Origin of the sequence: uncultured Paenibacillus sp., assembly GCF_963515335.1 — a bacterium.
Taxonomy (GTDB): Bacteria; Bacillota; Bacilli; order Paenibacillales; family Paenibacillaceae; genus Paenibacillus_I.
Genome location: NZ_CAUPYC010000001.1, coordinates 1 through 194,325 on the forward strand (window position 1 = coordinate 1; position 194,325 = coordinate 194,325).

Below are 194,325 nucleotides of genomic sequence, written 5' to 3' on the forward strand. Positions count from 1 at the left end.
CAATTTTGGCGTAATGACTGATTACCAGTTACTGACTTGAACTGCATAGGTCATGGATCCACCAACGCCGAGACATAATAAGTAAGCGACGGAAGAAAATAAGCGGCAACGAAAAACGGCTTGTCGGACGGCAGCTTCCCCCAGCAAATCCGTTCGCCGTACAGCCGCAGCACCGTCCCCGTCAGCAGCGACAAAAAGCCGTCCGGCAGACGCAAATGCTCGACCGGCCTGGAGTCGATCGCGATTAAGGAGCTGGCTGTCATGCGGTCATCCCCCGCTTCTATTTCGAACATCGGTAATGAGGATTGTAAAGATATACGCTCAAAAAAGCAAGAATCTCCGCCGTCCCGATTGGAAATAACAGCCGCTTTCACCGGCGGCGTGAATGTGTTAAATTGGGATAGGAACATTTGTTCTGATTCCATAGGAAAGCCGGTGCATCAGCCATGACGACGAAACAGACAGCGCACTATGAAACGATACAGGCCAAAACCGTCCTCAATGCCGTAAAGGCCCCGTCGATGCCGTTCGACTGGTCGATCAACCCTTACCGCGGCTGCCGGCACGGCTGCAGCTTCTGCTACGCCCGTTCGACGCACGCCTTTCTCGGCCTCGGCGCCGACGACACGTTCCAGAACCGGATTCTCGTCAAAAGCAACGCGGCGGAAGCGCTGTCCGCCCAATTGAAGCGTTTGGCCCGAACGCGCGGAGACGCGCTCCGGCGGTCGCATGTGGCGATCGGGACGGCCACCGATCCTTACCAGTCGGCGGAAGCGGAGGCGAAGCTGACGCGCGCCTGTCTGGAGCTGCTCGCCGGGGGCAGTTCGTCCGCAGCCTGCGCCTCCCCTTGTATGCCCGCTGCTTCGATGTGCAAACTAGAGAGGCGGCGAAGGGAGGTGTGCGCATGGGCAAACAGCAAGGCCACGGCCGTCAGAATACAACGACCAGAACGTCCGACAAGAAAGGCAATGCCTCCGGCAACAATCACTGACCCCCATAATCGAGCGGCTGCGCTTCTGCAGATTTACCTGCCGAAGCGCAGCCGTTTTTTCGCAAACTTATAGCTTCCTTGCACCGTACGCGGCGACGGCTTTCCCGTCTATGCGCAGCTCGACCCATCCCTGGTCGAGAAGAGGGACAACCGAGCTGAAGCTCGTACAGTTATCCATGGGCTGTCACCAATCAGGACTGCTCCGCATTCCGCCGCCCTGCCCCTGCGGGCGCTGGGGCCGCTTCGGAAGCATTTGGCTTGCGGGCGCTGCGGAGCGGAATCTCCTTCAGGAACAGCGTCAGCAGCAACGCCCCCGCCATCACGACGCCGCCTGTGAAGAACACGCCGGTCAGTGCATAGCTCAGCGCATCGCGCAGCGTCTCCACGAGATTGGCAAAGACCGCTTGCAGGTCGGCAGGAAGACCTTCCCGAAGCTTGTCCAGCTTGCCCGGATCGAGCAGCGCCTGCGGATCGCGCAGCGCCTCGAACGCCTTGGCCGCTTCAGGCGGCAATTCCTTGGGCAAGCCGGCCGACCCTGTAGCGGCGCCCTTTTCCATCATGCGGGAAGCCAGACGGTTCGCCAGCACGGTCGACATGACCGAGACGCCGATCGTGCCGCCAAGCGAACGGAACAGCTGGGACGAGGCGGTCGCCACGCCCAGCAAGCGCTGCTCGACCGCATTCTGTACGGTCAGCGTGAACACCGGCATGGCAATCCCCAAACCGAGTCCGGTAACGATCATATACACGATCGCCTCAAAGGTCGACGTCCCGCGACCCATCGTGGAGAGCAGGTACATGCCGGCCATCATGATGACGACCCCCGCCAATGCGAGCAGCTTATATTTCCCGGTGCGCGTCGTAATCGCCCCGCCGACCGCGCTGCCGAGAACAAGGCTGAGCGTCATCGGCATCGTCACATAACCGGACATCGTGGCGGACGTCCCCATCACGCCCTGCACGAACCAGGGCATGTACATGATCGCTCCGAACATGCCCGCGCCGAGCAGGAAGCTCGCCGTATTCGACACGGTAAATATGCTGTTCCGGAACAGGCCGAGCGGCAGTACCGGGCTGCTTGCCCGGCGTTCCGCCGCAATGAACAGACCCAGCATGACCGCTGCCGCGAGCAACAGGCCGATAATCGTCGCCGAATCCCATTCGTATTTCGTCCCTGCCCACGAGAAGGCGAGCAGCGCGGGCACCATCGTCAGCGCCAGGAGCAGCGAGCCCGCATAATCGACGGTCTCGCCTTGCCTGCGCGGCACCTTCGGAAACAACGCCCAGATCATGACGAAGGCAACGATCCCGAAAGGAAGGAATACCCAGAATACCCACCGCCACTCCATGTTGTCCACGATATACCCGCCGAGCGTGGGGCCGAATACGCTGGCCAGCCCGAACGCGGCGCTCATCGTCCCTTGCCACCGGCCCCGTTCGCGCGGCGCGAACAGGTCGCCGATCACGGTGAACGCCGTGGACATGATCATGCCGGCGCCCAGACCCTGTATCCCGCGATAGATGATCAGTTGAATGATGTCGCCCGACAGGCCGCAGAGCAGCGAGCCAAGCACGAAAACTCCGATGCCCACCAGAATGAACGGCTTCCTGCCGTAGATATCCGACAGCTTGCCGACCAGAATGGTCGTTATGCTGGAGGTCAGCATGAACACCGTGAACACCCAGCTGTAATACTCCATCCCGCCCAGCCGCTCGACGATTCTCGGGAGCGCCGTGCTGACGATCGTCTGGTTGAGCGCCGCGAACAGCATCGCGGCGATGACGGCCGACATGATCGTCATCTTTTTTCGATGGTCCAAATGCTCCACGCCTTACCGGCTCCCTTCTTAAATCGCATCTCCCTATTCCGGCATGCGTCTTTGTTCATTTTGTTCCATGTTGCGCAGAATATGTTCGTAGATGGCCGTCAACTGCACGATTTCTTCGCGTGACAGCCCCGTGAACATCCGGTTCAGAATCTCCCGTCTTTTCGCCATAATCGTCTCGACCAAAGCGCGCCCGCTGCCGGTGATGCCGAGCTGCACGACCCGGCGGTCGTCCTCATTGCGGTCGCGCACAATGAATCCGAGCTCAAGCAGCTTGTCGGCAATGCCGGTAATCGCGCCCGAAGTGACGGACAGCATCTCGGCCAGCGCCGACGCTTTCTGCGGGCCGAAACGCTCCAGCTTGACGAGAATGCCCGCCTGGGTATGGGTCAGGCCATGCAGGTCGGCTTTGTTCCACTCCGACACCACCTTGCGCTGCACGCCGCGAAACGCATCCTCAAGCTTCGACAGTTCCTCTTCCGTCACCGACTCGGGGCCAGTTCCGTCCGGCGCGCCGCTGCCGCCGTTATTCCGTTCGTCCTTCATGATTCACCTGCCTTCACATTCATCCTTTGATATACCAGTAAATATTTTAGCACTAAACTATTTAATTGTAAAATTTCACTCGCCCGCCCGCCGGAGCCGAAAAAAATCCGGATTCCCATAAGCGGGAACCCGGATCATGCTCGCTTCGTTACCTTTGATGCAAAGCAAAAGGCGGAAGGCCGTCCAGCGAATGCCTCACCGCCGACCACGCCGCATGCAGCGTCCGCTGCAGCTGCCAGGCCGTCCTCCCGGCAGCAAGGACCGCCAAGCCGTGGCGGTAAGTGAGGCTTGCGCCCGCAACGATTGCCGCCGGACCGTCTCCGGCGCCCGCCTCAAGCGCCGCGCGCACGGCCGCGAGCTCCGCCGGGGTGATCCGATCGGAGAACGCATGGAATGTGCCGGTATGCGTCATATCCTCCCAAGCGCCGGGAGCGGCAAGCCGCTGCTGCGCGGGCAGCACGAGCTGCCGGCTGCGGAAAATCGGCTCCCCGCCGTAACGGACGGTCAGCCGGTTGTCCAGCCGCCTGTACAGAAACGATTCGCCGCGCAGCAGCCGGCCGGGACACAGCACCTCGGACTGCATCCAGACGGCGCCGGGGCCGAGCTCGACCTCGGTGGCGCTCCTAAAGTCCGCGTCCTTGTACAGCATCATCGGCTCCATCATCGATTGCGCGCAAGCGCCCTCCCCGACGACGAACCGCTGCGTCAGCTCCGCGGCCGTGCCCGGCTTGCACGGATGCACCTTCGTGTAGCTCTGGTTCGTGACGTACAGCCGCGTTCCGGCCGCCAGAGTCCAATCGAACGCGTAACGGTCGCCCGCCAGCATGCCCGGCGAGGCGTCCATCACGATCGCGGCCAGCTCGTGCGGGGTGTCGAACGTTTTGGCGATTTTGACCGGGGCGGTCTGATATTTGCCTTCGAGCATCGTCCGGCCGCCGCGCAGGGCGAACGACGCGCTGAGCACGGATGTCCGGCGGCCGTCCCGCTCCCCGCCTTCAGTGGGAATGCGAGACGCCGCGGGCATGCGCAAGCTCATGTTCGATCCAGTTCATGATGGCATCGACGCCCTCGCCGCCGAATAAGTTCGAGAAAACATACGGCCGGCCGCCGCGCATTTTTCGCGTGTCCTCCTCCATCACTTCAAGACTGGCGCCTACATGCGGTGCGAGGTCCGTCTTGTTGACGAGCAGCAGGTCGGAGCGCATAATGCCGGGACCGCCCTTGCGCGGGATTTTCTCGCCCTGCGCGACGTCGATCATGTAGATGAACCGGTCGACCAGCTCCGGGCTGAACGCCGCCGCGAGGTTGTCGCCGCCGCTTTCGATCAGGATGAAATCGAGATTCGGGATGCGGGCTTCAAGCTCCTCGATCGCCTCGAAATTCATCGATGCGTCCTCGCGGATCGCCGTATGCGGACAGCCGCCCGTCTCGACGCCAATGATCCGTTCCTCCGGCAGGCAGCCGGTTTTGAGCAAAATGCGCGCATCCTCCGCCGTGTAAATATCGTTCGTGATGACCGCCATGCTGTATTTATGGCTGAGCGACTTGGCGATCCGTTCGACGAGCGCGGTTTTGCCGGAGCCCACAGGGCCTCCGATGCCGATCCGCAGCGGGCGCGAACGGTCGAATGCCGGCTGCTCCCAATCATGATGGTGATGCCCCGAACCCGAACCTTGACACATAGCGATTCCTCCATTTCATATCCTTTGTGAATGAATCCGTACCTGAACTAAACCAGCGACATGCCGACCGTGCTAAGACATGAACAAGCGAGAATAAAGCGTCTCGTGCCGCATCGTCATGATGTCGGCCATCGGGACATTGCTGCAGGCCTCCTCCGGCGCGAGCGACTCGGCGATCCGCCGGCCTTCTTCCGTCAGCGGCGCCAGCCGGGCGATTATCGCCTGGCCTTCGGTCTGTCCCATGGACATGAGCCGAAGCGCGCTGCCGATGCAGGTGACGATGCACGCGTACAAGTAGCCCTGCACCGCCACCTCAAGCGGAACGCCGAGCCGCAGGCACGCGAAGCCGTGTACGAGCGGATGCGTCGCCAGGCACGCGCCCGCGCGGTACGCCCCTTGCAGCGGCTCCCAGTCGAGCTGCGGATGCATGCCGGCGGCAAGCCGCAGCAGCCGCCGCCCCATTTTCTCCACGCCGCCGCGCGACTCCGCCCCGAGCCGCTGGACATGCACGAGCCGCTCGATGCGCCACGCCCGTTCCCAATCCTCGGCCTCCGCGGCTTCATAGACCGCTTTGACGACGAGCGCGTCGCCGGTCGCCCAGCTCTGCAGCAGCATCGTCTCGGCATAGCGTTCAAGCTGCTCCGTGGTGGAGATCCGCCCCTCCTGGATCATGGCCTCAAGCCCGAATGAATGGGAGAATCCGCCGATCGGCAAGGCCGAATCGAGCAGCTGCTGCATGGCCAGCCACGGAATGACAGGCAAAGGCGAAGACAATGCGGCCACCTCCTAGAACAGAAAATACCGCTGCGCCATCGGCAGCGACTCGGCAGGCTCGCACGTGCAGGGCTCGCCGTCGACCGTCACCCGGTACGTTTCCGGATCGACCTCGATCTTCGGCGTCGCATCGTTGTGGATCATGTCCTTCTTGCCGATGCCTCGGCAGCCCTTGACCGGCTCGACCCGCTTCTGCAGCCCGAGCTCCTGCGCGATTCCGCGGTCGTAGGCCGCCTGCGACACGAAGGTGATCGAGCTTTGATGCTTCGCCTTGCCGAAAGCGGCGAACATCGGGCGGCCGAACACCGGCTGCGGCGTCGGAATCGAAGCGTTCGGATCGCCCATCTGCGCGTAGGCGATGCTCCCTCCCTTGAGCACGAGGTCCGGCTTGACGCCGAAAAACATCGGGCTCCACACGACCAGATCGGCGAATTTGCCCGGCTCGAGCGACCCCACCAGATGCGACACGCCGTGCGTGACGGCCGGATTGATCGTATATTTCGCGATATACCGCTTGATGCGGCAATTGTCGCTCGCCGTGTCCGGGAACAGCGGGCCGCGCTGCTTTTTCATCTTGTCCGCCGTCTGCCACGTCCGGATGATCACCTCGCCGACCCGCCCCATCGCCTGCGAATCGGAGCTGATCATGCTGAACACGCCCAAATCGTGCAAAATATCCTCCGCCGCGATCGTCTCCGGCCGGATCCGGGAATCGGCGAACGCGACGTCCTCCGGAATGCGGCTGTCGAGATGGTGGCAAACCATCAGCATATCCAGATGCTCTTCGATCGTGTTCACCGTGAACGGCCTGGTCGGATTCGTGGAGGACGGCAGCACGTTCGCTTCGCCGGCCGCGACGATGATGTCGGGCGCATGGCCCCCGCCGGCTCCTTCGGTATGATAGGTATGAATCGTACGGCCGGCAATCGCGGCCAGCGTATCCTCGAGGAAGCCCGCTTCGTTCAGCGTATCGGTATGGATGGCGACCTGCACATCGTAGGCATCGGCCGCCCGGAGGCACGCATCGATCGCCGCCGGCGTCGTCCCCCAATCCTCGTGCAGCTTGAGGCCGATCGCGCCGGCTTCGATCTGCTCGATGAGCGGTCCCGTGAACGAGGCGTTTCCTTTGCCTGTAAAGCCGAGGTTCATCGGAAAAGCTTCCGCCGCCTCCAGCATGCGCCGCATATGCCACGCGCCCGGCGTGCAGGTCGTCGCGTTCGTGCCGGTAGCCGGCCCGGTGCCGCCGCCGATCATCGTCGTCACGCCGGAGGACAGCGCCGTTTCGATCTGCTGCGGGCAGATGAAGTGGATATGGCTGTCGATGCCGCCTGCGGTTACGATTTTCCCTTCGCCGGCAATCACCTCCGTGCTCGCTCCGACGACCATCTTGGCGTCCACCCCGTCCATCAGGTCGGGATTGCCGCCTTTGCCGATGCCGACGATGACGCCGTCGCGAATGCCGATATCGGCCTTCACGATGCCCCAATGGTCGATGATGACCGCGTTCGTAATGAGCGTGTCGAGCACGCCTTCGCTGCGCAGCGCCCGGCTCGATTGCCCCATGCCGTCACGGATCACCTTGCCGCCGCCGAACTTGCATTCATCGCCGTAGACGGTGTAGTCCCGCTCGATTTCCGCCCACAGCTCGGTATCCGCCAGCCTGACGGCGTCGCCGGTCGTCGGGCCGAACATTTGCGCATAGCTTTTACGATCCATGGCGCTCAACTCCGCTCACCTTCCCATGCCTTCAGCCTCTCGCGCACCTGTTCGCCCACCGCGCCGCCGGCCGCTTCCCCGCGGGTCAATCCGTTCAGGCCGAAAGACCGTTTCAGCCCGCCGATCTCGGTCAGCCTCACCGGCTTCTCCTCGCCCGGCTCGAACCGGACGGCCGTCCCGGCCGGAATATCGAGCCGCATGCCGAACGCCTCCTCGCGGTCGAACGACAAGCCCCGGTTCACTTCAAAAAAATGATAATGCGAGCCGACCTGCACCGGCCGGTCGCCCTTATTGATGACGATCATTTCCCGCTTCCTGCGGCCGGCATTCAGCTCGATCGCGCCCGAAGCTGTACGGTACTCCCCTGGAATCATCACTTTCGTCTCCTCTCCGCGCCGAATGTGTTGCCGAACCTGTAATGCGCCATGCGCCATGCGCCATGCGTAATGCGTAACGCGTAATGCGCGATGCGCGATGTCAGCCCGCAATCGGATGATGGATCGTAACCAGCTTCGTGCCGTCCGGGAACGTCGCCTCCACCTGCACCTCATGGATCATTTCCGGCACGCCCGCCATCACTTGCTCGGCCTTCAAAATCCGGGTCCCGTATGCCATCAGCTCCGCGACGCTCATGCCGTCGCGGGCGCCTTCCAGTATCTCCGACGTGATCAGCGCCACGCTCTCGGGATAGTTGAGCTTCACGCCCCGGTTCAGCCGGCGGCGCGCCAGATCGGCGGCGATCGTCACCAGAAGCTTCTCCTTTTCGCGCTCCGTCAACTGCATGTTCTCGCACCTCGCTTTATCGTTTCCTACCATTATAGTAGCGGTCGGGGAGGAAGTAAATCATTTTATGTAAGATAATATAACATAATAAATTAAGATTAGTTTACACGGCTGGATTGTTTTGAGGTCAACAAACAGATGACGCCTTGAAGGTTGCATGTTTCCAATTGTTTCGCACCTCCGTCGCGGGCCGGGCAATCTAGCAAATGCCCGTTCATTGTGATAAACTCAAGCTTATGGACAAGAACATGGGAGGGAACAGTTTTGGCCGCTAAAAAAATGAGATCCGACATGATCACCAAAGGCTTCGACCGCGCGCCTCACCGCAGTCTTTTACGCGCCGCGGGCGTTAAGGAAGAAGACTTCGGCAAGCCGTTCATCGCGGTTTGCAACTCATATATCGACATCGTTCCGGGGCATGTGCACCTGCAGGAATTCGGCAAGCTCGTCAAGGAAGCGATACGCGAAGCGGGCGGCGTCCCGTTCGAGTTCAACACGATCGGCGTCGACGACGGCATCGCGATGGGCCACATCGGCATGCGCTACTCGCTCGCCAGCCGCGAGATCATTGCCGACTCCGTCGAGACGGTCGTCAACGCGCATTGGTTCGACGGCATGGTCTGCATCCCGAACTGCGACAAAATTACGCCGGGCATGATGATGGGCGCGCTGCGCGTCAACATCCCCACCATTTTCGTCAGCGGCGGGCCGATGAAAGCGGGCAAAACGTCCGACGGCCGCTCCATTTCGCTCTCGAGCGTCTTTGAAGGCGTCGGCGCCTACCAGGCCGGCAAGATCGACGAGAAAGGCCTGCAGGAGCTCGAACAGTACGGCTGTCCGACCTGCGGCTCCTGCTCCGGCATGTTTACCGCCAACTCCATGAACTGCCTGGCCGAGGCGCTCGGTCTCGCGCTGCCGGGCAACGGCACGATTCTGGCCGTAGCGCCGGAACGCCGCGAATTCGTCAAGCAATCCGCGCGCCAGCTGATGGAGCTGATCAAGCTGGATCTGAAGCCGCGCGACATCGTGACGATCGAATCGATCGACAACGCGTTCGCGCTCGACATGGCCATGGGCGGATCGACCAACACGGTGCTGCATACGCTGGCTCTGGCCCGCGAAGCCGGCTTCGAGTACCCGATCTCCCGGATCAACGAAGTGGCCGACCGCGTGCCGCACCTGGCGAAGATCGCGCCTGCGTCCGACTGGCATATCGAGGACGTGCACAACGCGGGCGGCGTCAGCGCCGTTATCAACGAATTGCTCAAGAAGCCCGATGCGCTCCACGGCGATCAAATGACAGTTACCGGCAGAACGCTGCGCGAGAACGCGGAAGGCCATGCGATCCTGAACACGGACGTCATCCATACGCTCGATAATCCGCATAGCGAGCGGGGCGGACTCGCCGTCCTGTTCGGCAACCTGGCTCCGGAAGGCTGCATCATCAAGGTCGGCGCGGTCGACAAATCGGTCGGCGGCTACCATAAGGGCCCGGCCATCTGCTTCGACTCGCAGGACGACGCCCTGCACGGCATCGCGAACGGCAAAGTGAAGGAAGGCCACGTCGTGGTCATCCGCTACGAAGGGCCGAAGGGCGGTCCCGGCATGCCGGAGATGCTCGCTCCGACGTCGCAAATCGTCGGCATGGGGCTCGGCGCGAAGGTCGGCCTGATTACCGACGGCCGCTTCTCCGGCGCGTCCCGCGGCATCAGCATCGGCCATATTTCGCCCGAGGCTGCCGAAGGCGGACCGCTCGCTTTTGTCAACGACGGCGACATCATCGAGCTCGACCTGGAGAACCGCCGAATCGAGCTGCTGATCAGCGACGAAGAGATGGCGGCGCGCCGCGCGGCGTGGAAAGGCTTCGAGCCGAAAATCACCCGCGGCTACCTCGCGCGTTATTCGCATCTCGTAACGAACGCCAGCATGGGCGGCGTCATGAAAATCTGACCGATCCGAAAAAAGCCGCCGGGCATTTGTGCCCGGGCGGCTTCTTTTTTGCGCATCATTCTCCATATCCGCTTGCTTATCAACTTCTTAAAGACATTCCGGCTTCCGCGCCAACGGCCTGTTCCTTCCAAAGCTTCTGCCGCGGACCGCCTGCCGTGACGTAGCGACGGTTGAATTCGTCCATCGACATCGCCATGATGTGCGGCACCAGCGTCGCCTGCTTGTCTCGCAGCCGTTCCTTGCCGCTTGGGTGCAGCACCATCATCAGCAGGCGCAAGTAATAGCGCGTGAAGAAACTGAACGGCCCTTTCGGCAAAGCCAGCACACTGAAGCCAAACGCTTCCGGCCCCCGGTGCATCATGCTAACGCCGTACAGGCCTTTGACCTCGTCGAATTCCCTGCGGCCTTCCATATGGGCGGCCAGCTTGGGAAGCGCCTTGTCGACCTCGCGAATGAGCTGAATCGCGGTTTGCAGCACGGAACGGGAATTCAGCATCACCTTCAGCAGCTTCTCATTATCGAAATGAAGCTCGATTACTTTATCCTTGTTCCCGATCGTCCGCCCGTCAGCCAGCACAAGCGTTTTCCCGTAATATGGCCGGATCCGGTAGTGAAAAATCGCGCCGTCGCCCACATCGACGATCCTGAACAGCACGTTGAAGCAGCGCTCCCAGGCCATCCACCCCGAAACCGCCATTCGTTTAAAAAAACCGAGTTTCCTTGCGCTTGCCCCGCCTGTCCGCTTATCCGCGCCGACGGCATTCCGCGCTTCATCCGTCACTGCAATCATCTCCTTAACGGTAACGAAACGGTAGCCGCGGTCGAGGCCCGCCTTCATGTAGGTCTCCAGCGCCTCCAGCATTTGGAGCGGCGCATCCTCGTCGGCTCCGAACGTCGTGCCGCGGTCGTGCAGCAGCACGATCTCGCCCGGCCGCAGCTTTTTCATCATTCGTTGGGTCAGTCGCCCGGCGCCCACACGGCTGCGCCAATCGCCGAACATCGCCGACCATAAAATAATTTGCAAATAACCGTGCTTGGAAAAATCAAACAGATTGACGATCCCCCACGGCGGACGGTAATAGCCGGGCCGCTGCCCGGTCGCCTTCTTGATGATATCGGACGTGCGGTGAATCTGCTTTTTCACGGCTCCCGGCCGCATCAGCCAATTCGTCTTATGAACGTAATTATGAATCCCGACGATATGCCCTTCGGCCTGCATGCGCGTCAGCAGCTCCGGGTGCTTTTCCGCATGGATCCCGACAACGAAAAACGTCGCTTTCGCTCCGTACCGCGCGAGCAGATCGAGCAGCAGGGGCGTGTACCTCGGATCGGGTCCGTCGTCGAACGTAAGCGCGATCTCGCGTTCGGCCCGTCCCCGCTTAAATACGCGGAAACCGAACGTTCGGCTGACGAAGCCGGGGAGAAACGCGTAAAAGGTCAATAAGTAAAAACCCCACAGCAATATACTCTCCATACTCTAGTTTCCCCACCATCCCTTAATCGCGCGCCAACAGTTGAACGCTCTCATGATGCTTTTCTCATTGCTTAATTGTATCATAACCTCATAAAAAATAGGCGTGTTTTCTAAAACTATAGTACAATCGGATTAGATTGAAGGGAAGGGGAATCGGCATGCTTACGTTCTACAAAAAATATTGGCGCACCGCATTTGACATCGCTCTCATCGCCTTGACGGTCTGGCTGATCATGTTCACGTTCAGCTTCCTGTACCGCATTGCGACTCCGGTTTTCCTGTCTTTCCTTATTTTTGCCTGCATTGAGCCGATCGCGAAGCGGTTGAACCGGATCGGCCTGAAGAAATCGCTCGCTTCGGCCGTCGCGATCCTGTTCTTCACCGTCGTTATACTCGGCGCTTTCATCGGCGCGGGTATTCTGGTCACAAGCGAGATCAACGGTTTAATCAATAAGCTGCCCGAATATCAAGAGGCCCTCACCGCGCAGGCCACCGACATCATTGCCTGGGTGCAAGCCCAGATGAATGCCGTCCCGGACGACGTGGTGGACAAATCGCAGAACGTCATCAACTCCATCACGAAGTGGGGCTCCGGCGTCGCGGCCGGCTTGCTCGGCTGGTTGGTCGGCTTCCTCTCCTCGTTCTCCGCGTTCGTCATCAATTTCGGGATCGGCATTATTTTGGCCTACTTCCTGAGCGTTGAGATCGAGACGTGGAAAAGGACCGCCGGAAGCAAGACGCCGAACACCTTCAAGAAGGCGTTCTACTTCCTGAAGGACAACGTGCTCGTCGGCATCGGCGGTTATTTGAAGTCACAGCTCATTCTCATCTCGATCACGTTCGCGGTCGTGCTCGTCGCACTGCTGGCGCTTGGGGTCGGCAACGCATTCACGATCGCCGTCCTGTCCGCGATCGCCGACGTGCTGCCGCTGCTCGGCGTAAGCACCGTGTTCATTCCGTGGATCATCTACCTGTTCGTAACGGGACAAACGACCTTGGCGATCTGGCTTTCCGTCATTCTCGGCGTCGTGCTGCTGACCCGCCAAATTCTCGAACCGAAAATAACCGGCGACACGCTCGGCGTATCCGCCTATACGATGCTGGTGTTTATGATCGTCTCCCTGTCGCTGTTCGGCGTCGCCGGCGTCATTCTGTCGCCGATTCTGGTCATCCTGATCAAGGCGCTGTACGATCAAGGGTATCTTCATCGGTGGATCAGGTCGCCCAAGGGCGAATTCGACATCCAAACCGTCCCCCCATCGGGGCCTACCGAATAAACGGCAAGCCTCCCATCCGTATTATCCGGATCGGGAGGCTTTTTCGTGCGCGGCAATGATATCCATAACGCCGCGGTACAGCGCGGTCGCCTGATTGGCGCTGCCCGCGGGCCTGTTGCCGGCCAGAACCGCCACCGCGTAGCGGGGCGACTCGACGGGGCCGTAGCCGACGAACCATTGGTGGTTGACAGGGGCGCCATTCACGGCAACGGCTTGCGCGGTACCCGATTTCCCCGCCAGCCTCCACTGCGCGCGCTGAAGCGGCTTGCCGGTGCCGGCCGATACGACCGCTTCCATCCCTTGAAGCAGCGCGCTTGCGGTGGCGGGGGAGACCCTTCCGAAACGGGAAGGGGCGCGTCGGGCTGGCAGCCGCGCCATCAACCGGCCGTCGGCGTAACGGATCTCCTTGACGATTCGCGGGGCCGACACGTCCCCGCCGTGCAGCAGCGTCACCATCAGGTTGGCGGCCTGCAGCGGCGTCACGGACACATCCCGCTGGCCGATCCCCGTTTGCGCCAACAATCCGCCGTCACGCCGGCGCGGGATACGGGCGAAGATGCGGCCCGCCTCCTCTTCCTCAAGCAATCTTCCTACCGGACCGGGCGGTTCTCCGCTCTTCGCCGCCTGCCACCCGACGCGCCGGCCGAGACCGAGCCGGTCCGCGGTCCTGTCCAGCTCGTCCGCCGTCAGCCGCTCCGCGATTTCAGCGAACGCGACGTTGCAGGACTGCGCCAGCGCCTCGATTAGCGTCAGCCGGCCGTGGCCTCCCGGCAGCCAGCAGGACAGCCCGTATTTGCCGTACTCGCCTTCACAATGGAACGTCTCCTTCGGATGCAGCCTGCCCGTCTCCAGCGCCGCGGCTTCCGTAACCAGCTTGAACACCGAGCCCGGCGCTGCGGCGCGCAGCGCCCGGTTAACGGTTTCATCCGCCCCTTCGCTGATGGAGAAAGGGTCGAGCTCCGGCCTCGATACAATCGCCGCAATGTCCGCATTGCGGGCGTCGAGCACGACGATCGCGCCTTCCTTCAGGCCATTCCGCGCGGCATAAGCCTCCAGCTTGCGCTGCAGCCCAAGATCGAGCGTCGTGACGACGGTAAGCGGAAAATACGGATTGTCCGGCGCCTTCACCTTCAATTCGTCAGCCGCACGAATCCCCCGCGTGTCAGCTTCGGCCGAGCGGGACCGGTAAGCGACCGTAGGCCCGGCGCCCTGCAGAAGCCGGTCAAGCGAACGCTCAAGGCCGATTCCCCCTACGGTGTCGGAGAGACTTCGATCCCCTCGCGCCAACTCCGGCGCATACAGTCTGGCCGTCAGCTCCGGATGCTGGCCGATGAATCCGATCGCATGTATGCCGGTCTTGTCCCCCGCGTAACGAATATGATACGGAAGCAGATAAACGCCGGGCACGCCGGCCGTGCGGATTGCTTTGTCCAATGCTTCGGGAAAAGCCGCAGGCGGCCCGTTGCCGTCCGCTCCGCGCCACCAGTCCGGCTCCTTCAGCCCTGCCAGCCAATCGGCCAGCATCTCATACTCGACATCCATAGCGGCGGCGAGCCGTCTTGCCGCGGCCGCATCGACGCGGCCCCCTGATGCGGCCGGAAAAGCGGCGACGCCGTAAATCGCGCCGCCCGTAATCGGCGCGCCGTACCGGTCGACAAAGTCTCCCCGTCCCGTATCGAGCACCAATCCTTCCTGCCGCTGCCTGACCGCCTGGACGACAAGCCCGTTCTTCTCCGCGGACGGCAAGCCGCCGCCCTGGAGCAGAAACAATCGCATCAGGTATACGGCAGCCAACCCGGCGAACGCCGCGGCCAGAACGAAAATCCGCCGTTTGTCCGTCATTCGCTCAACCGCCCCCCCTCCGCGCCTCTGCGCCCGCGTCTCTGCGCGTTTGCGCGCCTTTTCTACAGTTTTTCCAGATGCAGGCACAGGAATACCGAAAACAAAAAAACCCAACCTGAATAGTCAGGCCGGGGAGAACAAAGCATTATTGCGGCAAATTAACCGTTGGTTCTGAACCGCGAAAGCGTTTCTTTCAGCTGTGTCGACACGGTCTCCAGCTTGTTGGAAAGCTCGACGAGCCCTTCGCTTATGCTCAGCTGCTCATTGCTGAGCGAGGCCACTTCCTCGGATGTAGCGGACGCTTGCTGCGCGACGGCGCTCACGTTGCCCATCGCTTCCGATAGTACGGATTGCGTCTCGCCGAGCTGGCCCACCGATGCCGTCACGGTATCCAGATGGCCGACAAAACTGCCCATCTGGGTCTGCACGGACAGGAAAATCTGGTTCGCCTCTTTAACCGACTCGATCTGCTCCCGGAAGAGCGGATAAGCTTCGGACAGTACGCCGACGGTATCGTCGATTTCGCGCTGAATCGTCTCCGTTATCTGGGCGACGACGTCGATGGACTGTCTCGATTGATCGGCGAGCTTGCGGATTTCGTCCGCGACCACCATAAAGCCTTTGCCGGCCGCCCCCGCTCTTGCGGCTTCAATCGTCGCGTTAAGGGACAGGATGTTCGTCTGCTTGGTCAGGTTGTTGAGCACGTCCAGAATTTTGCGGATCGACCGGGTGCTGTCTTTCAGCTTGTCTACCTTCTCGACCATGCTGCGCGTCATATCCTCGGTCATGCCGGTTTTCTCGATAAGCGCCGCCATATAGCGGGTGCCCTGTTCACTTGCTTTCTCGACCTCGGTCGCGGAAGCGGCCATCAGTCCGCCGGCTTCGTTGACGTTCGCCATACGCACACCCATATCGTCCGTCAAGCCGCTGCCTTTCTCGGCTTCCACCGCCAGGCTCGTCGCCCCGTTTGCGATTTCCTCCGTGGCGACGGCGATTTCCTTGGCCGAGACGGCCGTCTTTTTGGATGCTTCCGACAGATCGCTTGCCGTTTGCAGCACCTCCTGCGCCGACCGGTTCGTCTGATCGACCAGCGAGGTGATCTGGGTCATCATTTGATTAAAGCTTTGGGCCAACTGCCCGATCTCATCCTGCTTATTAATGGAGGAGCGGATGGACAGGTTGCCTTTCTCGCCCTCGTTCATCAAATTGCGCAGCTGTCCAAGCGGCACGGCGATCATCCGGATAACGAGCAACCCGATCCCGACTGCGAGCAAGCCGGCAACAATCGCGGCAATCCACGTCAGGTTCCGAATCTCTTTGGCGTCCTCCACCAGCGAATCTACCGGAATCATACCGATAAGCCTCCAGTCCAGCTCATCGAATTGCTGGTAGACGCCGAGCGAATGCATGCCTTTATGCAAGCCGGTAAACGAGCCTGACGGCTTATCGGCCGAAGTGAGATCCAATTTCCCTCCGATTTCCGATTGATCCTCGGCGTATAGGATAGCGCCGTCCGCGCCCACGATATATAGGTCGCTGTCTGTGCCGAGCGAAATGTCGCCCAGTTGTTCCGACAGATTACGGTAATCGAACTCCAGCACCAACAGATACAAAGGCTCGCCCGTGTTGATCGACTTGATGAGCCGGGTCAGGCCGAACGTAGGCTTTGCCTGTTTTCCGTTCAATCCCGCAGGCTGCGTCGGAATCCAATACGGGCGCTCTTTGGATTCGATAGCCTTTTTGTACCAATCCGTTTCCATGGCCGCGGCCACATCCAACTGGCTGTTCCCCGAGGTAATAGGCTTCAGATAGTCGGCCAACGGAATCATCGCGCCGCCGTAAACGGTACGGCTGTTGCTTAGCAGGAAGGTTTGGAACACATTATCAATGGATTCCAGACTCTGGAATTCCTCAAAATCATCCAAGCCGCCGCGCGACAGCTCCAACGACAAAGACTGCAGGTTGTTGTCGACAAGCAGCTGCATGGTCAAGGCCTCATAATTCGCATACATCAAATCAAGCTTGCTGGCCGTTTGCGCGATCGTTTCCTGGCTGGCCTGGGATACCTTTTTCTTGATGATATCTTTGGATACGGAATAGGAGTATAGGCCGACCGCCAGCACGCAGGCCACGATGCTGCTGAAAATGATCAGGAACAGCTTCAGGCCGACCGAACGGGTGAGTCTCGTCTTGCCGACACCTTTGCCCGCATCCTTCAATCCCTCAGTTGACGCTTGCAGCGCTTTTTTCACGCCGTTCCATGTTGATTGCGTTTTCATGTTCGATTCGCCTTTGCCGGTTTTAAACTTGTCCATCCATTTCATGTGATATACACCGCCCGGATTCATTGTTAGGTAAAGCAGACTGAGGTGGCAGAAAGGGGCTCTCCCGTTCGCCGAGACGCGCCAAAAGACTGGAATACCCCAATATTCGACAAACTTCTCCCATATCCTTCATGGTCCTGCTTTAAGCTTGCGACGTTTTTCCCACCAACCTTCTATATATCGGCAGTTTCCGGGTTATGTATGAGGGAGAAAGAGTATTTTTTTGCCTGGATTTCAGCCTAAAGAGGGCTTCCCGCGGGGAAGCCCTTCCTGCATGGCAATCGGCTGACAGCCGTTATTTGCGTATCCGTTTCCGCATCATATCCATCGGCTGCACCGGCTGCGCGGTCCGCATCCGGATCAGCTGCAGCGGGTGGCGCGCGGCATCCAGCGCCAGGCCCGCCTCATCCGTCAATTCGCCGACGGTTTGTTTGAAAAACGTGCCGCGGGGGCCGACGAATTCAACCTCCTGCCCGGGCTTGAAATGGTTGCGCTGTTGGATCGTCGCGATGCCGGTCGCCTCGTCATAGCCCATAACCACGCCCGCGAAATCATAAGGAGCCGCCTTGTCCTCCGGCTCGTAAATGTGATCCTCCGCGCCCGGCGTATCGAAGAAAAAGCCGGTGTTGAGCGGCCGGTTTGCCGCCTTGCGGATTTCCTCGAGCCACTCAGGCTTCAGCTCGTAGCCCTCCGGATCGGCGAAATAAGCGTCGATCGCCTGGCGGTATACGCCGACTACCGTCGCCACGTAATGCAGACTCTTCATCCGGCCTTCGATCTTGAAGCTGTCGACGCCGACTTCGATCAGCTCGGGCAAATGCTCGATCATACACAGGTCCTTGGAGCCCATCGTGAACTTGTCGTCCTCCGGCGCGTATGCCGGAGCATCCTCATCCACGAACAGGTCGTATTTCCAGCGGCAGGACTGGCAGCAGCCGCCGCGGTTCGAATCGCGGTCCGTGAAATGGTTCGACAATACGCAGCGCCCGGAGAACGACGAACACATCGCCCCGTGCACGAACGCTTCGATCTCGATATCCACATGCGCCTTGATCTCGGCGATTTCCTCCAGACTCGTCTCGCGCGCCAGCACGACGCGCGGCAGCCCTTCGTCCTTCCAGAACTTGACCGCCTGCCAGTTCAGCGTCGACTGCTGGGTGCTCAGGTGAACCTCAAGGCCAGGCGCCGCGCGCTGGGCGGTCTCGATGACCGCGGGATCGGCCGCGATAATCGCCGCGATGCCCGCCTCCTCGAGCGAGCGCAAATACTCTTCAAGCCCTTCAATGTCCTCATTGTGGGCGTATATATTGGTGGCGACGAACACCTTCGCGCCGTAGCGGTTCGCGAATTCGACGCCTTCCTTCATTTCCTCGATGCTGAAATTGTCCGCGTTGGAACGGAGACCGTATTTCTGCCCTCCGATATAAACCGCGTCCGCGCCGTAATGGACGGCGAACTTCAGCTTTTCCAGGCTTCCCGCCGGAGCCAGCAGCTCCGGTTTCGCAAGCCGGTGCCGCTTGCCTTGCAGCTTCGGCTTCGTTAAAGTGGCCATGCGGTCACCTCCTTCGTACCTTTAAGTTTAACACAGGTTCAATACACTTGCTCTTTGTAAAAAAATCCGAATGACAGCTCGCGGTGCGGATCCTGCAGCTCGCGGATCGGATCCAGCCACTCGTCGCGGAAGCGGTAGCCCGCCGGGTCGGCGTAATACGCATCCATGACGCGGCGGTATGCGCGTACGACCGCCGCGTTGTAGGCAGCCGGCTTCAGCAGTCCTTCGATTTTCACGGAATCGACGCCCGGCTCGAGCAGCTCATGCAGGCTTTCCAGCATGCAAATGTCGTCCGAGCTCATCATGTGCGTGCCGTTCTCATCCTCATAGATCGGATAACGCTCATCCGGCCGCTCGATCTCGATCAGGTACAGCCCGCTCTCCATGCCGCGCCCGCCCGCTTGCTCCTTCAGCTCCGCCGGCTTGCCCGACCGTTCCTGGTGTTCGGCATAGCTGTGAATAAGGCTGCGCTTGGAATGATAAATGTTCGTCATGCCGTGTACCTGAACCTGCACCTCCAGCTCCGTATTCGCTTTGAATTCGAGCACCTGATCCATGTTCAGCTCCCGGGCGAGCACGACCCGCGTCGCGCCTCTGCGCCCCCAATAATTGGCGGTCGCGTAGTTCGTGGAGGTCATCTCCGCATTCCAATGCAGCCCCAGGCTCGGCGCCTCGCTTCTCGCCGCCGTCAGAACGGCCGGATCGCCGAACACGACGGCGTCGACGCCGGCCGCCTCCAGCGCGCGCAGATAGGCCGGCAGCCCCGGCAGCAAGGCGTTGTCGATCAGATTGTTCACGGCCGCGTAAATGCGCACGCCGCGCGGCTTCGCGAATGCCACGGCCGAGCGGATCGTCGCGAGGTCGAACTCGCCGGCCATACGCACCGCGTAGCGGGATTCCCCGACGACAAAAGCGTCCGCGCCCGCTTCGGCGAGCCACCGCAGCTCCTCCATCGAAGCGGCCGTGGTGAGCAGCTCCGTCCGTTTAGTTGCCGCCACCTGCATAACCTCCCTTTTCCGCGGTTTGGTTGCTTTTCCTGATGTTTTTCAAATGCTCCTCATAGGTTCGCGCGAACAGATGCGTCTGAGTGCCGTCCTTCTTCGTAACGTAATAGAAGTAATCGGTTTGCTCCGGATAAAGCGCCGCCTTGATGGAGCTCAAGCTCGGGTTGGCGATCGGTCCGGGCGGCAAGCCGGGAATTTGATACGTGTTATACGGGCTCTCCACCTGCAGGTCTTTCTCGTAGAGCCGTTCCTTCGGCTTGTCCAGCGCATACTGCACGGTGGCGTCAATCTGAAGCGGCATTTTTTCCTTGATCCGGTTGTAAATGACGCCGGCGACGAGCGGACGCTCCTCGGCGACGACGACCTCGCGCTCGACCAGCGACGCGACCGTCATCATTTCATGGAACGTCAGGCCCAGCTCGTTCAGGCGGCCTTCCCAGCCTTCGGGCAGCTGTGACAGCTTGTTGTCGAGCTCGGCCAGCATCCGGGCCAGAATGTCCTCTTCCGTGCTTTCCTTGTCCATCTCGTACGTTTCCGGAAACAAATAGCCTTCCATGCGGTGCCGGATATTCGCGTTCTCCGGAATGCCTCCCATAATGCCTTCCCACCGGTAGGCGTCCGGATTGTCGGCAAGCTTAAGAAACTTGTCTTTGTCGATCAGCGATTCGGCCTGCAGCTTGTCCGCGATCTGCAGCAGCGTGAACCCTTCGGGTATCGTGAAGCGGATCGTTTCGGCCTTGACCGTGTCGCCGGCATTCAGCTTGGCGATGATCTCGTCATGCGTCATCCCCGGCTTCATCTCGTATTGGCCTGCCTGAAAGCCGGCCCCTTCATTGCGGTAGCGCAAATAATATTTAAAAATGAATGCGTTGCGGATGACGCCTTTCTCCTCCAGCAGGTCCGCAACCGCGAACGGCGACGAGCCCCGCGGAACCTCGACGCCCACCGTGTCCCCATCGGGCGCGGGACGAAGCCCGTTCCACACAAACAGGGCGACGGCGGCGGACGCGGCTAGAACAAGCGCCAGCAGCGTCAGGATTAGCCGCAATGTCATTCGGCTTTTTGAGCTTGGCGGCCCCCCGGCCCCGGTTAACGCTTGTCCGTCCGCCTGCATTCCATCCGGCATCGAATACAACCCTCTCTTTAACGTCTGAACAGCCTTAAGGGACGGGATAACCCGCCCCCGCCCCTTAAGCCGCTTCCTATAAATCGACCGCTTACCGGTGGCCGCCGCTCTCGAAGAGCAGCGCATCGTAGCCTTCCGCGGCCGTTTCCCATTCATCCTCGTCCTCAATGGACTCCAGCTCGAGGCGGCCGTCCCCCCCGTCCAGCACGCGGAAGAAGGCGACCTCGTCTTCCTTGCGCATCATCGCCGTTTGCAAAGCCGCGTATACCGCATCGTTCAGCCGGTATTCCGCAAGAATGCGGAACGATTCCGCCTCGCCGTCATCCGCAAGAAGCTCCACGTCGATGCCGTAGGCTTCCCGGAGCCGGTCAAGCGGCTGGGGTTCCCACTTTCCGGTCATATCGATCAGCGCTCCTCCCGCTTAAGAAGACAGCGTCAGTCGCTGTCCTCCATCTCGCCCAGAAGTGTATTGAACGTCTCTTCCACCATGTTCCACTCTTCCTCGTCGTCAATGGTGAAGAGCTTCAAATCGTCGCCGTCTTCCTCATAGCGGAAAGCGTACACCTCGTCGGTTTCCTCTTCGCCGTCGTCGTCGGCATTCACAGGAACGACCATCATGTATTTCTGGTCGGAACCGTCGACCTCGAATTTCATGATGACCTCGAACTCTTCCTCGTTCCCGTCCTCGTCCGGAATATAAATAATTTCCGGTTCTTCAAACTGCATGTCGTCCTTTGTCATCGTTACCCTCACCTTTTCGTTTTAGAGTCGAGATAATTTTGCAAAATGAGCGTCGCCGCCATTTTGTCCACCACTTGCTTCCTCTTCTTACGGCTGATGTCCGCCTCGAGCAGCGTGCGCTCCGCGGATACGGTGGTCAGCCGTTCATCCCACAGGTGAACAGGTAAGTTTAGTTTCTCGCGCAAGTTCTGCGCAAATGCGATGCAAATTTCGCCACGCGGCCCGATCGTTCCGTTCATGTTCCTCGGAAGACCGACGACAATTTCCCCAACCTCGTGTTCGCGAGCCAAACCGGCGATGGCATCCAGTTCCCCGCCGTCGCGCCTTTTCTCGACGACGCCGACGCCCTGAGCCGTCCATCCGAACGGGTCGCTTACGGCAACGCCGATCCGGCGGTCGCCGTAATCCAATCCCATCAATCGCATTGGCCGGCCGCCCTCTTTTCCGTTTCGGTTTGCTTACCTTCTGTGCTGGCTCAGATAGGAACGAACAAGCTCCTCGATCAGTTCATCCCTTTCCTTTTTGCGGATCAGGCTTCTCGCGTTGTTGTGGCGCGGGATGTAAGCCGGATCGCCCGACAGCAGATAGCCGACGATCTGGTTGATCGGATTGTATTCCTTATCGACCAGCGCGTCGTACACCGTCAGCAAAATGTCTTGGGATGACGTCTCCATTTCGTCCGCCTTGACATCGAACTTCATCGTCTTGTCCATGGAACTCATCACCGGCACCTACCTTTCGGGGTCAAGCAAAAATTCATATTTCCATCATATCACATTTGCTTGCGAAAGAACCAGTTCCTCGACCATTCGAAGCGCTTCTTCAAGCTTCGACGGATCTTTGCCTCCGGCTTGCGCCATATCCGGGCGGCCTCCGCCGCCTCCGCCGCACACCGCGGCCGCTTCCTTGATCAGCTTGCCGGCATGGAGGCCCTTCTGCACCAGATCCGGCGAAACGCTGACGACCAGGTTCACCTTGTCGCCGTCCACCGCGCCGAGCGCGATAACCGCGCTGTCGAGCTTCACCTTCAGCTCGTCGGCGATGCCGCGCAGCGCCTCCATGCCGCCGGCGGCCACCGCAGACGCCAGCACCGTCACGCCGCCCTGCGTCTTCGCTTTCGCCTCAAGCGAACCTGCCTCGATGCGGCCCAGCTTCGCCTGGAGCGATTCGTTCTCGCGAGACAGCTCCTTCACCTGCGCGAACAAGGCGTCAATCCGCTTCGGCACGTCGGCCACGTTCGATTTCAACGCGCCGGCCGCCTGCTTCAGCAGCTCAAGCTGCCCGTCCATGTAGGCGTAAGCGTGGCGTCCCGTCAGCGCTTCGATGCGGCGCACGCCGGAGCCGATTCCGCTCTCGCCGACCAGCTTGAACAGGCCGATCTGCGCGGTGTTGGCGACGTGGCAGCCTCCGCAGAGCTCGAGGCTGTAGTCGCCGACCTGTACGACGCGCACCGTGTCGCCGTACTTCTCGCCGAACAGCGCCATCGCGCCCATCGCTTTCGCCTCCGAAAGAGCTTTCCACTCGATCTTAAGCGGCGTGCCGAGCCAGATCCGCTCGTTCACCCGGCGCTCGATGTCGGTCAGCTCCTCGGCCGTAATGCTGCCGAAATGCGAGAAGTCGAAGCGAAGGCGCTCCGGCTCGACGAGCGAGCCCGCCTGGTTGACGTGGCCGCCCAGCACTTCCTTCAGCGCTTTGTGCAGAAGATGAGTAGCCGTATGATTTTTGACAATATCCTCGCGCATCGTGCGGGAGACGGATGCCTCAACCGTCTCGCCCACGCGCAGCGTGCCGGAGACGACGGCGACCAGATGCACATGCTGGCCGTGCGGCGCTTTCGTCACATCGGTCACCTCGGCGCGCACGGATTTGCCCGCCAGCGTGCCGTGGTCGCTGACCTGTCCGCCGCTCTCGGCGTAGAAAGGCGTCCGGTCGAGAATGACGAGGCATTCGCTGCCTTCTCCGGCGAGGTCGACCGCTTCGTCGTTCATGAAAATCGCCGCCACTTTGGCTTGCGCGGTCAGCTCGGCATACCCGACGAATTCGCTCGGCGCGGTATATTCGCCGAGCGGGCCGCCCTGCGTCTTCATGCTGCCGCCGTCCTGCCGCGCCGCGCGCGCGCGTTCCCGCTGCGCTTCCATCGCCGCGTCGAACCCGGCGCGATCCACAGTCAGGCCGTGCTCGGCCGCATAATCCTCCGTCAGATCGAACGGGAATCCGTACGTGTCGTACAGCCTGAACGTATCTTCCCCGCCGATCTCGATACGGCCTTCCTTGCGCGCGTCTTCGACGAGCGCAGCCAGGATGCCAAGCCCGTCCGTAAGCGTTTCGTGGAAACGCTCCTCTTCCGTGCGGATGACGCGCTCGATGAACTCGCGCTTCTCCGCCACTTCGGGATAATAGCCGCCCATGACGTCGCCGACGACCGGCGTCAGGCCGTACAGGAACGGCTTGTCCACGCCGAGCTTCTTGCCGTAGCGGACGGCGCGCCGGAGCAGACGCCGGATGACGTAGCCGCGGCCTTCGTTGGACGGCAGGACGCCGTCGGCGACCGAGAACGCCACGGTGCGGATGTGATCCGCAATCACCTTGAGCGCGACATCCGACTCCTCGTCGTCATGATAGCGCACGCCGGCAATTTCACAGGTCCGGTCGATGATCGGCGTGAACAGGTCGGTGTCGAAGTTGGAGTCGACATCCTGAAGGATCGAAGCAAAACGCTCGAGCCCCGCCCCCGTATCGATATTTTTGTTCGGCAGCGGCGTGTAGCTGCCGTCCTTATTATGATTGTATTGCGAGAACACGAGATTCCATACTTCGAGGAACCGCTCGTTCTCGCCGCCCGGCCAGCATTCCGGATCCGACAGGTCGCCGTATTTGTCTCCGCGGTCATAGAAAATTTCCGTACAAGGTCCGCAAGGGCCCTCGCCGATATCCCAGAAATTCTCCTCCAGCCTGTAGATCCGCTCGGCGGGCAGCCCGATTTTCTTGTTCCAGTACTCGAACGCTTCCTCGTCCTCGGGGTGAATGGTCACGGACAGACGGTTCGGATCGAAGCCGATCCACTGCGGGCCGGTCAGAAACTCCCACGCCCAGGTGATGGCCTCCTCCTTGAAATAGTCCCCGATCGAGAAATTGCCCAGCATTTCAAAAAACGTGTGGTGCCGGCGCGTTTTGCCGACGTTCTCGATGTCGTTCGTGCGGATGCATTTCTGCGAGTTGGCGATCCGCGGATTGTCCGGCTTCACGCGCCCGTCGAAGTACGCCTTGAGCGGCGCCATGCCGGCGTTGATCCACAGCAGGGACGGATCGTTGTGCGGCACGAGCGAGGCGCTCGGCTCAATCTTGTGGCCTTTGCTCTCGAAAAACGCCAGCCATTTGGAACGGATTTCACTAGCTTTCATAACGTTCTACTCCTCCGATTGTCGTGAAAAATGAAAAAAACGCCCGTGCATATTTGCAGGGACGAATTAAATTCGCGGTACCACCCTGGTTACCGGCCCATAAGCGGTCCGGTCGCCTCGTCGGACGTTAACGGGCCCACCCGGCGGATGTCAATCCGCGCTCCGAAACCAGCGTTCAGCCGTTCCGGCGCCTCGGAATTCTTCCAGCCTCCCCGGCTGCGCCCGATCCTTGCGGAACGGCTTGCGGCGCTCGGGGGGAATTCCTTCTCTGTCGGCGGGCTGCGGCCTACTCCTGTCTCTTCAACGCTTTGTTCAAGTATATGCTTTCAGACGCTCTTCCTTCAAAGTATATCGGCATCGCGCGGCTCTGTCAAATCGTCTTGCGCCTGATCCAGTAGGCAAACAGATGCTGCAAAACGACCTTCACCGCCGCGAAAATCGGCACCGCCAGTATCATGCCGACAAGCCCGGCCAACTGCCCGCCCACCAGCAGGACGAAAATGATCGTCAGCGGATGCATGTGCAGCGTCCGTCCCACCACCTGGGGCGAGATGATATTGCCCTCGATGATTTGGCAGGCCATATTGACGGCCGCGACGAGCAGCATCATTTTCACCGACACGGTGGACGCCACGACGAGCGCGGGCGCGGCGCCGATGAACGGGCCGAGATAAGGGATCACGTTCGTGATGCCCACGATCCCGGCCAGCAGCAGCGGATACGGAAGCCCGATCGCCCAGTAGCCGATATACGCCAGCACCCCGACCAGCACGCACACGATAAATTGCCCGCGGATATAATTGCCGAGCGCCTCGTCGATGTCCTTGAACAGTCGGACGGTGCTTTGCCGATGCGCACGGGGCACGTAAGCGATGACGGCCCGCTCGAACGCGTCGAAATCTTTCAGGATGTAGAAGGCGAGAAAAGGAATAATGAACGCGACGAACACGACGTTCAGCATCGCCCCAATGTTGTTGACGAACGCGAACGCGGCGTCGTACAGCTTTTTTTCCGCTTCATATAACGAGTGGGTCAGCCCCTTGCGGATGCTCTCCGGCAGAAACGAGCTGTTGTTCAAATCGTTCATGAAGCTCTGCGCGCGCATCGTCAGCTCCGGCGCATGGGCGTTCAGCTCCGCCATCTGCAGGACGAACATCGGGATGACGTTCATCAGCACGACCGTGACGGCCGATGCAAACACCGCGTAAATGAGCAGCACGGCCACCGACCGGGGCATCCTGCGGGCCGCCAGCATCGTGACGATCGGGTTCAATACGTAGGAGATGATCATGGCAATCAGAAAAGGAGCCAGCACCGTTTTCAGAAAATCGTACACGTTCGCGATGACCGGCTTCAATTGAAGCAGCAAAAAGAGCGCGAGCAGCGCAAGTATCGAATAGACGAGGCCGGTGAACAGCCGGCTGTTCGTCCATTTTTCCATAACGGCTCCACCCCCTTGTCCGATCCGATGCCTGGCCCATCCGCAGCATCTTCCTGTACATTATATGTACCGGGCGGACAAAGTACTCCCCAAATTTTCCCCAAAAACTGACGCGCAGCCCGGAAGCTTATTCCCACTGCTTGTCTGGGGTCCAGGGAACACGCGCAAAAGCACAAAAGACAGCCGTCGCCGACTGCCTTTCTTCCATCCTTGCTTCAGTTCGCGTGCAACTGTGCGATTGGCTGCTCCTCGAAAAATAGATCGTCCAGGGAGCTGAGCGTGCCGTCTTCCTCCACTTGGAAAACGGACATTTTGTCCCCGTTGACGGTCAGTTCAATGAAACAGCCCCAGCAGTAAAATTGGTGCGAGCCGATTTTTCCGATATCTTTCGAGTTGCAGTTGGGGCATCTCATCATGATCCATTTCTCCCTATCTTCCCGTTTCCGTGACGATTTTCTCCAGTTCTTCTTCACAGCGGGCCGGGACGACAATCGCGTCATCCCCGAGCGTCACTTGAACGGGATCGCCGGGGGCTTTGAGCCATTTGCGCCCTTCCAGCAGATCCGAGACAAAACCATCCGTTAATTCAAAACCTAGTATTGGTGTACCCGATTTTTCCTGAAAATAAACATCGGAGACGCGGCCGAGTTGACGGCCTTCTTCCGTAACGACGGGCAAATCCTTCATCCGGATCGTACCGGTGTGAAAAGCCCTGCCGATCTCCGCCGACTTGAGCCGGCAAACCGCTTTCTTGCCGCTGATCAGGACGACGTCCCTGCCGCAGGCTTGCACATGCTCCCAACGAACGGCTTCGTAGAAGGTGGTCAGCCACCATCTTCTCGCCTTCAGGACAATGCCCGCGAGCGACCAACGGTCGTCAAACCACACGTCGAGCACATTGCCGGCCGACCGGCCGGTGCGGGCGTCGATAACGGGGAGACCGATCAAGTTCTGCAGCTTGTACATGCCGGAAAAGCCTCCTAGGCATTACTACGGATTCGTTCCGCGACGGTTGCAACTTTTTGCGCCGCCGTGTCGATTTCCTCCGAAGTATTCCCCAAACCGAAGCTGAATCTTACCGCCGAGGCCAGACGTGCTTCCGAAAGCCCCATCGCCTGCAGCACATGGGACCTCTCGAGGGCGCCCGACGTGCAGGCGGAGCCGCTTGCGGCGGCTATCCCTTCAAGGTCGAGCCGCATCAGCACCGTTTCCGTATCGGCGCCGATGAGGCTGATGTTCGTAATGTGCGGGAGCCGGTTCGCAGGGTCGCCGTTAATCACGGCCCCCCGCTCGCCAAGCCGCTCGATCAGCAACGCCTCGAACCGGTCGCGGAGCCCGCGGACCGCAGCCGTTCGGCGTTCGAGGTCCGCCGTTGCGAGCTCGACGGCCTTGGCGAAGCCGGTTATCCCGGCGACGTTCTCCGTGCCCGCGCGGCGCTTGCGCTCCTGGGAGCCGCCGTGCGCATACGGCTCGAACGGGGTCCCCGCCGCGACGTACAGCGCGCCGACGCCTTGCGGGCCGTAAATTTTGTGCGCGGAGAAGCTCATGAGGTCGACCGGCAGCCGCGCGAGATCGATCGGCAGGGAACCGAGCGCCTGCACGGCGTCGACGTGATAAAGGGCGCCGCGGCTGCGGGCCATCTCGCCGATCGCTTCAACCGGCTGAAGCGTGCCGACCTCATTGTTGCCCCACATTATGCTGACCAGCGCGGTCTCGGGCGTCAGCGCCGCTTCGACCGAGGCAGCCTCGACGGCCCCTGTCTCGTCAACAGGCAGCACCGTCACGGAGAAGCCTTCCTTCGCCAATGCGGCAACCGTATGCAGAACCGCGTGATGCTCGACGGCCGATGTGATGATATGCCGTTTACCCTTGCGGGCCATCGCGCGCGCGGCGCCGATAATCGCGCCGTTGTCGCTCTCGGTTCCGCCCGAAGTGAACACGAGCTCCGACGGCTTGCAGCCGATCCGCTCCGCGATGCCGTCGCGGGCGGCGCTGAGCCGCTCTTTCGCCGCGCGGCCGAAGGCGTGTACGCTTGAAGCGTTTCCCGGGCCGCCCCGCATGACCGCCAGCATCGCTTCGGCTGCCAGCGGATGAAGCGGCGTGGTAGCGGCATGATCCAGATAGATAGGTGTCATAGGCTTTTCCCTCAAATATAGAACATGTAGCTGTCTACTTCGCGCTCTTCTTTATAGGCGATCAGGTCGGCCAAAGTCGTCGAATCGAGTACGCCCGCGATACTGTCGCGGATGCGCAGCCACAAATCCCGTTTGGCAGGATCGTCCTCCTCGGTAAAATCGACGGGCGAGATCGGGCCTTCCAATATGCGGATAATATCGCCGGAAGTGATCGATTCGGGTTCCTTCGAGAGGATGTAGCCGCCGTACGCGCCGCGGACGCTTTTGACGAGCCCCGCGTTCCTCAGCGGTGCGACAAGCTGCTCCAGATAGTGCTCCGAAAGCTGGTTCCGTTCGGCGATGCTTTTCAGCGACAGCGGGCCTTCCCCGTATTTAACGGCCAGCTCCATCATGATCGTCAAGCCGTAACGGCCCTTGGTCGAAATTTTCATCGTGGCACCTCTCCCCAAGCCGTGTGTCTAAATCATTGTATTCCCATAACACATCTATGTTAACATATCGTTTGCCGTTTGGGACAAAAAGGTTTGACGGCTTGGCGAAAAAACTTCCATCATGTCAGTCGGGACGAACGGCAGAGAATGAACGGCAGGGTGAGCGAGCGCGCCCGCCCGTGAAAAAGTCGGCGGTCCGTGTTACAATAAACAAGATACGCACTTGGGCAATATGTTCTGTACGGGGGCGTATACAGAAGTTTAAGCGGGTGGTGGTAGTATGAGCGGATCGAACGGATCGAACGGCTCGGTCCGGGTCGTCGTCGGCATGTCCGGCGGCGTGGACTCCTCGGTGACGGCGCTGCTGCTGAAGCGGCAGGGATATGACGTCATCGGCATTTTCATGAAAAACTGGGACGACACGGACGAATTCGGCCATTGCACGGCCGAGGAGGACGCAGAGGATGTCCGCCGCGTATGCGCGCAAATCGGTATCCCTTATTATACGGTCAATTTCGAGCGGCAGTATTTCGATAAAGTATTTACCTATTTCCTCGACGAATACAGGCGCGGAAGGACGCCGAACCCGGACGTCATGTGCAACCGCGAGATCAAATTCGGCGATTTCCTGAAAAAAGCGACGGACCTGGGCGCGGACTACCTGGCGACCGGCCATTATGCGCGCGTCGAGCGCGCCGGCGACGGCGAAACGCGCCTGCTCCGCGGCGTCGATGCCAACAAGGACCAGACGTATTTCCTGCACGCCCTGTCCCAGGACCAGCTCGCCAAGGCGATGTTCCCGATCGGCGATCTGCCGAAGTCGGAGGTGCGGCGCATCGCGGCCGAGGCCGGCCTTGCGACGGCCAGGAAAAAAGACAGCACCGGCGTCTGCTTTATCGGGGAACGCAACTTCAAACAGTTTCTGAGCCATTATTTGCCGGCGCAGCCGGGCAGCATGATCGATGTCCGGACCGGCGAAGTGAAGGGCCGGCACGACGGGCTGATGTATTACACGCTGGGCCAGCGGCAAGGCCTCGGCATCGGCGGCTCGGGTTCCGGCGAGCCGTGGTTCGTCGCCGATAAGGACTTGACGCGCAACGAGCTGCTGGTCGTGCAAGGAGAGGCTCATCCCGTGCTGTATTCCGAAGGCTTGACGGCCTCCGGCGTCAATTGGATTTCGCCTGCCGTGCCGGACGTTCCGGTTCGGTGCACGGCCAAATTCCGCTACCGCCAGCCGGACCAGGCGGTGACTGTCACGCTGCGGGACGGCGGAACCGCGGCCGACGTCGTTTTCGACGGTCCGCAGAAAGCGGTCACGCCGGGCCAGGCGGTCGTTTTTTACGACGGCGACGTATGCCTGGGCGGCGGCACGATCGAAGCCGTCCGCAAGGTCGACCCGGCGTCCTTCGCCGCCGGAGCCTCCGTATAAGAACTGCAGAACACCGCCGGGACGGATTTCCGGCGGTGTTTCCGTTTTGGCCCGCCATTTCGTTCACCGGCCTCGTCAACCGGCCGGCGGCCTGACCGCTTGCGGCATACGATGCCGCTAACCGGGTGAAAAGCCAAGAAATCACTGTGCTAACGGCACGGCATGCCGTTAACCGGCACGAAATCGCCCGCAACGTGGGAACACCGCCAAGCTAACGGCATACTTTGCCGCTAACCGAGTGCGGGGATGAGAAAATGCAAAGCAAGCGGCACGCCGTGCCGTTAGCATAAGCCAAATGCCTGCGTCCGTATGGCCCGGGCGGTGCCATACGCAAAAAAGCAGTCCTCCCCACGCCGTCGATCGGCATCGGGGGACTGCTTTTTTGTATGGTTAACCGGTTTCTTCCTGAAGCAGCGGGTCGTCGTCCTCCGGCAGCTGCCGGCGCACGCGAACCGTAATGCGGGAAATCCGGAGATTGTCCGTCTCCTCGATCACGAATTCGTGCGTGTCCTTATGATAGAAGCCTTGGCCGCGCTTGGGCGGAATCTCGATCTGGGAGTACACGTAGCCCCCGATCGTGTCGTAATCGTCAGTGTCGATCTCCAGGCCGAAAAAGCTGTTCACTTCCTCGATCAGCATCAGTCCGTTGATGGAGTAAGTGTGTTCGTCCTTGCGCTCGATGTCCGCGCGCTCCTCGTCGAATTCGTCCTGGATTTCACCGACGATCTCCTCCATGATATCCTCCAGCGTCACCATGCCGCTCGTGCCGCCGTACTCGTCGATAAGAATCGCGATTTGCGTCTTTTTCTTCTGCAGCAGCTTGAGCAGCATGCTGATTTGCATCGATTCCGGCACCGTGGTGATCGGACGGGTGATCTGCCGGATATTGCTGAGCCCCTGCGGGCTAATCTTCAACAGATCCTTGATATGAACAAATCCGATAATATTATCTTTATCACTGTCGCAAACCGGATAGCGCGTATGCATTTCCCGCAGCGCGATTTGGCGGTTCTCGTCGAACGGCAGATTCGTATACAGGCAGTTCATTTCCGTGCGGGGGATCATGATTTCACGGGCCGTGGTGTCCGCAAAATCGAATATGTTGTCCACCAGCGTCAGCTCGGTGTTGTCGATCAGCCCGCTTTTATGGCTTTCCTTCATCAGAATCCGGATCTCTTCCTCGGTATGGGCGGACTCGTTCCCGGAAGCCGGTGCGACGCCGAACAGCTTCAGCAGCCGATTGGCCGTGCCGTTAAAAAACCAGATGAACGGATACATGATTTTGTAAAAGGCGATGAGCGGAGCGGCGGTAAGCAGGGCAATGCGCTCCGACTTGCGGATGGCGACCGTCTTGGGAGCCAATTCCCCGATCACAAAGTGGAGGAACGCCACCAGGAAAAAGGCGACCGCAATTGCCACGGCGTACGCAGAGGCTTCGTTTCCCATACCCGTTCCCGTCAGCCCCGGCTCGATCATCCTCGCAAACGCGGGCGCGCCGAGCCAGCCGAGACCGAGCGAAGCAAGCGTAATGCCGAGCCGGCACGCGGATAGATAAGCATCCAGATTGGTGGTCAGACGCTCGGCCAACCTGGCGCCCTTGTGGCCCTCCTGAAGCAGTGTGCCAATGCGTCCCCCGCGGACCTGAACCATCGCGAATTCCGCGGCTACAAAAAAGCCGTTCGCCAGTACCAACAACAAAATCAAGACCAGATTCAACATTAAGGGTAACGGGTCACTGTCGTTCAACGATTCCCTGTCTCCGTCTTCCGCCGGGCGGCAATACGGCGACAGGTGCACCTCCTTTAGGTTATGAATACATTCAAATTATAAATAAAGTTTATAATCTCACTCTTAAGCTTAGTCGATCGCACTATCGCTCGTAAACCTCCGTTTTCGGGCTCTAATGATCTTTATTCGGCAGGGGTTGACCTTTATGAACCTTTTACTGCGTCGCTCAAACCTTTTTACCCGAATCGCTCGGCGTTGAGGCGTCATCGGGTCACTTTCGGCGCTTGCGCCGGCGGTTCGCCTGGTTGACCCTGATTTTCTCTTCCATCCCTTGCTCCGTCGCCTCGTAAAAATGCCGCCCGTCGAGCTTATCCGGCAAATACTGCTGCTCAATGAAATGGCCGGGATAATCGTGCGGATATTTATAGCCCTCGTGCCCAAGCTTGGCCGCGCCGCTATAATGCGCATCGCGCAAATGCAGAGGCACCTCCATCGTCCCGCTCGCCCCGATCGCGTCCATAATGCGGCCGATCGCCTCGGCGGCGGCATTCGATTTGGGGCTTTCAACCGCGAACAGAATCGCCTGGGCAATATTGTACTTCGCTTCCGGCCAGCCGATCTTGTGATAAGCGTCCATCGCCGTTACCGCCTGCACCATCGCCTGCGGATTGGCCAGACCGATATCCTCGCTGCATGCCACAATCAGCCGGCGAAGGAAGGTCATCGGGTCCATGCCGAGCTTCTCCACCGCATATAGAAACCAGAACAGCGCCGCATCGCTCGATCCCCGCACACTTTTGTGAAAGGCGGACAGCACGTCGTATTGTGTGGACATATCGGCGCGCACGGTCGGCTTGCGGATCGATTCCTCCGCGACGGCCAGCGTAATACGCACGGAGCCGTCCGGCTGCGAAGGCGTCGTCACGGCGGCAAGCTCAAGCGCGTTGAGCGCCCGGCGGATATCACCGTTCGCCATGTTTGCGATATGGCGCAGCGCGTCCTCATCGGCGTGCAGATCCATAAAGCCGAGTCCCCGCTCCTTGTCTTGAAGCGCGCGGCGCATCGCCTCGAGCGAATGCTCGCCGGTCAACGGCTCCAATTGAAACAGCGTCGACCGCGACAAAAGCGCCCCGTTCACATGGTGAAACGGATTTTCGGTCGTCGCCCCGATGAAAATGATGATCCCCTGCTCGACCGCGGGCAGCAGGGCGTCCTGGCGCGAGGTGTTGAAACGGTGCACCTCGTCGAGGAACAAAATCGTCTTGCGGCCGTATAAGGACTTTGCCGATTTGGCCTGCTCGATGACCTCCCTGACATCCTTGACCGACGCGTCAACCGCGTTCAAACGAACGAAATCGCCCTCGGTTCTTTTCGATATAATATGCGCGAGCGTCGTTTTGCCGCAGCCGGGCGGCCCATAGAGGAGAATCGACGACACCCGGTCCCCCTCGATCGCCCTTCGCAGCAGCTTGCCCGGGCCTACGATATGCTCTTGTCCGATATAGTCGTCAAGCGCCTCCGGACGCATCCGGTCGGCGAGCAGCCGGGCACGCGGCTCCTCCGCTTCCCGATAGCTGAATAAGTCCATCCGATCGTTCACTCCTGTTCCGGCATGCATGCCGTCCTGTCTGGATGCAACGGCATTTTCCCTCCCGAAAAATGAAGCGGGCTTCTCCCGATCATACCATATTCGTACACATGTTCGCCAGTTTCCGTCGGCGGACGCAGCAAGCGCCCGAACCGCGGACATGCCTGGTGCAAGCATATCGCATGCAAAAAGAAGCCGCAGGCATTGTCCGGTTGCATGAACCGGGCAATGCCTGCGGCTTTCCCTTCCGGCGATGGCATCACAACAACCGGGCAGCCGTTGTCCCGGCCGGCGCGTTCAGGACGGGCGCTTGCATGCCCGGCTGCAGCCGCAGCTTTTTGAACGGCGCTTCTTCACGCCTTGACGCCTCCCCCGGCGAGCAGGTCGCGCACAACGACGCTTACCATAATAAGTCCCGCCACCGGCGGAACGAACGCGTTGCTTGCGGGCGGCTGCTGCGCCTTGCGGATTTCCGGCGCGTTCTCCGGCACGATGCGCTGCGTGACATCCTCGCGCGGCTTCATCGGAGCCTCGGTGGAGAACACAACCTTCACGCCGCTGCGGATGCCGTCCTTGCGCAGCTTCGTGCGGACGACGCGGGCGAGCGGATCGGTATGCGTCTTGGAAATATCGGCGACGACGAACTTCGTAGGGTCCATTTTGTTGGCGGCGCCCATGCTGGAGATGACCGGAATGCGCCGCTTCAGGCATTGCTTGATCAGATGGACCTTGTAGCTGATCGTGTCCGACGCGTCGATAACGTAATCCAGCTCATATTCGAACAGCTTCTCGTACGTCTCCTCCGTGTAGAACATGCGCAGGGACACGACGTCGCAATCCGGATTGATCAGCTTGATCCGTTCGCGCATCAGGTCGGCCTTCGGCTGGCCGACCGTCGTCGTCAGCGCGATGACCTGGCGGTTCACGTTCGTGATGTCCACAACGTCTTTATCGATCAGCAAGATGCGCCCGATTCCGGTGCGCGCCAGCGCATCGGCCGCGATCGAGCCGACGCCGCCGATACCGAGCACGGCCACCGTGCTCCGTTTCATCACGCCCAGCCCTTCCGGGCCGATCGCAAGCTCCGTGCGGGAAAATTGATGCAGCATATTCATCCGCTCCTTCCGTTTCAGGGTTATGCGTGGGCGGCGGCCAACCCGTTACTGTGCCTTTACGCCGTGTTACGCCTGCGCTCCGCTCGGCGCGGCCGGCTTGGAGGCCGGCTTCGGCACGGTGCGGATATGCAGCTGCTCCAGCTGCGAACGCTCAACGGGCGACGGCGCATCGGTGAGCAGGTCGGTGGCGTTCGCCGTCTTCGGAAATGCGATCGTCTCGCGCAGGTTGGTGCGCCCGGTCAGCAGCATCACCAGCCGGTCGAAGCCGAAGGCGATGCCGCCGTGCGGCGGCGTTCCGTACTCGAATGCGTCCAGCAGGAAGCCGAATTTCTCGCGCGCTTCCTCGGACGAGAAGCCGAGCGCCCGGAACATTTTCTCCTGCACGTCGCGCCGGTAGATCCGCATCGATCCGCCGCCGACCTCGTAGCCGTTCAGCACGAGATCGTAAGCCTGCGCCCGAATCGCGCCGGGATCGGAGTCGAACAGGTGCACATCCTCCTCGTTCGGACGGGTGAACGGATGATGCTCGGCCACGTAGCGCTTCGCTTCCTCGTCCCAGCCGAGCAGCGGGAAGTCGACGACCCAGGCGAATTTGAACGCCGACTCGTCGATCAGGCCGAGCTCGCGGCCGACCTTCAGGCGCAGGTTGCCGAGCACGTCGGCGACGACCTTCTTCTTGTCGGCGGAAAACAGCAGCAGGTCGCCTTCCTCGACGGCCAGCCGTTCGGTCAATGCGGCGATCTCCTCCGGCTTGAAAAACTTGACGATCGGGCCGCGCCATTCGCCTTCCTTCACGGTGACCCATGCCAGTCCCTTGCCGCCGTAGCGGGCCGCGAACGGCTGCAGGTCGTCAAGCTCCTTGCGGCTCCAGCCGGCGCAGCCTTTGGCGTTGAGCGCCTTGACGACGCCGCCCGAGCCCGCAACCGTGGCGAACACCTTCACGTCGCTGGCCGCGACGATGTCGGTGATGTCCTCCATCTCCAGGCCGAAGCGCAGGTCCGGCTTGTCCGAGCCGTACTTGTTCATCGCGTCGGCATACGTAATGCGCTGGAACGGAGTCGGGATGTCGGCGCCGACCGTCTCGCTGAACAGGCGCTTGACGAGCGATTCCATCAGCTCCAGCAGCTGATCCTGGGACAGGAACGACGTCTCGATGTCCACCTGGGTGAACTCCGGCTGCCGGTCCGCGCGCAGATCCTCGTCGCGGAAGCAGCGGGCGATCTGGTAATACCGCTCGAGGCCGCCCACCATCAGCAGCTGCTTGAAAATTTGCGGCGATTGCGGCAGCGCGAAAAACTCCTCCGGATGCACGCGGCTCGGCACGAGGTAATCGCGCGCGCCCTCCGGCGTGCTTTTCGTCAGGATCGGCGTCTCGACCTCTACGAAGCCCTCGCCGTCAAGAAAGTCGCGGAATACTTTGGCGGCCTTGGAGCGGAGCACCAGGGTGCGCTGCATCTCCGGACGGCGCAGGTCCAGGTAACGGTATTTCAAGCGCAGCGACTCGTCCACCTCCACCCCGTCCTCAATCGGGAACGGAGGCGTCTTGGCCGCATTCATGATTTCGATTTCCTTTATGCGCACTTCGATCTCGCCGGTATCCAGGTTCGGGTTCACCGTCTCCGGATCGCGCAGGACGACCTCGCCCCGCACGGCCAGCACATACTCGCTTCGGGCGCGGTCGGCCACCTGCAGCGCTTCGCCCGAGAAGTCGGGGTTGAAGACGATTTGCACGATCCCGGTCCGGTCGCGCAAATCGATAAACAGAACGCCGCCGAGATCGCGTCTGCGCTGCACCCAGCCGTTCAGTGTGACGGTCCTTCCGACATCCGCTTTCGTCAGCTTGCCGCATTGGTGTGTTTTCAACATCATGATTGTAGTCCTTCCTTTCGTCTCTCTTTCGTTATCGTTGCGGTGCTCCTAATATTTCATCCGCGAGCCCGGACAGCGCAACCTGCCGCTGCTCGCCGTTTGACATATCCTTGAGCGTAATCTCGCCCCTCGCCAGCTCGTCGTCGCCGAGAATCGCCGTATACCTTGCCCGCAGGCGGTCGGCCGACTTCATCTGGGCCTTCATCTTCCGGCCCGAATAATCGCGCTCGGCGGCTATGCCGCGATTGCGCAGCCGATGCAGCAGCTTTACCGTCTCCCGCTCCGCCGCTTCGCCCAAGCCGACAAGATAAACGTCGACGCGGTTCAGGTCTCCCCAATCGGCTTCCTGATTGTCGAGCAGCATCACCGTGCGCTCAAGTCCCAGACCGAGACCGACGCCCGGCTGATCGGGTCCGCCGATGCTTTCCACAAGCCCGTTGTAGCGTCCCCCGCCGCCGATCGTGTCGATCGCGCCGATGCCAGCCGCTTTGTATTCGAAGGCGGTGTGCGTGTAATAATCCAGGCCGCGCACCAGCTTCGGATTGATCGCGAACGGAATGTCCATCGCGGCAAGGTAGCCCTGGAGCGCTTCAAAATGCGTGCGGCATTCGTCATCGAGGCTGTCCAGAATCGACGGCGCCCCTTCAAAATGCGGCTGGTCGACCTTGCAATCGAGCACCCGCAGCGGATTGCGGTCCATCCGGGACCGGCAGTCCTTGCAAAGCAGCTCGCGCTTCGGCTCCAGGAAGGCGAGCAGCCGCTCCCTGAACGCGGCGCGGATTGCGGGCGTGCCGACCGAGTTGATCTCCACCCTGACCCCGTTCAGGCCGACTTCCTTATAGAATGTAAATCCCAGCGCGATTACCTCGGCATCCAACGCGGGATCGACGGCGCCCAGCGCCTCCACCCCGAACTGGTGAAACTGCCGGTAACGGCCCGCCTGCTGGCGCTCGTACCGGAACATCGGCCCGATGTAATACAGCTTCGTCACGTCCGGCTCCCCGTACAGCTTGTTCTCGATATACGCCCTTACCGCGCCCGCGGTGCCTTCCGGCCGCAGCGTGACGCTGCGGTCGCCGCGGTCGATGAACGTGTACATTTCCTTCTCGACGATATCCGTCGTCTCCCCGACGCCGCGCTGAAACAGGTCGGTCGACTCGAAGATCGGCGTCCGGATTTCCCGAAAATTGAATCTGCGGCAAATGTCGCGCGCCTTGGCCTCGACGACCTGCCACTTCTCAACCGCTCCGGGCAGCAAATCCTGTGTTCCCGGCGGCTTCTGAAAGCCCATGATAGCTCCTCCTGTCGGCAAAAAAATAATCTCCCGCCCTAGCGAACGGGCCAACGTTCGTTAGGGGCGAGAGATTTGCATGCTCACGCGGTACCACCCACATTCCGGAAACCGCCGCCAGCCTTTCTCGCCGCGGTTCCGCTCTGACGGTTAACGCCCGTCGCGCGCGCGCCGGCTATTGATGCCCGGGCGTCGCCGCCCGGCCGTTCACCGGCCGTTCTCGGGGAGGTTCTTTCGTCCGTCCGTCGTCAAGGCGCTTGCAGCCAGGGCGCCTCTCTCTGGGTACGCGAATCCGGATTACTTGGTCCCGTCATCGAATCGATGGATATGGCCGCTTACCGACCACAGTCGATAAGCTGATTTATAAATTCTACCGTCCAAGTCCTCTAAAGTCAAGAAACCGGCGTGGCAGCGCGCTGAGCGTTACGGTCGTTTCCCCGAAAAAGAAAATAACCTGCAACGCGAGGTCGCAGGTTCAAAGGTATATATCATATAAAAAAGGGGGTCGACTATTATTATAGTCCGACAATGTTAAAGAATGGTGTGAAATAGATTACAATTATATTACAGAAAATAAAGCGTTTTCCGACGGCGTTCGGCACCGCCCGCCTTCCGCTGCGCGCGCTGCGGCGTAACGCGGCGACGGCTGTCAGAGCGCCTGTATGCTTGCGCTGCGATGCGGAGCTAGCGGGCGGTTCTCAAGTGACTTGCGTTCCGCGGACGAATTGGAGGTTTTGCCGGTCTGACAGCCGCGCAGAGAGGCAAAGATGAAGCGTATCGCGGGTTAGCGGCATCGTATGCCGCTAACCCGCCCGGACGCCTGATAATAGCTCCATTAGCGGCACCTCGTGCCGCTAATGACGACAAAATGACGCAAGACATACGCCGGATTGTCTGCTAGCGGCATCGTATGCCGCTAATCCGCCCGAACGCCGGATAAAAGGTCCGTTAGCGGCACCACATGCCGCTAGCGACTACAAAATGACGCAAACCATACGCCGGATTGTCTGCTAGCGGCATCGTATGCCGCTAATCCGCCCGAACGCCGGATAATAGCTCCGCTAGCGGCACCACGTGCCGCTAGCGACGACAAAATGACGCAAACCATACGCCGATTGTCCGCTAGCGGCATCGTATGCCGCTAACCCGCCCGGACGCCGGATAATAGCTCCGTTAGCGGCACCGCGTGCCGCTAACGGACACGAACACTGACGAGACGCTAATGCCGGGTAACATTACCGTTCTCCCGCTCACTCGCCGCCGGACGGCTCATCCCGGCGCATGTGATGTCCGCCCGGCCAGTCGGCGGCCGTTCTCCCGTGGCCTTCCGTGAACGTGAGCGCTTCCCGGCGCTCCATATGCAGCATGCCCGTGCACGCCCGCTCGACTCTTTGTTCCTTCCACGATTGACGCATGATCCCCGCATCGGCTCCTTTCGATCCGCGCTCCGGCGCGAATGTCCATTTGCCTTCTATTGTTGCCATTAACCGGGCCGCATAATCCAATCGCCTACTTCTCCCTGCTGTCGACGATCAGCGTCACCGGTCCCTCGTTGACAAGCGAAACCTCCATCATCGCCCCGAACCGGCCGGTCTCGACCCGCAGCCCTTTGGCGCGCAGCCGCGCATTGAACGTCTCATAGAGCGGCTCCGCAAGCTCCGGCCTGGCCGCGGCCGTGAAGCTCGGACGTTTCCCCGAGCCGCAATCGCCGTAGAGCGTGAACTGCGACACCGACAGCACCTCGCCGCCGACGTCCGTCACGGAAAGATTCATTTTCCCCCGCTCATCCTCAAAAACGCGCAGGCCGGCAAGCTTGTCGGCCAGCCACCCGGCATCCTTTTCCGTATCTTCATGCGTCACGCCGACCAACAGCAGCAAGCCCGCGCCGATGGCGCCGACCGTCTCGCCTTCCACCGTCACGGAAGCCGATTTGCAGCGTTGCACCACTATTTTCACAGTAAAATCCCAACCTTCTTGGCTTGAAGAGCAACTCTATTGCATAATGCGCTGCACCGAAAAAATATCCTGCACCCGCTTGATCTTCTCGACGACCGACTGCAAATGCTCGATGTTGCGGATCAGGATCGTCATATGGATCAGCGCGAGCTTGTTTTTGTCCGAACGGCCGGATACGGCCGCGATGTTCGTCTTCGTTTCCGAAACCGCCTGCAGCACCTCGTTCAGCAGCCCGCGGCGGTCGTGGCCGCGGATTTCGATATCGACCGCGTAATTCGCCTCGACCGATTGCTCCCACTCGACCTCGATGACGCGCGCGGCCTCCTCTCCCTCGCCCGCGGCCGGAATGTTGTTGCAATCGGAGCGGTGCACCGATACGCCGCGCCCGCGCGTGATGTAACCGACGATCTCGTCGCCGGGCACCGGGTTGCAGCAGCGGGCGAAGCGCACGAGCATGTTGTCCACGCCTTTGACGCGGATGCCGCCGGTCGACCGCCGCTTCTTCTCGCCGCCGGGCGTCTTGACCTCCTTCACCTCGGAGGTCAGCTCGATCCGGTTCGCTTCCTCGGTTTCCTTGCGCAGCTTCTCCGTCAGCCTCGTGACGATCTGCGCCGCCGTAATGCCGCCGAAGCCGACCGCGGACAGCATGTCCTCGATATCGTTGAACGTGAATTTCGCGGCGACCTCGTGAAGCTTGTCGTCCTGAAGCCAGGCCGAAGACTCCAAGCCCAGCCGCTTGAGCTCCTTCTCGACCATGTCCCGGCCCTTGGACACGTTCTCGTCGCGCTTCTCTTTTTTGAACCACTGCTTGATTTTGCTGCGCGCATGCGACGACTGGGCGATCTTCACCCAATCCTGGCTCGGGCCGTACGAATGCTTGGAGGTCAATATTTCGACGATATCCCCGGTCTTCAGCTTGTGGTCGAGCGGCACGATCCGCCCGTTCACCTTGGCCCCGATCGTGCGGTTGCCGACCTCGGTATGAATCCGGTAGGCGAAATCAAGCGGCACGGATCCGGCCGGCAGCTCGAACACCTCGCCCTTCGGCGTGAATACGAAGACGAGGTCGGAGAAGAAATCCATCTTGAGCGATTCCATAAATTCCGAAGCGTCGCGCGCCTCGTTCTGAAGCTCCAGAATTTCGCGGAACCACTTTACCTTGTCGCCGAAGCCGCCGGCCGAAGCGGCGGCGCCTTCCTTGCCTTCCTTGTAGGCCCAATGGGCCGCGATCCCGTATTCGCTCGTCCGGTGCATCTCCCATGTCCGAATCTGCACCTCGGTCGGTTCGCCGTTCGGCCCGATCACCGTCGTATGCAGCGATTGGTACATGTTCGCCTTCGGCATCGCGATATAATCCTTGAACCGACCCGGCATCGGCCGCCACAGCGTATGAATGATACCGAGCGTCGCATAGCAATCCTTGATGTTGTCGACGATGATCCGGATGGCCAGCAGGTCGTAAATTTCGTTGAACTGCTTGTTTTTGTCCGTCATTTTCTTATAGATGCTGTATAAATGCTTGGGCCGTCCGGAGATGTCGCCGACGACGCCCATCTCGCTCAGCTTCTCGCGGATTTTGTCGATGACGTCCTCGATGTGCCGCTCCCGCTCCGCACGTTTCTTTTTCATCAGGTTGGCGATCCGGTAATACTGCTGCGGATTCAGATAGCGGAGGGCGATGTCTTCCATCTCCCATTTGATGGCCGAAATACCAAGCCTGTGAGCGATGGGACAAAAAATTTCCAGCGTTTCGTAAGCGATCCGCCGCTGTGCCTCCTCCGATTGGAATTTCAGCGTGCGCATATTGTGCAGCCGGTCGGCCAGTTTGATCAGAATGACGCGAATGTCCTGGGCCATGGCGACGAACATTTTGCGGTAATTCTCGTTCTGCTGCTCTTCCTTGGAGCGGAACTGAATTTTTTCCAGCTTCGTCAGGCCGTCGACGAGCATCGCGCACGTATCGCCGAAGCGGATGCGCACTTCCCCGAGCGGTACGGTCGTATCTTCAACGACGTCATGCAGAAGGGCGGCAATGATCGAGATGACATCCATCTGCATATTCACCAATATTTCGGCAACCGCAACCGGATGCAGGATATAAGGCTCGCCCGATTTCCGCACCTGGCCGTGATGGGCTTGCTCGGCGAAATCGTAGGCTTCCCGGATGCGCGCAAGGTCTGATTCCTTCAAATAGACCGCTGCCTTGTCGATTAACTGCTCTATGCCCATGAACGTCCCTTTCTAAAAGAGCTCTTCTCTACCGGCCTGCCGCCTGAGAGAACTCGATATCCGTCGATTTTTATACGGTACCGGCCGGATCCGGATCGACTTGGCCCGAACCCGAACGAAACAAGTTTTTCTCATTATTATGCCCGTAGTCAAGGCCAATCGTCAACTGCCGCCGGCCTCGGAGACGCCCGTCGCCTTGCCGTGCCCTTCCCGGCTTCAGGCGACGGACCGAGCCCTGCCGACAAGGTCTCGGCAGGGCTCGGCTCGGGTTCGGTTATTGGAGAATCGCCGCGAATCAATAGGTGATCAAGGAGAAAACGTCGATGCCCTCGAGCTTTTCCCGGCCCGTCAAGTAGCCGAGCTCGATCAGGAAAGCCGCGCCGACCACTTCTCCTCCCAGCTGGCGAATGAGGTTGACGGTCGAGGCGATCGTGCCCCCGGTGGCAAGCAGGTCGTCCGCGATCAGAACGCGCTGGCCCGGCTGAACGGCATCGGTATGTACCGCCAGTTTATCCTTGCCGTACTCGAGGTCATAGGAGGCCTCCACCGTCTTGCCCGGCAGCTTGCCGCTCTTGCGGATCGGCACGAAGCCGACGCCGAGCGAAAGCGCGAGCGGCGCGCCGATGACGAAGCCGCGCGCCTCGGGACCGGCGATCAGGTCGATCTCCAGATGGCTGACGCCGTCGCGGATCGCGTCGATCGCCGCCCGGTAGGCCTTGCCGTCCTTCAGCAGCGTCGTGATGTCCTTAAACCGGATGCCCGGCTGCGGAAAATCCGGGATAACCCGGATATAGTCTTTAAAATTCATGATACGTTCCTCCCGATTCATCCATCAAATGTAACCGGAGCCGTCAGGCGCCCGGCGTCCTTATGCCGATAATCCACTCCGTCAGCTCCGCGCACGGCGCCGACCACAGCCGTTCGGCATCCGATCCCCGCTTCGCCCTCTGGTACACCGGCGAAGAGGCAAGTTCCCTGTGCCCGGGGTTCGGCACCAAGCGGATACGGCCGTCGGCCGTTTCCAGAAAGCCGAGATCCGCAAACACATCCAGCATCATCCCGAGCGTCTCCGCCGGCAAGCCTGTCCGGGACAATGCCGCAATCGCGTCCGCTCTCGGCAGCGTCCCGCGATTCATTCGCCGGAGCAGCCGGTAAGCAGCGCCGAAATCGGACCGGTCCGGAAAGCGGACTTCCCGTCCCGCCGCGGTTTCATACAGCACATGCACCCGCTCCAGCGACGCGCAGGTGCGCACGATGGCCGCGAAGCTGTCCCGGCACGGCGGCTTGTCAAGCAGCACAAGCGTAAAGCAATCCGCCCCTTCGGCGGGCCACTCGTCGTAACGGATCATGATCGGCCCGTTCGCGGATGCACCGCCCGTCTCGGAAGCGGCCGCCGCCTCCAGCCAGCCCGGGTCGGAAGCCAGCACGACCGCGGCATGAGCCGCCGAACCGCTTCCCGCAACCGCTCCCCCGATCGATGCGGCGGTCTCGAGCAGCTGTTCAAGCGCCCTTCGCTTGTCGCGCGCTCCTCTCCGGTCGAACACCTGGACGTGGTCGACCCGCAGGTCGCGTATCTGAAGCTGCGGCTTTCGCGCGCCGTTCCATTCGTTGACCGACAGTTCGCCGAGCAGGTCGATTCGGGCGGAATCGGCGATATGGGCGGCGAGCCCGCCGAATCCGAAGCCGACCGCTTCCAGAACGTCGCCGCCGCGCTTCGCGGCAAGCCGCAAATGCTTGCCTTCCTTGCCGATCGCCCGTTTCTCCTTCAGACGCACGCCCTCGATCAGCATTCTCGGCTGCGGATTGCCCGCTCCGAACGGCTCGAGCAGCGCGATCTGGCTTGTTGCTTCCAGACTCGCTTCTTCCAAGGAGCAAACCAGATCCACCGTCGTCTTCCGCAGACGGTCGTCATCCGACAGCCATTCGCGGGCCAGGCGGTCCAGGCGTTCCTCGAACGCCGGCAGCCGATCGCGGTCTAGCGTCATGCCGGCCGCGGCCTGATGGCCGCCATAGTGGTCCAGCAGCTCTTCGCATGCCGTAAGGGCAGCATGGAGATCGAAGCCGTCGATGGATCGCGCGGAGCCTTTGGCCGTGCCTTTCGCCGCATCGATGCCGAGCACGAATGCCGGCTTATAATAACGCTCGATCAGCTTCGAGGCGACGATGCCGACGACGCCGACGTTCCAGTCTTCCCCGGCGACGACGATCACCTCCGGCTCCCGCATGCCCGATTCGGCTGCCGACGCGCGCTTCGCCGCCCAGACCCCTTCCGCCTCCCGCACCGTCGCTTCCACCAGCTTCTGCCGCTCCCGGTTCAGCGCGTCGAGCGTCTCCGCCTGCTGCCGCGCCTCGGCCGGGTCGTCGGTCGTCAGCAGCTTGACGGCGATGTCGGCGCGGCTTAACCTCCCGCCGGCATTCACCCGCGGGGCCATTCCGAACGCCACCGCCTCCGCGGAGGCGGCGGCAAGCTCCATCCCGCCGACCCGGGCAAGCGCCTGAAAACCGGGATTGTCCGAACGCCGCATCATGTCGAGACCGATCCGCGCCAGTACGCGGTTCTCGTCCTGCAAAGGCATCAAATCGGCAATCGTGCCGAGCGCGGCCAGCTCCGCCCATTCCAGCGGCGGCCGACCGAGCAGGGCATGGCCGAGCTTGAACGCCACTCCCACGCCGGCCAGCCCTTTGAACGGATAAGGACAGTCGGGGCGCTTCGGATTAACGACGGCGACCGCGTCGGGAAGCCGTTCGGGCGGTTCGTGATGATCGGTCACGACCGTATCGATGCCGAGGCTTCGGGCATATGCGATCTGGTCGACGGCGCCGATCCCGTTATCCACGGTTACAAGCAGCTTGACGCCCGCTTCCGCCGCTGCTTCGATCGCCTTCTCGTTCAGTCCGTACCCTTCAAGCGTTCGATGAGGTACATAATAATCGAAACGATAGCCGAGGCTCGCAAACAACCTGGCAACGAACGCGGTGCTCGATACGCCGTCGGCATCGTAATCGCCGTAAATGCGTATGTACTCCCCCCGCTCCGCCGCTTGCCGGATGCGGCCGACGGCCGCATCCATATCTCTAAGCAGGAACGGGTCGTGCATCAGCTCCGGGCCGCCGTTCAAATACCGCCTGGCCGTCTCCGCATCGAGTATGCCCCGGCGGACCATCAGCCTGGCGGTGAGCGGCGCCAGGCCGAGCTCGCGGGCGATCGAGGCCGCGGCCAGCTCCGCCGCCTCGCTCAACGGCGCGATATCCCATCTGGTCTTCGGTTTCAACACCGCTGTATCCTCCTAATTATGCAGCCGAATCGCTCCCGGAAAGACTGAATGCCGCCGCCGCTATTGCAGCAGCGTCGGCATATGCTCCTGATTCGGATCGTGATTCGATTTGTAAGGGTAGCCGGGATCGTAAGGATCAACCTGCACCTGTACGTCCGTTACGTGCGTAAACCGCTTGAACACTTGCACCTTTACCCGCTTGGCGATTTCCCGGCCTTCCAGCACGGTAATTCGCGGATTCACGCTGATTGTGGCGTCGACGACGATATAGTGCCCGCGCTCCCGCGCGCGGAGCGCCGAAACGGCGATAACCCCTTCAACGCCTTGGACGGACTCCTTCAGCTCGGCCTCATCCGGCCGGGCCGAGCCGGACGGCTTGCCGCCAAACATCGTGCCGGCGATCAGCCGGTAGCCTCGCAGGATCATGACGATTGCGACGAACAACGCGGCCGCCGGATCGAGATAGAGCAGCAGCGGCCGATCCAGTCTGCCGCCAAGCCACGCGCCCGCCGCGCCGGCCAGCACGACCGCCGACACATAGGTTTCGATGCGCCGCTCGCCGGCAGAGAAGAAGCCCGCCTTGATCGCCCATGCCGCCGCGACGACGGCAATCGCCGGCCATTGCGGCGCGTCCGGCAGCCCTTCCGCTGCCTGCCGGACGGCCGAAATGCCGATTTCGACGCCGACAATGAGCAGCAGCAAGGAAACGACCAGGTTTGAAGCCTGATCGGCGTCCGCGCTTTCTCTCCGCTCCGTTCCCCGCATCGCAATCCTCTTCGCGCCCCGTGTGCCGATGGCCGCGGCAAAGCATTTTCCCGCATCGGCACCCGACCGGAACGCGTCCGCCAGCAGCGCGGAGCTGCCGGTCAGCCAGCCGGTGACGCCTTTCAGCAGCGCGAGTCCGGCATTGCCCCACAGCCCGGCCTCCGCCTCCGCCTCCCGCTGCGGCTGACGATGGTTTGCCACCCCGCTTCACACCCCTTTGTCAATCTTCCCATAGCTGCATGACCGGCCGCGCCGTCAAAGTCCGTTACCGTCATCACGCCATTCGACATACGGCCTCAAACCGCCGATTGCGATTTGGCGGCCGGCGTTTTCGGCTTTTCTTTGCTCTTCATCAGCAGCCACAACGGGCTGGCGATAAAAATGGAGGAATAAGCGCCGGCTACAAGCCCGATGACCATCGCAAGCGAGAACAGCCTGATCGATTCGCCGCCGAAAACGAACACGCTCAGCGCGGCGAACAGCACGGTGACGACCGTGTTGATCGAACGCGTCATCGTCTGCGACACACTCTCGTTCACGAGCTTGACCAGATCGGCCTTGCCTTTGATTTTTGCGAACCGCAGATTTTCCCTGATCCGGTCGAAAATCACGATCGTATCGTTGATCGAGTAACCGATAATCGTCAGGATGGCCACCACGAACGGGATGTTGACTTCAAGCTGCAGAATGGAAAACACGCTGATGACGATGAAAGCGTCATGCAGCAGCGCGACGATCGAGGCCAGGGCAAAGCGCCACTCGAACCGGATGCTGACATATACAATAATGCCCAGGCTTGCGATGAGAACCGCCAGCATCGCTTTGGTCTGGATTTCCCGCGCGATTTGCACGTCGACCGTGTTCACCTCGGCGGAAGCCGTCGGATCGAAAGCGGCGGCAAAATCAGTCTTGAGCTTGTTTTCTTCCTTGTCGGTCAGAATGTCGTCGAACCGGATCGTCACACGGTCGGTTCCCACCGTCAAATTGTATCTTCCCAGCTCTTCTTTATCGATAAGCGCACGGATTTCATCCTGCCGGGGCTGCAAATTTTCGCTGACGGCAATATCCATGCTGGAGCCTGCCCGAAAATCGACGCCGTAATTCAAGCCGCCGATCGCCAATACCAAAATGCCGAGCACCGTGATCGCGATCGAAAACATATAAAAATATTTGCTCTTGCCGACAAAATCGAATTTATCAAAATTATAGCGCACGGATTTCACTCTCCTTCACGGAGTAAAGCTTTTTATTCTGGAAGCGGCCGCTTCGGATGAGCAAATAAAGGAGCATGCGGGAATAGCTCATATTGGCGACCAGGCTGACGACTATTCCGAGAAGAAGCATGACCGCAAACCCGCGGATCGAGCTGTTCGGGATAAAAAGCATCACGACGCCTGCCAGCGCGGTCGTAATGTTGGCGTCCATAATCGTGCGGAACGAGTTTTTGGAGCCGGCCTTGAGCGAGGACAGCAGGCTTTTGCCGCTGCGCAGCTCGTCCTTGATCCGCTCCGCCGTAATGATGTTCGCGTCGACCGCCATCCCAAGCCCCAGAATAAGCGCGGCGATACCGGGCAGCGTAATGGTCGCGTTCAGAAGCACAAAGCCGAGCAGCACCATCCAGGTGTTGAGGGCAAGCGAAATGATGCCGACAAACCCCGGCACCCGGTAAACGAACAGCATGAACAGCAGGACAAACAATCCGCCGATGGCGCCGGCGAATACCGTTTTCTCCAGCGATTGCTTTCCGAGCGTCGCGCCGACGCTTTGCGTATATTTCTCCGTCAGCTTAAGCGGCAGCGCGCCGAGGTTGATCGTATCCGCGATCCGCTTGGCTTCCTCACGCGGAAAGGAGCCTGTGATCGATGCCTTGTCGCTGTTTATTTCCTGCGTCACGTTGGGATCCGAGAGCATCTCGTCGTTCAGAAAGATGGCCAGCCGGTTATTCGGCGCCGGCAGCTTCGCTACCTCTCGCGTCACTTCCGCGAACTTGGATCGGGACTTAAGGGAAAGGGAAATTTCCCAGGCTCCCAATTCATTCTGGTAGATGCTGGCGCCGTTCTCCTTAAAGTCGGTTCCGATCAACTCCACCTTGCAGAAGCCGGCATCCCCGTTACAGCCCCGCATGCTGCGGAACGTCAATTCCACAGGCTTTTTCAATATATCCCGAACGGCCGCTTCGTCGCTGACGCCGGCAATTTTCACCCGGATCCGGTTCGTGCCTTCGGGCGTGACCTCAGGCTCGGCGACGCCGGTCGCATTCGCGCGTTTTTCCAGGCTGACCGCCGTTTCCCGCAGCGTATCCCTCGTTATTTCTCCCCCGGGCGTCAACGGCTCCGCCTCGTACAAAATCTCGAAGCCGCCCTTCAAATCGAGCCCGAGCCTGACCTTGTCCAGCAAAGCGGGAGTCGTAAACGCGATCGTGCCCAGCGTAACGGCCACGATCAGCACAAATGCCAGCAATCTGTTCATAAAGCCTAGTAAGCCCCCTTAAGTTCTCAATATTCCCATTATAGCGGCGCGGGAAAACCTAGTCAAAGCAAGGTCTTGCCAACAAAAAAAAGAACCCACTCCTTAAAAATGGGTTCCGCGATAGGCGCTCAGCGTCATGAAATTCATGAACGCGGTCACCTTAAGCGACAATATGTCGTTGACGATCTGATGCAGCGCCGGCGTACCGTTCTTATGATACTTATCGCTGACGCATTCCCATATTTCCTTGCCGGATACATGCTCGTAGCCGAGCAGCCGGAATTCCTCCGCCTTGCTCTCGCACAGCGATTCGATCGTGCCGTTCAGTTCCTCGTCCGTCAAAGGGCCGGCCTCCTCACCTTGCTGCCTTCTCTTCTTGAATCCCCGAAAAATAGGGGGAATACGCTTCAGAGATTCGCTTCACTTTTGGGTCGTCATTTATCGTCTATATATGTTCGCCGCGAGAAGGCGATTTCCTTCCTTGCCCCGCCTTTTCCCAAAAAGACTGCATGCCTGCGGACAGGCCGCATACACATGGAGTACGGGCATCCTACCCGCAGCCAAACAGGAGATGAGGGAGCACTCGTGAGCAAGCAAACGTTCATTAAAGGCGCCATGATATTGTTGGCGGCCGGCATGATCAACCGCATTCTCGGTTTTATTCCGCGCATCGCCCTCCCGCGCATTATCGGCGCGGAAGGCGTAGGCCTATACCAGCTTGGTTACCCGTTCATGATCGTGCTCATTACGATCGTCACCGGAGGCATTCCGCTCGCCGTCGCCAAATGGGTTGCCGAGGCCAGGTCGCAGGGCGACAGAGCGAAGGAAAAAGCGATTTTCCGCACCGCGATGGGCCTTTCCGCCGCTTTGGCCCTGGTGTTCACCGCCGCATCCGCGGCCCTGGCGCCCTGGATCACCACGCGGGTGCTTACCGATTCGCGCGTCTATCATACGTTCATGTATATGCTCCCGATCCTGCTCGTCGTGGCGGTATCCTCGGTGTTGCGCGGTTACTTTCAGGGCCGTCAGAATATGATCCCCACGGCGCTGTCGCAGGTGATCGAAACGGTTTTCCGCATTGTGTTCACGCTTTTTTTCGCCTACAAGTTTCTGTCTTTCGGAATCGAATGGGCGGCGGCCGGCGCCATGCTCGGCGTCGTCATCGGCGAGCTGTGCGGGCTGGCGGTGCTGGCCGTCCATTACTTGCTCGACAAGCGAAAGCGGGGGCATACGGAGAGCGGCGGGCTTCATGGCGAAGGCGGCGCGGCAGCCGGCACGGGCCCTGTGCTCGGCAAGCTGCTCGGACTGTCCGTACCGGTCACAGGCAGCAAGCTGGTCGGCTCGCTCTCCTATTTGCTGGAATCGATTCTTACCGCCCGCAGCCTCGCCGCCGCCGGCATCCTGACGGGAGTGGCCACTGCCCAATACGGCGCCCTGCAGGGAATGATCATCCCCGTCATTTTGCTGCCGACCGCACTCACCTACTCGCTGGCCGTCTCGCTCGTCCCTTCCCTGGCGGAGGCGGCGGCCAAGGGCGACAGGGCGCTCATTCACAAACGGCTGCACCAATCGATGCGGCTCGCGCTCGTCACCGGCGCTCCGTTCGCCGTCATCATGTATTTGTTCGCCGAGCCGATCTGCCGCGTGCTCTACGGTTATGCCGACATCGCGCCGATGCTGAAGCTGATGGCTCCCGTCTCATTGTTCATTTATTTGCAGGCGCCGCTGCAGGCCGCCCTGCAGGCGCTCGACAAACCCGGAACGGCGCTTGCCAATACATTGGCAGGCGCCGCCGTCAAGCTCGTGCTGATCGTGCAGCTCGCCTCCAAGCCCGAATTCGGCATCTACGGCGCCCTGATCGCCATCAACGTCAATATCGTGCTTGTGACGCTGCTGCATGCCGCGGGCGTCCTCCGCGCGGTCGGCTTCCGGATGAAGCTTCCCGACTTCGTGAAGGTAGGCGCCGCCATGATCGTGATGGGCGCGGCTTCGCAGTTCGTCATGAACCGGACGCTGCTGCCCTCCGAATGGCACAACCTGACGCTGGCGGCTACGGCGGGCACGGCGGTCTATTTGCTGCTGATGGTATGGCTCAATATTATCGACCGCCACGACGTCGTCCGGATACCGGTCATCGGGCGGCTGTTCAAGCGGCCTCCGGGCGCTTGAGCTTTATCCGTTCGGCTTTTTTGCGTAATCGACAAACAGCTTTCCGTTATGGTCGATCGTGCACAGAAACACCTCTTTGAATTCGGCGGAACCTTTTTGCTGAAGCTCGTTCTTAAGCCAGAACCGGTTTTTGCCCAGCTTCTCGAGGTTCCCATCCTGCACCTTCCCGTCCATAATCAACGGAATCGGCAGCATCTCGAAACGGAATTTCGGCGGAAAAATCGACTCGCGCTCGCTATCCGCGCGGTGATCGTCGAGTTGGTTCGCGAATGAAGCATAAGTAACCGGCCTGGTGAGCTTCGGCTGCGCTTCTTTTTTGATGATCGACAGCTTGCCGCTCGTTTCGAGAATCGCAAACTCGACGTCCCCGATCGACGACACCTTATTCTCCCGCAATTGAAGCATCAGGTCGTCCAGGTTATAGCGCTGCTTGCGCATCGCCTCCCGGTCGAGCTTGCCTTTGGCGATCACGATCGTCGGCTTTCCGTCAAACATGAGACGCAAGCCCCGAAACCGCATAATAATGAGCGAAATCCCAATCTGAATGATCATGAGCGTCAACATCGGTATATACGAATGGAAAGGATGCCTGTCCGTATCCTCGATCACGAACACGGCTATCTCGGCGATCATGACGGAGATGACGAGGTCGAATACCGACATTTTGCCGATTTCCCGTTTGCCCATCAGCCGCATGATGAGAAATACGACGAAATAAGTGAGTATCGTTCGAAGGATTAAGGCTCCGATGTCCGGCACCGCTATCGCCTCCTTGGCCGCAGGAAGGCCCCGCTGGCCTGTCCTTTTGTACCCAATATTGTTGCCGCTGGGCGGGAACGCCATTCGGCTCCCTTCGCTTCAAATGCTGGCAACGCTCCCTGCCGCTGCACGGCAATCCCGTGTTCGGTTCTAATTTGTCCGGGCCGGCAATAAGGTGTACAAAAAGGGCTTGTCACGAGCTACTTTAAAAGGAGGATCACCCTATGGTTAATCCGATGAAAACCGTCACCAAGGTGCGGGCGGGCTCGCCGCTGTTGTACGGGCTCGCCATATCGGCAATCTGGCTCGGCGCCGGCGCGCTGCTGCTCTCGCTTGCGCTGCGTTTCACCGGTATGCAGGAAACCGGCCTTCCCCTGATTGCGCAGGCGATCCATGCCGTTGCCGCATTGGCGGGCGGCTTCGCTTGCGGAAGAAAAGCCGGCCGGAAAGGCTGGCATCACGGCGGCATGCTCGGGATCGTATATGCGCTGGTCATCGTGTCGATCGGCTTTTTGGCGGCCGATGCTCCGCTTACCAAGGATACGTGGATGCTGTTTGCGTTTGCGCTCCCCGCGGGCGCGCTCGGCGGCATGCTCGGCGTCGGAACGGGGCGCTGACGGGTTTCCGGATGACGCTGCGGCTTGCGCACGCGCCCCTGGGCCGAGCATGCCGCGGCTAGGAGCCGCCCTCTACCGCCCATCATTGCCCGGGCAATGAATCCGATTACAACGCCTACAGTACAAGAAAAAGCCTTGGCCAATGGCCAAAGCTTTTTCATTATGTACGCCCGCATTATTTCTTTCGCAGTTATATCTTTCATGGATGTTTTGTCATCCTTACTGCTGCGGAGGTTGTTCGGGGGAAGAGCGACTTGTTTGTGGCCGTTTCCACCTTAGCGGGGCTTAGTGAATCAGGAAACGGACACGAAACGGAGCGAAGACACCGAACAACCGGAGCCGCCTTACTCAGATGCGGGCGCCGACTGTACGACGTTGTTGATCGCGCTGCGGTCGAACGTCATCTTCGTCGTGTCGTTGACGCGAAGAACGACCGTATCGTCCGTAATCTCCACGATCGTGCCGTGCAGGCCGCCGATCGTCGTGATTTTGTCGCCTTTCTTCAGTTGACCGAGCATCGAATTGCGCTGTTTCTGTTTGCGCTGCTGCGGACGAATCAGCAAAAAATAAAAGACCGCGAACATCAGCACAAACGGCAAAATCACGCCCCAAATGTTGTTTCCGCCTGTTGCTGCAGATGCAAGCCACATCGATTAACCCTCCCCTCAGAATCCTTTGTCATTATCATTCAAGCCGTACTGGGCGAAAAATTGATCCCGGAAGTCAAGCAGCCGGTCCTCCATAATCGCTTGACGTACGTCCCGCATGAGCTGGAGTAAGAAGTGCAGATTGTGATACGTCGTTAGCCGGATGCCGAACGTTTCATCCGCTTTGAGCAAATGGCGGATGTAAGCGCGGGAATAGTTCTTGCATGTGTAGCAGCCGCACGCCGGATCCAAAGGACCGAAATCCTCCGCGTTCGCTGCGTTGCGCACAACTACCCGGCCCTGGCTCGTCATGGTGGTGCCGTTGCGCGCGATGCGGGTCGGCAGCACGCAGTCGAACATGTCGATGCCGCGGATCGAGCCCTCGATCAAGGCGTCCGGCGAGCCGACGCCCATCAGATAGCGCGGTTTGCCGGCCGGCAGAAGCGGAACCGTGTAATCGAGCACCTCATACATAACGGGTTTCGGTTCCCCCACGCTCAGTCCACCAATAGCATACCCCGGGAAATCCATGGAAGTCAAATCGGCAGCGCTCTGCCTGCGCAGGTCCCCATACTCGCCGCCCTGGACGATCGCGAACAACCCTTGCACGTCCGGCCGGGCATGCGCCCGCAGGCATCTTTCCGCCCAGCGGCTCGTCCGTTCGATCGACCGCTTGACGTACTCGTACTCGGCCGGATACGGCGGGCACTCGTCGAACGCCATCATAATGTCCGAGCCGAGCGCATTCTGGATTTCCATCGCTTTCTCCGGAGACAGGAACAGCTTATCGCCGTTCAGATGGGAGCGGAACTCGACCCCCTCTTCGGTGATTTTCCGCATCTCGCTCAAGCTGAATACCTGGAAGCCGCCGCTGTCGGTCAGGATCGCCCGGTCCCAGTTCATGAATTTGTGCAGGCCGCCCGCCTTGGCGATCAGCTCATGACCCGGTCGCAGAAACAGATGGTAGGTGTTGCTTAGAATAATCCGGGCATCCATCTCCTTGAGCTCTTCCGGGCTCATCGTCTTCACCGTCGCCTGCGTGCCGACAGGCATAAAGCACGGCGTTTCGATCACGCCATGCGGAGTATGCACGCGTCCGAGCCGCGCGCCGGATTGCTTGCACACTTTAATGAATTCGTAAGTTATCGCCACTGTCATCTTCCATTCCTAGTAAATGAGCATCGCATCGCCGAAGCTGAAAAAACGGTAACGCCGATCCACCGCTTCCGCGTATGCCCGCAATGTATGATCGCGTCCGGCCAGCGCGCTGACCAGCATGACAAGCGTCGATTTCGGCAAATGAAAATTGGTGAGCAGCGCGTCGACCAAGCCGAATCGGTACCCCGGATAAATGAAAATGTCGGTCCAGCCGGCGCAAGCGCGGACGCCCTCGGCCCCGAACCGTCCGGCCACCGTTTCAAGCGTGCGGGCGGAAGTCGTTCCGACCGCCACAATGCGGTCTCCGCGCTCCCGCGTTTCGCGGATCAAAGCCGCATTGGGCTCGTCCAATTCATAATATTCGGCATGCATGACGTGGTCCTCCACCCGCTCGGCCGACATCGGACGGAACGTGCCCAGTCCGACGTGCAGCGTAACGAACGCCGTCCCCACGCCGTGCGCTCTTAGCTCCTCGAGAAACCCCGAGGTGAAATGAAGCCCGGCAGTCGGCGCCGCCGCCGATCCCTCGTGCTTGGCGTATACCGTCTGATAACGCTCGCGGTCGTCCAGCGTTTCGCGGATATACGGCGGCAGCGGCATTTCGCCGAGCCGGTCCAGCAGCTCGGGGAAAATGCCGTCATACCGGAACGCTACGATCCGCCCGCCCATTTCGCCTTCGCTTTCGACCGTCGCCCGCAGCAGCGGTCCGCCCTGTCCGTCGTCGCCGAACCAGAGCTCAACGCCTGTGCGCAGCCTTTTGGCCGGCTTGGCCAGCGTTTCCCAGCGGTCGCCCTCCAGCTGCTTCAGCAGCAGCAGCTCGACCCGCGCGCCGGTGTCCGGCTTGATGCCGTGCAGCCTTGCCGGCAGTACGCGCGTATCGTTCAGCACGAGCGTGTCGCCGGGGCGCAAATAAGCTTTAAGATCGGTGAACGTCCGGTGCGCGATCTCCCCGGTCCGCTTGTCGAGGACGAGCAGGCGGGAAGCGGTTCGTTCGGCCAGCGGCGTCTGCGCGATCAGTTCCTCCGGCAGTTCAAAATTGAAATCGTTAACGTCCATCTTCTTCCCCGTTCCCGTCATTCCTTCTCGATCGTCACATCTTTGTAGTAGTATTTCAAAATCGCCTGGTAATCATACCCTTTGTCGGCCAGCGCTCTGGCTCCCCATTGGGACATTCCGACGCCATGGCCGAAGCCCGTGCCGGTAAACCGGAACGCCGGCTCCTTCGTCGCGGCGCGCAATTCGCCGCTGCCGTTAAGGACGTACAGTCCGGGGCTGCTCAACTCCCGGGCATTGCCGTCGGCGCCCAGCGCATAGACCGGCCGGGCGTCGCCCGGCTTCTCCCGGACCGCGCCGCCGCCGCTCAGAACGGCGAGCCGTCCGGTTTCATCGATCTCGAACCGCGTGCTCGGCAGCCCGCCAAGCGCGGACCGCAGCGTATCCGGGGTTTTTACGCCCGCCTTCGTTCCGTTCACCAGCAGGCCGGTAGCGCGGCCGGAAGGCCCCCGCGTATCGATTTCCAGCGTGCGGATCGGTTCCGTTACCGGCTGCGTTGTCTTGCCCTTCATCGATGCCGCCAGCGCTTGGGGAGTAAAGGGCCCCCGTACCCAGGTCATCTCGTTCGACTGCACCGTTCGCTCCAGCACCACGACACGGGTGCCGTTATTGAGGCGCGCCACCGGCTCGACATCGCTCTGAATAAGCGGAATCGGCCGTACGGCCACGCCGTCGCCTTTTATCGTCATGATATCGCTTCCCGCAGCCGTCTTCGTTCCGGTCGGAACCAACAGGTCTTCCCGGACATAACCGGTCCTGCTGTCGGGCAGCGCCAGCCGATACCATTGATAAAGCCCTTTCTCCGACGCGTCGTCCGGACTCGGCACGCTGCCGAGATAGGGAACGCTGCTGCCCCATATTTCGGACGGATCGGCGGTCATCCCGCCCGCGTTGGAGGAAAATACGCCCTCGACGACCCTGCCCTTGTACATCATCGCCTCGCCGCGGGTCGCATCGACGGCCGCGACCGTGGCCGGCTTCTCGAAGCCGATGCCGCCGTACGACTGACTGAGGACGGTATCGACGACATGCGCGATCTGGAAACCGAAGCCTTTGTTAAGCGCATAGCTGCGCGCCGCCACGGCTTGCGCCTTCAAGGCGTCGACAGGCCAGGACGCCGGCATCTCGCCGCCGACGACCGAATACAAATAGTGCTCGAACGAAAGCTCGTTGACGACCGCCAGCTTTTTGTTGAATCCGCTCAGCTCGAAGCTGCCGCGGTACGTTCTGCCGTACCTTTCGGTAAACGTAATGCCGCCCTCGCCGGCCGGCGCGATCCACACCTTGGCGCTTCCGCCGGCCGACATAGCATACATCGGCACGACGGCCTTCGATTGCACGGACGGCACGTCGTTTCGTATCACTATATACGGCAGCATAACGTCGGCGTCCTGCAGAGCCGCGCCTTCGGGCACCTGGGCGGCGGCGGCCTTCACCGCCGTCAAGCCTGCGGCGTCCGCCGCCGAGCCGACCAGCACCGTGTATTGCGCGGCATCCCCTCCGGCCGGCGCAGCCTTGATGCCGACGTAGGCCTCAAGGCCGACGGAGCCGAAAGAAAGCGCCGCATTCTTCGCTTCGTCCAATGAGGCGTATGCTCCCGTCTCGGCGCGAAGCGGACCGAGCAGTTCCATGTTCGCCGCGCCTGCCAAGGCGGTTAAGGCGGAATCCTTGCTCCATTTATCGAGCGCTGTCCTCGCTTCCGCGGCGGAAGCATATCCGCCTTCGCGCACCTGGTAGAAGGTAGTCCCGTTCTTCGCAAGCGCCGTTATGAAGCCGGCCCCGGACGCCGCCTGCAGCCGTTTCAAAGCCGCTCCCGCGGCGTTGAAGTCCGCCGTCTCGAGCACCTTGACGCCGTAATCGTCAAGTGTGAAGCGCGCCGCGGCGCCAGGCGCGGCGTTCAACAGCGGGACGACGCCGGACGGCTCGCGGAATCCGATGGCCAAGCCGCCTGCGGAGGCAAACGTCGCCGCCGGTGTGTTCAACCTGTATTTGCCCGGCAGCTCAATGAAGATGGCCACCCGAATGCTGTCGAGTGTCGGCACCGCCCCCTGCGAGGACCACGGCGTTGCGGCGGAGACGGCAACGGCCAAAGCAATGAACAAGGCGGCGAACCGTTTCATCCGGCGAACGGACGGAAGCTGCCTTTGTACGCGTCTGCCTGCGCTTGTCCACAAAAATCCATTCATCAATTGTTATCCTCCCGTTTCGGCGTCGGTGGCTCCTGCAGCCTGCAGGCGCCGTCCGCGCAACCTTCGTCGGTTCTGCCGAACCAGTCGTAACGCCGGTTCGCGATAAAGCGATACAGCCCGTCGGCAGCCTTCCGCATGCCGGGAATCCGGTACAGCCAGGCAACCGGCCGCAGTCCGGGCAGCGCGCGCATCATGCGGACGACGCCGTCCGCGCCTGCAAATACATCGCCCGCCCCGTCGACCACATGCAGCTTGGCGTACAACGCCTCAATGTCCAGCTTGTCCCGCCCCGGAATATCCGGCGCGCCGCCCTCGGCCAGCGATTGCAGCGGAACATATTGAAGCTCGGCCCGTATCCCCTTCAACGCTTGCAGCCGTTTGACCGTTCCCGCGCACATGACGCAGTGCGCGTCGTACAGCACATACAGCTTCTCAACCGCTCCGCCCCTTGCCACAGCCATCGGATGCTCCTTCCGGGTCCCGGCCCGCCGGCCGGCGCTCCCTCAGAGGTATAGACGCACTTAGAACAACGTTTGTTCCGGCTCTCCGCCTCCGCGCCCGGGAGGAACCGGAAGCCCCAGATGACGATAGGCCTGGGGCGTCACGACCCGGCCGCGCGGCGTCCGCTGCAGAAATCCGATCTGCATCAGATACGGCTCGTAAACATCCTCGATCGTTTGGCTTTCTTCTCCGATCGTCGCGGCGATCGTGTCGACGCCGACCGGGCCGCCGCAGAAATTCGAGATCATCGCCCGCAGCATTTTATGATCAATCTGGTCCAGTCCCATCGGATCGACCGCGATCAGCTCCAATGCGTGCTTGGCCATTTCATAGGTGATCATGCCGTCTCCGCGCACCTGGGCAAAATCCCTCACCCGCTTGAGCAGGCGGTTGGCGATGCGAGGCGTTCCGCGCGAGCGCATGGCGATTTCCTCCGCCGCCTCGCCGATCATGCCGACGTTCAGGATGTCGGCCGCGCGCGAAACGATGAAAGCCAGCTCGTCGGCCTTGTAAAATTCCAGCCGGCTGACGACGCCGAACCGGTCCCGCAGCGGCGCGGACAGCAGACCGGCGCGCGTCGTCGCGCCGACGAGCGTGAACGGGGGCAGGTCCAGCCGAACCGAGCGCGCGCTCGGCCCTTTGCCGATCATAATATCCAGCGCGAAATCCTCCATCGCCGGATACAGCACCTCCTCCACCGTCCGGTGAAGCCGGTGAATCTCGTCGATGAACAGGACATCGCCTTCCTGCAAATTCGTCAGGATGGCGGCCAAATCGCCCGGCCGCTCGATGGCCGGCCCGGACGTCGTCCGCATGTTGACGCCCAGCTCATTGGCGATAATGTTGGACAAGGTCGTCTTGCCGAGGCCGGGCGGGCCGTACAGCAGCACGTGGTCGAGCGCTTCCTTGCGCAGTTTGGCCGCTTCGATATAAACCTTCAGGTTCTCCTTCACTTGCGACTGGCCGATATATTCGGCCAAATAACGGGGACGGAGGCTCAGCTCCACCGCTTGGTCCTCCATCATCAGGTTGGCGGATATGATCCTGTCGTCCATTCGTCAGCTCCCCTCCCGTCAACCTTTGAACAATTGCTGCAGCGCCCGCTTCATCAACGCGTCGACCGGCTCGTCCGGCTCAGCCTTCCCGCCCAGCGCCTGCCAGGCGCGGTCAAGCTCGGCCGGCGTGTATCCGAGCGCGGCAAGCGCCTCGCGGGCTTCCGGCCAGGCGGTTCCCTCTCCCTGGCCGCCGACTGCCGCAGCCGGCGGATCGTAGGCAAGACCGGCAGCCGCCGCAAAGCCGCCGGCGACCGCGTCCATTTTATCCTTCAGATCGAGAATCATGCGCTGCGCCGTCTTGCGGCCGATGCCCGGCAGCTTCGTCAGAAACGCCACATTCTCCTGCTGGATCGCCGCGATTATCGACTCGGGCCTCGCTCCCGCCAGCACGCCCAGCGCCACTCTCGGGCCGATGCCGGACACATCCAGCAGCTTGCGGAACAGCCTCTGCTCCTCCCTCGTCGCGAAGCCGAACAGCAGCGCCGCATCCTCCCGCACATGGTGGTGCGTGTAGATCGTCACCGGCTCGTCCGAGCCGGCCATCGCATACGGATTCGGCGTGAACACCCGATAGCCGACGCCGCGGACGTCCACGACGACATACTCCGTTTCGATATGGACAACCGTGCCTTTTACGTAATCGATCATCGACGCGTCACTCCATTCATTTTGTCGAGCAGCACCGCCGAATGAGCGTGGCAAATCGCAATCGCGAGCGCATCGGCCACATCGTCAGGCTTGGGAACGGCGGACAGGTTCAGAAACATTCTCGTCATCTCCTGCACCTGGCGCTTCTCCGCCTTGCCGTAGCCGACAATCGCCTGCTTTACCTGCATCGGTGTATATTCCGCCACCGACAGCCCCCGCTGAACCGCGGCCAGCACGACAACGCCCCTCGCCTCGCCGACGGTAAAAGCCGTCGTCACGTTGCGGTTGAAAAACAGCTTCTCGACCGCCACGGCATCCGGCTTGTATTTGTCCATGAGCGCCCCGACCGACTCGTACACCTGCAGCAGCCGAGTCGGATGCGGCGTGCCGGCTTCCGTCTCGACAGAGCCGTATTGCACGGGAACCAGCCGGCTCCCGATTTTGTCGATGAATCCGAACCCGACAATGGCAATGCCCGGGTCAATCCCCAATACCCGCAAAATGTTTCCTCTCCCCGCATAAACCCGAGTGCTTGTCAGCTTCAACCCATTATACCAAATGTTCGCACGCATGAGAACACGGCGTTTGGACCGGATGCCGCTACGGCTTCGAACAGATGCGCCGAAAAAAATAAGACGCCCCTTGCGGGGCGCCACGTCAAAAAGTCGGCTTCATGACCTTGCGGCTTTCTTCAAGCGCATAATCGGCGAACGACGACAGCACGCTGTTGAATTCGTCGACGTCCGTCACCCGGATGCCCCGCTCCAGCGCATCGAGCCGGCCCGGCGGCAAACTGCTTTCCATATAGTTCACATCCAGCTGAAAAAACGTCCGCAGCACCTTGTTTCGCTCGGGCGGCCCGTCGAACAGCGACAGGTTGCCGTCCTTGTCGACGCCGAACACGGCGCTTTCCTTGCATGCCGGCGACAGGTCGTCAATCCGCTCCTCCAGTACGACTGCTCCGTCTTCATCCATCACCGCGGTCCATCCGGGGTGCTTTTGCAGCAGGGCGATCGCCTGCTTCGCGCCCATCAGACCGAGCGACCGGGTTTCCTCCCCGCACAGATAGACGCTGCGGAGCCGCACAGGGAGCGGTTCCTCGCTCGTCCGAAGCGTTTCGATCACGCTCCGCGGCGCGCCGCTTTGCTTCGGCGGAGTCTCGGCGCCGCGCATATCGAAGGAATAGGCGGGCTTATCCGCCGCCGCGGCGCGGGCGGCTTCGACGGGGATCGCGGAACCGCAGGCCACGGCCGCGCCCATCAGCAGGGCCGCGAGCTGCAAACCCGGCCGTTTGCCCCGCCGAAGCCGTTTTTTCAGTTGCTTCCACAGACTGAATCCCATCACAGGGAGCTCTCCTTTACCCGTTTTCCCTATTGTTTCCTGCCCTTCCCCGGATTATGCGGGAGGCGAAAGGCCGACCCCCACGGCAAAATCCCCGGCCGCCGAAGCTGCCGGGGCGCTGCGCCTCGGTACAGGCTACCGGTTCAGCCAAGGCCGGCCGAACCTTCTTGCTGCCTGAGCCTTGCGGGCGGAGGGACGGGAAGCGGAGGATTTGACCGACGCTTTGGCCGCCGGCTTTTTGACGGACGACGCTTTAGCCGTTTGCGCCCGGACGCCGGTTTTCACCGGTTCATCCGCATCGCCGCCGGTATCCCCGCCGTTCGTCCCGTTCTCCGCCTCCTCCCGTTTCGAGCAGCCGCAGCCGCACGGTTTTTGATCCATACCCATAGCCGAGGGGTATGCTCCGAACATCGGATAAGGATAAGCGGGCGACATGCCGGCCGTATAAGCTTGGGCGGGAATACCGCCGACGGCGGATCCCGCACCGTAATACGGCAGCGCTGGCCCGCCGAAAAGACCGCCCGGTCCGAAAAGGCCGCCCGCGTCATGGCCCGGCTGCATCGCGGGAAGGACCGAAGCGGCGCCGAATGCCGGGGGCATCGCGCCGTATCCTTGCAAGCCCGCCGTCACATCGGCGTGCCCCGTGAACGAGCCGTATCCGCCGGCCGTTACCCCGGCTTGCGGCGCGAACGGAGGGTAGGCCTGCGGCGCCGTCTGCGGCAAGGCTCCGGCCCAATCGGCTACAGGAATCGTCCCCGGCGGACAAGGGTAGCCGTGCATAACGGGCATCTGGTGCGTCATCGGCAGCGTCATGCCTGTCAGCCACGCGGCGGCCGGAACAGGCGCAGCCGCGGGCATCGGCGGCGGGCAGTCATGCGCCGAAGGTACCGTCATCTGCGGCGGGGGCGGAAAATCGCAAAATGTGAAGGCTTCGGCAGCGGGAATCTGGAACTGCTTGAACAGATCGATGTCGAACGGCATCGCCTCATGCGGCGTCGGAACCGGCATCGGCGCCGTTTCGGCTGCCTTCGGCGGCGCCGGAAACGGAGCAGGCGCCGGTGTTACAGGGGCGGTCGGCGCCTTTCCTTCGATCGGGCCGGTGTACGTTTTGCCGTGTCCGGGATTAGCCGGAAAACCGTGCGGCATATGCTGCAGATCGGGCAATTCGGGCAGCGTCAGCGGAGTAAAGGGCGCGGAGGCCGCCTTCGGGATGTTGACGACTTCGCCGGTCAGCAGAGCATTCGGATTTTTCAGCTGCGGATTCGCCTGAATCATGTCCGCCAGCGGGATTCCCCAGGCTTTGGACAGCTTCCATAACGTATCCCCCTGCTTGACGACGTGCTGATGCATCCAGTCGCCCGAAGGCGAATTCGGCTTGACGCCGCCCCCCGGCACCTTCACCTTCATCCCGACGTCGATAACGTCCGGATTCGTGATGCCCGGATTGAGCTGCATCAGCTGCTCGACGGTAGTGCCGTTCTTTTTCGCAATTTCGTACAGCGTGTCGCCTTTTTTGACCATGTGGATTTTCACGAGCCACAAAACCTCCTGTCACGTTCTTCGTCGCGGCGCGCATGGCGTAACAACGCCGGGCGATCGCCGTCAATCATTACATCCTATGCAGGCGGTGGGCTGGTGTCCCCTACAAAGCCAAAATTATCCCCCGAAAATGAAGCGAAGCTTCCGTTCGCCACGAGAAACGAAAACCGCCGTCCGGGCCGCCGCGAACGAGTCGCGCGCGCACCCGCAAACGGCGGTTACGAACCTGTTGCTCCCTTATTTCGTCTACTCGTACACCTTGACGCCGTCGACATCGACGATTTTGCGGAATTCCTCAAGCAGATGCGTCGTGATCGGACCGGCTTTGCCTTCGCCGATCGTCCGTCCGTCGACCTCGCGCACGGCGATGACCTCGGCGGCGGTTCCGGTGAAGAACACCTCGTCCGCCACATACACGTCGTGGAGCGTGAACGGCTCTTCCTTCAGCTTATAGCCGAGCTTGCCGCACAGCTCCATGATCGCCGCGCGCGTAATGCCCTCAAGCGCGCCGATATAGCAGGGCGGCGTGTAGACGACGCCTTTTTTGATAATAAAGATATTGTCGCTCGAGCCTTCCGCCACATAACCCTGCGCGTTCAGCATGATCGCTTCGCCGACGCCGGCGAGATTCGCCTGGATTTTGACCAGAATGTTATTCAGGTAGTTGAGCGACTTGATCTTCGGGTTAAGCGCATCGGGAATATTCCGGCGCTGCGAGACGGAGACGGACACCAGGCCGTTGCGGTACGCCTCCTCCGGATAAATCGCCAGCTGCTCCACAATAATAATGACCCATGCCGCCGGGCAGCGTTTCGGATCGAGTCCGAGATTGCCGGGACCGCGGGAGACGATCAGGCGGATATAGCCGTCTCTCAAGCCGTTTCGGCGGATCGTTTCGACGAGCGCGGCCTGCATGTCCCCATAGGAGAGCGGGATATCGAGCATGATCGACCGAGCCGAATCGTACAACCGGTCAAGGTGCTCCTTGCATTTGAAAATCGTGCCGTTATAAATGCGGATTCCTTCAAAAATGCCGTCCCCGTAAAGAAAGCCGTGATCGTAAACCGATATTTTGGCGTTTTCCTTCGTGACGTAATCGCCGTTCAAATAGATCCATTGCTCAGCCATGCTTCTCCTTACACCTCCGAATTTGTGCTTATGACCGAAAAGCTGGGATAGCTTCCCAATACGCGCACCTGGCAGCCAAGCGCTTCGATCTCGGCGATGGCGGCGGGCAGCAGGACGGTATCCAGCGACATTTCGATGTCCATCAAAAAGTAATAGCTGCCGAGCTTTTTCTTGGTCGGACGGGACTCGATGCGCGACAGGTTAATGCGGCGCCAGGCAAAAGCGGAAAGCACCTGGTGCAGGGCGCCCGGAAAATCCTCCGGCAGCGTAATCTGAATGCTTGTCTTAAAAGCGTCCGTCACACGCGCCGTGAACGGCTCGCGCCCGATCAGCAGAAAGCGCGTATAGTTGTTGTTGTGGTCGGTGACGCTTTCCTGCAGTACGTCAAGCCCGTGAAGCACGGCCCCGCTGCGCTGGCCGATCGCCGCCCATCCAGCGCCGGGGTTGTCCTTGACGATGCGGATCGCCTCGGTCGTGCTGCTGACGTTCTCCAATTCGGCGTGCGGCAGGCGTTCGCGCAGAAAGCGGGTGCACTGCGCCATCGCGACCGGATGGCTCATCACCTTTACGATCCGGTCGTAATCCAGCCTGCCCTCGTCATCCAAGCTTTCCGAGCTCCGGCCGATCAGGTTCTGCACGGACGGATAAACCCATTCCGCCTGAATCGGCAGCTCGACCTCGTTCACAAGCCAATCGGTATGCAGGCTCACCGAGCCGTCGATCGTGTTCTCGATCGGGATGACGCTGTAGTCGGTGTCGCCGTTCACCGTGGATAAAAACACGTCGGCGATCAATTTGTGATACCGGTATTCGACCTCCATGGCGCCGAACAGTTGGCGCGCCGCGTCGTCGGAGGTCGACCCCGCCGGCAGTACCGCTGCTTTTAACATGCCCTTACTTCTCCTTTAATCCGCTCCATCAGCGGCGCCAGCTGCGCCGCCGCTGCGCCTTCCGTCACGGTCAATTCAGGCCCGGCCGCGGACGGCCTCAGCCATAAAGCCGTCGCGGAGATTCCTTCGGCCGCCAGCGTGTCCAGCAGAAACCGCTCCAGCTCCCGCTTGCGCGGGCTGCCGGACTCCACCAGCGCGAGCAGCGTCGGTCCTGCGCCGCTGAGCGCCGCGCCCAAAGCGCCGTGCCCGGCGGCCTCGTCCAGAATCCTGGCCATCCCCGGAATGAGCGCCACGCGGTACGGCTGATGCACCCGGTCCTGCATGGCGGTCCGGATCATGCCGTGGTTGCCGGTGGCAAGCGCGGCGACGAGCAGCGAGCTGCGGCTGACGTTGAACACGACGTCCGCCATCCCGAATCGGCCGGGCAAGGCGTGGCGCGCTTTCTCCGTGGACAGCTGAAAGTCCGGAATCGCCACCAGCACTTCCAAATCCGGAGACGGCTCGAGCCTGATATGATCGGCGCGGGTTCCGTCCCACGATGCGACGACGATCCCGCCGAAAACGGAAGCTCCGACGTTGTCCGGATGCCCTTCCAGCCTGGTGGCGATCTGGAACAGCCGGTCATCGTCAAGCGGGCTTCCGACCAGCGCGTTCGCCGCAGCAAGCGCGCCGACGATGGCGCTGGCGCTGCTGCCGAGCCCGCGCGTCAGCGGAATATCGCTGTACATCGCGATATGCAGCTCCGGAATGCGCACGCCCGCTTCCTCAAAAACCAGCTGCGCCACCTTGTAAATCAAATTGCTCTTATCGGTCGGTACGCCGCCCAAATTACCGCCGTGAAGCTCAATGACCGTCCCGGAATCGGACACGCCCATTTCGATCCAGGCATAGAGCGACAGCGCCATGCCGAGCGTATCGAAGCCCGGCCCGAGATTCGCCGTGCTGGCAGGCACCTTTGCCAGCACTCGCCGTTCTGAATGATTCATAACAACCGATGAACTCCTTTTTGTATGATCCGCGCGCAAGCTGTCGGGCCGAACCTTTCCCCTCTAGCCTTCCACACGATAGACGCTCTTCACGTTGCGGATCACATCAAGCGATTCAAATGCCTGCAGTACGCCGTTCATCGCGGCTTTGCTCGCGTCATGGGTAATGACGATGATCTCTGCCTCCGGATGATCCGTGCTCGGCTGCTGAATGACCGATTCCAGGCTGACGTCGTATTCGGCGAACACCTGCGTAATTTTGGCCAGTACGCCCGCCTTGTCTTCCACATGCAGACGGAGGAAGTTTTTATAGGAGATTTGCGCGTCGGTCTTCAGCTTCTTCTCCTTGAACACCGACGCGGCCTGCATGCCGTTCACGCCGAGATTCAGATTTTTCACGACGGTTACGAGGTCGGCCACGACCGACGTCGCCGTCGGAAGCTCGCCCGCGCCCGGCCCGTAGAACATCGTCTCGCCGACCGCTTCGCCGTATACGTAAACCGCGTTGAACACGCCATTGACCGAAGCGATCGGATGGCTGTTCCTGACCAGCGTCGGCTGCACCGAAACGCTGATGTAGTCATCCTGCCGCTCCGCAATGCCGAGCAGCTTCACCTCGTAGCCGAGCCGCTTGCCGAACGCGATATCATCCTTGCTGACGGCGGAAATGCCTTTGGCCGACACATCCTCCAGCGCCACATTGGCGCGGAAGCCGAGCGTGGCGAGAATCGTCATTTTGCGCGCCGCGTCCAGCCCCTCCACGTCGGAAGTCGGATCGGCCTCCGCATACCCGAGCTGCTGCGCTTCCTTAAGGACGTCCTGATAGGACGCGCCTTCGCGGCTCATCTTGGTCAGGATGTAGTTGGTCGTCCCGTTGACGATGCCCATAATTTTCGTAATCCGGTCCGAGGAGAAGCCCTCAATCAACGTCCGGATGATCGGAATGCCGCCGGCCACGCTCGCCTCGTACAGCACGTCGCAGCGGTTTTCGCGCGCCGCAGCGAGAATTTCCGGCCCGTGCAGCGCCATCAGGTCCTTATTCGCGGTTACGACGTGCTTCCCGCGGGAGATCGCCTCCAGAATGTAAACCTTGGTCTGGTCGATGCCTCCCATAACCTCGACGACGACGTCGATTTCCGGATCGTTGATGACATCCCACGGATCCTCGGTAAGCTTCCCCGGGTCGATCGCCACATTGCGCAGCTTCGCCATGTTTTTGACCGCTATTTTTTCGATCGTGATCGGGGAGCCGGCCTGGCCGAACAAATCCGCCTGATGGCCCTCCACGATGCGCACGACACCCGTCCCGACCGTTCCGAGCCCGAGCAACCCTACCTTGACAGGTTTCATAATTTCTCCTCCACGATACACATTTTCTAGCCTTGCCCGATGACGTTCGCCTTGCGGACGCCGTCCTGCCCGCGAATGCCGTCGATCAGTCCCGTAAGCGGAACCGCCATGCCGGTCGTATCCACCGTGATGACGACGTTCGCCAGTCCCTGCAGCGGAATGCTTTGGTGGATGGTCAGCACATTTCCCTCCGAGCCCGCAACGAACCCGAGCACTTTGGACAAAACGCCGGACCGGTGCTCGAGATCCATCGACACCGTGACGATCCGTTCCCTCTCCAGCTGGTTCAGCGCGTATATGCCGTCCTTGTACTTGTAGAACGCGCTCCGGCTCAGGCCGGCCCGCTCCACCGCCTCGTGCACGGTTTCCGCTTCTCCCCGCTGCAGCATCTCTTTCACTTGAATCGTCTTCACAATCGCTTCAGGCAAAATGTCCTCGCGGACGACATAATAACGTTCCGTCATCATTCGTCCTCCCAGTAAAGACACATGTTCTTCCCTAGTGGACATTATAACGGCAACGATACCGATACCGCAATAGGCACATCCGAAAAAGTTCGACTTTTATTATACTTGATGCCGGGTGAAAAAAGCTAACTTAATCGCGCGCCCGCGAACGCGAAGCAGCCCTGCGCATGCTGGGCGCAGGGCTGCTTCAATCAGGCGGGCGTCCGGCGCCCTAGGTGAAAGGGTAAGCCGTGGTGCTTCTTCACCGTTCTTCCTCGCCGGTTGTCGACGCTTGATTCGTCTCAGCTTGTCTCCGTTTTTTGGTTTAATTCCAACCTGCTGCGGAGGTTGTTCGGGGGAAGAGCGACTTGTTTGCGGCCGTTTCCACCTTATGGGGGCTTAGTGAATCAGGAAACGGACGCGAAACGGAGCGAAGCACCCGAAAAACCGGAGCCCCAACCGGAGCCCTAACCGCAGCCCCTATTCAAAGTAATAATCCGCGCCCTCAAAAAACTCAAAGCTGTAGTCGCCGATCTGCACGAGATCGCCGTCCTTCGCCCCTTCCTTCCGCAGCGCCTTGTCGACGCCCATGTTGCGCATCACGCGGGCGAAGCGCATAACGGCGTCGTACGAGGTCAGGTTCGTCCGTTTAATGAACCGCTCGATGCTTGGGCTCTCGACGATGTAGACGCCCTGTTGCTTGCGGATGGAGAACTCGTCCTCATCCTTCTTCTCGTACCGGTACACCTTGCGCTCCTCAATCTCCGGCACTTCTTCGAGCGCCGGCGCCTCCGGCATGGCGTCCAGCAGGTCGGCCGCCTTGTAGAGCAGCTCCCGAATCCCGCTTTTCGTAAGCGACGAGATCGGAACGATTTCATATTCCTTGCCGTCCTGCAGCTCCCCAAGCTGCTGCTTGAACAGCTCGAGCTGATCGTCCGCATCCGGCATGTCCATCTTGTTGGCCGCGACGATCTGCGGGCGTTCCGCCAGCTTTGCGTTATATTTCACGAGCTCGTCGTTGATCTTCACCCAATCCTCGAACGGGTCCCGCCCCTCGGTGCCGGCCATATCCACGACATGGATAATGACGCGGGTCCGCTCGACATGGCGCAGAAATTCATGCCCAAGCCCGACGCCCTCGGCGGCGCCCTCGATCAGCCCCGGCAAGTCGGCCATAACGAAGCTGCGGCCGTCGCCCACGTCCACGACGCCCAGGTTCGGCGTAATCGTCGTGAAATGATAGGCGCCGATCTTCGGCTTCGCCGCGGATACGACCGAGAGCAGCGTTGATTTGCCGACGCTCGGGAAGCCGACAAGCCCGACATCGGCCATCACCTTCAGCTCGAGCACCACCCAGCGCTCCTCGCCTTCCTCGCCGTTCTCCGCGATGTAAGGCGCGGGGTTGTTGGCCGTGGCGAACCGGATATTGCCGCGTCCGCCGCGTCCGCCCTTGGCCACGATTACTTCTTGCCCGTGGCGGGTCATATCGGCGATGACCTCCTGCGTATCGTCATCGATGATGACCGTGCCCGGCGGAATGCGGACGATCATATCCTCCGCGCCGGCGCCGTGCATGCCTTTCACTTTGCCCTTCTCGCCGCGCGGAGCCTTGAAATGCTTCTGGTAGCGGAAATCGACGAGCGTGCGCAAGCCTTCATCCACCCGAAATATGACGTCGCCGCCTCTGCCGCCGTCGCCGCCGGCCGGCCCGCCCTCCGGAACGTACAGCTCCCGCCTGAACGAGATGAGTCCGTCTCCGCCGTCCCCGCCTTTAACGAATATTTTCGCTTTATCAACAAACATGTTGCTCCTCCGTTCACCGGCTCAAATCGGCGCGCAGCGCCGCCGTCAACATATCCGGTTCCAGCCGGTCCGCATACAGCGGCGATTTCTTCACCCGCTGCCTGCATTTGGCGTATAGTTCCTGCGCGTTAAGAAGCTCACCCTCGAACCGCAGATCGATGAGCAGAGCCGTTTCATTGCGGTGCAGGCCGACCGTCAAACGGGCCGCATCGCCGCCGCCCGGCTTCACGCCGAAACGGTAGGCATTGATCAGATCCGTCAACGTATCCGCAACCTTCTCGCCGTTCAAGGGAAGCTCGGCCAAATTCACGTCGTCGGCAACATCGACTTGCAGTTGCATCGCGTTCGTCACCGTCCGGAACGATTGCACGAACAGGATGAAGGACGGGATGCCCAGCTTCGCGATCCGGCTTTCCGCTGTCATAGCTTCCCTTATTTTCTCCAAGCATTCGACCGTTTTATCCGGCTTGTTCATCCGGATGTACCCGTACAACACCTGGAGCTCGTTCATCCAATCGTGCCTGTGGTGATTCAGCATCCGGATCGCCTTCGTCTCAAGCGCGGCCTGCGCCCGTTCCGAGCGCAGTGCCTGCTCTTTCCGGTCGGCTATAATCCAGATCGCGGCAGCCGCCGTCAACCATAGCAGCAGCGCCCCGGCAGGCCACAGCTGTTCCCGCCAAAACCATACCGCGGCGATCGGCAGCAGCACCGAGCCGGCCGCGTAATATCGTATCGTCCGCCAACGATTCATGAAAATGTCCTCTCTCCGTTCAACATCGCCTAAACCCTCAACCAGTATAGCATGCCATGCCCAAAAGTTCACGGCTTACGCCCAAAAAGCGGGCGATTTGCTCCGCAGCGTATTCCGGTTCCCTTCCCGTGGCGCCGCAAGGACCGCAAAACCAAAAAAACCCGGCCTGTCGCCAGGCCGGGAATGATGCGATCTTAAGCTTCGACTGCTGCGGCGACAGGCGCCGCGTCAACCGGGTACACGCTGACCTTTTTGCGGTCGCGGCCCCAACGCTCGAACTTCACGACGCCTTCGACTTTTGCGAAGAGCGTGTCGTCCTTGCCGATGCCGACGTTGCTGCCCGGATGAATTTTCGTGCCGCGCTGGCGGAAAAGGATGCTGCCGGCCGTTACGACCTGGCCGTCCGCACGCTTCGCGCCGAGACGCTTCGAATGGCTGTCGCGGCCGTTCTTCGTCGAGCCTACGCCCTTCTTCGACGCGAACAACTGAAGATTCAGCTTCAACATGGTGTTCTCCTCCTTCTTTAAAGCATGATTTCGCGCATAACGACATACTTGCCGTAAGATTGACTGATTGTTCCCAGCATGACGACCATCGATTCGAGCAGCAGCTGAACCCGGTCGTCCTTGGCCGGATCTCCCGTCTCCGGAATTTCCGATTGCAGCCAGCCGTTCCGCATGGCGGCGGGCAGCTGCAGGCCGGCCAGCGACTCGATCGCGTTGACCGTGCCGACGGTGACGGCGGACACGCCCGCGCACACGATATCTTTGCCCGGCTTCGCGAATCTCGCGTGGCCTTCGACGGCAAACGATACGATGGCGCGGTCCGCGGTCCGCCGGGTTAACGTGACGGTAATCATCCCGCAACCCTCTTACGCCTCAATTGCGCCGATCGTCACTTTCGTGTACGGCTGACGATGGCCTTGCTTGCGGCGGTAGTTCTTCTTGGCTTTGTATTTGTAAACGATGATCTTCGCGCCTTTGCCTTCCTTCTCGACTTTGCCGGAAACCTTCGCGCCCGCTACGAGCGGGGATCCGGTTACGAGGCCGTCAGCCTTGGATACGGCCAGAACGCGATCGAACGTTACGCTGTCGCCTTCGTTCAAGCCCAGCTTCTCGATGTAGATGACGTCGCCTTCCTGAACCTTGTACTGCTTGCCGCCTGTTTCGATGATTGCGTACATGGATGGTGCACCTCCTCATGTCTAAGACTCGCCTGACCCGGGTGGCAACCGAATGACCGGCCGCGCTTCGATACCCGTTCGGAGCGGTTGTAGCATGCATAGCGACAAGCACTAAACACACACTGCAAGATTATAGCACACTTGACGGGCCGATTCAAGATAGCTGCCGCATTCCCCGTCATCCAATGCTTACCGCCCGGCCGGCGGCATTCCCACATAGATCCGGCCGCTGCCTCGGCACGCGGCACACGGCTCGTACAGCCGGCCGGCGGCATCCTCGCGCACCTTTTTGCGGGTGAGCTCCAGCAGCCCGAGCTTCGTCCAGCCGACCACATGGCATTTCGTCCGGTCCTTGCGCACCAGCTGCTCCAGCCGCTCCATCACGCGGTCGCGGTGCGCGGCTTCCGCCATATCGATGAAATCGACGATGACGATGCCTCCCGCATCGCGCAGCCGGAGCAGCCGGGCGATCTCCTCGGCCGCTTCCATATTGGTATGAAAGACGGTTTCCTCAAGACCGGTGGAGCCGGTATATCTGCCCGTGTTCACGTCGATAACCGTCAGCGCCTCGGTTTGGTCCCAGGCGAGATCGGCCCCGCTCGCCAGCCGAATCCGGCGGGCGAACGCCTTCTCGAGCTGCGCGTGGACGGCGTACGCCTCAAACAACGGCTGCCGGCCTGCGGGTGAATACAGGCTAAGCTTCGATTCCATAGCGGGCGCCGTTTCCTTCATCATGGCGCGCGCCTCGGCCAAAGCCCGCTCGTCGTCAATCCAGATCCGGTCCGTCTCCACGTCCAGCATGTCCCTTACGATCCGCTGCATCAACCCGGCTTCCCGGTGAAGCTCGCTCGGAGCGCACGCCCGCTCCGCCTTCTCCGCAATGCTTTGCCACAGCTCGCGCAAATACGCCGCGTCCTTGCCGAGCGACCGGAGACTTTCGCCTTCGGCCGCCGTCCGCAGAATGATGCCTTCGCGCGCCTGACGGATTTCCTCCCCCGCTTGCCTGAGACGGGTTCGTTCCGCTTCCGTCCCGATTTTTTTGGATACGCCCACATAGTCCGCATGCGGCATGTAGACGAGGAAACGGCCGGGCAGCGAATAATGCGTCGTTACGCGCGCTCCCTTGCCGCCCAGCGGCTCCTTCACGACCTGCACCGGCAGCTCCTGTCCGGCGCGCAGCAGCCCGGCGATGGACGGCTTGTCCCGCGGCTGCCGCTCCAAATTCGGATGAAGCACCTCGTCGATGTAGAGGAACGCGTTCTTGCCTTGTCCGATATCGACGAACGCCGCCTGCATGCCCGGGAGCACATTGACCACTTTGCCTTTGTAGATGTTCCCCGCCGTCTGGCCGCCTGACGACGCCTCCCGGCGGTACTCCAAAAGACGGCCGTCCGACAGGACCGCCGTTTCGATCGTTTGCTCCTCGACATGCACCAACCTCAGCTTCATTGTCGACCGTCACCTGCCGGATGCGCGTTTTCTGGCTTTTATTTTATATGATAACATTCTACATGATAACCAAAGGACAGGAAAGCCTACGTCGGGAAAAGCTCCGCGAGCGTCGCGCCCTGTCTCCCCACCTCAAGGTAGCGCTCGATCACCCTCTCCTCCGGCAGCACGCCGAGCAGCCTCCCGCCTTCGCCCGTCACATAGATCAAATGGTAACGGCCGCGCCGAAGCATCCGCAAAATGCCCCCTACCGTCTGCCGTCCGGTCACGACGATCGGCGCGGCCGGCGCCCCTTTCTCCCGGCGGGCTTCGGACTCGGCGCCGCGGTGCATCAGGAACCGCAGAAATACGAAAGGGAGATTGCGGCGGTACGTCCAATTGGAAACGAACAGGAAGAGGCCGATGGCCAGAAGGTTCAGTTGAACGCCGCCGTCATTCAGCGGGATGCAGGCAAAAGCGACCATTCCCGCGCTGAAGGCAAGGCTGAGCGCCGCTCCCCAATGAAGCGTCCGATGGTATGGAAAGCCGCCGCTGAACGCCGCCTGCAACAGCTTCCCGCCGTCGAGCGGAAGCACGGGCAGCAGGTTGAAAAGGCCGATCATCACGTTGGCCCGCGCGATGTAGGCCGCCCAATCCTCATCCCAGCCGGCCCATCGTCCCAGCGCCCACGCCGCCGCGGCCATCCATACGTTCTGCAGCGGTCCCGCCGCCGCGACCGCCGCTTCCTGGGCCGCCGGCACGGTGCCCGCTTCCTCCGTCTCCGCCACGCCTCCGAACGGCAGCAGCTTGATTTCGCGGACGCGCCAGCCGAATGCTTTCGCCGCCGCGACATGCCCCAGCTCATGGACAAGCACGATGGCGAACAGGACGACAAGCTCCGCCACATAACCGGTGACGATCGAACCGAGCATGACCAGCACGAACAGCGGGTGCACGTTCCAGCGGATGCCGAGCCAATTAATCAAGCGGAACCACATCCGTCGGATCGACAACCTTTCCGTCGACCTGCACGGAGAAAAAAAGCAAACCGAAAGCGCCGTCCTTCTCCCGTCCGAGCGTGCCGATCCGGTCCCCGGCTTCGACCCAATCCCCTTCCTGAACGGTTGCCTCGAACAGCTTGCCGTATATGGATTCGACTTTGTCGGCGTGCCGGATGACGACGCGGACACCTCCCGCTCCGTCGGCCGATACGCGGCTTACCCGCCCGGTCTCCATCGCCCTTACCGCGCTGTCCGCCGCCCCGTAAATTTCGACGCCGTTCAGCGTTTCCGCGAAGCTGCGCACGACCGATCCGCCGGGCACCGGGGCCACGACCGGCAGACGGACCGTTCCATCGACGCTCCGGCTCTCCGTTCCCGCCGTTCCGAAGCTTGGAATGAAGGAGGGCGCTCCCGCAAAAGTATCCCTGTACCACGCCGCCACGGCCGCGGTATCCATCTCTTCGGTCAAGGCGGCGATCACGAATGCGCGCGCCGGTTCGGCCCACGGCATGTCCAGCCGGAACAGCCCCCACACCGCGCCGAACAGTACCGCCGACAGCACCAGGCGGCGGAGAAAACCGGTCGATTGACGGCCGCTTCCCGGCATGCGTCCCGAAGGGTATTCGTCGTCGCGGGTTCCCTGCCGGTCTCCGCCGTGAACCGCATGCAGCCACTCCCTCGATTTCCTTTTCCACTCGATTTCGGGATCGGGCTCCGCGGCGCGGATTCCTTGCCCGGCGGCGGTCTTTCCCGGCTCCGCCGGTTCGGTCCGGCGGTTATCCGCGACCGTTCCGGCGGGCGGGCGGCCATAAGCCTCGGGCGGCCGGTCCAGCAGACTGCGTATGCGTTCCTCTCTTCTGCGCTTGTTCTCTTTGCTCGCTCCCATATGCGTTCCCTCCCTGTCGCAGCAGCCGTATCGCTGCCCGCAGCCGTATCGCCGCCCGCAGCCGCTTTTTCCGCAGCCGCCTCGCTCGTCCGGGCAGCCCTTTGTCCTATGCCTATGACATAAGACAAGCAATTATGCCGCCTGCTATACCGCAGCGAACTACGTAATGTTCATTTCACTACTTATGTTGCAGCCGCGAAAACCTTATAATGGAGAGGTATGGATGCAACTACACGATTACGGGAGGGAACAAACGAATGGCTACAACGATTCCTCTGCATCGCAGAGGCCTGCAGGCCAGCCGGCTCGTGCTCGGCTGCATGCCGCTGGGCGGCGGCTGGAACAGCGAGCCGATCACGGCCGCACATGAGAAGCAGGCGCGGGAAGCGGTCGAAGCCGCGCTGGAGGTCGGCATCAATATGTACGACCATGCGGACATTTATACGATGGGCAAGGCGGAGCAAACGTTCGGAACGGTGTTGAAGGAGAAGCCCGGCCTGCGGGACAAGCTCATCCTGCAGTCCAAGTGCGGCATCCGCTTTGAACGCGGACCGGGCAAGCCGCATCAGTTCGATTTCTCGAAATCGCATATCCTCGCAAGCGTGGACGGGATACTGGAGCGCCTCGGCGTCGAGTACATCGACATTCTGCTGCTGCACCGTCCCGACGCGCTCGTTGAACCGGAAGAGGTGGCGGAAGCGTTCGAACGCCTGACGGAAGCCGGCAAGGTGAGACATTTCGGCGTGTCCAATATGGGAGCGGGCCAAATCAAGCTGCTCCAGGCGTATTGCAAATCGCCGATCGTGGCGAACCAGTTGGAAATGAATTTGCTTTACACGGATTTCATCGACCAAGGGATTCACATCAATCAAACTGCGGGCAAGGACGGCATTTTCCCGGAGGGGACGCTCGAGTTCTGCCGGCTGGAGAACATTCAGCTTCAGGCATGGAGCCCGCTTGCCAAAGGCCTGCTGAGCGGCGCTTCCCTGGAAGGCCAGCCGTCCAACGTCCAAGAGACGGCGGCGCTGGTGGCAGCGCTGGCGGAGCGGAAAAACACGACGCGCGAGGCGATTGTGCTCGCATGGCTGATGCGCCACCCCGCCGGCATTCAGCCGGTTATCGGCACGTCCGATCCTCAGCGGATCCGCAACTGCGGCGCCGCCGGGCAAATCGAGCTTAGCCGTGACGAGTGGTATGAACTGTATACCGCGTCGCGCGGCACGAAGCTTCCTTAAGGGCGAACGAACCGCATGTGGCTGTTATTCGCCTCGTTGTCGGCCGTCGCTTTCGGCACGCGGGGCGTCCTCTACCACTGGACCTCGCAAAAGCCGATTAACCGCAATCTGCTGCTCGGCGGCGTCTTTTTCACCGGCTGCCTGTTCAGTCTGCTGGTCGGCTTGGCCGCCGGCGAACGCTGGACGCCGTCTGCGATGGTAGGTGTCCTGATGGGATTGTGGTCGTTTCTGGCGAATGACTCGATGTTTCGCGGCTTTGCGTCGGGGAAAGCGTCGATCGTGGCGATTCTGACCGCGCTGCCCTCGGTCGTTGTCGTGACGCTTACGTTTCTCATATGGGGCGAAAGGTTGACCGCTTGGCAGCTGGTCGCCTTCGTCGTCATCGTGTCGGGCGTCCTGCTTGTCCGCTTTACGGGCGCGGCCTCGCTCGGCCGGCTGGAGGGCGCCAAATGGGGCTTGCTCGCCACGATCTTTTTCGGCTTGAACGACGTGTCCGGCAAATGGTCGACGCTGCTCGGCGCCGATACGTTCCCGACGCTTTTCTTCATGTTCGCGACCGGCACGCTGCTGTTCATGGCCTCCTGGCTGCGGGAGCAAGGCAAACAGGCCGGACGGGGCGAACGGGACGGGCGCTCCGAACGCTCGGCAGGCTGGCCGCTCGGCAAAACATTCGGCGTCGGCATGCTGGTGGGCATCACGAACACCGTCGGCATGGTGCTGATCCTGTACGCGTTCGAGCTCGGCGTAACCGGGCTAGTGTCCGCGGTCGTCGCCTTGAACGTGATCGTCATTCTGCTTTACACCCGACTGATCGTCAAGGAATCGTTCTCGCAGCCGGAGCTGATCGGCATGATTCTCGCCTTCGGCGGAGTCGTTCTGCTGCGGTTGTTGGGATAACGCGAAACGACGGCCGGCCCGGAGCAAAAAAACAAGCCGGCCCGGCCGCAAAAAGGCGCCGCTGCCCGATCCGGGCAACGGCGCCTTTCGCGTTAATCCAACTCGTATTTCTCCTGATGCGCCTTGATGCTGAAGACGAGGCCGATACTCAGCATATTGAGCAGCAGCGACGTGCCGCCATAGCTGATGAACGGCAGCGTAATGCCGGTAATCGGCATGATGCCGATCATCATCCCGATATTCTCGAAGATCTGAAACACGAACATCGACACGATGCCGATGATGATGAACGAGCCCTTCAAATCGTAGCATTGAAAAGCGATCAGGATCATTCGGTAAATAAGCAGGAAGTACAGCAGCAGCAATACGGCCGAACCTTGAAAACCGAACTCTTCGCCGATCACGACGAAGATCGAGTCGGAATACGGGTACGGAATAAACCGCCGGTTCTTGGAATCGCCCTCCATATAGCCGTCGCCGGTCAACCCGCCCGATCCGATCGCAATGAGCGATTTCTCCGACTGGTATTTATCTTTGTCCGAGGCGGTCTCCGGGTTGATATACGTGTTGATTCTCGCGTACCAGTGCTCTTTTTCTTGTGAGGTCAAATAGTCCTTGATCTCGGTATTGAACGTATTGAACAGGCTGACGAACAACACGAGCGCGCCTACAACCACGGTCAGCCCGATCAGCACGTGCGTGTACCTGACGTTGCCGATCCACAGCATGCCCAGGACAATGACGACGTAGATGATCGCGTTCCCGAGATCGGGCTGGATCATAACGAGCATGAACGGGAGCATGGAAAAGGCGGCTATCGGCAGCAGATCGCTTGTAAAAGACAGCCGGTCGCCCTGCCTTCGTCCGATCAGCACCGCAATGGTAATGATGAGGAGAATCTTCATGAACTCAGCCGGCTGGAACGACAGGAGCCCGCCCGGCAGCGTGAACCAGCTCCTCGCCCCGTTGATTTTGTCCCCTGCGAAATAGACCAGCACCAGCAGCCCGACGCCTATGCCGTACAGCACGTACCAGCCCTTCAGAAAAAGCCGGTAATCGAACAGCGTCGAACAGATGGCTACCACGAAGCCCGCCGCGTAAAAAACGAGCTGCTTCAGATCATAGTTGGGGTACTCCGGGTTGCCGTAGGTGGCGCTCCGGACGAGCAGCGTGCTCATCACCATAAACAAAGCAAGGATCAGGAGCATGCCCCAATCCAATTTTTTTAATTTGTTCAACACGATGCATTCATCCTATTCCCAGAAACTTGCGGAAACGCTGGAACATGCCCGCTTTGTCGTCGAGCTGCATGAGCGGCACCTTGTCGCCCAGAATCCGCCGTCCTATGTTGCGGTAGGCGATCGCGGCGCGGGAGGATGGATCCATGACCGTCGGCTCGCCGCTGTTGGCGGCCTTGATCACCTTCTCGTCGTCGGGCACAATGCCGAGCAGATCGATGGCGAGCACCTGGCAAATCTCGTCGATGTCGAGCATTTCCCCGCTCTTCACCATATTCTGGCGTATCCGGTTAATGACCAGACGCGCGGGGATATGGGATTGTTCCAGCAAACCGATAATGCGGTCCGCATCGCGCACCGCCGCATTCTCCGGCGTCGTGACCACGATCGCCCGATCGGCCCCAGCTACCGCATTGCGGAAGCCCTGCTCGATGCCCGCCGGGCAATCGATAATGACGAAATCGAAATCCTTCTTCAGCTCGAGCACGATGTCCCTGACCTGCTCCGGCGATACGTCGTTCTTGTCCTTCGTCTGGGCGGCGGGGAGCATATACAGCTCGTCGAACCGTTTGTCCTTGACGAGCGCCTGGTTGAGGCGGCAGCGGCCGTCTGCCACATCGATCAAATCGTAGATAATCCGGTTTTCGAGGCCCATGACGACATCCAGATTGCGCAGGCCGATATCCGTATCAACCATACAGACCTTCTTTCCGTGCAAAGCGAGGGCGGTTCCCACATTCGCCGAAGTCGTCGTTTTGCCGACTCCGCCTTTCCCCGATGTTACGACAATCGCTTCTCCCATCTTTTACACTCCTTTGAACACGATCGGATCCCTGCGTATGCGAAACAGGCCGGACAGCTTGTCGATTTTCATCTGCCCGTCCTGTAAAAAAGCGAATTCCATCCAGGTATCGCCGGTGATCCACTCATCCGGCGGGCGGCTGATGACGTCGGCAATGCGAAGCTGCGTCGGCTTCAGCTGCGAAGCGGCGATGATGACGTCCGTACGTCCGCCGATTCCCGCATGCGCCATGCCGCGCAATGAGCCGAGCACGTAAATGTCGCCCGTGCAGAGCAGCGTGCCGCCCGGGTTCAAGTCGCCCATCAGCAGCAGATGGCCCGCATGCTCGACGGTCTGGCCGGATCGGACGATACCGGTCAGGACCTTAAGCTCATCCTTCGCAGACGCTTGATCGCCGGCGTGCTCCTGCTCGGCATCCACCGATTGGACGAGCAGGTTTCCCCTTTTGCGGATCGCGCTCACGATCTGGTCCTTCTGCTCTTCGCTTGCCTGCCGCCGGCCCATCTTGACCTGCACATGCACGAGCGGGCCCGTCAGCAGCTGCTGATGCGAGGTCTCCAGCTTGTAGTGAAGCTCGTCCAGCAGCTCGGAAAACTCACACTTATCGTCCAGCAGGAACACGAGACCTTCTTTTACGCCTTTGATCGTTATGTGCTGCTTCTCGGTCACGCCTTCCCCTCCTCCACCCTATACCATTCGGTTCGGACACCGCCGATTCCTGCCGGCCGCCCGTTATTCCTCCTGTCCCGCATTCGGCTTCCCCGAGCCCTCGAACAGGCGCCGTGCCGGAATGTATACCGCCAGCGCGAAGCCGATCTGCAGAAACAGGCTGGGCATGATGGAGTCTATCAGAACGTAAGCGTACTGCTCTTGCGTGATCCGGAATACTTTATAAATCAGGTAGACTACGGAATTATACAGCAAACCGGCAAAGCCGATAATCGACAGGGCGAGCAGCAGCGGGCTTCTTCTGCGTTCCAGCAGCAACCCCGTCAGATAGCCGCAGAGCCCCATCGCGAACGCGTGTACGCCAAGCAGATCTCCGTAAAAAACGATGTCCTGCAGCAGTCCGAAGCTTAATCCGAGCATAAGTGCCGTATGGCGGCCGGTGTATAAAGCGGCATAAAGGACGAATACGAATACGAACTGCGGTACCAGCCTGCCGTACAAAGCATCCGGTATCAGCCAGGGAATAATGGTGCTCTCCACAATAAACAGCAAAAACATGAAAAAGACGGCCAGTCTTACGTTCATCGCCCGGACTCCTCGAATCCCTCTGCTTCTTCAAGCTGATCCGCCGCGTTCGCGTCCGTGCGTTCATCCTGCCCCGTAATCGCCGGCGTTCCGGTATCGGGCGGAATGACGACAAACACCTCGGTCAGCCGGTCCAGCTTGGCGGAAGGCTTAATCGCGGCCGTGTACGTCAACCCGAAATCACCCACCTGACGGGATTCCACCGTCCCGATCTCCAGCCCGCGCGGAAAGACGTTCCCCAACCCCGAGGTAATGACCACGTCGCCTTCGGCAAGCGGATCGTTCTCGGCGATCCGGTTCATAAGCAGCATGCCGGTCCCCTTATCATAGTCTTCGACGATGCCGAACGACTTCCCCTCCTTGTCCACCACGGTAGCCGAAATCGCCCTTGGATTGGGGGAATCCGGATTCAGCTGCGTGATCGGCGTGACCGTCGAATAGAGCGGAAATACCCGGCTTACGAGTCCGACCAGGCCGTCGGTCGACACGACCGCCATGTCCGGCTTGATGCCGTCGGTGGAACCCAGATTAATCTTGAAGGCCAAGTTGTTCGGATCGAGGTCCGCCGCAACCACCTGCGCGATGACGTATTTGTACTTGTACATGTTTTTCTGACGTTCCGTGAAATCGAGCGCGTCCATCAGCCGTTCGTTCTCCTGCTGCAAAAAGTTGTACGTGATGCGGTCCCTCGCATACCGCGAAGCCAGTATGCGCAGCTGTTCATTCTCCTGATAGATATCGCGCATCGTGCGTACATCCTCAAACAAGCCCGCTATGTATCCTGCGGGCTTGTAAAACCATTGCTGTACGAACGTAACGGTATCGCCGATGAAGTTCTCGGGCCAAGACAGCTTCTCTCGCTTGCCGAGCGAAAACCCCATGACGGCGATAAAGACGATTAAGCCGATCATCAGAACGAACAGTCGCTTGTTTCGAAATAAGTTAAACAGTTCGCTCACCCGCCCATTTCACTTTCCACCCGCTCGCGGGTGCATTAACGCTTGCGCGACCCGCCGCCCTTGGACTTGAACAAATGAATGTTCTCAAGCGCCCGGCCGGTGCCGATCGCCACGCAATCGAGCGGATTCTCGGCTACGATGACCGGCATGCCCGTCTCGCGCGCCAGCAGCTTGTCCAGGTTGCGAAGCAGCCCGCCGCCACCGGTCAGCACGATGCCGCGGTCCATGATGTCCGCCGACAGCTCGGGCGGGCACTTCTCCAGGGTGACTTTCACCGCGTCGACGATCGCGTTCACCGTATCGGTGAGCGCGTCGGTAATTTCGTCGGATGTGACAGGTATCGTTTTGGGCAGTCCCGTGACAAGGTCGCGGCCCCGGATTTCAATCGATTCGGTCTTGTCCAGCGGCAGCGCCGAACCGATCTCCATTTTCAGCTGCTCGCTTGTCCGCTCGCCGACCATCAGGTTATACATCCGCTTGATGTATTGGATGATCGCTTCGTCCATTTCGTCGCCGGCGATCCGGATCGAACGGCTCGTGACGATGCCCCCGAGCGAAATGACGGCCACCTCGGTCGTGCCGCCCCCGATGTCGACGACCATGCTTCCGGTCGGCTCCCATACCGGAAGATCCGCTCCGATCGCCGCCGCGAACGGCTCTTCAATCGTGTAAGCCTCCCGCGCGCCGGCCTGCTTCGTCGCGTCCTCGACGGCGCGTTTCTCGACGGCCGTAATGCCGGACGGCACGCAGACCATCACGTTCGGATGGCGCGGAAACAGCGCTCGCTGCTTCTGCGCCTGCCGGATAAAATATTTGATCATCGTGGCGGTCGTGTCGAAATCGGCAATGACGCCGTCCTTCATCGGACGAATCGCGCGGATGTTGCCCGGCGTCCGGCCGATCATTTTTTTCGCTTGCTCGCCTACCGCTTCGATCGTTTTCGTATCGGTACGCAGGGCAACCACGGACGGTTCCCTGACGACAATGCCTTTACCTCTGACATAAACAAGGGTATTCGCCGTACCCAGGTCGATACCCAAATCTTTTGTGAAGCCTCCGAACATTCGTTAAACTCCCTTCTCTCGATCAGACAATCCTACTTATTATATTACATCAGACCTTGTTCCTTCAAACTGATAAACCTGCCATCGCCGATGACAATATGATCCAGCACATCGATGCCGACCAGATCGCCGGCCTCGCACAGGCGTTTCGTCAACGAAACGTCTTCCGGACTGGGGGCCGGATCGCCGCTCGGATGGTTGTGCAGGCAAACGATCGAGGCGCTGCTGCATTTGATCGCGGCGCGGAACACCTCGCGCGGATGCACGAGCGACGCATTGAGCGTTCCGACGGACAGCGTTTCGCGCCCGATCACGTGATTTTTCGTATTCAGAAACAGACAGACGAAATGCTCCTTTTTCAAATACCGCATCGATTCCATCATGTAGTCCGCCGCATCCTGCGGCCGGCGGATCGTATAACGCTCCTCGGAGCGGCTTTGCGCAAGGCGGCGGCCGAGCTCCATGCCGGCCCTGAGCTGAACGGCCTTGGCCGGCCCGATGCCGCGAATCTCCGTCAGCTCTTCAATGCTCATATCGACCAAACCGCGAAGCCCCCCGCATGCCTGCAGGATGCGGGAGGCCAAATGTACGGCCGACTCGCTTCGGGTTCCGGTTCTCACCAGTATCGCCAGAAGCTCGGCGTGGCTAAGTGCGTCTGCCCCATAGGCCATCATGCGCTCTCTCGGTCGGTCTTCCCGGGGGACATCGCGCAAAATCAACGTTTGCGTATCCATGTCCGTTTCCGCCTTTTCGATTGGATGCTTTCGTCAAATCACGTCAATGCCGAACTCGCCCAGCAGCTCGGACAATAGGGACAAGGGCAAGCCGACCACATTGAAATAATCGCCTTCGATACGATCGATCAGGGTAGCGCCCAATCCCTGGATGGCGTAAGCACCCGCCTTGTCCGCCGGCTCCCCCGAAGCGACATAACGTCCGATCCGTGCCGGATCGAGCGGCTTCATATGTACGCGGGTCATGCCATGCGCGACCGCCTCGCGGCCGCCCGGGGTCGAGACAAGCGCGACGCCCGTATAAACCTCGTGCGTCCGCCCTTGCAACCGGCCCAGCATGCCGGCGGCCTCGTGTTCGTCCCGGGGCTTGCCCATTATCTCGCCGTCGAGCACGACGATCGTGTCGGCTCCTATTACGACGGCGGGCGTGCGGTCATCCTCCTGCGAGCGTTCCAGCATCTCCTTCACCGCACGCGCCTTGCGCAGCGCGAGCGCTTCGACGATCTGCGGCGGCGTCCAATCCGCCGGCGTGCTCTCGTCCGCCTCGGACGACAGGATCACGACCGGCAGCCGCAATCCGAGCGACTGTATGAGCTCGCGCCTTCTCGGCGAGGAGGAAGCCATGACGATTCTCTGCGCCGTCCGTTCCGTCACATATGCCGATTCGTTCACTTTGCGGCCAACTCCTATTCCATACTCGTTTCCGCCTTACAGCTTGCGGTAGAGCCAGATGGCTGCGATCGCGCCGACGATGCTGAGCAAGCTGATGTCGATACGCAGCGAGAAATCAAAGCTGAGAACGAGCAGATCGGCTTTGGGCGACCAGGCAAGCTGCGCCGTATCCGTTAAAAACGATGCGCCGGGCACCCGCTTCAGCCATCTGGCCCCAAGCGCGCCGGCTACGAGGCCGATCAGGATAAAAAGCATGAGAATCCACGCATTTTTCTTCATCATCCAACGTCCCTCGCCTTTTTTTGACACCCTGCCCTATATTATACGTGGGATGCATCCCGTTTACAATGCGTCAAAAGCGCCCCATCCATTCCTTTTGGACGAATACCGCTTCCATGAGGGCCGTCTGCGCGTTACGCAAGCGCTCGGACGATACGCTCTTTTCGTAATCCTCCACCGCCGCGGAAGCCGTCCCTATGGACTGGTCCAAACGATCCAGATAAAGCTTGTCGTCCGCGGACACACCTTGCCGGAAAACAACGGTCGATCGCGACCACTGCCCCATCGCTTCCTTCCAGGCTTTCGCTTCGTCGACACCCATAGGCTCGGGCTGCTCCGCGGCCAGCAAGCCGGCCGTGAGACCGCCTAACGCGCGAATCAATCGATCGGTATCGTCGAAAAAACGGACCGCATCCCCGCCCTTTCCGTTAAAAGGAAAGCCGGCAACGGCTTCGACCGCGATTTCTTTCCGGTATACCTCCACGCCCGCCAACGCCTCCCCGAGGGCCGCCGCTTCCTTCGGATCGGCAGCCAGGCCGGCGTATACCCGATAGCCTTCGGAGGTGTCCGCGGAGGCCGCGTAGCCTTTCGACCGCAACTCCTCCATCGCCGCTTTCATGCCCTCCCCATTGCTGAATACACCGTATTGCAGCATCGTATATTTACGTTCCGGCAAATCCGCCGCCGCAGCCTGCCCGCCGCTTCCGCCGGAAGCCGGGACCGCCGGCGCGTCGGCCGGTCCCTTCCCGTCCTCAGACGGCGAAGGCGAAGACGGGGAAGGGGACGCTTGATTTGCGGCTGTCCCGTCCGCCGCGGGCAGCGCCGGTTCGCCCGCAAACAACGAGAGCACAACATAACCGAACAACGCTCCTGTCAGGAGGGCTCCGGCGACCGAGGCGAATACCTTGAGCCACGACGGCCCTCCGTCGCGCCGGCGCTCTACGACAAATCCGGTGTAGCCTTTACTGTCGGCCTCGTAGACGGGCGGGGCAAAAGGCTCCGACAGCCGCTCGCTGTAATCCGCGAACGCTTCCATGTACCGCCTGTCGTCCAGACCGTCCCGTTCGTCCGGTTCGTCCGATTCGTCCGAGCGCCGCGCCGACGCCTCGGAACCGCCCTTCGTTAGCGCAGCCTCGCCGAGCGGAATTTGCACGGCCGCCGGCACCGGCGCGGCGTCCGTTTCCAGGGTCGTCCGCTCCGTCCTGTCGCCCTGCCGCTTATGAAGCGGCGCTTCGTCTATCGGCAAGGGCGCTTCGGCCCGTCGTTGCTTGGGCCGGCCCGCACTGTCCGCATCCGTTTCCCGAATAAGCCGTTCAAGCGCAAAGGGGTCGTCCTGAAACGGGCTGTTCCAAGGGGAGACATCCGCCGCGAAACGCATTTCCTCGCGGAAGAACGGCACCACCTTGCCTGCGGAAGCCGGGCCTCGTTCCGGTTTATCGGACGGCTCGCGCCGCGCCCCGCCGGTTTCCTTCTCGAATCGGTATGTGATGCGCGCTTTCGGGTTCATTTGATCTCTCTCCTTCTCCGGTTCATATAGTTCTACTCTATGAAGTGAATGAGAGATTTATGTTTTTGCCGCACGGCAAAAAGCCCCCGGAGCCGTCATCCGACGGACGACGGACCGGAGGCCCCTTTATTGCCGGCGGCGCCTTAAGCCTGCTCCGGATACCGCTCCCGCAGCTTGCGCGCGAGCGCGTCCGCCACCTTCCATATATCCCCGGCTCCCATCGTAATCACAAGATCTCCGGGGGCGACGCGCCCGGACAAATAGCCGAGCACATCATCCTTCGTCGGCTTGTAGACGGTATTCCCGTTGCTGTTGGCGACGATCATTTCAACCAGCTTGCTCGCGGTGACGCCTTCGATCCGCTTCTCGCCCGCCGGGGAATAGATGTCGGTAATGACGACCTCGTCCGCATCGGAGAAAGCGCGGCTGAACTGATCCAGCAGAAAAAACGTGCGCGTGTAGCGCTGCGGCTGAAACACCGCGATAATCCGTTTGCCGGTCGCCTTCGCCGCCAGAATCGTCGCCTGGATCTCGGTCGGGTGATGCGCGTAATCGTCGATCACCAGCATGCCGTTCACTTCGCCCAGCACTTGGAAACGCCTTTTGGCGCCGCGGAACGAACGGATCGCTTCGGCGATCGAAGCGAACGGCACCCCCGCCTCGAGACAAGTGATCACGGTGGCAAGGGCGTTGCTGACATTATGCTTGCCGGGCACGGACAGCTCGATGCGGCCAAGAGCCGTTCCCCGTCGATTGACCTGGAACGACACCTTGCGGTCGCCCAACTGGATGTCCGTTGCCCGATAATCGGCGTCCGCGTCGATCGCATAGGTGACGATCTCGCCGCCGCCCGAAACCTGGAGCAGCAGCTCGCGGACGTTCTCGTCATCCGCGCAGACGATCGCTTTGCCGGCCGGCTTCACCTGCTCGAGGAACCGGACGTACGCCGCTTTCAGTTTATTGAAATCGCCGTCGTAGTTTTCCAGATGATCGGCCTCTATGTTGGTCACGATCGCAACGGACGGATGATATTGCAGGAAGGAGCCGTCGCTCTCGTCGGCTTCGGCGACCACATATTCGCCTTTGCCGGCTCTGGCGTTCGTCCCGACGTTCACGATCTCGCCGCCGATAATATAAGTCGGGTCGAGCCCGCAAGCCTCCATCACAAGCGCGATCATGGAAGACGTCGTCGTCTTGCCGTGCGCGCCCGCAACCGCGATGCCTTTGCCGGCATTCATGAGCCGAGCCAGCATCTGGGCGCGATGGATGACCGGTATGTTCAACGCTTCCGCCGCCCGGCGTTCCACGTTATCTGTGGACAGCGCCGTCGAATAGACGACGAGATTGGCGCCGTTCACATGCTTCGCTTCATGACCGATATAAATCTGGGCCCCTTTGGCCGAAAGCTTCTCCGTCAGCTCCTGCCTCGCGACGTCGGAGCCGGATACCTTATAGCCCATCTCCAGCATCACCCTGGCGATGGCGCTCATCCCGTAGCCGCCGATACCGATGAAATGAACGTGTTCTGCCGTGTTCAACTCGCGCTTCACCAACCTTTTTCAGAATCCGTATTGTAGAGCAGACGGGAACGAACGTCCGCGATCAGGTAAAGCGTGCCGGTTACGACCGCCAAATCGCCCGGTTCGGTCCGGCGCCGCAGCAGCTCGAGCGCTTTGCGCCAATCCGGCTCGACCGTAATGTCCGCCGGACGGCGGGCCGCTTCGGCGGACATGGCGCCCAGCTCGTCGGCAGCCAACTTTTTGCGGAAATCGGGCTCGGTTACGATCAGGGTATCCACTAGAGGTAGTATATGCCGCAGAGTATCGCGATGATTCTTATTCGCCAGCATGCCGATCATGACATGCAGCTTCCCGTAGGAATACGTATCGCGGATCGCGGCGGCCAGCGTCTCCATGCCTTCCGGATTATGCGCGCCGTCAAGCACGATCCGGGGCTCGCGGCTGACCGTCTCCAGACGGCCGGGCCAACGCGCTTCCCGCAACCCGGCCTGCAGATCCTCGTCTTCGACGATCAGCGCATAATACTGCCTCAGCACCTCAAGCGTCATGACCGCCACCGCCGCGTTGGCTCGCTGGTGGGCGCCGTTCAGCGTCACGGTCAGCGGCTCGATCGTCCGGAACAGCCCCTCGAACCGGAAGGTTTGTTCATTTTCCTTAACCGCGAGCGGGGATTCGCGAAACTGCTCGCCCATCAGGTACAGCGTAGAGCGGTGCGCGGCGGCCGCATCCCGGATGACGGAGGCGGCCTCGGGCTGCGCCACCGCGCTGACGACCGGCACCCCGGGCTTGATGATGCCTGCCTTCTCCCGGGCGACCTGCTCGAGCGTATCCCCGAGAATGTCCATATGATCGTGGCCGACATTCGTAATGACCGAGACGACCGGCGTTACGACGTTCGTCACGTCCAGACGACCGCCGAGCCCGGTTTCCCAGACGACGTAATCGGGAAAAGCCGCCTTCCCGAAATAGAGGATGGCCAGCAAGGTCGATACCTCGAACATCGTCGGCGAGCCGAGCCCGGTCGCCGCCATCGCCTCGACATGCGGCTTGATCTCGCGCGCGAGCGCCAGCACCGCTTGCTCCGGAATATCCTCGCCGTTATACTGGAACCGGTTCGTGAATTTGGTGATATACGGCGACGTGAACGTGCCGACGTCATACCCGCACTTGATCAGCACCGATGTCAAATAGGCGCATACCGAGCCCTTGCCGTTCGTGCCCGCCACGTGGATGAACTTCAAGCGGCGCTCGGGGTGACCGAACGCCTCAAGCAGCGCCTCCATCCGCTCCAGCCCGGGACGGATGCCGAAGGGCACCAGCCCTTCGATCCATTTCCGCGCTTCCTCGTAAGATTGGAGCGGAGCCGCGCCGGCCCCGCATTGTTCCCTGTTCATAGACGACCTTCTTTCCGTTCCATGCCTGATCTCATTGCCGGGCTTCGGGTGCGCGCATCACGCCTTAACCGCGAAGCTCGGCGATGCGGGCCAGCACTTTATCGCGTTTGTCCGCGTAATCCTTCATCTTCGCTTTCTCTTCCTCGATGACCTTGACCGGCGCCTTCGCGACGAAACCTTCGTTGGCCAGCTTTTTCTCCACCCGCTCCACTTCGCCGTTCAGCGTCTGAAGCTCCTTCTCCAAACGGGCGATCTCCTGCGAAATATCGATCAAGCCGGCGAGCGGAAGGTACAGCTCGGCGCCGGTCACGATCGCGGACATCGCTTTGTCGGGAGCCGGCAGCCCCCGGCCGATCTCAAGTCTCGAGGTGCCGCAGAACCGCCGTACGAACTCCTCGTTGCGGTTCAATATGGCAAGCTCCGCCTCGCCCGAGGCGTTCACAAGCAGCTCGATCTTTTTGCTCATCGGCACATTGACCTCGGCACGGATATTGCGCACCGCGCGGATCATGTCCATCAGGAGCTCCATTTCGCGCACCGCCTCCGGCGATTCGAGCGCCGGGTCGTAAACCGGCCAAGGCGCAAGCGCGATCGTCTCGCCTTCGTGCGGGAGATGCTGCCAGATCTCCTCGCTGATGAACGGCATGAACGGATGGATCAGCCGCTGCGTCCGGTCGAGCACGTAAGCCAGCACCGACTGCGTCGCGCGCTTCGCGGCCTCATCCCCGCCGTACAGGTTCAGCTTGGCGAACTCAATATACCAGTCGCAAAGATCGTCCCATATAAAATTGTAGAGCAGGCGGCCGGTTTCGCCGAACTCGTAGCCGTCGATCAAGCGCGTGACGTCGCGCACGGTTTCGTTCAGCCGGTGCAGGATCCACTTGTCGGCCGTTCCGAGCGGCACCCGGATGTCGATGTCGGCCGCCGTTACGCCTTCCAGATTCATCAGGGCGAAACGCGACGCGTTCCAGATTTTGTTCGCAAAGTTGCGCGATTGCTCAACCTTCTCCCAGCGGAAGCGCAGATCCTGTCCCGGCGTGCTGCCCGTCGAGATCATGAAGCGCATCGCATCGGCGCCGTATTGCTCGATCACGTCGAGCGGGTCCACGCCGTTGCCGAGCGATTTGGACATTTTCCGTCCCTCCGCGTCGCGGACGAGACCGTGAATGAGAACGTCCTTGAACGGAATGCGGTCCGTAAATTCCAGCGCCGTGAAGATCATCCGGGCAACCCAGAAATAAATGATATCGTAGCCGGTGACGAGCACATCGGTCGGGTAGAACCGCTTCATGTCCCCGCTGTCCTCCGGCCACCCGAGCGTCGAGAACGGCCAGAGCGCCGAGCTGAACCACGTGTCCAGCACATCCTCATCCTGGCGAAGCTCCCCGCCGCAGGACGGGCAGGCCGCCATATCCTCTCGGGAGACATGCATCCCGCCGCATGCATCGCAATACCAAGCCGGAATCCGGTGGCCCCACCACAGCTGGCGGGAGATGCACCAATCGCGGACGTTCTCGATCCAGTGCAGATAGATTTTCTCGAAACGGTCCGGCACGAAATTTACGCCTTCTCCGGATTTCTGCGCCTCGATCGCTTTCGCCGCGAGCGGCTTCATCGACACGAACCATTGCGTGGACAAATACGGCTCGACGACGGCGCCGGAGCGCTCGCTGTGGCCGACCTGGTGGACGTGCTCCTCGATGCGGACGCAAACGCCCTGTTCCTGCAAATCCTTCACGATCCGTTTGCGGCACTCGGCGCGATCCAGCCCTTGGTACGGACCTGCCTGCTCATTCATCGTGCCGGTTTCATCCATCACAACAATCTGCGGAAGCTCGTGGCGCAGGCCGACCTCGAAATCGTTCGGATCGTGCGCCGGGGTAATCTTCACCGCGCCGCTGCCGAACTCCTTGTCGACATACCCATCGGCAATAATCGGAATTTCGCGCCCCAGCACGGGCAGCACGAGCGATTGGCCGATCAGGTGCTTGTATCGCTCATCCTCCGGATGCACGGCCACCGCCGTATCGCCCAGCATCGTTTCCGGCCGCGTGGTCGCGACCGTGATGTAGCCGCCGCCTTCCTTCAGCGGATACTGCAAATGGTAAAGCGCGCCTTGCACTTCCTTGTACTCGACTTCGATGTCCGACAGCGCCGTGCGGGCCGTCGGATCCCAGTTGATGATTTTTTTGCCGCGGTAGATCAGTCCCTTGTCGTACAGCCGGACGAATACCTCGCGAACGGCGCGGGAGAGACCTTCGTCCAGCGTGAACCGCTCGCGCGAATAATCGAGGGAGAAGCCCATTTTGGCCCATTGCTCATGGATCGAGCCCGCGTAATGCTCCTTCCACTCCCAAACCTTCTCCAGAAACTTTTCCCGTCCGAGGTCGTAGCGGGACAATCCTTCCTCGCGCAGCTTCTGCTCGACCTTGGTTTGCGTCGCAATCCCCGCGTGGTCGGAGCCGGGCAGCCACAGCGCGTCGTAGCCCTGCATTCTTTTCGTCCGGACCATGATGTCCTGCAGCGTAAAATCGAGCGCATGCCCGATATGCAGCATGCCGGTTACGTTCGGCGGCGGAATGACGATCGTGTAGGTGTCGGCGTCCGGCCGTTTGCCCGCTTCAAAATAACGGCCTTCCATCCAAAAGTCGTACCATTTGCGCTCCGCCGCCTTCGGATCGTAAGTCGTCGGCATTTCTGTCGTGCGGTTCGTTTCCGTCATTATCCCTGTATACCTCCAATTATGACAATGGGCGGTTGCCCATTCGATTGAAACGGTAAAAAAGAATCAACTTGCGATATGGCGTTTCGGGGATCCCGCAAAAGCCAAAAAAACCTTCCGTCCGCAAAGGACGAAAGGCTGAGCTTCCGTGGTACCACCTTTATTTCGCAGGCGCAGGCGCGTGCGACACTTGGGGCTGATAACGGCTGCAAGCCGGCCCCGCCCTCGCGGACGAACCGCTCAAGGAGGCAACTCCGGGGCGACCCGTAGCAGCGGCTGATCCTGCAGGACCTCTCAGCGTAACGGTCCCGCTCTCTGAAGGCACGGCTGCGTACTCTTCCCTTTCATCGTCGTTCATGCATCTTCCAATTTCATTATTACCTATCATACCGATCTTATCCCCCGCCGTCAATATTAGACAAGAGGAGTCGGTAGCCTGCCGTTATGAATGAATGCGGAAAGATGCGTACGTTTGCTGCGGGGACGAGAAAAAGCCAAAAACCCTTTAAACAAGGATTTTTGGCTCAAAGCGCATCACGTAACGGCTTTACGGAATCATGAGCACTTGACCTTCCGACACGTTGTTCGCCGAAAGCCGGTTGTACAGCACGATTTCGCGGGGATTGAGCTGGTAGCGCCCGGCGATCGTCTCCAGCGTTTCGTCCCGCTGGACGATGCACAAGCGAAGCTTGCGAAATTCGTGGTCATCCTGCTGCTTGCCGAGGAACAGGTTCTGCCACACGATGTCGTCGCCGGGCGGCTGCCGGATCTCCCGCTCCGCCTGCTGCATCGCCTGTTCCTGCTCCGCCGACTGCCTTGCCTCCTGCTCCCGTCGGCCGGCATGCAAAAGGGAGCTCAGGCCGACCGGCTCTACGGCCGCCGGCTCGCTCGTCCCGCGGGCGGCGCCGAAAGCAATTCGCATCTCGGCCTTGATGGGCTCGGGCCCTGCCGGTTCCGGCAGCGCGAACTCGTCCGCCGCCGAGCCGAACGCTTCATGGTAGCCGGAAAACCGCGCCGTGTCGATGTCGGCTTCCCAGGCCTCCGGCTCGCCGTTCTGCTGCGTGCGGCCGACCGGAGACGGAACGGCCGAATCCGCGCTGGCGAACGCATGCCAGCCGGCTGCCGCGGCCGGAGGCTCGGCCGCCCGGTTTGGCGGCGCCTCGGGCTGCTCGGCTTGGCGCGGCGCGGCCGAAGCGGGAGCATCAGCGTCTTCGGCCTCAACCGGCACGAACGACGGCGCAGAGTCGGCCGCCCGAGCTTTAAGCTCATCCGGAGCGAATGCATTCGCCGCGCTCACGGCTTCGTGCCTGTGCGGAGCGCCTGCCGCCGCGCTCTTCGCACCCAAGTCTTCCGCGCCTTCGATCCTGCCGAAGCCTGCAATGTCCCCGAAGCCTTTCGCCTCCTGCGAACGCCTCGCCCTTTCCGAAGCCTCCGCCCATTCCGGGCTCTCCCGGCCCTCAAAGGCATTCGCGCCCGCCACGCCCGCCGAGGCCTCCGGGGATTCCGATTGTTCGGAAGCCTGCGTCTCCGCCTCCGCCTCCGCCTCCGAATCCCGCCGATGCACGACCGTGAACGGCTCATCGCCCCAGGCATAGGCCGGCGACGGCTCGCCGCCCCTTGCCTCGACTCCCTTCAGCGACAGCACGCCCGTAATATTGAGCGTGCGGGCGGATAACAGATCCACGTCGAAATTGTCGACCTCCACCGTAATATCCTCCAATCGGTTCACCCGATTGACCGGAAGCGTAATTTCGACGGGAATGAAATGCTCGAGCTCGCGCGCGCCGTCGTCTCCCCCTTGCGAACTGTACACACCGCTTAGCAGCAGCTGCCCCCTCAGAAGCACCTGCTCGCCTTGCTGCACGGCCTGAATATACGGCGTCAGCTCGATTTCCTCCAGCTCGTGGATATCCGCGACGTCCTGCGGCAAATGCACGCGTTCATATACGTCAAAACGCAATCCGTCCGATGGTTGGAACACGGCCCATCCTCCCTTCCGATACTCGTATGCCGATACGTTCGGTATCGTTCAATACCTATCTATATGGGAAGGGGAAGGATAGCATGACTATTTTGTCACAAGGCCGAGCCGTGTTGACAGGTCCGCAAACCAACCGGGAAGCGGACATGCAATCGCCGTTTCCGTCCCGGTCCAAGGATGCGGAAAAATGAGGCGTTCGCCGTGCAGCGCCTGATGGCGCAGCAACGGCTCCGCGGGCGCGCCGTACAGCGTGTCGCCGATCAGCGGATGGCCGATATGGCTGAAATGGACGCGAATCTGGTGGGTGCGTCCGGTTTCCAGCGTCACGCGCACAAGCGCAGCGCCTTCTCCCGCCGCCAACGTCTCGTAATGCGTGACGGCGGTCTCTCCGGCCGGCGCGATCCGGCGGCGCGAGCCGTGGTGCCGGTCACGGCCGATCGGCGCGTCGATCGTACCTTTGCGCCGCCGCGGCACGCCGTTAACGAGCGCCAGGTATCGCCGGTCGATCGCTTTCCGGCGCATCGCCTCATCCAGGCGCAACTGGGCCAGATCGTTTTTGGCATACAGCACAGGCCCCGAGGTGTCGTCGTCCAGCCGGTGGATATGGCGGACCGGAGCGTCCTGCCCGGTCGCCAGACAATGCCTTAAGGCTGATTCGTCCAGCGTGCCGCGGTGTCCGGGACGGGAAGGATGAACCGCCATGCCGGCCGGCTTGTTCAGCACAAGGCACCAGTCGTCCTCGAACAGAACGTCGGCCGAAGCGCCGCTGCCGCTTCCCGACGGCTCCGCAGCCCACTCATGCCGGCCCAACCCCGCCTTCGGAAAAGCTTGCAGCCACAGCCGGCCGCCGTCCATTTTCAAGCCGCCGACCGAGAAAAGCCGATTCACCCACTTGTCCGGAAATACGGCAAGGGCCAGCAGCCATTGCCGCACACGGTGCGGATGGCTGCCGGCCGCAAGGAATTCCGGCAGAGGATCGGGCAGAGGCACGACGAGCCATTCGCCCGCGCGCTGCGCCCGATCAAGCCCAAGCCCAGGCCCAGGCTGAAGCATGCCGCCTGCGTCCATCGTTTCTTCGCTCCTTCGCACCTTCGCCGTTTCTACAGCCTGCCCAGCGCTTCATCATGCGCGGCGATCGTGAAATCGATATCGGCTTCGGTATGGACGGCGGATACGAACATGCCCTCGAACTGGGAAGGCGCAACGCTGACCCCCAAATCCAGCATGCTTGCAAAGTACGTCTTGAACCGGTTCAGGTCGGCACGCTTCGCCGTTTCGTAATTGATGACCGTCGCCTCCGTGAAAAACGGGCACACCATCGAGCCGACCCGATTGATCGTGGACGGAACGCCGCGCCTCTGCGCATTATCCTCGAAGCCCGCTTGCAGTCGGACGGAAAGCCGCTCGAGCAGCTCGTACGTTTCCGGCTTCAAAAGTTTCAGCGTCGTGTAGCCGGCGGCCATCGCGAGCGGATTGCCGGACAGCGTGCCCGCCTGATAGATCGGGCCGCTTGGCGCCATCATCTCCATAATGTCCCGGCGGCCGCCGTATGCGCCGACAGGCAGCCCTCCGCCGATCACCTTGCCCAGGCAGGTCAGGTCCGGCGTCACGCCGTACAGGCCTTGCGCGCAATGGTAATGCACCCGGAAGCCCGTCATCACCTCGTCGAAAACAAGCAGGCTGCCGTACCGCTCCGTAACGTCCTTCAGGCCCTGCAGAAAACCCGGCAGCGGCGGCACAACGCCCATATTGCCGGCTACCGGCTCGACGATGACGCAGGCGATCTCCTCGCCGAACCGCTCGAACGCCAGCTTGACCGATTCGAGGTCATTGTAAGGCACCGTGATCGTATGGGAGGCGATGCTCTCCGGCACGCCCGGGCTGTCGGGCAGGCCGAGCGTGGCGACGCCGGAGCCGGCCTTGATCAGCAGGCTGTCCGCGTGGCCGTGATAGGAGCCTTCGAACTTGAGGATTTTGCTGCGCTTCGTATAGCCCCGCGCAAGGCGAAGCGCGCTCATCGTCGCCTCCGTGCCGGAGTTGACCATTCGCACGACTTCAACGGACGGCACGCGGCCTGCAACCAGCTCGGCCATCAGCGTCTCCATTTCCGTCGGCGCGCCGAAGCTCGTCCCTTTCTCCGCCGTCTTTTTCAGCGCCTCCACGACCTCCGGATGGGCATGGCCCATAATAAGCGGCCCCCAGGATCCGACATAATCGATATAGGAATTGCCGTCGATATCGTAAATCCGGGCGCCCTCGCCCCGTTCGACATAAACCGGCGTCAGCCCGACCGATTTGAATGCCCGGACAGGACTGTTCACGCCCCCGGGAATGACGCGCTTCGCCCGTTCGAATGATTCCCGGGAACGCGCATCCGAGCGATTCCGACTGTTTTCGACCATTATTTGTCACTCCTATCTTTTTCCTGCCCGCGCGGTGTGTTAAACTGACGGTACCATACTTATACAAAGAGGTAGAACGATGCTCGAGCTGTTAAGAAACGTATCCCTGTTCGAGAGCCTGGACGACGGGCATCTGAACGACATTTTGTCGATTGCCCACAGGCAGACGCTGGCGGCGGGCACCATCCTTTTTCACGAAAAGGATTACGGCGCCGCTTTTTACGTCATTCTGAAAGGCTCCATCAAAATTTTCACACGCGGCGCGAGCGGCGAGGAGAAGGTGCTCTCGCTCATGCAGGGCGGCGACAGCTTCGGAGAGCTGTCTCTGCTCGACGGCCGACCGCGGTCGGCCTCCGCCCGCACGCTGGAGCAGACGACGGTGCTGCTCGTTGCGGAGGAGCCTTTTCACGAGCTGCTGCGCAAGCACTTCGAAATTACCCGCCGGATTATGGCCGAGCTTTGCCAGCGGCTTCGCGATACGAACCAGCACGTGCACGACCTGACCTTCCTCGATTCCCGGACGCGCGTCGTCAAAAACCTGATCCTGCTGGCGAACCGGCACGGCGCGCGAAACGGCCAATATATTACGATCAAAATGCCGCTGAACTTCGATGAGCTGGCCCAGATGGCGGGCGTTCAGAAGTCCGTTCTGGCCGATGTCCTCCGCGACGTCGAGGAGCGCGGCCTGCTGCGGCTCGGCATGAACGAATACACGCTGGACCTGTCCAAGCTTCGCAACTGACGACGCCGCATGCCCGGCCTTCGAGCGCGGCCGCTTCGACCTTAAGGTTCGGAGAGGCCTTTTTATGTTGTTCGGGGGCGGGGGAAACTACTTTCCCGCCAGCCAATTGGCGGCGTCCACCGCGTGATACGTAATGATCAGGTCCGCACCGGCTCGCTTCATCCCGGTAAGCAGCTCGAGCACGATTGCGCGCTCGTCGATCCATCCGTTGGCCGCGGCGGCCTTCACCATCGAGTATTCCGCGCTGACGTTGTAGACGGCTACCGGAAGATCGAAGTTCTCCTTCAGGGCGCGCAGCACGTCCAAATAAGCCAGTCCCGGCTTAACCATCAGCATGTCCGCGCCTTCTGCAACATCGGATTCCGCTTCGCGCATCGCTTCCCGGACGTTCGCCGGATCCATCTGATACGTCTTGCGGTCGCCGAACTGCGGGGCGGAATGGGCCGCATCCCGGAACGGACCGTAGAACGCCGATGCGTATTTGACCGAATACGACAGGATCGGGATATGCTCGAAGCCGGCCTCGTCGAGGCCGGACCGGATCGCGTACACGAAACCGTCCATCATATTGGACGGCGCAATGACGTCGGCGCCGGCCTCCGCCTGCGATACGGCGGTTTTCACCAGCAGCCGGAGCGATGCGTCGTTGTCGACGCTCGCCGCGCCCGATTCGCGAACATGCACGACGCCGCAATGACCGTGATCGGTAAATTGGCACAGGCAGGTATCGGCCACAACGAGCAGCTCGGGCGCCCAGCTTTTGACCGCCCGGGCGGCTTCCTGTACGATGCCGTTCGGATCGTACGCCGAGGTGCCTTCGGCGTCCTTATGCTCCGGCACGCCGAACAGCAGCACGGCCTTCACGCCGGAAGCCGTCACGCGGCGGATCTCCGCCTCCAGCCGGTCGAGCGAGAAATGATACACGCCCGGCATCGACGGGATTTCTTCCTTCACGCCGGTTCCGCAAGTGACGAATACCGGATAGATCAAATCATCAGCCGTCAATACGGTTTCCCGCACGAGGCTGCGCAGCGCGGCGGTATGCCGCAGCCGCCGATTGCGCACGATCGGATAGCTCATGATGCTTCTCTCCCATCTTGGTGAATATCCCGGAGCAAATAACTGGAAACCTGCCGGTAAATTGGCATTGCGATCCCTTTCCCATCCATCCATCCATCCAACAACACCCGGCTTAAACGGGGACACGTTTCATGCTCAGCCTCCGGCCCTTCTGGCCGCGATCGCCGCAATAAGCCCGTCGATGGTCGCATCCGCCGGCATAACCGTCACGTTCAGGCCCGCTTCCCGCGCCGTCTGCGCCGTGACCGGACCGATGCAAGCAATATCCGCGCCTTCAAGCAGCGCAGCCGGTTGTTTCACCCCGAGCTTCCTCAGCCGTTCGAGCAGGTTCACGACGGTCGACGAGCTCGTGAAGGTCACGACGTGCACGGCTCCCTTCTCCAGCAGCTCCAGCACGTCAGAATCGTCCGAATCGGCCATGACCGTTTCGTACACGTCGATCTCGACCGGCTCGACACCGTACCGCCTCAGCTCGGCCGGCAACGTCGCCCGCGCGAGGTCGCCGCGCGGCAGCAGCGCCCGGCTGCCCGGCCGTACCGCATCCTTGACGGCGTCCAGCATGCCTTCCGCCCGATAAGCCGCGGGCAGCACATCGACCCGCAAGCCGCGCGAGGCGAGCGCCTCCGCCGTCGCCGGTCCGACCGCGCAAATGCGCGCCTTGTGGAATCGCCGGATGTCGACGCCCAGCCGTGCCAGCCAACGGAAAAAATAATCGACGCCGTTGATGCTGGTGAACATCAGCCACTCGTAATCCTCGGCCGATTCGAGTGCCAGTCCGATCCTTCTTTGCGCCTCGTCACCCGCCGGCTCGCGCGTTTCGATGACCGGGAATTCGACCGGCTCGCCGCCCAAATCGTCGATCCGGCCGGCAAGCTCGCTGGCCTGGGCGCGCGCCCGGGTAACCAGCACCCGCGTGCCGAACAGCGGTTTTTTCTCGTACCACATCAGCTTCTCCCGCTGGCGGACGACATCGCCGACGACGATGACGGCAGGCGGCTTGAAATCGGCCTCCTTTACCTTCCGTTCGATATCGGCGAGCGTGCCGGTAAGCGTCCGCTGCTCGACGCGGGTGCCCCAGCGCACAAGCGCTACGGGCGTCTCCGGCGGTTTGCCGTGCTTGATCAGCTGCTCGCTGATGTAGCCAATCTTGGCGACACCCATCAGAAAGACGAGCGTGCCGGTCGCATTCGTCACTTTGTCCCAATGGATGGAAAGGTCGAGCTTCTCGGGACTCTCGTGCCCCGTAATGATAGACAGGGATGATGCCAGATCCCGGTGCGTCACGGGGATGCCCGCGTAGGCCGGTACGGCGATCGCGGATGAGATGCCCGGCACGATCTCGAATTCGACGCCATGCTCCTGGAGCAGCTCGGCTTCCTCCCCCACGCGGCCGAATATCGTCGGGTCGCCGCCCTTCAGCCGCGTGACCGTTTTGCCCTGCAAGGCCAAATCGACGAGCAGCCGGTTGATCTCCTCCTGATTCATCGTGTGGCGGTCGGGCAGCTTCCCGACGTAGATCCGTTCCGCTCCCGGCTTCGCATGCTTCAACAGCCGCGGACTGGCAAGCCTGTCATAAACGATGGCATCGCTCCTGCCGATGCATTCCAGTCCGCGGACCGTAATCAGCTTCGGATCGCCCGGACCGGCTCCGACCAAATACACTTTCCCTTTATCCATTCACCTATCCCCTTGCCTCTGCCAGAATGCGGTCCGCTCCGCGGGCGCTCAACGCCTCGGCCAGACGCCGGCCAAGCGCGGCGGCGTCCGTGCCGGCCATCGTCTCCTTGAGCAGCGTCTCCCCATCGGGGGAACCCACCATCCCGGTCAGCGTCACTTCGCCGCCCCGGACGGTGCCGTAAGCGCCGATCGGCACCTGGCAGCCGCCGTCAAGCGCGCCGAGGAAGCTTCTCTCCGCTTCGACGGCGAGCGCCGTATCCCCGTCGTTATAAAGGTCAAGCAAACGGCGGACCTCAACGTCCGACTCCCGGCATTCGATGCCGAGCGCGCCTTGGCCGACCGCGGGCACGCAGTCCTCCGCCGGAATCGGCGCAGACGCACGGTCTTCCCAGCCCATGCGCGTTAAACCGGCCATCGCCAGAATGATCGCATCGAACCCTTCCGTTTCCAGCTTTCGGATACGCGAATCGATGTTGCCCCGGATCGATTCCAGCCGCAAATCCGGCCGAAGCCGCTTCAGCTGGCAGGCCCGGCGCAAGCTGCTCGTCCCGACCTTGGCTCCCTGCGGCAGCTCGGCGATCGAGCGGGCACGCGAGGCGATCAGGGCGTCGCGCGGATCCACCCGCTTCGGCACCGCGCCGATCATGAGTCCCTCCTGCAGCGCATGCGGCACGTCCTTCATGCTGTGGACGGCCAGATCGATGTCGCCGCCCTTCAGCGCCTGCTCGATCTCCTTGACGAACAGCCCTTTGCCGCCCACCTTGGACAGCGTCACGTCGAGAATGCGGTCGCCCTTCGTCACGATTTTGCGAATCTCGAACCGGTACGGCAGGTTCTGCTCCGCCGCGATTCGTTCCAGCGCTTCGATCACTTGTCCTGTTTGCGTCAACGCGAGCGCGCTTTGCCTCGTGCCGACGACGATCGTTCGCTCCGGCCTTCTGTCGTTCATCCCTCTTATCCTCCATCCAGCTTTCCCAACAGATTATCGGCACGGGCCGCAAGCCGCCCCGCATCCGTATCGTTCCTCCACTCTTCCTCCGGCACATCGAGCGCCGCGCGCAGCAGCCGGCGGCGCACGGCGGCATCCGCCACCGTGGTCTTCGCCAGCTCCCGCAGCCGTCCGAGCCATTCCGTGTAGGCCGTATAGGTTTCATCATACCGCTCCTCGAGCTCCGCCGCCACCCGCGCAGCCAGCGCAGGGCTGGAGCCGGATGCCGTCACAGCCAGAACAAGACGCCCGCGGCGAACGACCGAAGGCGTCACGAACGATCCGCCTGCCGCGTCATCGGCCGCGTTGACGGGAACGCCGAGCCGGCCGGCATCCTTCACAACCCGCGCATTGACATGGCTGTCCGAAGTGGCCGCGAACGCCAGCAGCGCGCCTGCCAGGTCTCCTTCCCGGTATTCCCGCTCGAGGGTGCCGATAAACCCTTGCTTCGCCAGCTCCCTCAGGCCGTCCGTCAGCACGGGAGCGACAACCAGCACGTCCGCGCCGGCATCGAGCAAGCCCCGGACTTTCCGCTCTGCAACCGTTCCGCCTCCCGCGACCGTGCAGCGCATGCCCTCGATGTCCAGCATGACCGGATACAACCGCTTCATCCCACACCCCCGCCATACGATGTTTACCGTATTGCTACGTCCAATAATGAAACCGCGAAACCGAATTCAAAAACAGATTCAACACCAGTACGGCGTACGCCAAAAGATTCCACCTGGCCGTCCGCCAGCCCGGCTGGGCGAACAAAGTGCGTTTTATCACATAGCTGACATAAAAGACGACGGCCGCAAACGAGGAAAAAACTTTCCAGTCGAGCAACAGCCCCGTCTTCCCTTCGACAAGCAGCGACGTGACCGCTACGGCCAAGGAAAGAATGAGCAGCGGCGTACCGATCAGCACCGTCCGGAACGTGTACCGGTCGATGCTCTCCAGGCTCGGCAAACGGCGCATCGTTTGGGACCATTGCTTATCCTTGAGCTGGCCATGCAGAAATAAATACATCCCCGAGAAAATGGCGCTGAACGTAAAAGCCGCATACGCGCACAATACAAGACTGATATGTACGATCAGCAATTCCTTGACAAGCTGCCATGGCTCGAGCGGAATGTCCGCTTTCGTGCTCCCGAACAAGTTAAGCGTCAGGACGGCGAAGCCGACCACATTGACGAAAAACACAAGCAGCTCAATCCGGAAAAACCGGCTTGCCGCCAGCGAGACCGTAACGAGCAGCCATGAGTAGAAAAACAAATATTCAAACCGTGATATCAGCGACCAATCGCTGCGATTCAGCACGCGGACGACAAGATAGGCTGTCTGCAAAGCCCATACGAAAACAAGGAGCCCTGTACCCACCCGTTTCGCTCTCCGGCTTGCGTCCACGAAGTCGGAGAAATAAAACAGAAGGCTCAGGGCATAAATGGCAATCATCGTGTCGAATAAAAGGTTGGGGATTAACATGGCGCCTCCATTGGAACCGGCTTACGGCTTCACGAGGGCAAGCCCTGCGCCTGTCCGGCCCGGAAGGGCAAACGGCTCGGCGGCTTTCGCCTCGGCCTGCGCGGCTTCCGCGGCGCGCTTCTCACTCCGCTGCAGATCCTTAAGAGGCTCCTCCAACGCGAACAGCTTAACGAACATGTCCATCGCCTCGTCCGCGCGTTTCTCGCCGGCCATCTCTTTGATGCGCAGAATCGGATCGTGCATCATCTGGTTGACGATGCTTTTGGTCAGCTTGCGGATCACCTTCAACTCATGCTCGTCAAGGTTCGGAAGCTTGTTCATCAGGCTGTCCATCGTTTCCTCATGGATCGCCTCCGCTTTCGTCTGGAGCGACCGTATGAGCGGAACGACGCCCAGGGTCCGGTACCAACTATGGAACTGTTCGATTTCCGCCGCGATCATCGCCTCGATCTTGGCCGCTTCCTTCCGGCGCTGCTCGAGGTTGCTCTCGACGATCCCTTCCAGGTCGTCGATATCGTACAAAAACACGTTCGGTATCGAAGCGATGTCAGGGTCCAAATCACGCGGCACCGCGATATCGATCATGAACAACGGACGGGATTTGCGCCGCGTCATCTCCCGCTCCACCACGTCTCTGTTCAAAACGTATTCCGGGGATCCGGTCGAGCTGATCACGACGTCGGCTTCATGCAGCCGTTCGCGCGCCTCATCCAGACTCATGGCCACGCCGTTGAACTTGTCCGCCAGCTCAAGCGCCCGGTCGTATGTACGGTTGACGACGAGCACGCGCTCCGCCCCGTTCGCATACAGGTGCTTGGCCGTCAGCTCGCTCATCTTGCCCGCCCCGACGATCATGACCGTTTTGCCGTTGAACTGGCCGAAAATCCGCTTGCCGAGCTCGACGGCCGCATAGCTGACCGATACGGCGGCTTCGCCAATCGACGTTTCCGCATGCGCCCGCTTGGCGGTGGTGACCGCTTGCTTGAACAACATATTGAATAACGTCCCCGTCGCTTTCTGTGCCTGCGCGAGCAGGAACGCGTCCCTCACCTGACCCAAAATCTGCGTCTCGCCGATCACCATGGAGTCAAGGCCGCTCGTCACGCGGAACAGATGCTCGATCGCCCGGTCGTCCTCATACATATATAAATGGTTTGTGAACGAATTGCGGGGAAGCCCGAACCATTGCTCCATAAAGCTTCTTAAATGGTGCCCGCACAAATGATGACGGTCGGTGACCGCATACAACTCCGTCCGGTTACAGGTGGCGACGATGACGCCTTCGAGAATGCTCTTGGTTTGTTTGAACTGTCTGACGGCTTCCGGCAAATCCCGCTCCGTGAACGTAAACCTTTCCCGGACTTCCACGGGAGCCGTCCGGTAGTTGAGCCCGACCGCTATAATATGCATACGCGTCACCGCCTTTCCGCGCTGATTATAATCACTATAAAGTATTGTACCACAGATCGAATGCCGGTTTGGATACATTTTTGAAAATTATATGAAAACGGATTTCCTTTTTATTCTGAACACCTGGGCCGTCGTTTATACCGGTGACCGCCTGTCGGCGAAGCCGCATAAACGGCCAAGCCACCCAGGCGAAAAAAAAGTAGCCATGGCAATCCGCCATGGCTACGGGTTATGCCGGCACCGTTACACCAGCTGTTCTTGTTTTAATTGAGGTTCGACGACTTTCAATTCTCCCATACCGCGTACAAGCTTCTTTGCGTGCGTCGCCTTCGGCTTCAGTACGGAAAGCATATGCTCGATCGCGACTTGCGGATCGACCGTCTCGCCGCAGGTATAGCAATCCAGGGCGGCAAAACCTTTCTCAGGATACGTGTGAATGGAGAGATGACTTTCCGACAGCAATACGAGAACCGTCGCTCCTTGAGGCTCAAACTGCTTGGATTGCACCGAAAGAACCGTGGCGCCGCACGCTTCCGCAGCTTCCACCATCTGAGCTTGCAGAAACTCGGCGTTGTTCAGCAAATCAAAATCTACACCCCAAGTGTCGACAGCTACATGTCTTCCGAAAGTTGAATATTCCATCTTTCGGTTCCCCCTTCCTAGGAATAAAATGTGTAAAAATTTCATCCGCTAGGACCTACGTCATTCACTACCCGAGGGAATAATCTCTCGCAACATTACATGTCCTGAGTGAATCCTGGTTCCTATATTGTTTTCAACGAAAATAAAAATAACATCTATCGACGAGAAATGCAATACTTTTTTTCGGATTCTTCCCGACATTGGAGAATCTTCATCCTATAAGCTGCGGCGGCCGGAAGGTGCCATGCATCAGCTCAAAATAACCAATAAAAAAAAATCCGCCGGGCGAGTTCCCGGCGGATTCCATGCGGCTTAGGATTGCGTCATTGCGCCTCGAAAACAAATAACTGACGGGTGTGCTGCTTCAGCCTCTCATCGATGTTCCGGATCTCTTCCGCATCCTTCGATTGGTTCCGGAGGTCGAGCAGTTCATTGACCGCGCATTGAATCCGTTCGATCTCGAATTCGATCTGCCGGTTGTTGAACGTCTGCTCAAGCAGCCCGAGCGTATCCTTCAGCTCAAAGACCGTGCGCGATTCGCCGCCGGAAAGCTCGACGATTTTGTGGACTGCACCCTTCTTATAATGATAGACCATTGTGTAGTTGGGATAGATGCGGTTGACGACCGCGTCGCCGCGGAATTGGGATACCGCCTTGCGCATCGCGTTCGTTAGCTTAGGGTGTACCAGGCGGCAAGAAAGTACGCATACGAACAAATCGTCATGCCGTTCAAAGATCAGCCGGATTTCTTCCTTACCTGCTTCGTCGACGAGAGCCAACTCATGATTGCCGTTCTCGAGCACCCGCACTTGCATGCGGACATTCTGGTCTCCCATGAAACGGACAAACCTTGCCATCTCTTGAGCCGTGAGCTGCAGACAGGCCTTCACATACTCTGTGGCTAACCGTTGAGCCATAGAAATCTCCTCAATTCTTATATCTTAAACCTTGATGACTTTCTGCCTGATACCATTATACGCGATTTGCGCGACAACTTCCTGCCCGCCAGCCTTTATATTTCCGCATATTCCAGAGAAATCGCGGGGATTTCAAGGAGGAACGCATGCTTTTTCCATGTATCCTCCGTTTTGTAACGCAAGTCAAGCGGGTTTCTGCCTTATTCGGCGATTACCCGCAGGATGAGATCCCACAAATCCTCTCTTCCGTTACCCGTTTCCGAAGAAAACAAAACAACCGGATCGGACGATTCGGCTCGCAGCGTATCCCTGACCATTCTTACGTGCTTGTCCCACTTGCCCCTTGGTATTTTGTCCGACTTCGTGGCCACGATGCACACCGGTATTCCGTGATGCTTCAGCCAATCGTACATCAGCCGGTCGTCCTGAGTGGGCGGATGCCTGATGTCGATGATGAGCAGCAGCAGCTTCAGCCGCTCCCTCTCCCGAATGTAAGCTTCAATGATCTGGCCCCACTTCTCGCGCTGCACCTTGGATACCTTGGCATAACCGTACCCGGGAAAATCGACGAAATATAATTGCCCGTTAATGCGGTAGTAATTTAATTGCTGCGTCTTGCCGGGCTGCGAGCTCGTTCTCGCCAGCGACTTGCGCTGGATCATCCTGTTGATCAGCGACGACTTCCCCACATTGGAACGCCCTGCCAGAGCAATCTCCGGCAAGGCGTCCTCTGGAAGTTGATCCGGTCGCACGGCGCTGATCACGAATTCGGCAGAAGTAATTTTGTATTCCTGCCAGCCATTGGATTGACTATGATTCATCATGACGTTCCTGCTTTCTGAACTAATGGAAATCGGCGTGCAAATCGCCGTGCGCTTGCGCGGCCGTCTGATCGCCCGCGGCAAGCGCATATTTCAGCACTTCATCCATATGGGAAACGGGAATGAAGTCAAGATCGTTCCGCACGCTCTCCGGAATATCGCGCAGGTCGCGCTCGTTATCCTTCGGCAGCAGCACCTTCTTGATGCCCGCGCGGTGGGCGGCAAGCGACTTCTCCTTCAAGCCCCCGATCGGCAGCACCCGGCCGCGCAGCGTGATCTCTCCCGTCATCGCCACTTCCCTGGAAACGAGACGTCCGGTCAGGGCCGAGATGAGCGCGGTGGCCATCGTGATGCCCGCCGACGGGCCGTCCTTCGGAATCGCGCCCTCCGGAATGTGGATATGAATGTCGTTCTTCTCGTGAAAATCGGACGCTATGCCCAACTCATGCGCTTTGGCGCGCGTGTAGCTGAAGGCCGCCTGGGCGGATTCCTTCATCACGTCGCCCAGCTTGCCGGTGAGCGTCAGCTTCCCGCTGCCGGGCATCACGGTGACCTCGATGACGAGCGTATCGCCTCCCACCTCGGTCCACGCCAGGCCGGTAACGGCCCCGACCTGATCCTCCTGCTCGGCCAGCCCGTAACGGAATTTGCCCGGCCCGAGCCATTCCTTCACCTTGCCGGTATCGATCGTGATCGTTTGCCGCTCCGGATCGGCCACGATCTCCTTCGCCGCCTTGCGGCACAGCGCCGCCATCTGCTGCTCGAGATTGCGGACGCCCGATTCGCGCGTATACTCGCGGATGACCTGAAGGATCGCGGCCTGCTCCACAATGAGCTGCTCTTCCTTAAGGCCGTGGTCGCGCTTTTGCTTCGGCAGCAAATATTTCTCGGCGATCTGCAGCTTCTCGAGCTCCGTATAACCGGGAATATAAAGCACTTCCATCCGGTCGAGCAGCGGCCGCGGAATATTGTGGACGGCGTTTGCCGTCGTAATGAACATCACGTTCGAAAGGTCGAAGGGCACCTCGACGAAATGGTCGCTGAACGTGTTGTTTTGCTCCGGATCCAATACCTCGAGCAGCGCGGATGCCGGATCCCCCCGAAAATCCATCGCCATCTTGTCGATTTCATCGAGCAGGAACACCGGATTGGCGGTTCCCGCCGTCTTCATTCCCTGAATGATTCTTCCCGGCATCGCGCCGACATAAGTCCGTCTGTGACCGCGGATTTCCGCCTCGTCGCGCACGCCGCCCAGCGAGATGCGGACGAATTCGCGCCCCAGCGATTTGGAGATCGACCTCGCCATCGAGGTTTTGCCGACCCCGGGCGGCCCGACCAAACAAAGAATCGGCCCTTTCAGCTTCTTGACGAGCTTCTGTACCGCAAGGTACTCGAGCACGCGTTCCTTCGGCTTCTCGAGCCCGTAATGATCCTCATCCAGAATCGCCTCGGCGCCCGCGATATCCAGCACATCCTCCGTCCGCTTGGTCCAAGGCAGGGCCAGCAGCCAATCGATGTAGTTGCGGATGACGCCCGCTTCGGCCGAGGACGTCGGCATTTTCTCGAGCCGGTCGATTTCCTTCTCGACTTTCTCCTTGACGCTGTCCGGCACACCGGCTGCGGCGAGCTGATTACGCAGCTCCTCCACCTCGCCGGCGCGTCCTTCCTTGTCGCCCAGCTCCTTCTGGATCGCCTTCATCTGCTCGCGCAAATAATATTCCTTCTGCGTCTTCTCCATTTGCTTTTTGACGCGCTGGCTGATTTTGCGTTCGAGCTCGAGCACTTCCCTCTCATTGTTCAGAATGTCCAGCAGCTTTTCCAGCCTCTGCCGGACGTCGACCGTCTCGAGAATATCCTGCTTGTCTTTAATCTTCAACGACAGGTGGCTCGTTATGACATCGGCGAGCCGACCGGGCTCGTCGATATCCGAAACCGCGGCGAGCGTTTCGGGCGTCACCTTTTTCGACAGATTGATGTAATGCTCGAATTGGCTGAGCACGGTCCGCATGAGCGCGTCAAGCTCCGGATCGGTCGTCTCCTGCTCGGGCAGCTCCTTGACGGTTACTTCGTAGAAATCGTCATTCGGTATATAATCCGTAATTTCGGCGCGTACGACCCCTTCGACGAGAACGCGGATCGTGCCGTTCGGAAGCTTCAGCATCTGCCTGACGCGCGCGATCGTACCGACCCGGTAAATATCTTCCTCCGTCGGCTCTTCAATGTTGACTTCCGACTGCGAACACAGCAAGATCATATGATCTTCGATCATTGACCGCTCCAACGCCCGGACCGATTTTTCCCTGCCGACGTCTAGATGGAGCACCATGCTGGGATACACGAGAAGGCCCCTCAGCGGCAGCAGCGGCAGCCGACGCCCTTTCCATTTGCCAGGTCCCATGCAAGCACCTCCGTTATGTGTGTTACTCCCTATTTTATCATTCCGCCGAATCCGCCTGCAAATACGACACGCTGGGCGTGGGGAAAAGCTCCGACGGAGCGGCGGATTCCCGCTCGGCGGCACGAAGATCGAGCGCCGGAAAGACCATCCGGAATACGTCCTCGACCCGTTCGGCCGCTATCACCTTCAACCCTTCGAGCCCATGGAAAATGTCCTGCCAGTTATCTTTCGGCACGATAACCGTCTCCGCCCCTGCCTGGAATGCCGCCTCCACCTTCGCCAGCACGCCGCCGACCGGCTTGACGTTGCCGTGGATGCCGACCTCCCCGGTCATTGCGAGCTTGTTGTCGACAGGCTCGCCGAGAATGGCCGAAGCGATCGCGGTCAGCATTGCGACCCCAGCTGACGGACCGTCAATCGGCGTCCCTCCGGGGAAATTGATATGCAGATCGAAGTTTTGCGGCTGAAAGCCGTAACGTCTCAGCACGGTAAGCACGTTCTCCACCGAGCCCTTGGCCATGCTTTTGCGGCGGAGCGTGCGCGAGCCCCCTCCGAGCTCCTCTTCATCCACGACACCTGTAATGGTGAAGCTGCCTTTGCCGCCGCGCGCCGGAATGGCGCTGACTTCAATCTCAAGCAGCGTCCCCATATTCGGACCGTAAACGGCGAGGCCGTTCACGAAACCGACCTGCGGCGCCCCCGGCACCTTGCGATCGGGCCTTGGCGGGATTTGGCTGCTGTTCACCACCCATTCGATATCGGCGGCGCTGATCGTCTCCCGCTTGTCGGACATGGCCAGCCCGGCTGCGAGCTGTACGACGTTGACCGCCTCCCGGCCGTTGGTGGCGTACTTCATTATCACATTAACCGCTTCCCGGGTGACGGGAAACCCGATCTTCGTCATCGCATTGGAAGCGATCGTGCCGATTTCCTCCGGAAGCAGCGGACGGAAATAGATCTCCATGCAGCGTGAACGCAGCGCCGGCGGCAGGTCCTGAGGCGAACGCGTCGTCGCGCCGACCAGCCGGAAATCGGCGGGCAGGCCGTTCTGGAAAATATCGTGGATATACATAGGTATGTTATGGTCTTCGCTGCTGTAATAGGCGCTCTCCAAAAACACTTTCCGGTCTTCCAGCACCTTCAGCAGCTTGTTCATCTGGATCGGATGCAATTCGCCGATTTCGTCGATAAACAGCACGCCCCCGTGCGCCTTCGTCACCGCGCCCGGCTTCGGCTGGGGAATGCCGGCCACGCCCATGGCGCCGGCCCCTTGATAAATCGGATCGTGCACGGAGCCGATCAGCGGGTCGGCAATGCCGCGCTCGTCGAACCGGGCGGTCGTCGCGTCGATCTCGGTAAACTTCGCATCCGGCAGGAAAGGCGAAGCCGGATTTTTTTTCGCCTCCTCCAGCACGACGCGCGCCGCCGCCGTTTTGCCTACGCCCGGCGGGCCGTAAATGATGACGTGCTGCGGATTGGCACTGCAGAGCGAGGCTTTGAGCGCGCGAAGCCCGTCGCGCTGTCCGATGATATCCTGCATCGTTTGCGGCCTGGTCTTCTCGGAGAGCGGCTTGGTAAGCGACACCGAGCGCAGCTTGCGAAGCTTATCCATCTCCTTGCGCGACTCCTTGTCGACCGCCGAGCGGTTCGTTTTCTGGTTGCGCAGCAAATTCCAGAAGTACAGCCCGATCACGACCGCGAAAAACACTTGAATCAACATCAAAACGATACTCAGATTCATCAGGTTCCCCTCCAATACAAAAGTCCGGCCAAAACGGCTAATACTTGGTAGTATTGCCGTTCTGCCGGACCTCATACAGCTATAGAGGGATATTTAATATTGGCTTAACCGTTGTAAAGCTCTAATACATCTGTCCAAACTTTCAGAATAGTTTCTAGCCTCTTCAATATCCCAATGCGATGTTGCATATTTGTAGATACTTCGCTAAGCTGCTCCTGGATGCAATTAACCAAGATTCCAACTGTGGCACAGCAATCCGAAAACACATTCCAGGTTCGGGATTAGGAAGCCATTCTCGCGCATATTCGACCGGACAGCGCTCTGGTGAGTCTAAGTCAGTTAAAATAAACCATGGATTAAGTTTTGAAGCATAATTATATTGTACAACTTTCCTTTTCAACTCAGTCTTTCCGCCTCTAGAATTGATGAGCGCAGATGTACCGCAGCCAATGTATTCCATAACTCTGCGGGCAACAGCCTCGTCCGTTATCCCCTCTACAGCGACACAAAACGGTTTCATTCTCATAATTTCAAGTCCCTAAAGTAATTCAAATAAATCAAGCTGCGTATTTTTTATTGGACTTGTTTTTGAAAGGACGATATCGGCTACCGATCCTCCAGCTTCTACGATAGCAACCAAAGTTGGATCCTGTACTCCGGTTTTAATCTGTGTTCCCTCAGCCGTAGGCATTAACATCAATATCTCTTCAGGTGCTATACCTTCATCTGATAACATTTCGTGGCTATGTGTACTGATAAAAAGCTGACGATTTGTCTTTTTCATAACTTTGACCATGGCTTGCGGCAAATGTCTTACTACCTCATTATGCAGCGAAAGCTCTGGTTCTTCCATCAGCAACGGCCCCGCTCCATCTTGTAGGGACCATAATAAACCTATTAAACGAAGTGTTCCGTCTGAGAACTGATCCTCTGATTGCCAGCCGGCATTTTTTCTCCAATGTTCGTATAGGCCTTTCAAATGCGGCAAACCATTCTTCGGATCTTGTTCAAATTTCAGCTCAGTTAATTGCGGAACTATGATTTTTAAAGCATCTTGAATTTTACGCAATCTACTTTCTCTGGTTCGTTTTGGTGCTTTAGCCAACTGATCGAGGAAGTCGCCACCGTAAGGATCAAAAGAGCGTCCGACTGATCTGTCAGGCTCCCTAACCAGTTGCGGCACCAAATGAAGATACCTTACACTCGCAAAAAAGTCTGAAATATCCCTAAATTCTTTATTTGCGTTAATTTGCTCAAGAACCGTTTGCGTCATTCTAAGTTCATCAGCATTATCCTCAGTTGTCGGTCGATCAACAATAATCACATTGTTTTTCCAAACCTTTTCTTCTTTCAACACTGGCATATTGGGTTGAGATGTATTTCCCGCTGAATGGCCTCCGATTATTCGTTGAGTAAAAACAATGCGATAACGCCATTCGCTATCAGACAGTTTTAAACTGACCTCAACTACAATATCTGAGTGTTGCCGTGCTGCTAAACATCTAAGTTTAGAAACGCCACCGCGATCGTTTACAGCTTTTTAAATCCACCGCCAACTTTTGCAATATCATTCAAAAAGCGAAAAACATCTAGCCAGTTAGATTTCCCTGATGCATTAGGTCCAACCAAAAACACTCGTTGGTCTATAGGGGAATCTATTTTCCTGAAGTTTTTCCAATTTTCGAGTGATAATGAAGTGAACATTCTGTTCCTCCCGCTCCTCCAAGCAACACTAAACTAAGCGTGCTGATGCTTGCGGCCCGGAATTTCGCCGGTCGCTTCGTACACGCGGACAATTTCATCGATTTCCTTCTTCAATTCGCTCAGCAGCTCGGCTTCAGGCACCTTGCGGATCATCTCGCCGTAGCGGAATAGCATGCCCTCGCCGCGCGCTCCCGCGATGCCGATATCGGCTTCGCGCGCTTCGCCCGGACCGTTGACCGCGCAGCCGAGCACCGAGACCTTGATCGGGACTTTGATCTTTGCAATGTAATCCTCCACCTCATTGGCGATCGAGAACAGGTCGATGTCGAGACGCCCGCAGGTCGGGCAGGAGATGAGCGTCGCCGCGTTCGTAATAAGGCCGAACGTCTTGAGCAGCTCGCGCGCGACCTTCACTTCCTCGACCGGATCGGCGCTGAGGCTGATCCGCACCGTATTGCCGATGCCCATGGAGAGAAGCGCGCCGATGCCGGCCGAGCTTTTGATCGTGCCGGTTACGAGCGTGCCGGCCTCCGTGATCCCCAAATGCAGCGGGTAGCGGATTTTCTGCGCGGCCATCGAATAGGCGGCGATCGCCATCGGCACATCGGAAGCCTTCAAGGACACGATAATATCGTGAAAGTCGAGCTCCTCAAGAATGCCGATATGGAACAGCGCGCTTTCAACCATCGCTTCCGGCGTAGGATAACCGTATTTCTCCAGCAGGTGGTTCTCCAGCGAGCCGGCATTCACGCCGATGCGAATCGGAATGCCGCGCGCCTTGCACGCCTGGACGACCGCTTCGACTTTCTCGCGGCGCCCGATATTGCCCGGATTGATCCTGACCTTGTCGACCCCGTTCTCGATCGCGGCGAGCGCGAGCCGGTAATCGAAATGAATGTCCGCGACGAGCGGAATATGAATCCGTTTCTTGATTTCCTTGATGGCATCGGCCGCCTCTTTGTTGTTGACCGTTACCCGCACGATTTGGCAGCCCGCTTCCTCCAGCCGGAGAATCTCGTTCACGGTCGCTTCGACATCCGCCGTCTTCGTCGTGCACATGCTCTGGATAATGACCTCGTCGCTGCCGCCGATCGTCAGGCCCCCGACTTTGACCGGTACCGTATCCTTCCGATGAAACATGATACCCCTCTCTCCTATGAACGTCAAAACCCACCCCGCCGCAAAGCCGGCATCGGCTTCTCCGGGCAAGGTGGAGTTGACTGTAATCGAAATATGGAATTAGGCGCTTTCCTCTTTTTTCTTCCCTTTCTTAGAGGACAGCTCCGGCATGATTTTGTCCTTGACCACTTTCTCCGTGATCATGCAGTTGTGAACGTCGTCGCGGGACGGCACCTCGTACATCACCTCGAGCATGATGCCCTCGATGATGGCGCGCAGGCCGCGTGCGCCGGTGTTGCGCTTGATCGCTTCCTTCGCGATCGCATCAAGCGCGGCCGGCTCGAAGTCCAGCTTCACGTTGTCCATTTCCAGAAGCTTCTGGTACTGCTTGACCAACGCGTTCTTCGGCTCGGATAAAATCCGGACAAGCGCCTCCTCGTCGAGCGGCTCCAGGGCAGAAATGACCGGCAAGCGTCCGACGAACTCCGGAATCAGACCGAACTTCAGCAGGTCCTCCGGAAGCACCAGGGACAGGTATTCCCCCGCCTTCAAATCCTTCTGTCCTTCGCCGTTCGTATTAAAGCCGATGACCTTTTTGCCGATCCGGCGCTTAATGATCTGCTCCAGGCCGTCAAATGCGCCGCCGCAAATAAACAGAATGTTCGTCGTGTCGATCTGGATGAACTCTTGGTGGGGGTGCTTGCGTCCGCCCTGCGGCGGAACGGAAGCGACCGTACCTTCCAAAATTTTGAGCAGCGCCTGCTGCACGCCTTCCCCAGAAACGTCGCGGGTGATGGACGGGTTTTCGGATTTGCGGGCCACTTTATCGATTTCGTCGATATAAATAATGCCCCGCTCGGCCTTCTCCACGTCGTAATCCGCCGCTTGAATCAGCTTGAGCAGAATGTTCTCCACGTCTTCGCCGACATACCCGGCTTCCGTCAGCGAGGTCGCGTCCGCGATCGCGAACGGAACGTTGAGAATTTTCGCCATCGTCTGCGCGAGCAGCGTCTTGCCGGAACCGGTCGGACCGACGAGCAATATGTTGCTCTTCTGCAGCTCGACATCCTCCAGCTTGCTCTGCGAGTTGATCCGCTTATAATGGTTGTAAACCGCGACCGCAAGCGATTTCTTCGCCTGGTCCTGGCCGATGACGTATTGATCCAGGATGACCCGAATGTCCTTCGGCTTCGGCACGTCCTTCAGATCAAGCTCTTCTTCGGTTCCCAGTTCTTCCTCTACAATCTCGGTGCAAAGCTCAATGCATTCGTCGCATATATAGACGCCGGGACCGGCGACCAACTTACGGACCTGGTCCTGCGATTTGCCGCAGAAGGAACACTTCAGCTGCCCTTTTTCATCATTGAATTTAAACATCGGATCACCCCTTCTTTCAAAATAAACTATACCACGGACGTCGGTGTGGTGACCACCTTGTCGATCAGGCCGTACGCCAGCGCTTCCTCGGCGCTCATGAAAAAGTCGCGGTCGGTATCGCGGTCGATCTTCTCGTACGATTGTCCCGTCCGCTCCACGTAAATTTCATTCAGCTTCCGCTTCGTTCTCAAAATCCAATCCGCGTGGATTTTAATATCCGTCGCTTGTCCCCGCACGCCGCCGAGCGGCTGGTGAATCATCACTTCGCTGTTGGGCAGCGCGAGCCGTTTGCCTTTCGCGCCGGCCGTCAGCAGCAGCGAGCCCATGCTCGCGGCCATGCCGACGCAAATCGTCGACACATCCGGCTTGATGTACTGCATTGTATCAAATATACCCATTCCCGCCGTAACCGAACCGCCGGGCGAGTTGATGTAAAGGTGAATGTCTTTCTCCGGATCGTCGGCCGCCAGGAAAAGCAGCTGAGCGATAATGAGATTGGCTACGTCGTCGTCGATGGCGCTCCCCAGAAATATGATCCGGTCTCTTAGGAGCCGGGAGTAAATATCATAGGAACGTTCTCCCCGATTGCTTTGTTCAACTACGATAGGTACCAGATTCATGCGACCAACCTCTTTTCTTTTTCGGCTTGGATTACCTTTATATTTTACCATGTTCAAAGAGCCCTGTCATTTTTAACGGTTCTGTACAGTATACGGAAGGGAACACGCAATATGTATGGGAGATAACCCCGTTTGAGACCGGCAAACGTATGTAAGGGTGAAATAAGGCACGTGCCTTGGGGGACGTGCCTTATTTCCTATGTTGGCGTTTCGCGGCTGTCGTCCGTTCTTTAGGCGACTGTGGAAACCGATTTGCTGTTGTCGACGAGGAATTTGATCGTCTTGCGGAGCGTCAAATCTTCGTTCAGGTTGTCCAGGTTGCCGTTGCGGGTGAAAATGTCGCGCAGCTCTTCGGCCGGACGGTTGTACATTTTCGCGAGCTTCTCCAGCTCTTCGGAAAGCTCGTCTTCGGAGACGGCGATCCCTTCCTGCTTGGCGACCGCTTCGAGCACCAGGTTGTTCCGGACGCGCTTCTCCGCATCGGATTTCATCTGCCCGCGAAGAGCGGACTCGTCCTGCCCGGAGAACTGGTAGTACAGCTCCAGGTTCATCCCTTGCTGCTTGAGACGGTTCTCGAAATCGCGGACCATGTAATCCGTTTCCGTCTCGATCATGACCGCCGGAATATCTACTTCCGCCCCTGCTGCGACCTTCTCGATCACGGCGGTTTCGCGGGCTTGCTCCGCTTCCTTCAATTTGCGTTCCTTCAGGCGGGAAGCGAGATCCTGCTTGTACTCCTCGAGCGTGTCGAACTCGCTGACGTCTTTGGCGAATTCGTCGTCGAGCGCCGGCAGGCTTTTGCGCTTGATTTCGTGCAGCTTCACCTTGAACACGGCGGCTTTGCCCTTGAGGTTCTCGGCGTGGTAGTTTTCCGGGAAGGTCACTTCCACGTCCTTGAAGTCGCCGATTTGCATGCCGATGAGCTGTTCCTCGAAGCCCGGAATGAACGAGCCCGAGCCGATTTCGAGCGAGTAACGCTCGCTGGAGCCGCCTTCAAACGGCTCGCCGTCGACGAAGCCCTCGAAATCGATGACCGTCATATCGCCTTTCTCCACCGCGCCCTCGTCGATCACGACAAGCTCGGCATGGCGCTGCCGGAGACGCTCCAGCTCCGCGCCCAGCTCTTCGTCCGTCACTTCGGCTTCGGCGGCCGGCACTTCCAGCCCTTTGTACTCGCCCAGCTTCACTTCCGGCTTAACAAGCACCTTCGCCTTGAACACGAACGGTTGTCCTTTGCCGAACTGCTCGACATCGATTTCGGGCCGGTCGACCGGCTCGATGCCGGCTTCCTTGACGGCGCCCGCGTAGGCGTCCGGAAGAAGAATGTCGATCGCATCCTGATAGAGGCTCTCGATGCCGAAACGCGCTTCAAAAATGCCGCGGGGCACTTTGCCCTTGCGGAAGCCCGGCACGTTCACTTTCTGCGATACTTTCTTAAAGGCCTTGTCCAGCGCTTCGGTTACTCGCTCGGCATCGACCTCGACGTTCAGAACGCCCAAATTCTTTTCTATTGTTTCCCAACTTGCTTTCATTTTATGCCTTCCCCTCCAAAATGACACGTCCGTCACTATTGCGCGATTTTTAACCATTCTATTATAAACAACATTCAAACGCAATTCAAGGTCGGTCGGGCGGTTCCGGATGGGCCGCGCCGATCCGCCTGATCGCTTTGCTCGCTTGCTCGTACCGGAACCGCAGCGATTCCGGAATGCCGTATGTATCGCGAATCCGTTCGTCGTCCGCCGTCCCGTATGCGGCGAGCAGCAGATTGACGTGAAGCGCGGCGGCCCAACAATCCACCGTGTCGTCCCCGCCCTCCGCCATTCGCTCATAATCCGATGTGCCGTACAGAAATTGCAGGCATTCCTTCCATAGCTCCCGGGCAAAATGGGGCAGCGTGGAATCGTTCGTTTCCGTCATGCTCTCCACGCGCGCCAAAATGTCGGCGACCGGTCCGGGAAACTCGTCCATCGCCAGCGGCGTGCGCTCCACGTCCAGTTCCACCGTCTCGCCCAGGCGCTCCAGCGCGACTTTGCCGGTAACGCCCCGACGGCGCAGAACTTGCAGCGTGCGGAATTGAACGGCCGGATGCAGCCCGGGGGAAACCAGCCAGTCCAGAATCGTCCGATCGACCTCCGGACCTTCCAGATACACGGCCCGCTCCAGCGCCAGAAGCTGCTGCTCGATCAGCGGGTGATGCCGCATGATGTGCAACACCTGCTTCACGTACGCTTCATCCGAGTTCTCCGCGCTCTCGGCTCCGAGCGCCCTGCCGCGCAGCTGCCGCTCGTCGGGCTCGTCGCCTTCCCTTCGGCTCTCCGCCGCGTCATCCGCGTCCGGGAACGCCATCTCGATCCAGCCGAGCAAATTGCGCCATTCCTCGTAATGCCGCTCGTCCTCGCCCTTGCATTGCAAAAGAAAGCGCAGCAGCCGTCTGGCTTCCCCGAACTGCTCCGCCTCAAGCATGCGCGTTAATTGAATTTGGTAGTGGTCGAGCATATTGGGGAACAGGTACACGTTTTCCTTGTTCTCATCCCCATGCGGGGGGTTGGGAGTCGAAATAAAAATCACCGCCTTATCGTCGCGATCCGTTCGCTCTCTTGTGACAGCCAACTAAGTATAGCACGCCTGAATGTCAAAAAGAAAAGCCGCAACCGTCCGTTATTGCTTTTTACCCGGTCGTGTGCTATCATAACCTTTGCTCCGAATGCGGGTGTAGTTCAATGGCAGAACGCCAGCTTCCCAAGCTTGAGGCGAGGGTTCGATTCCCTTCACCCGCTCCATATCCTTTTTTTACATCTTGTCCCAGTAGCTCAGTCGGATAGAGCACTCGCCTTCTAAGCGAGTTGTCGGGGGTTCGAATCCCTCCTGGGACGCCATCCCTGTGTGAAATGAAACAAAACCCGCGAACGCTTCGCGGGTTTTTCGCATTTTGTGCGGCTGCATGCTTGGCATCTCCTGGCCGTGTTTGTCAGCCGGTCGACGGCCGGTTCGGCTCGTGCTTGTCGTCGTGGTAGGTAGGCTTCGTGTTCGCCATGCTTTTCTCCGCCTCGTTCGACTCCGCCCTCATCGCTTGCATTCTTTGATCGTAAGACTGCCCTTTCCGTTTCGACATGCCGGATCCCTCCCGAGTGGTGGTCGCTCTGCCCTTTTAGGATGTCCGAATGCTCACCGCTTCAAGCAAGCCAGCATTTGCCGCTGCGCGGCGCAAGGGAATAACGGCGATTACCCCGGGGAGCGCACGGGTAATAACGTGTGACAAAAACGGACAAAGGAGGCTGCCGGCAATGATCCGCAAGCAAAAAGCGTTGCAGTTCGGCCAAGGCTTAATCGAACGGTTCCGGGACGATGAGGTGCCCGCGCTGGGCGCGCAGCTGACCTATTATCTGCTGCTGTCCTTCTTCCCCTTCCTGATCTTTCTCGTAAGCGTCATCGGTTTCGTCCAGATGGACGGCGACAGCGTGGTGAGCGACCTGATCCGCGTGCTGCCGACGGACACGGGGCAGACGGTGCGCGACATCGTCAACGAAGTAACGGCCAACCGGAGCGGCGCGCTGCTGTCGATCGGTATGCTGGCGACGGTCTGGGCCGCCTCGAACGGCATAAATGCCGTCATCAAGGGACTGAACAAAGCTTATGACGAAGCGGAGACGCGGCCTTTCTGGAAAGTCCGGGGGATCTCCGTGCTCGCCACGCTCGTGCTGGCGATCGTCATTATTCTCGCGATGCTGATGCTCGTATTCGGCCGGGCGATCGGCGAATTCCTGTTCCAATGGCTGTCCTATCCGGCAGGATTCGACCTCATCTGGGGCATCGTCAAATACGCCGTTCCGCTGCTCGCCATGTTCGCCGTGTTCATGCTGCTGTACCGGATGACGCCGAACCGCAAACTGACGTGGCGAGAGGTCGTTCCCGGGTCGATTTTCACCACCGTCGGCTGGATCGCAACGTCGCTCGGCTTCTCGTTTTACGTCAACAATTTCGGAAACTATACGAAGACGTACGGCAGCCTTGGCGGCGTGGTGGTGCTGCTGATCTGGCTGTACATCAGCTCGATCATCATCGTGCTGGGCGGCGAGATCAACGCCACCCTGCATTTCGACAAGGCCGGCATACGGAAAAAACCGGGGACACGATACGCCTTTCATTTCCCTTGGCCGAAAAAAGCGGCGGACGCCGTCAACGGACAGTCAACGGCCACAACGACGGCGGCGGCGCGAAACCGCGAGCGAAGCGGACGAACCCCGAGCGGCTCTTATTAATGCAGGAAGCCCCGAAGCCGGCAAACGGGCCACGGGGCTTCCTTTTTCAATCGACAAGTTCGCGCGCCAGATCCTCCCGGACGCTGCCGTAGGCCAGCACCTGCTCCTTGAACGATTCCCGCTCGCCCCAGTCCGTCTTCATTTCATCCGTCTCGAACCATTCGTTGCGGTTCGCGAAAGCCTGGTGCAGGTTGTTGTCGTACCAATCGATCTCCGTGTCCGCATCGTTGGCCAATATGTCGACCATGTCGTAATCGTTGTCCTGCGACGCCGTGAAATATACGAGCACGACCGGCGTCCTCGCATCGTTCGTCGTCACTTGCACCTCGCCGCAGAACCGGCCGTTCCGATGGGCCGTCCTCCGGAAGGAAGCATGCTGAACCTCGATCATTCGCCATTCTCCTTATCGCCCGTGTTCGTCATAAGGCTGACGCTCCTTTTACCCGTGTGGATTCCCGTCTTAGGTTGCCGTCCGGACAGACATTTTATGACTGGCGGACGCATATACCTCCTATACCGCGCCATACGGATAAACCACGGGAGAGGAATGATCGACATGTGCGGAATCACCGGATGGATCGACTGGACGCAGGATTTGACGAAACAAAGCGCCGTCCTGGAGAAAATGACCGAAACGCTCGCACCGCGCGGACCCGACGCATCCGGCACCTGGATTACGGCGCACTGCGCGCTCGGCCATCGCAGGCTCAGCGTCATCGACCCGGAGAACGGCGCCCAGCCGATGATCCGCAGCGAAGGAGACAACAACTACGTTGTCGTGTACAACGGAGAGCTTTATAACGCCCTTGAGTTGAAAAGAGAGCTCGAGAGCCGCGGGCACCGGTTCACCACGACTTGCGACACCGAGGTGCTCCTTGTCGCCTATATCGAATGGGGCCCCGCGGCGTTGGAGCGTTTCAACGGCATTTTTGCGTTTGCGGTATGGGATGCCGCCCGGCAGCGGCTGTTCGCGGCCAGGGACCGGCTTGGCGTCAAGCCGTTTTTTTACACCCGTTCGGACGGCTTGTTCCTGTTCGGCTCCGAGCCGAAGGCGATTCTCGCCCATCCGTCGTTCAAGCCGGAGGTCGGCCCCGAAGGATTGGCCGAAATTTTCATCATCGGTCCGGCCCGGACCCCCGGCCAAGGCGTGTACCGCGGACTGACCGAACTTCGCGCCGGCCAATGCCTGACCGTCGACCGTTCGGGCGTGAGCGTGCGGACTTACTGGAAGCTGGAAAGCCGCCCGCACGAACAGTCGCTCGAGGATACTGCGGCCAAAGTGAAGGAGCTGCTGCAGGATACGGTCGAGCGCCAGCTCGTATCCGACGTCCCGGTATGTACGCTGCTGTCCGGGGGCCTGGATTCCAGCGCGCTCACTTCGCTCGCGGTGGACTATTACAACCGCAACGGCCAGGGCCGAATCGATACGTATTCGGTCGATTACGTCGATAACGACAGGCATTTTCAGGCGCATGCCTTTCAGCCGAACGCCGACGCGCCGTGGATCAAACGGATGAACGGGCACCTCGGCACGCGCCATCACAACATCGAATTCGACACCCCCGAGCTGACGGCCGCGCTTGATGAAGCGGTGCTCGCTCGCGATCTGCCCGGCATGGCCGATGTCGACGCCTCGCTCTACCTGTTCTGCCGGGAAATCAAGAAGGGCGCGACCGTCGCCATTTCCGGCGAAGCGGCGGACGAAATATTCGGCGGCTATCCGTGGTTTCACCGCGAGGAATCGCTGCAGGCGAGCACGTTCCCGTGGGCGCTTGCGTCGGGCATGCGCGCGGATTTGATCTCGGCCGACATCGCCGCCTGGATCAAGCCGCTCGAATATATCGAGGCGCGCTATGCGGAGGCGATCGCGGAGGTGCCCCGCCTGCCCGGCGAAGACGAGGGGCAGCGGCGCATGCGCGAAATGTCCTATCTGAACATCACCCGGTTCATGCCGACGCTGCTCGACCGCAAGGACCGGATGAGCATGGCCGTCGGGCTGGAGGTGCGGGTGCCGTTCTGCGACCATCGGCTTGTCGATTATGTGTTCAATATTCCATGGGAGATCAAGACGGCAGGCGACCGCGAAAAAGGGATTTTGCGCCGCGCCCTGCAAGGGGTGCTGCCGGACGACGTGCTCACGCGCAAAAAAAGCCCCTATCCGAAAACCCACAATCCCAACTATCTCGAGGCGGTCCGCCGCCGGCTGCTGCACGTGCTGGACGACTCGTCCTCACCGCTCCTGCCGCTGATCAACACGAAGAAAGTCCGGGAAATCGCGGAATCGGAATCGGCCAAATCAAATATCCCCTGGTTCGGCCAGCTGATGTCCGGGCCGCAGCTGTTCGCCTACCTGACGCAGGTCGATACGTGGCTCAGGCGTTACAACGTTTCGGTCAGATGAACAAACAAAAACCGCTGGCCTGCCGCTCCAGCGGTTTCTTGTTTTGTGCCGCTCTTCATTCAGGTTTCGGACGGCGCGCCCAGCTTCCTGAAAGCTCCGCCAGCAGCTTGGCCAGCGCGCGGCCTCTGTGGCTGATGGTTTGCTTCTCCTCGGTCGACAGCTGCCCCATCGTTCGTCCGAATGCCGGCACCCAGAACAGCGGGTCGTAGCCGAAACCGCCTTCGCCGAGCGGCCGGTCGATGACCCAGCCGTCGGCATAGCCTGCCGCTTCCCGGAAAATGCGGTTCGCCGGATCGTAAAGCGCGAGCGCGCATACGAACCTGGCGCGGCTTAATGCTTGCACGCCGGCGGGGAGCTGCCCGGGGCCGCCTTCCTCCGGCAGCGCCGTCAACCGGTCAAGCTCCGCCAGCAGCTTGGCGTTGTTGCGCGCATCGTTCGCATCTTCTCCCGCATAACGGGCGGAGTATACGCCGGGCGCGCCGCCGAGCGCCTCAACCTCGAGGCCCGAATCGTCGGCCAGCGCTGGCATGCCGAGCGCTTCGGCCACCGCCCGCGCTTTAATGCGCGCGTTATCCGCAAACGTCAGGCCGTCCTCCGCAATGTCCGGCAGCCCCTCGTAGTCGAACATGCTTCGCACCCGCAGCCCCATCGGCGCAAAGGCATGAGCGAATTCCTTCACCTTGCCCGCATTTTTGGTCGCGACCACGACCGTGCCGGCGCCCCCGATCATACGAGCGTCGCGCCAATCCGGGCTCCGACCGGACCGAGCGCCTCCTTCTGCCTGGCGATCAGCATGCGGATGCCTTCCTCGGACAAAGACAGCAGCTGCTGCAGCTCATCCCGCGAGAAAGGCGCTTCCTCGCCGGTGCCCTGGATTTCGACGAATTTGCCCGCGCCCGTCATGACGACGTTCATATCTACCTTCGCTTTGGAATCCTCTTCGTAGTTCAGGTCGAGCATCGCCTGCTCCTGGATGACGCCGACGCTGACCGACGCCAAATAATCGGTAATCGGATAGCGGTTGAAGTTGTGCTGCCCGGAAAGCTTATGCACCGCAAACGCGAGCGCGACGAACGCGCCGGTTATGGACGTGGTGCGCGTGCCGCCGTCCGCCTGGATGACGTCGCAATCCAGCGTAATGGTCCGCTCGCCGAGCGCCTGCAAATCGATGACCGAACGGAGCGCCCGTCCGATCAGCCGCTGAATTTCCATCGTGCGGCCGCTCAGCTTGCCTTTGGCCGATTCCCGCTGGTTGCGGGTTTGCGTGGCGCGGGGCAGCATCGAGTATTCGGCGGTTACCCAGCCCTTGCCCTGTCCCTTCATGAAAGGGGGCACTTTCTCGTCCACCGTAGCCGTGCAAATGACTTTCGTATCGCCCATTTCGATCCAGACGGACCCTTCCGCGTATTTGTTCGGGTGCGGCTTCAGCGTCAGCGGCCGGAGCTCGTTCAACGAGCGGTTATCGGTTCTCAATGGATTAGCCTCCTGCAAAATGGTTCTGGTTCCGTTAATCGATACCATTTTAACAGAGTCCAACCGGAAAAGCATCTTGAAGCAGGCGCCTTGGAAGCCGGCTCCTAAGCTTTCAAGGCGTTCACATAGTCGGGGCGCGTCACCGGCTCGCCGTAGGAGCGGTTGTCGGTGTCGGTTACCTTCGACGATCCGTTGATGCGGATCCGCACCTTGGACGCCCCGGTGTTTTCCGTTACGGACAGCACGACCGCCTGCAGCATTTCGGCCGGAGCGGCCTGACCTTCTTCAAAATCGGCCAGTTCCATATCGACCGTCGCGATGTCGCCTTCCACCTTCAGCGAAGCCACCTCCACGTCGGACGTCATGACGCCGACCAACTCCTTCTCGCCCGGGCCTGCCGCAAGCTGGCGCAGCGCCGCAAGCCCAAGGTCTTCATCCCGTTTGATAAGCCGGGTCACGGGCACATAGTATTGCTCGTCTTCATCCGAAAGAGCGGAGAAATAGATGGTCACCGGCATCGAGTCCGCATACTGGACGCCTGGTGCAAGTTCAAGATTTACGCCCATCGCGCGCGTCAGCGGCTCGTCGAGCGGATAGCCGTCCACCGGCATTTCATTCAGCTGCTCGCCTTCGTACCAGATCTGCACCCGTTCAATATCGGGAAAGCCGGTCAACGTCCAGGTGACGGCCTCAAGCATCCGCCTCTCGTCCTGGGCGTTGTAGTCGGCGAAAGGGCCGGAAAAGTCGACGATCGCCAGCTTCTGGTCGTTCACGATATCCAGCTGGGTTACTTGCGTGCCTTTCGGCAGCAGGCCCATAAAGCCCGCCGGCAGCTCCCCCGCGTACGGACCGCCGTCCACGAGCATCTCCAGCGCTTTTTTCCCGGCCTTCTCCTCATCCGCCAGCGAGGTCGTGACCGACACGGGCGCGACGAACCCCGCCCGATCCTTCAAGTAAAGCGTCATCTGCGTTTGCTGGCCGTTCACTGCCGCTTGCGCCTTGCCGGCCTCCTGGCCGAATGCCTCGCCCGCGTCGTACTGCACCTGCGGCGGATCGATTTGCTTGGCGGACTGCCCCGGCAGCAAGCCGCAGCCCGCGGCCAGCAGCGGCAGCGCCAGCGCTCCCGCGACGGCTGCCCGTTTCATCGGACGGATTCGATTCATAGTAACCGCGCCTCCCCATCGTTCGTTCCGGAATAATTTGGTACAACCCCGGTTTTGTAGTACTATGTATACGAGCTATTCACCGTTTTAGACCTGTTTCGTCCATATCACGCACAAGGGGTGCTACACATGTCCGATCCGAGCAAATACGCTCTGAACAGCAAGGAGGTCGCGGACGCGACGGAGGAGTGGCTGCTTAAGCGCGGCGTGCAGAAAAGACAGATCGCCGAACTGGTCATGATATTGCAGCAGCAGTATTTCCCGAACCTGACGATCGAAGAGTGCGAGCAGAACGTCGACGCCGTGCTGTCCAAGCGCGAGGTGCAGAATGCCGTATTGACCGGCATCCAGCTGGACATTCTGGCCGCGGAAGGGAAGCTGATGCCGCCGCTTCAAGCGATGATCGAGCACGATGAGGGGCTGTACGGGTGCGATGAAGTGCTGGCGCTGTCGATCGTCAATGTGTACGGCAGCATCGGCTTTACGAACTTCGGCTATATCGACAAGCTGAAGCCGGGCATTCTGCAGAAGCTCAACGATAAAAAAGACGGCGAAATCCACACGTTCCTGGACGACATCGTCGGCGCCGTCGCGGCTTCCGCCAGCAGCCGGATCGCCCATCGCAAGCAGGCGGAGCGGGAGCAAAACACCGATTTGCCGCTGGACTGACCGGAATACGCCAATCCGTTCTATCGCGGATCCGTTAGTGCCGGATTCCGGCGTTATTTCGCCGGTCTTGCTCACATCTCGTAAAACACGAATAGGCAGCCGGATTTTCCGGCTGACCTATTCTTTTAATGAATACTACAAAACTATCGGCGCTTGTACTGAAGTCTGTCGCCCTGACGGACGCGTTCGGCGCGCCCCTCGTCGACCAGGTGGTCGAGATGCGCCAGCGTCTCGGACATGGCGAAACGGAGGTTGTGAATATTGCCGCCAACCCGCTCGCCGAACATGCGGACGCATAGGTCGTAAGCGGCAATCGGCCGGTCCAGCCAGCCGGCAAGCATATCCAGCCTGCGGGCATGATGCTCCTTCAGCTCGCGGATGCGTCCCGCAAAATCCGCAAACGGATCGCGGTGGCCCGGAAAAGCGGCCGCCACGTCATACGCTTCCAGCCGGTCCAGGCTGGCCAGGAAGCGGCGCAGCTCGCCGCCCCCGCTTCCGGGCACAACGCTCACGTTCGGCGTAATATCGGGCAGCACCTGGTCGCCGCACAGCATAAGCCGGGCGTCCGGCCTGTAGAAGCAGAGATGGCATTCTCCATGCCCCTCGGTGCCGATGGCCGTCCATTCGCCTCCGCCGAATGCCAGCCGGTCGCCTTCCGCAATATAGGTGACTTCGGGCTGCGGCGACACGAGCGCGACGAAGCTCTCCAAATGAGGCCCGATCTCCCCAAGCAGCTCCGCAGGCATGCCGTGTTTCCCGTACAAAGCCGTCAACTCGGCGGCAAACGTGCGTCCCTCCCCCCAGAGCCGCTTCGCGTATGCGTGTGAAGCCCGGGACATCAGGACAGGCGCTCCGGATTTTTGCTGGAACCAGCCCGCGAGCCCGTAGTGATCCGGATGCATGTGGGTGAGAACGATCCGTTGAATGCCGTCATAGGTGATGCCGAGACGATTGACGGCCCGTTCCCACGCTCCTTCGGCCGCCGCTGTGTGCAGTCCGGGATCGATAAGCGTATAGCCGCCGTCCGCCGCATCCGGGATCAAATAAGCATTCACATACCGCAGCGAAAAAGGCAGCGGCACCTTGAGCCGCGCCCAGCCGCCGTCCAGCATCGTCAGTTCGTCCTGCTCCGCCGCGGATTTCATGCCGTGCTCACCCCCGTCATGATCAACCGTTTGGATTCGCTCTCCGAGAAAGCCGAGCCGTCATAATCTCCGTAAAGCCGCTTCAAACTCAGTCCCGTCTCCGCAAGATGCGTCTCGAACCATTCCCGTCCGTACAGCCGCACGCGCTCCTGGTGGCTCGCTCGCCGCCTTCCATTGTCCGGATTCTAATGTCCTTCACTACCGCCTCGTTCTCGATGCGCCGGCTTTCCGTAATGGTCCAGCCCGTTTCCCCGTCCGTCCTCTCGGAGAAAGGGACCAGCGTGCGGCGCACATAGGCCGGGTTCAGAAAATCAATCAGGAACCGGCCGCCCGGCTTCAATACCCTGCGCAGCTCGCCGAGCACCGAGGCGTTCTCCTCCTCCGACCCGAAATAACCGAATGAGGTGAAAAAGTTGACCGTCGCGTCGAAGCTCCCATTCGCGAAAGGCAAATGCCGCATATCGCCGCGCAGCCACCGCACCCGGCGCTCCGTATCCTTCCTTGCCGCTTCCCTTAGCAGCTCCTCGGACAGATCGACGCCGCTGACGCGAAAACCGAGGGCGCTGAGCGCCAGCGCGTGGCGGCCCATGCCGCAGCCGACGTCGAGCACCTTCGCTCCCGCCGGCAAGTTCAAAAATCCGATCATGTTCCGGACTTCCCGGGCCGCGTTCTCCCAATCCCGATGCTTGTAAACGATCATATAATCCGAGCCGAAGCTTCGCTCAAACCATTCCCCCACGAACCGAACCTCCCCCCAATTTCCGCCGCGCCTCGATCGGCCGCCGCACAAAAGCGGTATTCTTTTTATTTTACTGTATGAGGGCGGACGGCGGCAAAAGCTTACGACTCGATCAGCCGGTCCGTACCGCGAAGCGCTTCGATCGATCCGGCGCCGATGCCGAACATGGAGGCCCGCAGTTCGAATTCAATCTGCTCGAACTGCCGCAGCAGCGCCTCGGAGCGCTCGCCGGCCGAGCCTGCGGCGGCGCCGGGCAGCAGCGACCTGCCGAAACCGGCCAGATTCGCTCCGAGCGCAATCGATTTCGCCGCATCGAGCCCCGTGCGCAGCCCGCCGCTGGCGATGATCGTCGCCTGCGGAAGACGGGCCCGCACATCGCGAATGCATTCGGCGGTCGGCGTCCCCCACGCTGCCAATGTATCGGCGGCGCCCCGCTTGACGGGGTCGGCGCTGCGATGCTTTTCCACCTGGCTCCACGACGTGCCTCCCGCGCCCGCCACATCGATGAACGCCACGCCCGCTTCGTGCAGCCTTGCTGCCGTGCCGCCGTCGATGCCCCAACCGACCTCTTTCACGCCGACCGGCACGCCGACCGCGCGGCATACCGATTCGATGCGGCGCAGCAAGCCGCTGAAATCGGCGTCCCCTTCCGGCTGGAACAGTTCCTGCAGCCCGTTGAGGTGCAGCACCAAGCCGTCCGCTTCGGCCATGTGGACCGCTCGCAGGCATTGCTCGGCGCCATAGCCGTAATTAAGCTGGACCGCTCCCATATTCGCGATGATCGGAATCGTCGGGGCGATCCGCCGCACGTTGAAGGTCGACGCCAGCGATTCGTCCTCGACCGCCGCGCGCATTGAGCCGAGACCCATTGCCCATCCACGTGTTTCAGCCGCCTCGGCCAATAGCCTGTTGATCGCCCCGGCTTCATCGGTGCCCCCGGTCATCGAGCTGATCAAAAGCGGTGCCCGAAGCGTCCGGCCGAGAAAAGAGCAACCGGTGGATAAGGAGCGGAAATCAATCTCCGGCAAAGCGTTATGGCGAAAACGGAACCGTTCCAGCCCGGTCGAGACGCCGCCCTTCACATTTTCCTCCAGGCATATCCGGATGTGCTCGCCCTTTCGGCGGGCCGTTCCTTGAGCCGGATCGGCGTTTTTTGCGTTCCCGTGATTGTCCGCGGCCATTGTTCGACCTCCCCAGCGTTGTAATGAACGCGCATGCGCCCGACGCAGTCGACAGCACATAAAAAATATTCCAGCCTATATAAGTATAGCCTTTTCGCATGCCGGAAGCACGCCGGGCCAAGAAGCGAATATAGAGCGCGATAGATAAGTCGGTATTTTTGATTGGATTGATCAAATTTATGATTTTTATGATCATTTAACGATTGATAAGGCGCGTCATATCGCTTATGATGAAAGTAAAGAGACGGAAGGAGGCGTTTGACATGCTGATCAAACGGTTCGAACGGAAAGAAGAGCTTGCTTGCCATGCGGCCGAGCTGATCCTGAACGAGGTCGCGGAGCGGCCCGACGCCGTGCTCGGATTGGCGACAGGCTCGACACCGATCGGCATTTATGAAAAAATGGTGGAAAGATACCGCCGCGGCGGCATCTCTTTCCGGAACGTCACGACCTTCAATCTGGATGAGTACGTGGGCCTTCCGGCGACACACGAGCAAAGCTACGCGCGCTACATGATCGGGCAGCTGTTCGGCCATACCGATTTCGATCCGACCCGTACCCACATTCCGAACGGCATGGCTGCCGACCTGACCGCCGAATGCGCGGCCTACGACGCGCTGCTCCGGAAGCACCCGGTCGACCTGCAGCTGCTCGGCCTCGGCCATAACGGGCATATCGGCTTCAACGAGCCGGACCATGCCCTTATCGGCGGAACGCATGTCGTCGATTTGAAGCCTGCGACACGGGCGGCCAATGCCCGCTTTTTCAACAACCCGTCGGAGGTGCCGACGCAAGCGATCACGATGGGCATCGGCTCGATTTTGAAGGCGAAGGCGATATTGCTGGTCGTGACGGGGGCCGACAAGGCGGATATCGTGCGTGAATCGCTGGCCGGACCGATTACGACCGCATGTCCCGCTTCTTTGCTGCAAACGCATGCCAATGTTACCGTCCTGCTCGACCGGGACGCGGGGAGGAAATTAACCGATGTCATCGACAATGAGCTCCTGGCGCATAACCAATGTTAGAATCGTCACCGGGCAAGGAATCGTACAAGGAAGCCTGACCGTAACGAACGGCCGCATCGCCGGCGTTTACTCTATGGGACAGCATGAGGAGAAGACCGCCCATCAGGATGGCCTCGACACGATCGACGGCGCGGGCGGCTGGCTGCTGCCGGGCTTCATCGACGTCCACGTTCACGGCGGCTATGGCGGCGATTTCATGGATGCGAATGCGGACGCATACGACGCGATTACCCGCTTCCATGCGCTGCACGGCACGACGACGATGCTGGCGACGACGGTCACGGCGCCGAAGGACGCCATTGAACGCGTGCTGGAGGCCGCCGCGGGTTACCGCGAACGGCCGGGCGCCGGCGCCCGGCTTGCGGGCGTCCATCTGGAAGGGCCTTTTATCAGCCCGCGATGGCCCGGCGCGCAAAACCCCGACCATATCGTGCCGCCCCGCCCGGATTGGTTGGAAGCCTGGGTTGCGCGCTATCCCGGCCTCATTCGCATGCTGACGCTGGCGCCGGAACAGCCCGGCGCGCCGGAGCTTATTTCCCGGCTGTCGGATGCCGGCATCGTGGCGGCTTGCGGGCATACCGACGCCGATTACGCCGCTATCAAGGAGGCGGTCGGCGCAGGGCTCAGCCATGCGGTCCATACGTACAACGCCATGAGGGGCCTGCACCACAGAGAGCCCGGCACGGTGGGCGCGGTTCTGACCTGCGACGAGCTGAGCGCCGAAATTATCGCGGACGGCCATCATGCCCATCCCGCGGCCGTGAAGCTTCTGCTTCGCGCGAAGCCGGCGGATAAGGCGTTGCTCATCACGGACGCGATCTCCGCCGCCGGGCTTGGCGACGGCGAATACGAGCTCGGCGGACTCAAGGTCGTCGTCAGCCATGGCGTCGCGCGGCTTGCCGAGGGGGGCAGCCTGGCGGGAAGCACGTTGACGATGCTGGAAGCCTTCCGCAATGCGATGGCATTCGGCGGACTGTCGCCCGTCGAAGCCAGCCGGTTCGCAAGCGCGAATCCCGCCAGCCTGATCGGCCTGAGTGAAGAAACTGGCAGCATCGCCGTCGGCAAGGCGGCCGATGTGGTCTTGCTGACCGGCAGCTTCGACCACGTCCGCACGTGGGTCAGCGGCAAGGCCGTCCAGCCGATTTCTTAATCCGGGCATTTATTTGTCAGTTATTTCCCTGTTTCTCCTCCTGTTAGCGGCATGCGGTGCCGCTAGCGGGAGTGTTCGCCGCTTCCGAGGCGGATTAGCGGCATGTCATGCCGGTAGCCACTCCCGCATACCGTGCCTCGACCGGTTTCTGGCCCGTTAGCGGCATGCGGTGCCGTTAGCACGAATGATAGCCGCTTCCGGGGCTGTTTAGCGGCACGTCGTGCCGCTAGCCCTCCGTACACCGGGCTGTGCAGCCGGATTCTCCCCTAAAAGCCTATAAACGAACCAAAGGGCCGGACCATCAACGGAAATTCCCGTTGAATGGACCGGCCCTTTTTGCCGCAGCAACCCTTCTATTCTTCCGATTCAGAGGCGATATGAACCTCGATTCCGGCCTCGGCGGCGATCCCGGCCAAAGACGGCGGCAGCCGCTCGTCGGTGATGAAGCCCCGCAGCTCGGTGAGCGCCGCAATCGTGAACAACGACGTGCGCTCCACCTTCGTATGGTCGAACACGGCGTAAGCGGCTTGCGAACGGCCGATCATCGCTTTGGCCGTCTGCGCCTCCTGCTCCGAATACGTGCTGATGCCGCCGGCGGGCGAAATGCCGTCGACGCCGATGAACATTTTGCCGATGTGCAGCTGACCGATCATTCCTTCGCCGAGCGGTCCGCACAGCTCGAAGCTGTTGTGCCGCATGATGCCGCCGGTTACGACGACCTGGATGTCGCTGCCGGCCAGCTCCATGGCGATGTTGACCGCGTTCGTAACGACCGTTACGCCACGCCTGTCCTTCAGCAGCTTGGCGATCAGGAAATTTGTCGTCCCCCCCGACAGCCCGGCGACGTCGCCCTCATGGATGAGCGAAGCGGCTTTCAGCGCGATCCGCTCCTTCTCCGCCAGAGACAGCCCGGTCCTCTCGGCAAAAGATACGTCCCGCACGCCGCCCATTCCGTCGTACATGGCGCCGCCGATCGTGCGGATCACAGGGCCGCTGCGTTCCAAAAGCTCCAAATCGCGCCGCGCGGTGGCCTCCGAGCATCCGAACCGGTCGACCATTTCCTGCACCGTTATTTTGCCCTGCCGTTTCAGCAGAGATAAAACCTGCTCGCGGCGGCGCTGTCCCTTCGAGAGCTGACCGTCGCTCATCTTAACGTTCCACCCAGACGCGGTCCGTCAAGAGCCCTTCAACCGTCCGCCAATCAGGAAGCGCTTCCCAGTCGCCGCGGCTCTGCACGACAAGCGAGCCGCAAATGCTGCCGATCCGGACGGCTTCGACCGCGGATTCGCCTTTTACAATGCCGGTCAGAAACCCTGCGCAGAAGCCGTCGCCGGCTCCGACCGTATCGACCACCTTGGCCGCGGGATGGAACGGCACCTCGGTCCGCTTGCCCCCCTCCAGCACCAACGTCGCTTCACCGTATCCTTTCACGACCGAAATCGCCTTCAGCGCGGCCAGCCGGTCCATAATCTCCGCCTCGTCCTTCGTGTCATACAGAAGCTGCAGCTCGTCCCATCCGGGCAGGAAATAATCGGCGTGCTCCGCGAGCGGAAGCAGCGTGCGCCTTGCCTCTTCCAGGCTCCACAGCTTCAGCCGCAAATTCGGGTCAAAACAAACCCGCACGCCCGCCTGCTTGGCGATGCGGACCGCCTCCAGCAGCGTTTCGCGCGCATGCTCGCCGATTGCGGCGGTAATGCCCGTCACATGCAGCAGCTTGCTGCCGGCTATGTACGTTTCATCCAGATGCTCGGGCCGCATCCGGCTGGCGGCCGAGCCTTTGCGACGATAGTGAACGGCCAGCTTGCCCCCCGCGTTCTCACGGAACATCAGGCCGGTTTCTTCTCCCGGCACCAGGCGGGCGCGGGAGACGTCGACGCCTTCGCCGCGGATGGCTTTTAAGATTTTGGCGCCGAAAGGATCGTCCCCGAGCGCTCCGAACCAGCCGACCGGGCAGCCCAGCCTCGCCGCGCCGACGGCAACGTTGCTTTCGGCGCCGCCGAACGATTGCTCAACCGTCGCGGACTGCTCCAGGCCGCGGTACTCCGGCGCCATAAACAGTCCCATCGTTTCCCCGAACGTGATCAGGTCGGGCGATTTCATATCCATGCAGAAGCCCCTCCCGGCATTCCCGTCCCGGCGGCTGTCAGCCGCGGTGATCCGGATATTGCATCAAGAAAATAATTGCGATGTAGAGCACGAGAATGATGAAGCCCAGCGTTCGGGCTTTGTTGATGGACGAGGTGGCGCTTTGGCCCGCCCGAATCGAAGCGGCGATTGCTTTCAGCGGCTTGGCGATAATGCCGCCGAGCGCGGCGATCGCCAGGAACAGCACGGTGGTCAGCGACATCCACAGCACCGAGTAGTCGGCGAATGTCATCATATAACCGCCCGTCAACAGCTGCAGGATCAGAAAATATTGCGCGAACCGGTTGGCCAGCACCAGCCCGTCGGCCAGCCCCGCTTGTCCTTCGCCGGCCAGCTTGGTCGTGCGGCCGACCAGAAACGGCAGAAGGACATAGAAGCCGGTTCCAACCGCCCCGACAGCGTGAAGGAAATACATGAATTGTTCCATATGGGCACCCCCGAATTGTTTTCTAGCCTTCAGTATACTAAATCCATATAGCATTGACAAAACGGCGGGAAAGCGGCGCGCGTCAGCCGTGATCGATCCGCCGCTTCGCGAGCGCGGCTTTGATCATGAAATAATCGATATGATCCGGGAGCGCCTCCTTGATCGGCTTCAGCTTCTCGGCCCCGATCCCGACCGCCGTCCGCCAGATCAGCTCCTCCATATCCTCTGACAAAATGCGCCTCCAGTCCAGCGGATGGCCTTCCTCCGCGCAGCGCAGCAGATGGCCCTCGATCGTAACCGCGCTCATGCCGCGTTCCTCGGCAATATCGGACACGGACGCGCCTTCGCGATACATCTCATAGGATAAGAGATGACTCGGCGGCTCGCCGCCCTCCCGGGCTGCGGCCGCCGGCACGGCAGCCGGACGCGCCGCTTGCCCGGCCGGCGGGACTTCTTTCGCTCCCGAACCGCCCGTGTCGTCTCGGCCCCCCGAGCCGCCCGAAGGCGAAAATTTCCCGATCACCGCCAGGACATCCCGTCCGTACTTATGGGCTTTGGCCGTACCGACGCCCTTGATCCGCAGCAGCTCGTCCGGCGTTCCCGGCCTGGCGTCCGCCATTTCCCTCAGGGCTGCGTCGAAAAACAGCATGAACGGCGGCACGCCCTCCGCCGCGGCAGTCTCCTTCCGCCAGGCGCGAAGCGCCTCGAACACCGGGGCGCTGGCTGCGGACAACGCGGCGGCGCCCATAACGCCTCCGGCCCGTTTGACGGACGCCGCCCTCCGCTTGCGGAACAAGCGCTCCCCGCCCTCGAGAATCGGCAGCGCCTTGGCGGTCAGCGACGCGGTCGGATACTGGCCTTCGCTGAGCTTCACCGCCCCTTCCGCCACGAGCCAATGGAGCAGATCCGCAATGTCTTTTTCCGTCCGTTCCCGGAACAGGCCGAACGTGGTCAGCCGGTCCAAGCCGAAATCGCCGATCCGCTTGTCGCGCGATCCCTTTAGCACCTTCGCGACGGTCGTGATGCCGAACCGCCCTTTCATCCGGCCGACGCAGGACAGCGCCATCCTGGCGTCCTCCGTCACATCGACCGGCTCGCTCGGGTCCAGGCAGCTGCTGCATTTGCCGCACGGAGCGACATCAGCCTCGCCGAAATATTCGACGATGTACTGCTGCAGGCATTTCTCGGTCCGCGTGTAGTTCATCATGGCATGCAGCTTCGCCGTCTGCACGGCTTTTCGCGAACCGTCGCCCGTCCCCTGCTCGATCAGAAAGCGCTGAATTTGCATATCCTGCGGCTCGAACAGCAGGACGCATTCGCTTTCCTCTCCATCCCGTCCCGCGCGTCCCGCTTCCTGATAGTAAGATTCGATGTCGCCGGGCATCTGATAATGCACGACGAACCGGACGTTCGGCTTGTCGATCCCCATCCCGAAGGCATTGGTGGCGACCATGACGCGCAGCTCGTCGAAGCGGAACCGCTCCTGGCATTCCGACCGGTCGGCATCGCCCATGCCGCCGTGATATTTGCCCGCTTCGACGCCCCAGCGGCGCAGCTCCTCGTGCAGCTGCTCCACTTCCTTGCGGGTAGCGGCGTAAACGATGCCGGACTGCTCCTCCCGCTCCTGCAAAAAACGCCGCAAATAAGCGCGCTTGTCCATCCCGGTCACAACGGACAGCGACAGGTTCGACCGCGCGAAGCCGGTGACGAACACATTCGGCCGCCGCAGCGACAGCATCGCCTCAATATCCTCCGCCACGTCGGGCGTGGCCGTCGCCGTAAAGGCGGCGACCAGCGGCCGGTCGGCCATCCGGCCGATCCAGCCGGCCAACTGGCGGTAACTCGGACGGAAATCATGTCCCCATTGCGACACGCAGTGCGCCTCGTCGATCGCGATAAGCGGAACGCGCATTTGCGCCAGCAAGCCCGAGAAAGCGGGAGCATCCAGACGTTCGGGCGCAATATAGAGCAGCTTGTATTCGCCGCCCGCCGCGCGCCTCATCACGTCCCGGTACTCCGCGGCCCCGAGCGAGCTGTTCAGGAAAGCGGCGGGCACGCCGAGCCGGTTCAGCCCGTCCACCTGGTCCTTCATCAGGGAGATGAGCGGCGATACGACGACCGTCGTGCCTTCCAGCAGCATGGCCGGAATCTGGTAACAGACCGATTTGCCGCCGCCTGTCGGCAGAATGGCCAATGTGTCGCGGCCTTCCAGCAGTCCTCCGATAATATCGGCTTGCCCTTTGCGGAAGCTGTCGTAGCCGTAAATCCGCTTGAGCAGCGACTTCGCTTCGTTCAACCTTTCCAAACCCGTTCCCCGCCCCTTCTTCCGATTTGCCCTCTCTATCTTCCGTCTTTTCTACCGATCGGCTTGGTTCCTGTTCGTTCCCGCAAAAAACGCAAGACCCTGGCATATAAATGTCAGGGTCTTGCAAGCGGTGCTTCCACCTGTACTAACCGGTGATGACTTTAATTACGTTGCGTACCGATTGGGCCGACTTGTCGAGAGCGGCTTTCTCTTCCGCCGTCAGCTCAAGCTCGAATACCTTCTCGATGCCGTCGCCGCCCAGGATCGCCGGTACGCCCATGAACAGGTTGTCGTAACCGTATTCGCCTTCCAGCAGCGCAATGACCGGGATGATCCGCTTCTTGTCCTTGAGGATCGCTTCCGTCATTTGGACGAGCGATGCGGCCGGCGCGTAGTAGGCGCTGCCGTTGCCGAGCAGGTTGACGATCTCGCCGCCGCCCGTCCGCGTGCGTCGCACGATCGCCTCGATGCGCTCCGCCGGGATCAGCTTCTCGATCGGAATGCCGCCGACGTTGGAGTAACGAACGAGCGGAACCATGTCGTCGCCGTGGCCGCCGAGCACGAAGCCGCGCACGTCTTCAACGGAAACGTTCAGCTCCTGCGCGATGAACGTGCAGTAACGGGCCGTGTCGAGCACGCCGGATTGGCCGATGACGCGGTTTTTCGGGAAGCCCAGCGTTTCGTTGGCCACATAGGTCATCGCATCAACCGGGTTGCTCAGGATGATGACGTAAGCATTCGGGCTGGTCGCTTTGATATTCTCGCAGACCGACTTTACGATGCCGGCGTTCGTGTTCACGAGGTCGTCGCGGCTCATGCCCGGCTTGCGCGCGATGCCCGCCGTGATGATGACCACGTCCGAGTCAGCCGTGTCTTCGTAGCTGGACGTGCCGATGATGTTGGCGTCCACGCCTTGCACCGGCGTCGATTCCAGCATGTCCAGCGCTTTGCCCTTCGTCGGGTTTTCCAGCTGCGGGATGTCGACGAGAACGACGTCGCCCAATTCCTTTTGCGCCAGCATGAGCGCGGTCGTCGCGCCCGTAAAGCCTGCACCCACGACGGTGATCTTATTACGCTTGATCGCCATGATTATTCCATACCTCCAATCACGAAGTGAATTCCCGGCTCATCGGCCGCTCTATCGTTATAAGCGTGGTGTAAGGGTTGTCCTGAAAATGGCCCGGCCATCGAGGAGGCAGCGTGTCCCCCGGAAAGTTTACGTCCTGCCTCTTGAACTCGTGTCATAACCATAAAATCTAACCAAAGTGACACGGGGGCAACAGCGGGTGGAGGGGGATACGACTGCCGGATCGAGGGCTTTTCGGGCCGCTTTGTTCGGACAATTCCCTTTAAACTACATGTTTTTGATAACTTGATCGGCGAACTCGGAGCATTTCACTTCCGTCGCGCCTTCCATCAGACGGGCAAAATCATAAGTAACCGTCTTGTTGTTGATCGACGTTTCCATGCCCTTGTAGATCAGGTCGGCCGCTTCCTGCCAGCCCAGATGCTCGAGCATCATGACGCCGGACAAAATGACGGAGCCTGGATTCACGACGTCCTTGTCCGCATACTTCGGAGCCGTGCCGTGCGTAGCCTCGAAGATCGCGTGGCCGGTCAGGTAGTTGATGTTGGCGCCCGGCGCGATGCCGATGCCGCCGACCTGCGCAGCAAGCGCGTCGGAGAGGTAGTCGCCGTTCAAGTTCAGCGTCGCGATGACGTCGAAGTCCGTCGGACGGGTCAACACCTGCTGCAGGGCGATGTCGGCGATCGCGTCCTTCACGATGATTTTGCCTGCCGCTTCGGCATCCTTCTGCGCCTGGTTCGCAGCGTCCGTGCCTTTTTCTTCCTTGATGCGGTCGTATTGTCCCCATGTGAAGGTCTTGTCCGCGAACTCGGTTTCAGCCACTTCGTAGCCCCAGTTCTTGAACGCGCCTTCCGTGAATTTCATGATGTTGCCCTTGTGAACGAGGGTGACCGATTTGCGGCCGTGCTTGATCGCATATTCGATCGCGGCGCGGACGAGACGCTTGGAGCCCTCGGACGATACCGGCTTGATGCCGATGCCCGACGTTTCCGGGAAACGGATCTTTTTGACGCCCATTTCCTGCTGCAGGAACTGAATCATCTTTTTCACTTCCGCAGAGCCTTCCGCGTACTCGATGCCTGCGTAGATGTCTTCCGTGTTCTCGCGGAAAATGACCATGTTGACCAGCTCCGGACGCTTCACCGGCGAAGGCACGCCGTCGAAATAACGAACCGGACGCAAGCAGGTGTACAGGTCAAGCTCCTGGCGCAGCGCCACGTTCAGCGAGCGGATGCCGCCGCCGATCGGCGTCGTGAGCGGGCCTTTAATGGCCACGATATATTCGCGGATCGCGGTCAGCGTGTCGTTCGGCAGCCATTCGCCGTATGTATTGAACGCTTTCTCACCGGCGAACACTTCGTACCAGGCGATTTTCTTCTGCCCGCTGTAGGCTTTCTCCACAGCCGCGTCCAGCACGCGCTTCGATGCGCGCCAAATGTCGCGGCCCGTTCCGTCGCCTTCGATGAAAGGCACGATCGGGTTGTTGGGCACTTGCAGCACACCGTTGTCAATCGTAATTTTGTCGCCTTCGGTCGGCAGGGCGAATTTCTCGAGTTGCATAGTAAGTATTCCTCCTTTGATTTGGGTAAACATAGCGCGACGGGGCCGGATGGCACAGCGCCGGCTGAAGCGGCGCGTGCATGCGGCAACCCGTCAGATTGCGGTTTCGGTTGGCGGATCGGCGGATTAGCGTTGTTCGATCGGTACGAACCGGTTGTTCGTCGGACCGGTATACTCGGCGCGCGGGCGAATGAGACGGTTGTTCTCGAACTGCTCGAGAATATGGGCCGTCCATCCCGAAGTGCGGCTGATCGCAAAAATCGGCGTAAACAGGTCGCGCGCGATACCAAGCGTAGTATACACCGAAGCGGAGTAGAAATCGACGTTCGGCTTCAGGCCTTTTTGGCCGGTTACGAGCTGTTCGATTTTCACGGACATTTCGTACAGCTCCATATTGCCCGTCAGCTTGCCCAGCTCGCGGGACATGTGCTGAAGATGCTTGGCGCGCGGGTCGCCGTTCTTATATACCCGGTGGCCGAAGCCCATAATCTTTTCCTTGTTGGCCAGCTTCTCGTTGATGTACGGCTCGACCTTGTCGAACGACCCGATCTCGTCGAGCATGACCATGACGGCTTCGTTCGCTCCGCCGTGCAGCGGCCCTTTGAGCGCGCCGATCGCGGACGTAACGCCGGAATAAATGTCGGAGAGCGTAGCGACGGTGACGCGCGCGGCGAAGGTCGAAGCGTTCAGCTCGTGATCCGCGTGCAGAACGAGCGCCTGGTCCAGCGCTTTCACCGCAACTTCGTCGGGCTCCTGTCCGGTAAGCATGTACAGGAAATTATAGGCGATCGTGGCGCCGGCCTGCGGAGCGAGCGGTTCCTTGCCGTCGCGAATGCGGGCGAAAGCGGCGACGATCGTCGGAATTTGCGCTTGCAGCTTGATCGCTTTCAGCACGTTCGCTTCAGGCGTCATGTCGTTCGCGTCCTTGTCGTACAGAGCAAGGCTGGAAACGGCGGTGCGGAGCGCGGCCATCGAATTCGTATCCGAAGGATACAGCTTCATCTGCTGAATCACTTCCGCCGGGATGGCGGCGTTTGCGCTCAATCGGTCGATCAGGCCCTTTAATTCGGACGAGGTCGGCAGCTTGCCGTACCAGAGCAGGTAGGCCGTCTCTTCGAAGGTTGCATGCTCCGCGAGCTCGTCGATGTTGATGCCGCGGTAAGTCAGCACGCCGTCGATGATGGAGCTGATCGATGAAGTCGTGGCGACGATGCCTTCAAGACCTTTGGTTGCTGTCATTTCACTCTCTCCTTTTGGACGTTCCCGCGGTCGGCCTTCAGTTCAGCGTAATGCGAAAACGCATACTTTTAACGTCAAGGTTCCCATCGCATTCGTCGATAATCCGTTTCGGTGCGGCTTGATCGGATAACATTCCTCATAATCATAAAGGATTTTGACCATGTTGTGAACAAAATCGGGCATAAAAATGCTTTATCGCCCACATAATTATTTTTACTCGCGCCGTCATTATGTATAGAAATTTGCCTAATATGATTGAATATTCTACAGCTTCCAATCGACAGAACCGTGGCGCGATCGATAGGCCTCACATGTTCGTCATGCGATTCTCTTCAAGAAGAGTGTCTTGTCGACATGGCCAATCTAAAATATAAATTCTGTCCATCAGCCAAATTATGCTGTAACAACCAGGCAATAGAATGGCTTGAGGGCGGTCGGATAATCCTCCAAGAATGGAGGATGATGCCTATGACAGTATTCGAGGCTTTATCGCTAATGATTGCATTTGCGACACTCGTATTACTGCTCAATAAACGGAAATAGACCGCCCCCCTGGTAAGGTTCGGTCTATTTCTGACTGCTTTATCCGATAGCCACCGCCCTTAAAAGCGGCTATTGCGCCGGGGGTCGTGTTCGCGCACGGCTCCCTTTGCATTGTACGCATTTCCTGCCTTTAATATAACACAGAGCGTGCTAAAAATAAAATATGCAAAAACGGCGTTCTTAGAAATTGTATATTTTATTGGTGCCGGCCGCAGCTGACAATTTCACATATGCCTCATATATTTTACCGTTCCTTGTCAAACTACAATCCCGCCCGCCGAAGTGGTAAAATGGCAATAATCATCGGAGCGAACGACAGCCGGGAACGGAGGCATACAGCACTATGGAACAGCAGCGCATGGGCATTATCGACATCGGCTCGAACTCGATCCGTCTCGTCATTTACGAGCGGACGCCGCAAGGCGCTTACCGCGTCATCGACGGCAGCAAGCAAGCGGGCCGCCTCAGCGAGCAAATCGACGGCGATGGCAAACTGAACGAAGCGGCCGTGGACAGGCTCGTCGGCACGCTTCACCGCTTCCGGCTGCTATGCTTCCTCCACAAGACGGACCGCATCCGCGCTGTGGCGACCGCCGCCATCCGCAATGCGGCCAACCGCGAGCATGTACTGCAACGCCTGGCCAAGGAAACCGGCTTGATGGTGGAACCGCTGTCCGGCAAGGAAGAAGCCGCGTACGGCTTTCTCGGCATGATCAATACGATGGAGGTGCGGGACGGCTTCCTGATCGACATCGGCGGCGGCAGCACCGAGCTGTCCCTTTTTCGCGGCCGCGAGCTGATTCGCAGCGTATCCTTCCCGTTCGGGGCCGTGAACTCGAGCCGGCGTTATGCGGAGAAGGGCAATCTGGACGACAAGTCTTTGTCCGAGCTCGAGTCGGTGCTGCGCAACGCGATCGAAGCCGAGCCCTGGATCCGCGAAGCGGCCGGCCTGCCGCTCGTCGGGATCGGCGGAACGGTGCGGACGCTCGCCAGGATGCATCAGGCGCAGATCAAATACCCGCTGCCCCAAACCCATAACTATGTCATGCGGCCGGAGGATACCGAGGCCTTGTTCGCTTCGCTGCGCGGGCTGCCGCTTGAAAAGCGCAAAAAAACACCCGGCCTCTCCAAGGACCGGGCGGATTTGATCGTGCCGGGCATCGCCATTCTCCGGACGTTCTTCCGGACGTGCCGGGCCGATCGCTATTTGATATGCGGCGCCGGCCTGCGGGACGGCTTGTTCTTCGACCTGGCGCTGCCCTCGGGAGGCCGCCTGGACGATCCGCTCGACTACAGCATCGCGAACATCGGCGCTCTGTATCCCGATGCGCCGCAGCCGCACGTCGACCAGGTCAACCGCCTGGCAGCCGCCTTGTACGACGAGCTCGCCCCGCGCTATCCGCTCGGCGGCGAAGCGGCCTGCTGGCTGAACGTCGCCTCCAGGCTGTTCCGGATCGGCGCCGGCATCGATTATTACCAATATGCGAAGCACACCTTTTATTTAATGGTCAACTCGCACCTGAACGGCCTCTCCCACCGCGGCATTCTCATTTCCGCGGCGGTCGCCTCCTATAAGAACAGGAGCGGGGCGCGCCAGCTTCATCATGCTTACAAACCGATTATGGACGATGACGATTTGGAAGCCGTCTATCGGCTCGGCACGCTGCTGCAGCTTGCCGTCGCGCTCGACCGCAGCGAATCGCAGCCGTTCGAAGGGCTCGAGGCCGACATCCGGTCGAATAAGCTGCTGCTGCGGCCGATCGGGCAGAACGGTCCGATGACGATGGAGCGCTCCGAAGTGGACGCTTTGGCGGACGATTTCAGGAAGGTGTGGGGCTTGACGCCGGTGCTCGAGAACGGGCGCTAGACGGGCTCCTTCCAGGTGGTGATGTCCTGCAGCGCGAACTGGCTGCGGAACGGAGGCAGCACGTTGTCGACCCGGGCGTACGAACCGTTCGGCTGCAGCTCGCGGGCTTTCACGTTATCGCGCAAATTGGAACGCAGAATATTGATCACGCTGCGCTTCAAATTCGGATCGAACACCGGGCACATCAGCTCGATGCGGCGGGTGAGGTTGCGCGTCATCCAGTCCGCGCTGGAGAGAAACACCTCTTCCTGCCCGCCGTTCCGTACATACAGCAGACGGGAGTGCTCCAGGAAGCGGTCGACGATGCTGATGACGCGAATATTGTCGCTGCGGCCGGGAACTCCGGGACGCAGGCTGCACACGCCGCGCACGATCAGCTCGATCTCCACGCCCGCTTGCGATGCTTCATAGAGCTTGTCGATCATGTCCTGATGGGAAAGCGAGTTCATTTTCGCGATGATATGCGCGGGCCTGCCGGCGAGCGCGTGCTCTTTTTCCCGGTTGATGAGCTCGAACAGCCGGTCGCGCAGGCCGCTCGGCGCAACGGCGACGGCTTTCCATTCATAGGGCGCGGAATAACCCGTAATCTCGTTGAATAAAGCGGACGCGTCGGCTCCGATAACCGGATGGGACGTAAACAGGCCGACGTCCGTGTACAGCTTGGCCGTATTGCCGTTGTAATTGCCCGTCCCGACATGAACGTACCGGCGCAGCCGGTTCGTCTCGCGCCGGACGACCAGCAGGATCTTGGCGTGCGTCTTGAGGCCGACCAGGCCGTACACGACATGGCAGCCGGCTTTCTCCAGCTGTCTGGCCCACGCGATGTTCCGCTCCTCGTCGAACCGCGCCTTCAGCTCGACGACGACGGTTACCTGCTTGCCGGCCTCGGCAGCCTTCGCGAGCGCCTGCACCAGCGTCGATTGGCCGCTCACCCGGTATAAGGTCATCTTGATCGCCAGCACATCCGGATCGTCGGCCGCCTGCAGCAGAAAATCATTGACCGCGTCGAACGATTCGTACGGATGATGGACAAGCACATCCCGCCCGCGCAGCACCTCGAACATGTCCTCCGTCTCCTCAAACTCGACCGGATACACCGGCGTAATCGGCGGGTAGCGGAGGCTTTCCTTGCCGGGCAGCGAGCCGGCGAACTTCATCAGGCTGCTTAAATCGAGCGGGCCGTCGATCTGGATCACATTTTCCCCGATTTCGAGCTCCTCTTGCAGGACCGAAAGCGCGTAAGGGTCCATCCCTTTGGCGATCTCCAGACGGACGGGAAGCCCCCGGCGCCGCTTGCGCAGCTCCTTCTCAATTTCCTCAATCAAATCCTCCGCGCCTTCCTCGTTGAGCGTCAAATCCGCGTTGCGCGTCAATCGGAACGGGCTGACGGAGATCGCTTCATAGCCGTTGAAAAGCGTGTCGATATGCTTTTCGATCAGCTCCTCAAGCAGCACGAATTCGATTTTCTTGCTGTTCTTGCGGCCCGGCACCTCCACGAAGCGCGGCAGAATGGAAGGCACCTGCACGATCGCGAAGTAAGGCTCCTCCTCGGCCGGATCTCCCTCCTGCCGCAGAAGCACCGCCATGTAGAGCTCCCTCGTATGTACAAGCGGAAACGGACGGCTTTGGTCGAACGCCATCGGCGTCAGCACCGGGAAAACGATCTCGGTGTAATACTCCTCCATCGCTTTCTCCTGGGCAGCGCCCAAATCCTCAATGGGGCGAAGCACGATGCCTTCCTTGGATAGTCCCCGCATGACGTCCCGATACGTTTTATACTGATCCGCCACCATTTCCGACGTCCGTTTCATAATCCGTTTCCAGAGGCCGGCCGGCGTGTAGCCGGTGAAATCGACCTTCTTGAAGCCGGCTTTGATTTGATCCTGGATACCCGCGACTCGCACGCTCATGAACTCGTCCAGATTCGACGATACGATCGCCAGAAATTTCGCCCGTTCCAGAAGCGGAGTGTCCGGATCCTGCGCCTCCGCCAGCACCCGCCGGTTGAATTCGATCCAACTCAAGTCACGATTGACATATTGGGACAACTCTCTCGACATCGACGATCCTCCTTCTGCATCTGTCCCCATTATGCGGCACAATTGTTCGCGCACCGTTAACGTTTTGTAAATCGGCGAAAAAAGGTAATCTGTCCTTGGCGTGAACCGCCCGTTTGAAGATGCTCGCCGGCAGCGGCAAAAGGCTCCGGCCTGCAGGATTAACGGCGGCGGATGAGCAAAGATCCGTCGCGCATTTTTTTCTCCAGCCATGCGAGCATGAGCGAGCGGTAAAAACGCCGGGTCGGAGGCAGCAGAAGCGTGATGCCGACGAGATCGGTAAGGAAGCCCGGCGACATCAGCAGGATGCCGCCGGCCAAGATGCACAAGCCGTCGAGCAGCGTTCTTCCGGGTATTTGGCCCGCTTGCGTCTGCCGCTGCGCTTCGGTCCAGGCTTTGCGCCCTTCCCGCCGCATCAGATAAGCGCCGGCGACGCCGCCCAGCACCATCAGCAGGAACGTCGCGGCCCCTCCGATCCAGCCTCCCATCGCAACGATGCTCCAGATTTCCAGGGCCGGCACCACGATAAACGCGGCGGCCATCCATTTCCCTTTTCCTCTGCGGGTTCTGTACGATGCCATATGCTCGTTAACCCCTCCTTAGGCGTGATCCGGATGAAGCTTTTCCAGCAGGGCAAAAAGCTCCGGGTCGGCTTTATTCAGCCTGACCGGTCTCCACTCGCGGTTTAGCCATACGTGCTTCGTGCCGCCGCGGACGAGCACTTCACCGGGCAGGCCGCTTTCGTCGGCCGCGGTTGCCGGCCATCGTTCATCGTCCGTTACCCGCCGGATTTGCGACTCGAACGACAGGCGGACGGCGGACAGTTCGCCGATGCGCGTGCACACGACCACGAGATCGTCGTAGCGGGCCGGCTTGCCGAACGAGGCTTGCAGCTCGGTAACCGGCAGCAGCAGGCCGCGCGCTTCGATGTCCTTGTATGCGACTCCCGCATGACGGATAAATTCGCTTCGCCCGATCTCGAACCAGTTCATGTAATTGATATGATAGACGACCGCCATCCGGTCGGTTTCCTGATAGCGGACGCGCAGCGGATGCACGTGCCAATGCGAAGCCATGATCCTCCCCCTCTGTGCATGGCGGTAAGCAAAAAAGTAAGCAAAAGAGCGACGGTGAAAGCACCATCGCTCCGTTCGTTGTCTCGTGTGCAAAGCGGTTTACAGGACGCTGGCTTGTCCGGTGTAGATGAACCCGTGCTCCGCGTACAGCGTCACTTCCATGCCGTCCTTCAACAGCTTCGTAGCGTTGCCCACGCCAAGAATGACCGGGATTCCGACATTCAGGCCGACGACGGCCGCATGGCTCGTAATGCCGCCCTGCTCGGTGATGACCGCGGCCGCTTTCTCGATAGCCGGCATATATTCGCGATCGGTCGACACCGTGACAAGAATCGCGCCTTTCGTCGTTTTGGCGATCGCTTCTTCCGGCGTGCGCGCTACAACCACTTTGCCGGTTGCCGCCTGGCTGCCGATGCCCTGGCCTTTGGCCACGAGATCGCCGACCGTGTGAATTTTGATCAGGTTCGTCGTTCCGGAAAGTCCGACCGGCACGCCGGCCGTAATGACGACCGTGTCGCCCAGACGGACAAGCCCGGTGCCGATTGCGCCGTTCACGGCGATATCGAACATCTCGTCGGTCGTGGAAGCCGATGTGCCGTGCGCAGGGATAACGCCCCACACAAGCTGCAGCTTGCGCATCACCTGCTCGACCGGCGTAACCGCGATGATCGGCGACTTCGGACGGTACTTGGAAATCATGCGGGCCGTATAGCCGCTTTCGGTGGATGTAATGATCGCGCTCGCATTCAGGTCCAGCGCGGAATTGGCCACCGCCTGGCTGATCGCTTCCGTAACGGATGTCTGCTGCGCATTGGCCTGCTTCGTGAAAATCTCGCGATAATGCAAGGCGGATTCCGCACGCTCGGCGATGCGGGACATCGTCAGCACGGACTCTACCGGATATTTGCCGGCAGCCGTCTCGCCGGAAAGCATGATCGCGTCGGTGCCGTCGAAAATCGCATTCGCGACGTCGCTCGCTTCCGCGCGCGTCGGACGCGGGTTGCGCTGCATCGAGTCCAGCATCTGGGTCGCGGTAATGACCGGCTTGCCTGCGCGGTTGCATTTCTCGATCATCGTCTTCTGAACGAGCGGCACCTCTTCGGCGGGAATTTCCACGCCGAGGTCGCCGCGCGCCACCATCAAGCCGTCGGACAGCTCGAGAATTTCATCGAGGTTGTCTACGCCTTGCTGGTTCTCGATCTTGGAAATGATCTGGATGTGGGAAGCGTTGTGACGCTCCAGCAGTTCGCGGATTTCCAGCACGTCGCTCGCTTTGCGGACGAACGACGCGGCGATGAAGTCAATGCCCTGCTCGATGCCGAAAACGATGTCGTTCGCATCCTTCTCGGTAATGCCCGGCAGCGAAATATGTACGCCCGGCACATTGACGCCTTTCTTGCTCTTGATCGGGCCGCTGTTGACGATCCGGCACTTGATTTCCGTGCCCTGCACGTCAACGACGGTCAAACCGATCAGGCCGTCGTCGATCAGAATCGTCGAGCCGACCTTCACATCCTGCGGCAGGTTGGCGTACGTGACGGGAATCCGGTTGCGGTTGCCTAAAATCTCTTCGGTCGTCAGCACGATATAATCGTCCTGGACGAGCTCGATCGGCTCCTCGGCCAGCTTGCCGAGTCGGATTTCCGGACCTTTCGTGTCCAGCAGGATCGCAACGGTCTTGCCGAGCTCCTTGCTCGCCTGGCGGATATTTTTGATCCGGTTGCCGTGCTCCTCGAAATCGCCGTGGGAAAAGTTCAGGCGCGCGACATTCATGCCGGCCATGATCAGCTTTTTCGTGTTTTCGAGCGATTCGCTGGACGGGCCGATGGTACATACGATCTTCGTTTTACGCATAGGTTGGTTTCCTCCGTTTATCTATTGCACCTACATTAACACCTTAAATAAAAGTACACGAAACGCCGTGTCCTGTACAGTGCGATTTGTCGCATTTCATCGTTTTTTGCGGCGCCGCTTCATGAGACGCTTCATTCCTCCGGCGAAGTCAAGCTTGCTGTTACGGTTAAAGCGGAGCCGACTCGATCGGTTCCTCGGCCGCTTCGGTCTCGGCGTGCCGCGTGGCGAACACGCCGATTTTGCGGAACTTCCGGTATCTGTCCTCGATCAACTGCTCGGGCGACATCGCCGACAATTCCCGAACGTGGCGCCATATCGCATCCTTGACCGCTTCCGCCTGCCGCGCGAGATCGCGATGCGCGCCTCCTTGCGGCTCGGGGATGATCTCTTCCACAATGCCGAATTCCTTCAAATCCTCGGCCGTTATTTTCATCGCTTCCGCGGCCTGGTCGGCCTTCGAGGCGTCCTTCCATAGAATGGACGCCGCTCCGTTGGGCGAAATAACCGAGTATATCGCGTTCTCAAGCATCAGCACGCGGTTGCCGACGCCGAGAGCCAGGGCGCCGCCGCTTCCGCCCTCGCCGATCACGACGCAAACGACGGGCACGCCAAAGGTCGCCATCTCGCGCAGATTGCGCGCGATCGCCTCCGATTGCCCGCGCTCCTCGGCCGTGTTGCCGGGGTAAGCGCCCTTCGTGTCGATGAAAGTGATGATCGGCCGCTTGAACTTGTTCGCCTGCTGCATCAGCCGCAGCGCCTTCCGGAACCCTTCCGGATGCGGGCTCCCGAAGAAACGGGCGATATTATCCTTCGTGTCCTTGCCCCGCTGATGCCCGATGACCGTCACCGGCATACCGTTCAGCTTCGCCAGGCCGCCGACGATCGCCAGATCGTCCGCAAACAGCCGGTCGCCGTGAAGCTCGATGAAGTCGGTGAACACCTCACCGATGAAATCAAGCGACGTGGGCCGCTGGTGGTGACGGGCGAGGTGCATTTTTTGAGCCGGCGTCAGCTCGCTGTACAGCTCTTCCTCGAGCTGCTTGCAGCGCTGCTCCAGCCGTGTGATCTCGTCGGAGAAATCGATGCCCTTCTCCTGGCCGAACTGCTTGAGCTCGTCTATTTTTTTGCGAAGCTCGGAAAGCGGCTTCTCGAATTCCAATCCGCCCGCCATCAGGCCTTCCCCCCCGTTGTAACGTGCATATCCAGCAGCTTGGTCAATGTCGCCTTCATGTCCTTGCGGTGGACGACCTTATCGAGCTGTCCGTGCTGGAGGTTGAATTCGGCCGTTTGGAAATTGTCGGGCAGCTTCTGGCGTATCGTTTGCTCGATGACGATCCTTCCGGCAAATCCGACGAGCGCCCCGGGCTCGGCCAAATTGTAGTCGCCGAGACTTGCGAAGCTTGCCGTGACGCCGCCCATCGTCGGATCGGTCAGCACGGAGATGAACAAGCCGCCGGCTCCCTGGAACTTGGCCAGGGCCGCGCTTGTTTTGGCCATTTGCATTAGGCTCAGAATGCTTTCCTGCATTCTCGCGCCGCCGGATGTCGAGAAAATGACGACCGGCATTTTGCGTTCATGCGCATGCTCGATCGCGCGCGTAATTTTCTCGCCGACGACCGAACCCATGCTGCCGCTGAAAAACGCAAAATCCATCACGGCCGCGACAACGGGAAAACCGCCGATCGTCCCCTCGCCGGTAACGACGGCATCCGGCAAGCCCGAATTTTTCTTCTGCTGCTCAAGCTTCGCGGCATAGCCCGGAAAACCGAGCGGATCTTCGGACAGCATGTCCGCGTCAAACTCGTCGATTCGCCCTTCATCCAGCGTTATGCCGATTCGTTCCCAGGCGCCGAGCCGAAAATGATGCCCGCAGGACGAGCACACCTTCAGGTTTTTCTCCAGTTCCTTACTGTATTGAATATTGCCGCATTTCGGGCACTTATTCATGAGCCCTTCGGGAATATCGCGCTTCGGCCGCTCGGAAGGGACCGTGGCGTATTTCTTTTTATGAAATAAATCCTTAAACATCGGGACACCTCTCAGGACGCAAAAGTATTGTGACGTTACGCGGCCGCACGCCTTCCGAAAGGCGCGTCTTGCTTCCGTTCCAAGGGCCGATAACGTCACAACCAGGGGCGGACCGTCAGGAATGAAGGATGGAATTCAGCACTTCCTGCACTTCTTCCAATTCTCCGGAAGGTACCAGTATCTCGTACTGCTGTTTGGATAGATTTATCGGACGGACCTGCACGAGAAAACCTTCCTCGGTAAGACGTTTCCGGATCGTCTCGGAAATTCTGGCCGTAGGAGCGATATAGATGACCGTCCACATGAATGGTACCCCCTAAAACAGTCGGAATGAGGCTTTTATATTGTCATAATGATAGCACAAGTCTTCTTGAAACCGCAACGTATGCGGCTTTGCGCAAGCGGCGGGAAAGCCACCTGAAGCCTTGAACGGCAAGCCTTCCGGCGTTCGGCGAGCCGTTCGTCGGCCGTCTGGTCCGGGCTTGCGGTCAGGGCTGTTCGGGCAATTGATAATTCCGTGCCCGGGGATCCTTGTGAGCGATGCGCGCGGAAGCGGCAGCCGCCAATCCGGCGACCAGATCGTCCAGAAACACATGGATTTTTCCGCCTTTTCCGTTAAGTCTCCCGATAACCCCGGGCTTCACCTTGTCCAGGTAACCGAAGCTTGTCAGCCCGATCATTCCGTATACGTGGACGATGCCGAGCGCAACCGTTTCATCTACGCCGTACAGCGATTCGTCCGCCTCCATCATTTCCTGCAAAGGCTTGGGCAGCAGCCCGCGCTCCGCGAGCTCGTCAAGCGCAATGCCCGTGTACAGGACATACTGCACCTCTCTTTTGCCCAGCACGGCCCTGACGCTCTCCGCGCATTCGGCCGTCGTCAGCTTGTCGTTATAGGGGCGCTGCAGCTCATGAACGATATCCGCCACCTCTTGAACGGTCACGCCCCGCCGTTCGAGCCATTTCTCCATTGCATCGCTCAACCGCATCCCTCCGTTCGCGCGCCCGGGTCGGGCGCGCCCAGCCATTTGGATAGCTGTGTGTTTCCTAGCTATATGCACGACCGCCGCCGGATGTGCATGAAAATTGGAGTAAGCGCTCTCAAGCGGTAAAAGCCCGCCGGAGCATCCCGTCTCCACGGCTGTGCCCCTGCAACGTCCACTGGCGGTTGTTGCCGCTGAGACCGGACTTTGCCCGCTCTCACGTTACTTTTTCCGCCGAAGCGGCGCCCAACTGGGCTATGCTTTATTTCACAACCGCCGAGCCTTTGCCCAGCAGCTTCTCAATGTCGCCGATCAACGCCGGCGACGGCTTGACCCGCCCCTTGTCGGACAGCGCGATCGTCTTCTGCTCCCGTTCATAGAAAAGGACCGTGTCCAGCGGACCCGCGTGCGCGGAAAGCAGCTGCTTCAGCTTGGCCAGCAGCGCGGGCTGCTCGCGGTCGGCAGCGATTTTGATGAACAGCCGCTGGGGCCGGCCGGAGGGATTTCGCTGCGGCGGAGCTCCCGCATTATGCTTAGCCCCACCAGCAACAGCAGCCGCAGGCGCACCAGCTGGCGCACCAGCGCCAGCACCGGTAGTCGCGCCAGGACCAGCGCCAGCATCGGCACCAGCACCCGCAGCAGTCGCCGCCGGACCCGACGCACCGCCGCCGGTGCCTCCGGCTGCCGGTCTGCCGGCGGACGCTCCCCTCTTCCCGGCGTCTTGCTTCCTTGGACCGCCTTCGGTTGACGGCCTCTCGGCAAGCTTCCCGGCCGCGCGTGCCGGCTGTCCCGCATCGGGCCGAACCGCGGCCTGACCGGACGGCGGCTCCACCCGCTCCCGATCCGGCGCACGGCCTGCCGAAACCGCCGGGCCGTCCTGCATCCGGGAGCGGGCCGAACGACCGCGGGCCTGCCGCTGCAGCCTTCGCACCTGGCCGGCCAGATCGGTCCGATCCAGCGGCACGACATCCTCCACGATCAGCTTGAAATCCTCATCCTGCTGCTGCACGACGACCTGGACCAGAATCAGATTGCCTTTAGCCAGCAATTCCTGCGCCCGCTTCCAGACGCTTTGGAACACAACGGCCTCCACCCGCACGATGCGGTCCTCCAGCTCGAGGAAGCCCATCGCCTGGCCTTTCCGGTTCGTAAACGGCTTGACCGAGACGATCATCGCCGCCGTCACCGCGTTCGATTCGTCCGGCGCTTCGGCAAGGCCGTACAGCCTGTCGACCCCCAGCGCCCCCAGCTCTTCCTCCCGCTCATCGAGCGGGTGCCCCGACAAATACAAGCCGAGCAGCTCCCGCTCGAATTCGAGCTTCTGGCCTTGCGTGAACGGCCGCACATCCGGAAGCTCGACGTCCCAGTTCCGCACCTCATCGAAGCCGAACAGCTCGATCTGCAGCTCCTCGCGCTCCTTGCGCCACTTGGCCGCCGCCTCGATCGTCTCATCAAGCACCGCGAGAATCTGGGCGCGGTGCCCCTCCAGCGAATCGCAGGCTCCCGCCTGTATCAGCGACTCGATCACCCGCTTGTTCGCCACCCGCAGGTCGACGCGCCGGCAAAGGTCGAGCAGGCTGTCGAACTTCCGCTCGGCGCGCGCCGTCTTAAGCGCCTCGATCGCCTGCGTGCCGACGTTCTTCACCGCGGCAAGCCCGAAGCGGACGGCGCCTTCGACCGGCGTGAACGACACGCCGCTCTCATTGACGTCCGGCGGCAGCACCGCGATCCCCATCCGGCGGCACTCGTCGACGTATTCCGCCGTCTTGCGCTGGTTGCCCGTCACCGAAGCCAGCATCGACGCCAGGAACGGGATCGGGTAATGGGCTTTGAGCCATGCGGTTTGAAAAGCCAATACTCCATAGGCCGCCGCGTGCGCCCGGGGAAAGCCGTAGTCGGCGAACCGGACGATCATGTCGTACACGCGGTTCGCGTCCTCCTCCGCATAGCCCTGCTTCAGGCTGCCGCCGACAAAATGCGCCCGCTCCTCGTCCAGCACCTCGCGTTTCTTCTTCGAAACCGCCCTGCGCAGCAAATCCGCTTCGCCGAGCGAAAAGCCCGCCATCACCGAGGCGATCTGCATGATCTGCTCCTGATAGACGATGATGCCGTACGTGTCGGTCAGAATCGGCTCCAGCGCCGGATGAGGGTAGCTCACCGTCTCCAGGCCGTGCTTCGCCGCGATATATTTCGGAATAAATTCCATCGGGCCCGGACGGTACAGCGCCAGCACCGAAACGATATCCTCGAACGACGAAGGCTTCATATCGCGCAGCACACGCCGCATCCCCGCGGATTCCAGCTGGAAAATGCCCGTCGTCTCGCCGCGCCCGAGCATCGCGTAAGTTGCGGGATCGTCGTCGGGCACGGTGCGGAAATCGATGTCGCGGCCGTACAGCTCCTTCACCCAGCGGAGCGTGCGCTCCAGAATAGACAAGGTGCGAAGCCCGAGAAAATCCATCTTGAGAAGGCCTACCGCCTCAAGGTATTCCATCGAATATTGGGTCAGCGGCGCCGAATCGCCGCCGCTCTGCAGCGGGACGTGATGCGTCAGCGGCTCCTTCGAGATGACGACGCCGGCGGCGTGCGTCGAGGCGTGGCGCGGCATTCCTTCGACCTTGAGCGCCGTCCGGATCAGCTCTCCCGTCTTCGGGCTGCGCTCGCAGGCTTCCCGAAGCTCCGGGCTGACGTTCAAGGCCGCTTCCAGCGTCATGCCGAGCTGGTTCGGAATCAGCTTCGCCGCCCGATCCACCTCCGCGTAGGGCACGGCAAGCGCGCGGCCGACGTCGCGAACGGCGGCGCGGGCGGCCATCGTGCCGAACGTGATGATCTGCGCCACATGCTCCTCGCCGTATTTGGCCGACACGTAGGCGATCACCTCGTCGCGGCGCTCGTCGTTGAAGTCGATATCGATATCCGGCATCGTAATGCGCTCCGGATTGAGAAACCGTTCGAACAGCAGCTTGTATTTCAGCGGATCGACATCCGTAATGCGCAGCGTGTAGGCGACAAGGCTGCCCGCCGAAGAGCCGCGGCCCGGGCCGGTCCGGATGCCCCGCTCGTGGGCGAAGCGGATGAAGTCCCAGACGATCAGAAAATAATCGCTGAAGCCCATGCTCTCGATGACCGACAATTCATAGTCCAGCCGGCGCTCCGCTTCCGACCGGAACGCCGCATCGCTCTCCCATTCCGGCGTATCGCCGTACCGGGCGGCCAGACCTTCACGGCACAAGGATCGCAAATAGGAAGCCGACTCGGCTCCTTCCGGCAGCGGGCCGAACACCGGCAGCGGCGCACGGCCGAATTCGAGCTTCAGCTCGCATTTCCCGGCGATCCGCACCGTATTGGCAAGCGCCTCCGGGACATGACGGAACATCTCGGCCATCTCCTGCGCCGACTTCAAATAAAGCTGGTCGGTCATAATCCGCATCCGCGCTTCGTCCTCGACCGTCTTGCCGGTGCCGATGCAAATCAGCACATCCTGCACGGCCGCGTCCTCCGGCTGCAGGTAATGGACGTCGTTCGTCGCGGCGAGCGGGATGCCCGTCTCGTCGGCGAGGCGGAGCATGCCGGCCAGCACCTTTTTCTGATCCAGCATGCCGTGGTCCTGAAGCTCCAAGTAGAAATCGCCGCCGAACATCGTCTTGTATCTAAGCGCCGACGCGCGCGCCTCCTCGTACCGGTCGTGCAGCAAATGCTGCGACACTTCCCCCTTCAGGCACGAGCTCAAGCAAACAAGGCCGTCCGCATGGGCGGCAAGCGTCTCGAGATCGATCCGCGGCTTATAGTGGAACCCTTCCAGATGACCGATCGAGCACAGGCGCATCAGATTGCGGTAACCGGCCGTGTTCTTGGCGAGCAAAATCAGATGGTAGATCGGGCTTTCCTTGCGGGCGCCCTTATCGAACCGCGAGCCGGTCGTCAAATACATCTCGCAGCCGATAATCGGCTTGATGCCCGCGGCCATGCAGGCCGAATAGAAGGGAACGGCGCCGTACATGACCCCGTGGTCGGTCAGCGCCAACGCCTTCATCCCGAGCTCCGCCGCCTTGGCCGTGAGATCGCGGATGCGGGCGGCGCCGTCGAGCAAGCTGTATTCGCTGTGAACGTGCAGATGCACGAATTCGTCTTCGCGGATCATCGTCATCCGTTCCTTCCGTTGCATGTTCGCATTCTGTTCCCCTTTATCTTATCATAATATGCCCCCCTTCGCCCATAGAATAATAGAGGAACGCCGGACAAGCGCCGGCTCATTCCGAATTTCGGAAGGAAGGGGAACGGGGTGCGAAATTTGAATCTGTTTTTATCCAAGGCAGCGCTCGATTTTTTCATTGCCTTCGGCGTCGTCATCGGCGGCTCCTTGCTGGCGGCGGTCGGCTCGGTGCTCGTCTCATGGCCGCCGGCCTCCACCATGCTTGACACGGCGATGAGGCTGAAAATATGGGCGATCGTCGCGGCGATCGGCGGCACGATCGATCCGGTCCGGGTCATCGAATACAATGTGCTGGAAGGGCACCTGTCGCCGGCCGTGCAGCAGATCCTGTTTATCGTCTTCGCGTTTTTCGGCGCTCACATGGGGACGGAGCTCGTGCGGTGGATTTGCCGCGAGGCGGTGTAGCCGGTGCGCGTGCCGCCGTTCGACCGGTTCCGCCGGACCGGCCAGACGCTCGGCGTCTTCGTGCTGGGCGCCGTCATCGGAGCCGCCGCCTACAACGGCCTCTCCGTCGCCAAATTCGAAGCGCTCGTGAACCAGATCGGGATGCTGGAGGATCAGCTCGGACAATACGAGCAGGAAATCAGAAAGCTGGCGTTGTACAAAAATCAGCACAGCGTCATCAAGACCGTGCTCGTGCATGTGGAGGAAAGCCGGACACCGGGCGAGCCGAAACGGCAGTCGCTTGACGCCGTATCCGAGGCGGCGCTCAAGAAAAGTATCAAAGAGGATCTGGAGGTGTTTGTCGGACGCAGCATCTACGACATCGACGCCGACGCCCGCTTCGCCCGGCTGCTGCTTGACGGTAAAGTGTACAAGGGCGTAACGGGGCGCGATTACCTTGTCGAGATCAAGACGGTGCTCGTCGTGGACAACACGCTGCGCGTCTGGGTGACCGCCAGGCCGCGCAGTCCGGCTTGAACGCCTTCTTCAGCGCCGGCCGGCGGGACGGCTAGAGCCCTCATGCGCTTTCTGTTACAATGGGGCCATGACCTCAAGTCCAAAGGAGAGACGATCGATTCATGGCAATGTTGCAATGGCTGCTCTCAGGGGGCATCATAGTCACCCTGCTGCTTACGGTTTTCTTCAGCTATAAATCCCGGCGCAACGCCGACGGCAGGCTGCGCGACCTGTATGCCGCGCGGACGAACATCTGCATGGGCTTCATGCTTGTCTTCATGGCGCTAATTCAAATGATATTGTTTCCGGGCTCTTCGCTGCGCGTCATCGTCGGCGCCGTGTTCCTGCTGCTCGGCCTGTTCAATCTGTTCGCCGGCTTGAAAAATCACGGCTTGTTCCGGTCGCCGAAATAAGCGGTAAGCACGGCGTCACAGCGGATCGATCATCTGCGCCGCCAGCAACGCTTTGGCGGCCAAGCCGTGATCGTCGTGCAGCTCCATCTCCACCTTGGCCGACTTCCGGCTCAGCTCCATGACGCGCGGGAGAATGGTCACTTCCGCATCGATCTGCACCGGCCTGACGAAATAGGCGGTCATGCTCTCGACCACGTGGTCCCTTTTGCCCAAGTCGGTGATCAGCCGGCGCGACGCTTGCGACAGCAGCGTCGCCAGCGCGCCCTCGGAAACCGTTCCGAGCGGACCCGACATCTGCGGCGTAATTCTGCCTTTATAAACCGCGACCGTATCTTCACCCGCCTTCTCCTCGGTGAACCCGCTCCACATCAGATCGTCGAACGTCTCGCCCGATTGCGTCTGCTTGCCCGCGAACTGCATCGCCCGAGTAATATCCGCCCTGGAGACGACCGCGAGCAGCCGGCGCTGCTTGTCCACAATCGGCAGCAGATCGATCCCTTCGCTCGTCATGCGGTGCGCGGCGGATACGACGGGCAAATTCGATGGGGCCGTGATCGGGCTGCGCGTCATCCGTTTATCGACCGGAAGCCCCGGCGGCGAGCCGGCCGCGTCCTTCGCCGTTATCATGCCGACGACCCGATTCCATTCGTCGACGACGGGGAAGCGGGTTTGGCCCGTCTGCTGCAGCAGGCGCGAGAAATCTCCCACCGTCTGTCCCAAGCGCAGCACATCGGGTGTGCCGCCGAAGGCGACGATATCCTCGATCAGCATAATTTTGCGTTTGATCAGACGGTCGTACATCGCCCGATTGATCATCGACGCCACCGTATACGTATCGTGCTTCGATGAAATGATCGGAAGGCCGCAGTCATCGGCAAGCCGCTTGACATCCTCCGCCGTGTCGAAGCCGCCGGTAATAAGCACGCCCGCTTGCTGCTCGAGCGCGCGCCGGTGGGCGCTGTCGCGGTTGCCGACGATGAGCAGGCTGCCGGCGTCGATATAGGACACCATCGCATCCAGCTCCATGGCCCCGATCACAAACTTGTGAAGCGGCTTGCCCAGCCCGTGCGCTCCGCCGAGCACATGGCCCTCCACGATATCCGCCACTTCGCCGAAAGTCAGCCGGTCGAAGCGGCCGCGCTGCTTTTTCTCGATCCGAACCGTCCCGATCCGTTCCTTGGTGCTCACATACCCGGCATTCTCCGCTTCCTTCAGTCCGCGATAAGCGGTTCCTTCGCTGACGCCGAGCTCTTTGGCGATCGCGCGGACGGAGAGGCGCGTTCCGATCTTCAGCCCCTTGATGTAGTTCAATATTTTCTCATGCTTGGTCAATGCGTCGCCCTGCGGGTCGATCGGGGTCATCGGGAGTTCCTCCGTTTCCTGCGCCGGGCGTCTCCTGTCCGGCGGCGGTACAAAAAATTATTTTCATTTTACCAAAAAAAAAGTAAAGTAATAGATAGCAAACATCGTTCGTCGACACTTTTCGACGATAACGAACGCCCTCTTGAGGAGTTTTTCATGAAAGCCATAATTGCAGCACTGGAGCTTCTGCTCCTGTTTTCGATACCGCAAGCGATTGTTTTATTAAGATTCGCCTTTGTTTTCCTCGGCCTGCCGGTCCGGACGATGCTGGATCGCCGCATGCTGCTGTTTGCCTTAACCGTATCGGTATTGGTCGATATCAGCTTTTTCACCATGCCCATGTACGTGCATCCGATTGTCGCAATCGTAATTTTCACCTTCGTCGCGCGGCTTTTCTTTCCGGTATTGCATAATTGGAAGTCGCTGCTGCTCGTCGTTTTTCTCAATTTCTCGGCGTCGTGGATCAGCGAGCTGGGCGGGGTGACCATCGCGCAGTATTTCATCGACCCGATCGCGCTGCGGGAAGGTCCTGCTTATTACAAGGCGATTTTTCTGCTGCCGATCGTTTTCTTGTTTGCCGTTGCCGCGCGGCTGATGGAGAAGCGCCGTTTTCATCCCGGCAGGCGAATCGCCCGCTTTCTGCAGGAAGCCAGAAATACGCCGATCCTCTATTTCATGCTGCTGATTTTCATCCAGACCCTGATGCTAGCGTTATTTTTCACGACAAGATTCTGGAGCCGCTACGAAGAAGTGGCTCAGGCATTATTCTACCTCGGGACCGTGACCATTCTCGTCGTTTCGTTCCTGACGCTCAGATTGATCGTGAAAACGCGGGACGAAGCGATTCAGACCACCCAAACCGCATTTGTCGGCGACCTCATGCAGGTGTTCACGACGATCCGCGGACAGCGGCACGACTTCATCAACCACGTCCAGGTCATGTACTCCATGCTGAAGCTGAACAAGCACGAGCAGCTTCGTCATTACATGGAGGAAGTGGTCGAGGAAATCCAATCGGTCAACAAGCTGGCCGACGACATCCCCGACACGGCGTTCGGCGTGTTCCTGAAGGCGAAATCCGCAATCGCCATGGATAAAAAGATCCGGTTCGACTTCGACGTATCGGAGCTCCCGCAGTCTTTCTCCGCCGTCAAAAGCATCGACCTCGTCCGCATCGTCGGCAATCTGGTCGACAACGCCTTCGACGAGGTCATGAAGCTTCCCGCCGTCGAGCGCCGCGTCTCGCTCCGAATCCGCATCGATCACGACGAGTCGGTGGTCATTACCGTGTCCAATCCGGGGGAGCCGTTGTCGGTATCGCATCAAAAGGACATTTTCTCTCCGGGCTTCAGCACGAAAAAAGGCGACCACTCCGGGCTCGGCCTGCCCATCGTCATCGAGCGGACAAGGCATTACGGAGGCCAGGTGGAGGTCGGTCACAGCGAAAAGGAAGGCGTCATCTTTTGCGTTCGTATTCCGGTCGATGCCTCGGGTATCGGCTGACGAATGGAAGGAGGTGCTTTATGAGGTTTTCCTACGAGGTGCTGCTGCTGCTCTCTATTCCGCAGACGTTTGCGGTCACATGGTTCGTATTCCGTTTGTACGGCGTGACGGTTAAACGATTTTTCCGGCGGACATGGTGGTTTACCGCGACAGGCTCCGTGCTGCTCAATATCGGGTTTCTTACGCTTCGGGTGGAAATCCACCTGATCGTGTCCATTGCGCTGATGTTCGTCCTGCTTCATCTATTCTACCGGGAGCTTCGGTGGCGAACGAAGCTGCTGCTCTTGGCCACCTTCTATGTCTGCGCATTCATTTCCGACATCGTAGCGCTTGCGCTGTTGAGCGATCTCGTGCCTTATGAAACCCTCAGGACCGGACCGTTCTATTACAAGTTTCTGCTATGGCCTTTCTTCGGCGCGTTTGCGGCGGGGGCGGCCGTGATGGAGCGCCGGCGCTGCCATCCCGCGGCCCGTCTTGCCGGTTATATCGGGGAGGTCGGAGATACGCACGCGCTCTCCTTTCTTCTGCTTCTCGTATTTCAACTGATCGTGCTGTCCACTTCGTTTGTGCTTCCGAACCTGCTGGACCGTCCCGTTTATTCGGATGCCTTGTTTGCGATCGGCATCGTCTCCGTGCTTACGGTCACGGCCATGGCAGCCCGTCTGATCGTCTGTAGCCGCCGCCGGGCGATCCGTCTCGCGCAATCCGTGTATGTGGACGAGCTTCTGCGGCTGTTCGCTTCGTCGCGCAGCCACAAACAAGACTTCACCGCCTATGTGCGGACGATGCAAGCGATGCTGAAACAGGGCAAAACAAAAGATTTGGCTGCCTACATGGAAGAAGTCGTCGACGGCATCCGTATCGTGTCCGAGCAGACGGCCGCGAAAGCGATTCCCGAGCTGGCCGCCGTTATCCACGCCAAGCAAGCGGCGGCCGCGGATAATCTCATCGAATTCGAGGTGCGGATTCCGGCCCTTCCCGCGCAGGAATTGTCGGTTCGGACGATCGAGCTCGTCGGCATGACCCGCAAGCTGCTCGAGCATGCATATGAAAGGGTGATCCTCCTTCCCTACAACAGCCGCAAAATGACGCTGGACATTTACGGTGAAGAAACGCATTTGGTCATCCGCGTCGGCAGCCCGCCGAGCACGAAAGCGGTCGTCCCCATCAAGGTCGGCGAGCGCCATATCGACATGGTCAGAAAGCAGGCAAAACGCTGCCGCGGCGACCTGTCGGCGGCTCTCCGAGCCGACGGCGGAACCGATTATTACCTGCGGCTGCCGCTTGCTTCTCCGGTAACCGCCCCTTGAGACCAACTGGAGGAGAAGTGTTTCGGTTTCACGGTATGCAACATTGTCATGGTCATCCCCTCGTCTTATGAATATCAAGGGCCAGAAGATAAATTCCTTCCGCCGGATCGGCGGCGGCTTTGCTCACCAGCCGGTCCATTCCCGCGGCTTCGAATCGTTTGATGAGGCTGCCCGTCAGCCGGGAGGCGTTGAAGACTCCTCCCGACAGGTAGATCGGAATGCCGCCCCCGAGCCGCGCGCTAATGGCGCTGCTTAAATCAAACAGATGGCCGGCGCCTTCTTCCATGATCCGGACGGCTGCAGCGTCTCCCTTCACCGCCCACTCGTCGACGATCGGGACCAGCAGGGCAAGATGCTTGTCGGCGATCTGCCCGGAATGGATGGCGGCAAGCAGGCGAGTTTCCCCCCTGACCTGCAATGCTTCCAGAATCGGATGTTCCATCCCCGTCGTTTCCGTAAGGCCAGCTTGAGATTTTAGAACGGTCCTCACGGCTTCGAGACCGATCCAATACCCGCTGCCTTCGTCACCCAGCAGGTGGCCCCAGCCGCCGAGGCGGATCGATTGTCCCTCCCGGTTTCTTCCGTACGCGACGGTTCCGCCTCCGCTGATCACCACGATGCCCGGATCGCCTTTCGTGACGGAATACCAGTTGCCCCAGTAATCCGGCACGATTCGCAAACCGGCCAATTCGAATCCCGGGCAGGAGAGCACATCCTCGATCGCCTGAGGGATGGCCGTGGTATCATCGTGATAACCGGTCAAGCTGAAGCAAATCGTGACGGCATCCCGCATGCTTAATGCATTCAGCCGATCGCGGACATTCGCCGCCATGGACCGGTAACTGTCAAGTCCGCCTGTTTTGGCGTAATGGATGACCGGCTCATCCGTCCACCGGTTCACGATCTGTCCGTTGCTGTCATAGATGACGACCGACGTCTTGGTTTGGCCTCCGTCAACGCAGACCGCTAACATGGTCCTCACTTCCCTCATTCAGCCGAGAGAGCGGCTCCGCATAACGTTTTGTAATAAACACGGTATCCGTGATGGCAGTGCCGACGACCACGAAATAAGCGCCGGCGCGGATGGCCTCTTGCGCCTGATCCGGCGATGCCACATGGCCTTCGCATACCGTCTTGATCCCGGCCTGGGCCAATCTCCTGACCAGGTCGATGTCCGGCAGGGGACGGTTCATGCTCTGCTCCGTATATCCGGACAAAGTCGTACCGACCAGATTTGCCCCTAATTCCCAAGCACGGACGCCTTCTTCGAAGGTGGAAATGTCAGCCATGACCGGCGTGTTCAGGTTCATCCGAATGTCCTGAATCAGTCTCTTGAGCACCTCGGTGTCCGGATGATTTTGAAAGGTGGCCTCCAAAGCGACGATATCCGCGCCTGCTTCAATGATGGCCTTGGCGTGATCGAACGTCGGAGTAATGAAGAAACGCTTGTCATACTGGTGAACCTTGAATATCCCGATGACGGGAATGCCCACGATTTTCTTGATTTCACGGATATGTTCGACTCCGTTGGCCCGAATCCCGACGGCACCGCCGAGCTCGGCGCTTCTGGCCAAAGCGGCGATGGCGGCAGGATCGTTCAACGGATGATCAAAGTGAGCCTGGCAGGAAACGACGAGTCCGTTCTTCATGCTGTCCAAAACATTAACAGCTCCTTTGCAAACGCTTAATAGAGGTTCTTGCTGATCGCTCTCGCTGTTCTCTGGATAGTATCCAAGGCGGTTTGTCCCAGCTGCTGCAAGACATGCTCGAATAAAATATCGAGTATGTGCAATTGCGGAATCGTCGACGTAAACGCGCTTCCTTCCGCCGGTTTGGCGCGGGAGGAGCTTAGCAGCACGACGTCAGCGTACTTGGTTACCGGCGATTTGATATGGCTCGTGATGCAAACCACCTTCACGCGGTTGTCCTTGGCGATTTTGGCGATGTCGACGATGTCCACCGTACTTCCTGATACGGAAATCAATACGGCGACATCTTCCATGTTCATCAACGCGGCCTTAACGGGGCCCAGATGGCCGTCGGTTACCGATTCCACCGGCAATCCCGTGCGGATAAAGCGGTACTTGGCGATTTCAGCGGAAAACCCGGATGAACCTACGCCAAAGAAGACGATCCGCCGGGCTTTAAGGATCATGTCCGCGGTGGCCTCAATATCGGCTTCCTGCAGCAGGGAGGTTGTCTCTTCGATGCTGCGGATGTTCTTCTGTTTGACATTTTCGGTAATTGCGCCGGGTCCGGAAATCGGTTCGGCATCATAATCCGCATCCAGCTCTTGGGCAAGCGCCAGCTTGAATTCCTGGAATCCCTTATAACCGACATGCCGGCAGAACCGGAGCACGGAGGTCTCCCCGACTTCCGCCTTCTCCGCGAGATCCGTCAGAGAATCATAGATGATATTTTTGACTTTGCTCAGCACGACGTCCGCTACTTTCTTCTCCGCCTTGGTGAGCAAGGGATAGATACTCCGAATGTAAGCAATGACGTTGCCGGCTTGGGGGGTTGCTTTCGCCATCCGAAACGGCCTCCTATCGACTGTTCGTTATCCTTTAACGGCTCCCATCGACAGCCCGCTGACCAAATACCTTTGCGCGAAAAAGGTGAACAGCAGCGGCGGGAGAATCGAGAGGATCGTCGCAGCCGAGATGTCCCCCCATTTGATCCCCCAACTGGTGATGAACATGGTCGAGCCCAGCGTAACCGGCGTCGATTTGTTCAGAGAGATGATAACGGCAAACAGGTAATCGTTCCACGAGAAAATGAAAGTGAGAATGGCCACGGACGCAATTCCGGGAGCCATGAGGGGCAGCACAATCCTCCACAAAATCTGATAAACGCTGCACCCGTCTATTTTGGCGGATTCTTCGATCTCGTAAGGCAGTTCTTGTAAAAATCCTACCATAAGGATAAGTCCCAAGGGAATATTCAGAAAAATATTAATGAGCACAAGACCCGTAATCGTGTCGAGAAGCCCCAGATATTGAAACATCAAGTAGTAGGGAATCGCGAAAACGATCGGCGGAAACAGCCTGAGCGACATGGAAAACGGCAGCAGCTTGCGCTGACCGAAGTTCATCCGGACCATGGAGTAGGCGGACGGCAGCGCGATGAGCACGACGAACAGGCTCGTGAACACGGATAAGAGAATACTGTTTCTGAAATAGTTCGGAAAATCGTAGCCGGCCGCGTACAGTACATTCCGATAGTGCTCCCAGGTCGGAGAGAACAGGAACTTCGGCGGGAAAGAATTGATGTCCGCGGTTGTCTTCAGGCTCGTCCAGAGCGTGTTCAGCAAAGGAATGACCAAAATGAAGGCGATCACGGTGACGGACAGGGTGTAAATCCAAGGGTTGCCTTTCTTCACGTATTCCCCCTCCTCTTATTTGCCGAGTCTGCGGATGAAGAAAGGTATGAGCATCAGCAGGATCAGGGCGATGATGACCGAAGAAGCGGCCGCCGTGCCGATGTTGCCGGATTTGAAGGCCGTCTCATAAATGTAGATGCTGGCGGTTTTAGACACGTTGCCGGGGCCTCCGTTCGTGAGAACATAGATGACGTCGAACGTCCGGAAGGCGTCGATCCCCCTCAGGAATGCCGCGATGAAAAAAATCGGCGCGATCACCGGAAGGATGATCTGAAGAGTCGTTCTCCAATAGGAAGCGCCGTCCACCGCCGCCGCCTCGGACAGGCCCCGGTCGACGGACTGCAGGCCGGAATAAAGGATCAGAAACGTAAAAGGGACCCATTGGATCACGTCCAATATCATGAGAAGTCGCACAACGATGTCCGGATCGAAGAGATTAACTTCCAGACCCAGCCTGGACAGAAAGTAGGTTGCGACGCCGTTGTTTTCGTTAAGGATGAGCCGGAACATAATGCCCATGAGCGACGGTGCCACCATGATCGGCAGAAGCACCGTGCTGAGCAGAATCCGCTTGCCGGGGAACGCGCGGTTGAACAGGAGAGCGAGCAGGAATCCGAATACGAGCTCAACCGCCGTTACCGTCAGCGCGAACTTCAACGTAAATCCGATGGAATGCCAGAAGTCCCGGTCCTTCAAGATATCCAGGTAGTTGGCGAGTCCGCTGAAATCCGGGGTCTCCTGTCCGAGCGAAACATTGTGAACGCTCAGATATATCGCGTAACCGGTCGGAAACAACACCATCAGCAGGAAAAACAATAGCAGAGGCGCGGCCAAAATCCACTTCGCTGCCTTGTCTGAGCTCAACATGTCCAACACCTCTTCCTTACACTAAACAATGGGATAAAGGGGAGACGGCTCCCCTTTACCCGTGTCCGGTTTATTTGTTCAGCAGCTTGCTTACTTCTTGCTGCGCTTTGGCAAGGGCTTTGTCCGTGTCTTCCTGGCCTACCCAGGCGCCGCTTAACGCTTCGGCCAGCTTCTGAAGAATCGGCTGCGTCTCGGCCAGAATCGGCACCGAGTAGCCGTATTTGTCGACGTGTTCCGCGATCAGCGGAAGGACGGCGTTCTTGTCTTTCTTGCCGTTCAGCACTTCCGAAATCGGAGGGATACCGCCATTTTCCGCATAGATGTTCATCGCTTCCACGGTGGTCAGGTAGTTCATCCATTTGAGCGCGCCGTCTTTATTCTTGGCGTACTTGTTCAGCGCTACGCCCAAACTGTGCACGTGCGTCTTCTGTTTGCCCGGAATCGGAGCGACGCTGATTTTGCCGGCCACTTCGGGAGAGCGGGCCGGATCGTTCAGCTCGCCGTAAGCGGCGCCCCATTGCATCGCGAAAGCCGCGTTGCCGGATTGCAGGGCCGCCTGGGTCTCCGGATACTCGGCGACCGTCGAGTTCGGGGAAGTCATTTTGCCTTCGTAGACGGTGCGGTAGATGTCCATCGCTTTCTTCGCCGCGTCGGAAGTGAACTGCGGGTTGCCCTGGTCGTCCAGCCAGCTGCCGCCGTTGGAATACAGCACGTCATCCCAAATCATGATGTTGAATATCAGATTTTTCAATTGGAGCGCGGTACCGTATTTCGTCGGGGAATCTTCATTGTATTCCTTCGAGAAGAACGCGGCCGAAGCGATGAAGTCATCCCAGCTCCATTCTTTCGGGTCCTTCGGCGTCAGTTCCTTGCCCAGCACCTTCCGGCTGACTTCTTTATACTTGGACTGCCAGGCGGAGTCGGTGAGCAGCTTCTCAATCAGGTCCGTCCGGTAGAACATAAAGTGGTTGCTGACGTCCATCGGGACGGCAAGCGGCTCGCCGTTCATCGTCAGGGAATCGACGGAGGATTTCAGGTAATTATCGAATTTGACTTTGCCGTTCAGGGAATCCAGATAAGGCGCATGCTGGCCAATGATATAACTCGCCGTGAAGTACATATCGACTTCGTCGGATTTGGAATTCATCATGGCCGCTTCTTTCTCGTACGTGCCGTCGCGGCTGAGCAGAACCATCTCTACTTCTACGCCGTCCGATTTGCCCTGACCTGCATTGTAAGCGTCCACGACTTTCTGCATCGCGTCGCTCTCCGGTCCAGGCCAGTACACCATGGACACCTTCGAGGTTTCACCGGAAGCCGCCTTGCCGCCGTCGGAGCTTGGGCTTGCGCCGCCGGATCCCGCAGCGGTTTCGGCCGGTTTGCCGCCGTTGCCGCAGCCGGCCAGAACGAGCATGAGTGCGAGTGCAAAAACCAAACCCCGTGTTAAGAAACGTCTCATCCAAATCCCTCCTATATGGTCTAAACTCATCATACAGGTGCTTTAAATAAAAGTAAACACCTTTTTTTATTTTTTTATGAAGGTTTACTCCACTTTTTAATAAATTAAATCGCTTACATTTTGTTATTAGAAATGACAGCGTTTTATTGTCTTGTCAACTTGTTATATTTCTTTACACAACAAAAACCGGCTTCCGAAGTGGAGCCGGTCCGAACTCGTATTTTCTACGACGGCACGATAATCTAACAGGATTTTACTATTTTCGTCGGAGGTATAAGGGAATAGAATCAGACCTTTGAGACGGCTCCAAACGGCGTTCCCAGCGCTCCCACTTGGCCCGCTTGATCCGGGCGAGCTCGCGTTCGGTCGCTTCATCCGTGGCGAACAGCTTGTGCAGATGGGCGGCCGCCACCAGGATGGCCAGGACAACCCACAGAACGCCGAAAGCATTCTGCCACAAACGCCCGTCGGTGAGCTCCATTCTGGGCGCCCCGTATACCAATACGGCGAGCGCGATTACGGCATTTAAGGCGTATTTCATTTTACTCCGCTTCCAGGCACTTCGCTTCACGCATATTTCAGCCCCTTCAAATCGGCGTCCGGCCCGGGCGCCGCATGGTCTGTTACCATCCTATGCGCGGGCGGCCGCCAATATGTACGAGCCTGCGGCTATTCGATCACATTCTGGATTGCTTCGGACATAATGCGGTTGACATCGTCGAAAATCACAGTGAAGCGCCGCTCCGCTTCGAACAGCTTATGGATAAGCGGGTTAAGCGACAGCACCTCGTAAAGCTTGTTCAGCTTTTCCATATCCTCGGCCTGCGGCTCTTCGCCGCCCATCATCTTCTGCTGCAGCTCCCGCTGGCGGCTGCGGAAATCGTCGAGCATGCGCTTGGCATCCGAATCGGCATTGACCCGGTTTCGCGCCTCCTTCAGCTCCTTCGCTTCCTGGCTTTCCCTCATCGCCTTCGCGAGCTCATACGCTTTATCATACACATTCACGATTGTTCCCTCCCGGTCTTGCGGCGGCGCCGAGTGCCCGCCGGATTTCACTAATCCGATGATACCATCCCACACGCCCCCCAGCCAAGTCACACCCCCCAATTCTTTTCTCCGACACTCCGATTTTCTTTTTTCAGGTTTCCTCTTTTTCAGGTTTTCTTTTTTTTTGGGGTGTAGTCCCCAACCTGCTGCGGAGGTTGTTCGGGGGAAGAGCGACTTGTTTGTGGCCGTTTCCACCTTAGCAGGGGCTTAGTGAATCAGGAAACGGACGCGAAACGGAGCGAAGACGCCGAACAACCGGAGCCTTAACGGGCGCGAATCGGAGCGAATCACCCGAACAATCGGAGCCGCCTAACCGAACTCCGGACAGACTCCAAGGGATAGATGTCCTCATATGATGGAGTAATTCGTGTCAAAAGCCCCGATCCTCCCCAAGGGCAGAGGGACGGCGCATCCCGTCCGAGTTGGAAGGAGATCAAGATGCAAACAACGAAAATACCCGTGCAAATCATCAGCTCAGGCATCCTATCGGACGACGCGCTCATGTTGGGCGAAGCTTTGGTCAAGAAGTGGAAAATCCCGCAGGGACAGCCGGTGACGATCAAATTCGGCTCGTTCGGCTCCACCGTCAAAATCATTCCCGTCCAGCGCTTCGATGGGATGCGCATCGCTTACGGGCTCGCCAGGCGGATGGGCCTGCTCTCGAACACGACGCTTCGTCTGAAATACGGGACAGCCTCCTCCGTTCTGGCGCTCGGCCCGCTGATCGGCGTCATGATCAGCCGCGATCATCCGGAAATGACCGACCGGCCGTTCGGAACGATTACCCAATTTTGCAAGGAGCTCGTCGACGCAAGCGAACTGCAAGGGGCATACGTTTATTTCTTTACCCCCAATGGGATCGTCGGAAGCGCGGGAACGCTGGAAGCTTGGGTGTACGCGGACGGCTGGAAGCAGCACAAAATGCCGGTGCCCGATATCGTCAACAACCGCCTGACCACACGCAAATTGGAAAACAGGCCGAGTGTGCAGCAATTTTTGCGGGAGGCGAAATCGCGCTGCGGGACACACGTTTTCAACGAAAAGTTTCTCGATAAATCCGAAGTGTTCGAAGCGCTCAAACGGGATATCTCCCTTCACCGGCTGCTGCCGGAATCCCACCCGCTTCGCAGCTTCACGCAGTTCAAGACGATGTGCACGCGCTACAGCTCCGTCTTTCTGAAGCCGGTTCGCGGCAGTCTGGGCAAAGGCATTATTAAAATCACCCGTCAGCCGCCCGGCGGCTACACGGCCCTATACGCGACGGCCGGCGGTACGCGCAGGCAGCAGTACGAGAGCTTGCCAAAGCTGTTTTCCGCCCTTTCGGGCAAAATCAATTCCGTCCGCTACCAGATCCAGCAAGGACTCCAGCTGATCGAAATCGGCGGGAGGCCCGTCGATTTCAGGGCGCTGGTGCAGAAAAACGCGACCGGCAAATGGGCGGTGACCTCCATTGTGGCCCGCATCGCGGGCGGACAGCATTTCGTATCCAATCTGGCCCGCGGCGGCACGCTTTTCCATGTGAAGGAAGCGATCCTGAAATCGAATATGATCCCGTCGGCTAAGCAGGGGGCCTCCGCGCGCCTTCACACCGCGGCCGTCGACATCGCCGCCGGCATCGACGCGCAAATTCCCGCTCATTTCGGAGAGTTGGGCATCGACTTGGCGATGGATGCCGGCGGCCGTGTCTGGCTGCTTGAAGTGAACTCCAAGCCGTCCAAAAACGACAATACGCCGCTTACCGACAGAAGCATTCGGCCTTCGGTGCGTATCATGATGCAATATGCCCGATTTCTTAGCGGGTTTTAACGGCCATGGCAGCGACCCGGACTGATAGGCATTTGCATACGCACACCATCGGCGTCCTGAGCATGATCCGCAATACGGCCGGAAGGATGCCGGAGGATCGTTACTGCCGGATGCTCTCCGAACTCGGCACAGGCCGGCATATCGACTTGATCGTCTTCTCTCCCGCGGACATCGATGAAGCGCAAGGAACGGTGCGGGGCTACTCGCTGCGCGGCGGTGTGTGGCGGCTAAGGGAGGCGGCCGTGCCGCCGCTCTACTACGACAGGCTCTTCTGCCGCACGCGGGAGGAACGCGGCAGGGGCCGGGCAGCGATCCGGAAGCTGCAGCGCCGCGGCTCGATGCCGCTCGGGGGCTCATTGCCCGACAAACAGACCGTGCACAGGGCTCTTGCCGGGGATGCCGGCTTCGCGCCTTTGCTGCCGTCAACCGTTCCGTTTCGGCCCGCGGAGCTTGAGCGTTTGCTCGACATGCATCCGCAAGGTCTCTTCCTGAAACCTTCCGGCGGCATGCAGGGGCGCGGAACCGTTGCGCTGCGCTTCGCGGGCGCCGCCGGGCGAAGTGCGAAACACAGCACGGTCCGCTGCAAGGAGGGCCCCTTTACCGTTCAAGGCCGGTCGGCCGGCAACCGGCCTTTCACCGCGCATTTTCCGGACACCGCCTCCCTGAAGACCTGGCTTGCGAGCGTGACCGGCGGATGCCGTTATGTCGCGCAGCCGCTCCTGGAGCTGACCTCTCCGGACGGCGCACCCTTCGATATTCGGATTCTCGTGCAGAAGGACGGCGCCGGCGGCTGGCGCATCTCCGGCGCCGGCGTACGGATCGGCTTGCCCGGAACGGCAACGGCTAACCTGCATGGAGGCGGCAGCGCCCGGCGGCTGGAACCTTTTCTGACCGCCGCTTATGGCGAACCCGCCGCCCGGAAGCTGACGGCCCGGCTTAGGGAGGCTGCCTTACAGGCGGCCGGATTGCTTGAGCAATCGTTCGGCCGCCTGTCGGAGCTCGGCCTTGACTTCGGGCTCGAGCCCGACGGACGCCTCTGGTTCATCGAAGCGAACGGCAAGCCCGGGCGCATGATTTTCCGCTTGACGGGCGACGGTGAAGCTCTCCGGCTGTCGGTGCTGCAGCCGCTTGCCTACGCCCGGTATCTGCTGGACCGAAATGCCTTCTTTTCGGCCCGGAACGGCCTTCACATGCATCCGGCCGGCGCAATCGAAACACCTGTTCATACGCGATTCCCGCAGGAGGTTCATTCATGAGTCTGACTTTTTGCAATGTCCGTTTCTCGCAGCAAGCGGATCGGGTCGTCTATGTGTCCGGCGCCCTGCTGAAGCAGCTCAAGCTGACGGGCAAGAAACGGGTTCAACTTAAGCTCGGGAACGAGGTCGCAACCGCAGCCGTAAGACCGCTCAGACGGGAAGGCAAGCATCTGTATCTGTCGGCGGGCCTGCGAAATGCAATGCGCGTTCCCAAATCCGGTCATGTCTTCGTTCACAGCACGGACAACGACGAGGTCCAGATCGGTCCGCTCATCGGCGTTCTCACCGATGGCGCCGGCTCTGCCGCCTCCCCTTTCGGTTCACGCACCGGCTATGTGCGCGAATTGCTCAGAATCGCCGAGAACAAGGCGTATTTCTTCGCCTTCACCCCGCGCGACATCAACTGGCAGACGGAGCGGGTGAACGGTTACTTCTGGAACTCGGGCGGCGGATGGACGCGCCGGACGGTGCCTCTTCCCGACGTTGTCTACAACCGGCTGCCGAGCCGGAAGGCGGAAACCTCGACGTATATCGCCGGCATCCGGGAGCGGTTTGTCCGCAAAAAAATACCGTTCTTCAACTGGAGCTTCTTCAACAAATCAGACGTCTACAAGCTGCTGGACGCGGACCCGGAAGCCAACAGGCACCTGCCCGAATCCGTGGCCAACCCGTCGCCGGACAAAATCAAGGAGCTGCTGGAAAAGCATCAGTTCGTTTATTACAAGCCGACGGCGGGCAGCCTGGGCTCCGGCATCTATCGTCTGACATACAGCCCGAAGCGGGGATACTTCGCCCGGTACCGCAGGGGCGGCAGCAACGTGCTGCTCCGTTTCTCGAATTTCAGCAGCCTGATGCGCATGCTCAATGGCCGGCACGGATCCGCCTTGAGCCGGTACGTCATTCAGCAGGGCGTACGGCTGGTCGAGATCGACGGGTGTCCGATCGATTTCCGCTTCCATATGCACAAGAACGGCAAGAACGAATGGATAGCCGCCGGCATCGGCGCCAAAAAAGCCGGCCGCGGCAGTGTGACGACCCATATCAAAAACGGCGGCTCGCTGATGACGCCCGAGCAGGCGCTCGGCCGGGCGTTCGGCGACAAGGCGGATGAGGTGCTCGAGCAGGCGAAAAAAGCCGCGGTAAGGCTTTCGGAGGCAATCGAGCGCAACTACCCGCACACGCTGGGCGAGCTCGGGCTTGACATCGGAATCGACAAGGACGGGGAAGTCTGGATGTTCGAAGCGAACGCGAAGCCGGGCCGGTCGATTTTCAAGCATCCCGCGCTCAAGGCCCAGGGCCGCGCCTCGATGGAATATATACTGGAGCACTGCCTGTATTTGAGCCGCTTCAGGAGGAGGGATGCTTGATGGAGCACCCGCTTATCGAAGAGCCTCTGTCAGGCCAGATCGCGGCGGCCAAACCCGTACTCGCCATTTTGACGATCGAGGACGATATGCAGCTGTTTCGCGGCAACCGCGGCAACTTCTCCGACCTGGTGTCGACCGGCCAGGACCTCGGCTTTATCGTCTATGTGGTTACCGTCAAGCAGCTGAAGCTGAACAAAACCCAAATCGCCGGCTTTTCCTTCGACAGCGGTACCCAGTCCTGGCACAAAGGGCTTTTCCCGCTGCCCGACATCGTCTATAACCGGGTTCCGATGCGGGAGGATGAACTGCAGCCCGCCGTGCGCAAAAAAATCGCCGCCTGCCTGAAGCATCCGACCATTCGGCTGTTCAATCCGTCCTTCTTCAACAAATGGGAACTGTTCGAGTGGCTGAACCTGTCAAAATCGACGAAGCCGTTTGTGCCCAGCACCCGCAGACTGATGACGCAGACCGGCCTTAAACGCATGCTGAAGCGCTATCCCTATCTTTACCTGAAGCCGGTCAGCGGCAAGGCCGGAAAAGGCATTATGTCGATACGGTTGCTGCCCGAGCACCAGCGGCCTTACCGACTGAAGATGCAGATCAATCGCAGAAGCCGGACGTACCGCTGCCAATCGTTCTCGAGGCTGTGGTTTCGCATCCGCAGGCAAAGCTCCGGCGAAGCCTACATCGCCCAGCAGGGCATCGAATTGGCTACCGCCGCGGAGCGCCGGTTCGACCTGCGCGCGCTCATCCAGAAGAACGGCCGCGGCCAATGGGATATTACCGGCATCGGAGCGCGCGTCGCGGGCGCGACGAGCATTACGACCCACGTGCCGCGGGGCGGCATGATCGAGGATCCCGAGAAGCTGCTCACCGGCACCTTCGGGCAGGAGCAAGGGCGCCGGCTGATGGTGACGGTCAGGAACGCGGCGCTGCTGATCGCCCGGCAGATCGAGCGGGGCTGCGGCAGTGAGCTGGGGGAAATGTCCATGGACCTGGGAGTCGACAAGACGGGGGGCATCTGGTTTTTCGAGGCCAACTCGAAGCCGATGAAATTCGACGAGCCGCATATCCGCAAAAAATCGCTGGAGCGGCTTTTTCAATACAGTCGCTACCTGTTGAAGCAAAAAGCGAAGAAGGGCGGCGCATAAGATGAGCGGCAGCCGCACCGAAACAGGCAAACCGGCAGCGAACCCTGTGCTCGGCATCCTGACCTTGTATCTGAACGATAGCAAACAGCTGGAGGAGAGGCCCGTTTATCAACGGATGACCGTCGCGGCGAAGCGGCTCGGCCTCGACGTGTTCGTCTTCACCCCGGAGGACGTCAATTACCGGAGCGACACAATCCATGCGCTCGTTTACGATACCGCCGCGAATCGCTGGGTCCGCCGGTGGACGGCATTCCCGGCGATGATCTTCGACCGGTGCCGCATCCAGAAGAGCAAACGGTTCGAGCTGCTTCAGAAATTCCGCGCCCGCTATAAGGATCGCCTGTTCCTGAACCGGCCGATCCGCAACAAATGGACGGTTTATCGAACGCTGATTCGGGAGAGCCGGTTCAGGCCCCACCTGCCGCACACACGGCTTTACGATACCGGCGGCGACTTGACCGGCATGATCCGCAAATATCCGTTGATTTATCTCAAGCCCGCCGGCGGGACCGGCGGCCGGGGCATCCTCCGCATCCAGCGGGAGAGCGGCGGAACGCTGTTCATCCAGGGACGCGACCGGTCGAGAAAAATCATCGCGCCGCAGCGGGTCGGACCGTCGGAGCTTATCGGCCGCCTCGCCTCCTGGAATTTGAAGGCCAACCGGTATTTGATCCAGCAGGGCATTCAGTTGAAGCTCGATAACGGCCGCGTTCACGATTACCGCATGCTCGTGCAGAAGAACGGCGAAGGCGCGTGGGAGGTGACGGGCTGCGCCGGCCGGGTCGGCGCCCCGCGCAGCGTCACGTCCAATCTGCACGGCGGCGGCCAGGCCTGGAGCATGGATGCGCTGCTCCGGCAGTGGATCGGCAGCGAAACCGCAATCGCCCGCGTTAAAAGCAAGGCGGAGCAGTTCGGCAAAGAAGTGGCGGCCTATCTGGATAACGCGTACGGCGCCCTATGCGAGCTAGCGCTCGATCTGGCGATCGACCGGAGCGGCCGGATTTGGCTGCTTGAGGTCAACCCGAAGCCCGCACGCGAGGTGTTCGCCCGCGCGGGCGAGAAGGAGACGTACCGGAAAGCGATCGTACGGCCGCTGGAATATGCCATGTGGCTGTACAAACGGCGGAACCGATCGAGACACGCAAGCATGCATATGCGGACGGAGACGGACGCCGACATGCTGTCTCACACCTATCGCGCACTGCGTTCTAGCGGCGTTGAGGAAGAAAACCCCGGACTCGATTGAGCCGGGGTTTTCTCCTTGTTTAATATCGATAGCACGACCCCGCATTTCGGGTTACGGCCGTTTATTCCGGCAGCAGATCGAGCAGCTGCCGGAAGTCGGTGATAACGGCGTCCGAGCCGTCCAGCTCCTTTGCCGCTCCGAAGGCTGCGTAGCGGCATCCGACGACCTGGAGGCCGTTGCGTTTGCCCGCCTCCACGTCCGACGAGCGGTCGCCGACCATCCAGCCGCCGCCGATTCCATGCTCCTCCAGCAGGATGGCGACGAGGTCGACCTTGCTGGCCGTTTGCCGTCCGCCCGCCGTGTACAACCCGTCGAACAGATGGGCAAGCTCGCGGTGCAGGACGATATGCTCCACATACGGCTGCAGCCCGTTGCTCGCCACGAACAGCTTGATGCCGCGCTCCTTGAGTGCCTGCAGCGTCTCAAGAACGTGCGGGTACAGCACGCCCTGTCCGCCCTTGATGCAGGCCAGCTCATGCAGCAGCATCAGCTCGTCGGCCCGCTTGCGAGCTTCGGGGGTGGCGTCCGGCATGACGTTATTCCAAATATCCGCAAGCAGCATGCCGAGACAGCTCAGAACCGTCTCGAGCGGGGGCGTCTCACGATCGTAAAGCCCCTCCTCCCGCAGCTGCCGAAACAGCTTCTCATGGGCATGCTCCAGCAGCGTTTCCGTTTGAAACAGCGTGCCGTCCATATCGAAGATGACCGCTTCGGGGTAAGACAACCGTACGTTTTCCATTTCTCAGCACTCTCCTGTCCTTCGTCTGCCCTCTATCATACCGAATCCTGTCGGCGAGGGAAAGAACCGGTTTAAGCACGGAGACCGAAAACCTCGGCGGGAACGGCTTCTGCCGAAGCGATTCAAGGATGCGTTGCGTCAGAACACCTTTTTCTGCTCCCGGTCGGCCTTCAGAATCTCGACCGCCTCACGGAAGCGGAGCGAATGGATGACCTCCCGCTCGCGCAGAAACTTCAGCGCATCCTGAAGGTCGACGTCGTCCGTCTGGTCGATGATCCATTGATAGGTGGCCCGCGCCTTTTCCTCCGCCGCGATATCCTCGTACAGGTCCGCAATCGGATCGCCTTTGGCCTGAATGTAAGCGGCCGTCCAGGGCACGCCCTCGGCATTCGCATAATAGAGCGCCTTATCGTGCACCGAATAATGCGGGCCGAGTCCCGCCGCCTCCAATTGGTCGACGGTGGCGTCCTTCGTCAGCTTGTAAATCATCGTGGCGATCATTTCCAGATGGGCAAACTCTTCTGTGCCGATGTCGTTCAGCAGGCCGACCACCTTGTCGGGAATGGAATAGCGCTGGTTCAAATAGCGCAGCGCGGCGGACAGCTCGCCGTCGGCGCCGCCGTATTGCTCGATTAAGTATTTTGCGACCCTGGGGTCGCACTTGCTTACTCTGACCGGGTATTGCAGCTTTTTCTCATAAATCCACATCGGACCGTTCCCTCCTCGCGCGCGTGCGCCGTTAAACCTGCCAGGGCCAAGGCGTTTCCGCCCACTGCCAAGGGTAGCGGGAGTAGCTGTGGCCGAACTGGAGAAGCGGGCCGTACCGGCACTCGAACCGATAGGCGGCCTGCTGCCGCTGCTGGGACAGCTGGTTGTACTGTTGAAGCGCCTGCATGTCGTCCGGGTGCGTATCCAGGTACAGCGTCAGCTCAACCAAGGCGAAATCCAGCTGCTGCAGCTCCTCCATCATCCGGTAATATTCCTGGTCGACCGTCGTATTGCCGTCCATCGGCTTCAAGGCCTCCCTTCAAGCATGCGCGATTGATAAGGGCTGTAATAGGCAGGCCACAGCGTGCCGCGCCTGAGGGCCTCCGGCAACGGATACTGCTGCAGGTTGGCGGGCTGGAACGGCGCGAACAGATTCGGCGGCACGATATACGTCTTGACCCGCATCGGCGGGCACGGATCGAACGGCCCCACGAACGGGTACCATTCCCGTAGCTGATTGTTCAAAGCGGGACTACCTCCTCCGGTAAATAAATGGCCTCTTCCCATCCTATGACACCCGCCCGGCAAAACTGCCTATCCGATAAAATCTTCCTGCGGTGGAGTCCCGCAATGAAAAAAGACCCTCACTAAAGGGTCCGCCATAAACCATTACGATTTTTCCGTCCAGCGTACTGCTGTCAATCACCAGTAAGTTGTTCACCGATTGCAAATGGCAACCGGGTTTTGAAAACGGGCATCCCGTTGCCGGGACACCCGCTCGCCAGCCGCGGCGATGCGGCTACAGCTTGATTTTCGATTGGAACAATCCCGCCTTGCGCGCCGCCATATAAATAATGACCACCAGCGGACCGAGGAACACGCCGATCACGCCCACCAGCTTGAAGCCGACGTACAGGCTGACCAGCGCCGACAATGCGCCGATCCCGACCGAATCGCCGAGCACCTTCGGTTCCACCACGCGCCGGAAAACGGTAATGACGATGAAAAGGACCAGAAGTCCTACACCCATATACGTGCCGCCCGTCAGAAGCAGGTAAGCCGCCCAGGGGACGAGCACCGACCCGGTGCCGAGTATCGGCAGTATGTCGACGATCACGACAAGCAGCGCAATCGCCAGCGGAAATTTGACGCCGATGAGCAGAAAGCCGGCCAAGGCAATGACATAGGTCAATGCGCTTAGAATGAGCTGCGCCTGCAGGAAGCCGAAGATCGACTTGCGCAAATTTTGCAGCACCTCGTCGACCTTTCCCCGCGATTCCTCGTCGAACAAGGTCAGGAACGAGTATTTCATCGTGTTCAGGCTGTAGCTGAACATGTAGACCGCGACGAGAAAGACGATAAAGAAAATAAACAGGTTCGGAATCTGGCCGGCCAAGTCGATGAGCAAGGCCGACAGGCTCGTGACGACGGTGGTGAGCGAGCTGGTCAGCCCGGTCAGCCATTCCTCCAATTGGGCGGCTGCATCGGGCGGCAAATGCTGGAACAGCAATCGCGCGTTGTCCAGCTGCTGCTGAACATACGTGTTCGTGTTCTGCACATAATTGGGCACATTTCTCCCGAACGCGATCAGCTCGGCGATGATCCGCGCGCCGAGCATCGTCAACAGCCCGATGAGCAGCAGGGTGAAAAAGGAGCTGGAAACGGTGGCCGCCGCCACCCGGTTCAGCTTCGCGCGCTTCATCAGGAACACGGTAAGCGGCTCGATCGAGATCGCCACGACGAGCGCAAGCAGAAACGGAGCGCCGACCGTGAACAGCAAATAGAGCAGCGCCAGTCCCAGCCCAAGCATCACGATCGTTCGAATTGACATAAAGGGCTTCCCTTCCTCGTGAGAAATAACATCTCTCTACCTACCGTATTCGTCCGGTTTCGTTTTTCATGCCGGCAACGCGAAATTTACGTTATTCCGCCACGGCCTTGCGCAGCCGAAAATCATGCTCCCGGAAATACATCTCCTTCACGAGCAGGTTCGGACCGCAGCACGACGCCGCCGGGCAATGGCAATTGACGCTGCCCGCCAGCGGGCCCGCGAGCCAGCGCTCGAACACGTCGTCGAGCCGGTCGTCCCGTATGTTGCCGAACGCCGGCACGTCCGCGAAGTCGGTGACGAACACATCGCCGTTGAAAAGGTTCACGTTCAACCGGTTCCGTCCGTCCGGATCGTTGCGTACGGTCACATTCGGCGCGCCGGCCAGACGGCGGACAAGGGCGCGTTCCTCCGGATCCGGGCTGCACATGAAGAACGGCAGCGTCCCGAACAGCATCCAGACCGATTCGTCACGCTCATCGAGCAGCCTGCCGACGGCAGCCGCCATATCTCCCCTGGACAGCATCGGCAAATCGGCCGCGAACGCGCTCGGATACATCGGGTGCACCTCGTGCCGGCGGCAGCCCATCCCGACGATATGCCGGTGGATCTCTGCGATGTCCCGGTGCGTACGGTAGTTGATCATCGATTCCGCCGAGACGAACAAGCCGCCGTCCGCCAGCTTCCGCGCATTGTCGATCATGCGCTCGTACATGCGCGCGGCCGTGTCTTCGGCGACCGGGTGATTCGATTTGGCGAATCCGATCCGGTGAAAATCTTCCGCCGAGGTGTAATTATAGGAAATATGCATGACGTCCAGGTAAGGCGCAAGCAGCTCATAGCGTCCGTAATCCAGCGTCAGGTTGGAATTGATTTGCGAGACGACGCCCCGGCTGCGCGCGTATTGGAGCAAGGGCACGATGTATTCCTTCACCGTTCGTTCGGAGAACGACGGTTCCCCGCCGGTAATGCTGATCGTCTCCAGCTTCTCCACTTCATCGAGCCGCTTCAGCATGAGCGGCAGCGGCAATTTGTCCGGTTCGCCGAATACGAGCGTGTGGCCGACCGCGCAGTGCTCGCAGCGCATATTGCAAAGGTTCGACACCGTCATCTCGACGCTGGTCAGCGCATGACGGCCGTAGCGCCGCAGCGATCCGATCGGATCCCACGGATCCCATACCGGGGATCTTTCACGGGCGGCGTCCGGCCTGGCATGATGTATCGTATCTTTCATGGAAAACTCCCGATTCTGTTCGTATTCATGGCATCACTTTATTTTAAGGTTAACGGGGCATCGTTGGCAACTCGAGCCGCATGCCGGGAACGGACAAAGGGAGCATGGGCTCCCTTTGTCCGTTCCTTGCTTCAATTAATGGCCTGCCGGAGCGGAGATATCGGTCTCGTCATGCGCGATTCCGATGATCATCGTCGCAAGCTGCTTCGACAGATCGATCTCGTAAGGCTCCGCCGGCGGCCGGCCGTCGGCGCCGTTCAGCACGCGGATGACCGGGCGGTGGGCGTAAGCGCCGTTAATGTCCACGACGACCCCCAGCTCGCCCGTACTCAGCTTGACCGTCAGGCCGATCGGATACAGCACCACCTTGTCGCGAAAAACCTGAACCATCCGCTGCTCATAGAGCGTGCCGGTGCCGACAAACAGCTGCTCGATCGCTTGATGCGGGAGCATGGGACCCCGATACGCCCGCGCCGATGTCATCGCGTCATAAGAATCGGCGATGCCGATCCATTTGGCATACTCATGAATGTCGTTGCCCTTGATGCCGCGCGGATAGCCGCTGCCGTCAAGCCGTTCGTGATGCTGAAAAGCGCAATGGGCGGCAATAAGCGGGATGTTCGGTTCATCCTTCAGCAATTGAAAACCGTATTCGGCATGCCGCTTCATCTCGGCGAATTCCAGGTCGGTCAATGCCCCGGGCTTCGAGAGCAGCTGCGGCGGTAGTTGCGTTTTGCCGATATCGTGCAGCAGCGCGCCGAGGCCGAGCACCATCAGCTCGTCCTTCGAATAGCCCTCGGCCATGCCCAGAATGGTCGAATAGATACAAACGTTCAACGAATGCTGATAAAGGTAATGATCGACGGTTCCCATATTCATCAGCATGATCATGGCGTCTTGCCGGTTTCCGACCTCATCCAGAATCATGTTCATGACGCCGCGCAGCTGCTTGCCCACATAAGGATAGGTGACGCCCTTGCGCCTGGGGGCGCTGACCATCTCCCGGAAGGCGGACCGAATCTCGGCGACCGCGCGAATCCGCGTTTCTTCGCTGATCGTTTCCGGAACCTCGATATCCGCCGTCCGCGGGTCTTCCACATATACATAACCGACGCCGCATTCGATCAGCCGGCTGATCAGCCTTTCCGTCAGCTCGACCCCTCGGCCGAGCAGGACGAGGCCGTCCTCGGTATAAATTTTTTTGGCCAGCTTCATTCCCGGCTTGCAGTTCTTCGTCGGCAGCAATCGCATGTCTGTTCCCCCGCAATCAGGTTCCAACCCTGTGTCTCTCTCGAAATAACCCTTTTATGTATATGTTAGGGGATATTGGAGGTTGACGCAACAAAAATCGGCAAAATGCGCCATTTCTCGATTCCGATGCGACGGTCCGCGGCCCCGCAAGCGCACCGCCCGAAAAGAAAGCTCCGGCTATCGGCCCGCTTGTATCCACCTCTGCCGCCAGGTATCCCGGATCCGCTCTTCCCGGCCCAATTCCGCAGCCAGTACGTCCCGGATGAATTCCGGCAAATAATAGCGGATTTCGAGCCCTTGCTTGAGCGATTCGTAGCCGATGCCGAACGTAAACATGTCGATCGTGCCGACGGCATACAGCCGGCCGTCGTCGAGCGGCTCGCCCGCCGCCCGCACGTCAATGAGCTTCGCCATCGGCGGGCCGTCCGGATCGTAGCGCACCTCGAGCCCGTCGACGGCAAGCGTGCCGAGCTCAAGGCCGCGGAAGCCGAAGCCCCGTATCGGCATATGCACGAATTCCGGCAGCAGCGCTTCCTCGAGCGCCCGCCGGATATGGGCGCCGCTCAGCCGCAAGCGGCACGGGTTGATCGGCGACGGGCACAAGGCGTGCAGCTGCGCCGCCGTCACGTCGCCCGCCGCCAGGCCGCCGAGCAGCTGGCCCGCGTTGACGATGCCGAGCTCGGCATCGGTCCAGCGCCGCAGGCCGGAGGCGAGCAGGTTGCCGAGCGGCGACTCGCGCTCGGCGGACGCGGGCAGCGCCGCGCCCAGCCGGGTGACCGTCCGGCTGAGCAGGCGCTCGCCCGCTTGGCGGAAGCGGCCGATGATCGCGGCCGCTTCCGCGTCTTCCGCGTAGGCGGCCATCGGCACGCACGACGCGCGGAACACGGGGCGCGAGGAGACCGGGTCGATATCGACCTCCACGCGCCCGATGTGGGCGCCGAACTTGCCCGCGGCGCAGATCGTCGTGCCGCGGACGGCCAGCGGCTCCTCGAGCAGATGATGGGTGTGGCCGCCGAGGATCAGATCGATGCCGTCCACCTCCTCGGCGATCCGTTTGTCGTAGGCCAATCCCAAATGGGATAATAGCACCACCACATCGGCATGCGGCCGCAAAGCCGCCGCTTGCTCGGCCGCCGCCTTGAGCGGGTCGCCGGCATCCCAGCCGAGCATCGTGTAAAAATCGGAAAAGGCGGCCGTTACGCCGATCAAGCCGAAGCGTAAGCCGCCTTTGCGAACGACCGTGCCGGACAGCAGCCATTCCGGCCGCAATCCGTCCGCCGTTCTCCTCATGTTGGCGCACAGAACGGGAAACCGCGCTTCATGCCCGTACGCCCGTTCCAGAACGTTCTCCGTATAGGTCAAGCCCTCGTTGTTGCCGAGCGTGACGGCGTCGTAACCGGCCTCGTTGAGCAAAGCGATATTGACGAGCCCGTCGCTGCCTTCGGTTTCGAGCCGCATGCGGTCCATATGGTCGCCGATGTCGAGCGCCAGCAGCCGATCCGCGCCGTAATGCCGCCGCTGTTCGGTAATATACGTTGATATTTTAGCCGCCTGCTCCAAATGGCTGTGCACATCGTTGCTGTGGAGAAGCAGCACGCGGGCGGCCGGCGGAGACATTTCGGAATTCGCCATGCTTTCCTCCTACGTATCGGTTTGATCCTGGCCGGTCGACCGGCCGCGGCTGCCGCACAGGCCTGAATGCGCGGGTGTGATTCATGATATGCCCGTTCATCCTGATCCTATTCCTGCCTGCCGAAGCGGCGGACGAATACCGAATTATGCCTTCCAGTTTAACATGAAACCGGAAAATATGATATGCTATACGCAAGTCAAACCTGATACAATGCGAGGTTTTCCGCCATGGTGAAACACTGGACGATTCGTTTGTTCGCAGGCTTGGCCGAGCGTATCGGCAGCCCTGAAATTGCATTCGAGCATGCAAGCGGCGAGATGAGCGTCAAAGCGCTGAAGTCGGCGGTCAGCGCCATATACCCCGAGCATGAGCCGCTGATCGGCGTCTCCTTCGTGGCCCGCAACCGGCAATACGCATCCGATAGCGAAACGGTAAGCCACGGCGACGAGCTGGCGATGCTGCCCCCGGTGTCCGGTGGCGAGGATACCGAGGTCGAAGCGACCCTTGATCCGGACGGTTGGGATGATCGATACACCTTGACCGATCAGCCGCTTGACCGGGACAAGGTGACCTCGCGGGTCATCGTGCCCGGGCACGGCGCTTCGCTGGTCTTTGTCGGAACGACCCGGGAATGGACGCACGGCAAGCGGACGGTCAAGCTGGAGTATGAAGCCTATGCGCCGATGGCGCTGAGCATGATGCGCCAGATCGGCGACGAAATCGGCGAACGCTGGCCGGGCGCCCTTTGTGCGATTGCGCACAGAACCGGCACCGTCGGCCTCGCCGAGGCCAGCGTCGTCATCGCCGTTTCCGCGCCGCATCGCGGCGTGTGCTATGAAGCGAGCCGCTACGCGATCGAGCGGCTGAAGCAAATCGTGCCGATCTGGAAGAAGGAAATTTGGGAAGACGGCTCCGAATGGAAAGGGCATCAGCTGGGCCCTTGGGATCCCACTGCGCCCCCCGCCGTGTAGCACGCCGAAAAAGAGCGATTCCGCATGCAGCGCACCGCTGCTTCGGGATCGCTCTTTCGCATGCGCCCGGCCTCCGTCAGCCTTTGACCGAACCGGCAACCGATCCGTAAATCATATACTTTTGCACGAACAAGAAGAAAATGAACACCGGCAGCAAAGCCAGCGTCGAAGCAGCCGTCAGGCTCCCCCAATCGGCGGCATACTGCTGCATGAACAACTGCAATCCGACCGGGATCGTCATCGAATCCTCGCTTCTCAGAAACACCAACACTTCTTTATTCAGCATGACAGCAAGCGCCAAACCGAATACATAACTGCCGATTACGCTGAAAATGGAGAAAACCGCGCTGTACTCCAGCGCATTCCAGAAATCCTCCATGCGCAGCAGCTGCGCAAAATTGCCGAGACCGACAAAATCGCCGGCCCGGGCCATCGTCCGGTCCTGAAAGCTGTAAATCAGTCCGGAAAACATCGGGTACACATTAATCAGCGCGATCAATACCATGGACGGCAGTAAAAATGATAGGGAAGCCAGTTGATTTTACGGCGTCGTCTTCCGTGAAGCTCCCGCCGCCGTTGCCTTAAGAGCGGTGCAACAACCTTGCAAACCTTACACAACCGTTTCTTCCGTTAATGAGACCACTTTGCCGCCCTCGGCGGCGCTTCGCCAGGCAGCCTCCGTCAAGCGCGCAATTCGCAAGCCGCAGTGTGATGGCGCTGCCGCTTCGATAATTCTGCCGAGCACAACATCGACAAAATCCCGATTCGGTTCACTTGAAGCTGGCAATTCGCTCGCCGGCACTTCAGTGAGTTCCGTTCGTCCCTGCTTGGCCACCCAAATCCGGTTGTTGCGGTACAAGACCGTCCCATGCTCGCCGTGAATGGATACGTCCTCATGCCAGCCAATACTTGCGCTTCCTACAACATTGAAGGTGCCAATCGCGCCCTCCCTGAAACGAACGGTTAGAGCGGAATCGATATCCACCTCCGTGCCGCGGTTGTCGATAAATGCTGAGACGCTTTCCGGTTCGAGTCCCGTGATCCACAGCACAACATCGAGCAGGTGGCTGCCGGAATCGTTCAATTGCCCGCCGCAGGACAGCGCAATCTTCTGCGAAGTGCAAGCTGTGAGGCGACACAATAATGGCGGCATCAGCATTCGACTTCGCGATGGCTTCCCGAAAGTCTGAATAGACAGGCACATTCTCCAGCTGCGGGAAGCTCATTTTTACTTGGGCAAGCGACTCCGCCGAAGGATCCGCCAAGCCGGCGATTTCGGCTTCCGGCACAGCCAACAGCCTGCGTATATGCTCTCTACCCATACCCCCGACACCGATCATCAAGAAACGAACCTTTTCCAACGCATTTCCCTCCGATGCGCCACGAGGGGCATGATCGCCCCTCCACGCTTTCTTATTTAAAATACGTCTCCAGATACTTCTTCGCTTTGATAATGCCCTGCTGCTCCGCCTCAAGCGACCCCCAGAAACGGTGATCCTCAAGCTCAATGCTGATTGCCCCTTTATAGCCGATACGGTCCAGAACGACGGCCACCTTGCTCCACTCAACCGTACCGTGGCCTGGAATCGTATACCTCCAGAAGCCTTCCGAGAAGTCATACTTCGAGCCGAAAGTGGCCGGGAGAATTCCGGATTCGTACAGTTCCTCCGATAACATCTCCGTATCCTTGCCGTGCACATGGTTGATCCTGTCGCTGAATTCGTGCAGGGCACGCATGTAGTCAATACCCAAACGCACAAGATGGGAAGGATCATAGTTCAGACCGAAATGCTTGGACGGAATCGCCTCGAACATCGCCCTCCACATCTCAGGCGTGCATCCGATAGTCGGGTATGTAGGAGCCGGTCCAGGCCAGCCTTCGATGGCGATGTATATGCCGTTTTTCTCCGCATGCTTAACCAGCTTCGGGAAGATATCTTTCCAGATCGCGAAGCTTTCATCTCTCGACTGGTTCTTGTCCGCCGGAAACAGGCACATGAAAAGTACGCTCGCCCCGGCTTGGTTCATTTCCGTCATCGTAGCTTTTACTTTCTCAAACGCTTCCCCGCGTTCGTAGTCATCCTTGCTGAGCAGGGCGGGAATAATCGCGTCGACGGATCCGATCCCGATTCCTGCGGCATCGCAAGCCTGCTTCACTTCCGGCCCTGCGTTCGGCACGTCCAATACGTCCAGACCGATTTCCGCCGCCCACTTCGCAACATTCTCAATTCCCGTTTTGCTGATTTTCGGCGGTATGCGTGTTCCGATGTTGAAGCTCATGTCTTTCACTCCTTGGATGGTATAATTTCTCTAAGTTCGCCTTAACCCTTGATGCCGCTGAACGTGATGCCTTGAATGAAGGTTTTCTGAAGGAAGAAGAATAGGAGGATGATCGGCAGCGTCATCATGGTGGATACGGCCATCATCAGTCCCCACTGCGTGCCCTTCTGGCTCTGGAACTGCTGCAATCCGAGCGACAGCGTATAAGAGCCCGGCTCTGTCAGGTAAAGCAGCGGACCCATGAAGTCAGTCCAGGCAGCCATGAATTGAAACAATCCGACAGCCAAAACCGCTGATTTCGCAAGCGGCAGCATGATCTGCCAATACGTTCTGAACTCTCCCGCACCGTCGATTCTTGCAGCATCCTTAAGCTCGTTGGGCAATCCAAGGAAAAATTGACGCAGCAGGAAGATATAGAACGGAACGCCGAAGAACGCCGGAATGACCAAAGGCAAAGCCGTGCCGATCCAGTTCAATTTCTCGAACAGCAGGAAGAGCGGAATCATAGTCACCTGACCGGGAATCATCATCACGGCAATGGTGATAAAGAATAAGGAGTCTCTTCCCTTCCAATTTAACTTGGCAAAGCTGTACGCCACGAGCGGGCATGTCAGAACGACGCCCAATGTGCTGAACCCCGTGATGAGAACCGTATTTTTTAAGTACGTAAAGAACGGAATATAGTCCATTGCATCGACATAGTTCTGCCACACGAAAGGATTCGGAATCCACTCGGGAGGAAATGTGTAGACCTGGTCAAGCGCCTTCAGCGAGGTGGAAACCATCCATATAAACGGCGCAAGAAAGAACACGGAGGCGATCAACAAAAAAAATTGCGCCACATAATTTTTTACTTTTTTGCTTGTTTTCGCAGTCATTTTCTCTCCACCTTACTCTCCCTGATAGTGAACCCACTTCTTCGAAGTGTAGAAGATCAGTGCGGTTAACGCCATTACGATAATGAACAAAATCCACGCCATGGCCGAGGCATAACCCATCTTGAAAAATTTAAATCCGTTGTCATACAAGTACATGACATAGAATTTCATGGAATCGGCGGGCGTCCCCCGACCTCCGGTCATAGTGTAAGGCAGCGTAAACTGCTGGAATGCGCCGATAATACCCATAACAAGGTTGAAAAAGATAACCGGCGTAAGGAGTGGAAGCGTGATGCTCTTCATTTTATGGAACCAGTTGGCGCCGTCTATGTCGCCCGCTTCGTAATAATCCGGTGAAATATCGTTCAGGCCTGCAAGATAAATGACAACCGATTGACCGATCCCCCAGAGCGACATCAAGATCAGTGAAGGCTTCGACCAGGTTTCACTTCCGAGCCAAGCCGGCCCTTGTATGCCGACAACGTCCAGCATGCCGTTCACGAGACCGAAGCCCGGATTGAGCAGCCACATCCAAAGGACGGCCATCGCAACTGCGGGAACAAGTGTAGGGAGGAAAAAGATCGTACGATAGACGGCCATCCCTCTTACCCTCATATTGAGCAGCATGGCGAGAGCCACGCCGAAAAAGATGCTGAGCGGAACAAAGAAAACAACGAAGTAGACCGTATTGGAAATGGATTTCCAAAAAACCGAATCCGCCATCAACTCGACATAGTTCCGAAAACCCACGAATTCTCCCGGCTGCAGAATGCTGTAAGTCGTGAAACTAAAGTATAAAGAAGAGACGAGAGGAACGGCAAAAAACAGCAACAACCCGATGACCCAAGGCGAAGCGAACAACCATCCATACAACGCGTCATCGCCCAATTTTTTTGACTTTTTTGCTTTTGTCCGCGTCGTCATCGGCATGGGTACAGCCTTTTCTTCAAACATAGTACCTCCTCCTTTTGACTAGGAAAGAAAATGGGGAGAACTTGTCTCCCCATCTAAAGGAATGGTTATTGATTGAGCGCTTTCGTTACCGTTTCATTTACTTTATCAAGCAGCGCTTTAGGGTCTTCGCCGCGGGTCGCAAGGTCAACCGCGTTAGCAAGCTCATTCCAGTACAGCGAACCTTGAGTCATTACCGGACGCGCGTTGGAAACCGGCAATACGTTGATGAATTCTTTAAAAATCGGATGCTCTTTGTAGCCAAGCTTTTCATTAACTGCGTCGTTGATCGAGAAGTCTCCTGAAATTTTACTGAAGATTTCCTGTCCTTCTTCACCGGAGAAGAACTTCATGAACTCCCATGCCGCTTCAGGGTTCTTGGAGCCCTTTGGCATTACCGTCGCCCAACCGCCGGACCAGGTTGTGAAATTGTCACCGGTCGGGGTAGGCATGGGGAATACGCCATAGTTCAGATCAGGATTGAATTTCTCTGCTTGCGAAACTGTCCACGGACCGGAAACCTGCATGCTGAGCTGTCCCGTGAAGAAAGGATCCATTGTCGTTGTACCTTGGGAATCGGTGAAGGACGCGATATCCTCGATGTTGTATTTCTTCGCGTAGTTGGCGATCCAGGTCAGCGCCTCGACATTCTTTGGATTGTTAGCGGTTACATTTCCTTCAGCATCCATGAACTCGCCGCCGAAGGACCATCCCCAACCATAGAACCAGCCCTGATTATACCAAGGAATAAAACCGATTTGTTTAAAGCGCTTGCCGTCTTTGATGGTCAATTTTTCAGCTGCTTCCTCCAATTCCTGAATCGTGCTCGGCGGGTTTTCCGGGTCCAGGCCGGCCGCCTTGAAGTGATCCTTGTTGTAATAAACCAGGCGGGCGTCTGTCGTTGTAGGCATTGCGTACAGCTTGCCGTTGTAATTCGCTTCTTCCCATGCGAACGGATAGAAATTATCAGCGTTTACACCGGAGGCCTCGGCATAACCCGAGATATCCGTCAGCGAGCCTTGGGCAGCCCAGGTAGCAACCTCAAAGCGGTCAAAGTAAGCGACATCCGGTGCGTTGCCGCCGGCGATCGCGGCAAGCAGTTTCTCATTCTTGCCTTCGCCTTGTTGAGCTATGTAAACCGCGTTGACTTTGATGTTGGGGTACTTTTCTTCAAACGCTTTCACAACTGCGTCCATTGCTTCACCGGTAAGCTCTGTCATTGCATGCCATACGGTGATTGTCGCTTTCTCGCCGGATCCGCCGGCATTGCCTGTGTCGGCCGTGTTTGACGATGTCTTTGCGTTGCCTCCAGCCGCCTGATTTTCGTTTCCCCCGGACGAATTGTTTCCATTGCCGCCGCAGCCGGCCAGCGCTACGGATAGGATCAAGGTAAAGATGGCCAATAAGTATGCTCCCTTTTTAATACCTTTCATACTCTTTCACCGTCCTTTAAGTTTTGTAGATGACGTGAGAAGAAGCAACACCCATCCATGCGATAAGATGATTCAAAATGATAACTAGACAGTCAAAAGTTCTACAGCATTAAGAAGCGAGCAAATCGGCGTCAATATCAGACGTTTCCTGCTTGGATTGGATTATTTTCGTTATGGATAAGTGCGGACTGCGAGCAAACAGGCGAAAAATGGAAGTGCGCAAATAAGCCATCACCGTGGCCTCGGAAACGACCGTCTTGGAGGGCGTTCTCAGGTAGCGAAAGAACAAGCCAGGAACCCGGCTCGAATAACGAACGGCGATCAGTTGCAATAATCCCATGGCGATGCAACTGCACATGACGTAACCTTCAATCGCTTTCACCGTTTGCCGAATGCGGGTGCGTTCCTTTTCATCGGTAACATGCTCTACTGGATGGGATTCTCCCTTCTTGAGATACCGTTTCAGCTTCGGCATGGACTTGCTCCAGAAATGGTAGCTGAATCCACCGATGGCTTGCTTCATTTCGCGGAACGTACATTCGATCTTGAAGCGGTATCCGTATAACTGGATGATGTCCGTCGCCGCCAGGGTAAGATCGGTGGTCACGAGAATGGACAGCCGGTTGCCCCATCGGACCAGCACAAAGCGCAGTTCCTGGTACAGTCCTTGCCCCCACAGCAAATCCAGGCAGAGGTACTGAACCGTCTCTTCCTTGCCGTACATCGTCACTGTGGCGGTTTGAAACTCGGACGCGCGGGTTTGGAACAACTCCTTCAGTTTGACCATCGGGCCTTTCTTCGGCGGACGCCCTCTTCCCTTCTTCCGGGCCGACGGATGCTCATAAGCCACCGCATTGGCTTTGGCCTTCGTGACGATGTGCAAGGGCGCGACAGCCGATGCGCTCTCTTCCTTCCATCGCTCCAGCGCGGGAATGGACAGAAAGTACCGATCCAGCAGCAGGATCGCTTTCCCGAACGCTTGGGCGGCCACAAAGCCCTGATCGATCATCTGCACAACATGGGAGTCCTGCCGCTCAGCCGGATGTTCCCAGCCAAAGATCGATTTCACGCCATCCTGCAGATTCATGAATAACGGGAGGCAGAACCACTTGTGGGGCGTCCCCATGAGGATCCCGATGGCGCCAAACAGATGGCCGAAGATATACTCGGCTTTGGAGCTGTTCTCGGATTCCTGATGAAGCTTCTTGACCCCGGGCATCCGGCGGGCCTCCTTGGCTTGCTTCATCCCGTCGCCGACGAGGACTACCGCTCCGTTATGGGAAAACAGCGGGGCTACGCGCCGAACTACTTGAAGCCACGTGAGACGAAGGGATTCCAGTGACCAAGCGGAGGAACGGAAGAAATGGATCAGGCTCTCGTAGCCACGCGGATGCAAAGAGAGATCCCGTATCAGAGTCGTCATCCCCAACTGATCGGTGCGCAGCATCAGACCGACAATGATGACAACGAACCACTCGAAGGTAGCGATTCGGGAAAAGCAAGCTTGGAACGCAGACAAAACTTCATTCATAAATTTCAGCATCGTATGGTCAATCGCGACGAAATCGGGTAAACTTGCAAGGTAACCCTTTCTGCGATCTGATCTCCTTTCTGGTGTAGGAACCTTAGGATATCACAGGATCGCCTGATTGGGTTATTTTTCTAGCTGACAATTTTTCGACAAGAACTTTTCACTGTCCAGATGATAAGCGCTTGCAAAAAAAATTGTAAGCGCCATCTTATCAAAAAGACGGGATATGTTACTCAGTTGATAATACAACTTATATCAGGATATGTCATCTATTGCCTGTAATACTAACAGAGAGAAAAATATGTTGTCAACACATATCAAGTTATTTTTTTAAGCGTTTACATAACGTGAAGAAAAACAGGAGTATTGTGCAGTCCGCACAATACTCCTGCTGTGGATGTAAGCCTATAACCCATGCTTTCGGTCATCGGTTCATAAGGAACGGGTCGACCGACCTTCAATCAATTGATAATCCAAACGGGTTTGCAGCGGCACGCGATCGCCTTGCAGCTGCGCCATGAGAAGCTCAACCGCTTTGGTCCCCATCGCGTGCTCATTCTGGCGGATATGGGTGAACCACGGAATATCTAAGGGATCGTCAGGGCAATCAAAGCAGGTCACGGAGAAGTCTTCGGGAACCCGTTTGCCCAATTGCTTCAGCACCTTGGTCAGCATGACGGCAAGCTCGTATTCCGCCGTCACAAAAGCGGTAACCTCGGGATTGTCCCGAACAAAATCATGGAGCGTCCGAACATCCCGCTCCACAAAATCACGATGCTGCTCGGAGGCCCAATTGATCGGAGGCGCGCTTGTCAGATTGGTGATCAGATGCTCGGGCTTAAGCCGCAAACCGTACATGAGGTACGCCTGTTGAAAACCCTGCAGTCTGTCCTCGACCGTAGAGGTGATTTCAGGCGGAGGGGAAAGAAAGGCAACGTGCTGGTGACCCCGGTCAAACAGAAACGACGTAAGTTCTTGGGCAGCCGCCTTGTTGTCGGTCGTGACGGTTCCGGCCAAAATTCCTTTAAGATCCCTGTCCACGACAACCGTCGGAAAGCCCTCCAGAATCAGCTTCAGCAGATTTCGGTTGTACTGCTCGCTGCTCACCGGAAAAGCAATCAGCCCCTGAACACCCATCTGCATGACGGACGATATGGCCTCCTCCTCCCCCTCTATAAGTCCGCCGCCCCGCTTAATAATAAGGGTTCCGTTGCATTCGGCAATCTTTTTCTCGATGGCATATTGAAGCTGCAGCCCGTACCCCGTCATATACCCGGGAAAAACGGCTCCGACCAGCAAACCTTCATGCTGCTGCAGCGCGGCACACCCCAGGGATGCGGTCTCGTTCCCAACGGTCAGCTTTTCGGTTACGTAGGAGCCTTTTCCGCGTATACGCTGAATCGTATTGTTGCTCGCCAGCAGATCCAAGGCCTTCTTCGCCGTAATTCTGCTGACCTTGTGATGATCGGATAGCTCCTTTTCCGAAGGGACTTTATCCCCCGGCAGCAAGCTTCCTGTCATAATATCCTTCGTAATCTGATTGGAAATCTGTTGATAGAGGGGCTTGTTCATCGAATCGTCCTTCCTCCACTATCTAATGATATAACAAATATATCAACTGTATGATAACCCGTCAACACAAAAATCCAACTTATGGCAATTTTAACATACGCATTTTGGCCGAATTCCCGACAAAATCAATCGTGGGTGGTCGCCGCCCGATATTATGAAAACCAATTCATAGATTATTGTCTCTTTGCCGGTTGATATAATGTCGTTATATTGCAGTCTTTTTGGCCGATTATTGCAGTAAAAACAGCGATGCTAATGTGATAGCTTAATATTAATGTCGTTATTCCAAAGACAAAACAACCACTACAAAAATGGAGGTAAATGATGAGCAAAATCATTAGAGTCGCGCTTATCGGCTGCGGCGGAATCGCCAACGGCAAACATATGCCTGCCCTTAGCCGAAACAAGCATGTGGAAATGGTCGCTTTCTGCGATGTAATCGAAGAACGCGCCGAGAAAGCCGCAAAGCAATACGGTACTCCTAACGCAAAAGTATACACTGATTATAAAGAGCTTTTAAACGATCAGACTATCGACGTAGTACATGTGCTTACACCGAACGAATCCCACTCCTACATATCCATAGCAGCTATGGAAGCCGGCAAACATGTCATGTGCGAGAAGCCAATGGCGAAGACCGCAGCCGAAGGCCGCGCGATGGTCGAAGCGGCACGCCGCACCGGCAAGAAATTGACTATCGGCTACAATAACCGCTTCCGTTCCGACAGCCAATACCTGAAAAAAGTATGCGACGCCGGCACACTGGGCGAAATCTACTATGCAAGAGCGCATGCGATCCGCCGCCGCGCGGTTCCGACATGGGGAGTATTTCTGGATGAGGAAAAACAAGGCGGCGGACCACTTATCGATATCGGTACGCATGCATTGGATTTGACGCTTTGGATGATGAACAACTACAAACCGGTTTCGGTGACGGGTTCCGTTTATCACAAGCTCAGCAAGAAGGAAAATGCAGCGAATGCATGGGGTCCGTGGGATCCGGCGAAATTCACCGTAGAAGATTCCGCAATGGGCTTCATCAAGATGGAGAACGGTGCGACAATCGTTCTGGAAGCAAGCTGGGCGCTTAACACCCTTGATATCGATGAAGCGAAATGCTCCCTCAGCGGCACCGAAGGCGGAGCCGACATGAAGGGCGGCCTTCGCATCAACGGAGAAGAAAACAGTCGTCTTTATGTAAAGGAAATCGATCTTAAAGCCGGCGGCGTTGCTTTCTATGACGGCGACGGCGGTGCAACGGACATCGATCTGGAGTGCTCCACCTGGGTGGACGCGATCCTAAATGACAAGAATCCCGTCGTTCTCCCTGAGCAGGCGCTGGTCGTTACGGAAGTTCTCGAAGCGATTTATGAATCCGCACGTACCGGCAAGACCGTTCATCTGAATGAGGCCCGAAAAGAATTGGTATAAAAAGCTTCAACCAATTTGGGTCTCCGTGCCCTAATTTACCCCCCTCGCCGCTGTACCTTTGATAATATATTTCTGTGAAAACACGCTGATATAACGACTGGAATAACGCATCGATATCGATATCCAGGTTCCATTTACTTGAGGATTTCCTGCTAATTTTGAGCCTGGCGTATTGAAAACCATCGGTTTCTCGAAAAGCCCCGCGGCACGAATGCCGCGAGGCTTAGCTGCTTGCTTGCGGAGGCTTCCGACCGGCGGATTAACCGATGCTGCCTTCCATCTCGAATTTGATCAAACGGTTCATTTCAACCGCGTACTCCATCGGCAGCTCTTTCGTAAACGGCTCGATGAAGCCCATGACGATCATTTGCGTCGCTTCCGCTTCGGTCAATCCGCGGCTCATCAGGTAGAACAATTGATCCTCCGATACCTTGGATACCGTCGCCTCATGCTCCAGCGTAATGTTGTCGTTCATGATTTCGTTGTACGGAATCGTGTCCGACGTCGACTCATTATCGAGAATGAGCGTATCGCACTTGATGTTCGCCTTGGAGCCTTCCGAGTTGCGGCGGAAGGAAGCGAGCCCGCGGTACGTCACTTTGCCGCCGTGCTTGCTGATCGACTTCGACACGATCGTCGACGTCGTGTCCGGCGCCATGTGGATCATTTTGGCTCCGGCGTCCTGGTGCTGTCCCTTGCCGGCAACGGCGATCGAAAGCACCATGCCCTTCGCGCCGCGGCCTTTCAGAATGACGGCCGGGTATTTCATCGTCAGCTTGGAGCCGATGTTGCCGTCGACCCATTCCATCGTCGCGTTCTCTTCGGCGACCGCGCGCTTCGTTACGAGGTTGTAGATGTTCGGCGCCCAGTTCTGGATCGTCGTATAACGGACGCGCGCGTCCTTCTTCGCGATGATCTCGACGACCGCGCTGTGCAGCGAGTTCGTGCTGTAGACCGGCGCCGTGCAGCCTTCGACGTAATGGACGAAGCTGCCCTCGTCGGCGATGATCAGCGTGCGCTCGAACTGGCCCATGTTCTCCGAGTTGATGCGGAAATACGCCTGCAGCGGAATTTCGCACTTCACGCCCTTCGGCACGTAGATGAAGCTGCCGCCGGACCATACGGCGCTGTTCAGCGCCGCGAACTTGTTGTCCGCCGGCGGAACGACAGTGCCGAAATACTCCTTGAAAATCTCCGGATGCTCGCGAAGCGCGGTGTCGGTATCGGTGAAAATAACGCCCTGCTTCTCGAGATCCTCCTGCATGCTGTGGTAAACGACCTCGGACTCATATTGCGCCGATACGCCCGCGAGGAACTTCTGCTCCGCTTCGGGAATCCCCAGCTTGTCGAACGTTTCCTTGATTTCCGCGGGCACTTCCTCCCACGTCTTGCCCTGCTTCTCGGACGGTTTCACATAGTACTGGATGTCGTCGAAGTCTAGCTCATCCATGTTGCCGCCCCAACGCGGCATCGGCATTTTGTTGAACTGCTCGAGCGACTTCAGACGGAACTCGAGCATCCAGTCCGGCTCGTTCTTCATCTGCGAGATCGTGCGCACGATTTCCGGCGTCAAACCTTTACCCGATTGGAATACGGCCTTGTGCTCATCGCGAAAGCCGTATTTGTACTCTTCCATTTCCGGCATTTTTTTCGCCATTGTCCTCTACCTCCTTGTATATTTATACCCGTTATGCCGACATGCGGCCCGTTATTGCGGTTCAACGCCCTTGCGAAGCGCGTTCCAAGCCAGCGTTGCGCATTTGATGCGCGCCGGGAACTTGTTCACGCCCGACAACGCCTCGATATCCTCGTATTCCTCGAATTCAACCGGCTCGCCTTTCATGAGGGAAGAGAATTTGTCGGCCATGGCCAGCGCCTCGCCGATCGTCCTGCCCTTAACCGCGTCCGTCATCATCGAAGCCGACGACATGCTGATCGAGCAGCCTTCGCCCGTGTATCGGGCTTGCTTGACGATGCCGTCCTCCACCTGCAGCTGCAAGGAGATCCGGTCGCCGCAGGTCGGATTGTTCAGGTTGACCGTGACGGAGCCTTCGTCCATGGTGCCGCGGTTGCGCGGGTTTTTGTAATGGTCCATAATGACGCGCCGGTACAGATCATCCAATTGCATGGCCGAAGAACTCCTTTGTTTTTTGTAAAGCCGCCGCAAGCCGTTCCACGTCATCCTCGGTATTATACAGATAAAAGCTTGCCCGCGCCGTCGCCGACACTTCCAGCCTGCGCATCAGCGGCTGGCAGCAGTGATGGCCCGCGCGGATGGCGATGCCTTCCGTGTCGAGCACGGTGGCGACGTCGTGCGGATGAACGTCGCCGAGATTGAAGGTGACCAGTCCGACACGGCCTTCCTTCGGACCGAAGACGGTGATGCCTTCGATCTCAGACAGCCGGTCATACGCATAGCCCGCCAGCTTGCTCTCGTGCTCGTCGATCGCATCGAGCCCCACCTCGGTCAGAAAATCGATCGCCGCCGCCAGGCCTACGGCGCCGGCGATGATCGGCGTGCCGCCTTCGAACTTCCACGGCGCTTCCTTCCAGGTCGATTCGTGCAGGCCGACGAAATCGATCATTTCGCCGCCGAATTCGACCGGCTCCATCCCATCGAGCAGCGCCTTCTTGCCATAGAGTGCCCCGATTCCGGTCGGACCGCACATCTTGTGGCCAGAGAACGCGTAGAAATCGCAATCGAGCCCGCGCACGTCGACCTTCATGTGCGGCGTCGACTGCGCGCCGTCGACGACCATGACGGCGCCGTGACGGTGCGCGACTTCCGCGATTTCCTTCACGGGGTTGATGACGCCGAGCACGTTCGAGACGTACATGACGGAAACGATCTTGGCGCGGCTTGTGATCGTCGCCTCGACGTCCGCCATGGAGATCGTGCCGTTCGGCTGCAGCGGAATATATTTCAGAACGGCGCCGGTTGCTTTCGCAGCCTGCTGCCACGGAATCAGATTGCTGTGGTGCTCCATCGGCGTAAGAACGATCTCGTCGCCTTCGCCGCACACCGACCGCGCATAGGAGGAAGCGACGAGGTTCAGCGCCGCCGTCGTCCCGCGCGTGAACACGATTTCCTGCGCGCTTGATGCGTTCAGGAACTTCGCGACTTTGTCCCGCGCCCCTTCATAGGCGTCGGTCGCGCGCGATCCGAGCGTGTGAACGCCGCGATGCACGTTCGAGTTGTCCCGCTCGTAATACCGTTTCACCGCGTCGATCACCGACTGCGGCTTCTGAGAGGTCGCCGCGTTGTCCAGATAAACGAGCGGATGCCCGTTGATCTCCTGGTGCAGGATCGGAAACTGCTTGCGCAGCTCTAACGGATTCATGATCCCAGCTTCCCTTCGAGCAGTCGCTGCAGCTGCTCCCTCACCGCCTCGATCGGAATTTCCGATACGACCGGCGCAAGGAAGCCGTTGATGATCAGGCGCTCCGCTTCCGCCTTGCTGATGCCGCGCGACATGAGATAGTAGATTTGCTCCGCGTTCACTTGGCCTACGCTTGCAGCATGCCCTGCCGTCACGTCGTCCTCGTCGATCAGCAGGATCGGGTTCGCGTCGCCGCGCGCCTTCGGGCTGAGCATCAGCACGCGCTCGGTTTGCACGCCGTTCGCTTTGGTGGCGCCCTTCTCGATCTTCGTAACGCCGTTAATGATCGCCGTCGCCTCGTCGCGCATGACCGCGCGGGTCACCATGTTGCTGTCCGAGTTCAGGCCGAAGTGAACCGCCTGCGTCGTAAGGCTCATGGCCTGCGAATGCGTGCCGACGGAAATCACCTTCGCGTCCGACGTCGAGCCGTTGCCCTTGAGCACCGACTTCGTATCGGACAGCGTGTTGCCGTCGTGCAAATCCCCTACGATCCACTCTATTCCCGCATCGTTATGCACGACAGCCCTGCGGGTCGACACATCGACGACATTGTTCGCCATATGGTGAACCGTCGCAAACCGGACCTTCGCTCCCGCCTTGACGATCACCTCGACCGCCCCGCTGTGGACGGCCGGCGCCGTGCGGCCCGACTGGGCCGATACGACATGGTCCACATACGTGACGCTGCTGTGGGTGTCCGCAACGATCAGGATATGCGGCGCGAACGCCGCCTCTGCATCGTCCTGGAACAGCAGCGCCTGCAGCGGGATGTCGACCTCGACGTTCTTCGGAACGTAGATGAAAACCCCGCCGTTCCATACCGCCGCATGAATGGCCGCCAGCTTATCCTCGTCTTTGGCGATCGCCGTAAACAGATGCGCTTGAACCAGTTCGCCGTGCTCGCGGGCAGCCGTTTCCAGATCGGTGAAAATAACGCCTTTCGCCTTCAGCTCGTCGGCCAGATGGCTGTACACGACGCCGGAGTTGCGCTGGATGAGCAGGTTCGCGGACGTGCCGGACGGCACAAGCGTCCTGACGTCGTCCGGAAGCGCATCGGGCGAAGCAATCGCTTCAGCGGGCTTGTATGCGCCGATCGCGCCGAGATTCCAGCGGTCGATCCGCGTTTTTTCCGGCTTCGGCAATTCCAGCGTTTCGGACAACGCCGCGGCTTCGGCGCGAAGCGCGGTCAGCCATTCCGGTTCGCCGTTCGCGCGCGATTG

Annotated in this window: 178 protein-coding genes, 2 tRNA genes, 2 pseudogenes and 1 other annotated feature; of the genes and pseudogenes, 31 read left to right on the forward strand and 151 right to left on the reverse strand. The window is 59.6% G+C overall.

What is annotated here, in order from left to right:
* Nucleotides 1–50 precede the first annotated feature (50 nt).
* Complete coding sequence (locus tag RWM61_RS00005; RefSeq protein ID WP_313995864.1) at nt 51–263, reverse strand: hypothetical protein; 213 nt, start codon at nt 261–263, stop codon at nt 51–53.
* A 183-nt stretch (nt 264–446) separates the two neighbouring features.
* On the opposite strand from RWM61_RS00005, the pseudogene RWM61_RS20150 reads away from it, so the two are divergent.
* A pseudogene (locus RWM61_RS20150) lies at nt 447–815 on the forward strand (SPL family radical SAM protein); the annotation flags it as partial.
* 367 nt (nt 816–1,182) lie between these two features.
* On the opposite strand, the gene RWM61_RS00015 reads toward RWM61_RS20150, so the two are convergent.
* The 8 genes from RWM61_RS00015 to RWM61_RS00050 form a co-directional block, all read right to left on the reverse strand.
* Nucleotides 1,183–2,820, reverse strand: a complete 1,638-nt coding sequence (locus RWM61_RS00015; protein ID WP_313995870.1) for an MDR family MFS transporter — start codon at nt 2,818–2,820, stop codon at nt 1,183–1,185.
* 33 nt (nt 2,821–2,853) lie between these two features.
* Nucleotides 2,854–3,363, reverse strand: a complete 510-nt coding sequence (locus RWM61_RS00020) for a MarR family transcriptional regulator (protein ID WP_313995873.1) — start codon at nt 3,361–3,363, stop codon at nt 2,854–2,856.
* A 148-nt stretch (nt 3,364–3,511) separates the two neighbouring features.
* Entirely contained in the window at nt 3,512–4,399 is an 888-nt protein-coding gene (locus RWM61_RS00025) for an urease accessory protein UreD (RefSeq protein WP_313995876.1), read from the reverse strand.
* On the reverse strand, nt 4,359–5,045 hold the full coding sequence (ureG, locus tag RWM61_RS00030) for an urease accessory protein UreG (protein ID WP_313995879.1): 687 nt from the start codon (nt 5,043–5,045) through the stop codon (nt 4,359–4,361). The genes RWM61_RS00025 and ureG overlap by 41 nt, the downstream gene beginning before the upstream one ends.
* 72 nt (nt 5,046–5,117) lie before the next feature.
* Nucleotides 5,118–5,819 (reverse strand): urease accessory protein UreF, encoded by a 702-nt coding sequence (locus RWM61_RS00035; RefSeq protein WP_313995882.1) that lies wholly within the window; start codon nt 5,817–5,819, stop codon nt 5,118–5,120.
* A 12-nt stretch (nt 5,820–5,831) separates the two neighbouring features.
* On the reverse strand, nt 5,832–7,544 hold the full coding sequence (gene ureC / locus RWM61_RS00040; protein ID WP_313995885.1) for an urease subunit alpha: 1,713 nt from the start codon (nt 7,542–7,544) through the stop codon (nt 5,832–5,834).
* A complete protein-coding gene (locus tag RWM61_RS00045; protein WP_313996360.1) occupies nt 7,541–7,909 on the reverse strand; it encodes an urease subunit beta in 369 nt (122 codons plus the stop codon). The genes ureC and RWM61_RS00045 overlap by 4 nt, the downstream gene beginning before the upstream one ends.
* A gap of 103 nt (nt 7,910–8,012) precedes the next feature.
* Nucleotides 8,013–8,318, reverse strand: a complete 306-nt coding sequence (locus tag RWM61_RS00050) for an urease subunit gamma (RefSeq protein WP_313995888.1) — start codon at nt 8,316–8,318, stop codon at nt 8,013–8,015.
* Between the two features lie 279 nt (nt 8,319–8,597).
* Between RWM61_RS00050 and ilvD the strand changes: the two genes are divergently transcribed.
* A complete protein-coding gene (gene ilvD / locus RWM61_RS00055; RefSeq protein WP_399537597.1) occupies nt 8,598–10,268 on the forward strand; it encodes a dihydroxy-acid dehydratase in 1,671 nt (556 codons plus the stop codon).
* 79 nt (nt 10,269–10,347) lie between these two features.
* Here the strand turns inward: ilvD and RWM61_RS00060 are convergent, their stop codons facing one another.
* Nucleotides 10,348–11,742, reverse strand: a complete 1,395-nt coding sequence (locus RWM61_RS00060; protein WP_313995894.1) for a polysaccharide deacetylase family protein — start codon at nt 11,740–11,742, stop codon at nt 10,348–10,350.
* Nucleotides 11,743–11,900: 158 nt separating this feature from the next.
* On the opposite strand from RWM61_RS00060, the gene RWM61_RS00065 reads away from it, so the two are divergent.
* Entirely contained in the window at nt 11,901–13,019 is a 1,119-nt protein-coding gene (locus RWM61_RS00065; RefSeq protein WP_313995897.1) for an AI-2E family transporter, read from the forward strand.
* Nucleotides 13,020–13,040: 21 nt separating this feature from the next.
* Here the strand turns inward: RWM61_RS00065 and RWM61_RS00070 are convergent, their stop codons facing one another.
* The 15 genes from RWM61_RS00070 to cymR form a co-directional block, all read right to left on the reverse strand.
* Entirely contained in the window at nt 13,041–14,861 is a 1,821-nt protein-coding gene (locus RWM61_RS00070) for a penicillin-binding transpeptidase domain-containing protein (protein ID WP_313995900.1), read from the reverse strand.
* Nucleotides 14,862–15,019: 158 nt separating this feature from the next.
* On the reverse strand, nt 15,020–17,185 hold the full coding sequence (locus tag RWM61_RS00075; protein WP_313995903.1) for a methyl-accepting chemotaxis protein: 2,166 nt from the start codon (nt 17,183–17,185) through the stop codon (nt 15,020–15,022).
* Nucleotides 17,186–17,480: 295 nt separating this feature from the next.
* The gene (locus RWM61_RS00080) at nt 17,481–18,737 is read right to left on the reverse strand and encodes a U32 family peptidase (protein WP_313995906.1); all 1,257 of its coding nucleotides are present in this window, start codon (nt 18,735–18,737) and stop codon (nt 17,481–17,483) included.
* Between the two features lie 38 nt (nt 18,738–18,775).
* Nucleotides 18,776–19,690 (reverse strand): U32 family peptidase, encoded by a 915-nt coding sequence (locus RWM61_RS00085; protein WP_313996363.1) that lies wholly within the window; start codon nt 19,688–19,690, stop codon nt 18,776–18,778.
* A 31-nt stretch (nt 19,691–19,721) separates the two neighbouring features.
* Nucleotides 19,722–20,867, reverse strand: a complete 1,146-nt coding sequence (gene mltG / locus RWM61_RS00090; protein WP_313995909.1) for an endolytic transglycosylase MltG — start codon at nt 20,865–20,867, stop codon at nt 19,722–19,724.
* Nucleotides 20,868–20,958: 91 nt separating this feature from the next.
* Nucleotides 20,959–21,267 (reverse strand): DUF1292 domain-containing protein, encoded by a 309-nt coding sequence (locus RWM61_RS00095; protein WP_313995911.1) that lies wholly within the window; start codon nt 21,265–21,267, stop codon nt 20,959–20,961.
* A gap of 35 nt (nt 21,268–21,302) precedes the next feature.
* Nucleotides 21,303–21,608 carry a DUF1292 domain-containing protein gene (locus RWM61_RS00100; protein WP_313995914.1) on the reverse strand — a complete coding sequence of 102 codons (306 nt, stop codon included), beginning with the start codon at nt 21,606–21,608 and terminating at the stop codon, nt 21,303–21,305.
* A gap of 8 nt (nt 21,609–21,616) precedes the next feature.
* Nucleotides 21,617–22,033, reverse strand: coding sequence for a Holliday junction resolvase RuvX (gene ruvX / locus RWM61_RS00105; RefSeq protein WP_313995917.1), 417 nt, complete (start codon nt 22,031–22,033; stop codon nt 21,617–21,619).
* 33 nt (nt 22,034–22,066) lie between these two features.
* Complete coding sequence (locus RWM61_RS00110; protein ID WP_313995920.1) at nt 22,067–22,330, reverse strand: IreB family regulatory phosphoprotein; 264 nt, start codon at nt 22,328–22,330, stop codon at nt 22,067–22,069.
* Between the two features lie 45 nt (nt 22,331–22,375).
* Nucleotides 22,376–25,009, reverse strand: coding sequence for an alanine--tRNA ligase (gene alaS, locus RWM61_RS00115; RefSeq protein ID WP_313995923.1), 2,634 nt, complete (start codon nt 25,007–25,009; stop codon nt 22,376–22,378).
* A 370-nt stretch (nt 25,010–25,379) separates the two neighbouring features.
* Nucleotides 25,380–26,450, reverse strand: a complete 1,071-nt coding sequence (locus tag RWM61_RS00120; protein WP_313995926.1) for an AI-2E family transporter — start codon at nt 26,448–26,450, stop codon at nt 25,380–25,382.
* Nucleotides 26,451–26,665: 215 nt separating this feature from the next.
* Complete coding sequence (locus RWM61_RS00125; RefSeq protein ID WP_313995928.1) at nt 26,666–26,866, reverse strand: hypothetical protein; 201 nt, start codon at nt 26,864–26,866, stop codon at nt 26,666–26,668.
* A 13-nt stretch (nt 26,867–26,879) separates the two neighbouring features.
* Entirely contained in the window at nt 26,880–27,416 is a 537-nt protein-coding gene (locus RWM61_RS00130) for a PRC-barrel domain-containing protein (RefSeq protein ID WP_313995931.1), read from the reverse strand.
* A gap of 14 nt (nt 27,417–27,430) precedes the next feature.
* The gene (locus RWM61_RS00135) at nt 27,431–28,585 is read right to left on the reverse strand and encodes a cysteine desulfurase family protein (protein ID WP_313995935.1); all 1,155 of its coding nucleotides are present in this window, start codon (nt 28,583–28,585) and stop codon (nt 27,431–27,433) included.
* A gap of 11 nt (nt 28,586–28,596) precedes the next feature.
* On the reverse strand, nt 28,597–29,016 hold the full coding sequence (gene cymR / locus RWM61_RS00140) for a cysteine metabolism transcriptional regulator CymR (RefSeq protein WP_313995938.1): 420 nt from the start codon (nt 29,014–29,016) through the stop codon (nt 28,597–28,599).
* 280 nt (nt 29,017–29,296) lie between these two features.
* Between cymR and mnmA the strand changes: the two genes are divergently transcribed.
* Nucleotides 29,297–30,445, forward strand: coding sequence for a tRNA 2-thiouridine(34) synthase MnmA (mnmA, locus tag RWM61_RS00145; RefSeq protein ID WP_313995941.1), 1,149 nt, complete (start codon nt 29,297–29,299; stop codon nt 30,443–30,445).
* Between the two features lie 390 nt (nt 30,446–30,835).
* Here the strand turns inward: mnmA and RWM61_RS00150 are convergent, their stop codons facing one another.
* The 14 genes from RWM61_RS00150 to RWM61_RS00215 all read right to left on the reverse strand — a co-directional run bounded on the left by RWM61_RS00150 (nt 30,836) and on the right by RWM61_RS00215 (nt 49,072).
* Complete coding sequence (locus tag RWM61_RS00150; protein WP_313996366.1) at nt 30,836–32,164, reverse strand: hemolysin family protein; 1,329 nt, start codon at nt 32,162–32,164, stop codon at nt 30,836–30,838.
* Between the two features lie 280 nt (nt 32,165–32,444).
* On the reverse strand, nt 32,445–33,761 hold the full coding sequence (locus RWM61_RS00155; RefSeq protein WP_313995944.1) for a replication-associated recombination protein A: 1,317 nt from the start codon (nt 33,759–33,761) through the stop codon (nt 32,445–32,447).
* A 353-nt stretch (nt 33,762–34,114) separates the two neighbouring features.
* A complete protein-coding gene (locus RWM61_RS00160) occupies nt 34,115–34,870 on the reverse strand; it encodes a tRNA threonylcarbamoyladenosine dehydratase (RefSeq protein WP_313995947.1) in 756 nt (251 codons plus the stop codon).
* A gap of 72 nt (nt 34,871–34,942) precedes the next feature.
* Nucleotides 34,943–36,745 (reverse strand): aspartate--tRNA ligase, encoded by a 1,803-nt coding sequence (gene aspS / locus RWM61_RS00165; RefSeq protein ID WP_313995951.1) that lies wholly within the window; start codon nt 36,743–36,745, stop codon nt 34,943–34,945.
* A 31-nt stretch (nt 36,746–36,776) separates the two neighbouring features.
* The gene (gene hisS / locus RWM61_RS00170; protein WP_313995954.1) at nt 36,777–38,036 is read right to left on the reverse strand and encodes a histidine--tRNA ligase; all 1,260 of its coding nucleotides are present in this window, start codon (nt 38,034–38,036) and stop codon (nt 36,777–36,779) included.
* Between the two features lie 1,250 nt (nt 38,037–39,286).
* Complete coding sequence (locus tag RWM61_RS00175; RefSeq protein WP_313995957.1) at nt 39,287–39,541, reverse strand: hypothetical protein; 255 nt, start codon at nt 39,539–39,541, stop codon at nt 39,287–39,289.
* Nucleotides 39,542–39,545: 4 nt separating this feature from the next.
* On the reverse strand, nt 39,546–39,992 hold the full coding sequence (gene dtd, locus RWM61_RS00180; RefSeq protein WP_313995960.1) for a D-aminoacyl-tRNA deacylase: 447 nt from the start codon (nt 39,990–39,992) through the stop codon (nt 39,546–39,548).
* 36 nt (nt 39,993–40,028) lie between these two features.
* Nucleotides 40,029–42,221, reverse strand: coding sequence for a bifunctional (p)ppGpp synthetase/guanosine-3',5'-bis(diphosphate) 3'-pyrophosphohydrolase (locus RWM61_RS00185; RefSeq protein ID WP_313995962.1), 2,193 nt, complete (start codon nt 42,219–42,221; stop codon nt 40,029–40,031).
* A 295-nt stretch (nt 42,222–42,516) separates the two neighbouring features.
* Complete coding sequence (locus RWM61_RS00190) at nt 42,517–43,029, reverse strand: adenine phosphoribosyltransferase (RefSeq protein ID WP_313995965.1); 513 nt, start codon at nt 43,027–43,029, stop codon at nt 42,517–42,519.
* A 43-nt stretch (nt 43,030–43,072) separates the two neighbouring features.
* Nucleotides 43,073–45,496 (reverse strand): single-stranded-DNA-specific exonuclease RecJ, encoded by a 2,424-nt coding sequence (recJ, locus tag RWM61_RS00195; RefSeq protein WP_313995967.1) that lies wholly within the window; start codon nt 45,494–45,496, stop codon nt 43,073–43,075.
* Nucleotides 45,497–45,556: 60 nt separating this feature from the next.
* Nucleotides 45,557–46,462, reverse strand: a complete 906-nt coding sequence (locus tag RWM61_RS00200) for a cation transporter (RefSeq protein ID WP_313995970.1) — start codon at nt 46,460–46,462, stop codon at nt 45,557–45,559.
* Between the two features lie 95 nt (nt 46,463–46,557).
* On the reverse strand, nt 46,558–47,475 hold the full coding sequence (gene secF, locus RWM61_RS00205; protein ID WP_313995973.1) for a protein translocase subunit SecF: 918 nt from the start codon (nt 47,473–47,475) through the stop codon (nt 46,558–46,560).
* Entirely contained in the window at nt 47,465–48,730 is a 1,266-nt protein-coding gene (gene secD / locus RWM61_RS00210; protein ID WP_313995976.1) for a protein translocase subunit SecD, read from the reverse strand. The genes secF and secD overlap by 11 nt, the downstream gene beginning before the upstream one ends.
* A gap of 102 nt (nt 48,731–48,832) precedes the next feature.
* Complete coding sequence (locus tag RWM61_RS00215) at nt 48,833–49,072, reverse strand: post-transcriptional regulator (RefSeq protein WP_313995980.1); 240 nt, start codon at nt 49,070–49,072, stop codon at nt 48,833–48,835.
* Between the two features lie 243 nt (nt 49,073–49,315).
* Here RWM61_RS00215 and spoVB point away from each other — a divergent pair, with 243 nt between their 5' ends.
* Nucleotides 49,316–50,899 (forward strand): stage V sporulation protein B, encoded by a 1,584-nt coding sequence (gene spoVB, locus RWM61_RS00220; RefSeq protein ID WP_313995983.1) that lies wholly within the window; start codon nt 49,316–49,318, stop codon nt 50,897–50,899.
* Nucleotides 50,900–50,902: 3 nt separating this feature from the next.
* Here spoVB and RWM61_RS00225 read toward each other — a convergent pair whose 3' ends face one another.
* The gene (locus tag RWM61_RS00225) at nt 50,903–51,658 is read right to left on the reverse strand and encodes a DUF421 domain-containing protein (RefSeq protein WP_313995986.1); all 756 of its coding nucleotides are present in this window, start codon (nt 51,656–51,658) and stop codon (nt 50,903–50,905) included.
* Between the two features lie 224 nt (nt 51,659–51,882).
* Between RWM61_RS00225 and RWM61_RS00230 the strand changes: the two genes are divergently transcribed.
* A complete protein-coding gene (locus RWM61_RS00230; RefSeq protein WP_313995989.1) occupies nt 51,883–52,275 on the forward strand; it encodes a TIGR04086 family membrane protein in 393 nt (130 codons plus the stop codon).
* Nucleotides 52,276–52,619: 344 nt separating this feature from the next.
* Here RWM61_RS00230 and yajC read toward each other — a convergent pair whose 3' ends face one another.
* The 23 genes from yajC to RWM61_RS00345 all read right to left on the reverse strand — a co-directional run bounded on the left by yajC (nt 52,620) and on the right by RWM61_RS00345 (nt 74,258).
* Entirely contained in the window at nt 52,620–52,925 is a 306-nt protein-coding gene (gene yajC / locus RWM61_RS00235) for a preprotein translocase subunit YajC (protein ID WP_313995992.1), read from the reverse strand.
* Between the two features lie 15 nt (nt 52,926–52,940).
* Nucleotides 52,941–54,080 carry a tRNA guanosine(34) transglycosylase Tgt gene (tgt, locus tag RWM61_RS00240; protein ID WP_313995996.1) on the reverse strand — a complete coding sequence of 380 codons (1,140 nt, stop codon included), beginning with the start codon at nt 54,078–54,080 and terminating at the stop codon, nt 52,941–52,943.
* 9 nt (nt 54,081–54,089) lie between these two features.
* Nucleotides 54,090–55,136 (reverse strand): tRNA preQ1(34) S-adenosylmethionine ribosyltransferase-isomerase QueA, encoded by a 1,047-nt coding sequence (gene queA / locus RWM61_RS00245; RefSeq protein ID WP_313996369.1) that lies wholly within the window; start codon nt 55,134–55,136, stop codon nt 54,090–54,092.
* 17 nt (nt 55,137–55,153) lie between these two features.
* Nucleotides 55,154–57,319, reverse strand: coding sequence for a SpoIID/LytB domain-containing protein (locus RWM61_RS00250; protein ID WP_313995998.1), 2,166 nt, complete (start codon nt 57,317–57,319; stop codon nt 55,154–55,156).
* On the reverse strand, nt 57,319–57,783 hold the full coding sequence (locus RWM61_RS00255; RefSeq protein WP_313996001.1) for a DUF393 domain-containing protein: 465 nt from the start codon (nt 57,781–57,783) through the stop codon (nt 57,319–57,321). Before RWM61_RS00255 ends, RWM61_RS00250 begins: the two co-directional genes overlap by 1 nt.
* Nucleotides 57,784–57,843: 60 nt before the next feature.
* Nucleotides 57,844–58,878 carry a Holliday junction branch migration DNA helicase RuvB gene (ruvB, locus tag RWM61_RS00260; protein WP_313996004.1) on the reverse strand — a complete coding sequence of 345 codons (1,035 nt, stop codon included), beginning with the start codon at nt 58,876–58,878 and terminating at the stop codon, nt 57,844–57,846.
* An 18-nt stretch (nt 58,879–58,896) separates the two neighbouring features.
* Nucleotides 58,897–59,526 carry a Holliday junction branch migration protein RuvA gene (gene ruvA / locus RWM61_RS00265; protein ID WP_313996007.1) on the reverse strand — a complete coding sequence of 210 codons (630 nt, stop codon included), beginning with the start codon at nt 59,524–59,526 and terminating at the stop codon, nt 58,897–58,899.
* Nucleotides 59,523–60,026, reverse strand: a complete 504-nt coding sequence (gene ruvC, locus RWM61_RS00270) for a crossover junction endodeoxyribonuclease RuvC (protein ID WP_313996010.1) — start codon at nt 60,024–60,026, stop codon at nt 59,523–59,525. Before ruvC ends, ruvA begins: the two co-directional genes overlap by 4 nt.
* Nucleotides 60,027–60,183: 157 nt before the next feature.
* Nucleotides 60,184–60,867, reverse strand: coding sequence for a BofC C-terminal domain-containing protein (locus tag RWM61_RS00275; protein ID WP_313996373.1), 684 nt, complete (start codon nt 60,865–60,867; stop codon nt 60,184–60,186).
* 135 nt (nt 60,868–61,002) lie between these two features.
* Nucleotides 61,003–62,400 carry a LysM peptidoglycan-binding domain-containing protein gene (locus RWM61_RS00280; protein WP_313996014.1) on the reverse strand — a complete coding sequence of 466 codons (1,398 nt, stop codon included), beginning with the start codon at nt 62,398–62,400 and terminating at the stop codon, nt 61,003–61,005.
* Nucleotides 62,401–62,652: 252 nt separating this feature from the next.
* Nucleotides 62,653–63,534, reverse strand: coding sequence for a branched-chain-amino-acid transaminase (gene ilvE / locus RWM61_RS00285; protein WP_313996016.1), 882 nt, complete (start codon nt 63,532–63,534; stop codon nt 62,653–62,655).
* A gap of 8 nt (nt 63,535–63,542) precedes the next feature.
* On the reverse strand, nt 63,543–64,424 hold the full coding sequence (pheA, locus tag RWM61_RS00290; protein WP_313996019.1) for a prephenate dehydratase: 882 nt from the start codon (nt 64,422–64,424) through the stop codon (nt 63,543–63,545).
* Nucleotides 64,418–65,410, reverse strand: coding sequence for a homoserine kinase (thrB, locus tag RWM61_RS00295; protein WP_313996022.1), 993 nt, complete (start codon nt 65,408–65,410; stop codon nt 64,418–64,420). The genes pheA and thrB overlap by 7 nt, the downstream gene beginning before the upstream one ends.
* A gap of 63 nt (nt 65,411–65,473) precedes the next feature.
* A complete protein-coding gene (locus tag RWM61_RS00300; RefSeq protein WP_313996025.1) occupies nt 65,474–66,760 on the reverse strand; it encodes a homoserine dehydrogenase in 1,287 nt (428 codons plus the stop codon).
* Between the two features lie 26 nt (nt 66,761–66,786).
* Nucleotides 66,787–67,224, reverse strand: a complete 438-nt coding sequence (locus tag RWM61_RS00305) for an ACT domain-containing protein (protein ID WP_313996028.1) — start codon at nt 67,222–67,224, stop codon at nt 66,787–66,789.
* Between the two features lie 462 nt (nt 67,225–67,686).
* Nucleotides 67,687–69,009, reverse strand: coding sequence for a GTPase ObgE (gene obgE / locus RWM61_RS00310; protein ID WP_313996031.1), 1,323 nt, complete (start codon nt 69,007–69,009; stop codon nt 67,687–67,689).
* A 13-nt stretch (nt 69,010–69,022) separates the two neighbouring features.
* On the reverse strand, nt 69,023–69,760 hold the full coding sequence (locus tag RWM61_RS00315) for a Spo0B domain-containing protein (RefSeq protein WP_313996033.1): 738 nt from the start codon (nt 69,758–69,760) through the stop codon (nt 69,023–69,025).
* A 194-nt stretch (nt 69,761–69,954) separates the two neighbouring features.
* Nucleotides 69,955–70,266: a 50S ribosomal protein L27 gene (rpmA, locus tag RWM61_RS00320; RefSeq protein ID WP_313996037.1), complete on the reverse strand. Its 312-nt coding sequence runs from the start codon at nt 70,264–70,266 to the stop codon at nt 69,955–69,957.
* Between the two features lie 17 nt (nt 70,267–70,283).
* Nucleotides 70,284–70,619, reverse strand: coding sequence for a ribosomal-processing cysteine protease Prp (locus RWM61_RS00325; RefSeq protein ID WP_313996040.1), 336 nt, complete (start codon nt 70,617–70,619; stop codon nt 70,284–70,286).
* 12 nt (nt 70,620–70,631) lie between these two features.
* Nucleotides 70,632–70,943, reverse strand: a complete 312-nt coding sequence (gene rplU, locus RWM61_RS00330; RefSeq protein WP_313996043.1) for a 50S ribosomal protein L21 — start codon at nt 70,941–70,943, stop codon at nt 70,632–70,634.
* A gap of 14 nt (nt 70,944–70,957) precedes the next feature.
* Nucleotides 70,958–71,042 (reverse strand) — a sequence feature (ribosomal protein L21 leader region).
* Between the two features lie 90 nt (nt 71,043–71,132).
* Entirely contained in the window at nt 71,133–72,392 is a 1,260-nt protein-coding gene (locus RWM61_RS00335; protein WP_313996046.1) for an Rne/Rng family ribonuclease, read from the reverse strand.
* Nucleotides 72,393–72,478: 86 nt separating this feature from the next.
* Nucleotides 72,479–73,357 carry a site-2 protease family protein gene (locus tag RWM61_RS00340; RefSeq protein ID WP_313996049.1) on the reverse strand — a complete coding sequence of 293 codons (879 nt, stop codon included), beginning with the start codon at nt 73,355–73,357 and terminating at the stop codon, nt 72,479–72,481.
* Nucleotides 73,350–74,258, reverse strand: a complete 909-nt coding sequence (locus tag RWM61_RS00345) for a M23 family metallopeptidase (protein WP_313996051.1) — start codon at nt 74,256–74,258, stop codon at nt 73,350–73,352. The genes RWM61_RS00340 and RWM61_RS00345 overlap by 8 nt, the downstream gene beginning before the upstream one ends.
* A 257-nt stretch (nt 74,259–74,515) precedes the next feature.
* On the opposite strand from RWM61_RS00345, the gene RWM61_RS00350 reads away from it, so the two are divergent.
* A complete protein-coding gene (locus tag RWM61_RS00350) occupies nt 74,516–75,493 on the forward strand; it encodes an aldo/keto reductase (RefSeq protein ID WP_313996054.1) in 978 nt (325 codons plus the stop codon).
* A gap of 15 nt (nt 75,494–75,508) precedes the next feature.
* Nucleotides 75,509–76,390 carry an EamA family transporter gene (locus RWM61_RS00355; protein ID WP_313996057.1) on the forward strand — a complete coding sequence of 294 codons (882 nt, stop codon included), beginning with the start codon at nt 75,509–75,511 and terminating at the stop codon, nt 76,388–76,390.
* A gap of 92 nt (nt 76,391–76,482) precedes the next feature.
* Here the strand turns inward: RWM61_RS00355 and RWM61_RS00360 are convergent, their stop codons facing one another.
* The 16 genes from RWM61_RS00360 to hemL form a co-directional block, all read right to left on the reverse strand.
* A complete protein-coding gene (locus RWM61_RS00360) occupies nt 76,483–77,631 on the reverse strand; it encodes an FtsW/RodA/SpoVE family cell cycle protein (protein ID WP_313996060.1) in 1,149 nt (382 codons plus the stop codon).
* A 7-nt stretch (nt 77,632–77,638) separates the two neighbouring features.
* A complete protein-coding gene (gene minD, locus RWM61_RS00365; RefSeq protein ID WP_313996063.1) occupies nt 77,639–78,430 on the reverse strand; it encodes a septum site-determining protein MinD in 792 nt (263 codons plus the stop codon).
* 3 nt (nt 78,431–78,433) lie between these two features.
* Nucleotides 78,434–79,099, reverse strand: coding sequence for a septum site-determining protein MinC (locus RWM61_RS00370; RefSeq protein WP_313996066.1), 666 nt, complete (start codon nt 79,097–79,099; stop codon nt 78,434–78,436).
* A 63-nt stretch (nt 79,100–79,162) separates the two neighbouring features.
* Complete coding sequence (mreD, locus tag RWM61_RS00375; RefSeq protein ID WP_313996069.1) at nt 79,163–79,684, reverse strand: rod shape-determining protein MreD; 522 nt, start codon at nt 79,682–79,684, stop codon at nt 79,163–79,165.
* Nucleotides 79,681–80,643: a rod shape-determining protein MreC gene (gene mreC / locus RWM61_RS00380; protein ID WP_313996072.1), complete on the reverse strand. Its 963-nt coding sequence runs from the start codon at nt 80,641–80,643 to the stop codon at nt 79,681–79,683. Before mreC ends, mreD begins: the two co-directional genes overlap by 4 nt.
* A gap of 35 nt (nt 80,644–80,678) precedes the next feature.
* Entirely contained in the window at nt 80,679–81,707 is a 1,029-nt protein-coding gene (locus RWM61_RS00385; RefSeq protein WP_313996075.1) for a rod shape-determining protein, read from the reverse strand.
* Nucleotides 81,708–81,751: 44 nt separating this feature from the next.
* Complete coding sequence (gene radC / locus RWM61_RS00390; RefSeq protein ID WP_313996078.1) at nt 81,752–82,441, reverse strand: DNA repair protein RadC; 690 nt, start codon at nt 82,439–82,441, stop codon at nt 81,752–81,754.
* 33 nt (nt 82,442–82,474) lie between these two features.
* Nucleotides 82,475–83,095 carry a Maf family protein gene (locus RWM61_RS00395; protein ID WP_313996375.1) on the reverse strand — a complete coding sequence of 207 codons (621 nt, stop codon included), beginning with the start codon at nt 83,093–83,095 and terminating at the stop codon, nt 82,475–82,477.
* 54 nt (nt 83,096–83,149) lie between these two features.
* Nucleotides 83,150–83,395 (reverse strand): DUF4321 domain-containing protein, encoded by a 246-nt coding sequence (locus tag RWM61_RS00400; RefSeq protein ID WP_313996081.1) that lies wholly within the window; start codon nt 83,393–83,395, stop codon nt 83,150–83,152.
* Between the two features lie 70 nt (nt 83,396–83,465).
* Nucleotides 83,466–84,899 carry an SPOR domain-containing protein gene (locus RWM61_RS00405; protein WP_313996084.1) on the reverse strand — a complete coding sequence of 478 codons (1,434 nt, stop codon included), beginning with the start codon at nt 84,897–84,899 and terminating at the stop codon, nt 83,466–83,468.
* Nucleotides 84,900–85,042: 143 nt separating this feature from the next.
* Nucleotides 85,043–86,437 carry a UDP-N-acetylmuramate--L-alanine ligase gene (gene murC, locus RWM61_RS00410; protein ID WP_313996086.1) on the reverse strand — a complete coding sequence of 465 codons (1,395 nt, stop codon included), beginning with the start codon at nt 86,435–86,437 and terminating at the stop codon, nt 85,043–85,045.
* 8 nt (nt 86,438–86,445) lie between these two features.
* Nucleotides 86,446–87,813: a folylpolyglutamate synthase/dihydrofolate synthase family protein gene (locus RWM61_RS00415; RefSeq protein WP_313996089.1), complete on the reverse strand. Its 1,368-nt coding sequence runs from the start codon at nt 87,811–87,813 to the stop codon at nt 86,446–86,448.
* Between the two features lie 64 nt (nt 87,814–87,877).
* Nucleotides 87,878–90,535 carry a valine--tRNA ligase gene (locus tag RWM61_RS00420; protein WP_313996092.1) on the reverse strand — a complete coding sequence of 886 codons (2,658 nt, stop codon included), beginning with the start codon at nt 90,533–90,535 and terminating at the stop codon, nt 87,878–87,880.
* A 547-nt stretch (nt 90,536–91,082) separates the two neighbouring features.
* Complete coding sequence (locus RWM61_RS00425; RefSeq protein ID WP_313996094.1) at nt 91,083–92,516, reverse strand: LysM peptidoglycan-binding domain-containing protein; 1,434 nt, start codon at nt 92,514–92,516, stop codon at nt 91,083–91,085.
* Nucleotides 92,517–92,603: 87 nt separating this feature from the next.
* Nucleotides 92,604–93,584: an RluA family pseudouridine synthase gene (locus RWM61_RS00430; RefSeq protein WP_313996097.1), complete on the reverse strand. Its 981-nt coding sequence runs from the start codon at nt 93,582–93,584 to the stop codon at nt 92,604–92,606.
* A gap of 32 nt (nt 93,585–93,616) precedes the next feature.
* The gene (gene hemL, locus RWM61_RS00435) at nt 93,617–94,918 is read right to left on the reverse strand and encodes a glutamate-1-semialdehyde 2,1-aminomutase (protein WP_313996100.1); all 1,302 of its coding nucleotides are present in this window, start codon (nt 94,916–94,918) and stop codon (nt 93,617–93,619) included.
* A 79-nt stretch (nt 94,919–94,997) separates the two neighbouring features.
* Between hemL and RWM61_RS00440 the strand changes: the two genes are divergently transcribed.
* A complete protein-coding gene (locus RWM61_RS00440; RefSeq protein ID WP_313996103.1) occupies nt 94,998–95,660 on the forward strand; it encodes a Crp/Fnr family transcriptional regulator in 663 nt (220 codons plus the stop codon).
* Nucleotides 95,661–95,747: 87 nt separating this feature from the next.
* Here the strand turns inward: RWM61_RS00440 and hemB are convergent, their stop codons facing one another.
* The 18 genes from hemB to RWM61_RS00530 all read right to left on the reverse strand — a co-directional run bounded on the left by hemB (nt 95,748) and on the right by RWM61_RS00530 (nt 116,234).
* The gene (gene hemB, locus RWM61_RS00445) at nt 95,748–96,740 is read right to left on the reverse strand and encodes a porphobilinogen synthase (protein WP_313996106.1); all 993 of its coding nucleotides are present in this window, start codon (nt 96,738–96,740) and stop codon (nt 95,748–95,750) included.
* Nucleotides 96,741–96,875: 135 nt separating this feature from the next.
* On the reverse strand, nt 96,876–98,417 hold the full coding sequence (gene cobA, locus RWM61_RS00450; protein WP_313996108.1) for a uroporphyrinogen-III C-methyltransferase: 1,542 nt from the start codon (nt 98,415–98,417) through the stop codon (nt 96,876–96,878).
* 4 nt (nt 98,418–98,421) lie between these two features.
* Entirely contained in the window at nt 98,422–99,366 is a 945-nt protein-coding gene (gene hemC, locus RWM61_RS00455; RefSeq protein WP_313996111.1) for a hydroxymethylbilane synthase, read from the reverse strand.
* 5 nt (nt 99,367–99,371) lie between these two features.
* Nucleotides 99,372–100,016, reverse strand: coding sequence for a bifunctional precorrin-2 dehydrogenase/sirohydrochlorin ferrochelatase (locus tag RWM61_RS00460; protein WP_313996115.1), 645 nt, complete (start codon nt 100,014–100,016; stop codon nt 99,372–99,374).
* Between the two features lie 34 nt (nt 100,017–100,050).
* Entirely contained in the window at nt 100,051–100,872 is an 822-nt protein-coding gene (locus RWM61_RS00465; protein ID WP_313996118.1) for a cytochrome c biogenesis protein CcsA, read from the reverse strand.
* Between the two features lie 21 nt (nt 100,873–100,893).
* The gene (gene hemA / locus RWM61_RS00470; RefSeq protein ID WP_313996121.1) at nt 100,894–102,282 is read right to left on the reverse strand and encodes a glutamyl-tRNA reductase; all 1,389 of its coding nucleotides are present in this window, start codon (nt 102,280–102,282) and stop codon (nt 100,894–100,896) included.
* A gap of 243 nt (nt 102,283–102,525) precedes the next feature.
* On the reverse strand, nt 102,526–102,924 hold the full coding sequence (gene speD, locus RWM61_RS00475) for an adenosylmethionine decarboxylase (RefSeq protein ID WP_313996124.1): 399 nt from the start codon (nt 102,922–102,924) through the stop codon (nt 102,526–102,528).
* A gap of 323 nt (nt 102,925–103,247) precedes the next feature.
* The gene (locus RWM61_RS00480) at nt 103,248–103,841 is read right to left on the reverse strand and encodes a non-ribosomal peptide synthetase module (RefSeq protein ID WP_313996126.1); all 594 of its coding nucleotides are present in this window, start codon (nt 103,839–103,841) and stop codon (nt 103,248–103,250) included.
* 200 nt (nt 103,842–104,041) lie between these two features.
* Complete coding sequence (gene yihA / locus RWM61_RS00485) at nt 104,042–104,665, reverse strand: ribosome biogenesis GTP-binding protein YihA/YsxC (protein WP_313996129.1); 624 nt, start codon at nt 104,663–104,665, stop codon at nt 104,042–104,044.
* A gap of 19 nt (nt 104,666–104,684) precedes the next feature.
* Nucleotides 104,685–107,060: an endopeptidase La gene (gene lon, locus RWM61_RS00490; protein ID WP_313996132.1), complete on the reverse strand. Its 2,376-nt coding sequence runs from the start codon at nt 107,058–107,060 to the stop codon at nt 104,685–104,687.
* Between the two features lie 37 nt (nt 107,061–107,097).
* Nucleotides 107,098–108,801: an ATP-dependent protease LonB gene (lonB, locus tag RWM61_RS00495; protein WP_399537565.1), complete on the reverse strand. Its 1,704-nt coding sequence runs from the start codon at nt 108,799–108,801 to the stop codon at nt 107,098–107,100.
* A 538-nt stretch (nt 108,802–109,339) separates the two neighbouring features.
* On the reverse strand, nt 109,340–110,275 hold the full coding sequence (locus RWM61_RS00500) for an ATP-binding protein (protein WP_325353512.1): 936 nt from the start codon (nt 110,273–110,275) through the stop codon (nt 109,340–109,342).
* 56 nt (nt 110,276–110,331) lie between these two features.
* A complete protein-coding gene (locus tag RWM61_RS00505; protein ID WP_313996137.1) occupies nt 110,332–110,505 on the reverse strand; it encodes an AAA family ATPase in 174 nt (57 codons plus the stop codon).
* A 33-nt stretch (nt 110,506–110,538) separates the two neighbouring features.
* Nucleotides 110,539–111,645 carry a flavodoxin-dependent (E)-4-hydroxy-3-methylbut-2-enyl-diphosphate synthase gene (gene ispG / locus RWM61_RS00510; protein WP_313996140.1) on the reverse strand — a complete coding sequence of 369 codons (1,107 nt, stop codon included), beginning with the start codon at nt 111,643–111,645 and terminating at the stop codon, nt 110,539–110,541.
* Between the two features lie 99 nt (nt 111,646–111,744).
* Nucleotides 111,745–113,001, reverse strand: coding sequence for an ATP-dependent protease ATP-binding subunit ClpX (gene clpX, locus RWM61_RS00515; protein ID WP_313996143.1), 1,257 nt, complete (start codon nt 112,999–113,001; stop codon nt 111,745–111,747).
* 26 nt (nt 113,002–113,027) lie between these two features.
* Nucleotides 113,028–113,621 carry an ATP-dependent Clp endopeptidase proteolytic subunit ClpP gene (clpP, locus tag RWM61_RS00520; protein ID WP_313996147.1) on the reverse strand — a complete coding sequence of 198 codons (594 nt, stop codon included), beginning with the start codon at nt 113,619–113,621 and terminating at the stop codon, nt 113,028–113,030.
* A gap of 230 nt (nt 113,622–113,851) precedes the next feature.
* Entirely contained in the window at nt 113,852–115,153 is a 1,302-nt protein-coding gene (gene tig / locus RWM61_RS00525; protein ID WP_313996150.1) for a trigger factor, read from the reverse strand.
* A gap of 85 nt (nt 115,154–115,238) precedes the next feature.
* Nucleotides 115,239–116,234: a hypothetical protein gene (locus tag RWM61_RS00530; RefSeq protein WP_313996153.1), complete on the reverse strand. Its 996-nt coding sequence runs from the start codon at nt 116,232–116,234 to the stop codon at nt 115,239–115,241.
* A 96-nt stretch (nt 116,235–116,330) separates the two neighbouring features.
* On the opposite strand from RWM61_RS00530, the gene RWM61_RS00535 reads away from it, so the two are divergent.
* Together RWM61_RS00535 and RWM61_RS00540 are read left to right on the forward strand one after the other, a co-directional pair.
* A tRNA-Gly gene (locus tag RWM61_RS00535) sits at nt 116,331–116,404 on the forward strand.
* A gap of 19 nt (nt 116,405–116,423) precedes the next feature.
* A tRNA-Arg gene (locus RWM61_RS00540) sits at nt 116,424–116,500 on the forward strand.
* A 92-nt stretch (nt 116,501–116,592) separates the two neighbouring features.
* On the opposite strand, the gene RWM61_RS00545 is transcribed toward RWM61_RS00540, so the two are convergent.
* Nucleotides 116,593–116,736, reverse strand: a complete 144-nt coding sequence (locus RWM61_RS00545; protein WP_313996156.1) for a hypothetical protein — start codon at nt 116,734–116,736, stop codon at nt 116,593–116,595.
* A 172-nt stretch (nt 116,737–116,908) separates the two neighbouring features.
* Between RWM61_RS00545 and RWM61_RS00550 the strand changes: the two genes are divergently transcribed.
* Complete coding sequence (locus RWM61_RS00550) at nt 116,909–117,883, forward strand: YihY/virulence factor BrkB family protein (RefSeq protein ID WP_313996159.1); 975 nt, start codon at nt 116,909–116,911, stop codon at nt 117,881–117,883.
* A 46-nt stretch (nt 117,884–117,929) separates the two neighbouring features.
* Here RWM61_RS00550 and RWM61_RS00555 read toward each other — a convergent pair whose 3' ends face one another.
* The gene (locus tag RWM61_RS00555; protein WP_313996162.1) at nt 117,930–118,274 is read right to left on the reverse strand and encodes a hypothetical protein; all 345 of its coding nucleotides are present in this window, start codon (nt 118,272–118,274) and stop codon (nt 117,930–117,932) included.
* 165 nt (nt 118,275–118,439) lie between these two features.
* Between RWM61_RS00555 and asnB the strand changes: the two genes are divergently transcribed.
* Nucleotides 118,440–120,284, forward strand: a complete 1,845-nt coding sequence (gene asnB, locus RWM61_RS00560; protein WP_313996166.1) for an asparagine synthase (glutamine-hydrolyzing) — start codon at nt 118,440–118,442, stop codon at nt 120,282–120,284.
* A 55-nt stretch (nt 120,285–120,339) separates the two neighbouring features.
* On the opposite strand, the gene RWM61_RS00565 is transcribed toward asnB, so the two are convergent.
* The 3 genes from RWM61_RS00565 to RWM61_RS00575 form a co-directional block, all read right to left on the reverse strand.
* Nucleotides 120,340–121,014 (reverse strand): non-canonical purine NTP pyrophosphatase, encoded by a 675-nt coding sequence (locus tag RWM61_RS00565; protein WP_313996169.1) that lies wholly within the window; start codon nt 121,012–121,014, stop codon nt 120,340–120,342.
* Nucleotides 121,011–121,757, reverse strand: coding sequence for a ribonuclease PH (gene rph, locus RWM61_RS00570; RefSeq protein WP_313996171.1), 747 nt, complete (start codon nt 121,755–121,757; stop codon nt 121,011–121,013). The genes RWM61_RS00565 and rph overlap by 4 nt, the downstream gene beginning before the upstream one ends.
* Nucleotides 121,758–121,861: 104 nt before the next feature.
* Nucleotides 121,862–122,920: a GerMN domain-containing protein gene (locus RWM61_RS00575; protein WP_313996174.1), complete on the reverse strand. Its 1,059-nt coding sequence runs from the start codon at nt 122,918–122,920 to the stop codon at nt 121,862–121,864.
* Between the two features lie 129 nt (nt 122,921–123,049).
* Between RWM61_RS00575 and RWM61_RS00580 the strand changes: the two genes are divergently transcribed.
* Nucleotides 123,050–123,589 (forward strand): phosphatidylglycerophosphatase A, encoded by a 540-nt coding sequence (locus RWM61_RS00580; protein WP_313996177.1) that lies wholly within the window; start codon nt 123,050–123,052, stop codon nt 123,587–123,589.
* 143 nt (nt 123,590–123,732) lie between these two features.
* Here RWM61_RS00580 and RWM61_RS00585 read toward each other — a convergent pair whose 3' ends face one another.
* The 3 genes from RWM61_RS00585 to fni form a co-directional block, all read right to left on the reverse strand.
* A complete protein-coding gene (locus RWM61_RS00585; protein ID WP_313996180.1) occupies nt 123,733–124,734 on the reverse strand; it encodes an MBL fold metallo-hydrolase in 1,002 nt (333 codons plus the stop codon).
* Between the two features lie 88 nt (nt 124,735–124,822).
* Nucleotides 124,823–125,473: a methyltransferase domain-containing protein gene (locus RWM61_RS00590; RefSeq protein ID WP_313996183.1), complete on the reverse strand. Its 651-nt coding sequence runs from the start codon at nt 125,471–125,473 to the stop codon at nt 124,823–124,825.
* 101 nt (nt 125,474–125,574) lie between these two features.
* Nucleotides 125,575–126,654: a type 2 isopentenyl-diphosphate Delta-isomerase gene (fni, locus tag RWM61_RS00595; protein ID WP_313996186.1), complete on the reverse strand. Its 1,080-nt coding sequence runs from the start codon at nt 126,652–126,654 to the stop codon at nt 125,575–125,577.
* Between the two features lie 263 nt (nt 126,655–126,917).
* On the opposite strand from fni, the gene nagB reads away from it, so the two are divergent.
* Together nagB and nagA are read left to right on the forward strand one after the other, a co-directional pair.
* A complete protein-coding gene (nagB, locus tag RWM61_RS00600) occupies nt 126,918–127,682 on the forward strand; it encodes a glucosamine-6-phosphate deaminase (RefSeq protein WP_313996189.1) in 765 nt (254 codons plus the stop codon).
* Nucleotides 127,642–128,832, forward strand: coding sequence for an N-acetylglucosamine-6-phosphate deacetylase (nagA, locus tag RWM61_RS00605; protein ID WP_313996192.1), 1,191 nt, complete (start codon nt 127,642–127,644; stop codon nt 128,830–128,832). The genes nagB and nagA overlap by 41 nt, the downstream gene beginning before the upstream one ends.
* A 353-nt stretch (nt 128,833–129,185) precedes the next feature.
* On the opposite strand, the gene RWM61_RS00610 is transcribed toward nagA, so the two are convergent.
* From RWM61_RS00610 to citZ, 7 genes are all read right to left on the reverse strand, one after another.
* Nucleotides 129,186–129,980, reverse strand: coding sequence for a DeoR/GlpR family DNA-binding transcription regulator (locus tag RWM61_RS00610; protein ID WP_313996195.1), 795 nt, complete (start codon nt 129,978–129,980; stop codon nt 129,186–129,188).
* Between the two features lies 1 nt (nt 129,981).
* Complete coding sequence (locus tag RWM61_RS00615; protein WP_313996198.1) at nt 129,982–130,938, reverse strand: sugar kinase; 957 nt, start codon at nt 130,936–130,938, stop codon at nt 129,982–129,984.
* A gap of 37 nt (nt 130,939–130,975) precedes the next feature.
* Nucleotides 130,976–131,404 carry a hypothetical protein gene (locus tag RWM61_RS00620; protein WP_313996201.1) on the reverse strand — a complete coding sequence of 143 codons (429 nt, stop codon included), beginning with the start codon at nt 131,402–131,404 and terminating at the stop codon, nt 130,976–130,978.
* A gap of 82 nt (nt 131,405–131,486) precedes the next feature.
* Nucleotides 131,487–133,709 carry a DNA helicase RecQ gene (recQ, locus tag RWM61_RS00625; protein ID WP_313996203.1) on the reverse strand — a complete coding sequence of 741 codons (2,223 nt, stop codon included), beginning with the start codon at nt 133,707–133,709 and terminating at the stop codon, nt 131,487–131,489.
* 145 nt (nt 133,710–133,854) lie between these two features.
* The gene (gene mdh / locus RWM61_RS00630; protein WP_313996206.1) at nt 133,855–134,796 is read right to left on the reverse strand and encodes a malate dehydrogenase; all 942 of its coding nucleotides are present in this window, start codon (nt 134,794–134,796) and stop codon (nt 133,855–133,857) included.
* A 267-nt stretch (nt 134,797–135,063) separates the two neighbouring features.
* A complete protein-coding gene (gene icd, locus RWM61_RS00635) occupies nt 135,064–136,356 on the reverse strand; it encodes an NADP-dependent isocitrate dehydrogenase (protein WP_313996209.1) in 1,293 nt (430 codons plus the stop codon).
* Nucleotides 136,357–136,482: 126 nt separating this feature from the next.
* Nucleotides 136,483–137,595 carry a citrate synthase gene (gene citZ, locus RWM61_RS00640; RefSeq protein WP_313996211.1) on the reverse strand — a complete coding sequence of 371 codons (1,113 nt, stop codon included), beginning with the start codon at nt 137,593–137,595 and terminating at the stop codon, nt 136,483–136,485.
* A gap of 468 nt (nt 137,596–138,063) precedes the next feature.
* Here citZ and RWM61_RS20155 point away from each other — a divergent pair, with 468 nt between their 5' ends.
* Nucleotides 138,064–138,138 (forward strand): putative holin-like toxin, encoded by a 75-nt coding sequence (locus RWM61_RS20155; RefSeq protein WP_399537602.1) that lies wholly within the window; start codon nt 138,064–138,066, stop codon nt 138,136–138,138.
* A 343-nt stretch (nt 138,139–138,481) separates the two neighbouring features.
* Nucleotides 138,482–140,005, forward strand: a complete 1,524-nt coding sequence (locus RWM61_RS00645) for a Ppx/GppA phosphatase family protein (RefSeq protein ID WP_313996214.1) — start codon at nt 138,482–138,484, stop codon at nt 140,003–140,005.
* Here RWM61_RS00645 and ppk1 read toward each other — a convergent pair.
* The 9 genes from ppk1 to RWM61_RS00690 all read right to left on the reverse strand — a co-directional run bounded on the left by ppk1 (nt 140,002) and on the right by RWM61_RS00690 (nt 152,168).
* A complete protein-coding gene (gene ppk1, locus RWM61_RS00650) occupies nt 140,002–142,065 on the reverse strand; it encodes a polyphosphate kinase 1 (RefSeq protein ID WP_313996217.1) in 2,064 nt (687 codons plus the stop codon). The two genes, RWM61_RS00645 and ppk1, sit on opposite strands and share 4 nt — an antisense overlap.
* Before the next feature lie 158 nt (nt 142,066–142,223).
* A complete protein-coding gene (locus RWM61_RS00655) occupies nt 142,224–142,643 on the reverse strand; it encodes an FxsA family protein (protein WP_313996220.1) in 420 nt (139 codons plus the stop codon).
* A gap of 18 nt (nt 142,644–142,661) precedes the next feature.
* Entirely contained in the window at nt 142,662–143,138 is a 477-nt protein-coding gene (locus RWM61_RS00660) for a thioesterase family protein (protein ID WP_313996223.1), read from the reverse strand.
* 99 nt (nt 143,139–143,237) lie between these two features.
* Nucleotides 143,238–144,992: a pyruvate kinase gene (gene pyk, locus RWM61_RS00665; protein ID WP_313996226.1), complete on the reverse strand. Its 1,755-nt coding sequence runs from the start codon at nt 144,990–144,992 to the stop codon at nt 143,238–143,240.
* 166 nt (nt 144,993–145,158) lie between these two features.
* Complete coding sequence (locus RWM61_RS00670; RefSeq protein WP_313996229.1) at nt 145,159–146,163, reverse strand: acetyl-CoA carboxylase carboxyltransferase subunit alpha; 1,005 nt, start codon at nt 146,161–146,163, stop codon at nt 145,159–145,161.
* Nucleotides 146,163–147,020 carry an acetyl-CoA carboxylase, carboxyltransferase subunit beta gene (accD, locus tag RWM61_RS00675; RefSeq protein WP_313996232.1) on the reverse strand — a complete coding sequence of 286 codons (858 nt, stop codon included), beginning with the start codon at nt 147,018–147,020 and terminating at the stop codon, nt 146,163–146,165. Before accD ends, RWM61_RS00670 begins: the two co-directional genes overlap by 1 nt.
* A gap of 115 nt (nt 147,021–147,135) precedes the next feature.
* Complete coding sequence (locus RWM61_RS00680) at nt 147,136–147,324, reverse strand: glutamate decarboxylase (RefSeq protein ID WP_313996235.1); 189 nt, start codon at nt 147,322–147,324, stop codon at nt 147,136–147,138.
* Between the two features lie 184 nt (nt 147,325–147,508).
* Complete coding sequence (locus tag RWM61_RS00685; protein ID WP_313996238.1) at nt 147,509–148,009, reverse strand: phosphatidylglycerophosphatase A; 501 nt, start codon at nt 148,007–148,009, stop codon at nt 147,509–147,511.
* Between the two features lie 256 nt (nt 148,010–148,265).
* Complete coding sequence (locus tag RWM61_RS00690; protein WP_313996241.1) at nt 148,266–152,168, reverse strand: DNA polymerase III subunit alpha; 3,903 nt, start codon at nt 152,166–152,168, stop codon at nt 148,266–148,268.
* 126 nt (nt 152,169–152,294) lie between these two features.
* Here RWM61_RS00690 and RWM61_RS00695 point away from each other — a divergent pair, with 126 nt between their 5' ends.
* From RWM61_RS00695 to RWM61_RS00705, 3 genes are all read left to right on the forward strand, one after another.
* Nucleotides 152,295–152,621 (forward strand): YtrH family sporulation protein, encoded by a 327-nt coding sequence (locus RWM61_RS00695; protein ID WP_313996378.1) that lies wholly within the window; start codon nt 152,295–152,297, stop codon nt 152,619–152,621.
* Between the two features lie 3 nt (nt 152,622–152,624).
* On the forward strand, nt 152,625–153,137 hold the full coding sequence (locus tag RWM61_RS00700; protein WP_313996243.1) for a hypothetical protein: 513 nt from the start codon (nt 152,625–152,627) through the stop codon (nt 153,135–153,137).
* A gap of 101 nt (nt 153,138–153,238) precedes the next feature.
* On the forward strand, nt 153,239–153,529 hold the full coding sequence (locus tag RWM61_RS00705; protein WP_313996246.1) for a YtpI family protein: 291 nt from the start codon (nt 153,239–153,241) through the stop codon (nt 153,527–153,529).
* Nucleotides 153,530–153,544: 15 nt separating this feature from the next.
* Here RWM61_RS00705 and RWM61_RS00710 read toward each other — a convergent pair whose 3' ends face one another.
* Nucleotides 153,545–154,891 carry a DRTGG domain-containing protein gene (locus tag RWM61_RS00710; protein ID WP_313996248.1) on the reverse strand — a complete coding sequence of 449 codons (1,347 nt, stop codon included), beginning with the start codon at nt 154,889–154,891 and terminating at the stop codon, nt 153,545–153,547.
* A gap of 156 nt (nt 154,892–155,047) precedes the next feature.
* Between RWM61_RS00710 and RWM61_RS00715 the strand changes: the two genes are divergently transcribed.
* Together RWM61_RS00715 and RWM61_RS00720 are read left to right on the forward strand one after the other, a co-directional pair.
* The gene (locus RWM61_RS00715; protein WP_313996250.1) at nt 155,048–156,394 is read left to right on the forward strand and encodes an ATP-binding protein; all 1,347 of its coding nucleotides are present in this window, start codon (nt 155,048–155,050) and stop codon (nt 156,392–156,394) included.
* Nucleotides 156,395–156,414: 20 nt separating this feature from the next.
* On the forward strand, nt 156,415–157,704 hold the full coding sequence (locus tag RWM61_RS00720) for a hypothetical protein (RefSeq protein ID WP_313996253.1): 1,290 nt from the start codon (nt 156,415–156,417) through the stop codon (nt 157,702–157,704).
* Nucleotides 157,705–157,756: 52 nt separating this feature from the next.
* Here RWM61_RS00720 and RWM61_RS00725 read toward each other — a convergent pair whose 3' ends face one another.
* The 8 genes from RWM61_RS00725 to RWM61_RS00760 form a co-directional block, all read right to left on the reverse strand.
* Nucleotides 157,757–158,677 (reverse strand): BadF/BadG/BcrA/BcrD ATPase family protein, encoded by a 921-nt coding sequence (locus RWM61_RS00725; protein ID WP_313996256.1) that lies wholly within the window; start codon nt 158,675–158,677, stop codon nt 157,757–157,759.
* Nucleotides 158,658–159,362 (reverse strand): N-acetylmannosamine-6-phosphate 2-epimerase, encoded by a 705-nt coding sequence (locus RWM61_RS00730; protein ID WP_313996261.1) that lies wholly within the window; start codon nt 159,360–159,362, stop codon nt 158,658–158,660. The genes RWM61_RS00725 and RWM61_RS00730 overlap by 20 nt, the downstream gene beginning before the upstream one ends.
* Before the next feature lie 26 nt (nt 159,363–159,388).
* Nucleotides 159,389–160,237 carry a MurR/RpiR family transcriptional regulator gene (locus tag RWM61_RS00735; RefSeq protein WP_313996264.1) on the reverse strand — a complete coding sequence of 283 codons (849 nt, stop codon included), beginning with the start codon at nt 160,235–160,237 and terminating at the stop codon, nt 159,389–159,391.
* Nucleotides 160,238–160,264: 27 nt separating this feature from the next.
* A complete protein-coding gene (locus tag RWM61_RS00740) occupies nt 160,265–161,086 on the reverse strand; it encodes a carbohydrate ABC transporter permease (protein ID WP_313996267.1) in 822 nt (273 codons plus the stop codon).
* A 15-nt stretch (nt 161,087–161,101) separates the two neighbouring features.
* Nucleotides 161,102–161,953 carry a sugar ABC transporter permease gene (locus RWM61_RS00745; protein WP_313996270.1) on the reverse strand — a complete coding sequence of 284 codons (852 nt, stop codon included), beginning with the start codon at nt 161,951–161,953 and terminating at the stop codon, nt 161,102–161,104.
* Nucleotides 161,954–162,023: 70 nt separating this feature from the next.
* On the reverse strand, nt 162,024–163,412 hold the full coding sequence (locus tag RWM61_RS00750; protein WP_313996273.1) for a sugar ABC transporter substrate-binding protein: 1,389 nt from the start codon (nt 163,410–163,412) through the stop codon (nt 162,024–162,026).
* A 256-nt stretch (nt 163,413–163,668) separates the two neighbouring features.
* A complete protein-coding gene (locus tag RWM61_RS00755; RefSeq protein ID WP_313996276.1) occupies nt 163,669–163,953 on the reverse strand; it encodes a hypothetical protein in 285 nt (94 codons plus the stop codon).
* Between the two features lie 128 nt (nt 163,954–164,081).
* On the reverse strand, nt 164,082–164,417 hold the full coding sequence (locus tag RWM61_RS00760; protein WP_313996279.1) for a YlbF family regulator: 336 nt from the start codon (nt 164,415–164,417) through the stop codon (nt 164,082–164,084).
* 480 nt (nt 164,418–164,897) lie between these two features.
* On the opposite strand from RWM61_RS00760, the gene RWM61_RS00765 reads away from it, so the two are divergent.
* From RWM61_RS00765 to RWM61_RS00785, 5 genes are read left to right on the forward strand one after another with little or no spacing between them, the layout of a single operon-like run.
* Nucleotides 164,898–166,265 carry a YheC/YheD family protein gene (locus RWM61_RS00765; RefSeq protein WP_313996281.1) on the forward strand — a complete coding sequence of 456 codons (1,368 nt, stop codon included), beginning with the start codon at nt 164,898–164,900 and terminating at the stop codon, nt 166,263–166,265.
* A 5-nt stretch (nt 166,266–166,270) separates the two neighbouring features.
* Complete coding sequence (locus tag RWM61_RS00770) at nt 166,271–167,521, forward strand: YheC/YheD family protein (RefSeq protein WP_313996283.1); 1,251 nt, start codon at nt 166,271–166,273, stop codon at nt 167,519–167,521.
* Nucleotides 167,518–168,888, forward strand: coding sequence for a YheC/YheD family protein (locus tag RWM61_RS00775; RefSeq protein ID WP_313996285.1), 1,371 nt, complete (start codon nt 167,518–167,520; stop codon nt 168,886–168,888). Before RWM61_RS00770 ends, RWM61_RS00775 begins: the two co-directional genes overlap by 4 nt.
* The gene (locus tag RWM61_RS00780; RefSeq protein WP_313996288.1) at nt 168,888–170,039 is read left to right on the forward strand and encodes a YheC/YheD family protein; all 1,152 of its coding nucleotides are present in this window, start codon (nt 168,888–168,890) and stop codon (nt 170,037–170,039) included. Before RWM61_RS00775 ends, RWM61_RS00780 begins: the two co-directional genes overlap by 1 nt.
* 1 nt (nt 170,040) lies before the next feature.
* On the forward strand, nt 170,041–171,285 hold the full coding sequence (locus tag RWM61_RS00785; RefSeq protein WP_313996291.1) for a YheC/YheD family protein: 1,245 nt from the start codon (nt 170,041–170,043) through the stop codon (nt 171,283–171,285).
* Nucleotides 171,286–171,346: 61 nt separating this feature from the next.
* Here RWM61_RS00785 and RWM61_RS00790 read toward each other — a convergent pair whose 3' ends face one another.
* From RWM61_RS00790 to RWM61_RS00825, 8 genes are all read right to left on the reverse strand, one after another.
* Nucleotides 171,347–172,024 carry an HAD hydrolase-like protein gene (locus RWM61_RS00790; protein WP_313996294.1) on the reverse strand — a complete coding sequence of 226 codons (678 nt, stop codon included), beginning with the start codon at nt 172,022–172,024 and terminating at the stop codon, nt 171,347–171,349.
* Between the two features lie 138 nt (nt 172,025–172,162).
* The gene (locus tag RWM61_RS00795; RefSeq protein WP_313996297.1) at nt 172,163–172,732 is read right to left on the reverse strand and encodes a manganese catalase family protein; all 570 of its coding nucleotides are present in this window, start codon (nt 172,730–172,732) and stop codon (nt 172,163–172,165) included.
* 31 nt (nt 172,733–172,763) lie between these two features.
* The gene (locus tag RWM61_RS00800) at nt 172,764–173,033 is read right to left on the reverse strand and encodes a spore coat protein CotJB (RefSeq protein WP_313996299.1); all 270 of its coding nucleotides are present in this window, start codon (nt 173,031–173,033) and stop codon (nt 172,764–172,766) included.
* 5 nt (nt 173,034–173,038) lie between these two features.
* Nucleotides 173,039–173,257, reverse strand: a complete 219-nt coding sequence (locus RWM61_RS00805) for a spore coat associated protein CotJA (RefSeq protein ID WP_313996302.1) — start codon at nt 173,255–173,257, stop codon at nt 173,039–173,041.
* A gap of 274 nt (nt 173,258–173,531) precedes the next feature.
* Nucleotides 173,532–174,563, reverse strand: coding sequence for a sporulation integral membrane protein YtvI (gene ytvI, locus RWM61_RS00810; protein WP_313996305.1), 1,032 nt, complete (start codon nt 174,561–174,563; stop codon nt 173,532–173,534).
* A gap of 91 nt (nt 174,564–174,654) precedes the next feature.
* On the reverse strand, nt 174,655–175,794 hold the full coding sequence (yfkAB, locus tag RWM61_RS00815; protein ID WP_313996308.1) for a radical SAM/CxCxxxxC motif protein YfkAB: 1,140 nt from the start codon (nt 175,792–175,794) through the stop codon (nt 174,655–174,657).
* A gap of 135 nt (nt 175,795–175,929) precedes the next feature.
* Nucleotides 175,930–177,045 (reverse strand): HD-GYP domain-containing protein, encoded by a 1,116-nt coding sequence (locus RWM61_RS00820; protein WP_313996311.1) that lies wholly within the window; start codon nt 177,043–177,045, stop codon nt 175,930–175,932.
* 177 nt (nt 177,046–177,222) lie between these two features.
* Nucleotides 177,223–178,677, reverse strand: a complete 1,455-nt coding sequence (locus RWM61_RS00825) for a bifunctional UDP-sugar hydrolase/5'-nucleotidase (RefSeq protein ID WP_313996314.1) — start codon at nt 178,675–178,677, stop codon at nt 177,223–177,225.
* A 228-nt stretch (nt 178,678–178,905) separates the two neighbouring features.
* Between RWM61_RS00825 and RWM61_RS00830 the strand changes: the two genes are divergently transcribed.
* Complete coding sequence (locus tag RWM61_RS00830) at nt 178,906–179,649, forward strand: molybdenum cofactor biosynthesis protein MoaE (protein WP_313996317.1); 744 nt, start codon at nt 178,906–178,908, stop codon at nt 179,647–179,649.
* Between the two features lie 76 nt (nt 179,650–179,725).
* Here RWM61_RS00830 and RWM61_RS00835 read toward each other — a convergent pair whose 3' ends face one another.
* From RWM61_RS00835 to RWM61_RS00870, 8 genes and pseudogenes are all read right to left on the reverse strand, one after another.
* Nucleotides 179,726–180,148: a hypothetical protein gene (locus RWM61_RS00835; RefSeq protein ID WP_313996320.1), complete on the reverse strand. Its 423-nt coding sequence runs from the start codon at nt 180,146–180,148 to the stop codon at nt 179,726–179,728.
* A gap of 111 nt (nt 180,149–180,259) precedes the next feature.
* Nucleotides 180,260–180,733, reverse strand: coding sequence for a Gfo/Idh/MocA family oxidoreductase (locus tag RWM61_RS00840; RefSeq protein ID WP_313996323.1), 474 nt, complete (start codon nt 180,731–180,733; stop codon nt 180,260–180,262).
* A 67-nt stretch (nt 180,734–180,800) separates the two neighbouring features.
* A pseudogene (locus RWM61_RS00845) lies at nt 180,801–180,989 on the reverse strand (Gfo/Idh/MocA family oxidoreductase); the annotation flags it as partial.
* 73 nt (nt 180,990–181,062) lie between these two features.
* Nucleotides 181,063–181,929, reverse strand: a complete 867-nt coding sequence (locus tag RWM61_RS00850; protein ID WP_313996326.1) for a sugar phosphate isomerase/epimerase — start codon at nt 181,927–181,929, stop codon at nt 181,063–181,065.
* A gap of 41 nt (nt 181,930–181,970) precedes the next feature.
* Nucleotides 181,971–182,807 carry a carbohydrate ABC transporter permease gene (locus RWM61_RS00855; protein ID WP_313996331.1) on the reverse strand — a complete coding sequence of 279 codons (837 nt, stop codon included), beginning with the start codon at nt 182,805–182,807 and terminating at the stop codon, nt 181,971–181,973.
* Nucleotides 182,808–182,819: 12 nt separating this feature from the next.
* Complete coding sequence (locus tag RWM61_RS00860; RefSeq protein WP_313996334.1) at nt 182,820–183,680, reverse strand: sugar ABC transporter permease; 861 nt, start codon at nt 183,678–183,680, stop codon at nt 182,820–182,822.
* Nucleotides 183,681–183,826: 146 nt separating this feature from the next.
* Nucleotides 183,827–185,191: an ABC transporter substrate-binding protein gene (locus tag RWM61_RS00865; protein ID WP_313996337.1), complete on the reverse strand. Its 1,365-nt coding sequence runs from the start codon at nt 185,189–185,191 to the stop codon at nt 183,827–183,829.
* A 109-nt stretch (nt 185,192–185,300) separates the two neighbouring features.
* Nucleotides 185,301–186,653: a transposase gene (locus tag RWM61_RS00870; RefSeq protein ID WP_313996380.1), complete on the reverse strand. Its 1,353-nt coding sequence runs from the start codon at nt 186,651–186,653 to the stop codon at nt 185,301–185,303.
* Here RWM61_RS00870 and RWM61_RS00875 point away from each other — a divergent pair.
* A complete protein-coding gene (locus tag RWM61_RS00875) occupies nt 186,555–186,764 on the forward strand; it encodes a hypothetical protein (RefSeq protein ID WP_313996340.1) in 210 nt (69 codons plus the stop codon). The two genes, RWM61_RS00870 and RWM61_RS00875, sit on opposite strands and share 99 nt — an antisense overlap.
* A gap of 390 nt (nt 186,765–187,154) precedes the next feature.
* Here RWM61_RS00875 and RWM61_RS00880 read toward each other — a convergent pair whose 3' ends face one another.
* Nucleotides 187,155–188,294 carry a substrate-binding domain-containing protein gene (locus RWM61_RS00880; RefSeq protein ID WP_313996343.1) on the reverse strand — a complete coding sequence of 380 codons (1,140 nt, stop codon included), beginning with the start codon at nt 188,292–188,294 and terminating at the stop codon, nt 187,155–187,157.
* Nucleotides 188,295–188,618: 324 nt separating this feature from the next.
* Between RWM61_RS00880 and RWM61_RS00885 the strand changes: the two genes are divergently transcribed.
* Entirely contained in the window at nt 188,619–189,725 is a 1,107-nt protein-coding gene (locus RWM61_RS00885; protein ID WP_313996346.1) for a Gfo/Idh/MocA family oxidoreductase, read from the forward strand.
* A gap of 259 nt (nt 189,726–189,984) precedes the next feature.
* On the opposite strand, the gene sufB is transcribed toward RWM61_RS00885, so the two are convergent.
* The 4 genes from sufB to sufD all read right to left on the reverse strand — a co-directional run.
* On the reverse strand, nt 189,985–191,382 hold the full coding sequence (gene sufB, locus RWM61_RS00890) for a Fe-S cluster assembly protein SufB (protein WP_313996349.1): 1,398 nt from the start codon (nt 191,380–191,382) through the stop codon (nt 189,985–189,987).
* 51 nt (nt 191,383–191,433) lie between these two features.
* The gene (sufU, locus tag RWM61_RS00895) at nt 191,434–191,853 is read right to left on the reverse strand and encodes a Fe-S cluster assembly sulfur transfer protein SufU (protein WP_313996352.1); all 420 of its coding nucleotides are present in this window, start codon (nt 191,851–191,853) and stop codon (nt 191,434–191,436) included.
* Nucleotides 191,840–193,066: a cysteine desulfurase gene (locus RWM61_RS00900; protein WP_313996354.1), complete on the reverse strand. Its 1,227-nt coding sequence runs from the start codon at nt 193,064–193,066 to the stop codon at nt 191,840–191,842. Before RWM61_RS00900 ends, sufU begins: the two co-directional genes overlap by 14 nt.
* A partial coding sequence (gene sufD / locus RWM61_RS00905; RefSeq protein WP_313996357.1) for a Fe-S cluster assembly protein SufD occupies nt 193,063–194,325 on the reverse strand: 1,263 nt, incomplete at its 5' end. The genes RWM61_RS00900 and sufD, both read right to left, overlap by 4 nt.

Excerpts from the sequence above, each read along its gene's own strand:
- yajC (WP_313995992.1), bottom strand. The coding sequence starts at position 52,925 with ATGTGGCTTGCATCTGCAGCAACAGGCGGAAACAACATTTGGGGCGTG.
- RWM61_RS00150 (WP_313996366.1), bottom strand. The coding sequence starts at position 32,164 with ATGTTGAATCTGGTCTTGATTTTGTTGTTGGTACTGGCGAACGGCTTT.
- RWM61_RS00670 (WP_313996229.1), bottom strand. The coding sequence starts at position 146,163 with ATGGCGGGCGGATTGGAATTCGAGAAGCCGCTTTCCGAGCTTCGCAAA.
- thrB (WP_313996022.1), bottom strand. The coding sequence starts at position 65,410 with ATGAATCATTCAGAACGGCGAGTGCTGGCAAAGGTGCCTGCCAGCACG.
- accD (WP_313996232.1), bottom strand. The coding sequence starts at position 147,020 with ATGTTTAAGGATTTATTTCATAAAAAGAAATACGCCACGGTCCCTTCC.
- mreD (WP_313996069.1), bottom strand. The coding sequence starts at position 79,684 with ATGAACGTAAGACTGGCCGTCTTTTTCATGTTTTTGCTGTTTATTGTG.
- RWM61_RS00900 (WP_313996354.1), bottom strand. The coding sequence starts at position 193,066 with ATGAATCCGTTAGAGCTGCGCAAGCAGTTTCCGATCCTGCACCAGGAG.
- RWM61_RS00865 (WP_313996337.1), bottom strand. The coding sequence starts at position 185,191 with ATGAAAGGTATTAAAAAGGGAGCATACTTATTGGCCATCTTTACCTTG.
- RWM61_RS00325 (WP_313996040.1), bottom strand. The coding sequence starts at position 70,619 with ATGATTACCGTCACGTTAACCCGGCGGACCGCGGACCGCGCCATCGTA.
- RWM61_RS00430 (WP_313996097.1), bottom strand. The coding sequence starts at position 93,584 with ATGGACGCAGGCGGCATGCTTCAGCCTGGGCCTGGGCTTGGGCTTGAT.
- RWM61_RS00070 (WP_313995900.1), bottom strand. The coding sequence starts at position 14,861 with ATGACGGACAAACGGCGGATTTTCGTTCTGGCCGCGGCGTTCGCCGGG.
- RWM61_RS00710 (WP_313996248.1), bottom strand. The coding sequence starts at position 154,891 with ATGACCCCGATCGACCCGCAGGGCGACGCATTGACCAAGCATGAGAAA.
- RWM61_RS00230 (WP_313995989.1), top strand. The coding sequence starts at position 51,883 with ATGGTTAATCCGATGAAAACCGTCACCAAGGTGCGGGCGGGCTCGCCG.
- icd (WP_313996209.1), bottom strand. The coding sequence starts at position 136,356 with ATGCAACTCGAGAAATTCGCCCTGCCGACCGAAGGCGACAAAATTACG.
- RWM61_RS00300 (WP_313996025.1), bottom strand. The coding sequence starts at position 66,760 with ATGAAACCTGTCAAGGTAGGGTTGCTCGGGCTCGGAACGGTCGGGACG.
- aspS (WP_313995951.1), bottom strand. The coding sequence starts at position 36,745 with ATGATGTTGAAAACACACCAATGCGGCAAGCTGACGAAAGCGGATGTC.
- RWM61_RS00680 (WP_313996235.1), bottom strand. The coding sequence starts at position 147,324 with ATGTGGACGGTCATCTATATCGCTCCTACGGCCAGAATTTCCGAGACG.
- RWM61_RS00655 (WP_313996220.1), bottom strand. The coding sequence starts at position 142,643 with ATGGCATCGTACAGAACCCGCAGAGGAAAAGGGAAATGGATGGCCGCC.
- ppk1 (WP_313996217.1), bottom strand. The coding sequence starts at position 142,065 with ATGTCGAGAGAGTTGTCCCAATATGTCAATCGTGACTTGAGTTGGATC.
- RWM61_RS00545 (WP_313996156.1), bottom strand. The coding sequence starts at position 116,736 with ATGTCGAAACGGAAAGGGCAGTCTTACGATCAAAGAATGCAAGCGATG.
- yfkAB (WP_313996308.1), bottom strand. The coding sequence starts at position 175,794 with ATGAAAGATACGATACATCATGCCAGGCCGGACGCCGCCCGTGAAAGA.
- RWM61_RS00440 (WP_313996103.1), top strand. The coding sequence starts at position 94,998 with ATGCTCGAGCTGTTAAGAAACGTATCCCTGTTCGAGAGCCTGGACGAC.
- RWM61_RS00050 (WP_313995888.1), bottom strand. The coding sequence starts at position 8,318 with ATGCAGTTGACGGAGCGCGAAAAGGAGAAGCTTCTGGTGACGATCGCC.
- RWM61_RS00135 (WP_313995935.1), bottom strand. The coding sequence starts at position 28,585 with ATGACACCTATCTATCTGGATCATGCCGCTACCACGCCGCTTCATCCG.
- RWM61_RS00465 (WP_313996118.1), bottom strand. The coding sequence starts at position 100,872 with ATGTTAATCCCCAACCTTTTATTCGACACGATGATTGCCATTTATGCC.
- RWM61_RS00400 (WP_313996081.1), bottom strand. The coding sequence starts at position 83,395 with ATGATGAAGAAAAATGCGTGGATTCTCATGCTTTTTATCCTGATCGGC.
- ilvE (WP_313996016.1), bottom strand. The coding sequence starts at position 63,534 with ATGGCTGAGCAATGGATCTATTTGAACGGCGATTACGTCACGAAGGAA.
- yihA (WP_313996129.1), bottom strand. The coding sequence starts at position 104,665 with ATGATGAATCATAGTCAATCCAATGGCTGGCAGGAATACAAAATTACT.
- fni (WP_313996186.1), bottom strand. The coding sequence starts at position 126,654 with ATGGCCGCGGACAATCACGGGAACGCAAAAAACGCCGATCCGGCTCAA.
- RWM61_RS00255 (WP_313996001.1), bottom strand. The coding sequence starts at position 57,783 with ATGGCTGTGGCAAGGGGCGGAGCGGTTGAGAAGCTGTATGTGCTGTAC.
- RWM61_RS00420 (WP_313996092.1), bottom strand. The coding sequence starts at position 90,535 with ATGACGGAAACGAACCGCACGACAGAAATGCCGACGACTTACGATCCG.
- obgE (WP_313996031.1), bottom strand. The coding sequence starts at position 69,009 with ATGTTTGTTGATAAAGCGAAAATATTCGTTAAAGGCGGGGACGGCGGA.
- RWM61_RS00875 (WP_313996340.1), top strand. The coding sequence starts at position 186,555 with ATGGATCAGGCTCTCGTAGCCACGCGGATGCAAAGAGAGATCCCGTAT.
- RWM61_RS00160 (WP_313995947.1), bottom strand. The coding sequence starts at position 34,870 with ATGCTGCATCAATTTTCCCGCACGGAGCTTGCGATCGGCCCGGAAGGG.
- hemC (WP_313996111.1), bottom strand. The coding sequence starts at position 99,366 with ATGAACGACAGAAGGCCGGAGCGAACGATCGTCGTCGGCACGAGGCAA.
- lonB (WP_399537565.1), bottom strand. The coding sequence starts at position 108,801 with ATGAATCTGAGTATCGTTTTGATGTTGATTCAAGTGTTTTTCGCGGTC.
- RWM61_RS00755 (WP_313996276.1), bottom strand. The coding sequence starts at position 163,953 with ATGAAATACGCCTTAAATGCCGTAATCGCGCTCGCCGTATTGGTATAC.
- RWM61_RS00315 (WP_313996033.1), bottom strand. The coding sequence starts at position 69,760 with ATGAATCGTTGGCGGACGATACGATATTACGCGGCCGGCTCGGTGCTG.
- hemA (WP_313996121.1), bottom strand. The coding sequence starts at position 102,282 with ATGCATATTATAGCGGTCGGGCTCAACTACCGGACGGCTCCCGTGGAA.
- RWM61_RS00275 (WP_313996373.1), bottom strand. The coding sequence starts at position 60,867 with ATGGGATTCAGTCTGTGGAAGCAACTGAAAAAACGGCTTCGGCGGGGC.
- RWM61_RS00025 (WP_313995876.1), bottom strand. The coding sequence starts at position 4,399 with ATGAGCTTGCGCATGCCCGCGGCGTCTCGCATTCCCACTGAAGGCGGG.
- RWM61_RS00850 (WP_313996326.1), bottom strand. The coding sequence starts at position 181,929 with ATGAGCTTCAACATCGGAACACGCATACCGCCGAAAATCAGCAAAACG.
- RWM61_RS00880 (WP_313996343.1), bottom strand. The coding sequence starts at position 188,294 with ATGAACAAGCCCCTCTATCAACAGATTTCCAATCAGATTACGAAGGAT.
- RWM61_RS00705 (WP_313996246.1), top strand. The coding sequence starts at position 153,239 with ATGGCAATGTTGCAATGGCTGCTCTCAGGGGGCATCATAGTCACCCTG.
- RWM61_RS00575 (WP_313996174.1), bottom strand. The coding sequence starts at position 122,920 with ATGAATCGAATCCGTCCGATGAAACGGGCAGCCGTCGCGGGAGCGCTG.
- RWM61_RS00075 (WP_313995903.1), bottom strand. The coding sequence starts at position 17,185 with ATGAAATGGATGGACAAGTTTAAAACCGGCAAAGGCGAATCGAACATG.
- RWM61_RS00480 (WP_313996126.1), bottom strand. The coding sequence starts at position 103,841 with ATGGCTCAACGGTTAGCCACAGAGTATGTGAAGGCCTGTCTGCAGCTC.
- pyk (WP_313996226.1), bottom strand. The coding sequence starts at position 144,992 with ATGCGTAAAACGAAGATCGTATGTACCATCGGCCCGTCCAGCGAATCG.
- cymR (WP_313995938.1), bottom strand. The coding sequence starts at position 29,016 with ATGAAAATTTCGACCAAGGGCCGTTACGGCTTGACGATCATGATGGAG.
- cobA (WP_313996108.1), bottom strand. The coding sequence starts at position 98,417 with ATGGATAAAGGGAAAGTGTATTTGGTCGGAGCCGGTCCGGGCGATCCG.
- RWM61_RS00615 (WP_313996198.1), bottom strand. The coding sequence starts at position 130,938 with ATGGATATGAAATCGCCCGACCTGATCACGTTCGGGGAAACGATGGGA.
- rpmA (WP_313996037.1), bottom strand. The coding sequence starts at position 70,266 with ATGTTGAAGCTGAATCTTCAGTTGTTCGCGTCGAAGAAGGGCGTAGGC.
- tig (WP_313996150.1), bottom strand. The coding sequence starts at position 115,153 with ATGAAAGCAAGTTGGGAAACAATAGAAAAGAATTTGGGCGTTCTGAAC.
- sufU (WP_313996352.1), bottom strand. The coding sequence starts at position 191,853 with ATGCAATTGGATGATCTGTACCGGCGCGTCATTATGGACCATTACAAA.
- RWM61_RS00645 (WP_313996214.1), top strand. The coding sequence starts at position 138,482 with ATGGAACAGCAGCGCATGGGCATTATCGACATCGGCTCGAACTCGATC.
- speD (WP_313996124.1), bottom strand. The coding sequence starts at position 102,924 with ATGGAATATTCAACTTTCGGAAGACATGTAGCTGTCGACACTTGGGGT.
- RWM61_RS00085 (WP_313996363.1), bottom strand. The coding sequence starts at position 19,690 with ATGGAGGAGCTGCGGTGGCTCGCCGAAGCGGGCGCGGACGCTTTTGTC.
- ispG (WP_313996140.1), bottom strand. The coding sequence starts at position 111,645 with ATGTTTCATCGGAAGGATACGGTACCGGTCAAAGTCGGGGGCCTGACG.
- RWM61_RS00555 (WP_313996162.1), bottom strand. The coding sequence starts at position 118,274 with ATGATCGAGGTTCAGCATGCTTCCTTCCGGAGGACGGCCCATCGGAAC.
- RWM61_RS00005 (WP_313995864.1), bottom strand. The coding sequence starts at position 263 with ATGACAGCCAGCTCCTTAATCGCGATCGACTCCAGGCCGGTCGAGCAT.
- nagA (WP_313996192.1), top strand. The coding sequence starts at position 127,642 with ATGTCATCGACAATGAGCTCCTGGCGCATAACCAATGTTAGAATCGTC.
- RWM61_RS00725 (WP_313996256.1), bottom strand. The coding sequence starts at position 158,677 with ATGTTAGCGGTCTGCGTTGACGGAGGCCAAACCAAGACGTCGGTCGTC.
- RWM61_RS00795 (WP_313996297.1), bottom strand. The coding sequence starts at position 172,732 with ATGTGGATTTATGAGAAAAAGCTGCAATACCCGGTCAGAGTAAGCAAG.
- RWM61_RS00785 (WP_313996291.1), top strand. The coding sequence starts at position 170,041 with ATGAGCGGCAGCCGCACCGAAACAGGCAAACCGGCAGCGAACCCTGTG.
- RWM61_RS00550 (WP_313996159.1), top strand. The coding sequence starts at position 116,909 with ATGATCCGCAAGCAAAAAGCGTTGCAGTTCGGCCAAGGCTTAATCGAA.
- ilvD (WP_399537597.1), top strand. The coding sequence starts at position 8,598 with ATGAGATCCGACATGATCACCAAAGGCTTCGACCGCGCGCCTCACCGC.
- RWM61_RS00305 (WP_313996028.1), bottom strand. The coding sequence starts at position 67,224 with ATGACGGAACGTTATTATGTCGTCCGCGAGGACATTTTGCCTGAAGCG.
- citZ (WP_313996211.1), bottom strand. The coding sequence starts at position 137,595 with ATGACAGCAACCAAAGGTCTTGAAGGCATCGTCGCCACGACTTCATCG.
- hemB (WP_313996106.1), bottom strand. The coding sequence starts at position 96,740 with ATGAGCTATCCGATCGTGCGCAATCGGCGGCTGCGGCATACCGCCGCG.
- radC (WP_313996078.1), bottom strand. The coding sequence starts at position 82,441 with ATGGATACGCAAACGTTGATTTTGCGCGATGTCCCCCGGGAAGACCGA.
- RWM61_RS00770 (WP_313996283.1), top strand. The coding sequence starts at position 166,271 with ATGGCAGCGACCCGGACTGATAGGCATTTGCATACGCACACCATCGGC.
- tgt (WP_313995996.1), bottom strand. The coding sequence starts at position 54,080 with ATGACAGTGGCGATAACTTACGAATTCATTAAAGTGTGCAAGCAATCC.
- RWM61_RS00735 (WP_313996264.1), bottom strand. The coding sequence starts at position 160,237 with ATGGCGAAAGCAACCCCCCAAGCCGGCAACGTCATTGCTTACATTCGG.
- RWM61_RS00125 (WP_313995928.1), bottom strand. The coding sequence starts at position 26,866 with ATGATGAGATGCCCCAACTGCAACTCGAAAGATATCGGAAAAATCGGC.
- RWM61_RS00065 (WP_313995897.1), top strand. The coding sequence starts at position 11,901 with ATGCTTACGTTCTACAAAAAATATTGGCGCACCGCATTTGACATCGCT.
- RWM61_RS00110 (WP_313995920.1), bottom strand. The coding sequence starts at position 22,330 with ATGAGTTCCATGGACAAGACGATGAAGTTCGATGTCAAGGCGGACGAA.
- RWM61_RS00250 (WP_313995998.1), bottom strand. The coding sequence starts at position 57,319 with ATGAATGGATTTTTGTGGACAAGCGCAGGCAGACGCGTACAAAGGCAG.
- queA (WP_313996369.1), bottom strand. The coding sequence starts at position 55,136 with ATGGACGTTAACGATTTCAATTTTGAACTGCCGGAGGAACTGATCGCG.
- RWM61_RS00585 (WP_313996180.1), bottom strand. The coding sequence starts at position 124,734 with ATGAAATCCGCGGCGGAGCAGGACGAACTGACGATGCTGGACGGCGGC.
- RWM61_RS00820 (WP_313996311.1), bottom strand. The coding sequence starts at position 177,045 with ATGCGATTGCTGCCGACGAAGAACTGCAAGCCGGGAATGAAGCTGGCC.
- RWM61_RS00385 (WP_313996075.1), bottom strand. The coding sequence starts at position 81,707 with ATGTTCGGAGGCTTCACAAAAGATTTGGGTATCGACCTGGGTACGGCG.
- RWM61_RS00715 (WP_313996250.1), top strand. The coding sequence starts at position 155,048 with ATGAAAGCCATAATTGCAGCACTGGAGCTTCTGCTCCTGTTTTCGATA.
- RWM61_RS00020 (WP_313995873.1), bottom strand. The coding sequence starts at position 3,363 with ATGAAGGACGAACGGAATAACGGCGGCAGCGGCGCGCCGGACGGAACT.
- hisS (WP_313995954.1), bottom strand. The coding sequence starts at position 38,036 with ATGGGCTTTCAGAAGCCGCCGGGAACACAGGATTTGCTGCCCGGAGCG.
- RWM61_RS00335 (WP_313996046.1), bottom strand. The coding sequence starts at position 72,392 with ATGAAGCTGAGGTTGGTGCATGTCGAGGAGCAAACGATCGAAACGGCG.
- asnB (WP_313996166.1), top strand. The coding sequence starts at position 118,440 with ATGTGCGGAATCACCGGATGGATCGACTGGACGCAGGATTTGACGAAA.
- lon (WP_313996132.1), bottom strand. The coding sequence starts at position 107,060 with ATGGGACCTGGCAAATGGAAAGGGCGTCGGCTGCCGCTGCTGCCGCTG.
- RWM61_RS00885 (WP_313996346.1), top strand. The coding sequence starts at position 188,619 with ATGAGCAAAATCATTAGAGTCGCGCTTATCGGCTGCGGCGGAATCGCC.
- RWM61_RS00685 (WP_313996238.1), bottom strand. The coding sequence starts at position 148,009 with ATGCGGTTGAGCGATGCAATGGAGAAATGGCTCGAACGGCGGGGCGTG.
- mdh (WP_313996206.1), bottom strand. The coding sequence starts at position 134,796 with ATGGCGATCAAGCGTAATAAGATCACCGTCGTGGGTGCAGGCTTTACG.
- RWM61_RS00045 (WP_313996360.1), bottom strand. The coding sequence starts at position 7,909 with ATGATTCCAGGGGAGTACCGTACAGCTTCGGGCGCGATCGAGCTGAAT.
- RWM61_RS00345 (WP_313996051.1), bottom strand. The coding sequence starts at position 74,258 with ATGGGAGCGAGCAAAGAGAACAAGCGCAGAAGAGAGGAACGCATACGC.
- secD (WP_313995976.1), bottom strand. The coding sequence starts at position 48,730 with ATGAACAGATTGCTGGCATTTGTGCTGATCGTGGCCGTTACGCTGGGC.
- RWM61_RS00580 (WP_313996177.1), top strand. The coding sequence starts at position 123,050 with ATGTCCGATCCGAGCAAATACGCTCTGAACAGCAAGGAGGTCGCGGAC.
- RWM61_RS00765 (WP_313996281.1), top strand. The coding sequence starts at position 164,898 with ATGCAAACAACGAAAATACCCGTGCAAATCATCAGCTCAGGCATCCTA.
- RWM61_RS00505 (WP_313996137.1), bottom strand. The coding sequence starts at position 110,505 with ATGTTCACTTCATTATCACTCGAAAATTGGAAAAACTTCAGGAAAATA.
- RWM61_RS00780 (WP_313996288.1), top strand. The coding sequence starts at position 168,888 with ATGGAGCACCCGCTTATCGAAGAGCCTCTGTCAGGCCAGATCGCGGCG.
- alaS (WP_313995923.1), bottom strand. The coding sequence starts at position 25,009 with ATGAAAGCTAGTGAAATCCGTTCCAAATGGCTGGCGTTTTTCGAGAGC.
- RWM61_RS00610 (WP_313996195.1), bottom strand. The coding sequence starts at position 129,980 with ATGAGCGACGGTCAGCTCTCGAAGGGACAGCGCCGCCGCGAGCAGGTT.
- RWM61_RS00790 (WP_313996294.1), bottom strand. The coding sequence starts at position 172,024 with ATGGAAAACGTACGGTTGTCTTACCCCGAAGCGGTCATCTTCGATATG.
- RWM61_RS00750 (WP_313996273.1), bottom strand. The coding sequence starts at position 163,412 with ATGAGACGTTTCTTAACACGGGGTTTGGTTTTTGCACTCGCACTCATG.
- RWM61_RS00130 (WP_313995931.1), bottom strand. The coding sequence starts at position 27,416 with ATGTACAAGCTGCAGAACTTGATCGGTCTCCCCGTTATCGACGCCCGC.
- RWM61_RS00155 (WP_313995944.1), bottom strand. The coding sequence starts at position 33,761 with ATGGACTTATTCAGCTATCGGGAAGCGGAGGAGCCGCGTGCCCGGCTG.
- RWM61_RS00100 (WP_313995914.1), bottom strand. The coding sequence starts at position 21,608 with ATGACAAAGGACGACATGCAGTTTGAAGAACCGGAAATTATTTATATT.
- RWM61_RS00460 (WP_313996115.1), bottom strand. The coding sequence starts at position 100,016 with ATGAAGCGGTTGTATCCGGTCATGCTGGACATCGAGGGCATGCGCTGC.
- minD (WP_313996063.1), bottom strand. The coding sequence starts at position 78,430 with ATGGGAGAAGCGATTGTCGTAACATCGGGGAAAGGCGGAGTCGGCAAA.
- RWM61_RS00120 (WP_313995926.1), bottom strand. The coding sequence starts at position 26,450 with ATGGAAAAATGGACGAACAGCCGGCTGTTCACCGGCCTCGTCTATTCG.
- RWM61_RS00565 (WP_313996169.1), bottom strand. The coding sequence starts at position 121,014 with ATGATCGGGGGCGCCGGCACGGTCGTGGTCGCGACCAAAAATGCGGGC.
- RWM61_RS00080 (WP_313995906.1), bottom strand. The coding sequence starts at position 18,737 with ATGGCCACTTTAACGAAGCCGAAGCTGCAAGGCAAGCGGCACCGGCTT.
- ruvA (WP_313996007.1), bottom strand. The coding sequence starts at position 59,526 with ATGATCGATTACGTAAAAGGCACGGTTGTCCATATCGAAACGGAGTAT.
- RWM61_RS00690 (WP_313996241.1), bottom strand. The coding sequence starts at position 152,168 with ATGCAACGGAAGGAACGGATGACGATGATCCGCGAAGACGAATTCGTG.
- RWM61_RS00800 (WP_313996299.1), bottom strand. The coding sequence starts at position 173,033 with ATGGACGGCAATACGACGGTCGACCAGGAATATTACCGGATGATGGAG.
- sufB (WP_313996349.1), bottom strand. The coding sequence starts at position 191,382 with ATGGCGAAAAAAATGCCGGAAATGGAAGAGTACAAATACGGCTTTCGC.
- RWM61_RS00350 (WP_313996054.1), top strand. The coding sequence starts at position 74,516 with ATGGCTACAACGATTCCTCTGCATCGCAGAGGCCTGCAGGCCAGCCGG.
- ureG (WP_313995879.1), bottom strand. The coding sequence starts at position 5,045 with ATGTGTCAAGGTTCGGGTTCGGGGCATCACCATCATGATTGGGAGCAG.
- RWM61_RS00405 (WP_313996084.1), bottom strand. The coding sequence starts at position 84,899 with ATGAACCCGAAAGCGCGCATCACATACCGATTCGAGAAGGAAACCGGC.
- mnmA (WP_313995941.1), top strand. The coding sequence starts at position 29,297 with ATGAGCGGATCGAACGGATCGAACGGCTCGGTCCGGGTCGTCGTCGGC.
- RWM61_RS00830 (WP_313996317.1), top strand. The coding sequence starts at position 178,906 with ATGGTGAAACACTGGACGATTCGTTTGTTCGCAGGCTTGGCCGAGCGT.
- RWM61_RS00190 (WP_313995965.1), bottom strand. The coding sequence starts at position 43,029 with ATGAATTTTAAAGACTATATCCGGGTTATCCCGGATTTTCCGCAGCCG.
- mltG (WP_313995909.1), bottom strand. The coding sequence starts at position 20,867 with ATGCCGGATGGAATGCAGGCGGACGGACAAGCGTTAACCGGGGCCGGG.
- RWM61_RS00095 (WP_313995911.1), bottom strand. The coding sequence starts at position 21,267 with ATGACCGGAAAGTGGGAACCCCAGCCGCTTGACCGGCTCCGGGAAGCC.
- ytvI (WP_313996305.1), bottom strand. The coding sequence starts at position 174,563 with ATGTCAATTCGAACGATCGTGATGCTTGGGCTGGGACTGGCGCTGCTC.
- nagB (WP_313996189.1), top strand. The coding sequence starts at position 126,918 with ATGCTGATCAAACGGTTCGAACGGAAAGAAGAGCTTGCTTGCCATGCG.
- clpX (WP_313996143.1), bottom strand. The coding sequence starts at position 113,001 with ATGTTTAAATTCAATGATGAAAAAGGGCAGCTGAAGTGTTCCTTCTGC.
- RWM61_RS00660 (WP_313996223.1), bottom strand. The coding sequence starts at position 143,138 with ATGGCTTCGCATTGGCACGTGCATCCGCTGCGCGTCCGCTATCAGGAA.
- pheA (WP_313996019.1), bottom strand. The coding sequence starts at position 64,424 with ATGTTAAAAGCAGCGGTACTGCCGGCGGGGTCGACCTCCGACGACGCG.
- RWM61_RS00185 (WP_313995962.1), bottom strand. The coding sequence starts at position 42,221 with ATGGGCATAGAGCAGTTAATCGACAAGGCAGCGGTCTATTTGAAGGAA.
- RWM61_RS00720 (WP_313996253.1), top strand. The coding sequence starts at position 156,415 with ATGAGGTTTTCCTACGAGGTGCTGCTGCTGCTCTCTATTCCGCAGACG.
- RWM61_RS00825 (WP_313996314.1), bottom strand. The coding sequence starts at position 178,677 with ATGGCGAATTCCGAAATGTCTCCGCCGGCCGCCCGCGTGCTGCTTCTC.
- RWM61_RS00415 (WP_313996089.1), bottom strand. The coding sequence starts at position 87,813 with ATGAACAGGGAACAATGCGGGGCCGGCGCGGCTCCGCTCCAATCTTAC.
- RWM61_RS00060 (WP_313995894.1), bottom strand. The coding sequence starts at position 11,742 with ATGGAGAGTATATTGCTGTGGGGTTTTTACTTATTGACCTTTTACGCG.
- clpP (WP_313996147.1), bottom strand. The coding sequence starts at position 113,621 with ATGAATCTGGTACCTATCGTAGTTGAACAAAGCAATCGGGGAGAACGT.
- RWM61_RS00355 (WP_313996057.1), top strand. The coding sequence starts at position 75,509 with ATGTGGCTGTTATTCGCCTCGTTGTCGGCCGTCGCTTTCGGCACGCGG.
- RWM61_RS00775 (WP_313996285.1), top strand. The coding sequence starts at position 167,518 with ATGAGTCTGACTTTTTGCAATGTCCGTTTCTCGCAGCAAGCGGATCGG.
- RWM61_RS00855 (WP_313996331.1), bottom strand. The coding sequence starts at position 182,807 with ATGACTGCGAAAACAAGCAAAAAAGTAAAAAATTATGTGGCGCAATTT.
- RWM61_RS00745 (WP_313996270.1), bottom strand. The coding sequence starts at position 161,953 with ATGTTGAGCTCAGACAAGGCAGCGAAGTGGATTTTGGCCGCGCCTCTG.
- rplU (WP_313996043.1), bottom strand. The coding sequence starts at position 70,943 with ATGTACGCAATCATCGAAACAGGCGGCAAGCAGTACAAGGTTCAGGAA.
- ruvX (WP_313995917.1), bottom strand. The coding sequence starts at position 22,033 with ATGCGATTGATGGGATTGGATTACGGCGACCGCCGGATCGGCGTTGCC.
- hemL (WP_313996100.1), bottom strand. The coding sequence starts at position 94,918 with ATGGTCGAAAACAGTCGGAATCGCTCGGATGCGCGTTCCCGGGAATCA.
- RWM61_RS00620 (WP_313996201.1), bottom strand. The coding sequence starts at position 131,404 with ATGGAACAATTCATGTATTTCCTTCACGCTGTCGGGGCGGTTGGAACC.
- ruvB (WP_313996004.1), bottom strand. The coding sequence starts at position 58,878 with ATGGACGACAGGATCATATCCGCCAACCTGATGATGGAGGACCAAGCG.